This window comes from Legionella qingyii (assembly GCF_003184185.1).
This window is the reverse complement of sequence record NZ_QHJG01000001.1, coordinates 115,343-283,412: the sequence shown is the minus strand read 5'-3', so window position 1 is coordinate 283,412 and position 168,070 is coordinate 115,343. Positions and strand designations below refer to the sequence as shown.

The following is a 168,070-nucleotide window of genomic DNA, read 5'->3' as shown; positions in this document are numbered from 1 at the left end:
CAAATCAATGGGTTAGTCTAGACTAACTTGATTAAAATGCCCCCTTTTTTGGGGTAGAGCCAGTAATTGCTTCAGTGCATAAGCAGAACATGAATTTTTGTTATTCCCCCCCTCCTCAAATTTACCGCGATAACAGTAATTTTTAGGAATTTATAATAAATAAATATGGGAAAATCAGGAAATCAATTAAATTTACCGCCATAACAGTAATTTATGGTGAATTAATGCAAAGAAATGCAATAATAAATTTATTTTTATCATTTTTACTGCTATAACAGTAATATATAATTAATTTTTGGTGTTCCATGCCCACACACGAAATTGCCAATTTAGTCCATTACTACCGCAAACACAGCGGCTTATCGCAACAGGAATTAGCTCGGTTAGCTGGGGTCGGTAAGACGGTTATCTATGATATTGAAAAAGGGAAAGAATCGGTGCGGCTAAATACATTGCTAAAAGTATTAGATGTGTTAAATATTCAAATGAAATTTGAAACGCCTTTTCCTCAAACAAGGGATAATAATTAATGAGAAAAGCATACATATCAGTGAATGGCATTAGAGCTGGAATATTAGAGGAGTTAGAAGGTAAAAAATATCAATTTACTTACCTTAATGATTATCAGGGAGCACCTGTTTCTCTCACCATGCCGTTAACCAATAAGATCTATGATTTTGACGTATTTCCCCCTTTTTTTGAAGGATTGCTACCTGAAGGTATTATGCTTGAAGCATTATTACGCAAATATAAAATCGATAAAAATGATTATTTTGGTCAATTGATAATAGTTGGCCAAGATGTCGTAGGTGCAGTGACGATTGAGGAACTAAGATGAAACGCTGCCCTATTACTTATGACTTAATTAGTGACCAAGAAAACTATTCTCAACGTGGATTGCATTTACTTTCCCCTCAATTAAAAAACCTTAGCCCATTAGATTTAAGTGCTGATGAGCAGCGACAGGAAGCAATTGCTCGTGTAGGAAAGATGTCTATTCAAGGCGTCCAAAAGAAACTAAGTGCCAAACTAAAGATTAAGGAGGGAGGTTTTGAAATCGTTGATCAAAGGGGTCAGTACATTTTAAAACCACAAAGTGATATTTACCCAGAATTGCCGGAAAATGAAGCCATTACTATGACCCTTGCAAAGGCCATTGGCCTCGAAGTTCCGGTTCATGGTTTGGTTTATTCTAAAGACAACAGTTTGACCTACTTCATTAAACGCTTTGATAGAATAGGCCATAATAAAAAGTTAGCTTTAGAAGATTTTGCACAGCTATCAGGTGAAGATCGACATACGAAATATAAAAGTTCTATGGAAAAGGTAATTGCAGTCATACAGCAGTTTTGTACATTCCCAAAAATTGAATTCGTGAAATTATTTAAGCTGACGTTGTTTAACTTCCTGGTCGGCAATGAAGATATGCATCTAAAAAATTTTTCCTTAATTACGAAGGATAGAAAAATTTCCATATCACCAGCCTACGATTTACTTAATCAACCATCGCTCAAAAAAATACCAAAGAAGAACTGGCTTTACCTCTAAAAGGAAAAAAAAATAATTTAACAAAGAGTGATTTTCTTAAATATTTTGCCATTGAAAAATTAGGATTAAACCAGAACGTCATCGATGGGATCGTACAAGAGTTCCATCAGGTAATACCAGAATGGCGAGAGCTGATTGGTTTGAGTTTTTTATCTCAACCGATGCAGGAAAAATATCTCGAATTGCTAGAGCAACGGTGCAAGCGATTAAATTTTTTTGATTAACTAATATCCGCAGCCTCCATCATATGCTTAAGTATAAAATTAGCTACTTGTTCCATGGGTTTTCTTAATCGCTCAACGTCTTTCATGATATACCCTGCTGTAACGTCATTGTTCATTTTATGGTTGAGTAACCGCTTCAAAGCATAAGCAGGCAAATCAAGGCTATCAGCTATGGTCGCAAAAGTTCTTCTCAAGTCGTGTAAGGTAAATGAAACACCGGATAATTCCACCACCCTATTCACCGCTTTTTTAGGTTCATAGATATAACCAGTTTTACTTTCAGCTGGGAATACAAATTCACTGGTTTTATTCCGGCTTCTGCGTTCCATTAGCTCATAGACAAAATCAGACATGGGTAGTGTATGTATCTCATGGTTTTTGGTGTCTTGAAGGGTGATAGTTTTGGATTTGAGATCTATATCCTCCCAACGCAAAGAGGCAGCTTCCATTTTTCGCATGCCGGTGAATAAGAGTAATAAAAAATAATCATGCCACAGTAAGGCATTGCGGTAGTTGTCTGTCTCCACCAAGACAATGACTGCTTTGTACCAGTCAGCTAATTGATGCGGTTTGATGACTGTTTGTTTTCGGTCTACTCGATACCATGCCCGTGTGTGTGATAGGTATTTAACTGGGTTAATAGTAATAATTGGATGACCATTGCCATCTTGATATTCATACATGGCGTAATTAAAAATGGCTCTTAATACCCTCATAGCATTATTGGCACGTGCTTTACTATTTGCCTGGCCATGCTTGGTATGTCGTTTGGCTATCATCTCTCGGGTGATATTTACCAGCGGTTTATCAAGCCAGTCAGGTACTACTTCATGCAATACACATTGATAATCGTTTAAGGTGCGTGGTTTTAAATCTTTTCTTGCTTTGAGGTAATCATTCAACACCTGCTGTAAGGTCATGGCGTGAACTCTTTTGGTTTTCTTTTCCGCTATCGGATCATCACCTCTGGCCACACTGCCCAAAAGACTTTTGGCTTGCTTTCTGGCTTCTTCAACCGTCAAGTTGCCGTATTTGCCTAAGGTCACTCTTTTAACCTTACCATTGATTCTGGTTTCAATGATGAAACTTTTGACACCACCTGAGGTAATTCTTAAAGCAAAGCCTTTTAAATCATGATCACGATAAAACCTTTGAGTTTTACCGGGGATATGTTCGAGTTTATCAACGATGGTTTTGGCTGTTAGTCAAACCGTAAACCAAGTCATTCAACATATCGCGAGGTATATACTCTGAATCAAGACGAACATATTGGCCGGTTTGGGTTGGTAAAAATATGCCATCATCATCACCAACCAAATCTCCATAACCATAATCTACAAGATACATCGGAAATTTACTGTCGGGGGAAAGTTTATCTACGAATTCAAAAAAAACAGGATTTATAGTCTTTATGATATTTCTGACGTCACTCCAAAAAATTTTTTTTATTTCTAACATCCCTAACAACAATTAAACAATTGTGCGCTTATTCTAATCAAAAAAGCAAATTTATTCTACCAATAGTAGAGATAAATTGTCAGTATAATTTCATAAAAATCAATGATTAAATCCCCCCATCAAAATTACAGTTTTTAATCTTAAACGGAATTTTGAATCATGGTCTGTTAATAAAATAACAGAGTTACTTTTAAAAAATTTAATCAAGGACGCATAAAATGCAAGATTTTGAAAGCAAAGAATAGCCTCTTAAATGAAGATAAAAACCGTTCAAATACAGAATGTGATTTAAATTTATTGGACAGTCCTCAAGGCACTATCTCAGGTTTTTGATAATGAACTTACTATACAGTTAGTTACTAAATTATCAGAACACTTCTTAATTTTAAAGTTTTGAAATAATAAGGCTAAATAATGAGATGTAAAAAGTTAGTAACATCAATCGCAATAATCACAATCGCGGGAATATCACCAACAATATACGCTAAGAAAATGTATCCCGCTGAGATTGTGGCAAGAGACTTAAACTATCCAGGTCTTGGTTGGCTAGGGCACGTTGGCATAGCAACCGCAACAATGTATGACCCAAGTGGGATGAATTCAATTGCAACCCTAGTTATAGAGATACTAAACGAACCAATTGTAGGACAAATAAATACAATTATAAATTTTAAAGCACGTTCGCCTTATTGGGGCAGTAAATACGGGGTAGCCGATAGAGGAACGAGAGGATACAATGTTCTTGTCGAAGCAAATCATCAGCGCTGGTGGTGTCCAGTTTATACTTCTGATACTGATTATCATATAGGCACAGGAAATCCTCCAACTGGCCAAGCAATTGAATGCGGAAGATGGAGATGTGACACATATGTTTGGTGGGCATTTTATAGCCAAGGTTATGATACTATGCCAGGTCGTGTTTGGTTACCAAGAAATTTATTTAATTATTTCCCTTATTTTAATGACGAAAAAATAAAGAATGAACAATTTACTCAGACAACAATCCAAAGCAACAGAACTCTTGAAAATGTATCAGCACAAGAACTTAACTCAATGCCTTATGAGGAATTTCAAATGATCATGGATGCTCCTCCAGCTCACTATGTTACTTCACCATCTGTTGTTCAAATGCAATTAGCAGCCAATAACGAATTAAATGACGTTAAACGTGGTATTATGATAGACAGATTAGTTTCAAGGTCAGAAGAGCCTGATTTAATTAAAAAGTTACTGACTATTTATAATGAAACTGATCGCGAAGAAATAAAAAGCAAAATTATAGAAAACATCATGCTTTATAACCAACAACATAGTAACGATAAAAAATATATTGCCCATGAACTGCCCATGGTTAAAGATTTCTTTGAAACACTTTTAGATAGTAATTCATTAACGCAACATATGGCTGATACAGGAGTAAGAGGGTTTATTGATACGCATACAGCAGATGAAATAAGCAATAAATCAGAAAAAATAAATGAATGGTTAAAACATGTTACACATAATTCTTCTGTTATGTTGAAATACGCATTAACTTTTAAATCAAAAGAGTTACAGAAAATTTATATGAAATCATTAATAGATGAATTAAAGCAGACAAATGATTCTGATTTAGACGGTTATTTATTTGGCCCATTGTCTATTGCATATAAAAATTCAGGCAAAAACTTACTTGAACCTGAATCAAAACAAATTGTAATGGATTATTTAAAGGAAGTTCGTTATAAATACACGCAACAAGGGATTAAATCCAATCCAAGCGATATACATCGACAAACAACATCCCCATACTATTTTGAATTAATTAAAAGTATGGAATAGTGAAAGCACCCGAGGTTTGACGTGATAGTATGACTCCCCCTGCTTGATTGAATGACTATTAACATCTTCATTCTGGCTCAAATAGAAGCCTTTCGATAGGTGGCGGGGTCCATACTATTACGTCTATTGAGCCTTGAATTTAAAAAAACTATAATTCTCAAAATTCGACGACCAAGTTAGAAATAATGAAAAAAGGTCCTGTTATTAACGAAAAAAAAATTAGTAGTATTTTTATTCGTGAAAATAATGAACCTCTAGTCGATCTAAAAGAACAGCAAGAGCTTGCTTATGGCCCTCCTCCAGATACACCTTTAACCCAAAATGATTACACTAAATTAAGAAAAACCGTCTATGAAAAACTATGTCTTGCTCAAAAGCAACTTCCTCATGGTTGGAAATTCAGAATATATGAAGGATTACGAAGCTTAGAAGTTCAAAAAATTCTATTTGATGAACACTATAACAATTTGAGATTAAAAAACCCCAATAAATCTGAGGAAGAACTTTTCAAAGAAGCCAGTTTATTAATTGCCCCTGTAAGCTTTTTTAAAGGAGCACCGAATATACCTCCTCATAGTTCTGGCGGCGCAGTAGATCTTGAAGTTATTGACCCCAATGGAAATTTAATTGATTTTGGCATGGCAATTAAAGATTGGTACAAAGTCGATCCAGATATTTGTGAAACCTATTCTCAGAATATTTCAGCTGAAGTATTCCAGAATAGAAAAATCCTTCTAGATATAATGTACAAGCATGATTTTGTTAATTATCTACATGAGTGGTGGCATTTTTCATATGGCGATCGCTTATGGGCATTTTTAAAGGATAAACAAGAAGCAATTTATGCCGGAATTACATTGGCAAATTCTGATGAGCTGGAGAGTGAACTAATATAGCTTACTCATCATGTAGTCATTACAAATAGCCATTTTCATAAAAACCGAATGTCTTTCCCAGAAAAATGCCATTAAATTAGCTAAAATATCCTTGCGTGAGATTTGCGTGTTTGAGTACGACATTGTTATACTCTGTACGACATTTGTAGTGGTGTCCCGTGACATATTATTACTTTAAAATCAACGAGTTATTTTAAAAGATCAGGGCTCATAATCCGTTGGTCCTAGGTTCAAGTCCTAGTGGGCCCACCAATTAAAGTCAGTAAAATCAATCATTAAATATCTATAAAAAATTATTCCGAAATTCAATTAACCCAATCAAACTACCCTTAAATTCTCTTTTTATTATTATAATATTCCAACATTCACATTTCTTGTTTATTATATTCCATAATTCTCATATTAATTACCTTAAATTCACTAGAGAAAACTATGATTAAGATTGCAAATACTACTGAACAAGCCAAGCAATTATCTAAAGAGTATCTAGAAGGTAAGCTACGCAGGATATATCACGGTATCTATACTGATGACTTAAAATCTGAGATTAACAAAATTGTTATTCAAAATTGGATGAAAATAATTCCTCATATCGTATCAGAAGGAATACTTGCCTTCAGTACAGCCTCAGACTTAAAGCCTAAAAGATTAGGAAACGAAGCGATTATCTTTGTGATTAGCTCTTATGTAAAAACCATTAACTTACCAGGCTTAACGATTAAAGTGTATAAGGGCAACAATCATGATTTCATTGATCAAATATTACCTAATTTATTCAAGAGCAATATGCCTCGTACCTTGCTCGAAAATCTCTCTACGGTAAGAGGATCATCTTATATAGGTATTAAAACAATTGGTGTTGAAGGTGTCGAAAAAATTCTTGCAAAAGAATTGCGCACACGAGGAGAAGAAAGTATTAATCAGATCAGAGATGAAGCCAAAGATATTGCCAAAGAATTGGGTTATCAAAAGGAGTACCAAAAACTGAATCAGATTATTAGTGCTTTACTGTCCACCCACACTCATGAAAATATATTGTTCTCAAATTATGCGAAAGCTGTAGCTCAGAAAAAACCTTATGATGAGCATAGAGTACAATTTTTTGATGAGTTGACAGTTTATCTTAACCAATGCACCCTACTTACTAGAGAATATGAATACACTGCCATTTCATTTAAAAACCTAAGTTTCTATGAATCCTATTTTTCCAACTTTATTGAAGGTACAGAATTTATTATTGATGAAGCAGAAGATATCGTATTTAAAGGGATAGAAGTAAATAACCGTCATGCGGATAGTCATGACGTACTATCTAACTTCATCATTACAAATGATTATTCTGAGATGAGTATTACCCCCGATACTCCAGATGAGTTAATTGAGATATTACAAAGAAGACATGCCATCTTAATGAAAGAACGCCCTGAAAAACGTCCTGGTGAGTTTAAGATAAAAGAAAATAAAGCGGGCAATACTTTATTTGTATCGCCAGAAGATGTACTTGGTACATTATATCAGGGATTTGAGCGCTACATATTACTTAAATCAGGCATAGAAAAAGCACTTTTTATGCAGTTTTTAATTAGCGAAGTACACCCTTTTGATGATGGGAATGGAAGACTATCAAGAATCATGATGAATGCTGAATTAGTATCTCAATCGCAATACAAAATTATTATACCTAACGTTCACCGAGATAATTATCTTAATGGTTTGAGACTGGCATCGCGAGATAAAAATTTCAGAACTTATGTGAAAGTAATGGATCAAGCTCAAGCTTATACCTCGTCAGTAAATTGGCTGGATTATGGAGAAGCCAGAGAAAAGTTAGAAAATGATGGTGCAAATCTTTCATCTGATGAAGGCATTCCAACTTTTAACCGTGCATTAAGAACATTGAAGCTTTCAAATATACCTGCTTAATTAGTAGCTTTTTTAGCTTTTAGGATTTTGTCATGAACCAGAACCCCCAGAAGGTAATTACTCAATTTTTCATAAGAATCCAAATGCATTACCTATGCTATAATTAAACAAACTCATGGACGAGTCACAAATGAATATTGCTTCAGTATATTGGGTACCAAATAAAGAAAATCCTTTGATATGATATATGTTAATTGATAAAAATTACAAAATAATTATTAATCCGATTTGTGTCGATGCGAGGGATATAAAAGAAAGTTTAAATTCTATTTTTCATGAGTTCGATACCCACTCAAGTTCTTTATGTTATATAGTTAAATTTAAATCCGTTTTCACACAATATAAAAGGCATCGTAAAGATTCCCTATATTTTCATAATGAAATCTGTTATCAAATAAAACAACGACAACTTCAGTCTGATCGTAAACAGAGTAAATTAAGCAATGATGCTCGAAAAATATTCAAAATAGCTCTAAATAGCTTTGAGTTGCAAACAACACCCTGCGAAGCCATAGACTTATGGGCTATTTCATTAAAAGTTGGACAAAAAGATAACATGTTAAAAAATGCCATAAAAAAATTATGGGAAAATCAAAAAGAAATTAAACGACTTAGTAAAGAAACAAAAAGCCAGTTTGATGAATTTTACAAACAATTGCACGAGTAATACCCATTTATAAAGTTATAATTTTTAAAAGGCTATAATTATTTGGAGAACATAGCTCTCTTTCTCTTCCAAAGGAACTTTATGATTATCACGGCTTTTTCTCGAGTAGTTCGATGCCGTACTTTTTCCCTTGCCCAATGATAAGTATCCAAAACACCTAAGCACAGCCTTTCTGGCGTAACCGCTAAAATGGGGTGAAGTAGTAAGCCTAAATGCTTTTCATGATTAATGGGGCCAATATCTTCCCGTTCTTTTTGTCCCGTGAAGTTAAGCGTTGTGGTATCTTGCAATAAAAGCACAATGGAGTGTTGTTTCATTCGAGAAAAAGTCGATTCTATATGGGGTTTTAAAATGCTTTCTGTAGTCACTTCCTCATGGTCGAAAAAACGATAGGCTGCTTTTGTTTCGTGCCAGCCTCCGCACGCTGCAGGAATACTTAAATTAGGCGAATTTCCTAATTTATCAAATAAAGAAAGTAAGCGACTATGAAGTCTTTTGTCTCCTAAATTAACCGTTTTCATCTCGTCTGCTGCCCAACTCATATTCATCATCCTGATATTTGGAGTGGGTAGTATACAAATTATTGAGCTGAATAGAAGTTATTGATACTTATGAGTAATGATGTGCTTATTTGGAGTAGAACCCACATTTGACAATTTTTTAATTTAACCGTACAATTCGAAGGCAAATTAATGGTCAAGGTGAAAAATGTCCGGTCAATCGATTCAATATTGGTGCACTGTATGGAAGAGATTAGAAAAAGAAAATGACGAGTTTGAAATAGCCAAAAAATTGCTATTTAAATACTCCGGAGCTTATTCATCAATATTTTGCCGACCCTATGTCTGGGGCGGCTCCATAGGACGTTTTTTTTCATTCAGATGGGCAACTAACCATGGCGATGAAGTGCAAAATGCGCTAGCTAGTGTGCACAACCAAAGCTTTGATAAATACTATGGATCTTATGGATCTATACTTCAAGCAGACGTTGAACCTTCACCAAAAGCAAAGGTAATGGATTTACTACAGAAACTTAAAAAAAATTTGGGTAAGAAACGTCTTGCTGAAGACGGCGATCTATATCGTATCTTGTTCGTAATCCAAGAAAAATTAGAGCTGGACTATGCTGAAATTGAAGTAAACTATGATAGTGACGAACAGCCTATTAATTATATTAAACAGGATATCCAGGTGCAAAGAGAAGCACTCGAGGCCCAAAAAGCAACTGAGGCCTCCAGAACATCGTTTAGTAAAACGCTAAGACTGCCTAAACATCTCGCGTCAATGGAGTTTTAACCGAGGACACCAAGCGTATATGGCTCAACATTGGATTAGAACAATACGTTGGTTGCGCAGAGTGGGCATTACTGAATCTGTCTCGACTTCGGAAAGAAATTCAAAAATATTTATATAAAACAACAAATTGCTAAAATTGAGGCACTACAAATTAGAACGATGCTGAAATTTTTTATGCCACTTGATTTTTAGAGCTTGGTACACAGGAATAAGTTCTAAAGGGGGAGCCTCAAGAAATTCAAAGAAATGATCATTAGCGTCAATAATGCGCACTTTTCGTACTCGATTGAGTAATAAATATAATTGCTCTTGGGGGATGCAAATATCATGCATTTTTAAATGCAAACTCAACGTATCTTATTATCTGTAGTAGTTCAAACCATCATACCTTTGGCGAATACCTAGGCACAAATTCGCAATTCGCGAATTGCGAACTGCGAATCAATGATAACTTTTAGAGTTATTAACTAAGTGCAGGGATTATCTGTGTCCCATACGTCCCAAGGTTGCAAAACAAGGTGGGGACGTGGCTAACCTGTTATGGCATGGATGCCCTACTTGTCCCCTTGGTCCCAGGCATTTTTAATATGTCTACAAATGCAGCCTTCAATTGCTGAATTTAATTCCATTTGAACAAATTGCCAATTTAGTCCATTACTACTGCAAAAAAAGCGGTTCATCGCAACAAGAATTAGCCCGGTTAGCGGACACTTACTTGACTCTACCCCTACAGCATTTTGACGGCTATTTATAGTGTAAAAGAACTTCAGGACCGATTGTCTAATCTCAATTGAGATTATATTTCCCTTTCGTTATTCCATTAGATTTGCTAAGTCGCCACATTCTGGCGACTTCATTAATAGCACCACCCTTTATTTGTACTGGCTCAGCTAGAGGAGCCAATCACGAAGCAAACTCAGATTTGCCTGAAAATTCTGATTTACGATACCTTGGATGAGCTTTTACATGCCAAATTGGCAGCATCAAAAGAAATGGAATCAAGCAGCAAATAAACAAAGTAAGGAAGAAATTATCCCAGCCGTAATTTTTGATAATTGCACCCAAGGGAGCCCCAGCCATAACAGCACCTAAACAATACGCAAAAAACCCGGCAAAGCCAGTTGCAGTCGCGGCTGCTTTTTTATGAGCCAACTCCGCACACGCCATACCAATCATCATTTGGGGTCCAAAGATAAAAAAACCAAAGAAAAAAAGAAACAAAGAATCGAGGAATGGTGTATATCCCCTAGTCAACGTAAATAGCAATAAAGTGACAAATACACCAGCAGTAAAGAGTACATTGATTGGGTTGCGTTTACCATGAAATATTTTATCAGAAAGCCAGCCGGCAGCCAGACTTCCAAAAAAACCACCAACCTCAAACCATATGACACAACTCCCTGCTGTGATTAAGGAATACTCCTTCACTTCTGTTAAGTACAGCATGCTCCAATCATTAATGGCCGTTCGCACAATATAAATAAACAAATAAGAAATGGACAGTATCCAAATATATGGGTTGCTTAACACATAATTCCAAAGAATTTCTTTGACTGAGAGTTCTGTTTTTTCTTGGTGATGATTGGATAAACCAGAAAAATCCCCTCGATATTGCTCTATCGCAGGTAAACCAAGCGATTGCGGAGTATCTCTTAAACGATTAATTAAAAAAATTCCTCCTAAAATGCAGATGATCCCAGGCACAAACATCGCTGAACGCCAGCCGTAATACTGCGCGCACATAGCAACAATCAATGGAATTAATGCACCACCAACATTATGAGATGTATTCCAAATACTCCACCAGCGCCCACGTTCGGATTGAGAATACCAATGTGTTAATAATTTAGTACATCCTGGCCACCCCCATCCTTGAAACCAACCATTCAATCCCCAAAAAATAGCGAATAACCACCAGGTGGAAGACAATCCAAACAAAATATTGGCAACACCCGTCAAAATTAGCCCAATCGCCATTAAATAACGAGGATTTGACTTATCGCCAAGAATCCCACTCAAAAATTTGCTGATGCCATAACTTAAACTCAAAATGCTCGCAATCATTCCCAGTTCAGTTTTGGACATTCCCAAGGAGCTTTGTAATGCCGGCATGGCGAAGGTAAAACTTTTTCGCGTAAAATAAAACAAAACATACCCTATATACATGGCATAAAAGGTGCGAATACGCCAATAACGATATTGTTGTTTAACAACGGTTTTATCCTGAATTTCATTAAGAAAAGGAGCTGGTTTTAGAAAATTCAAAAATGCCATGATTGTCCATATCATGTAAAAAAATACGATTAGAATGTAACTCGCAAAGTATGTCAAATCTTTCTAATCAAAATAATTTCGATATCCTACCTTTGATAATTAATTTTTTAAAAATTTAAATGGAATTCTTGTGAAATTATAAATAAGCTACATGCTTTGCATTAAGAAGGGATTTATCGTAATGGAAAAAGTAGTTAGTTTATTAGAACAAGAGCAAATCGATTTTACTAATTATAAACGTCCTGAAGTTATAATGGTTTTAAGAAGAAAATTTCGTACTCAAAAAGATTGGATTATTGCTTCGTTTAACCAATATCAATTTACTGAAAAAGAATCACAAAAGGTCCAACAAGCCATTCTCAATGGGGATCTTCGAATAACAGATCTTCTAGAACGTCCGTTTTCCCACCATTTTTGGAGTTTCCTTACATTTAAGTGGGGAGAGATACTTTCGGGTGGAAAAAGATTATCTAAGCAAGAGGTCTTACAAATTGCCACCTGTTCTTGCAATAACCAAGAATTTACGAGAACCCCAACTCAAAATAGAAATAGGCTCTTAAAGGGAGTGCCATTAGTCATTGGCAAAGTCGTTACCTCCATGGCCCTTTGTATGGTATTTTGCCTGGGATTATTAAGTACTTTAGGAGCTCCCTTTGGCATTAGCCTCGGCTTAGCGATAATACTTTCCTTATGTAATGGAATAGTTTGCTTATTAAGTCGTGGGCAAGCCATGCTTGATAGCGCTGGCTTTCAGCCTCAAAAACAAAAAACGTTTAAGACCCTTGAGGAAAATATAAAAGAAAAAACGGTTTTCGATAGAGGTCAGAAATTATTTTTTGGTATCGTGACCTTGTTGGCATGTATTTCTGCCGGCATTTCTGGATATGCCGGTCTCGTAGGACTTCTCAATTTTTTGGGGGCAGGTATGCTCGCCGCCAACCCTCTGGTTTTGGCAGTTACGATTGGGTTAGCCCTGATTGCAGCGATTTCTTTTTATTCGTTTCAAGCTGTAGGCATACGTGAAAATTATGCAAAATTTAAAAATCTTTTTATTGAGGATTATAAAAAACCCTATGGTCTTTTGCGATGTGTCTTATTAGGATTCGTAAGTACAATCTTTTTAGCTGTTTATGCGACGCTCACTTGGTTTACTACTGTATCAGGGGTTAATAAGCTATTTAATGCTTTAGGTGCTACTCCGGATACTCATTTAGCACATGTTATCGCTATGATATGTACTTCGACAACCATGGTTGTTAATACTTTTTCACAAGTATATAAAGTCTTTAACCCGAAAACGTATGTCGATCTCAAAGAAAAATTTGAATCAATATATCAACCACTGGAAGAAGGCCAAACAAAAGCACAAAAAATAAAGTATGGGGCCATCAATATACTCAAATTATGTGCTTTGGTAGGTGACTCTCTTGCTTATTCTGTTGCCGGAGGAATACGAAGCGGAATTCATGTTGGTGAAACTATGGGAGAAGCAATAGGGGCAAAACTTGCATTAACCATTACCATGGCAATATTGTCTCCAGTCATTTTAGTATTCGTATCGATAGCTTTTACTTGGCCTAGCGTTTTTAATAGCAAAAAATCGACTCAACATCCTACACAGATGGAGCCACTGATAGACAAAATGAGTCAAAGCCATACTTCTGATGCAGTTCAAAATAATACTCTATTACCAGCATCAGAAAATTATCCCAAACCTAATAACTCTAAAATTAGGCAAGCTGGGTTAAGATTTTTTGAAACGGGGTTGGGTGAAGAGAACAATTCTGACTCTACTTTAGAGAGAAGAACAGTTTTGACATCCTCGCTATAAATGAGGAGGTTTTTGAATCAACGCGGTACGTATCGATTGATTAATTCTGGAAATGAGTAAAATCAATCGATACTTATTAAACAACCAACTTGCAGCCTCTCTTTACAATTTCTTCCGGGTTATTCTTAGATGTTTGCCCACGACATAAATATATTCAGTTAACTTGCTTACGTAATTCATTGCACCAGAGAGTCCGGCCGGATAGTACAGAATTATCATTTGGATTTGGACTGTATTAAACTAGGTTATTAGAAAATGGGCTTATTACTTGAATTAAAGACCAATGCAATAGATGATAACACCACAGGCTAACATTCCAAGTAACAACATAGAGGCGTAAAAAGCAAAGCGAGCAGGCGTGAAACACCAGACTAAAGTTATTTTTGATATATAACTAGCAAAAATAGCGATGTATACCATGAAGCGTGCATCATCTATATGGATTTGATTTGCTAAATAAAGCAAAGCTGTTGCCAATGAAACACCGTGAATTTCAACAAGCCCACCCAAAAATGAAATCAATAAAATGCCTTTAGCAAAAATAATTCGCTTCGCCATGGCAATAATTAGCAATAATAGTCCGATAATAATAGAAGTACGGACTATGGATAATAAATTGAGAGGAGTAGCTAATAATATTCTCTCTCTTACTCGTTTTTTTTGAAAATGAAGCAAAATAACTGCAAGCAGCCCTCCGCTACAAATCATTGCTACTATAGGCCAAATAATAAAAATAAATAAATCTGGGGACGCAACCAAAATGATAATGAGTACATCTACTAACATTGCAATCGTGGCTAACAGTCCCGAAGCTAGAATAGCATTCCAGGATCCGGGATATCGTTTTAATGTATTATTCAATTGAGCAAAAACAGCAGTACTTGAAACTAATCCCCCCAAAAATCCTGTCAGTGGAATTCCTAGGCGCTCACCAAATAAATGGATTGCGATATAACCTCCTAATTGAATTGCTGCAACTGTTGCAATTAATAAGCCAAACTCTTTGGGGTTGAATAGATGCCAAGGATCAAATGTGCGATCAGGAAGAAGTGGTAAAATCCCTAAAGTAAAAATAACCAAGATAATAACTGTTTCAATTTCATGAGGTTTGAATTTTTCTCGTGCCAAAATATGCAGCCGTTGCCGTTCAATGAGCACAAGAAAAATAATCGCACTCAATGTAATTGCCAGAAAAGGAGATGTTGGGACCATATAACCCAAACAAAAAATGAAACATGCTGTAATTTGAGTTAAAATTTCAATACTATTGCTTTTTTTCTGATTAATAATCGATTGATAATAATTTAGCAACAAAATACCTATAACAAAAAAACTTACTGCTATAGTAAGAGTCGTCTGTTGCAATACAGCAACCAAAGTGCCCAGCATCGATAATAATGTAAAATTTCTAACTCCAATAAATTGCCTTCCTTCAGGGTGGCCACGTTCTCGTTCAATGCCAATTAGTAAACCAATCAATAATGAGATGGTAAAAAAAAGTAATTCTTCTAACATAATGAGCAATTCCTTGAACAATAAGTTCTTAAATATCAATTCATCTGATATTTAAGATAATATTAGTTCGATTAACTTAAAAAAACACGTCACATCAATGTATTGTTAGCATTGTTGTAATGAAGTTTTTTCAAGCTAGCATCAACCGCAGCGAACTCGGTTAGCGGATTGATGCTGGTTCCGTTTTTTGCACTTATGATCATTCACTGTGTTTTTTTTTGAATTTTAGAGCCTCTAAGCTCAGAATCAATTCTTGATGCAAGGCAATTGCCTCTGACCACTGATTGTTTAATATCATTTTCTCTTGTTCTATAGACAACTGATACAACTTAATAGCACCGGCATTCCCACACATACCTTTTAACCGATGACAGGTTTCTTTGGAGGAAAGATAATCTCTTGCTTCTAATACAACCAATAAATCATTTAAAAGTATTTTTGCTTGCACAAAAAAAACATCAATAAATCCTTCGATTGCCGCGTTATCACCTCCAAATATAAGTTGCAGACGTTCAATATCAAATCCATTATCATAATTACTAGCTGATGTATTCATAGAAATTTTTGATGGCTTATTGGCCAACCACCGAAGCATAATTCGCTCTAACTCTGGAAGACTTATAGGCTTTGCAAGATAATCATCCATGCCTGCTTTTAAGCATACTTCTCTATCTCCTTTTAGTGCATGAGCGGTCATTGCAATTATTGGTACACGATTTAATCCTTTAGATTGTTCTATATTTCGAATTCTACCCGTTGCTGTATACCCGTCCATTTCTGGCATTTGACAGTCCATAAAAATTAAATCGTACGTTTTCGTATTAAACGCCGCTAAAGCTTCTAAACCATTATTGGCCAGATCAATCCGTTTATAACCGAGGCGCTCAAATACATGTATCGCAACTTTTTGATTTATTGAATGATCCTCAACTAACAAGATCGAGGCGTTTTTCTCGATAACGGTTGGCTTATCCATCTTAACTACGGATTCAAGTTTTTCGGTCTTCGATGTATTCTTCAATACAGATATGATCACCTCATATAATTTGGATTGTCGGACTGGTTTAGATATACATGCACTAATATTCAGCTCATCTAAACGCTCTCTCGCAATTGGCAATCCTAAAGAAGTCGCTAACAGCATAGGTGTTTCTGCAAATTCCTTTATTTCTAAAATTTTTGAAGCCAACTCCAAGCCATCCATGCCAGGCATATTATAGTCCAGCAATATCATTTGATAAGGATTCACTTTATTTTTAACAGAGGTGAGTTTGTTAAGAGCCTCAAAACCATCATTTACAACATCACAACTTATTCCCCATGCTTCCAATTGCGCTTTAAATATATTGCGATTGATTTCATTATCATCCACAACCAACATATGCATTCCTTTGAGTCGAGGGAGAAAATATTCCATAACTTTGGGTGAATTTGAAACGACTTCCTTAACTTTTATAGTAAACCAAAAGCAACTCCCTTTTCCGGGCCTACTCTCTACTCCAATCTCCCCCCCTAGAAATTCAGACAAACGTTTGGATATAACCAAACCTAAACCAGTACCTCCATATTTACGTGAAACAGAGGGATCACCTTGAGAAAATGATTTAAAAAGACGCCCCATCACCTCAGGAGCAATCCCAAGTCCCGTGTCTTTTACTTCAAATAGTAACGTTATATAGTCTTTAGATTTCTTATCTTTATTTTTTTTACGTGTTACGTTTACCTCAATTTGTCCTTGCTGGGTAAATTTGATGGCATTACTTAATAAATTGATTAATATCTGAGTTAAACGAGAGGAATCTGTATTAACCCAAGAGGGAACATCTTTATCAATTAAAGCTCCTACTGCTAAATTTTTCGCATGAGCCTTGTATGCCACAATCTCTAAAGTATCTTCAATCACTTGCCTGATATCAAAGTCTACGTAATCGAGCTCAAAATAACCTGATTCAATTTTAGAAAAATCAAGAATATCATTAATGAGATTTAACAAAGTCTCCCCGGATATTCGAATGGATTTTACATACTCTATTTGCTCTTCAGATAAAGGGGTATCTTCAAGCAAGCTAGTCATCCCTATTACACCATTTAGAGGGGTTCGAATTTCATGACTCATGGTCGCCAAAAAGGCACTTTTTGCTTGATTGGCCTGTTCTGCTAATTCCTTTGCCAAACGTAGTTCTTTATTAGTTTCTTGAATTTCTTGCGCTCTTTGATAAATCTCTTGCTCCATTTTTCCAGCACGAGATTTCAATATGTCATTAAGCTCTTTCTGTTTCGTTCCAAGTTCTTTAAGATGAATAAAGTCTGTAACATCTTCAACTCGATGAATGATGTACTTTATTTGCTGATTCTCATCAAAGACTGGTGTATTTATAGGGCTCCAATAACGCACCTCGAAGCTATTCGCATCTAGATTATCACAGGGAATATCATATTTTTGCACAGCCATCGCATCAGACACTTTATTTTTTAGAACATTTTCTAATGAATTGTGCAGATTTCGGGATCCAGTCGCATTCAGATCGTTCGGATTATCAGGGAAAACCTCAAAGAGATTTCTTCCAATCACATCTTTTCTATTAACCATAGTAGCTTTGATGTAAGCATCACTGGCATCTATAATTTCAAACTTTGGACTCAATATGAGATATAAATCTGGAACTGATCTCAGAATTTGAAGTAGATCATGTTTGTTGATATTCGCTTTTTTTGTTGTCATGGCACAATCCGTTCAAATAGATTAACCTCATTTTTTAGCCAATTTTTTAGTCTTTTTTGCTTTCACTTCTGTTGTTTTACGTTTGGAAGATCTATGGCCCAACAATGTTTCCAAGCTTTTTATTTCTTCAATCAATTCTTTTTGGCGATCATAAATATCGAGTATCTGATTTTTAAATTTAATATGATTTTCTTTTTCTAAGGCATCCAATAAATGCAGTATATTTTGAAGCCGCCCCCATTCATCCAGAATTTTTTTGCTCATATCATTTAGTCGGTCAAGTGTAATTGGCAAATGTTCTGATAGACCGTCATGGGCTTTTTGTTCATTAAGTCGATTCGTATAATTGATGATTCGTTGTCCTACATGTAATCGGCTTCGTAATTCGATAAAATTAAATGGCTTCGTTAAAAAATCATCTGCCCCGGAATCCAAAGCATTCACCACATTAGAAGCCCCAGAAATACTCGTCAACAGAATCATATAAGGTGGTTTGGGTAAATGTTTTGCGCGGCGACATAGTTCCAAACCGTCGATCTTGGGCATCATCCAATCTACAGTTGCAATTTGAGGTCCATCATCATGTTTTAGAATTTCCCAAGCCTCATTGCCATCACTTGCCTCAACTACTGGATAATCCCATTGTGAAATTGTAGCTCTAAGCAACATTCGTGTTGATAAGTCATCATCCGCAATTAAAATGGTTGGCTTTGATCCTTGCATAGTAATGGCTCTCATAGCAGATCCTTATCCAGTGAAAACCCCATTTTTATCTATCTTGTTTCGATACCAACTCAAGAACTCACTTTCCGATAAAGGCTTAGAAACAAGATATCCCTGTATACTTTCGCACCCCATGGCTAATAATTTATCAGCCGCCTCTTTTGTTTCAACACCTTCAGCAATCAGGGTTAGATTCATATTTTTTCCCAAACCGATAATTGAACCAACAATATGCATATTGGACTTATTATACGCCACATCACCAATAAATGACCTATCAATTTTAAGCTCTGTGAAAGGCAATCGTTGCAACTCAACTAAAGATGAATAACCGGTTCCAAAATCATCGATTGAAAGAGAAAATCCTTTTAAGCGAATGCGAGTCAATACTTCCAATACGATATCAGGCCAATGCATCGCTGCCGCTTCGGTAATTTCAAAGCAGATGTCTTCTGGACAGACCTTATATTCTTTCATTAATTTACCAAGTTCGTCTGGCAAAATTATATTAGTTAATATATTCGCTGATAAATTGATAGCAAATTTTAACTGAATGCCTTTTCTCTTCCATGCTGCATATTGTCGAAAAACTTCTTGAATCACCCAGTAGGTCATGGGAATGATCAATCCGGTTTTTTCTGCGATCGGGATAAATAAATCCGGTTGCACAAGGCCATGATTAGGCCTTTGCCATCGAATTAAGGCTTCGACGCCGACTAATTTATAAGTGCTTAATTCAATTTTGGGTTGATAATTCATAAAGAATTGTTTTTTCTCTAAAGCCAAAGCAATTGTCTCTTCATTAATGATTTGGCTCTTTTTATCAATGAGGTGCAAGATTTCTCGGAATGCTTCTTCCGAAAAAGAATTTAACTGCAAGGTGTAAATATATAACTCTTTTAATTCACCAATTCTTTTTATGGATAAAAGAACTTTATCTTCACAGTCACCAAGAACAATGATAGGTATTCCACACTTCACATTGGATAAAATATATAGAACATCAATGATACATGGCTCTTGTAACGCTGTATCAAGAATAATTAACTTAATAGGTTCCGTTTCAATGGTATTCGAAATTTCTCTGGCGTTTTTAACCCACAAATCCTTGTAGTCGCAAGATTGACATATCGGTGCGACTAAAGAAGCTAATCTATTATTTTTTGTGCATATCAACGCCGTATTTTTCACACAAATATCCAATGTTAATCAATTTGTGAAATATTCATCCATTTATGATTCTGAGTATAGACCAATTGAAAGATCACACCAACATTTGGTTAAGGAGGAAACATGTGTACGAATCGAACAGAACACATATGAGTATTTAATTAACATCTGCCTTTATATTTACAGGACTTATGAAAAACTCCAAGGTCGAGGCAAAAAATTTTTTTAATGAGGGAGTTTAGATAAACTAAATGACCGAATTAGAAACATTTTTTAACGAAGAGATTGGGTTTTTTAGTAAGTCCTGATTTATATGGATAATGCGATTACTTCCAATTAGATTATATTGCTTGATAGGCATTATTACTGGTTTATGCCATACTGAATATGAGCTGTCCTTGCAAAAAATTAGGACATTGCAAAAAAGTATTGAAAGGAGTCAGAAAATGAAATGGCCACATTGGTGTGTAGTTGTTGTATTTTGTTTCTCATCCATGGCTTTCGCAGTTAATAATCAGGAACTTTCTCCTAAGCTTATCTTAAACCAAATAAAAATGATCAAAGAGGGAGAGTTGCTTGGCGATGATTTATATTTTGATATAAGCGTATTACGTATCAAACAGCCAACACAATATATTCGAATCCCAGAATTTCCTCTTCATTTGCCATCATCAAAAATCAATACTCTTCAGCCAACTCTTTTATGGTCTGAACCCATCAGGAGTGGAGAAAAAGTTATTTTGATTGTATCTCTGATGGATCAAGACTCAAAACCGTTCAATCCAGATGATGTTATTGGCTTGATTCGTGTTGAACTAAAAAATGAAAAAGGGAATTTACATTTGCAATGGAGTAGGCCTAATCAAAAATCAGCACCAATGAATTGGCCTATAAATACAACTCAAAAATTTTTACTATCCAATGCCAATGGTCAATACGAACTGTATTTATCGATTTTGCCGCAAAAATAATTTCAGATGCATACTATGCATACTAAGAGTTTCTCTGTCTTAAGTCTGAAATTACTTTTGTGGGATTAAAAGCGAATAGAGTCTGAGGAGAAAGATGAAGCAATGGCATGCTTTAACCATCGAAGAAACAAAAAGTGTTCTTGCAAAGCAACATAAAAATTTTGATGTCAATGAAATCAAGGATGTAGAATCTTCAAACTGGTATGTCATACTGCTACGTCAGTTCACTAATATTTTAATTCTGGTTCTCCTATTAGCAACGCTTCTCTCTTTCTTTTTAGGTGATATTGTTGATGCGATGGCTATTCTTGCTATCGTCCTCTTTAATGGTTTATTAGGATTTATCCAAGAATGGAAGGCTCAAACTGCCATTAAAAATTTAAAAAACATGCTTACCACAAAATGTCGTGTTATCCGTAATGGGCTAGAGCAAGTTATTGACGTGAAAACACTGATTCCAGGTGATTATGTGCTATTGAATGCCGGTAATATTGTTCCTGCTGATATCCGACTCACAACAGTAGTAGACCTCATGATGAATGAAGCGACTTTAACTGGTGAATCTGAGCCCATAACCAAAACAACAGAACGTTTACCCGAAGAAACTTTGGTTACAGATAGAAAAAATATGGCCTTCATGGGAACTCATATTATAAGTGGACAGGGACAAGGCCTTGTTGTTGCTATTGGTATGAATACAGAATTTGGCCGCATAGCTGAGCTTACAGAAAGCATTATCGAAGAAAAGACTGCCCTTCAGAAGCAACTTTCTGTCATTGGCAAACAACTGGGTTTTTTAGCGCTTACCATTTCTGCTGTCGTTATTTTAATTGGAGTATTGGCCGGTCTGGATTTAATTCGGATGTTAATGACAGGAATATCTCTTGCTGTGTCTGCCATTCCAGAGGGACTTCCTGCTGTAGTTACTATCGCCCTTGCATTGGGTGCCAGAGCCATGGCTAAAAAAAAGGCTTTGCTTCGCCATCTTCAAGCAGCAGAAACCTTAGGTGCTGTATCTATCATTTGCACAGATAAGACAGGAACACTCACTAAAAATGAGATGAACGTTCAAAATATTTGGTTATTTGGAAAAATAATAGAGATCACCGGGGTTGGTTATAATCCACATGGAACATTTGTAGTCGATGACCAAGCGATAAACCCTCAATCCATCCCCGGATTAATCCTATTGTTGGATACGGGACGCAAATGCAATCATGCACGAGTCATTCAAGAAGGAGAGGAATGGAAAATCATTGGTTCCCCAGATGAAGCAGCCTTGATTGTGGCAGCCGCTAAATCAGGATTAAGTGAAGTCCCTCAAAGCCACATTATCAATGAATTTACATTCGACTCTATCAGAAAACGAATGACGGTCATTGAAGAAACAGAAGATTGTCAGATTATTCATATCAAAGGAGCACCAGAAGTTATTTTGCCTTTATGTGACTATTATGTACATGAAGATAAGGAGTACGAACTAAACACTGAATCACGAAATAAAATAGAAGCGGCTTATATTGATTTTGCTCAGAATGGGCTTCGCACCTTAGCCTTAGCAAGGAAAACCACTCAAAAACAACTTCATTTATCAGTGAATGAAGCGGAGAGTCATTTAGTGTTTCTTGGAATTATTGGTTTAGTGGATCCTCCAAGAGAAGAAGTACCTAAAGCATTAGAAATCGCGAAAAACGCAGGCATAAAAGTCATTATGATAACTGGTGATTCGCCTGTGACGGCAAAAGCAATTGCCAATCAAATTGGCTTGAGCATAGATCACGTGATAACAAGCAGTGAATTAAACATAATGAGTGATAAAACATTAAAGAATTTATTACAGCAAAATGCTTTATTTGCAAGAACAATGCCTGAGGATAAGTTTCGTATTGTGAGACTCTTACAGAATCAAGGCCAACTAGTCGCCATGACTGGAGATGGCGTCAATGATGCACCAGCACTGAAACAAGCTGATATTGGGATTGCTATGGGCATAAGAGGAACGGATGTTGCGCGAAGTGTCGCTGATATCGTTTTATTAGATGATAATTTTGCCTCTATCATTGATGCTGTAAAAGAAGGTAGGCGTCAATATGCAAACATTCGAAAATTCGTGCTTTATCTTGCTTCCTCAAATTTAGGTGAAGTATTAGCTATCCTTATTAATCTTATGCTAAGCGGTGGATTGATTGTAATTCCAGTGCAAATTCTTTGGATAAACTTGGTTACGGATAGTGCAACAGCACTCTCTTTGAGTGTAGAACGCGCCGAAAAGGGTGTGATGAATAGGCCACCACGGCAAGCTGATCAACCAATTTTTGATCGAATGTCACTTACCCTACTCATTCTGTTTGGTTCTTATATCGGTATCATAACGTTCTTGCTATATCAGTTCTATTTACCTCAGTCCTATGCGTTAGCCAATACTATTGCTTTTACAACCCTGGTCGTTATGTCGAATGTCCATACACTAAATTTTAGAAGCTTCTATAAACCAATTACCGAAATAGGATGGCTCTCAAATAAATGGATTTTAATTGCTATTTTCAGCATGCTAGGGTTACAAATCATGGCCATTTATACCCATGGATTGCAGCGCGTGTTACATACAGTACCTTTATCCATAATACACTGGGGGGTCATTTTATTCTGTGCACTTCCCATTTTTCTGATACCCGAGCTTTATAAGATGATTAAAAATAAATAAAGATGTAATTGTTATTCTTTACTTTTGGGGTTTCTAACTTGTCTTGAAATGAGGTAAGTAAATCTCACAGGACTTACGAAAAGCCCGAAACAATCAATACTATAAGCATATGTGTTTCCCACATATTTATAATTCCTCCCCTATTGGTAAAACATACAAAGGTTCTTCATCAACAAATCCTAAAGCTTTTCTCACTTGAATATTATCGAATGCACCTATTGATACAGTTGCTAGATTTAAAGACACCGTTTGCAGGTAAATATTTTGTGCGGCATGCCCTGCTTCCATGAATACAAAACGCTTGCCCATTTTACCGTATTTTTTTACCGTTCGAGAAAAAACCGCCGTTATCACAATATTAGCAGCACTTGATTTTACTGCCTCCTGTCCGAATGCAGCTTTTGTTAATTGTAACGAAACATCCCCTTCTTTTAGTTTTGTTAATGTGTGTTTTTGGGGCTTATAATGATAAACACCAGAAGTTAAATTTTTAACATTCCTTGCAATTAAATAAATCTCCAATGGATAGAGAGCCCCTGCTGAAGGAGCTGTTCGAAAGCCCATATCAGAAGTTATTCCTTGCGCGGCCCAGAGTAATTGAGAAATTTGCCGAAGTGTTAGCGCTTGATTTTTATACTGCCTTACTGAGCGACGCTTTTTAAGTGCCTCCTCAATTGAAACTGGACTAGAGTAGACTGGTTGAGGCAACTCTAAGCCAATTGTGTTTTTAGTTTGTGGGAGCATTTTAGGTTTTGCTAATTTTTTTGGAATTAAAATTAAGCCTAAAAAAATGAGTACTGCGATGATGAAAAGCAATCCTTTTTTTCTCCTAAAAAAATCCATTTACTTTCCTCTCACTTAATATCGCAACCAGTTAATTATTAAAGTATAGCACCCGTTTTTACTGTTTCTATACACTAGAATGTTCAGAAACATTCTAAAAATGAGCAAAGGAAAATGCTCCTGTGCTCAAGCCGATAAAGAAATTTAATCGATGTGAAATGCACTTAGCACTATAGAATTAAAGGAATAGAATGATTCAAATTATTCGAAATTATGCGAAAAAAATTTATGCGGATAAATTTAGATTTATTTTGATAATCCTCATCATATTGCTCATTATTCCTCTGCTGTTTATGCCTAAATCTGAAAAGGAAGCGGGATAAGTATCCATTCAAATCCCATCGAAAACCTTCATTGGCTTTATGTTGGATTTATTGCAAATCCATTTATATTCTAGAGCGCTTAGGGTCGAGCAAAGGGCCTAGAGACTGATTGTTGCTGAGTAAGGTTGTTGCGGTAATTAAAGTGATACCTGACATAAAAATCAGGTAATAAGCCGGTAGGGTAAGGCCTATTTTTTCTGTCAGTAAAGCCACAACCAACGGCGTACTGCCGCCGAATAAAGCATTCCCCAAGTTATAAGAAAAGGCTATGCCACTGTAACGAACATTCTCAGGGCAGTTTTCTACAATAGTTGTTAGAGTATTTCCTTGTTCCAAAGAACTTAGGATAGTGGCTGTACCTAAAGATAATAGCGCTAATAATATGGATTTGAACTGCAGTAAATAAAAACAGGGTAAAACCAAAAATATGATAGCTATTGAAGTACTTATCAGCATTTTTCTTCGGGTAAAATAATCACCGCACATGCCAGACAAAGGCACAGTAAACAGCATTACAATTAACATTGAGCTCTCAATGGTTAACGCGTCCGCGAAGGAAAATCCAATGTAGTGTTCTAAATAAGTGGGCATATATCCAAAAAACACATAATAAAATGTTGAGCCCATACAAGTAAGACCTAAAATTTTCAGCAATTGGTAGGGCGCGAATTTAATAGCTGCAATAAATGGAATGGACTCAATTCGATGATTTTTTTGCAACTGAGAGTACACGGGTGTTTCAGATAATTTAAAACGATAGTAAATGATTAATGAGCCAGGTAACCCTATAAGAAGAAAGGGTACCCTCCATGCCCAATTTGTAATAGCTTCGTCAGTAAAAAACAAATGAAGCAGCATCAATGTGACTGTAGCTAATAAAAAACCTAAATTCGCACCTATTGCTGCAAAACTGGTAATAAAACCACGTTTGCCATGCGGTGCTGATTCAGCAAGATAGATCATTATTCCACTGTATTCGCCACCAATAGATACACCTTGTATCAAACGAAGTAAGATAAATAGGATTGGGGCAGTTAATCCTATCGCTTCATAAGACGGAATCACACCAACTAAGAAAGTTGACATGGTGATAATTAAGATAGAAATTCTTAATGTTTTTGCACGACCGCGAGTATCTCCGAAATAGCCAAAAAAAATACCGCCTAATGGTCGACAAAGAAAACCAGCTGCAAATACGATTAAAGCCTCAATGGTTGCATTGCCAGCCAGTCCTTGCGGAAAAAATTTAGCACCGATTATCGGCGCCATGAAAATAAAAAGTCCAAAATCAAACCATTCTATGGTATTGCCCAGACTCGAAATGATAATTTTCTTTTTTATCAATTGATGCTCGCTTTAGGGGATTAGTACTAAATTCATTATGTAGTAAAAAAAATGTCTGCTTACCCAATAGAGCTGCTCGCTGCAATAACTAAATAATTCGTCATAAATTCATATCATTAATAATAAGAAAGTCTACTATGAAACCTTTTCCTCAGACAACGGATAATAATTCTTGAGAACAGCATACATATCAGTGAATGGCATTAAGACTGGGATATTAGAAAAATTACAGGGAGGAACCTATCAATTTACTTACCTGGATGGTTATCACAACGTACCGGTTTCTCTCACAACACCTTTGTTTGAGCATTTTTCACACAACAATTATACTGATTATTATCATCCCAAGTTCATTAAAGAGTTAAAGAGAAGCTGATCTGGAGGAAGAAGTTGAGGCATCCAAATATTTTAAAACCAAGCTAATTGGATTCAAACTTGACTCTAGCGCTGAAGAAAAAATAAAGGCTGCTCATCATTTAATAGACCTTCTTGAACATAAACCGGATACAGAACCATTAAACAACAAAGAATTTAGCGCACTCACCACATCTCGATTAGGTAATAAAACCCGCGAGTATATTGATTTAATTGAAAATTTCTATAAACCTGAACTTGGCGTATATCGCGCTACAAACGGCTAAAGACTTTACCGGGTAGTCATTATAACCAAGGAGTTAACCGCTAGTCGCACTAATTCCCCCAATGAAAATTGTTTTTGGCATAGGTAACTCGTTTACTTGCAAAGGGGATTTATTAGCTCCCATTAATTTATTTATATCCCCCCATAAAAATAAGTCGCACTTTAATTCTCTCTTAATGTTCATTTTATATACTATATGTATGGTTTGTCTGGTTTATGTATTAATTTTGATTGAATTTAGATATTCAGATTGCAAATTTATACTTAAGAGGTTTTTAAGATGAGAGCGAAAGCCTGGAATTTTTTTAAATTCGTTACCCATGCATCTGTCCGAAATAGTATTCAAATCAGGGGGGCCGCTTATGAGCCTCACAATGTTTCAGCTTTACAGAGTTTTAAGCAAAAACATAGTATTAACTTGTTTGATGCAACCGATAATATTATATACAGAGGGCTATCAGTGGAACATTGCCTTGGTTGTTTGGACCGCCCAGGATTAGGGATAAGTGCAATGCGACCTGGCTTAGCCCGTTTTTTAAAAGCTAAAGGGCTTACCTGTGCTGAAGATTTAAGTCCATCAGAGAAGAAGGAGCTCATGGACTTGCATGTTAATGGTTACTCTCTAACAAAGGGAAACACAAAAATAGCCCATTCATTTACCTATTGTCCTAGTGTTGCCATGGGTTTTGGGCTTGATGCAGCAAAAAAATCAAATTTTCCAGGCATTACATTAATCGGCGCGGTATACAAGGTCTGCGACCTACAAGCCTGGGATGTAGAATATGATCCAACTAACATGGAGGGAGAAGATTGTGGTACTTCTATGTTTTCATACCAATGCGAAACAATCGTGCCTCATCTTATTTCCCCTATTAACCAATGCGTTGTTATCAACCAGAAGACACCGGGTATTGTTCACCTTGATGATTTAACTCAAGCAAAACGATTTGATGTTATTGGGCCATCGACATTTGAACGCACCATTAGCTCAGCGGAGAAGATGAAAATTTATCAGCAATTAGAAATTGATAAGGTAATTGCTTTTGATGATTTTGCTACCTACTTCAGCCAAAGTACTGATCCCATAGAAATAAAACACTTGAAAGCAGCTGAATTGTATGAGAATTATAAAAGCATTTTGAAAAAACAAGCTGCTTTAGTGGATTTACCGTTTTATGAAAGAGATCTATGGGTGAATGTGGCAAGTGAAGTGGCCCATCAAAATTATACGTGTATTTCTGCTCATAAAGATGGTTTTACTATTGAAGTGCCAGCAAAAAGTGGTGGTGTACTCATAATAAATCTCTCGGATATAGAAGCAATAATCTGTCTTGCTCCATTATTTGAAAAAGATCCCTCCCTAACATTAGATCAGGTAAAAAATGGTATTGTTCCTTGTGCTTTGAATTATCTAACTGAATGTGCCATTAGGAAAAATAAAGATTTAATTTGCCAAAATAGCTTAAAACAATGCGTTATGGAAGAAGAAAATCCAACAATGACGATGGTGATTTAATTACTGCAATTTTTGCTTAAAGCCTTGACTCGTTCAAGGCTTTTATTTTTTAAATTTAATAAAAATATTTCCACTGTGTTAAAATAACAACCCAACTTTATACACAACAAGGATAGAGTTTATGCGCACTAAATTTAATACTGTTTTATCGTTAAGAACAAAAATGGGGATAAACCTTAGGATGATAAAAGGCATTCCTCAAACCATACAAAAATTTTTTCCCTTTTCACCGCTCCAACATCCTCTAGCTCCAGTGATGCAAAGCTCCTTAACAAAGACTCAACTCAGTGCCATGAACATTGAAGAAGATGAATTAAATTTAATTCAGCAACTACAGGACTCAAACAAATTTTTTATCCTTGAAGATCACAATCAACTCCTAAAACGATTTTTTTCAGCAAAGCAGAAGGAAAACTCACCTCTTGGTAATTTGTATAAAGAAATGGACTATCTTGGATTTTTGTCTCGATTAGTAACCAAAAAATTTAAGGCCGCTTATTCTGATGGCCGACTCATTATGCCACGTGAACATAATGAGGAATTCGCTAAAGCATATCAGCAAAAAAAAGATAAATATAAATCCTCTAGAATATTCTTAGAAGCAATTGGCACTACTGAGGATGATTTAATCTATAAAGAGTATTTATCATTGGAAGAAGCGGCAGTAAGTCCTTTAATTGTACCACAAGCTTATTTTTTACCTCTCTCAGATGGAAGGCGAGCAGAGTTCTCTCCCATTCTTCATGGCATGAATTTACAAAGAGGAAGTCTATTTGATGAATGGAATAACGCCCATCCCTACCCTGTATCAATAAGTTATCTTGCAGCACCAGAGTTCCGGAATTGTCTCAGTTTACAATATGATGTATTAGCTTGCGTCCGATTCGAAAGTTCGGATGGTGAGGCAATCCATTTTGCGGAGCGCCAAGCAATGGCAGTTCAACAACCCGGATTTAATTCTATTCTTTCTTCTGTTTATGGTGAAGACCATGCATTATCAGGTTTAAATACTTCTCACTCTAATATAATAACCTTTCATAGCCCTGTCTTTGGTAAAGGTATTTTTTATATTGATGCTTATAAAAACCGTTTAAAGCATAATCTTCGTCAATTATTTCTTCTTGCTGATCTCAGTTTAGGCGAAGAAGGAACACTTACGGTTAAAGGAATGAGTTTGGGTGCATTTGCAATTCAAGAATTATTATATCCAATGGAACGCACTTTTTATGCAGCCCTGGAAGAAACACTGACTGAACTTGATTTACCTAAAATTAAAAAAATTAATCTTATGAATTTTCCTTCCGCACTTGATGAGTTTAGTAATCCTGAGGATCGCGAGTATGCTTTATTGATCGGCCATGTAAGTAAAACTAAAACGCTCAATGTGCATGAAAGGACTATTGAGATTAACACCTGTGTTGGGGCTCCATTAGCCGTACAACCCGAAAAACATTTTGCAACACATATTTGTGGGGATTCTTTATCATTTCCTGGAAATGAAGCGCATGCGGGTATTCCTCCAAAAGTCAGTAGTGATGATTCCGTCATGCATTATGCAGGAGGATGTTTCTCGATGACTAAAGACATTGGATCATCTTCTTTAGAGAGTGTTCTGAAGAAAATCCATGTGGTTAGTGGAAATAGAGCAACATTATTTAATCAAAATAAATCCCCAAAAGACAGTGGGGTTCCAGAGCTTCATAGCTCATTAATGCTTTAATTTGAATAATAATTTTTTTATCACTTAATGGACTTTACCCTATAAAATAAGCAAAATTGATTTAGGGTATTCAGGGATGATAGGGCAAGGATTATGCCAAAAAATTATAAATTTCATGATGATGATAACTCTGAGGAATCGTGTTACGAAAGTGAAGGGGAAACACAATATTATCCAGAAAAAAGCATTGGCTCAGGAACATACGCCAAAGCACGAAAATTTAAATCTGCTGAGGGTCATAGCTCACTTGTGGTTCTAAAGCCTAAAAATAAGGATGATATTGATTTTATTGAAGTTTATAATAAATATAAATTTTTCAAGACTCTTTATCCGAAACAAAATATTGAATTAATAGAACGAGAGGATACTTATCGCCTGGTTCTTCCCTATATTGTTGGCGTACCCTATGAGGCGCTGCGTTTAACGAACAAAAGGCAACAAATAAAACTTTTTATTTCTGCAATTGAAGCATTAAAAGATTGTCATAATAAGGGATATATTGTTCTGGATCTAAAAGCGGATAATATCCATTATGACATCAACTCGGGTAAAAGTTATTTACTTGATGGAGGTATTTCTGTAAAGAAAGATAGGCTACTCAACCCAGATATCTTTGTTGTAAACACTAACGAAGAGCTCATAGCAAAAAGAAAAAAATATACACAAATTGCACCAGAATGCTGGTCACAAACGCCGATATCTGCCCAAAAAAGTATGGATGTTTACGCTTTGGGTTCTATGATGCGATCTGTATTAAAGCCTTCAGCGGATATCAACCGTCTTATTCAATTATGTTTAGCCCCAAAGCCAGAACATAGACCCACTTTGCGTACACTGGAAAAACATCTTCGACAACTATTATTGCATCGAGGAAATCAACCCCCAAACGCTCCTCCTAAAAAATACTCAGGTAGTGAACAAATCAATTATGCCTATGCTTTGAAAATACTCACAGAACAAAGTATTGTACCCACAAAAAAACAATATAAAAGACTCAGAAAAAATAATAAAATCCCCAAGGCTATCGTTGATTTTAATCATGCATGTGTCCAGATCTACGAGAGCCACAATACAATTAAAAAAATTTATTTTAGTATTTATAAAAGAGAAACTCTAAACTTAATGCTACGAGGTGCTATCGAATTTAAGAAAGAATATCCTCTCGTTGAAAAAAGGGCTATGGTCTTTATTAATACTCAATTGTTTAAAGAATTTGCACAGATTCGAGCCGCTAATATTTTCACCACACTAGACAGCTCTAAAACAGAATTACCTACCAGACTGACTTTGAGTAAACCGAGAAACAGCATTTTTCAAGCTCCTAAAAAAAGACCTGAACATGATGAAGCAAAAAATACGGGGGTGTTGAACATGTAGGTGTAGACCAGACGCCCTAAAAGATGGAAATTCTTCCGCCACCTCTCGCTACAATGTCTTGATAAGAGTTTTAAAATAATGTAAAACGGCCCACCGTGTAGAAATAATGAGGAAAAAAAGTGTTCAATAAAATTTCTATAGGGTATCTGACCGGTTCACAAAAAGCGATTAAGAATCATCTACTCTCAGATACTCTCGTTCCACAAAGTCCTTATACATGGGGACAAATGTTTTTCAAGCCTTATGAGTCGCCTGCAGAGTATATGTATTGTGCTCGTCATACCTTTATATCTGCAGCTTTCCTCGGAATGATTATATTTGATCCTATGCTAATTGTAACTATACCGACGATCGTATTAGGAGTGGTTGCAATATTAGTGGGTGTAGAAAACATTGGCAAGATAACTGGCTCTGATTCCCTATCCTCCTGGGCTTTTGATGCAACAAACTATATGGTTCAAGACTTTTGTCAAGTAATAATAGATCTTATCTTATTACCAATATCTGCTGTGGTAATGTTAACACGGGGAGCATCTACCGCATTAAAAGATAGAGGCATTTATGATTATGATGCCCCGACATCCCAACCTCTAGTGAATACAATGTAAAACGTAGACAGTAGTGTTAGGGGTCTTCGGGCTTTTTAATCTTTAGCTCTTATCCCCTACAACGCCCTAGCAGGTAGGTTGGGTCATTCTGACCCAACAAATTGAATTCTACTCATTCGCCAAGTTTTTTGTTGCTAAAATCATGTTCAGATGCCCACTTTATCGATAAAAGTCCTGATTTAATGTCGCGATGAATACTTAAATAAGACCAATCTGAGGCACGTATTACACAAAATTATTGTCTATAATTCTATCATGTAAATCACATTCGATATAAATCATGACATTAGAAAAAGACGAAGAGCTTCGTAAAAAATCTTTAGCAGAATATGAAATATTACAATGGGAGCTTGAAGAAAAATTAAAAACAGCGATGAAGTTGCCCACCAACCTTCAAAAACTTCATAGTGCGCTTGAAGCGGCCAATAAAGCTGCCTATGATGCTTATATAAATACATATGACAGTAACAATGCCAAATCAGATGAAGCTTACGAAGAGTGTCTAAAAACCCAGGAAGCTCTGAGAGAAAAACATAAAGAAGATGGTGAACTGTATCAACAAGGAGAGATCAGCGAAGAAGAATACGACAAACGTCACCAAGAGTATATCGAAAACCATGAGCGCACCTATGAAAAGTATAAAGCGAGCAAGGAAGAAAACGATGAAGCAAGCAAAAAAGCCTATAGAGACTACAAAGAAATCTGTGAAAACAACAAGAAGAAAGTACAATCTGCTCAAGAGGCACAAAGGAACATGGAGGATAGTCCAAGTTTATCAGCACCGTCTGGAAGTGTAACAAATCCCGCCAAAAAAATAGGTGCTGCTTTGGATCAGTTGGCAGAGACTCAGAAACGATCTGCAAAAATTCAGAGCGAGAATACTGATGAACTTCTTAAAGCGTTCGATAAAAAATTGGGTTCAGACGATTGGTACAAACAAAACCCTCCCAAGAAAGATAAAGACGGTAATTTAAGTATGACTTTTAAATCAGATAAGGATATGACCGAATTTTTTCAAGACCACGCCAAAGAAGGAAACAGTTTTCTGATGGTTGATGAAAAAACCAATAAAGTCATTGCTTTTTCCAACGGTGATGGAAAACTTTATAAACCAGGGCCAGATGGTAGCAAACAAGAGTTTACCGGCGGTTCATTATTTCCGTCGGCGGAAGAATTAAAGAGTCTCCCGGAGCAGAAAGATTTTCAAATGCCACAAAAGCAAGAAGAATCAAACATGCAGCTTAACTGAGATTCTCTGCCCCCTAAATCCGGTCTATCAATGCCGTCCAACAGCCATGCCTCTTCTCGGTTGCAATATCATATACATAAAGCGCCTGTATTACCGGCATTTCATACAACACTCTAATTATATGGCGAGCTGTACCTCGTTCCGAAAAAATTGGTATCGCGTTCATCATGCCTAGATGTTGGTCGTTTGAAGAACTTAAAGCTCATTTTTTCTGGTTGAGGTGATGAAGCAGGACTTCCCCCAACATTCAAAGTGATATTTGAAAAGGCTTCTAGCCTGCTACGAAAACTAACTAGCTTATCGCTAGCACAACCTTTAAGCGAGCAAGTTTCGATTTATTTTGAAAGACACTAAAATCTTCGATGACTATTCCTTCCAGGTTAGAAAACTCTATAGCCATGAGCATGTCAAATATGTCTAAAAATTTCCCGTGTTGTAATTTAACTGCAGGATCCATGGTGTTGCCTGATTTTTTAGCAATCTGAAGCGCAATCATTAATCAAAATAGCATTATCTTGTACTTTGTTGACTGAGATTTGACCTACCTAGAGCGATTGTAGAATTTTCCGAGATTGTTTGTTGGGTCAAAACGACCCAACTGCTTGATTTATATTGATTAGTAAAATGATCGGCCAATAGCACGTGCCCTTGAATTATTAGGGTCATATTGTTCATCTATTTCAAGTGCAGTCGCTATTTCTTTAGCACGAACCTGAGAAGGTTTCGTACTATTTAACGGCTTAAAAAACAAGAGCGGGCTAGAGCTATGCACCGAACCATATGTTTCTACTTCTGTATTTTTATAAGAATAAGAGGTGATATTCGAGGATTTATAACCACATAAATCATTTAAACTGGAATTAGTCCTTGAAATAAACTCTGCTAAAGTCGTCTTTTCGGAGGCAGGTTCATTGTTTCTAGCATCGTAGATTACTCCCTCAAGCTGAAGTAAATTGCGTTGGTAATAATAGGTATAAGGAAATTTTAGCATATGTACCAAAGCAACGATAGGAAGGACCATTACAGTGGCAGCAGCGGCCATTGCGAATCTTAAAAATTGCAAACCAAATCCTATAGCAAGGGATATGTTTCTAATAATTGTGGCATCCTTCCTTTTTTCATTATCTGCGGCATATCTGAACGGATTGCCGTAGCACGGCTTCGTAGGTGCTCCGTAATTAATTAGAAAGTTAGATAATTGCGGGATCAGGGTAATATCAATTAATCCATGTTTCAAAATATTAGGATCGAACTCTTTTCCATCCAATTTTTCTAAAATCCCATAATTCCCGTACATTATTGCAAAAGTATCGCCAAGCCCTTCAAAAAAATTATTTTTTATAAATTTATTTAGTCTTATCCATGGGTACCAGCTGTTGATTTTCAGTGCATTGGTTTTAAAATCCTCATCGGCCATTAATCGCTCTGAAGCAGCAAAAAGAAAAACGGGATCTTTTCTTACTGCAAAACGGGTTACACTTTCATTGTCTCTCCATTTATCTAACGTATAGTTATAAGCCCAACCATTGAGCGCAATAGCGGCTAGCACGAAACTTTTTTTATTTTGTAGCTCAGGGGCGACATGAGCCATTGCGAAAGCACTTAATCGTATTACCTCTAGCATAAATTCTTCATTCGCCTTTAGCTCTTCAGGAGCATCCTTGATAAGCATAGGATCATTTTTAATTTTCTCTAATTCTTGTTGTTGAAACCCGTCTAACATAGCTTATAAACTTCTATAAATAACCAATTAGGCGCAAATTATACAGTTAGCTTGTTAAATGGTACAAATGAATTGTGTAATAAATAATTGTGGCCATAAATGGAGTCAAATAAGACTATGTTCAGGATTGATTGGCAGATGAGAACGTGTAATGTAGCGATAAAATGTGATTTATAACCTAGGAGATTTATCGCTACAATTCTATTATACCAATTGAACATTAAATTATTATTAATAGCCTGATACCGCTAAGGAATTCTATGCAAAGCGCTCAAACATTTATCTTAATTCACGGTGCATGGCATGCCTCTTGGTGTTGGAGGCCTATTGCAAAAGAGCTTTCCTTGAAAGGACATAAAGTACTCATGCCCAATTTGCCTGGTCATGGCGTACAAAATCAAATAAGCAGCTCAATTTGTTTTAATGACTACGTGCAAAGTGTTGTTGAATTAATTAAGCAACAACCCGAACAGGTTACATTAGTTGGCCATAGCATGGCTGGTTTAGTTATCGCGGCAGCTGCTGAGGTTATTCCTGATGCGATTCGTGAACTAATTTTTGTTGCAGCCTATGTTCCGAAAGACCAGAAATCGCTGTTTTCATTAGCACAAGAATCCGAATCGAACAACCTTACACCCTTTTTAATCATCGATGAAACATTGCAAGAAATTCGCCTTCAATCCTCATCGGATTTAGCCAATATTCTTTTTAACTGTTGCAGCCTAAAGGATGCTCAAAAAGCGATGGCTCGATTACAACCTCAACCCTTACGGCCATTTACCGAAACAGTCAATATTGGCAAACAATTTACTCGTATTTCGAAACGCTCTTTAGTTTGCCGGTATGATAAGGCCTTACTCCTAAGTGATCAGCTGCGTATGAGTAGAGAAGTTACCGATAATATTGTATATTTAGATGCCGATCATGCCGCTTATTATTCAGGTGTGAGGCAAATTGTAGATGAACTATTAAAATAAGAGAACTTGCTTTTATGCGTGAAAAAATTTTAAAAGAGAATAATGTTGCAACCACTTCCTTATTAGCAAATTATTGGAAAAAAGAGTCTAAATCTAAAGAAAATTGGCCGACATTAACACAAAAGCAGGGTACAAGAGAAAAGGATTTATTTAAAGATCCCCTAATGCAGAATTTTGCTAATGAGCAAGTTAAAGAAGAAGCCGAACAAAGGCTAGATAAAAGAATGTGGTTGCCATTAGCGACTAGAACCCGTTTTTTTAGACGTACCGTATCAGATGCGGTCAAAAACAAAGATGTAAAGCAGATCGTCATTTTAGGTAGCGGCTTTGATACCCTGCCGGTGCGTAAAATGAAATATACCCAGCAATTTGGAGCACGTTTTTTTGAAATAGATCAACCGCACATTTTAAAATGTAAGGAACAGATTTATTCCGAACAAAATATTAACAAAAATGCCACTTATATCGGCCTGGACTATGTTAAGGGTGATTTAATTGCCGAATTGACAAACAATGACATTGATTTCACAAAGCCAACTTTAATTTTATGGGAAGGAAATACATTCTACCTCGAAAAAGAGGATGTAATAAGAATTTTACGTGAGTTATCAAGCAAGTTTAGCCATTTAATCATTTCCTTCGACTACATGCATACTCTGATGCAAACAGGGGCACAGCAATTAGACTCATCTGCGAAAGAAAACTGTTTAGAAAAAACTTTAGATGAGTTTGCTACTAAAAAATCTCCTTTCAAAACATTTTTTGAACCAAATGAGATCGTTCTTCTATGCCAAAAACTTGGAATACAATGCATTGATCATAAAACAGCAGCCGAGTTAGCCAAAGAATACAAAGTGGATCAAGAACCATATTACACAGCTGAAACATACTCTATGATAACGTTTGAGCACAAATAAGTAATAGTTCATAACAAAAAATAGCTAATTAGTAACATTTGCTCACTGCATTACAATGTCGCCCCTGCCACAAAACCGATTTGAGGCTTTTTTCTCTTATCATATACCACCCAATCGTCGGGCCTTGCCCGACAAACATAAGACTCATGCCAGAGTACATCGGATTTTTTTATAATTTTATAAGAAATTGTTGGCCCAAGGCCCAACCTATGCATGTAAAATCAGTTGTATTTTGGAGTGTCAACATCCGTATGTTCTTCGTCATTAACTTTTATTTTCTCAAGCGCCTTTTTCCTTTGCATAAAGTTCTCTTTAGTTCTCAGAGTTTTTATCCAAGGTCTTTTTTTGATCAATTTAAGGTAAAGAGATAGACAAAACAGATTAAATAAAAACATTATGATATAATCATGACCATCACTTGTTTTTATATGTATTCTTGAGCGTAAAGCTATGCCTAACCCTATTCGTTATATTAATCCAACTTTATCTGAAAATATCCCTATTGTTATTGCACTTATAAATTCAGTATATGGAGCTAATCCAGGGTCATTAGACGCTTATGAAGTCTATTCTTTACCGACAACAGCTGGGGAAGAATCACGTTATGTACTCACTCTCCCAGTTCTTCAATTCGTTGCCGATCCATTAGTACGCTCTATTGTACCACCTAGACGTTTAGATATTTTTGAACCTAGTTCTGATGATAAAGGCTGCTTTGGCAACGTTTTCCCAGTTATCAAGTCAATCATTCCTCAAGGAGACAGAGGTGTTTTTGATGAATCAGGCTCTTATGTAGTAAAACAAATGCATACTAATCAAAATGCATTGAGTGATAAACCCAACAAACCGAACTGGTTGGTTCGCGTAGCGAATAAAGAACAATATCTAGGAAGTCAACATCCGACTTTGGGAATACGCTATGGCTTAATTAAAACTGAACAATTTTCTTACCTGCATATGAATCGTGCTCCTGGACGTACTCTTGATTTTTATGTGGATCAACTCTCTGGTGAGGAGTTTCTAAGTCTTGCTTGCACTTTGATAGAGGAGGTTCCTAAACAAATTCATCGAATAGTTACTGTCGGAAAACGTGAAGGTCGAACTATAATTCATTGTGATCTAAAGCCAGAAAACATTATGGCTCAATTAAATAAAAATGAAGATGATGGGCATAGTGAATGGACAATCACCGTAATTGACATGGGCTTAGCCAAAACAATAAAGAAAGATGAGCAATACTCGACCTTACAAAATTATGGCAATCGAATGGTATGGGATAGAGATATGCTACTTGCGAGTATGAATGGAATACCTAAGCACTATGATATTCAAAGTGATTTATATGCATTATTTGTCAGTATCGCTGAGCTAGCAGGAGCACCACATCGAGATGGTAGAAAAGCACTCGAACATGCAGAAAGTCCTGATTTTACAGGTATCTTCAGCGATATGGATTTTGAGCCAACACTCGAAGATCAATTAACAGATACACTTAGAAGTACACTTCATCCTAATAAAATGCAAAGAATGAAGCCTGAACAAGCTTTAGCAATTTTTCAAAATGCATTACATGCAGTTCGCGAAAATACAGCTGCCCCCCTCTTTGAAACACCAACCAAAAAGCAAAAGACAGACCAGAAAACAGCGGAGGACTTAAAAAAATGGATAGAGCAACCACTCGATGAGATAGTTAGGAAAAAGGAACAAGATACAGAAGAAGAAAATAGACAACCAAGAAAGACAACGCTGAAAATATGGCTTAATCAATTTAACGAATTACGTTCTGCTGCAAGCACCGAAGAAAACCAACGATTCAAAATGATGCTGTCTAACATCAAAAGTCTGGATATCAAAAGCACTTTTATTTTCGATCTGTTACATTTTAAGTTGTTTGAAGAGTACAACACTGATGCGTGTATTCGTCTCATCTTACGTCATGAACAACTCACTGCCGCTTTAAGAAAGCATTATCCTAAGCTTCCTGGCCTTTGGCAAATACGCTTTCAAATGCTGGGGCAGATAATTCCGTTACAATTGACGCAGAGTCAGGCTATAGCATGTACACAAATAGGACTTCTCAAACAAAATATTGCTGCGTTACTAGCGTTAGAAAGCAATGAGTCTGATCTTGAACTAGTCAAAGTAATGCGTCAGGAGCTAGAAAAACAATTGCAGTTGAATCCTAAAGTTTGGTACCAACAATTACCTCAATTTGCGCAATTGTTTAATAATCAATCTTACTGTCTTATTCAGTTAAATGCATTGACTAAACAATTGGCTCCGCATTTCTCTTGGAACAATGCTCTTCGACAGCAATCTATTAATTGGACTAATGATATCCTTAATAATGCCATGCAAGGGAAATTTCCTGAAAACTATGAGAAGTATTTTTCTTATTATCACACCATGATTGCATTACTCAATAGATATGTGAAGGATAGGGGCACTTTAACTTTTATGTATAATGTGCTTCCTGCTTTATCACAGTCAACTTTAAGTCAGACCGCAAATGATACCGCGATTCGACAACTGCAATTGATGGATCCCCAAACGATTATTATTCTGACTCAAAGATTAGAGTTACTTTTTTTAATGCATGATGTGTTTTGTCAATTAATGGATCCGAACAAGAAAGAGTATGATGCAATTATTCAGACAAATAATATCAAATTCAGCACTCTTATTGATCAATTTAATCAACAGAGCCTACAGCAAGAGGAATTGAAAGACCAATTAGACAATATATTCAATTCTTTTAAAGCACTTAATAAACTGCGTCTTTTCATACATAAGTGCTCTTCGCACTCAAATATTCAGAAGGCGATAGACATTTTATTAAAAAATAACTTTAAAATCGAAGAAATTGCGAAAATTGTGAACGATAATTATATAGAAATCAGCGCCGTGAAAAATCTAGATATAGGTTTAAATATCGTTCTTTATGAAGAGGCAAATCAATCATTGCAGGAATCCTCAACACGCAACGAGAAGCTTTTTGCCGAAATTACTCGGTATTTTGCTATGCCTGGGCGATACTTACCCCCTGCTCCGAAAATTTATACTCAAGCCCATTCCAAGCAAATGTTATTCCTGCCATCACCAAAAGAGGACTCAGATGAAATAACTACTCATGAAAATACCTACTCCATTTAAATTTGGATTTGCAAACCGTGACTAAGTCCTGTTTTGTCAGGAATTGAAACACATGTTGCCTTTCTTCAATTGGCAATTTTCGTATCGTTCCATTCAGCCATCGATGAAAGAGCGCTTGACTGCTTGGTTTAGATTTTGACAGCTCGCGTAGGAATGCCTCCTTTTCACCCCGCTCCTCTAAAAATTTAAAAAAACATGTGGATTCATGGATCATTACTCAAATGATTAGAGTTGAATTCAGATATTAAAAGCTCAAAATAATACCTCATACGGATATTCTGCTTATGGCATCAACTCATCTAATGGTTTTACTATTTGCTCCTCTGTAGTAGTTAATCTATGGGGACTAAAAAAACGTATACCAAACAAAATTCCAGGAACTACAAAAAGGATAGACGCAACAAAAACCAGCAGTCCTTTCATAATATCTTTGGGGATAGTGCTATGAGGCTTTGTCAAAATAGCTCTGTTGTCATTAATAATTGTACGAAATTCACTTAATCTATGGCTTATGCTTAATTCCTCGTCATTCAAGATTTTTTGTGCTTCTTCCAGAACTCTCTTTTTCTCCATAGCATCGGGATTGTTACATATTTTAGCTAAGGAATTTAAACGCTTAATTTGAGTTTCACAGCGCCTAGGAAGTTCCTTTATAAACTGTTCTTTCTCTTCCTCACTGTTCCTCTTCCCTTGACTAAAGTTTGACTGAGTTTGGAGATACTTAGCCTTCCCTACTGTTCCTTGAATAACAGGTGTAGACCGATTAACAGGAGCCTCAATTCGGACAGCATAGGGAATACTTACAGTTCGCTTTTCTTTCTCGTCGAATGATATTGGTTCTTGAAAGGACTCCACTCCATTGAACTCAACTTTTGCTTTATACCGATTTTCTTTGGAGCGCACAATTACGGTTGCTGCTCCTGTTAACTGCGGTACAGCTATCACACCTTCCGATGAAGAGCAGTGATTGACTCCAATTAAAGCAAACCATTTTCCAGGATGCTCTTTTGTTTCATTTTCTATAATTTCACTGGCAGTATAATTCATGCTTTTGAGGCGAAATGTGTCCTTAGTCCTTGCTGTTGGGGCACCAACATACTCCATATGGACTCTGGAATATTGTTCGGAATAGGTGTATTCTGTATCAATTCCTACCACACGTATACCACAGTGTTTGGCTGCCTTTACCAACTCTAAATAACTATTCTTTGTCGAATAACTACATTTATTGCATAGGCAATACAGATCATGAGCATTACAGTGTTTAAAGCATATGTCTAAACGAGATATACGAGTTTCCATCTTTTGCTGTTTCTTTGCGTTCCATGAAGAGTCAGGATCATAATCGTCAAGCTCTTGCTGGTCATCGTAATACAAATGTTCCAAGAATAAGGTGGTATAACCTGCCTCTTTCAATTTGTGCATATTTTGAATTAAAAAATTCTTAGGCGCATTATCAGTATGATCTTCCCCTACAATAAAATTTGTTTTTAACAAATCAGGAAGAGTGCCAAATGGTATTGAGCTTTTACTCTCAGAAGCAGAATAAAAAGCATTTAATTTTTCGTCAAAAGGGCCTGGCGCCCCATTTTTTGGATTTCCTGTTATATTCCGCACAAATTTTTTGTATTTGTTGTCTTTTGTTTGATCAGAGGAAGGTACAACATACTCATATGGCTGATACATAATAATTCCCTCTTTTAAAATCAAATTGGGTATTTATAAACCGAGAAACTTAGGAAAGTTTCATACTTATCTGACGCCTGAAAAGCTAAATTTATTTATCCTCAGATGAGGCACTACTTAATTGTTTCACTCGAATAAGAAAATTTAGTGTCTTTGTTCTATTTTTCATATTATTATTCAAATAGATCCCTATTGTGCCATATTTTATTCATTTTGATTTTTTTGAGAATATAGAAATTTGGAAAGTAATTGTTTCGAAATTAGGAATAGTGCAACAAATAATTATTTAACGATTTAAAACGGCCAGCTTCGCATCTCAAACAGTTTACAAAAATATAGAATAATTGTATTTTCCGCCGGGATTCTTACGATACGCGAATTGAATCGAATTATCCTATACGCCCGATGTAAAAGTTGATCAGAAAGCGTATACCTTTATTTACATTCAAGAGGTTTTTAATATGAAATTGTTTCGAATGATGTTGCTTGGCTTACTACTTTCCACGGCCCTAATCACTCAAGCTTCGGCTGCTCCGACAGAAGATTATGATTTCCAACAAGAGCGAATGAAGTTAACCCCTGATTCTGTAATGGTTATTTCGACATTTGATAGTCAAGATCATGTTACCGCATACACATATGCTGGAGTCCGTTTATGGAATGTTCCTTTTCACGCTAAAATATTATCATGGCAAATTGCAGGTGATTATGTTTTTATTTTTTCCAAAGACCGTAAAGGAACAAAAACTTATATTACCTGCCTTAATAGACATACTGGGGCCCCAATTTGGCAAAAGCCTTAGGCATATAAGGTCGGGCGCTTCGCCCGACGACCACACTTTGATTGAACACCCTGATTTATACGTAAACACACATCTAAAAATTTGAGACCATTCGGAGTGCATTTTTTAAGAGCAAGATCAGATAATCAGCATACGTTCCTCTGAAACCGATGAAACAATTACTGAGTCGATTTTAGTCTTAGTTTTTTCCTGATTGGGACGCATTTTCTATAACCAATTTTTGGGTAAAAGCACTGGGCTTTCTAGAAAATATAGCGAAACCAAATAAAAACAGGCTAAACAGAAATAAATACACTAAGTCCCAATATTGAGGCAAGATATGTTTGCCACCATAATTACCCAAATAAGAGAAAGTACCAAGACCCAAAAGATACAATATAAACCAAAGTGCATGTTTGCTATCAAGTTCTTGATGTGTGTTTTTTATATAGCAATAAAGAATGGTTCCCCCTAATCCCAGGATAGTAATCACCAAGAGCTTTCGCACACTGTGGAAACCCGCCCAATAAACGCCAACCGTGCAAACATAAAATCCGATAAAGGCAATAAGATTACAACCTTGCAAACGAAACGGCCTTTTATAGTTTGGTAATTGCTTGCGTAAACAAACAAGTGCTATCGGTCCTATGGAGTAGCTAACCATTAATATTGCCACGAGAAAAGCGGACATTTCCTGCCATCCATGTAGCACAAGCGACATTGTAGCAGCGAGTAAAAAATTTACTCCTAAACTAACCCAGGGCACTTGGTACTTATTTCGTTTGGCAAGAATTTTTGGTGTGCAAACAACTGAGCCCATACTGCTTAGCATATGAGATGCTGTCGTTGAATAAACCAAACCAGTTGAATAGGGCGATATAAACGCATCGACGTATAATAAAACACTTAACCAAAGCATACCGGCTAATGCAACTAGAGCTGCAAATGGTCCTGCGTCGCCGATAAACGATAAATTCACCCAGCCCTTTGCGAGCGAATGTTCACTGACACTACCAATAAAGGACCATTGTAATCCTGTGTAAAGTAATGTGGTAAAAAATAATGAACCACACAAAATCAGAGGAATGTATTGCCCTGGTTTTTCAAGTTCCCCCATCATGATAATCACTTGCCTAAATCCCAATAAGGAGAACAGTACACCGCCACTTGACATGGCGGTCATAATCCCCTGCCAACCATAGGGCATAAAACCACCATATTGAAAAAAATTATCTGGGTGATAACTCATGGTTACCAAGCATGCAATGGTAAGCGCGGGAATGATTATCTTCCAAGCAGTAAATGCTGCATTAATGCGGGCAAATAAACCAATACCGAAATAATTGAACAATACAAAACTCATTAACACCACTAAAGACAGTACATACCCTAAAGGTGTATTTCTATAGTACACACCATGATGGGTTACCAGGTTGGGAATATAATTACTGGCGTATTGAATGACGCCTTGAGTTTCAATTACTGGGAGGATGGCTAAGGAAAACCAGGTCATGCTGCTCATCATCGCGCTTGTTAAACGTCCATGAGTATATAAAGGTAAGCAAGCCAGACTATCGGACTGGGGAAACATCGTACCTAATTCGGCATAGGATAAGGCAACAGATAGTAGTAAAAAACCTGAAAGTGGCCAAGCTATAATGGCTGCCGGGCCAGCAAATTGCGCGGAGTATAAAGAACCAAATAACCAGCCTGAACCCACCATGCTGGTAATTGAAATCCAAAGTAAACTCAGGGGACTTAATTTTTTATTCATCTGATTTTTCCCATGTCCTTATGGTTTTGATGTAAGGCGAACAAATAATCAGAATCGCAGTAGCGATAAATAATTATATGACTTTGAATTGTAAACAGAAAAATCGTGATTACCAACCATGTGGGAATTAAGTTTTCATCAATGATTTTATACCTCAAGAACTAATTTTTTGGGACATCTTCAGTAAGGAGGTTGGGGCATTGGAATATAAATAGAGCAGATGCAGGCTGAGCTATTAAACTTGGAGGATTAGCTCCTCTAAATTTCACCCCCCCACAACTTGTAATGGCAGTTGTCACTATAAGTGGATCATTTGATATAGATTTACAAAACAGTCATATAGGTCTATACACTTTAAAAAGAGTTAAATTAAGAAAATTCAAATATGAATATGTTATCTTGTTTGAAAGGCTTTATTGCAACAGTTGATTGTAAAAGCTTCTCAAAAGCCTCTCAAAAATTATATATATCACCCTCTAAATTGAGCAAACAAATAACTTGGTTGGAGGGAGAACTAAAAGTTACCTTATTTATCCGCTCTACAACACGATTGATTGTGACTGAATCAGGGCATCGGCTGTATGAAAAGGCATTACGGCTTTTCGAGCAATTAGAATTAATCAAGAAAATTGCAACACCTGATCAAGTTGAATTAAAAGGTACAATTAAACTCTATCTTACCGTTACCCCGGCCATTCCCTATTTAACCTCATTATGTATTGAGTTTATGCGACAATATCCTAAGATTTATCTGGATATTAATGTGGGCTCTGATACAAAGGAGCTGTATTCTTCTGCCTTTGATCTGGCTATTTCATTCGAAGATCTGAAGCATTCAAAATTGGTTTGCAAAAAATTATTCTCGATCCAAAGAAATGTCTTTGCCTCACCAGGTTATATTGCCCAACATGGACTTCCTCAGACAATCGACGAGTTACCAAAACATAATTGTTTGATTAATTCGCTTTATGGCCTGCAAAATAAATGGGTTTTTAATAAAAAAATCATTCATGTCTCGGGAAATTTTAAAAGCAATAATGCAGGTGTCTTAAAACAGGCTGCTGTTGCAAATGTAGGGCTTTTGTGGGCGCCTTATTTTTCAGTTTATGAAGAAATAAAAAATGAGAAACTAATTCAAGTATTACCTCACGAGTCGTCACCTGATATTAATCTTTATGCAATTTCCCCAAAGTCCATAGCAGATGAACAAAAAATTAATTTACTTTTGAACTATTTTTGTGAAAAAGCTTTATCAGAAAAAATTGCAACCTCTTTTATTGATAAACATAATTTAAAAATAAATACAAATCCTGAAAATTAATAAGAGCACTTGTGTCAGGCTACAAGAGAATTAGCAAAACAAAGTATTTTCCAGTATAAATATATTCAATTGAACAAAGATCTTCTTCACTGGGTTGAACCTGAGCCATTTGAAAATCAACTGAAGAAGTTCATATTAAGGACTACTAAATCGTGATTAGATCACGAGTGGAAGGAGATCCGCAAAATGGACGTTCCGGACACCCTTTTAGAAATCGGAGTTTTGGATGAAACAAAATGTCTCACATCTGCCAAGGGAATTAAGCCATATGGTTTCCTGGTCTCTTACTCGTTTAGGGAAATCTATTGCAGAAGTCTATGGAAAAGAAACCTTTGAACGAATTGAGCACATTCGACTATCCATGCAAGACACGATTGGGAGTGAAACGATCGCACTTAAAAAAGCCCTTCACAGTCTGCAAGTTGAGCTTTCCAAACTAGATAGAAATCAGCTTTGTCAAATTGCGCATGGGTTTTCTCTCATGATGGAACTTATTAATGCCTGTGAGAGCGCCTACCGCATTTTTCGTATCAATCAAAGAAAAGAAAAATTCTATTCTGAAAGACCTCAAGGGATTCATTATGTCTTAACAGCACATCCAACAGAAGCGCGCACAAATGAATTCTTAAAGCTGTTTAAATCAATTCGGGACTATCTTGTCGATGTTCTTAAATCCCCATATCTGATGAATGAAACTCATCTTGATCAAATGCTTAAAATCTCACTTCAAATTAATATTTCCAATCATGAAAAACCAAGCGTAGAAGACGAGGCACGATACATCTATCAGTTCGCCCTCAATGCCCTCAACATGAAACTTTATCACTTCTTTTTAACCAAAGGTATTCCCATCCAATTACGCACTTGGGTAGGAGGTGATAAAGATGGGCACTCAGGTGTTAATGAAAAAATCATGGTTAGAAGTCTCGAACTTTCTCGATCTTGTTTTATTGCCTACATTCAAGAGTGCATCAAAGAAGTACTGGAAATTGTCAGACTTTCAACTGCATTGAATGAAAACAGAATATTAGCGAATCAGCTCAATCAGCTTGCTAAAAAAGCGCGTGGTCTGAGAAAGATACAAGCCAAGGATCATGAAAAAGTATCTGCATTCAAAAAAGAATTAGCTGCAATACAGATAAATACCCTAAAGTTTTTAAATTTCGAACCCGAACAATTCGCTATCATCTCCAGCATTTTTCAGCTCTATCCCACTCTGGTCATACCCATCGAGCTCAGAGAAGATTCAGCCGTTGTAAAGGAGAGTTTAACGAGCATAAAAAAAACAACAATTACCAAGATGTTGGAAAAAGTCTATTCTATAACCCATGGGACTGATCCCAAAAATTATATACGCGGTTTTATCCTCAGTATGGTTGAATCTGCTGAGGATATAAAAAATGGAATTAACCTGGTAAAACACGTTTTTAAAAGCTACGCCCTACCCGTTGTGCCCTTGTTTGAAAATCAACTTGCGCTCACCACTGCGGATACAATTTTAAATCATTCAATCACTGAGGATATTAGACAGAAGCATCTAAAACAGTGGGATGGAAATTATGAGGTCATGCTGGGTTATTCTGACTCATCTAAAGAAAATGGTGTATTGCCCTCTCGACTGATGATTGCGAACAGTTTAAAAAATATTCAGTCTACACTAGAAAATAAAAACCTTCGGCCTATTTTTTTTCATGGGTCGGGGGGCAGTATAGAACGTGGAGGTGGGGATATCAAAGAACAAACTGCTTCCTGGTCTAAGGAAATGATGACTAATTATAAAGTGACTGTTCAGGGGGAAATGGTTGCAAGGCTCTTTGGTTCGAGTTCCATACTCAAAAGTCAGATTGACAAATTTCTTGATATCTATTCACATAAAGATAACGACACTGATAAGGGTTATCCTGAGGAGCTGGTATTATTTGCCACGCAAGTTAGTCAGAAATATAAAGCACTGATCCAAAGCGAATGGTTTTGGCCCACAATTGAACAGGCCTCGCCCTATCATTTCTTGACAGAGCTAAAGATTGGCTCTCGTCCAACCAAACGCAAATCAGGGCCAGATCAAAGAAAGCTTCGGGCTATCCCCTGGATCTTATGCTGGACTCAAACACGGCTTCTTTTCCCAACGTGGTGGGGTCTTGGTTCTGCTTGGTCAGAGCTCAATGACCTTGAAAAAAATAAGCTTAGGGTTCTCTACAAGGAAAATACTCTTTTTGCTGCTTTTATAAAACAATTAGGAGTAACTCTTTCCAAAGTGTACCTTCCAATCTGGGAACAATACGTGTACCAATTAACTGGCTCCAATGAATATCTCAAGCCTTTTCAATCAGAATTGGAATCAACTATCCTCTTCTTCTATCAAATAACCGGTGAGAGTGATTTTTGTTTTCATCAACCCTGGCTTGGGGAAAGCATTCAATTAAGATCAACCTTGATTCATCCTTTGAATCTTATCCAGATTGAGGCCATGAAAAGAAATGATTTACCTCTTTTAAGAAAAACGGTCACAGGCATTTCTTGTGGTATGTTGACGACAGGGTGATAACATAAACCAGGATAAATTCATAATCTCATCCCCCCAATCAATGAATTGTAACTCAGGGACATTTCAGCCTTTCTTTTTGGGTATTTAATTGACAACATCCATTTTAAAGGTACTATAACAGATTTTGGATGGCTAGCGCTTAATCTATCTAGTCTTTACAAGGAGTAATCAACATGTATTCCAATTTAGAGCAACTTAATCATGATGAGTCTGCATCAAGTGCTTATAACATATTGTTCCTGCTTACTGGTCTTGCAATAGCAACGTTTGCGATTGCACGATTCGCAGAGTCTAACAATCACCTAAACTATGATAATCGTTTTGCTCGTATAATAGCCGGCCTTTTATTGCTAATAACGCGGATGATGCATACGAAGGGCGGGGATTTAGAGCTTACCAATACAGAAAAACAAATAATTGCAGTAGGCCCACATCGAACGGGCTGGGAAGCAGTTGTTGTTGCTTCAAAAATAAAAGGCACACCACCACGTTTTTTTGCCACAGATGCTTATAATTCTGTACCCGGCGTTTCTTCTTTTCTGAAGATGTTTAAAGCAATACCGGTAGAATCAAAAGCAACTAAAAGTGAGAATGGACGCTCTGCTAATGCCGGCGCGTTAGAGCAAGCAAGTAAAGCACTTAGTGAAAATGGCTGCGTCGCACTATTCCCACAAGGGAATTTTGCACGATTAAATCAAGAACCGCCTAGAGTTTACACCGGTGCAGCGAGGCTTGCATTGATGAATAAAACACCTATTCATGTTATCAGACTTGATGGTTTCTGGAGTTTGCAAAATCCAATCATTCCTTTATTTGTTCGCAACAACTCTTATTATCGTGCATTTATGTCTGCGTTTCACATGAACAATGTACGCGCCACACTGTGTTCGGTGATCGATTTTCACCTAAAACCAGAGAGTGAGGGCCTAAGTGAGGAAGCAATAATCGAGGAAATATGCGCCCAGCTTTATGCTTACTATCGTCATACACAGGAACTTACTCCGAAACAAATTGCTACGATTAAAGAAGAAATAGCCAGCAAAACTCATCTGCTTATTTGGAACAATAAAGTCAAACAAGATGAATTAGGAAAACAGCTCTTAAGTTTAAAGAAAGAAGAAACCAAGCTGGAAGAGCCAACTTTAACGTCAATGAAATTAAGTTCAATCTAGCGAACACAGGCTGGGTGTAAAGCTTGGCCGGTTTTTCTTTAATTACTCATCATCCTTTCAAAAATTGCACTCTTCAGAGATAATTTCTTATCTATAATCGACGTTAATATAAGGAATAACCGCAGTGTATTCTAAAGATTTAGAAAAAATTAGCAGGTCTTATGAAGGGAACGACTTACTCATAGCTACAAGCTGCGGTGATTTAGAAGAAGTTGAAAAAATTCTCAATGCGCAACCAGAGCTATATACGTACCGCAACCCCCAGCAAAGACAGGGTACAAAATATCACAAATCAACAGCAGTACATTTTTCTTTATTGTATAGACAGTACATGGTAGCAGAAATGCTATTGAAACATCCTGATAATAAAAAAATTATTAATACAGCCAATGGTGCTGGAGAGACCATTTTACAGCTTATTGTGGCATTGCCTTATAATGATGTCGCTCTAAAGCTAGCAAAATTGGCCTTAGATGTTCAAAGTGTTGATATTAATTATACTTCTCATGATTGCAATCACTTTCAGTCAGCCTTATCTTTAGCTTGTGCTATTGGCCTGGTAAAAACTATGGATATGGATATGGTTCGTTTGTTGCTTGAACGAGGAGCCGATCCAAATTGTATTATTGGTAATCTAGGAGTTGTTGAGTTAATTCCATTACTCAATCATTTAGCCTTAAAATTAAATAATGCTAGTGAAAAGAACATCAAAAATCTCAATGAGTTGATGCTTCTTTTAATTGAAAATGGCGCTGACCCAACAAAGCGAGGCTGCGATGGCCTGACTTTTTTTGACGTTGTTATTGACAATAATATCGAGTCAAAACTGATGCCAACCATCAAAAAACATTTTCACCACCAATGGAAAGAAAGTTCACCTGGGGAAATAGAAAAAGCAATTGCTCTCTTCAATGCCTCTCTGCCTTTTGCGCCCTGGACCATGGCTGCTGATTGTAGTCCTACCTGGGAAACTCTAGCATTACTCGTGACATTGAAAAAGGAACGAAGGGCAGCAAAGCAATCTGACCATGATTGCACCGTATTTTATGGCAAAGAACAACTCGAATCATTTCTTGAATTTGCAAAAATGCGTTTTGAAGCGACAAAACAACCGTTTCAAACCCAGTTTATAATGAGTCCGCGAGGTTCAATGAGTAACCATGTGGCTAATGGGCAGTTGAATTATGATGAGCACGGACAAGTAAACGTCTTTTGGGTAGATACATTGGGACATGATGATTCTAATACTCAATTGTATAATGCTGAAGTGGGGGCAATCATTCATAAACATGAACCTGAAGCCATACTGTACACCACAGATATACAAATGCAATTTACGAATACCGGGTGTGATATTTTCGCTTTATATATTTCCGAAAGACTCTCTGCTGCGGCACTAAAAAAAAGGGAATTGTTTAATGATTTAAAGAAAATACACGAATACCATAAAATAGAAAGGGAAGGATTCAGAGTTATCCCTTGGGGCAAATGCCCTGTTTATACTGGATTGCCAAAAATTATCCAATCTGCGTCCCGGCCAGAACAACGTATTAAAGAAGAATTAGTGGCAGATAAAAATACGTTCAATAAGAAAAATGAAAATTACCACCAAGAAATGCATCGTCGATTGATGGAGCGTCAGGGTAAACAAGTCAATTCCTATTATGAAGTGAACCGCCAAAAATTTGGAATCCATCTAAAAAAGGCCTATGAAGAAGAGTATGATACGCTGAATAAAAAAAGTCTGCTTGCCTTCACGGACTTAATCAATAGAGTGCCTATAGATGTTTTGATAAGGGAGTTAGACATTGAATGGGTACAGAACGGCGATGAATGGGAGATTGTTGTACCACAACAATATCATGGCCCCTATTTAACTGACCTTAAGGGCACCCTACCCGAATTATTAGAAAAGCTGGATAACGCCTATGAAGGTATTGCTGATGATAAATACGCAATGCAAGATCCTTATTTTCACTTTTACTATGCGGCAATTCGGGTGTGCAGAACGAAGCTGGGTAGCTTAGCGGAAGAAAACCAAAAGGAGAAAAACACTCAAGAAAAAGCAAGATTCTCTCTGGCCCTCCCCCTTCATGAGGCAGAGAAACAACAGTTACTCGTCAATCTGGAACAGTTAAGCGGCAAAAAAAATTGGAAATTGAATCAAAATAGCGGTTTAGTCGCTGTGCTTGAAGTCCCGACGCAGAGGGAGGCATGTATAATTACTGAAATACTACAAGCAACAAATGCGATGAATGTGGTTCAAAGCCAACGCCAGGATAATAAGTTACCAGTAATAAAATGTGACCAAATTAACTGTAAAAAGTTAAATGAATTGGCGTCGTCTCACCTTTCTTTACCTTTGGCAGCTGAATTGTGCAGCAAAGTCATCTGATTTTTATAGATTATTTAAGTGTAGGATAAATCTTGTTGCTCATAAACTCCCCTAAAAACCAGCAATGAATAAAGGACTTTAATGTCTTGGATAAAACCAAATATACGACAGACTAATGCTGAAGAGATGGTTTCGGATTAAGCTAGGCAAATTATCTATACGCCCCAGCATAAATCTCGGTTGTGTTGCCGTCATCTTTAATCAGAAAACAATGCTAATCAATTCATTTCATATAAGAACAAACTGCCCCCAAACCAACCCAATAGCTCTTAATGTTTTCTTAATGTTTACAATGTAACATTCTCGATCCGATTTTAATCTTATTGTTTTATGTTGTTATTTATTGTTCTTTTATCAACCTAAAAATCAGCGGATTGAATTGAAAGTTTTAAAATTTGATTGGAGTATTTATGCCGTATCTTCTTATTACAAATAAAATTTTGAATCTACTTTCAGAACATAGAAGAATTCCTGAAGATGAAAAAATCGATCATAGTGTCGCTGAGTTTTCAGATAAAGTAATCAAGAAAATTGATAGCATGGTCACCAAAGGAGAAAAAATACGAATTGTAGCCCCTGCGTTTCCAGAAAAAGCTCCTGTTCGTGGAAAGACTCTTAGTGATTCTCCTGATATGGCTGAGCTCCTATCTTTAGAACACTTAAATAATCTCTGTAAAAAAATAGAATCAGTTTATGGTCCTGGAGCTGAAGTTGTTATTTATACGGATGGATTTGCATTTGCAGATGTATTTCCCGATATTCACTCAAAAGAAAAGCGTGAAAACTATCTCACAAAATTACAGGGTATGATAGAAAAAAACGATTTAAAGAACATCAAAATTATCAACTTAGCGGGGCAAGTTGACTTAAACCAATATGCAGAAACTGAAGAACATTTCAGACAACGGCTAAAAACACCTCAAAATGATGAAGATAGAAATAGCATCAATTTATACAGAGGGCAAATTCAGTTTTTTACAACAGAACTAAAGATGGGTTACCCGGAAAAGTCAGGATCAAAAATTAAGAAAGAAGCTGAAATTATTGCTCGTGGCGTAGCTCGCATGAGTGCCGCACTTAGCGAATATCTCTCAATAATTGAACCTGACGCATTACGCATATCATGTCACCCTAAAACAGTAGCTTCTGATAAAATTGGCTTATGGCTACATGAAGATCACCCTGAAGGAGGTACTCCTTGGCATAATGCTGCGGTATTTGAACTTTCTGAATTGACTAATAAATGTATTGTATCGTTTATGAAAGCACAGGAAGCTAAAGAAAAAGGGTATCTTTTGCAGATGGATCAAGAAGGAAACCCTAGTCATTTTGAAGCCAAGAGCATCTATCGCCATGCATGTACATTGCAATCGTTCTTTAGAAGGGCTCATCAAAAGAAATTAGCTCTAGCGTTGGAAGAACAACAAGACCTTTCGCCCCCTCCCTCGCGATGAGTCATCACCTCCATAAGTTAGTCATTTCGTAGCCATCTGCTTGGAACAAGATAGGTTGATTCTTTAGGCCCAACGTTACACAGTTGGGTCACTACTTGATGGAGTATAAAAAGAACCGCTTAATCTCGATAAACATTCTAAGTTTTCAATATCCCAGGAGGAATCAACATTTTTTGTATTTCGCCAATATGCATTTCTTCTTCCTGAATCATTTTTCTTGCAAACTCTTCGACTAACACCGATTTTCTTTCTGCATGTTGTAATAATTGATAATACAAATGCAAACCTTGCTTTTCATGCTCAAGAGCCTCTTCTAAAATATTCCCAATGTTATGTTCATGGGTTTCTAATAATTTGCCAATTTTAAGTGAGGGATGGTGCGAAAAATGGGTAATAAGCTCACCGATTAAATGAGCATGGTTTAAGCTTTCTTGAGCCTGCTCACGCATCCATTTACAAATAGGGATACGATTATAGCCAAAGACCATAAGGGAGTAATGGGTATAACGTACAACACCCGCCATCTCCAGCTCTAATAATGAATTTAGAGTTTTTAAGGTAGCATCATCAATTGCTTCAGATTCAGGTCGTCCATATTCCATATTTTATGACCTCCTATTTTACTTATCTAAGAGTATAGAGTAATTCCAACAAAAATCTGAAAGGATAATCAATCTTCTATACACATAGCTAAATTCAAAAAATATAACTTCACTACAAGTTTTTGGCTCTAAATGATTCAACCTACCGGTTACTTGCTTTGATGAATCCCGATATATTGCATATAATTTATGCAAACTCGACTTTATTTAATCATCATGAAATCACTTAAGGAACTTTTTAAAAAGATAAGCGCCGGGAACCAAAATAAATCAACTTCTTCTGATGCAACAGTCATTAAGTCTCCCGATGAACAACCTGTCAGTAATGATAAGCCCCTGTTTGCGCCCACACAACCTACCCATGATTTTTTTTCACATCCCAAAATGAGTGATTTAGCGCAAGTAGGACAAACAAAATCTTTGGGTTATTTGCCATTAGAGCTTATCCGTGGTTCCGGATTTGAACTATTTCAGGTAACTCAGTTATTGAAAAAAAGGGGAGTAAAGTTTTTTGTTATTCCTAATCCTACTCCTGAAGAATTGTATGCCTTTAACCCTACTAAAAATCTATACGTACATATCGCAGATAAAAAGGAATACAAGGTAATTCCCAAAGGAGGCTTTTCAAGTATTCGTTCTGGAGCCCTTGTAGCGTACGATGAAGACGCCGTAAATGCCTTTTTAAAAGAAAATAATGACCTTATCAATGAAGAAAATAATAATGAACCAAACTCTGAAAACCATTGGCCGACTGAAGCAGCAGATTTTGTTAATATGCTGTTTAGGAAGAAAGCCGAATCAGCACAAATGAATTATTTAGTACATAAAATTTTTGAAGAAATGCCAAACCAATCAAACCAGGATCTGACTGCGAAATAGCCGGTTTGAATTCATTCATTCTCTTGGCCACAAGTTGGAAATCTTGGGGAAAGCCATGTTTGGTATATCTTGTATTTTGAGAGATCAAGCAGGCCCTGGATTGCTCAAATACAAGAAAGCATGTTATTGTTTTGCGCAAAACCCTAATCATAAAGTCATTCCTAATGTACAGTAAATATCCCCAATTTTTCCAGAGTGAGAAAGAAAAATCACCTTCTAGTATTCAGTTTTCTAATGTTATAAAAACATCACCAGCAACCTCTGATTTGTATCGAGGTGTTGATAATTACAGTCCGTCATTTTTGGTTTCCCCACTCTTTTTAGTAATTTTGCTGTAGATATTCATGCAACATATCGTAAAAATAATCTCAACCTCCCCGGTCGGATGGAGCGAGAAGCAGAACATGTGGCCTTAGCTGTGCCCTATTGCAGCATAAAAAAAATAACAATTAAAAATAAATAAGGTAGTGAATAATCCTTTTTATTTAGCTATTTCTAGCGATAATCAAGAAGTGATACACGCCTTCAATGCTATCTACTGTCAGCTTGTCTCACTTTTAAGAAATAAATACACACAGAAACTGGACGATAATAAAGAAAAATTGGCGCTTCAGGAATATGTTAGCATCTACCTTCAGTTTTATGATAAATACAGTGGGATCGATAATCCATTTAATAAACCCCTTCAGGAACTCGTTGCGCTCCATCCAGAATTTATGGAATATTTTTTCCAATTAAATCCTCAACACGCTAAATCCATCTTGATGAAAGATGAAGCGATTATGACATCTGATAATCTATTTAAAGAACACTATTATACTCAATCGCTCGATGATTCTTTATCACATCGAGCAAAAGTGGCCATAACGTGTCACGAGGATGATTGGGCACGACCATTTTATGAGTAATCCCTTGCACTATAAATCAGATAGGCTATTTGATTTTCAGCCAATCCAATAATAAGAACGATAGTTATTCTTAGCTGAAATCACATGTTAATAAAAAGTCCTCTATTGATTTATTATTTACTACTTCTATATTAGCGCTACCACTATTAGTAGCCGGAACATACTCTGAAGATCCTTGAACATTTTTTAAACTTATATGCCATGGATACCAATCATAGGTAAAACCTTGCCCTGTCCATGGAAAATAGATTGGCATACCTGAGTTTCTATTTGGGACCGTATTACAATAAGCAGAATAAAACTGGTTTGCCAAAAATGAGCTGACCGTTGTGCCATCATAAGGGGGTGGAGGATTATTGCAATTATGGGGAATCACTAGAGCCGAAGCGGAGCAGGAAGTTGTCTCAATATTGCCATCAGCAGGGCATGGCCGAAACATATTGCCATCCCTTTTACCAGGTATATGAGGATTATTTCTTAACTTAAAAAAAGTAAATGTTCTTACTGAATCCGGTGAATCAGGTGGTATACCAAAATACTGACTAAATCGAACTGCAGCATTTTCTCGTGACAAATTTTGGTATTGAATGGTTTTGCAAACTGATACTAAATTTTCTGCTGAACCAAGGAACAAGAAACCATAATTCCCATTGGAGTAATTTGGAGTCGGCGGATTTGTTGGGGCAGGATATGTGAATGTGGAATATACTACAGCATTGTACTCGTAACTGGGATTGGGAATTTGTGAGCTGGAATAGGGTGGAAATGCGTCTAAATTATAAAACTGTTTCAATAAGCCAAAATTCTTTTTGGCCCTAGGCATGACAGAGAGGTTATATATCGTCTGGTAGGCTAGATAATTGTTGTATCTTGGATCTGCTAACAAAACTGGATCCGAACTTGCCCCATTGTGAATCCGTTCACAATAAAAATTTGCGGAGTTTACAATGGTCACCAATGAGGCGCATTTTATGCTTAATTTACCACAAAAGGGATCATTGTTATCACGAACAGGACTATCGAGCACAAAGTTTCTAATTTTAAAATTAATCGCATTGAGCTCATTAGCACCATGTATATAAGGATTGGTGAGCGTATGCATTTGTTGAGGATAGGAATGAATAGAAGGTTTAGGTTGATAGCCGCAATTTGGATGCAATTGACTGTAATTCGCATAAACCTGATTTACCTTGGCTAAAAGTTTTTGTTCATCCGATAGATAAACGCCATTTTCTTCCTGTTCTGTCGATTCATTTAACGTATACCCAAAATCTTCTTCGGAGTAAGCAAAACCGCTAAGAAAAAGTCCGGTTGCGAATAAAACTAATAATTTCTTGTTCATCATCATCCTTAATAATTGGGACTTAAAAAATTAATTCCCATACATATCTCAGTCATTTGAGATAACTTGGAGCCACTAAATAGTAAATAAATTTAACTAAACAAACAAGAAAGTACTTGCTTGAGCCTCAGCGGATAAATCCGTGTTCGGTTCTTTTCAAAGCAGTTTGACTTCCAATTTAACCCCATTTGATTTTTATGAACATTTAACCTTAGGGAGTTCCCTATGGTTGGCAATTGCTATTGCATATTTTGATTAGAGCCATTATTTTTAGATAAGTTTGTCAAAAACTGAATTAATCTAATTATGAAAAGGATATTCAATGATTATAAGTAACATGGAGCGTGGTTCATTCGACGTACCAAAATTTCCAACATTAAGTCTGCTGAGCCTGCTCTGTGTTACTTCGGTTTCTATCGCAGGAACATCTGGCATTAAGGAATTATCCCCTACGAACTGGTCTGGTTTTTATATGGGGATAAACGGAGGTTATTCCTGGTCAAATGCCCATACAAAAGTGGTACCTCTTCCTGAGCCAACCCAACTCCAACCCGGGAATGGTACTATTCAACCAGCATCTATGTCGGTATCCATGTCAGGTGGAACCGTAGGAGGACAAGTAGGGTATAACTTGCAATTAAGTGCCTACCCACAAGTGTATCTTGGTTTAGAAACCGATATAAACTGGAACTCATTAAAAGGCTCATCCACAGAAAATGCAGTAGGAAATGCGGTGGAGCATTTAGAAGTATTTAATAATGCGCTATCAACCCAACATAAATCGACATGGTTTGGCACCTTACGTGGACGCCTCGGTTTTTCACCCACTGCCCAGATATTACTATATGGGACCGGGGGATTGGCCTACGGTTCTGTAAAAGAACAAGCGAATGTTAATTTTATTCCTGGTGGATATGGTGATGAACAATATCCTTTTTCTAAAACTTTAACACGAGCCGGGTGGACAGTTGGTGGAGGGGCTGAATGGGTTCTCAAGCAAAATTGGTCAATGAAATTAGAGTATTTATATTATGATCTTGGCTCAACATCCGAGATTGCAGATCCAATTATTCCCAATCCTCCATTCCAAATAAAATATACATGGACTAATCCAGCGCAAGTTATTCGCTTCGGTCTTAATTATCATTTTTGATGATCTTAAATGTTGCAAGCCAAAGAACAGTTTGAGCAGCCACGGTATGCAGGAACGTAGATTGAGTCAAAATAACCCAATCCACCTTGCTTGCTTATTCTAAAACAGATACTGCAGACCGAGTGCGACGGTATAGTTTTTATTGGATAAACCAGCGGCATCACGTTCATAGCCATTTTCGCCGGTGTCATTATCGATTATTTCAGTATCGGCGCGCCCATTCGAATAATGATTGTAGGATGCTTCAACAAAAACTTTCGCATTGGGTGTTAAAAAATAGCCGGAGTTTAGTGTTGCAGCATAATATCTAAAGTTATCTCCATATTCTTCGAACGTTATGTTGCGGGCATAATGCTCATCATGATCTTGTGCTGAAACCCAATTACTAAATTTTAAAAGGGCATTAAACTCAAAATTATGGATGAAATATTTTCCAGCTAAACCAATATAAGGGGCTCTAAATTTTTGTTGATAGCCAATTCCAACTTGAGTGCTAGGAAAACAACCGATATCGCTACCATTGTTGTATTGATAACAGCCGCCAGTCGCCCGCCAGCTAAAAGAATCCCATTGATAACCCGCAGCCAAACCGAGTTGATAATTCTGCTTTTGCATCAGCCAAGCTCTTAAACTCAAATCAAACTCATTGGCATAATTAAGATGTGTATTTTCATGGTGTGACCAATGAGTCCAAGATTCTTGATTTGGATTGAACCAATCATAATCATCCATGGCTGCCTTGCTTTTTGCAACAGTTGTCCAACCTCTTCCATTAATGCTAAGCCAGGCGAGGAATTCATAATTTAATTCCCCGTTTATTATTGCAGCATTTTTTATGCGCCAATCGAGCTGGCTTAGCTTAGTATTTGATTGGGGATAATAAACATATTCGTGAGCCTTTCCAGAAAGAATTCCTACGGAAGTACTTAGTGACAAGCCATTCAAACTGTAATCAGCAGCATAGGTATCGAGCGAATGCGTAAGAGATAAGGAAGTTAGAGCCAACATAACTATTTTATTTTTCATATTTTTTCCTAGTTAGGGCGGCAATCCGTGCAGCAAAAGTGAGCATCAAAAAATCAATCGAGATTATTGTGATTCATAATGACCTTGTCAAGAACACCATTGAGAAACATTGCTCATTAGTAATGGGAAACCGAATCACTTGATTATGAAATAAGACATCGGTATAGCCATCTAGTCGCTCAATAAGCCTGCTTGCATGAAGCAATAATGAACATATTTTTTTATTTGAAAATAATAAGTTACTGTGGGAGCATATCCTGCGAAGCAGGTCGAATCATATTATAAAGAGGGTTACATGCAAGAACGATTTTTTAAGGAAGCCAGCTCTGACTTTTCAATGTCACTCCCATCTCTTAGTTCGGAAGACTTACACTATTTACAGGCTTTATGTGATGAAGATGTTGATATAAATACTTTGCTTATTCAAAAAATGCCTAAAACAGATTTACATGTTCACGCTGAAGCTGGCTTTTTGATTGATATTGAATTAGCTAAAATTATAGCAGAGCGTAATAATATCCCTTTTCCATATGACTTGGTCGATGAAAAAAACCAGCAATGGAAATTTACTGGTTCGGATGATCTGGATCAATTTATCAAAGACTTTCGACGTATTTCGAATCTTTTAAAAACACCACAAGATATCGAAGATATCACTTATGCATTTTATAAATATTGTTATGAGCATCATGTCATTTTCGCTTTGCCAGGGATCTCCTGGGTTCAATGTAAAGAACATATCTCTTTTGTTGAATTTAACCTAGCCTATAATCGTGGCCTCATGCGAGGGCTCAAAGAATTTGGTGATGTGACCACATTAAGATTACGCTATTATCAAGAGCGACACATCGATCCAAAAGAATTTCAGAACATATGGGATAATATTCGACAATATCCCAATCCGATGGTAACAACCATAGGCCTTGCAGGCGCGGAAGATGGGTACCCCCTAGAGAATTTTTTAAATTTTTTTGATGAAGTCAATCAGTATAGACGGCGAGAGGGTAATCCTTGGTATTTTATCACCGCCCATATCGAGCCAGAGGCACAAGAACATACCCTGGAAATTGCAAAAAAATATCTTGACCGATTTGCCCATGGAAGAAATGTCGCCAATTATCCCGAACTCGAAAAAAAACTTAAATGTGACGGCATGACACTTGAACTATGTCCGTTAAGTGATGTTGCATTTTTTCCAAAATCGATACCCAATTTACAAGCCCATACTCAATTTCAAACTTTATTTAAAGATGAAATGATCTCTTTAAATTCTGATGATCCCGCATTTTGTGGCGCAATTGATGCGGTATATCAGGCAGTTTTTAAAGAACTCAACTGCAATATGGCACTTTTATTCCGATGCACTTATAACGGTTTATTTGCAGTAACACCTAATACATTAGAAGCAATGCATCTTTTCGCACCAGAAACTTATCAGGCCCATATGTTGCTCCTCAAACACAGTATGTTGAAGCTTAAATTTTTTGAACTATATGTTCATTTATTACAAGAGATTAGAGCAATAAATGATGAATATCGTGAACTTAAAAAACACATTTTGGGAATTAGCTTACACACACCAATAAGTGAATTAAATCGCATCTCATCACATCTTTTAAACATTGGAAAAGAGACAAACATCACATCATTAATAGATATAAAACAGGAAATTATTAGAACGGCTAAGGTATTAGAAACAGAAACGCTGCAAGCCATAGAGAAATTTGAACACAATTATCTCCTCTCTCAAGAGCAAAACATCAACTGTCTTGAACTATAATGCAAAACAGCCTCGTAATCTTGCAATGAATCCTGGTTACGGCTTCGCATTCCCCCAGGCTAATAGTTTGAATCAATGTAGCCTGGGTTCAGTCCAAAAAACGAACATAATATTGTTTAAAAAATCACCTCTTTTAATTATTTCTTAATTTTATTCCAATATAATAATGTTTTATTATTATTCTTTTTGATTCGTTTTTACCAAGAGTGGCCATGAAAAGACAATTTCCATCCAGTGAGCGTGAAAAGCACTATTATAAAGAAGTTGGCAAAAAAATTGTTTGCGTGGAAGATGAAGAAGAACAAAGAAAAATCGATAAATTTATGGAGCGGCATTCCATCACTCCTCCAAGTACATCCCGTGAATCAGGTTATTCGTCCTATATGTTTCATGGAAGCAACGTTGAAGTAAATACCGCCATGGTAAAAAAACAAAAGATAGATAAAGATCACTATCTCATTTCAAGAACCTCTAAGGCCCCTGCCCTGCCCGTTTCTTGTTTGGCTTCGACAGAACATGTAGTCGCCATGCAGGATCAAGTTGCGAACTTCAAATCAGAATCTGAACCAAAATCAAAACAGAATGTAATGTACCTCATCCAATTATCCTGTAGTGCTAAAAAAATGAATGTTCGAGATGAAAAAAAAGCGATTTTAAGTCTCATTCAAGAATATGATAATACTTTAAACAAGAATAATATCAGGATTACCTATAATAAGGGAAAAGCTGTTTTTACAATTAAGGTGAGTACACAAGTTGCAGATATTCAATTACTTGTTCGTGCCTTAACGAGCAAAAAGAAATATAAAATCGTCGATTGCTCTTTTGAAGATATCGGTTTAAATCAAGGAGTTTGTCTGGTCAAGAAGGATGCATCCAATCCTATTCATGCATTAGTTAATATTGCAGATTCTGAATCTGAAAAAGGATTCCTTGAACGAGATGCCGGCACAACATCAGGACGCCATACAACGGCTTATCAAGATTGCAATTGGACATTTAATTTCTTCACCAGTTTGGAAGATTTGCGCAAGAAAACGGAATATCCTGCCAGTGCCTTTGCTATAAAAATTATTAATGCAACCTAAGTACCGTTCTTAGTAATCATATTCGTTGACACCCGATCATGCCAAGCGGGATTGGGTCATTCCAACCCAAAATACTCGAAGAAATCGCAAGACGAGGGCATAAGGCAAATCTTGAAATACTTACTAGGAACTATGTGTTCAAACCATTACATATGAACCAGAGCAGCTTTGGAGAACGCCATGTGCAGCGAATAGTTTAAGTACCACTGCCGAAGATTATGCACGGGTTCGGACAAGCCTGGATGTGTGATGAACAATTGCAATATGCATTTGAACCTCAGATTCGCATGTCTCAGGACCGATGGGCAAAAGAGACCGTATCTGATGCAACAGCATTGAACTATTTGGCTGAATGTTTAGGATTTCAACTCGAAATTGATGAAGCGTATGGGGACTATTCCTGGTTTCCTCGGGTGAGCCGGGTAACGAAATGGATTAAAGATATAATGCCAACAGCACGTTTTATAAAATAAGCCCGGCTCATTCAAAGTAAAATAGAACTTGCTCCTATTATCTGTGCCAGGTCGTGCCAGTTCGAACTTTACCGCAATTACCGTTAACACAACCTTTATTTACGCTCGTATGATGGCAAGTCCCTCCATAACATGCTGTATAACTTTTATGATATCCCCACGCAGCAAAAGAGCTGGATACAAAACCACTCATAATGACGATCATTAAAATCTTTTGCATATTTTTTGCTAGCATTTGTCACTCCTAGAGTTACATTCCTAATTATGGTCATTAAAAGTACATCTCGCAGTTAGTATAGTTGAGTTTGGTGTATTTTGTTGATCGATGAATCTGTTACAGAAGTAGTATGTGATATCATTTTTGGAATTCCACTCACATTTTGAAATTTATGCGACATTTTTTTCAAGAAGTGCGCCAACTACCCGGCAAAGAACAACTTAATGTACATGCCTTGCTAATAACAAAGCTTTCCCTTTATGAAACAGAAGTACCGCAAGATAAGCTATTTATCCGCTCAATAATCCCGGAGCTAAAATGTTTATTTCATAATCATGAGCAATCTTTTAAAACCCTGGCCTTCACTTTAAAACACCATTTAAAGCAACACTCGAATATTTCAGAACCACTTAAATTTTTTATTAATCATGTAATTGAAATAACAAAAGATGCTAATTTTCAAAATTACTTTAAGAAAACAAAAATCAGTACTGAGGACATTGAATGCCGAATAGCTCGTATTTTTGAATCCAACATCGCAACAATAATGTTGCAAAATCCCAGCAAAGCAACATGGGATTGCATCGGTAAAGTAAGTAACAATATAATTCAATTTATAGAATCAAACTATAATGAACAAATCTTCGACGCTTTTCTTGAAAATCTAGGTCCAGATCCAATAGAACCACAGAACCCCAAACTTGCTTTGGCTTTCGGACGCTACTCAAAGACTCCAGATCTAAAAGAAATTATTGAAACGCTTAAAAAGCAACGAAATTTTCCCAGAATCATGTTAATTCATTTTATGTTTATGCGAGATGTTTATTGTCATTTTGAACTACCCTTAGAATCTCAAAATCACATCAAAAAATTTGGATATGAAGGAAGTTTGAGACAATTTATTTTAGAAAATAAAAAGGCAGATATTGGCTCTTTTTTCTGGAATTATTCCTCATACCCTTTATACCACGACAGGGGCAGAGGTGAATTTAAATTTTATATTTCCCAAAGATTAGGTATTTGTGTCGCCTCAGAAGATCGAAAAAAATTCCCATTATTTGAAACTACATGGAACCCTGACTGTATTTGCCAGGAAGCAGATCTTGAATCAAAGTATACGCAATCTCTTATTCATCGTGGCATTCCCTATGTTGCCGGTCCCTCTGGGATGACCTCATTGTTAAGTGCCAGTATGTTATTTATGGGACAATTTAAAAGCATGGAAGAGCATTACCATTATATCTTCGCAATTATGTCATTTATTGTAGGCGGAGGGTTACATAGTATTCATGAAACACTCGCTGTTATTCATGAGCGCTTAGGCTTACTACGCCTTTATCAAGCCGATGGACCGCATGCAGGAAACTATAACGATTTCTTTAAATTATTTCGACACGATAAAGTAATATCAAGAAATATTAATCGTGCGTGGGATGCTACAATTAGCTGGATGTTTGAAACATATCCTGAGCTTATACCCATTCAAGATTACCCAGAACCCAAAGAAGCAACCTTTTTAGAAAAATTAACCCCTTTATTTTTTTGTTGTTCCTAAATAAAGTACTGCGTCAAGAACAACAGGATTTCTTCTCTAATCTGCCATCTGACATGGATTAGATTATTTTTTTAATAATGCCCACAATAATAAAAGCATGGCCATTGTTTAATAAACAAACAATGTACTTGGGATTGTATTATACTTATAAAAAAGCGGTTGATTACACCAGGGAAATAAAATCAACACCAACGATTTTATAATGACTTTAAATAATAACGATTTGATTTAAAATTAATTTGGAGAATAATGTGTCAAAATGGGAAGCATTACTTACATCTTTATCCTTAAATCCTAAAAAGCCTAATCCGCGGGACATAAGCAAATTAGAGCTATGGTATTTACAGAATGTTAGTAAACAACCTCTTTATGAAAACTCTACTACAGCTGATAAAAAATTAACTCTTCTAAAGCAAGAAATTTCGCATTTTCTTGATACAGTCGCTGACATTTCAGTCGACAAGTGTTCTGAGAAATTTGATCATTTAGGAGGTATGAATGCAATACAATACGCCAGTAAGAAAGGATATGATCTTTACCTGAATACGATTTTAGAAAAAGATAGGAAGGCAGTTAATCTTGCTACAAGTGGCCAATTATCGCCCTTACATCTTGCTGCACTTTATGGCCATCATTTTGCAGCAACAGTTTTACTTGAGCACGGCGCGAAGTCTAACTCACTGACTCGACTGCAACAATCTCCAGCTCATTTAGCTCTGACCATGCCACCATCAACCTCAGCTAAAGATAGGCCTTCTCTCATGGAAAGAAAGTATGCCATTTTTTATGACCTCTTGGTTAATAACTCAAGAAATATCATTGCAACTGATGATAGTGATAATACACTAGCCCATGTGGCCGCAGAAAATGGATTTTCTACCGTCCTTGAAGACTTGCTTGACTATCCAAACCTCCTGAAGATGAAAAACTCATCTTCTCATACACCGCTCCATTCAGCAATTTTAAATAACCAAAGCGGATGTATAGAAGTTCTGATTAAAGAAGAAGCATTATTAGCTATACCTGATAAAAATGGCCGCTTGCCTATACATTACGCCGCGATGTATAGCCAAGACTCTATGCTCGAACATTTTGCGAGAGTTCCTTATCTCGATTATCAAGATCTTAATTTAAAGACCCCTTTAATGTTAGCAGCAGAACAAGGACATACTGAGAAGGTAAAGCGACTCATTGAAAAAGGTGCAAATCCAGCATTGCAGGATCAATATGGCAGAGATGTTCTTCATTATGCATTGATGTCGTTAAATACTGAGTTAGTTACGTGGCTCGTTTCTAATGTTGAAGGGATCAATGTAAATCAACAAGATAAATATGGGCGAACAGGACTAATGAACTTGTTACAAGAGACAGAGCCTGATGATCCAAACCTTCAGATAGTTGAGATATTAGCGCATGTCCTAATTGAGGCCGGTGCCAAATCAGAGCAAACAGATAAAATGGGTAAATCATTACAAGATTATCTTGATAGCAAATTTACTCGTTCTGCAATGAATACACTCGCCTAATTAATACTGAGTAGGTGCCCTATGATAAAGAAAGTCCAGTTGTTTAAAAAAGAATATGAGGATGAGACTTTTATAGATGATATTAATAGCGATATAGAAAAATTAAATCGTTTAATTGATATATATAACGTAGCTCCCCATGCCCAGAAGGCTGAAGCATTATTACAGGTGCGCCAACAATTACTCAAAATCGATGCGAATGTGGGAGGAGAGTTAGCTGTTGTAATAGTTTCTTCAAGCTTCCCTTATACTAAATTCTATCAAGAGATATTCAAAGAAATTCGGGATGAGCTGGCACTTTTAGGTTGTCCTGGTTTTAGTGCAAAGCAAATTAATCAATGGGACATAGAAAATTGTAAAAAGAACGAAAGAATCCCTTCCGCAGTATTATTTGAGAAGGAAAACCAGCCAGATTTTTTAGCGCAAGTTTTTGGTACAAAAACATCAACAACCATTGTAAAAACTACTCGTTTATTGAAAGAAATCGATCTGAGAGTTATTGATGAAAATACGGAGGAAAATTATTATCAACTTTCCATTTTAAAACAATCGATTCGCGAATTGATTGCCTCAGAAACCATTTCTACCGCAGATAGAACAACATTAAATGACCTCATTGCGAGGGTAAACAACCGGTTATCGAATATAGTAGAAAATAATCCTCGATTACGTTCTAAAGTTTACCCTCCCCAAGACGCAAATTTGGCACAAAACATCGACAATTTAAGTTATGAGACAGCACAAAAAATTGTAAAGATTCTCTCATTTCCCAAAAAATTTGATGCGGATACATTTCATCAAGAATTTGACGCCATACTTCCTGGATTAGAAAAATATCAAATAAAATTTTTAGGTGGTGGAAATGCCCAAAATTATTTACTTACTGATAATGAAACTGGCCTGCGGCAAGTTTTAAAAATTACCCCCAACAAAGGAAATTACAGAAAAACCTATGAGCGCCTTAAACAAACTGCAGTAAGGGACAGTCTTGCAGAAGTATATGCATCTCAGCAAGCGATCCAGAAGCGATCTGGTGATTATATATACAGTCTTGAACTTACTGAGTTTTGTGCAAAAGGCGATGTATTATCTCATGGCATGAAAGTACAAGCAAAAATTGCACTTATTGAAAAAGATATTGCAGGTACCGTTGAAGAATCTGACCAGATAGAACTACAAAAATTATGTGATGAGTTCACAGAATATGATGAAATTTCAGCTGATGAGAAACGACAAATTCTTACTCAGTTAAGAGAAACTCAGGTTTTAAATGCAGTCAATATTTATAGCCAAATGGCTGATATTTTTTTAAATTTTCAAGCAAACAATGGTTTTTTCCCGGATGCAAAGCCCACAAATTTTTTAGTGACTGAATTCGATCAAGTTCTTATCGCTGATACAAAATCGTTCTTAAATTCTGAAAATGGACTTGTGAATCCCCGCAAAATACAAAAAGAAGGCTTTTTGCAATATTCATCGGGATTTCGTTCCCCACAATTTGAACATGGGGATCAAACTGGAGAATTGTTTTCTGCAGAGAAAGAACATTCCTATCTCATGGGGCTAAGCTTGTATTGTTATATAACTGGCACGGATATTAATGAAGTTCCCGTAGAAGCAAAAGATCATCCTGATTTTCTGAACTTTGATGGGGATGTATTTCAATCACCCAAAGGTCAAAAAATTAAAGCGCTGATTCAAGGTTTAACTCATCATGATGCAGATCAACGGCTCAATATCCAGCAGGCAAAAGATGCATTACATGCTATTACACATGACATCAAAGTTGAAAAATCCCCCTTTAAATCAAAAACCGAAGCCTACTTTTATGCTTTGCACAACCTAATGGAACTTGCAAAAACCTCAAACGATGAAAAGCTCCAACAAGCAATTAAAGAGATGAAGATTCTAATTGAAAACCATGAACAGAATCCTGGGAAGGCTGTAACTATTTTAACTTCTCTCGCATCACAACTTGAAGATGAGGGACAACAAACCCTGCTTCGCGATATTGCTTCAGCCATTCAAAATAGCGCCTATCAACAAACACTCCAAGAAAAATATGACAATCCATTGGCAAGACGTTTTGAATCAGAAATGCAAATCGCCTTACTCAAGAGCCCGACAGATAAGATGATGGAGTCCGTTGGTCATGTATCTCAAGCCTTAATAAACGTTTTTAAGCAAATGGAACAGCTTAACTATAAGGATATACTGGAAGAGTTTGCAGAAAATTTAACAAGTGGGAAAGAGCAGACAGGTTTTGGCTCGCAGCCAGAATCAATTAAAATTGAGCAAGTGAGACAAATTTTACAAAGAAATGATCCTAATGAATTAAATCAAATCATGTTCATCCAATTTCTTTTTGCTCAAAAGTGGATGCGACAACTACCTGAATCGATTCTACCTCCGAATAAAAATGAACCTACAGGAAGAATGCTTGAATTAGTTAAAGAATATAATGATGGAGAATATAGAGATAATCCCCAGGCATTTTTTAATGAATTTGATAATGAGAAATTGAAATTTATTTCTGATAAACAAATGTATGGTTCCAAATTATTCACTGCGGATCCAACAAGAGGACGGCAAGGAAGTCTGCCAACGACATTTTCGAGTCAAATGGGGCTAATGCGGCTAGGGCAGAATCAGGAAGGTTTGGACGTCGATCGTTCCAGTTGGACACCTGACGTAAAATATCAAGAGGCAAATCTAGACTCTCCATTTACTCGAGACTTGATTGAGAATGATGCGGTCTATGCAGCAGGACCATCAGGTATGACCAGTTTATTTATGGGCATTATGGAAAACTATGGGAATTTTACAACCGTTGAAGCAAAGCAAAATTACTTATCCGCTGTGTCTGCCTATATGGTAAGCGGAGGACTTCATAGTTTGCATGAGGTCCTTGGACCTGCACAGTATGCACTGAATCTGATACCTGGTTATCAGGTATCACCGCCGAGTAAAGATGAAGTTGCCAGTCCACCTAATTTTCATCAGTTTTACCAACAACAAATGAGTTTGGATCCTCAATTTGAAGAACGATATCAGCGAGGATGGGAAAAAATGATGGAGGCTTATGCGAAACAAAAGGATCAATTTGTCCATGCACCTGTAGCGAGTCTGTCCGCGGTTGAACAAAAAGTATTGACAAGTAATCCTCCAGAAAATCCCTATGCAAGTCTATCAGAAGATAAAATGCGCACGATGTTGCAGAAAAATCCGGAACTCAATCCTGTTCCTGTTCAACAGGACTTGGTAAATAAGGAAAAAGAGAAATATAAAGGGAGTAAAGAGAGTTATATTAAACAGAATTTAATGAAAATAAGCGTTCATTATATGAAAGGTGATGAACAAAAATTGGAAGAGGCAATTAATTTCTTACTAAAAACTGTATGTAAAACAAGAACCAATATTCTCTATTCTTATTCTACATCAACCACCTCAGCTATAAATTTAGCTAATGAAATATGTAAAGATGAAGGGTTGAGAAAAGTTTTTGGCATCCATGGCGATAATCCAACAGATTGGAAAAAGGAACTAAACGCCAGGATGGAAGCAGCCTGCAATGACGAAAACATTGTTGTCCCCGACTTTTCAGAAAGCCCTAAAAATAAAAACTTATAAAGTATTGAACTTTCTAGATTAAACATTTTTTTAAAATTAAGGCTACATCAGGTATTTCGCTCCCCCAAAAAACTAAAATTCACTGGTGATTTCGGATTCAAGTTGCTCCTAACCTGTTTATATACTGCAATCTAACACTCATTGAGCATCATAATGCTTGATGATAATAGGCTCATGAAGATTAAAAAGTGAATTTTGAAATCTAAATTAAATTGAATTGTTAGGAAAACGCACAGCATTTTTTTACTTATTCTCTTGAGTAATTCAATAGCCCCAAATCAATTTTTTTCGAACCATATGTATATTAATTGATACAAAACAATGAGTTAATCTGTATAATAAATTCCATGCACTTGGTGGAATATTAAATGAATCGCTTCATTCTTAATCCGTACTTTAATCTGTTGGCTTATTTATTTTAAAATACACAATGAATTATAAAATCGCTGAAAAATACCTCACTGTAATTAAAAAATCACTTACTGGTTCTTTAGACACTTCTCAGCCAGACCACTGGCATTTTAATATTGCTTCCGCCAAAGCCTTTAAATCATTTATGACAAATGGCCAAGTTAGAACGCTCATTGGTCCTAAACGATTGGATAATATAGAGCAATCAATTAAACATATAACGAATAACCATGTTGTTGGTGATATTGTTGAAGCTGGCTGCTGGCGTGGCGGTGCTTTATTGTATTTAAAAGCCTGTCTGAATGTTTATGGTAATCCCGATTCAATACCCAGAAAGGTTTGGGGGGCTGATTTATTTCCCGAATCAAGCACGCTAGTGACTTCCTATTCCAAATTAATTCGCCTCAAAATTTTATTAAAAATCAGGAAGCTATTGCCTCAAAAGGCGCGACAGCGTTTAGCAAATTCTGTGATGGAAGCTTTTCCTTATGAAATGTACGACGAAGCAACTTTAAGTAAAATTTTTGCTCTCGCCAATTCATTAACCTACATTAAAAAAGAGTCCTTAATTTCAACCTCTCATCATGATCTTCTAGAAGCATTCAAACGATATGATCTAAATGATGACTCCATAAAATTAATGCCCGGCTGGTTTCAAGATACCTTGCCGCAAATGCAACAGCAAATCGAACATATTGCCCTTTTGCGGATTGACGCTGATTTTTATCAATCAACATTGGACGTACTTAATGCCTTATACCCAAAGCTATCGCAAAATGGTATTTGCATTATTGATGATTATGGTGGCTTTACTGAATGTCAAAGAGCTGTGGATGAGTATCGTAAACAGCATCAAATTACGGAGCCCATGGAATCAGTTGACGGTACGTGTTATTACTGGATCGTCAAGAATCGCATCCAACAATGAAGTTAACACCTGGCCTGGCCCAAGCTCAACAAAGTCCAAATAGCCTAAAGCCAAACAATATTCTATGCTTTGATGCCAAAATACAGGGCTCACTAACTGTTGGCTGAGTAGCTTGGGCATCGCTGTCAAACAATCAACATGGGCCCGTGCAGTTGCATTTAATAGGATAGGATATCGCGGTTGATGCAACTGAAATTGCTTGAGATAGGAATAAAAGGTTTCAGCCGCCGTATGCATCAAGGGTGAATGAAATGCTCCGCTAACCTTTAAAGGAATAAAACGCCCTTCAGTGAATAACTGCGAACTGGCAGCAATCGATTCCTTTGTCCCTGAAATTACTGTTTGCATTGGAGAATTATAATTAGCAATCACCAAGGGCAGCCGGTTTTCTTCGATAATCGCCTCAATTTTAGCCGCATTTATTCCCAAAATTGCTGCCATAGCCCCCTCTTTCGCTTCACTCATCAATTCTGCGCGTCGTTTAACGATGTTCAAGCCAGTAGCAAAATCAAAAACGCCAGCCGCATACAGTGCCGCATACTCACCTAAACTATGTCCCAATACCATATCCACCTTTAAATGAGCCTTTCTCTCAAGCCAATCCATAATTGAAACACAATAAATAAGCGGCTGAGTGTATTGCGTTTGGTTCATTTCCTCACCAAATACAGCGCGCTCAATGTCATAACCGAGGAGCTGATTCGCCTCAGCAACCAGATCAGGAAACAATTTAAATAACTCCTTTCCCATTCCTTTGTATTGTGAACCTTGGCCTGGAAATAATAATACACTCATAACTCACCTAAAATTTAATAAACCTTTTGTTTTTCTAGTTCGAAACTGAATAAAATCATTGCGCTCTTCAATATTTAGATAAATATTCATTTTTTTCACTTCAGCAAAACTTTGCCCCAGATCATGATGATAACGATGACCGGGGTATACCAGCACTTCATCAGGAATCATTTTTTTTAGATAATTAAGGGAATCAAACATCATCCCAGCATCCCCACCTTTGCTATGGCAAAACCCACAACCCTCGTTAAACAAAGTATCACCTGTAAATAAAGCATTATCTATTTGATAGCAAAGACCACCAAAAGTATGGCCTGGCGTTTGATGAATAATGATGCTGGGAAGATGTTCCAAAGTAAGAAGATTTTGAAAAGGATAAATCGCTTTGAGGTTATGACACTGGAATCCATAATACTCGATTTCAGAACTACTCATATAAACAGGACATTCATAATATTTGGCAAAATAATTCGCCAAATGCGAGTGATCCAGATGATGATGGGTCAGCAAAATAGCGATAACCCTTAAATCGTTTTGCGTTACAAAGTCCTGAAACCTTCTTTTTTCCCATGATGGATCGATAAAAATACAGATTTTACTCTCAGTATCGACAATAACAGGACAATAATTTATAAATTTGAATCGCTGGGTTTTAATGACTTCGATGTACATCATGAACTCGTATAAAATTAAAATCAGGGTGATACGCCATTTGATAATGGTACTTATCAAAACAAACAATCTGATTTTTTTTGACTTCTAAAACAATAGGTTTTGCCTTAACGAACTGAGACACTATCTCCTCCTCCGCTTGAAGGGTAAAAACTGGATTTTTAGCAAAATAAAGCACTGGAGACACAAGCAGCTCACCCGTGATTTTATGTGCATCAAACAAAGTAAAATAATACGTTAAGTGTGCTTCGTCTCTAAGTTTATGTAACACCATACGATTTCGCACACACCAAGCTTCCAGGTCCTTCGTCCCCCCGAATAGTGCAAGCTCATTAGCAGACAGTTTGAAATGAACATTTAAAATAAAATTATCCTGACACGGTTCGAGCAAAGCATGACTTTCCCATAACATAAAACGCGCATCCCTTTCTGCCTGAAGTGTGACATAAGAAGTTGCTGAATCGAAATAATCAACATGGTGCCCTAGAGCACCTTGCCCTGCTTGCAAATCACTAACAATGATTTGTTTATCCAAACACATTGTGGCCGCAAATGCTTCTAGTTCAAAATGAGTCTTATCCAACATCTTAATCATCATGAACCCCAATCGCTTTCTCCATGTTTTGGCTACGCATTTGAATATTCCAGACCCCACCTATTACCATTTGATATTCATTTTTTAACAAGGGTTTAATTTTAAAATGTGCTTTTTCCAATTCATGCCAAGGCAGAGCTGGGAAAAAATGATGTTCCACGTGATAGCCAAAATTTAAAAATAAATAATGTTGTAGCCATCGAGGAAACCAGGTGCTGCGCGTCGTTTGCGCATGTTCTTTTAATGTAGGTCGATGTTGTGTGGGTTCTAAACCTAAATGCTGCGGAGTAGACAAGGTTTCCCAGAGGATTCCATAAATTAAAATCGCAGGAGCTAGATTTTTAAACGTTAAAAAGCTTGGAAAACACCATTTTAAAAATACGTAAGCAAAAAACAAAAAAAGCACAGAAAACAAACATTGTCGAAACATAACGCGAGATAGTTTTTTTTGTTTTAGCAGTTTAAGAGGATAGGTCCAATAAACCAGATGTAAAAAAAACACATTTAATGGAATAAAGGTTCTCCAACCAACATGAAAAATCCAGGGTAGTTTCTTACTTATTTTTGCCTGTTTCAGTAATTCAAATACTGGATCTTTATCAATATGCCCAGTCCATTTATGGTGCTCTTCATGAATGATTTTCCATGGATAAAACGGCATGCAACAAAAAATACTCATGTAATGGCCAAGAGCCACATTCAGCCAGGATTTACTCGATAAGGTATTATGACCGCACTCATGAAGTAAAATAAAATTATGCAGAAATAAAATCGCCAAACAAATTTCACCAAGACAATAGAACAGCAGGCTGTTTTTTCCCAGAAAAATAACTGCAGCACAAAGCAACACGATATCAGCAATTAGAAAGCTAAGACTCTTGGTAAGTCGTCGCTTAAAATTCAATGATTTTCTCACCTCAGTGTATTCTTCATTACTTAACATAAAAGTTCTTCCTTCTTCTTTGCAATAGAATTAATGAGTTGCGATAAAGAAACATTTTCAAGCAATACCGTTGGTGAAATGTTGATCTTTAGCTCACATTTAATTTGTTCTGCCAAATGGATTGCTGCCAATGAATCAAAGCCATATTGAGCCAGAGATTGATTTAAATCCAAAGTAGTTGCCGCACAATGTACATGTCTTGCTAATAGTGTCAATAACTCATCTGAATTTGCAGTTTTTGCTGGCATCAACTCCCTGTCATTTTGTGAATCTACCGATTTTTGTAACAAGGTATGATGACCAGGCCGATTTTTTAATCGTGCAACAAAAATCGATTGCTCCACCTCTTTGGGCATCGCAAACACATCTACCGCAAAACCGAGCTCTTGTAGTAGTTTTTGCCACGTTTCTGCATTAAGTAACGCGCTTGCTGGAATGCGGTATTCATCTTTATTGGTATGCCATTGCTTAAATAAGCCAAAAGTAAATGCCAGAAATAAACTATTTGCAGTTGCTTCATTAATAATCAATACGCCATCATCACGGAGCAATGGAATAATATTCATCAGGCATTGACGCATATCATCTGCTGTATGCAATACATTGCTTGCAATAATGAGATCAAATTGTTTACTCATCACTGGCTTGTTAATATCTAAAATACAGGTATCCACCTCAGCATACTGAGTGGAGTATTCTTTAGCCCGGGCAACAAATTGAGGATTAATGTCACTAAACATGTAACGAACCTTATCGGAGCATTGGGTTAGTATTGCTTCGGTGGTAGCACCAGTCCCTCCTCCTAATTCAAGAATATCAACTCGATTAGGACGTGCGCTACTAATGTCCTTAACTAATGATGCAATGGTTTGATTGTAATAATGGGCCAAGAGATTTTTTTGATAAATAGCACGTACTAAATCATCTCGTCCAAAAGGAAACATCACCTGCTGGATGGTTTTTTGTCCGGTAACTACCTCAGTAAAATGCATTGCACAAACCCTAAGTAATTGTACAAAAGATTTGATTTGGGGGTACTTTCTCATTAATTGCACTTGATCGTGTAGTAATTCAGCATGGGACTTAATTTGATATGGATTCTGAGGAAGATGACTTCGTTCAAAATTTTTTAACATATTGATTAATGCTAAATAATAATTTTCATAATCTTTATGCACTCCTGCCGCTAAATTACTCTGACTCCAAACAACCCCTTGAGTCAGCAAGTAATGTTTCATTAAGTGAAAACAAAAATACTCTAAATCAGATAATCCTTGATTAAAAAGAAGCAAATCTTCGGTTTCTTGAGTTAGCGGATCGGTACAAATTGGCATCATTGTTTTTACTGATTGTGAAACATTAAAAAAACTCAGATTAGATTGAGGCGAACAGGCTGCCAATTGCAAGGAGTAATAACCTTGTTCCGCGGTAATTGGAGCAATACCCGAGGAGAGCATCAGTTGATTTGCGGCCTCATTTTCTTGTTGCCAAAACCCCCAATGAACCAGTTTTGTTTTCTCAGAATGCAAGGCTTGAATTAAGGCATCCGCATAATAACAGGTTGCAGAGTAAGCACCTCTGTTTTTATTTTGTGTATAAACCTGTACTGAAGAGGTAATGACAACATGCTTCACTTCACTACGATGGCATGCATTAATTAAATGATAAGTACCTAATACCTTAACATACATCTGTGACAAATAGTCTTCATAGCTTAATGAACTCACCGGAGATTCGGCATAACAAGCACCTAAATGGTAAAGACAATCGATTGCTCCATAGCGTTGAATCACCTCTGCAAGCAAAGACTCCACTTCATCAGCGACAGTGCAATCCACCGTTCGCCAATGGATTATTCCTTCAGTTCGTGATATCGAAGAACGACTGGCAATAATGAGTGCCCGGGGATTACGCTCAATAAACTTGGGCACTAAATATTTCCCTACTTGACCATCACCACCAATAAGCACGATGACTTCATCAGTAGGTACTGAATGATTTAAAGAACGATTTACTGCTTTAAGCTGCCGATGCCATACCCCATCATGCGCTAAAACCAAAGGATAAGCCTGACCTTGATTTGACACAGTAAGAGCATGAGCACTAATCGTATTGTCCACAAGATCAATGCATTCAATCAACCAATATGGATGCTCTTTTTTTAACGATTGGGCTAAACCATGCAGGCTTGCTGCATAGGGATTAATCGTCGATTGTTTTAATCCATAAGCATTATTACTGAATACATAAAGTGTTAATGATTTTTCGTGATAATCCAGTTCTTTCAGTTTTTTAATTAAATGTAAAAAACCAGCCATTCCGAAGCGCTGAGAGCTGATCAGGGAAGTCGAGTTTATCGGTTCATCCCACATCCCGGCAAAATAATAAATCAACTCACAAGAGTGTTCTTGCAGCCATTGAACACCGTGGTCTACTGAATCCTGCTCGTCAACAAAGATAAAGCAAATCATCCCTTTATATGAAGTTTGTTGCAGTGCGTATTTTACTGATTGTTCTTGTGCTCGCGTCAAAAAAATAGCCAGCTGCTGATAACGGTTCAACTCAAGAGACTCGACTGTTTTTTTCCGCCAGATTGGTTCATAACACTCAATCTCGTTACTTACAGGTTTTAATTTCGCATGCTCTGCAAACCAACAATAATGAGTTGCAAAAGGATAAACAGGCAATGCAAGCGGAATTGCTCCAATTTCCTTATAAACATGTTGCCAATCAATGAATTGCCCTTCTTGATATGCAAGAGCAAGTTGACTTAAATAATCCTTCAATTGATCGGGACTATGTCGCAACTCAAGGAGCGTATCAACACTTGAGAAATTTTTTTGCAACGAACTAGATGATTTAACCCCCTGTTTTAATTGCTCTCGCAAATCGTCAAGGTCTTCCACAATCAATAGCTTGCGGCACGCAAAATCAGCGCGTCCTACGTTTAAGGAGTAACTTAATTGGGTCATACAAAAGTGCTCACCTGCAGAACTTAAATAATCCAGCAGTTGCGCTGAAATTCTTACCAGTGCCTCATTTGTCTTGGCGGATAATTTAATCGGTACATAGGGCAAATTAGGTAATTGTTGCGTCGAAATCCCCTGGTGGGTCAAAATACAATGGCCATTACTGCCACCAAAACCAAAACTATTAATCGCGATCGTTGTCAACAAAGCAGGTTTGGCTTGTTTAGCAATATGAAATGGGCTTTCTGCAAGCCGAATGAATGGATTAACTTCCTGAAAATTCGCCTGCGGTGGAATAATTTGATGCTTTAACATCAACAATCCTTTAATTACCCCCGCAAGTCCTGCAACAGGCTCCGTATGGCCTATATTACTTTTTACCGAACCGATATAAAGCGGTTTTGTACGTTGTGCAAATAACTCATGCAAGACCGAGAACTCAATAGGATCTCCCAAACGAGTCGCAGTCGCATGCGCCTCAAAATAATCAATTTCCTCAACCGATATTTCATGCTGATACACTTGCGATAATAATTGTTTTTGCGCCACCGGATTTGGCGCGGTTAGTGATTGTGATTGGCCCCCATGATTGACATGAATCGCTTTGATAGTCGCCTCTATACGCAACTTTTGCGCTACAGCCAAAGCATCCCCGACCAAAAACAAACCGGCCAAGCCTTCACCTTTAACATACCCATCCGCTTGAGCATCAAAAGGACGACAACAATTCGTTGGCGAAAGAACATTTAACTGAGTCGTTAACTCGAGTGTTTTTACATCACAAAGCAAACTCACACCCAGGACCAATGCAGACTCACATTCACCGTGCTTAATTGCTTGAACAGCACGGTTCAAAGCGGTAACACTGCTCGAACACGCTGTATCAATGGTTTCACTGGGGCCATGAAAATCAAAGAAATGTGAAATGCGGTTTGCAGCAAAAGTTTTCGCACACCCCGTAATTTGATAAAGGCTGTTTATCTGATTGCGATCCAATAAACGAGCATAATCATCAAATTGAATGGCAACAAATACACCGATGTTTTTTCCTTTTAATGAGGATGGTGCAACTCCTGCATCTTCGAACACATGCCAGGAAAGCTCTAATAACTTGCGCTGCTGGGGATCCATATATTTTGCTTGTTCCAAACCCATCTCAAAGAAAGCAAAATCAAAATCCGCATAATGGTCAATGAAACCCATTTTAAGTGATTCATCATCCTGATTCTCAAAACGCATTTTTAAAGGCATTTGGGTGCAATCTTTTCTTGCCAATAAAGCCTGCCAATAATCTTCTGGAGTAGGACATTGAGGGAAAGAACAATAATAGCCACAAATAACCACATTGGATAAGGTCGAATCCAATCGCTTTAGAGGAAAATCAGGAGTATTTCTTTTATTTTCCAGCAAATATTCTTGTAGTTTCTTTACGGTATGGAATTCAAAAAACTGATTGGGAGCAATTTGCACCTGATAATGTGTCGTGATTGCTTCGGCTAATTCACTCAGTGTCAAGGAATTAAATCCCAATTGATAAAATGTATTCTCATCTTTAACCTGCTGCGCAGAAACCCCGATGATCGATTCGATTAATTCATATAAGGAATAACCTTCATTAAGGCTTATGCGTTCAGGTAATTTCTGAAGCGGAACATTGAAGCATTCTTGGGTTAAATACTTATGAAATTGCTGGGGATTGCCCTGAAATGGAATGTACTCCCCTGCAGGTAGAGTGAGTAGCTGGCGGCAAATAACCTTTAAGTCACCAGTCTTTAACGGCTCTAAACCCTGAGTGTTTTTACTCCACGTTAACCAATTTAATTGATCCGGGGATTGCGATGTTTCCGTCATCACAAAAGGCAAGTAGACACACACATGTTCTTGACAATACGCAGTAAATGCAATCAAAGATGCATTATAAACTGCATAGTCATCCTGCGTACTAAATCCAGCTAATGCAGATAAAGAAGAAATACTGATTAATTTTTGCGGATGATTTTGTTGAATAAATTGACTTAAGTGATAATGTAATTTTTTTCGTTGTGCCGCTTCATTTTTGCTTTGTCCAGGCATCACGCCCAAACAATTAATGATAACATCATAAGAAAAAGATGAATGATATGGATTCGAAAAATCATGTTGGATGTAATGAATTTCACCTCCTAAATCAGCAAGCATCTGTTGTCGTTGCGAATCAAGAGCACTGCGTCCAATAACATTAAATCGATAAATTCCAGCCGCAATTAAAGTGTGGCAAAATTGATATCCGATAGAGCCTAAACCACCCAATACGACAACGCGCAGTTCAGGATTGATTCGTCGCGGTTGAACCGCTGTTGTTACTAAATTTAAAGCAATCGTTTGACGCGTCGTATCATAAGCCACCAAGCGATGATCACGCTGTTGCGCTTCGTTACTTACTATGCTCACTACCTCAGAAGCAGGCAAACTGGATAAATGAGAAATCAAAATATTCTTCTGATAATGTTTTAATTGATTCGGCAACGACATCATCAACGCATGCGACTCCATCCAATGACTACGACTCTGATGGATTAATATAAATTGAACCTCAGGATTCACCGCAATACATTGGGTTAACAGGGCAATAAGCTGTTCTGATGGATGACTTGCTTCCCCAAAAACAATCACCGCTTTTTTTAATCGTGTTTCCGCGTTAGCTCGTTTGAAATACATCGGCTGAACTCCACTATCCAGCTGATATAGTTCTTCAAAATGTGCAATGGGCTCCAAAGTACAAGGAACGATGTCCATTCGATAACAAAGATGAGTCACTGTTTCTGAATGAGACAACCAATAATTTTGATTTTTATATTGGGTTTTGGGGCGCGGGTATAGTTTATGTGACCCATTTTGTAAAATTAAATGTGCATTACTACCACCCGCACCAAAACTACTCAGGCCAGCAAAATGAAGTGTTTGTTGTGGCAGATAATGTGTAATTATTTCAATTGGTACATCATCAATATTTAATCCCGGGTTTAGTGGCAATGCATTGATCGAAGGTGCTAATGCCTGAGCTTGAAATTGCGCAACCAATTTCACAATACCGGCCATTCCGGCAGCGGCTTCCAAATGCCCAAAATTACTTTTTATCGAACCCACATACAATGGTTTCTGTACCGAACGCGAACCAAACACCTGCTTTAATGCAGCTAGTTCAATAGGATCACCTAAAGACGTTCCTGTTCCATGTGCCTCAATGTAATCAATTTGCTCGGGCATAATCCTCGCTTTGGCTAAAGCGTGTTGCATCACTTTTGCTTGTGCAGAAGCATTAGGTACAGTAAATCCACTCCCCATTCCCCCATGATTTAAAGCCAAACCTTTAATCAGTGCATAGATTGAATCCCCATCAGCGAGTGCCTTTTTTGCATTCTTCAACAGAAGGACTACAACGCCCTCCCCCGGAACATAACCATCCGCTTGTTCCTGAAATGGGGCACTTTTGCCCGTAGGCGATAAGAATTTATTTTGTACCAACGATGCTAATTTATAAGGATGTGAACAAAGATTCACGCCCCCAACCAACATGGCATCGACCTCATCATTTGCTAAATAACGACAGGCTAAATCAATCGCAGTAAGTGAGGAGGAGCACATGGAATCCAGAGAGAAACTAGGACCTGTCAAATTCAACGCATAGGAAACACGATTTGCGATACTGGCTCCTGATGATTGGGGACATTTAACGTCAGCATCCTGTTGGTATTGCTCCACACCATAGTTTTGATAAAGATGAAACATGGATGCTGCAATCACACCAATATTTTTCTCTTGAAGCTGAGCATAACCCGCATCTTCCAAACAATGCCAGGCATTCGCTAAAAACAATCGCTCTTGTGGATCAATTAACGCCGCATCACGAGGCGAGATATTAAAAAATAAAGGATCAAAACTGGCAATATCGTCCAAATATCCACCCCAGGGATAGGGGGTATAATGCCAATTTCGCTGTACCGTTTTAATGGAACTTTTACCAGCGGCTAAATTACTCCAAAGTTCCTCCAAGTTGGCTGCATCAGGTAATTGAAATGAAATTCCGATAATTGCAATGTCTTGTTCATTGATATCAGGCACTTCAGGCTGGGTCTGAAACTTATCAAGCGGGCATTCTTGTGATTTTAATAAACGATGTTTGAGCAACGCGGGATTAGCAATCACAACATGGGGTACATTTGCCGCAAATGCACGCTCCAACAATGGAAAAGCATGGGACGCTTTTAAAGGAACAGTTCCATATTCCTCTTGCAATTTTTGCAATTGAAGCGCGTTGATTTCCATCCCGCCTTCGGACCAATAAGGCCAACTGATACTAATAAAGCGAGAAGGATGTTTTCCTGCAAGGCGTAATTGTTCTTGTTCGCAGGCATAAGCATTTAAAGCTGCATTGGCTGCAGCATAGATGCTTTGTCCAAGATTGCCTATCTCTGCAGATAAAGAAGAATAAAGGCAATAAAAATCAATTGACTTATGCTGTAACGCATGATGAATGACCCGCAAGCCATCTAATTTGGAACGCACCGTTTTTTCAATATCATCGGGGCTAATATTCATCAGCAACCGATCATGTTTTTCACCAGCTAAATAAAACAAACCATCAATAGGAAAATCATGTGTCGCGAAAAAATGATTTACTGCATCAACATCGCATACATCCAATTGATAGTAAGTGACATTCTCATCCGATACGATCTTTTTAGTTCGTCCAACGACATGGATCTTGGCTTGATATTGCGTGCTTAAATAACGCGTGAGCAAACGGCCTAATCCTCCATGGCCGCCAACAATCAAATAGCTGCCGCCTGTTTTAAAACTTGAACAAGGCAGCGCATGATTCAATTGGAGTTTGATGTAACTTGCGGCATAAAGCGTATCTTGATGGAGGTAAACACATCCCTCCATACTCGACAAATCCTTAGTATTCTCTTTGACGCATTCATCACTTACAAAAATCGAGAATTGATGTTGAGGATATTCTTTAGCAAGACATGAAAAAAAAGCAGAAACCGAATGAATTAAAATTGCTTGCTTAGGTGACAACCCCACAACCAATGAAGGCAACTTTCCTTGTATCCCAGATAAAAGCCGGGCAAATGTTTGTACCAAACGATTCAAAACAGTATGCAAATCCAGATCCGTTTGATGATAACGGCCATCATAAATAATCCAATCCTCTTTAGAATGTTCTTGATAAAACTCCAGTGCCTGGTCATCGTTTAAGCGGTCATTAATAACCAATATTCGCTTATCATTGAGGCTTCGATTTATTTTAGTTTTTGTTGGAACATAAAGTGCATAATCAGCATTTTCTAATTGCTTTGGTAATTGTTCAGTCGGACCAACACTGTCGCTTTCACGAGGCAAAGAATCATACGAATTAATATATTCAGTTAATTTTTCCAACGTATTTTGTTCAAACAATAAAGTCGGATAAAGTTCTAAATCAAATTGTTGTTCTAATACATCAACCAAAGCGATTAAGCTACTGGAATCAAAACCTAAATCAAAAAAAGAAACATGCGGCTCTAAAAATTCAGGGGCATCCTGTAAATGATTCCTAATCAATACTTCAATTTTTTTCTGGGTATCACCATGAACGGTTGGTAACACAGTCACAGACTGCGTCACTTCTTGCTGCCCAAATTGCTGGCGCTGAAATCGCTTATTTGTTAATCCTTCAAGAACGACTACTAAATCGCCTGCAGGTGTAAATAATTGAATTCGACATTTGATTAACGACTCATGAGGCGTTGGCATTATTTCGGCTTTTACTACCAATGTTGCAGTCGTTACACGCGCAAAAACGCTCACTTTATCAATTCCCAACGGTAAATATCCCATGTCGGGACCGGCATGAACTACTTCATCAAAATGCAATGCAGCTATGGCAAAAGTAGCGCCATCCAATAAAGCAGGATGTAAATAAAAAGACGATAAATAAGGTTGTGCTTTACTACCTAAAGTCAATTCCATGGCGATTTGTGGCGCATTGATGTATGTGCTTCCACTCACCTGCATAAATTCACCATGCTCAATAAATGAAGCACGCGCCAGGCTATATATGGTGCTCATTGAATGGATTTGTTCGTTTGCTTTTGGCAGGTGAATCAATATGGGTAATTTTGGTCTTTTGAATTCTGCGATTGATTTGAAATGGACAATATTCTGACCGTGTTCCTGATGGTAGATTTCTATGGTATGACGTTGGGAATCATAAGCAACAATCAAAACAATCGTTTCACCTGCTTGCACTTTGGCAGCATGAGGATAAGTCACTTGGGTGAGCTCAAAAAACTCGGACTGAAAACAGCGAGCAATGATATCCAAGTAAGCAATGCCTGGTAGTACACGGACCCCATCAATGCGGTGATCTGCAACCAGATAATTATCCGCATTTAATTTAATTTTAAATTCGTTCAACATCAAAAAATTCATCCATTATTTCGGAATACATTTCTTCCCGCGGCAAAACGGCAAGCTTTATTGATTGTGGCTCTGGCATCCCGCTTGAAAGAATGACATGAGCATTTGTTCCCCCAAAACCAAAAGCACTCACGCCAAAATAATGAGTACGAGTCCTATCTAAGAGTTTTGGTTCATCAAGCAAACACAAAGGAGAGTTGGCAAAATCATAACGGGGATTTGGTGTTATTTTTTCGGGCTGCGGCAACAAACAACGATGGTAACTGCATAAAGCCGACTTTATAAATCCAGCCATCCCTGCAGCGCTTAAAGTATGACCTATATTTGCTTTCACACCACCTACAACACATTTTTTATTGGATGAATGTCCTATAACATGAGTTAATGCCTGTAACTCCATGGGATCACCCAATTCTGTGCCAGTAGCATGCATTTCGACATAGTCCAAATGTTGTGCTGTCAAACCGGCATCGGCTAATGCTTTTTGAATCACTTTTTGCTGGGCTTTAGGATTCGGGGTCGTATACCCCATAGTATTTCCATCATTATTGACCGCTATGCCTTCAATAACACAATAGATCTTATTTCCATCTGCAATTGCTTGCTCCAAAGGTTTTAAAACTACGAAACCACCGCCTTCACTAAGGACAATGCCATTAGCACGAACATCAAAAGGGCGACACCTGAAATCAGGTGATAATGCTTTAGCAGCATCCATCAAGGCAAAAGGCCGGGTATTTGCTAACCCATCAATACCACCGACCAAGGCCAGTTCAATATCCCCTGCCCTCAGCGCAGAAACTGCATGATGCAAAGCAACCAAAGAGGAAGAGCAGGCCGTATCAACGACTTCTGCCGTGCCGCGTAAATCAAAAAAATGATTGATATGGGCCGCAATAAAATTCTGTCCCTGACCAATAATGGTAAAATGGTTAATCTCTTGCGGCCCACTAAAATCTGCACGAGCGCCTACGAATACCCCCGCATTCATCCCTTTAATTGTTTCCTTTGTAAAACCGGCATCAAAAATTGCCTGCTGACTTAATGCCAAAGCACGCGTAACCATTGGATTAATTTGCCGTTGATGCTTGTCAGAAAATCCAAAATCAAGCGCAGTTCCAAATGCATGTTCATGAATAAATCCGCCATGAAAAGCAGCATATTCAATTCGGTCAACACGCTCTTTAGGAATGGGAGTAATCGAAATTTTAGCGTGCAGCAAATTATCCCAAAATTGCTGCACATTATTGGCACCAGGGAACTGGCATCCAATACCAATAACTGCAATTTTTTTGGGATTGTTTGGTTGCTTAGATGCCATAACCGGTTTGCTCAATGTCTCTGGTATAAAGCCATTGATTTGCTGGACATGAGCCGCTAATCGAGCAAGCGTATTGTGTTCAAAAATTACTTCAGCAGCGAGCATCAAACCCATTACCGTTTCGATCCTCTTTAATAAAGCCATCAATAGAACCGAATCAACTCCATATTCGGCAAAACTCCTATCCAGCTTAATCTCATCTTCAGTGACACCGACCACATCCATAAGAATCCGCTTTAATGTCTCTAATACATTGCTTTGAATGGATACTCGCTGCTCTGGCAAAGGGGTATTTAGCGACAGTTCATTTTTACTTGGCATGATGACCGAAGAAGTCGTTACCCGGGCTAATAACGTTGTCAGTAAAGCCAGGGCTTCGTTGGTTTCATAACTTCCGAGTTGGCTTCGTTGATAACTGCTGCTTCGCTCCGCATTTTTACTAAACTCACTCCATGCAGGCCAAGCAATACTCAATACTGTTCCAGGGTGAACTTCGGCAAATGCGTTCAAATAATGATTACTCAAAGCATAATCAACAACACCCATCGCAAGCTCTGGCAGAACAGAAGATACCGAAGAAAAAAGAACCAATCGTTCGAATCCATAAGAATTTACTATGGACCATAACGCGTCAAGCCCTGCTTTTTTTGGATGAAACATTTGTGTGAACTCATTTTTGGTAAGTTCAGTGAGTGACTTGGTTTGCTTTGGCGTGACACCTGCACAATGGAAAATCCAACCAAAACGATCTGTTTCATTCATAACAATCTTTAAAAAGGAAGCAAATAATTCCTCTTGAGCTAAATCACCAATATAGTAATAAACCGCACAGCCTTGTTTTTTTAATTGATGTATCAATTGAACAGTTTTTCCTGCCTTACAGGGTGAGTGCAGATAATGCTCCCATAAAGTTTCTTGGGGTAATGGGGTAATACCAGTTAAAATTAATTGACGTGCGCCACTCGCAACCAGCCACTTTGCAACCTCCGCACCAATACCACTGGTACCGCCAGTAATTAAGTAGACCTTTTCCGATTCAATTGAAATTGAAACTGATTTTTTATATTCACGCTCTTGCAATAATTGAATTAATCGCTTTCCTTGCGCATAACGAATCTTATGATAATCAAGGTTTAACTGACTTAACTCGTGTTGAATGAGCTCATAAGTAAGTAACTGTTGCTCCACCTGTAATGTAGCCGTTTTTAAGCCTATGGTTTGTCCATTCATGCACCGTAGAAAATAAGCAATCACATCCAAATTAGGTGATGGCCTATCATAAATCTGAAGTATCGTTCCTTTTTTGGCGGCAAGAGCAACGTGTTGCAAAAAACTCAAATGGTCAATGAGGTCTAACTCATCATTGCAACAATCAAGCAGTACAAAATCATCATTCAATAACTCAATGATTTGTTTTGGCGTTATTGCGCTTCCCTCTTGGGCTAAGTAGCATCCGTTTTGTGATGTACAAATGATGTGCATTGCATTTTGAGATAGAAGCTTTTTTATCACTGCCTCATTGCTTTTAGTGCTTACCACCATCCATTTATGAGATTCAGGCGACACAAGAGGTTTATTATCAGGGGATATTTCCCGTTGCTGCCACACATACTCATAGAATCGGTCTGAAACCGTGCTTTTCTCAACATCATGAGCATAGCGTCTGTTTTGAAATGCCGTTCGCGGCAATGGGCTAACTTTAGGTTTAATGGTATGTTCAAAACTTTGTAAAATCACATGTGCATTACTACCACCTGCACCAAAGCTGGACACGCCAGCATAATAACAATGGTCTTGTGGATGAACAGACCAACTCGTTTGAGCTTGACATACAATTAATGATTCGGGCAGTTGAATATTAGGATTCAATGAACTCGCGTGCAGACTTGCATAAAGCTTTTTTTGTTGCATTTGTGCAATTACTTTGACAATACCCGCAAGCCCTGCCGCAGCCTCCATATGTCCATAATTTGATTTTAATGAACCAATAAAGCAGGGCGTATTACGTTCGGAAAATACTTTATTTAAACCTTTTATTTCAATCGGATCCCCTAATTGGGTCCCAGTACCATGGCACTCCACATAACTGATGTCTTCAGGCTTTAATCCTGCGTTTGCGATTGCTTTTTTAATTACTTCTGCTTGGGCATTTGCATTAGGAACCGTGTAACCTGAACTGGTACCATTATGAGCAATGCTACTACCCTTAATCACGGCATGGATACGGTCTCCATCACTAATTGCTGCATGTAAGGGTTTGATTAAAACGCTCACTACCCCTTCACTGGGAACATAGCCATCGGCTTGTTCCCCAAAACTGGCACAATGTCCCTGAAGCGATAGCATATTTCGATGTAAGAGTTCTTGATATTTATAATCATGACTAATGAGATTGACCCCTCCCACCAAAGCCATAGAGGCATCATTGGCATTAATGGCTTGCATTGCCAAATGTAATGCGGTTAATGAAGAAGAACACATACTGTCAAGCGTAAGACTCGGCCCGGTAAAATTAAGCACACTGGAAATTCGATTTGCAATACTCGCGGCAGTTGAATTCGCTAAAACCGTTTTTTGTTCTTTTAAGCTTTTTTCAAAACCCGTTAATTGATAAAAATTATTCATTGCACCAATGAACACAGCAACCGAATGAGATTGATCGCCAAGACGAATTCCTGCATCTTCGAAACAATGCCAGGCATTTTGCAACATAATCCGCTCTTGCGGACACATAATCAATGCATCGTTGGGTGCAATATTAAAAAATAAAGCATCAAAATCATTGGCATTTTCGAGCAATGCACCAAAACCATAACTCCGATCAGCAATTGCCTGAATGCAATTTTTCTCTTTCTCAAGGACCTCGATGAATGAAGAGAAATCCGAGGCTTGGGGGAAATTAACGGCCATCCCAATAATTGCCATATCCGTTGTCGAAGACATCGTGTGCAACAAACGCTCTGACTGTGTTTTTTCGACTCGTTGAGGGATAGGGTTGCTGAAATGTTCTATTAACTCAGCAAACGTAGTATGTTCAAATAAAAGCGTTTTAGGTTGACTGCCAAAATGAACCTCCAGATCAAAAATAATATCCATAGCCAATAAAGAATCTAATCCAAGCTTACTGAATTGACCAATTTTCTTTAGTTCATCAGGCGTCATATTCAACCGATGGGAAAAAATCGAATAGACTAACTCTTGCGTCGATTCTTTTTCCATATCGACTCCCGCACTATATACATCAGTAGATAGACCACTGGCTGCAGGCGCTAGATCTGCGGATGTATATTGCATCTGCTCATTTATGCCTACGTCCCGCAATTTATCTGCACCATCCAATGATGCCTCAAAAGTTCTGGATCCCGAGGACAAGCCGCACGACGTAGCATGGGGATACGATGTTACAAGATAATGCGCCGTTAATTCTTCAATCACGACACACAATGCCCCATCTTCATCAAAAATTTGAATATGGAAACTGAGAGGTCCTACTTTTTGCGTACACACTAAAGCATGATTTACCAGTTTCTTGAGAAGCACCACTTTTTTAGCACTCACCGGTAAAGAAAGCGGTTGTTGTTGATACAAGGTGAAATAGCCAACGGTTTGTAACGCCGCATCAAGGAGATAGGGATTAAATAAAAACTCGCTAAAATCCCCATTAAATCGAATAGGTGCAAAAACTCGCTCCTCAGAGGCAAAAAGTTGCGTAATGTTTTTTAGATCAGGACCATATTGAATTCCTGCTTGTTCAAAACAGCGATAAAATTCAGTACAGTCAATTGCGTTAGGAATACATTTAAATTCATGCAGATTAAAAGAAACTAATTCCCTTTCCCGCTCTGCAAATTCTGCTCTAAAAAACGAATCTCCATCATAAAGCAATTCAATGGAGTTATGAGTCTTACTCATATTAATCTTCAGCCATGGATTAAGCGCAGGCAACGCTTTAAGCCATCGCACATTCACACAATACAACGGTAATTCATTAAGGAAATACTGAGTTAAAGCAAGACTCGCAACTCCTGGTAAAATGGCCTGATGATTTACCTGATGCTGACTGAAATATGTCTGCTCAGCAGATAACATATATTCTTGGGCTTTCTGCCAATAACAATGAATTTTTTTAAATGGGTATACTGGAAACTTAGGCCGATTCTGAGTTGCAAATTGTTGAATGACCAGATGTGCATTGGTACCAGAAAACCCAAATGAACTTACAGCCGCAAGCGATTTATTTTTAGGCCATGGACTTAATTCTTTAACCGGATAAAAGGGGGTACTGGCAAAATCAATCTGCGGATTTTCACGTTCACAATGAAGTGTTGCTGGAATTTTTTGGAAATAACTGCATAAAACACTTTTGATAAAACCACACACTCCGGCCGCATGGACTGTATGACCAATATTGGACTTGATGCTTCCTAAACCACAGGATTTTTCAGACTTCGTTTCATGTGTTGCAAATAATCGCTGCAACGCATGTACTTCAATAGGATCCCCAAGTTCTGTACCTGTTCCATGGGTTTCAATATAAGCGAGATCATCAGTGGACAAACCATATGAAGAATAGATCTGTTGCATCAATTCTGTTTGAGCTAAACCATTTGGAGCGGTAATTCCATTTGATTGTCCGTCTTGATTCACACCACTGGCTTTGATTACTGCATAAATGGGATCCTTGTCTTTAAGCGCTTGTTTTAAAGGCTTCAAATAAACACAAGCTACTGCTTCACCAGGGATAAACCCATTCGCTTTATCACTAAATGTTTGACATGCATAATCTGGAGAAAGCATTTTGGCATGATGTGCTTGCTGGAGAAAATCATCACTGCTCATAATGAATACCCCGCCAGCAAGAGCACTCGTGCATTCGCCATTTATAATCGCCTGGCAGGCTTGATGTATGGCAACTAAAGAAGAAGAGCAAGCAGTATCTAACGTAATTGCTGGTCCGGTCAGATTAAAGGTATAAGAAACTCGTCCGGCAATGACTGCGGGAGCATTTCCCCAAAAACTTTGGGCTATCGGTTTCTGTTGACTGTGTGTCAAATAACTATTTTGGCTTGCCCCCACAAAAACTCCGCAGAATTTATCAGGAAGTTCCATTGGTGAATAACCCGCATCCATTAAAGCAGCAGCGGCCGTTTGCAAAAATAATCGCTGTTGCGGGTCCATCGCTTGGGCTTCAATTTTTGGTATGTGAAAATAGTCAGGATCAAAAGCAAAAACATCATCCAACCATCCAGCATGATTGGGTTCACGTAAATAGTGTTCTCCCCGCTTTTCCAAGGAGGTAATTGCATTAAATCCATCACATAAAGAATTCCATAATTCTTCTACTGTTTCAGCTTGCGGAAATTGACCCGCCATACCGATTACAGCAATATCCAAAGGCTCTTTAAGCGATTTATTTTTTGTTGTAGTGGATCGCGTCAGTTCAACTCCTTCCATAATGATTTGCCAATTTCCCTGTGCATCAAAAATCGTAGCCTCTTGATCTTTAGCAAATAAAAAAGCACTGGGTTGATTCGACACATGAAATAAAACGCGTTTTATTGTCTTGGGCAGTCCGGGTCGAGGGTTTTGCGCAAAATAAGGATCGTTAAGGTAAATCAAAGAATGCAGCATACTGCCTAAAACCGCAGGATAACTGGCCTTTGGACTTAATGCTGCAGAAAATGATTCATGAACATCATTATATTGTTCAATAACCCGATAACAATCGCCTAAGTAGTGTAATGAATCGTTCTGATAAAAATCATTCTTTACTAAATTATCAGCATTCTTCCATATTCTGGTCATTTTATTGGGCGACTCGAATTGATAAGTAGTCTGTAATACCAATTCTTTGGTTCCATCATCATGCAATTGCTCAATGAAGCAGTAATGATTTATTGGATCGATTTCCAGATACAAATTGATCGCGTGTTCTTTTTCAGCAATTAATAATTTTTTTAATTCAACCCCAGTTAATTGCACGATTTGTGCTGTAGCTAAAGGCCTCAAGGCTGAGTAAATCATCATGAGCAAATTATCGAGCGGGAACACATAATGACCATCAATCTGATGCGCTAGCCAGTACTGATTACTTTGAGGAGTGTAAGTATATTTACGCCGTTGCCTAATCATCAATTAACTCTCCCGCAAATAAATCTACAGGCGGCCTTTCCGTAACAATGGGCTCTTTCCTCTTTAGCTGAGAATGAACAAAAGCTACTAAACGCTGCAAAGTGGGATAATCAAAAATAACAGCTGTGCGTAATGACAAATTAAATGCTTTATTAATGTTGGTTATCAAACTAACGCCGGTAATCGAATCAAGACCTATTTCTGCCAAAGGACGATCCGATTCAAGAATGTGTCCCTTGGGTAAATGAAGTGCTGCGCAAATAAATTCAGCAATTTGCTGCGCGATCATCCCCTCTCCCCGCTCATGCAGAGATGATGCCCGCAGGGCGGATGAGAGGGAACCAGAGTACTTCCTATGACAACAAAATACCTTTTGTGCTTTTTCTTGATCACGCAAATGCTGTTCTGAGACAACAAAACCTGCTGCGGTTAACTTTTGCAGCCAGAGATCCTGGCTTAATAAAGGAGAAGCATTTAATCGCTCAACGCCACTCGCTTGCCACCAGCCGTCAAATAAACCAAAAATAAAGTTCAAATACGCTTGTTCCTGAACTGCCTCATTGAGTAAGAATATCCCTTGCAGCTTAAGAAGGCGTTGCAATTCTTTAAGGGTAAACTCTAAATCATCGGCCAAATGGATTACGTTCGAAGCAAGCACCACATCAAAAGATCCATCAGCCAACTCTTCCAAATGATTCAAATCTAAATGGTCGCAGTACAAATTAAAATGCGCTTGTTCTTGTAATTTTTTACCTTGATTCAAGAAAAATGAAGAGACATCCGTATAGTAATAATCTATCTGCTCATAGCCATTCAAGACATCGAGCAACGTTTCTGTTGTTGCCCCTACCCCAGCACCCAACTCCAGTATTTTTACTCGCTTATTGCTGCTCTTGAGATATTCGTCGATATATCGCGCGATGTATTGATTACACATTTTTGACTCAGGGCTTTGGGCATAAAGAGCGCACAATAATTTAAGCCCATCTTCTGAAAAAACAATTTCTGTTGGGGTCTTGATTCCCCCTAATATGAGCTCATAGTCCAAATAACACAAATACGCCAAACGATAATATGCTTCATAAGCAGTATGTTGTTGGCAACAGCGTTCAAGCAAATGATGCAATGATTCATTGGTAGATGAAATTTGAGGTAACTCGTTTAAATAAGTGGCCAGCTGAGTGTATTTGGGTACTACATTGTTCACCAAAGCATGCTTTTTCCGCAAATCAGATGCCAAGCAATAAACGAATTGGTTCACACCATCTAATCCTGCTTTAATGGGTAGAATAAATGGTGTCGGCGGACTTTGCGGCACACTCTTATTTTGAATCGCGAACTGGGTATATTGGCTATTTAAACCAAGTAGCATCGCCTCCAATGCTTGTTGTGTCGTTAAAGGAATAAATCCTAAATCGCGCGCTCGTTCAAGGTAAAAGGAATCCGTGACAGCCCCGACTTCTTGCCAAATACTCCAATTGATAATTTTAATTGGTAACGCGGTTTCCTGTTCCAGGCGCAAGCAATATGCATCCAAGGCATTGCTGGCTGCTGCATAATTGGCTTGTCCGGCAAGACAGGCACTGCTTTGCATGGAAGAAAAAATTACTGCAGCGTTTATTTGTATCTGTTGATGCAATTGATAAATAAAATAAGCACTAAATAATTTAGCATGAATCACATGACTAAATTGTTGCCAAGTCATTGAATCAACGGTGCTGTCTTGTAATTGCATGACCAAATTAAATACTGCATGAATGACAGGATGTTTCACGTGAAGGTATTTAATCAGCAAAGCACATTCTGCTTCACGTGTCACATCCGTTTGAATAAACTCAATCTGCTCACCATAAGTATGTAAAAATTGCCGTCCTTCTTCACTTAGAGGACTACGCCCTACAAGAATGACTTTAGCGTGATACGAGTCAATTAAAAACTGCGCCAAACGACGACCAATACCGCCCATCCCCCCAAGAATCAAATAAGTCCCATGGGTTATGAGAAAATCGTTTTCTTCACAATCAGGAGCTAACTCCAGAGAAGCGAACCAGTACTGTTTATTTCGATATTGAATTGTTTGATGTGGCCCTGGATAAACCATTTCCAGCATCGATCGCTCCAAAGGTGTATCAATAATAAAATGTTTCAAGTGCCAATGGGGCATTTCTTTAGCTAAGGAACCCAATAAACCACAAACCATTGCCACCTGAGGATGATTGGCTTTAGCAACATAAGAATACCATTCAATATTAATTTTCTTTGTAAATAAGCAGGAGCTTAATGTAGTTTTCAATAAATCAAATAAAGGTTTAAGCAGGCTAAGCGGATCTTGGTTAAAAAAATTAATCTCTAGATTAAAATCAGGGTACTGAGGATAAATAATAAAGCGATCGATATCCGCATGTGCCTCTAAAAATAACTGAAACTCATCGGGATTAAAGTAACTCAAGTCATAACTTAAAACTTTATTATTTTTTTCGAGTTGTGAGCTAATCAGTTTTAGTGTTTCGGTAAAACATCCCGCATGAATGATTACAATATTTTGGTTATATAATGGTTGATGCGTCATTTCCGCATGCAACTCTTTTTTCACATACACCCATTGGTTTTCTTGAGTTTTAAACCAGATTTTTTTACGGAGAAATGGATACGCCGGAGTCTCATGGACTGGCATCATTTCATTCGGGTGTGCTGCAGTACTAAATACAGCATCACCCGCCAGATACGCGTGTACCATGGATTGATAATCATCGCTAATCCGAGGCATTGCAGATGAGTCGATCCAACTTTGCATCTGCTGGATTAATTGTTGCTGATTATGCCATTGGAAAATCACCCGATAGCGTTGATGAACCCTTCTTTTTTGCAAGGTAAAACAGAAACTTTGTGGATCAAAATGAGATGTTTCGCACAACCAGTCAATGTAACTCTTCACCAAGATACGCAAGCTTGCTTCATTTGCAGCAGAAAGAGGAATCAATGGCACAAAAGATTCTGCAGGATGTTGTTGAATCATAGTACCTTGTTCTAAAACAACATGCGCATTAACTCCGCCAAAACCAAAAGAGCTTACAGCTGCACAACGAGGAACTAATGCGGCGTTAATTTGCTTTTGTTGCCATGCATGAGTTTTCTGACTGATTGAAAGTCCTGATTGCTGCAAGGCAAGGTAGGGATTGATTTCAGATATATTCGCTTGTCCTGGTATCATTTGATGCTGAAACATCAGCAAAATTTTTATCAATCCAGCCAATCCTGAGGCTGGCTCCAGATGACCGATATTGCCCTTAACTGAACCTACTTCAATCGATACATTTTTATCGGCAACAAAATTTTTCAAGCCTTCCAACTCAATAGGATCGCCTAAAGGAGTTCCTGTACCATGGGCTTCAATATAACTAATGCGCGCGATATCAATGGAGCTATAAACATGTTCATACAATTTCTGCTGTGCTTTTGAACTGGGTGATGTGAGCGTATTTGCTTTACCCGTATGATTTACTCCGCTGCCAAGAATCTTCGCATAAATCGTATTATTTTGTGCCCGTGCTTGCGCTTGTTTCTGGAGAATAATTACAATGATACCTTCCCCTCTAATGTATCCATCGGCATGTTTGTCAAATGGCTTGCAGATTTTCGTAGCGGACAACATTCCTGATTGAGTGAACGCATTAAAAAACTCATCATCAAGTAACAAATTAACCCCACATACAATTGCTTGTTCAATCTCCCCTTGATTGATGGCTTTCACAGCGCGATCCAAAGCATATAAACTGCTGGAACATGCGGTATCCACTGCTTCACTAGGCCCACTTAAATCAAAATAATGAGATATTCGATTCGCCAATAAACTGTGTACTGTTGCAACTGGTATATAGGGATTACTCACTTGGTATCGCGTTAATAACTTCGCATAATCAAAAGTTGACGCCCCCACATAGACACCCGTTGCCGAGCCTTTCAAGTTTAATGGATTGATTCCTCCCATTTCCAAAGCATGCCATACTTCCTGCAATAACAGTCGTTGCTGGGGATCCATCACTATGGCTTCAAACGGTGATAGATTAAAAAAAGCGGCATCGAATGCATCAACAGCATCAATAAACGCGCCAGGATGTTGTTGCATATAATGCAAGCGATTCGCAGGGGTTTGACTAAACACATGGTGTTGATTCACTAACAACTGCCAAAAATCATTTAAACTCTTACAACCTGGCAATAATGCGCTGTAACCAATAATGACCGGCAGATCCTCGTCAACCGAATGATGCTGGATTAATGGCTTTACCTCTTCAGATTGGACCATCGCCTCCGTAGAAGGCTTGGCTTGCTCATAATTACTAATGAATTCGGCAACGGTTTTATAACCAAAAAATGTGGCCGGTGTAATTGCCAAATCATATGTATCATTCAACTCATTGGCTAGCTCAGTAAATAAAATTGAGTTAAAACCAAGATCACCAAAAGAGGCTGTTAGCTCAAAATTCCCCTCAAGTTCCAATATTTTTTTAATCGTGTTGACCACAAAGAGTTTAAATTCCATACTCACTTCAGACCTGTATTTTTTCGTCGATTTCGAATCATTTAATCGCTGTAGAATGATTTCTTGCTGTCCTTGATGCGCAATAATTTGCGGCCAGGATAATGCGGGTAATGTTTCTAAAATACGGCACCCGGTGGAATTGCTAATCGCTTGCATTCCCCACTCTTTTTGCATACGTGCTAATACTGAATCACTAACCTGCATGCCTCCTTGCTCCCAAAAAGGCAAATTAATACTGTACGTAAATCCAAAACATTCTCCTTTGATACGCAACGATTCACGTAAGACGGCAAAACCATCTAAAAATCCATTAGCAGCTGCATAAATAGACTGTCCAATATTAGCGAGTATTGAAGAGTAGGAAGACAACAAAAGAAAATGATCCAGACGATACGCCCTCGTCGCTTTATCTAAATTCAAGGTACCTGTTACTTTTGCAGCTAATGCCGTTTCAATTGCCTCAGCTGATTGATTGATAATTAAACTATCTTGCTGCACACCCGCGGCCTGAATACAACCATTTAATACTCCGCCATGCTCTAAAACAAAGTGAGTCATACAGGCATGCAGTGCTTCATAATCACTGAGATCAACTTGTTTATAATTGATGTTGTTTTGTTGTAACCAGTGAATGTTTTCTTTAGATGGATGACGTCGCCCCAGAAGTAAAACGCGGGCTTGATATTGAGTCACCAGGTATTGGGCAATAATTTGGGGAATCGCACCAAGCCCCCCCGCAATAACATATACCCCATGTTGTTTGAATAAAAAACGAGCCTCATTCTTCTTCGGGATGACCGTATGATAATATTGAGTATGAAAAACACCTTCCCGGTTTACTTTAACCCACGTAGGCAATTGGCTGTGGGCAACCCGTGGTAAGAGTTGGGGACTCAACTCCCAAGGCAATAGAACAACACTGTAATGCAACTCAGGAAACTCACATTGTGCTGTACGTAAATAAGCATGGACGGCCTGCGCATAAACAGCAGTTTCTCCCGAATCATCAAAACATAAAATCAACTGTAATTTTTTTCTTGTTTGCAAAGCATGCTGTAGATTCTGTAACAAGTTCATGAATTGCTGTGTATTGTGTAATTGATTCACACGCAATATAGAACATGCCGAATCGGTGTTTGGGCTATCTGTGGCTTGCAACCATTCAAAAGTTCTTCCAGTTGCCTTATCACAATCAATGCGCTGCCAGGATGGCTTAAAATAATGAATTGGTTTTTGCGGAATAATTTGTTGTTTATGAATAGGAATCATGCAAAAACCAGTAATATGGCTTACCAAATGATACCGTTCATCAAAAATAGAAATGTCATAACGCGGAGAAAATGGGCGAACGGATTTGTCTTCCACAACAACATAAATTTTAGTGGTCCATTCTTGAAATAGATTGAGCGCCTCAATTTTCTGAGGGATATATACCTGCTCTTCTGGCAATCCCTCTTGTAACACTGAAACACATTGCAAAACACTATCAAATAAGCGCGGATCTAAAGTAGGTATTTCATGAGACTCTGCACGCGTTAATGTAGCAATCGCTTTATTTTTATCCTGATTAATTTTAATTGTTTGCACGCATTGAAATACTTCACCATGATACCAATTGTTTTGACGAAATTGGGCATACATTGCCACCGCCGACACATCGTGATTGCACTCAACAGCAAATGAAGCATATTCCTTGAATACAGTAATTTCATCTAAAGCATGATAAGTACTGCTTGAATGTAATAATTCACCTGCTAATTCACAAAGGGTATAAGTATCTTCCGATTTAAAACGAATCATGAATGAAAGAGCATCCCCCTCATAATCTGCATAAATGGGATTAAGCCATTTTATGTCACGGATGCTGATAAGCGACGCTTTCTCTCTATTACGTATGTAGGCTTGATAACAAAAGTAAATATGTGCCACCCCAGGCAATATTGGACGTTGATGCAATCGATGCTGTTCAAAATAATAGGCGTTTGCCTTCAGAACCAAGGGATATTCTTGAATTGCTGGAAAAGAACTACGAGGCACAATCCAATGTATGTGTTTTTTAAAAGAATGGTGTTTTGTACACAGTTCGGGAATAAGAGGATAATCTTGTAAAATGATGTGTGCATTTGAGCCACCCGCTCCAAAAGAACTAAGTGCACTGTAACGTGAACCCCTACTCTGTCCCCACGCAGTATCTTTTTCCGGGATAATAAACTGGGTCTTTTCAAAATGACAATGCTCATTCAGCGGCCAAGCATTCACTCCCGCAAAAACTTCCTCATGTTGATATTGCAATAATATTCGTACCAATCCCGCCAAACCAGCACATGCTTCACTATGACCAATATTACTTTTAACCGAACCCAGAAACGCCTTATTTTGATAGACTTCACTCAATGCTTTAATTTCTATGGGGTCACCTAACACTGTGCCGGTACCATGTGCCTCAATATAATTGATTTGCCAGGAATTAATTCCTGCTTTTTGCAAAGCAGAAAGGATAACCTGTTTTTGGGCTTCAGGATTTGGCACTGTATACCCGTGCATTTTGCCACCTGAATTGAGCGCACTTCCTTTGATGATCCCATAAATTTTATTACCTTCCGCAACAGCCACACCTAATTTTTTAATGCATAAAGCAACAACCCCTTCAGCATACACAAATCCATCAGCATTTTGCGAAAACGTAGCATTAATGTTTTGAGCCGACAGCATATGCAAATCTGAGAGTTCTACCATTTGGCGTGGATGCACAATTAAATTAACTCCACCCACTATAGCCATAGTTGATTCATCAGTTAACACACTTTGACAAGCCAAATGAAGCGCTGATAACGAAGACGAACAGGCAGTGTCGACCGCCATGCTTGGACCATGCAAATTAAAACTATATGAAATTCGGTTTGCTGCAGACCAATAAGCGCACGAAGAATTAGCGTGTTTTTGGGTCGTCCAATCTTCATTGAGCCAAGAATAATAAGCACCACTTATCCCGACAAATACCGAGATTTTATTGTCCAATGCAATGGGAAAAGCATTCGCATCCTCAAGCGCAAAATAGGCATTTTGCAGCAGCAAACGTTCTTGTGGATCGATAAAAGCAGCTTCGCGTGGAGAGAGTTTAAAAAAGGCTTCATCAAAACAATCGATATCATTTAAAAAACTACCGCTACCCGCATAAGATTTTCCTTGCTTTCCTTTTTGCGCATCAAAAAATGAGTCATGCGCCCATCGTGATTTGGGAATAGGTCCAAATGCTGTTTTACCCTGTTGCAGCATAGAAATAAAATCATCGGAACCTGTGTGTGGCAGCTGATAACTCAGCCCCACAATAGCAATATCTGTTTCCCGGTTATAATGGTTTAAATCTAAATGGACTTCATCAGGAGTTTCAGTACATTCATTGCCGGTAAATCGTTTCACCAGTGCTGCCACCGTATCTACTGCAAACAATTCAGCAATACCGAATTCAGGGTATTCAGGCTTTAATTTTTGATATAAATCACTCAAGCTTAATGAATCAAAACCAAGATCCGACAATCGATCTTCTAATTGAATCGTTTCGCTATCCAAATAGAGTGTTTGTGCCAATTGCTCGACTATCCATTGTTGATTTTTTGTGGAATGAAATGGCGCTTGTTGTTTTTCACCGCCATTTCCAACATCTCGCTCTTTGTCCACAGGCTCTATGGATACTTTAGATAAGGGCATCATCAATGCGGGCTGTCTTTTTATCTGATCTTGACGATTTATTTTAGCGTCAATAACAATTTGTTCTGCAGAAGAGAAATTTAAACAAGAACATTGATACTCAATATCGGTTAAATTCATCTTCTGCAATACGGCAATCCATTGTTCTGGGCTCAATAAAGGTGAGTTCATTTGGCGTAGATGTTGGTCGCTCGCGTTCCACCATCCATCAAATAAGCCAAAAATAGCAGTGGTATAATTAGTCTTTTCCACTAACTCATTCAATAATAAATGTCCGCTATCAACCAAGCATTCGCACAAGCTATTCAGTGAATTTAATATATCTCTCGTGGCATGAATGGCATTGGTTGCGATCACCACATCAAAAGCTTGATAAAATTCATGCTGAGAATCCATGTGTTCCATATCAAATATTCGAAATTCCATGGAATGTTCATACTCAGAAAAATAACGTCTTGCTTTATTCACTAATGCTGGAGAAATATCAGTGAAATAGTAAGTAAATGATTGATCGTGCAGCGCTCCTAAAATTGCTCGCGTTGAGGCACCACTTCCAGCCCCCACCTCAAGAATCTTTATTGTTTTTTGAGATGATAAACAGTAATTTCTTAGTTTACTGGCCAACATCTGATTGGCATGATCAGCAACCGTATGATGTTCGTAAAAGCCTTGTACTAACTCAGTATTACCATGAGGAAAAATAACCTGATGTGGTAATAGATTACCGGATAATAATTCAGGGTAATGTTCGCATACTGAGGTAAATAATTTAAGCCGAGATGAATAATTCCCCTCTTTTAATTCATCTTCATAACTGCTTTTTAGGGCTTCAAGATGTTTTACCTCTTGGGTAATAAAAATAAAATCTTCTTCTACGTGAACAAACTGCAGCTTTTGCCAAATATTAAATAACTCACGAACCAATAATTGAAAATGTTTTTGGAACGGTGCAAAAAACATCGCCACGTTAAGACCATGCATGGGGAAGGATTGATTGATCCGCAACAAAAGACTTAGTGCCACAAACTCTTCCAGAATTTTATTTTTATTAACCGTGGCAGTGGTTATAAACTCGTTTTGTTTCCTACGGCCAGTAATTAAAGCAAATGGAGTGTGGGTGTCAATTTGCAGCTCAAAAAGTTCCATCAACTCAGCAAATGATAAAGGAGCCAAATCATTGCTCGCCATATACTGCGAATAATCAGCAGATGCTGCCAATCCAATGCCGTCTATTACACCCAATGCGGTGACAAAACATGGAAGACTTTTTTGTTGTGCTAATAAATATTTTTTTAACGCAGCTTCAAAACTGTACATCGTAGCGCCTAAATTGGGGGAATAGGCCTGAATGGATGTAAAAACATACAGATTTTTAGCGAATTGTGATAATTCCTCAGCGACTAGCCAACTGTTGCGTTGGCTCACTTGCTTTAACGTAGTCGATAATGAATGCTCGCTTTGCTTAACCCACCACTCATCATGACGGGCAACAGCCAAATGAAAAATACCTGAAATTTTCTCTGCAGCAGCGATTTGTTTTAAATAGGTTAATAGAGCATTATGTTCATCAGGATCACAGCAATGATATATCATATTGCTTAGCTGTAGTTTTGCCTGTACGTGTTCAAGCAATTGATTATAGGGCTTGCGACCCACTACATGAACTTTTGCCGCATATTTTTCTTGGAGATAGGCTCCGAGTTTTAAACCAACCCCACCTGCACCGCCAACTAAAACATAGGTTCCATGATATTCAAAACCTTTATGTGCCACCTTGGAAAATTGCAAAGCGACTTGCTTGTATTGATAAAATCTTCCTTTAAAATCAACTATATTAATGTGCAGTGGGTTGATTTCTAAATTCACTGCTTTTACAAAGTGAGTGATTAACTGGACTTGTTGCGAGGAATAACTCTCATCCAATTCCAAGTAAATTATACGTTGTTTTTTAAGCTGATTACTGCATTTAACTGAGATTTGACGAATGATTTCCAATACCCACTGGATAGGATCTTGTTCTGGATAATTGATCGTAATCCGGAGATCATGCGCCAAAATATCATGTATGGAACACTCAGTCCAATGAATGGTTTTAAGATTAGAGAACTCTTGGGGGTTCATGCATTTCAACGTAGTTTGCAACGTATAAAATCGCCGCTCATTCTCTAAAGAATCCCTCTTTGATTTTTTAAAATAAGATTTGCGTTCAAAAGGCATTGCTCCTAAATAACGCGCAAAATCAATAGCAAAACCCTTAAGCCATAATTGCAAGACAAATTCATCACTTAAGGTCACAACATCCTTATCACTCACATGATCCAGATCGATACAAATGCTCTGTCCTGCTTTAAAATGAAAGATACATTGGTTGGTACTGCTGTTTTGTGAATCCTGAGTAAATACTAACAGCGGTTTATAATAAGCACTTAATAAAGTAAACACATTCACTTCAGAAACTGTGCTTATTCGCGCACTTAATCTGTTCTTAAAGAGCTCAAGATACGCAGAATCACGCTGGAGCAGTAGTTTAATCTCATCGGGTAGAAGCAGTTGTTGTTCAAGCAATGCAATAAGTTCAACAAAAGAAGGAGAATAACGGCGAAGCAATTCTTTTTTAACCGTACTTAATTGCCATTTATTAATAACACATACTCTTGCCCATAAAAGAATCACCATCAATTGATATTGGTATAACTTCTTATTCTTATCCTCATCCATCGATGTTATTTCTTCATCGCCGCGAAGAGCAAACCTATCCTTTATTTGCTGTAGGTCATTTTGTTCAAATAAAACGATTAACTCTGCAGGAAGCAGCGTTTGCAAAAATGCTTTAAACGTATATTGATGCTGGTAAAGAGCCACACTTTCAACAATGAGTTGATTCACTTGGGACGGTGCGATTACCAAACTATGGAGAAGCGTCGACAGATAATCATCTAAATCAGTTAGTGCCGAATATTGTTTGCCGTTTAATATTAAATGAGTTTGCATTTTTTGGTTGGCTTTAATTGCCAAAGAAATTGCACTGCCATAAGCTTCAATACAGCGTATTTCAGATAGAAAATCATGAATTAGATGAATCCAATATTCCGCTAACTGTGCCGAAAAATTAGGCTGCACATAAGGCCTTAATGATACTGAGCTCGTTGGTAAACAATCCCCGGGAAGAACTAAAAGGTCATTCTTCATGGATATCCAATCAATGTGTTTTGCATGCTCATTGAACCATCCTGCTTGGCGAAAAGGAACAAGGTGCTCCTGAGCATAAATTAAGTTTAATGCCACATGATACATCTGTTCCTGCAGAACATAATCTTCCGTGAGTGCTACTAAGGATTCCAAATCTTCTTTAGTTTTTGCGCTTAGCAATACAGGTAATTTAAAGGGTTCATTTGTTTGAATTGGCACACGCTCAGGGACTCTTTGCAAAATGGCATGTGAGTTCGTTCCACCAAATCCAAAAGAACTCACTGCAATTTGTGAGTGATTATAATCAATGGATTCTGTATTGATATTTAATGTTTCAGGCAATAAAACATTTACGGGATCTGAGAGTACATGGGGAGGAATTTGCCGACTCTTTAAAATCAGCAAACACTTGGCAACACCTAATAACCCGGCCCCAGCTTCCATATGTCCTAGATTCGCTTTAATGGAACCAATAAAACAACCAGGATAGTTATGACTTAACGCTTCTAGCTCAATCGGATCACCAAGGTTAGTTCCTGTGCCATGGGCTTCAATATATGCAACATCTAGATAGGCACATTGTTTTTGGGCCAAACGTATTAGTTTAGATTGGGCGGTAGCACTAGGAGCGGTCATTGTGCTGGTAGTTCCATTATGATTGCAACTAATTCCTACAACAGCAGCTAAAACAGGGAGATTTAATGAGTCAGCCTTTGCTTTTGAGGTAACAAGCAAAGTAACCATCCCCTCTAAAGGCAAATATCCATCCGCTTGCATAGAAAAAGTATGACACCCACCACTTCGCGAGAGCATACCCGCTTTTTTGAAACTCTGATGCCGCAAAGCGCTATCAATATAATTAACACCTATCACAAAAGCAAAATCATTTTGACCTTGTCTAATGCTGTCACAAGCGTCTTTTAAGGCAACCAATGAACTGGCGCAAGCGGCATTAATACTTTTACTTTCGCCAGTAAAGTTAAAACAGTATGAAACTCGATTGGCAACACTCGCTTCACAATTATTTAGGAAAAAACGGCTGTCACTATCGCATGCACTCATTGCATAAGAATGTAGGTTATCTACCGTCATTACTCCGGCATAAACACCTGTTGTTGCCTGCTGCAGCTCATAACGCGTCATACCTGCATTTTCCAGACACGTATGTACGCCATGCAATGCTAATTTTTGTTGTGGATCGAGATGAGCAAGGTCTTTGGCAGTCAGATTAAATAAGCCTGGTTCAAAAAAGCTCCAATCAGTAAACAAATTGGCATAGGTCGTTTCACCTTTACTACGCCACATTCTTGATGAGGTTATAGAATCCCTTGCTTTTTGGCCCGCAATTAAAAATTGCCACAAGGCTTCCTCAGTTTCTATCTGAGGGAGCCTTAAACTTAAACCGATGAGTACGGGGGTAATATCCTCAAGAGGTGAATTCTTTTGAGGTATCGGCAATAATTCCTGTTCCATTTGGTTCATCTAACCTTTCTGATGAATGTGCAAAAAAGGAGGGAATATAGTCCGTTTTAAACCCCTGCTGGTACGTTTTTAAATGAGTGATGAATTGTTTGTCCTTAAGCAAATTCATAGCTGCTTTTACAAACATTAGGGCGATGTAATAGCGCCCTTCATTCGTATTTTTATCAATTTTTAATTGAGCGGGATTAAATTGATTAAAGGGGGGTAAAGATTTTAATACATCTGGATCAAGTTTTAATTCATAACTTGTATTCAAGCCAAGTGAACAAATAGCATATCGCAAATAAACGTATGCTTTAGTTATTTGATAACTGGCTTCATCCAGTGCGGTAACTCGTCCTTTCGCATAAGCAATATGCAAAAATGTTTCTTCTATGGCATTCAAACGTAAAAAATTCGCGATAGTTGCCAAATCAAAAAGAGGCATCCCTATTCGTGCAAACTCCCAATCAATTAATGAAAATTGATTTCCTTCTGTTTGAAATAATATGTTCCAGGGATTCATGTCATAGTGACACAGACTGGTTTTTGGATTTAGATTAAGTAAGTGATCCAAGTCATTAAATAGAGTCAAAACCACAGAAAAATCATCAAATCTGGGATCTCTTTCAACACGATCTATAACCTTGGATTTTAATTGCAAAAATTTATCGCTTTCCTTACTTTCACACTTTGGAACTTTAATTCCATGCAATGCACTAACTACTGAACCCAGTGAGGCTAATCTATCCAGGGATTTATTCAATGGCCATCGCGGATCATTGGCAACAAATTCAAAAATAGCCACTTTTTGTTCCGCATTAAAATAAACCATTTTAGGACCTATACCGGTACGCGAAGCAGCTTGAGCCGCATATAATTCTACCCACCCCTGAGCACTGTCTTCTTCTAATATTTTTATTACATAGTTCTGATTGTAGGCTTCCACTATGAAGTTCTGACAAAAGGGAGATAAACCACCGTTTAGTGGTTTTAAAGATCCTGCTCTCCATGGTAGAAATGACTCTAATGTCGACGTTAGACGCGCTGCAATCGCTTTAGAATTACTCAATTCACCTACCGCACTTTCAGAAATCAATCCTTTAGGTTGTACTACCTGGCCATCTATAAATAATCGCCAACTACTGCATACTAATCGTAAAGCCAGTAGTTCATCCTTACGAAGAAATTTTAAAATTTCTCCCATAATAAAATAAGGAATTTGGAGCGCTCCCAAACTAAAATCCTTTGCAGGCTTATTTACACTCCCTAATAGTTTGGTATTGAGTTGCTGCTTAAATTGATAATCATTAACGGTTTGCATCGCTTGCTTTATCAGCATCACACTAATATAGAACTTACCCGCATCACTGCTCTTATCAATCGCTCCATCACTGGGTTGATATTCATTAAAGGCTGGAATTGAGCCAATATCGACGTGATTGACGCTCATGGGGTCGCTCATATTAGCTGCAAAACTAATTGCAAATCGCAATAAAGCGATTTGTTGCATGTATGCATAATGCATGTGTTCTTCAGGGGATGGTTGACGTCCCAAATAATGCGACAAAAGAGAGTTTGCTGCAGCTGGCTTTAAGCGTAAAGTAGCAACCACAATCGCTAAGTCCAGAAAGGGATCAAGCAGCCCTGCGCATTCCCAATCAATAAAAAAGAAATCGTCGGGGGTCGCTAACAGATTGTTAGGATTCATATCGTTATGACAATAATGAGTTTGTCTCACTAAACCCGTTAAATAATCAAGTTGCAGCAGAGCATATTGCTGCAAGAAAAAAACAGGCGAGGCTTTAATGTAATTATTTAACGTGACTCGACGTTCAGCGATTAGGGTTGATTTTTCAATTTCCGAGCGTCTCTGTAAATGTGGTCCAGAATGAATCACTGCAAATTTCTTCGCAATAAGTTTTAGTTGTTCATCATCCAGCCGCCCTGTAATCGATGGATTATTTTCTACATAACGCATGATGACAACACCCGCAGAAAAATCAAAATATTCTACTTCAGGCGCTACTTTTTTCTGGGCGAAAAAAATGGATGCAAATACTTCCCGAGTTCGCCCTTCCTTATGTCTTATATGCCGCAAAACAAACCGCTCGTCACCAACTTGCACTAGATAACTATTCGCCCACGGAGAAAATCCTCCAGTTAATCGTTTTATGGTAATGGGGGACTTAGGTATTACAGGTAAAATCGCTTGGATATGGGGAAGTAACTCAGAAACATCCGTGGAATCCTTTGCTTCAATGCATAATTCATAAACCTCATTGGAGAATAAGTGTCTCCAACTTTTGTTGACCACACTTAATCTTTTTTTCTCACCTGAAGATAAATTACTAACTATCTTTTGAACCACGCTTAAGGGTAAAGAACGATTAAAAAATTTCATGAACCAAATTAAAATTTATGTCAGTAGATGGGCATATTAATTAAATAAAAGGCATAAATCAAACGATAACGAATCAGAGTTCCTGATAGTAAAATCTTTTTTCAAATTCGCTAAGGAGAGTGAACTACGGGGAGACACGGAGCGGAAATTGGAAATTATGAATCAAAAACCGCTACAAAAACCTCAAACCCCTGGAGTTGACGTGGCTTGTTGCGCGTCTAGTGCTGACATCAGATTATCATTATAAGCTCCAACAAGACTTGATAGGCGTTGCATCTCTTCCTGTCCCATCTTTTGTGATATAGAACCATCTTGCAATTGACGTTCTACCAACTCGCGTTGTGCATTTAAATTTTGAATGACTCTGTTTAATTCTTGAGGTGTAACACTAGGATTTTTTGATTGCTTAAAAAACATAATAGGTCCTTATTTTAGCTTAATTGGTGCATTTTACCTTCAGTTTTTTTGCTGTTCAATCGATCTTTGCTCGAGGTGGAAGCATACTGGCATTTTTGCGACCCATCGTGTTAATCAATTACTCTTTAAAATCAATTACTGTTCAAATAGCGCATTATATGCTACAACCGGCGCTCACTAAATCACTTGAGATATATTTGAACATGGCAGAGTCCCAAATAAAATCAGCAGAACCTCATAACCATTTTAAATCACTCTATGAAAAGGCTGTACGACAGATTATCGAAAACAATACTGCTTTCGCGAATATACCCAATCAAATTAAGAATCAGTTTTTAAATTTTTATACCTTGCATTCTAATGAGCAACTTGAATTGATGGACGACTTATCAAAGATTGCAGGTTTACCCAATGAGATGCTCGAGATGATGAGTCAATTTCCTTATTTTGATACCATTCCCCTTGATATTATTAAAGAAATTGGCTCCTATCTCAAAAAAAAGGAACCCAAAGAAGATACGCATACCAGCGCATTTGTAGCAACCCACAAAAGACTGCATGCTTTATTCCAGCCAGATAGGTTGAAGGATTTATTACCTCAACTGTTGTTATATGTAGCGACTGGAAAACAAGATAAAGTAAAAAAGATACTCGATATGCATCCTGAATTGCTGTTGAAAACTGGTACAGTAACGGACTATTCGGGTAGAACATTCAAAGACATCAGCGCATACGAATATGCCTACTGGGCAAAGGACACCCACATGTGCCGGATGCTGGAACAATATATGGATCCAGAGACAAAAGCGGAAATGCTCAAACGCTGTGAGGCGATAGAGATGAATGGTTTGACATACATAAAAAATGGGGTCGAGCATAAGGGGTCAAAGCATTTTGATTTTACGCCACTCAAAAATGCATTAAAAAATTATCTTGATGGGTATGATGGTTGGTTCGAAACAAACAATTGGACAGCCATAGAGTCAGCCTGGATGAAAGTAGGTATCGCCCAGCGCGATATTCCAGTTCATGTGGCTAATGAATATTGCCGAAAAGACCGTGCATTTGCCCCGAAGCCAGAGTTTAATGAACGTACATTACCGCGGGAGTTAACATTCCACAATCATACAACAGGTAACAAGGAGTCTTGGTTTCCATTGGTTATTTCTGATTCTAGTGGTCTTGGAGTTACTTTTGCAATAACTCGCGATTCGGAGGATGCCAACGGAGCTGGGGCTCTGAATGCGTGGCCAGGGGATGTTTTATTGGATTGGGAAGCCATAGACCAGCTTGATAAAGTAAGAACCGACGATCTCGCGCAATTGCTCGAAAACCTGAGATCGGTTGAACCAGCTATTGATAATGGTTTCTCATTTCCATAATAGTAAAGTGAGGCACTCGACAGCGGGTGCCGCTGATTTAACAGTGAAATAAACCAACCGCTTACCACGTTAATTGAAAACAAGTACACTTTAAAGATCATTTAGAACCAACGTTAGTCTAAAATTTTCACAGAATGCTAGCAAAATCACTCAATGCAATTATCTATAAAGTGAGTAAACAATTATTACTTTGCTCCCCTCCTTAAAAAGGATAGAATGTGGCCTGTTTAAGTTTTCTGTACATGGATAATGACTTCTATACTTAAATCCGAAAATATTGCTCTTTCTCGTCATGGATTGAGCCAAAATATTAATATATTGCTCACTCTTTCAATTATTTTTGTTTCTTTAGCACTACGTATTTTAAGCGTTGGTTCACATGATGTTTTCGTTGAAGAAGCTTATTATTGGAATTATTCGCAACATCTGGATTTTGGCTATCTGGACCATCCTCCCATGGTCGCATTGTTAATTAAAATCTCTACCCTAATATTTGGTACCAATGAGTTCAGCATCCGGATTCCAGCGTTGCTGTGTTGGGGAGGGGCTGCATTTTTCATTTACAAATTAACAGAATTAATTCATCGAGGCTCCGGCCTGAATGCTGTATTCTTATTATCTCTTCTGCCGTTTTATTTTATACAATCGACTCTAACGACACCGGATCAACCCGTTCTGCTTTGTTGGGCCGCTGCACTCTATTATTTCTATCGCGTGTTTTTTTTCGATGAATCTAAATCCTGGTACAAAGCAGGTATGTGGCTGGGTCTGGGGATGCTATCCAAATACACCATTGTATTACTTGGCCCGGCTGTACTTCTTTATCTAATCATAGTGCCTTCAACACGATATTGGTTTACTCGCAAAGAACCCTATCTTTGTGTATTAATCGCCGCACTTCTGTTTACTCCAGTAATTTATTGGAATTTTATGCACGAATGGGCTTCATTTGCATTTCAAAGCGTGCGTCGGTTTAAATCAGTGAATCATTTTTCCTTCCATCATTTTATTGGATTGGTATTCTTATTTTTAATGCCCGCGGGGGTGATGGGTTTTTATCGTTTATGGGATAAAAAATCGACAACCATGACGAACATTGAACTCAAAACAATACGGTTTCTGCAAATATTTACGCTCTTTCCCTTGCTCTTTTTTGGAGTATATAGTCTTAATCATGCCATTAAGTTAGATTGGATAGGCCCAGGACTTATATCGATTATTCCTTGGCTTGCAATACTCATTTCTAAAAGTAAAAAGTTTTACAAATTATGGCATATAGGCGCAGTTTTTTTATTACTTTGCTATGTTTGTGTCATCGTCATGATAACTTTTGGTCCCTCTCAAAAAGTATCACAATTATTCTTCCAAAAAATGATTTCATGGGAAAATCTTACCGAACAATTCCATGATTTAGCAAAAAATGTGAGCTATACAAGAAATACTGAACCAATTCTAGTTCCGTTAGATGCCTATAACATAGGAAGCGAGCTTGCATTTTATCAAGCAAAGCTTTTGGAACATGGAGTAATACAAAACATTTATCCCATTGTAGGTAGACATATTTTTGACCTGGATAGTCTGATGTATCGATATTGGTCAAACTCGATAACGTGGTCTGGCAAGACGTTAATTTTAATTGCTACGAACCCTAAAGATTTTAAATTAGCGACGATTAATACTAAAGCAGTCGTTTTAGAGCCTCCTAAGAAGCTATGGTCCTATAGTCAAGGAAGCGGAAAACCTATATCTCCTTATTATTATGAGCTGGTACAAATGAGGTAGTTGTTTGTTCCTAAAGGTAGCGAAGATCTCCGCGTTAGAGCACCAATCTGCTTCCAGAGGTCCATCGCTACGCTCAGTAGGACTCGTGGCGACCAATCCAGGCCACAACGTTGTCCGCTTCAATCTGACTTTGGTAACTCATCAAATCGTTGCAAATCCGCTACCTTATCCTCCCATGACGCACGACTTGCATAGAAAATATGAGCTGTTGGTTCTAAGAGCGAATCATCATCTAAAGAACCAGCGGGTAAAACCACGTACCCTCTCTCGTCTTGTCGAGGAAGTGGGCTGCCACACGTCTTACAAAATATGCGTTCCTTTCGCGTGTTGTGTAACTTGAAATAGCTGAGATTATTCTCTCCCTTTTCCCACGATAATTGAGCCTTATCAAAGAAAACATTCGCACCATGCATCGTACCAGTTTCTTTTCGACATCGACTACAATGACATAAATACATTACTGTTGGCTGTTGCCCCGTAATAATATATCGGCACGTACCACATAAGCATTCACCTGTATATCGATTCATTTAAAACCACCCCTTGTATTTTTGACTTGTATTATTTGGGAACTGTTAGCCGCTGCTTAGCGTTTCATCGTGTGCATTCAGATACATATTTGTGGAAGCCCAAAGAGGCTCATTTTATGAAAGCGCCAACATCTTAAATGGTCACTTATATGGGAATACGTGAGTTTTCACGCATCCCAAGTGTAAAAAACTAAGGTTTAAAATTAGAGGTATTCTCTTCAATTTCTCTTGCAGCATCATTGATGTCTTTTAAGAATTTAGCTTTACTTTGTACCACCATAATTTCCTCTGGGGTCACCGCGTACACTTCATAGTCTTTCGCTGCTAACTCTTCTTTTAATTTTGACAGTTTTTCAGGATTATTTTCTTTTGAAGTGATTACACCTATTCTATCACCATCTTTTTCCATTAATTTAACTCGATATGCAGGCGTACTGTATGCTCGATTAGATAAAGATGAGGATTGAAAAAAAGAAGAACTTCTAGCTGCAAATGGTCTAAACATGGATTTCATCATCATAAATAAATACTCTTTTTGAAATTAAAAACGGCTAAAAAATAATATTAAAAAGCGAAATCATCTTAATAAAATTAGTTCACTTTAGCAAATTTATTTCCAACACCACATTCAATAGGTGATGAATTTTAAGAGTATTCCATTATTTACGGTTAGGTTTGAAATTTTTGCCTGCTCTCTTCCTCTTCGACAACTTTACCTTCTTTTTCCTCTATTTTCTTTGCTTCCTCATCAGTAATCTCTTCTATTTTTACCGTGCTATCTTGTTCCATACCATATTCTTTTTCCTCTTCCTCAACTTCAATATGAGTATAATGCACTATTTCTCCATGCCCTCTCATTTCACGAAGAAATAGATGATATGCATCCATTTGTTCTGAAGTCATGTCCATTATTTCAACCAGCGATTCAATATAAATATCGATAGCTCTTTTCTGTATTTGAGCCGCCTCTTCCATTGTAATATAGGGTTGACCAGGAACAGGCTTCCCTGTTCGTTGTATTGCGCTGGCTATTAGGAAACTTTGAATCGCCTGTTGTGCCAGTGCTCTTACTTCTTCCGGGAGCGATTTATTTTGCAGATCAATAAAATAAGGATTAGCAGAAAATACCAATTTCAATCCTTGCCTATGCAATCTTCCTGGCATAGCGATTAATGGCACATCTTGCACGGTTACCTCATGCTCAAAAGCATATGTCTCCGGGCTGCCTGATCCGTCATACCCTGGTGGTGTTTCACTAGCTCCCTGAATATAAACATAATCATCAGGAATCGCTGTGGAATCAGCCAAAACAATACTTGTTTTTCCAGAGGCAAGTGAAAAGAAATGGTAGATAGTCCATTGATGGGAAAAAGACAATGCGGAGCCTTCAAAATGTTCACTACTCTGCTTATGATGACCAAGAAAAGCACGTTCTGTTTTTTGCTCATCTACGCGTCCATCGTCCAGAAATTTAACTAATTGAGATGAACCATTCAATCCGCAAGGTATTTTAGTTGATACCCCCAAAAAAAGTGGGAAGCCACGGTCAAACTCACTAAGAGCCATTGTTCTTGCCCAACATTTACCTGTTTCAAGTGTTCTTAATTTCCATAAAGCATTTTCTGCTGTTAACAAATTCCCACCATAAGAAATGGGTAAGTAAACGAGTTGCTTGCTGCTTGAAGTCTTCCACATATTAGAGTCAAGTTTAAAAAACCGTTCAATATTCGTAGTTGTTTGACGCGTTTTAAATATACTTCCCCCTTTTACCAGATTGGATTTTTTCCACATGTCTACTCCTCATAATTCGAAACTTATTAATACAAATTATAGCAAATTAATTCACTAAGCATTTTTTTATAACAATAAGGGCATCGCCCTATCCATTAACGTGGTTTGGTTTCAATAAAAAACAAACACTTTTATGAGTGCTAAGTACCCCAATTTTTAACTTGAATTCGAACGAATCAGGCATTTCGCTTAATAATTCATTAATCAACGTGATGTTATAATAGCCAACAAGTATAGGTTTTGCGGGGAAAGTTATGTTGTCAAAATTACTTTATGTCAGGCAAATACACCGACAAGCGAGTTCTGGTCTAAAAAATGCATTTAAGCCGAAAAAAACTGCAGCAGTTATCCTTGGTACCGGAGCTGGTACAGGAGTCGTACTATACACCCTAGATTCTAGAGATCAACAACGATTCCAAGAGGCAGAAAAACTCCATCGAGCAGACAAAGAACACTTAATGACAGATGTTGAGATGCAATTTGGCACAGTGCAAGAGTTATTAGCTTATGCCGAACAATTACCAACTGGACAGATTCCTCATCCAGCAAAAGAGGCTTATACACCGAGTCGATCGCAAGAGTTAGTTGTACAGGGATTTACAGGAGGTCTCTTGACTTTGTTCATGTATCCCCAAAAACACAAAAGATTGGTTGATGCGTGCGGTATTGCTTTAGAACATCACTTAGAATGTATCACGGACAAAGGTCGCAAATATTTCTCGGATATGGAGCTAACCGAAGCCGCTTTAAACTTGCCTAAAGAACAGCTCGAAGAACGAGCCAAGATGCAGGGAAAAACGGTGATAGAATATACCTCAATGTTACAAGAGCGGTATCAACATGCTCAAGAGGGAGTTGAAGCCTGTCAAGCGTTTTACATTGATATGACACACCGATTAAACATACATAGACATCTCGCCAAACGATATCCCGAAGCGAGAGCCGCTCTTGAAAAACTAGTAAGCATCGATCCAAAAGAGCTATCTAAAGTCACTCATTTACCTGAAAAGGAATGTCGTAAGATACTTGAGTCCGGCATCGGTTCTGCAATGTATGGCCTTGGTTTAATCACAGGTCAAACTGTAGCAGGCTTAAATGGACAAATAATAAAAGATCAACATTTGGATTCGATTGTAGATATTGCTGAGAAATTGGGGACACATTGTATGCGTCTTATCGACCTTGCTGAGTCTCTAAAAAAAGAGGGTCTGACAAGCGTTGAACGTGCCCAAATAATACACCAAATTAAAAAAGAATATAAAAATAATATTGATGCCATGCGAAGCGACGAACTAGACTTGGTAAAGCACTCATATTATGACGGAGAATATTCACAGGCTTTAGCTCATACCATAGCCTATGCTCAGGGACCAGCAAATCTCTTTGCCAATATGAATAGGGCTCGTATATTTGGTGGTGCAGTTCCGCTCTTCCCTGAAGATATTATTTCTTTACATCATCAATCACCTCACTGTATTCATAAAAATCACGGGGAAGGACTAGCGATTGCAACACACGAGATAAGAGCACTACCTGGTATGTTACAGCGTATAAAAATTACCAATACGCAAGGGGATCAACCCTGGTTAGTCGAGTCTGATAGAGGCTTTGATGGGAAAAAAGCGTTCATGAATGCTCTAGATCGATGTTATACACCATGCATTACAACGCCTCGTCCTGGTAGTAGTTCAGATGATGAATAGGAGGCCTTTTAATACAAAAAAGCCTAGCCGAACCACGTACACATTTAATTAGAAATGAGTAACGAAGATGAACGAAGATGAAATCAAGGAGCGAAGCGCATCTAAGCCAACGGAAATAATGACTTTAAGGCCACGCCAAGAGTTATGTGATCGCGTTATAGATTACACTATAAAAAACTATGGACGTAATCTCCGAGCCCCAATAGAGGAATTGGCTTCAGCACCCAATCGTTGGCTCAGCATTGCATATCCCATCAGCAAGGCTGATACCAACTCGCCTGAAGCCCGCGCTCGTATCATGGGTGGTTTGGCAATTATCTGTTATTTAAATGATTTGAAAGCAGAGCTAAATACTGAGGTTTGCTTCGATTTCAGGAAAATGCTTAAATCAATCGACGATTACTTTGAAGTGACCCAGTGTGTGCCTTATATAGAAGAGTTTCCTCATATCCTTAAGCATCAACCAGTGTTCCACGAACCAGGTATGAATCGTGACGTGGTTATGTCACTAATCTATCCTAAAGAAGAACTGGTTAAACGTGTTGCAGCGTTTACAGGGCTAACTATGGAAGAAAATGTATTAAAACACATAGCTCAACCAATACTGATGGATGGAAAAAATGACCGAGTTACCATTGCGCAAAAATGCATGTACGAGTATCAAAAACCAATCATCTATGAAATGATTGGTATAATGATTGCATTAACCCTGATGAATTCAGAGCAAAAATTCGAATTCCAATCCGCAGACACGTATGCAAAATGGACCGATCAACTCATCGCTATGGCCGCAGGAAGTCCTGCGGTGGATGTTGTGGTTAATGCATCAAACGGTGTATTTTGGTTGCCCGATCCCGCAGAATTTCGATAACAGCTCCTATCGTAAATACTATCCACAGCAAGTGATCTATCTAAATCCAAACCTCACACTCTCTGGCTTTTGTTCTTCCGTCTTCTCGCCAAGCGCTTCGCTAAGCTCACGCTGACATTTCTCGAATGTTTCAAAGTGATGCTGATTATACTTGGTTTTACTCTTAGGAATTGTATGATTTTCAAGGAACCAAAAACAGCGCTCCTTACGGTATTCATCAGATGAATTATTCCGCATTTTCATGATTTTTTCTTGTTCATCAGCTGGAACAGCAAGCTTTTCTAAATTTTCTTGCAGCTTTTTACTTTGCTTTGCGGCTATATCTTGTTCAAAAGTATTTTTTTTTGCTAGGCTAATTTTACCAAACATATCCATTTACCTCATAATTAATAAAGCTACGTTGCAAATTTTAAATTTCAATGGAAATTATTTTCCAATTTGGATGTTTTTTGTATAATACACTTTATTATTCACTTTGAAAAGATGACACTTTTCATTTGGCCTGCTTAATTTCTCAGAAGAAAAAAAGCAAATGAGTAACTACTTTGACCGATGCCCCATTTACAATACATCACAACGAAGCCGAACTCACTCAATCTACAGGACTTACGCCCCCAAGGTTAAGGCAAAAAATGTTTTTAATGAGGGAGTTTCGGTATACTAAATGACCCAATTAAAAACATTTTTTAACGAAAAGATTGGGGGTTTTCGTAAGTCCCGATCTAAAAAACTCGTGTCCGTCACTAATTCACCGATGACCATTTTGATATCACATGAGTTAAGATGAATAAGCTACTAATCCAAATTGTTGATCAAACGCTTTTTGAGACTCTGGTGAAAAATGACAAACTTCACTTAAAACCTCTTTGGGTAACCGCTTAAAAAAGCTTAACCGCTTTTCAAACGCGTCTTGATTATGTACCTTAACATCCTCAGATAAACCTATTTTATACGTTTTAGCAGGGGTTTGAGCTACTTTTTGTGGGGCACGCTGAGGGGTATCTTGTTTTAAAATAACGGAATCAGCTAATTCAGTTTCAGTTAATGCGATTGCGTAAGGTCCGACAAAAAACGAGTCGCCATGGATTACATTACTACCAATTTTCATCGTATATCCAAAAGGTATCTCGAAAGCAGCAAAATCAAACTCCCCACCAGCCTTCTCTACTCCGAGTATCAATGCACCACTGCACTTAGGGGACAAAGGTGTAAAAACATGAGGAAATGGATGTGTTTCTACAAATAAACCACCACCACCGTTTCTTTTCATTACATAGTCTTGTATGTAATCTGCATCCCATTGATATTCAACCAAGTACAGGTTTTCTAATGACTGATCATCAACAGCATCCAAAATAAATGATTGTTCCAATGGAATTAACTCGGCACCGTATTTAGCTAAAAACTCTCTGGGTACAGCACGAGCATTCATTTTGGGAATATCCACTACTTGAACATCGGATGGAATAGCTAATACACCCAAGCTGCCAAAAACATTCGCATCCCTACCACTTTGAGCGCATTCCTGATTTTTATTTTTCCATGTTGCTTTAATAGTCAATTCTTTGGGGGGAGCTATTTGAACCACACATCCTGTATCAGGTATATCATATTTACTAATTCCAGTTGCGTCCAGCATGTTTATTTCTGTACCTGCTTTGAGAATGGCATGCGCCTCTACTGCTTTCATTAATGGTTTGCTGCCGGGTTTATCTGGATTTCGTCGATCCACCATAGTAGCTTGCAAGCTATGTAAATACCTGTTCGCTACCTCAGTAGGTAATTTGCTTTTCATACACATAGTACAAGTACAAATATCAGCGTGCGACATAGAAGTAGTTACATCAGCTGCCGAAGTAGGTTTCTCAAAGAGTGCTCTCATAATTTTTAATTCTCGTGTTGTAGCTTAAAAGGTCAAAATTGCGCGCATTAAAATCAAACAAGTAGCACGTATTATTGCAAATCAGCCTTAACAAATTATTAAATCATGCCCAATAAGTCCAATTTTCACACAGCAATCCACATCAAAGATGAAGTGGTCATTGCACTATGGGCGCCTAAAGAAAACACACGGTGCACATAATCGATTTGTCACAAAATTATCAACCAAGATGCGCAATATAGGCATAGAATGCTCTTAAATAAAAAAACGGAGTAGATCTGCTCTTGATGGCCAATATTAATTATATAAACGCAATTTTTGCCAATCTTGAAAAAAACATTTGCATTTAAATCAATATTTAGATTAATCTGAAGGGGACTCATAAGGAAAAGGAGATCATCATGGGTAAAAAAGCTACAAGTACTCGTCTGGCAAATGGAAATAATAAAGCCCAAAAGCCCTACTCAAATCAGGACTCGCAGCTCTTTTTTAATCAAAATCCAATGCCCCCCTCACCAGAAATACAAGAAACGCAAAAAAACGAGAAAATACAGCACCCCATTCAAGAAATAAGCATACAGACTACGACTGATATTTTGTTGGCTGCTATTTTACAAGAATTAAAAACCCAGAATATGATTGAGCTAATGAAATTAAAAGCACAACAAGAACAAGAGCAAGAGGAGTTGCTAGCCGCTGAAAAAATGCAAGAGCATGATGACGCTCGGTTCGACGAAATTCGAACGTCAATGTATATTTGATTTAATAATTACATTCTCTCGAATCAATTAATGGATATTTAGTAAATCGGCCGCGAGATCCCCTATGATCACGCCAATAACACAGTGCAATGTGATTTGGCATATCTCTGGATCCCGCGGACATTAAATCCAATATAGTAAACCTCAGAGTTACAATCCTCAGACTCAACATCCAAGCTAATTGTATTCCTCATTTCTATGAAAAACGCTTCATCATCAATAAACCAGAAACGATCAAAATAGCAGCAATAACTCGCATGATATTTGCAGGCTCTCCCAAAATAATGAGTCCAACTAAAAACACACCAACTGCACCGATACCAGTCCAGATAGCATAAGAGGAAGCGTTTTCATAGAAATGGCTAGCAATACAAAACGTGCAATCATTGCCACAATGGTTACGAGGGAAGGATAAGGCTTGGAAAATCCATGGGACAATTTCATGCAAAAAGCCCATATCTCTTCAAGCACACCAGCAACAGTTCTTCTTATTTTGATTTTTTGCTAATCAAGCATTGAAAAAATGAGCAATTTAGAAAAAAATACAACCTTACTGATCATTGTCTAACATAGTGCGCACAATCTTTGCAAATAACTATGCCAGCATCTTTTCACATCATTATCCCCTCCAACATGGGTATAGAGAGTTCATCCAAATAAGGTCATAAAATGATAACTAATTCTACGCTAAAACTTGAAGCAGATAAGCAAACAATCAATTACGTCACAGCCTGGTCTATTGGTCAACCAACAAAATCAAGCGCCACAGTTACAGTAATTCAATATAAAGGTAAAATGTATTTAGTAACAAACGCTCATGCAGTAGCGAATGCAACCTATTTGAAAATTAAGTTCAATCAAGGTTCTACCGAATTACCTGTTGAACCGGTATGGGTTGATCCAATCATGGATGTTGCCATTCTAAAAGCCTCTTCTGAGGAGGCTGAAGCGTTAATGGCTAAAAAAGTGGAGCCATTAGAAATCAATCCCGAATTTCAACCGTCCTCAACTGAAGTCAATGCTTATGGCTACCCTGCAGGAGGAAAAGGTCTATCCTTCACCAAAGGACATATTTCAAGAACTGAAATATCAGTCATCGCCCATTCACGCCTACCCGGTATTACTGTGCAAACCAGCGCTCCAATCAATCCTGGTAATAGTGGCGGCCCTATTACCCGAGTGGTCGAGGGGAAGAAAGAAGAATGTATCGGTATAGTGAGCCAAGGCGCTTCTTCATTATCAAATGTAGGCTATTTTATTCCCGCTTGGATTGTTGTACAAACCATAGAAAACTATAACCGATTTGGTGCACTTAGAGCCAAAAAATTTATTGATTATGTTACGGTTCCCCATGTTAGTTTTGAGTGGCAAACCCTAAAGAATTCATTTCTTAGAGCCCAGTTAGGTATGATACAAGACTCCATAGAAAATGAACCCACAGGTATTCTTGTATCTGCGATACCCTCAAATTCCTGTGCCCAAAACCACTTACAAGAAGGAGATATAATTCTTGAAATAGATGGGCATAAAATTCAGGCAGACGGTAACGTACAAGTCAAAGAGCTTGAGCATCCTATCTCTTATCTCTATCTTTTGCAGCGTAAAAAATATCTCGATAACTTAGATCTGGTAATTCAAAGAAAAGACGAGACGGGCTTAAACACTTTGAATATAACATTTAGGTTAACAGAACAATTAGGTCGTAGCCTCGTTGGTCCCAGAAATAATAAATCAATCAAATACCACATCCAACCATCTGGAAAAAATGGAGGATATGTTTTCGTGGGTTGTACCCAATCTCTGATGGATACTTTTAAAGCAAATTACTCAACACCACAAAAGAGTATTGTCGATAATTCTAATGTTCCGAATATGTTCAATAATTTCTCATCTCTTTCTGTTGGTCCAGATCTCCGGGAAATTGTCGTTTTACAAAATATTTTAGCTTCAGAAGAGACGGATGGTTATGAAAATTTTGCGCTTAATCGAGGATATTTATGCGAGAGTGATCGTATTATTGAGGCAAATGGTAAACAAATCACTAACTTATGGGATTTAGTTTCCGCTTTATCGGAAAAGCCGACAAATCCTTCTTTTGTAAAATTTGCTAATGGAAAACAAATAATTATTGCTCCTGAAGAACATGGCACTCGAGAAGCCCTAAAATCTCGTTATCAAATTGCGTTTTTTACAAGCCCTGAAGTTTCCCCTATCTCTAAAGCACCATTTTTAGCTGAAATTGAGGCATCTGGAGAGAATATTAAATCAAAACTTAATCCTCCTAAGATGTAACAATTTTATCTCTTCTGCCTACGTGCCACGAATCGGTCGCGACACGTAGGTAATTTAATAGGCGGGAGTCCAGACTCTATTCATAATCCAGCTCATTATTGTGTTAAGCGGAACAACTTATCTCTTGAAGCAACATGTATGATTGAATCGTTATCCTCTTTTTTAACAAAACCAAGTTCATAGTCTGCAACAAGTTTCGCAATAGCCGCTTTAAATAAAACCTCTGTAACAGCAAATGCCGGACAATTGCGTTGTCCTACAGAAAAAGGGACAAATGGGAATTGACCAAGAGTATGGTTATTTTTGTTATCACATTCCATCCCTTCCTTTACGTGCTGTTCAGGTTGTAAAAATCGTTTAGGATCAAACTCGTCAGGATGAGTCCAATATTGTTCGCCTTTAGCTAAAGCATGTAAATCAAATATAATCATGCTATTAGGTGGGATGTTCATTGAATCGGATGAATACCCGTTTTGAGTATATCGAGGTACTGCTACAGGAGCATCAAACCGCACTGACTCCTTGTAAAAAGCATCCAATATTGGTAACGATTTAAGAGCCTTAATATCGAACTCCCCGAGCGTTAAATGAGCACCATCAATTTCATCGCGAAGCATCTCAAATTTGTCAGGATCGGATGCAATTTGCTCGAGACACAATACAATTGCGTCAGTTAAATTGTCTGCAGCTTTTAGGATCATGGGCAACGATTGAACTATGGGATTTTCAAAATATCGTCTAATCTCATGAACAGGCAGGAATTTTAAAGCCTCTGACAGTTCATTCTCTGACAGAGTTGGGTTTTCATCCTTAAATAAGCTCACGATAGAAGCAGCAATTAAATTAGCATTTCCGGGATGCTCTTCTGTATGAAGTACTGACACAACTTTTTCGAATTCTTGCTCTAAAATGCCTTTTGAAAAAGCCCGATATACATCTCTTTTTTTTCTTAAACTCGGCATAAAATTAAGCAATTCAGGAAAAGGAAATGCCCCCCAACGTTTTACATCATTTCGATAAGATTCCATCACATCATAAGTATTGTCTGGTAATTGCTCGATACCTAGCATATTTTCTACCATAACAGCTCGGACAATGCCGCAGATTGCAGGTCGGATTTTAATCGCTACATCATGCGTTACCGTTTTCTCTATTTCTGAGATCAGAGGATGGGCAAGTCGGGACGGCGTAAGAAAGCGAGACAGATTTTTTCTCGATGCCAACGCATCATGCCCAATATCTGAAATAATAAAAAAATCATTGCCAGAAAAAAATTTAAACGAGGCGTGCCCTTTCCGGCTTGCTTGTTCTTTATCAAATTCATTCATTAATACAACAAGCTGAGATTGAGACTTTGGGGTAATAACTGCATAGTTCCCTCCCAAATATCCCAAACTGACAACGCTACACCCATCCTCACTGCTTCGTGCTTCAGACGTTAAAGTTTGAATCATCTTTTTCGGATCACGAATGAAATCTCTGGTATGACCAATTCCAAATTGTTCTGCTTGGCGCAAAATACCTGCTACAACTTCATACGCTTGGTTTGAGTAATATCGAATACTTAAGGCCACTGAACTTTCAAATAACTCACCAAACATAAATAACTCCAAGAAAAACATCGGCCAAATTGATCCATCCTAATTCATTTGGAAAATATTGCAAACATTATTGCCGTTTTTAACTCAACTATTAAATTAACTTCTTTCGAAACTCAATTCTTATATTAATGCTCTGCATCAAAAGAAGTCGATACTTTTAGTTATATAAAATAGGCATATTAGAAGGGTTCTCAGATTTTGCTTCTTGCAGTTGCGTTTTATAATGATGCGTCATGGTTGATGTTGATAGTGATGATGACAAGAACATTGTGAGTTCTTGATGGATCATTATTTTTTTATCGTGTATGTTTTTTCGATCGATTATGGCTGTTTTTGCATTGTATACCCGTTTTGCATCATCCTTATTTTCCGGCAAGATTACCGGAAGCTTACTTACCGTGTCTAAATAACTTTTAAGTGCTTTTGGTGGCTGTCCATGGTTAATATATTCATCAGCAATTAGAGAATAGGCCCAAAAACCACCTAGATCAAAATGAAGCAGCTCCTTATTTGCCTCGAGTATTTTATCCACTTGTTCAAAATCGCCATGTCGTGCATAAGCAAGCATTCGCTCAGGAATAGATAATCGTTGGGCTATTTTGAATAAATCTTTTGAATCGATCATCACATCATGGATGACAGGTTCTAAACCGAGTCTCATCGCACATGCATTGACCGCCCTAATGTTCGCCGGTGAAAAATAAGCATGCGTAAAATTAACAAAAGAATTCAAATCAACTTCTTTTTCAGCATGTAGTGCATTAAATAACTCATTCGTATATTTTCCAGTGTCATGCTTGATTACACTCCCTATTTTAAATTGCCAATCATCATGTTCGTCTTTAAAGAAGAGTATGTTTTCAAACCCCATAGCATCCAAAATAATATTAGTCTTTTGATAAAAATCGCGATAATGATTTAGGAACTCAATCATGATACCCTGGAGTTTGGTATCACTCTCTAAACGTTTTAAAATCGCGCCAATACGTTCATCAACTTTCGCATAATCATTAAAATTAAAACTGAATTCAGAATGGTCGTTATGAATAAGCGTTTTATTTACTTTATCGTACAACCCTTTGTTGTGTTCGATTAAGTAGGGATCAAGTTCTGCGGGTTCTATTTTAAAATCAAATTTCACTTTAGATTTAAAGCTTTTTTCATATGGAACGATTGATAGGGCTGCATTTTGAGATTCTTTCCCAGGAAGAGAGACTTGTCGGGTAAAATGTTGTTCTCGAATACATCGTTGTTTATTATCTCGGTCAAAGCAATCATATAAAACAGCATATTTTTTCTCTAGCTCTTCAAGCTCCTTAGGGTTGGGATTCTGTTTCATTAACTTGATAACAAAAGGGGCATCTGGAAATCGATAAAGCACATGAGTTCCACCTTCAGCAAAACGCTCGGCTTTAGTTAAATCAATAGCACCAGATTCAGTCTTTGGTGCGGAGTCAAGCCAACTCTGCATCAAAGCAATTAGTTTAGATGAAGTATCATCAATTACCACTTCAATGGTGCCAGTACTTTCTCCAGTTACATCAAATTCAATCGACTCTTGCATCTTAATTTTTAATTTAATCTTGGTAAGTTCATATTATATTGGGGTGCAATACATAATTTGTGATTTTTGCGCTAATTTTACACATTATTTTCAGTTGCAGGACTTACGAAAAATCTCAAGGGCGAGGCAAAAAATGTTTTTAATGAGGGAGTTTAGATAGACTAAATGACCGAATTAAAAACATTTTTTAACAAAGAGATTGGGGTTTTTCGTAAGTCCTGAGTTGTTCTTTTCAAAAATCCAACCGTCCTAACCTCACTTGCAAACAAAAGAGAGCGGCAGGATGATCAAGAACCGGACAAACATCCGGCTCATGCATGCTGCTTAACTGTTTTTAGGATACAAGATGGAATCTTGATGTTTTGACTCATCCCATATTTCTTCTTCAGATAAGTTTGTCTGAATAAACTCGATTACTGCCCCATGCTCCTCAATGATTGCCACTCTAAAATCCTTTAAAGGAAAATATGGCTCTAGAAGAACATGTTTCCCCTTTATTGCTTCCTCAATACTCTCAACTTTATAGGCTATATGCGGTTGAGTCTGAACCAACTTAGGCAAAGGACAATTGGGACCAAATCGATGATATTGAATTCGTCCGGGTAACTCCCCTCCTGAGGTATACATATCCATAACGGGACTATAACGCTCACCCGAACGTGGCTCGGTTACTGGTATTCCAACATGATGATATTGATAGTTCATAATAGTCCTCAATGCTTGCTTTATTTATATTTTACTCATCAATTGCATGAATATTAATTAACATTATTTCCTTAATTATGAACTATTAGTTTATAATTAAGGATTAATTATAAAACAAATACTTTACTATGTTGAATATTTCCCAATTAAGATGCTTTATAAAAGTTGCAGAGTATCTAAGTTACAAACGCGCTGCAGCGGAACTGTGTATTACAGCAACCGCGGTGAGTAAGCAAATTAAAAACCTCGAGGATCAATTGGGTGAGAAACTCTTTATTCGAGATACTCGTAAAGTGCAACTCACGGTATTTGGTTTGGCTCTCCTGGAAAAATGTCAAAAACTACTCGCAGAAACGCAACTCATTGAACAATTTATTGAATCAAGGCAAAAGCTCCCTCAAGGTCAAATTACCATTTTGGTTTCAACCATTCTTGCCAGGGAGTTAATTCTAGACCGACTAGCTGATTTTATGGCTCAATATCCGTTGATTGAGTGCGAATTTTTATTTTCTGAACAAGATAATGATTTGGCACGCAAAGATATTGATGTGATGGTTGGCTTTCCTGAGATTCCACCTTTTACAGATCAGTTAAAATATAGGAAGATGAGTCCGGTCAGCAATATTCTTTGTGCAGCACCCTGTTTAATCGAACGATACGGGATGCCTGTTCATCCATCAGACCTCATGGCCTTCCCGTTTATTTCTCACAGCTTGAGAAAACCGGCTACAGAACTTCCACTCGCAGATGGAACTTATTTATCTTGCCCCAATCCCATACTCTTTATGGACGACTTTAATGCACTAAACCAGGCTTGTAAAAATGGAATAGGTCTCTTTTTAACTGGAGATAAACTCGTTGAGCAGGCCCTTAAAGAAAAAACGCTCATACACATTCTTCCTGAAATAAAATTCAAACGGTATGAGATTTTTACTTTTTATCAATCTTATGGATCTGAACTACCCAAGATTAGAGCCTTTCTTGATTTTTATATGCCAAATCCAACACCAAATACTATTGGACCATAAGCCTATCCCACTTGACTAAATAACATTTCTTAATGATTTTTCTAGACAGTTGGAAACATTTTGTATTCTAATGATTCACCAATTTAGGAAAGGAAAAAGGAATATGGCTTTTACAAGGATCTTCTTTCTAATTGTATTATTTTGCATTTATGGAATACAGGAAACTCAAGCGGAAGAAACGGATCAATTTACGCTCCCACCTGGTGAATTACAAGACATAGGCCCCGCTACAAGCTACAGACTTTATGAAGTGCTCGAAAAGGTCATCGCGCAAACCAATGCAGAAATTCAAATGCTCCTTCCAAGAGCTCAGAAGAGTCATCATTCAGCATCACAATTAGCCGCTCGTCGTAAAGATGCCTACATCGCTGATTTGGTATATAAAAATACCGGCCCGGGTTTTCCACGTTGGTTGCGTCGGTTACCCAAAGACTCCAACCCCGTGCTCTATAAAGAAATTTGGCCCTGGAAAACCGTTTATTGGCTCGTTTTTTCGCAGTCTCCCTTATTTGTCATTGGACTTGCACCAACGATTAATATGTATGGTTATTATTTTGGTACAGACAAACTCGGCCATTTCTTTATGATGGGGCATACCTATTACAAAATTTATAGCTATTTCCTCAATCATGGAAAATCAGCAGAACAAGCCCATGCCGCGATTGTCACATACGGTCAAATCCTTGAGCAGACCTATTTAGGTACATTAGTTAATGGCGTGTATTCTAATGCAGATTTATCTGCAAATTATGCAGGATGGAAGTTTTATATGAATCTTGCACATAGCGTGAAAATTGGAAAACAAACACAGCCTCCAATCCTCGTTTTGAATGGGGATAAATGGGAGTTTTCCAAACACGTCACTAAGTATAACTTACTGAAACCCTATATTTCAGATAATCTTAATGAAGCGTTCAATCCTTGTCGTTACTCTTTTATGCGAGATCAAATTCGTAGGCAGATAAAAAAACGTTGTGCTAATTGGATTAAACGCAAGGAAATCACCAAACAAATCGTCCAAGCAAAACTTGAAGACACCAGTCGCTGGCATGGAGAAGCTTACGGTCACTGGCTTCCTGCAAGCAATGCAGTCACTCTTGATACCTGCTTCGGAGGCAAGTAGGTCTTTCACCATATTATCAGCAAGCGTGGCCCATATTAAATGCCGCGCGTGCGTTGAGTTCGGTATGCTTATTAATTACGTCCCTTTTCAGAATTTACCCATCAATTAAATGAATCATTAAATCCATATAAACCTTTCCATGCAATTGTCTATAATTTAATCAATCAATGATGTGCATTGACAAGGAGATTTTAAAATGAAAATTTTGATTAATGGAAATACTATTAGTTTGACTCAATTAATGTTTCAGTACAATGTGCAAAATCAGGGTGGAATCTCAATGAATAGCGGTACGGAATTTGAGCGTACATTGAATCTGAAACTTTTGGCTCAATATCAGAATGAGTTGATATTTACTATGTTAGTACCCACAAATTAATCACTTAATCCACTGATATATCGAGAATAATTTTTACTTTTTAGCTGTTTTCTCTATCACTTGATGCTCCGTATGTAAAGTAATTTGTCTTAAATCCAGTCTAGAAATAATTTTCATCATAGTAGTATTGTTGATTTTTCTTTCTTTCCTCAACGTGCGTAACTCCATATGAGCCCCTTCCAGAGCCGCATACCTTAGCTGTCGCTCAAATGTTAAAGCTAACATGCTTTCAAGTTTTTCATGTTCAGTACCATGATTTGATGCGATAAATTGATTAAAAGTTGCCATTAATTTATTTCCAACATCAATGCACAGAGCCTTCTCTCGTTCATTGATTTCTTCACATAAACTCTTCATTTTTGTTTTGATTGCTTCAACTGCAGCTTTAGTTAATGCAAGAACGGCTTCATTTTCTTCATCTTGAGTGTGTTTATGAATCAAGTTTTTCAATCCAGGCGTAATTAAAGGCAAGAGCAAACTGCTCATTAAGAGAGAACAAAGAACAACGCCAATCACCAGGATAATTAATAGATTACGTGCGGGAAAAGGCGCTCCATTAATCATATGAGGTAAAGATAAGATTGCAGCCAAAGCAATTGCCCCACGTACGCCACCTAGTGAAAATGTGCTGATTATTTTTATGTTGGGAAAACGCCAAGAACTTCGGTTTCGTCTGGATATTAATGCTTCAAAAGGTAATGTTAAATAAATCCACAATGTGCGTAATAAAATTAGGGTCACCGTGATCAGAACAACAATTCGTACATATTCAGATAAACTGTAGCCTGTAGTCGCGAGAAATTTAATCGAATGAGGCAAATACAATCCTAAAAGAATAAAGATAATTCCATTTAAAGTAAGATCGAGCACCCCCCAAACAAAATGACCTTCGATACGCATTTTGGCCATTGTTCTATCTAAAAATCCAGCTTTGTCTACGGTAAAACCCGCAGCAACAGTTGCTAATACCCCTGAAAAACCTAATTTCTCAGCAACAAGATATACAGTAAAAGGCAAAAGCAACAACAATAGATTTTCAGTAGTTGTTTCATGAGCGCTATGTCTGGTTAACTTTCCTAAAAGCGAAATAAAAACATATGTCAGAATAAAGCCAACAGCAATCCCACCCAGGCTAATAAATAATAAACTCCATACCGCACCTTTGAGCGAAAATACGCCAGTAACCATCGCGACAACAGCCAATTTAAATGAAACCAAACCTGAGGCATCATTTAAAAGTGCTTCCCCTTGCAAAATATGCATAATTCGCTCAGGTATTCGAGTTCCAGCAGTCATGGATCTAAGAGATATAGCATCTGTTGGAGAAAGAGCTGCCGCTAATGCAAACGCGGCAGGTAAAGGGATGAGTGGAATTAGCCAATGAACTAAATATCCAATCCCAGCCACTGTAAAAAAAACCAAACCTATCGAGAGCATAATAATAGGTCTGGTGTAGAGCAAAAACTCACGTTTTGGGAAATGCCAACTGTCATTAAATAATAAAGGAGGAATAAACAACAACATAAAAAGTTCAGGATTAAATCCCACATCAAAGGTAGGAAATAAAACAGCCAGAAGTGTCCCTATAGAAATTTGGATCAATGGAGCGGGTAGAAAGGAAACAAAACGTGTAATCACCCCAGAGATGACCATTAAAAAAAGAAGAGTTAAACAAATTAATACACCTTCCATTGCAGTTATTTCCCCCTGAAATTAATCAAAATACCTACGTATTAAAAAAATTTAAAACAGCACCATGTGCTGCCATCGTATCATCAAAGCCGAGTTTCATTAATTGACGAGTGAATGCTTTTTCAAATAAAAGAAAGCTTAGTAAATCACCGGAATGACGTTTCGCCCCAAGAAAATTAAGTAAAATACGTAATAAAATAGGTATATTATTGTATTGAGATTGAGCCATCGCAGCCACATCCGTACTGGGCCGTAAATGCAAGGTTTGAATCGGCCGCCAATGTGCATACTCGTTCCCTATTGGTACCATGCGAGCCATATGATTCATGTGATTAACCATCTCAAGATCGCGTTCAAGATTATCTAAAAACAATCCATTGACCATGCCGCCCAAAACACGTGAAAAATCAATGTCACCCCGCTGTATTTTTTCGAGGTCACTTACATTGGGTAACGTACGCGTACCAATAATTAAAATTTTATCTACTTGACAACGAATAGCACCTCGTAGAGGAGCCGCTAATCCCACATGCCCATCACCATAATGAAGCCCATTTATTTTTGCCGGTGGAAAGAATAAAGGTAATGAGGTAGATGCCAGAAAATACTCCATTTTCAGGTTTACGCGTTGGCTACAATGAAGTGGATCGTTCCAATCTTCAAACTCTTCTGCATGATGTTGATAAAAAGAAATGGTTTTTTGTGCTTCATAGCAGTTGCTGATGACCTCCATCATTTCCAAGTGTTTATTCTTGATAACACCTTCCAAAGTTTCAAAATTAATGATGTTATTAATGAACTGACGCAAAGGCGACGTATCCAGAATATGTCCTAATAAGCGTTGCTTGGTAAGCATACTGCTCATATTCCGCATGGCCGATACGCTGAGCGCGTAATTGCTGGATTTAAAAATGTGCTGACAGGTAATATTGCTCCATAATTCATTTAACTTGTTTGTACCTGCAGAAAAATCGAGTGCATTTTCAGCGATTACTGCTGCATTAATACTGCCAACACTAACACCACTGATCATGCTGAATGGAATTTTTTTTGCTCCTAGAATTGTGCTGATCGCCTTGAGAGCCCCTGCCTGATAGGCTCCTCGGGCGCCACCACCGGCTAAGTAAAGTGCGATTTTGGTCATTTCTTACTGTTTTAGGAGAGAAACAAAAAATATAGCCCCATTGCACGTCGCTGGCAAGTCATAACCTGGGTAGCTAAACTAGATAGAGCTCTAATTGCAAAGATGTTTTGTAGATTTATCAATTCAAAAGAGTCAATTTATATCTCAATAACTTGACATATTTATCACCAAGCTGTATATTTGTACATTAATAGTACAACTAATTTTGTGAAATTTTAATGTCCCGTTCTACTGTACACCACGAGTTAAATGAAAAAGCAGGGTTACCACAAACCTTTGCTTGCTTTTTTTATTTTAGCTATTTTAGCCTGCAGCTGGGTGGTCGGTAGAATTAACTAACACTCCGACCCCCAGCATAGTCTGGGGGTTTTGGTACCCAAATTCCCAGACAAAAAAAAGCATGGGAGTTGGAGAGAACCCAAAGAGGAGTGTATATCATGCACCACCAATCGCAGTCCCTTCGCCCGCCCAAATGCTCCACAGTTCTTATTGATTGCAGGAGGGTATCATGAGTTATTCAGTCTTAAAAAAACTACCTCCTGTAGAATCAATCCTTCAAGAAATTCCTTTGTCTCTTTCTGCCCATCAGCAAATTACTTGCGATAGAAAAGAAGTAAAAGCTATTTTAGAAGGCCGTGATGATCGTCTTTTAATGATTGTTGGTCCTTGCTCGGCCTGGCCCAAACAGGCTGTTCTGGAATACGCCAACCGATTAGTGCAATTGAATGAGAAAGTAAAACACGAATTAAAATTAATCATGAGGGTATATATTCAAAAACCTCGTACGACTAAGGGATGGACCGGCCCCGTAAACCAACCTGATTTATTTTCTGAGCCGGATATTGCAGCAGGAATAAAATACACCCGGGACATGATGATTAAAGTCATCGAAATGGGACTTCCAATTGCCGATGAAGCACTATTTACTCATAACGCCAAAGGATTCCTTGAACTTCTCTCATGGGTAGCGATTGGTGCCCGCAGCTCCGAAGATCAAGAGCATCGAATTTTTGCTTCGTCTTTAGACTGTGCCGTAGGATTAAAGAATCCCACCCATGGTTCATTAGAGATTGGCGTCAATAGTATTATTGCCTCCCAACACTCTCACGTCGCAGTATTTGATGGTTATGAAGTGCAAACTCATGGCAATCATCATGCTCATATGGTTTTACGTGGCTCAAACTATGCCCCTAATTATTCCATTGCGCATCTTAACGAAGTAAAACGCTACATGGATATGCATCAAATCGTTAACCCTTCGGTCATCGTTGATGTTAGCCACGATAATTGTCTGATAGAAGGCAAAAAAAATCATCATTTACAACCTTCAATTGCTTTAAGCGTTTTAGAAAGCATTAAAAAATACCCTGATTTAAAACAATTGGTCAAAGGATTCATGGTTGAAAGTTTTATCAAAGAGGGGAATCAAAAAGTTGACTCTATAAATCCTGAGAACATTGATTTAGGCGGGTTATCGGTTACCGATCCTTGTTTAAGTTGGGAGCAAACTGAAAACTTTTTGTTGGAGTTAGCTGAGTTGCGGTCATTGGAGAAAGCAGAATTATGCAAGGAGGCACTTGCATGATTACTTTATTTGGTATTTCTGGTGATGCGGGCTCGTTTTCTGAAGAAGCGGCCCTGATTTATGCCAAGCAAAAAGGAATTGCCCCAGCCCTTGTTCACTTACTGGATATGGAAGGTGTTCTTGATGCTATTGAAAATGAAACCATTGATTTGGGCATATTACCTGTTGTTAATCTTTTAGGAGGCTTGGTAAAACCCTCATTTTTGGCAATGGGGAAGCATTTATTTACCCCCATTGATGAATTATGGCATGAGATCAATCAATGTTTGCTTGTAAGACCTGGTGTTCAATGCCACCAAATTACCCACATCGTGTCACACCCTCAAGGACTCGCTCAATGTCGCCATTTTCTGCAAAAACAATTTAAAGATATAGAACAAATCGAGTGGATTGATACCGCAAAAGCAGCAAAAGATTTGGCAGAAGGAATATTACCAGCCCATTCGGCAGTTATCGCACCGGCACGTTGTGCACAACTGTATGGTTTAGAAATAAAAGCGGACGATATTCAAGACAGTAAACCGAATCGAACAGCGTTTATCTTGGTAAAAAAGCATACTGATAACGCAACTCTTCTCAAGTAAGGAGAACATCATGTATACGCTCGAAGAATTGAGAAAAAAAATTGAACAGACAGATGCAAACCTCATTGAAATATTAGCAAAACGTCAAGAGTTGTCGAAACAAATTGGCATTTTAAAATCGAAAGAAGGAAAAAAAATAACTGACCATTCGCGTGAAAAACAATTGTTTGAGTATTATGAACATTTATCCAAACAGTACCACTTGCAAGAAGAATTTATTAATCGTGTATTCAAAATCATCATCTCAAATTCTAGAAAGGTACAAAAATAATGAATTATTCTAGAACAAAACATGTACCTGAGAATTCAGCAACTGTTGTAATTAATTCATTGGCTCAGCAAAAAATAAATGCTGGAATTAAAATTTATAACCTAAGTGTAGGTGAGCCCAAACTTCTACCCCATCCCTCAATTGTCACGTCCACCATACGTGCTCTAGAAGAAGGAAATACCCTCTACCCACCTGTATCCGGAATTCCAGAACTACGGCATCTTGCAAGTGAATGGATGAATAAATCATTTGGTTGTTCCTTCAAAAAAGAAAATTGTCTTGTGGTTAATGGTGGGAAACTAGGAATCTATTTGCTAATGCAATTATTGGTTGATGAGGACGATGAAGTCATTATTCCAGCCCCCTACTGGGTCTCTTATCCAGCCATAACTAAATTATTTGGAGGGGTACCCATCATCGTTGAAACCCACGAAACCGAAGGATGGAAATTGACACCGCAGTCACTCAAAAATGCATGCAGTTCTAAAAGCAGAATTTTGATTTTGAATAATGCGACGAACCCAACAGGTGCATTGTACACTGAGTCGGAGCTTGCTGAATTGTTGCAAATTGCTCGCGAGCAGAATCTATTAATTATTGCAGATGAAGTATATAGTGCCCTCACCTATGATAAGCATGCTTATATATCCTGTGGTTCCTTCCCCCAATTTCAGGATCGCGTCATTATTATTCAAAGTTGTTCAAAAAATTTTGCCATGACCGGTTGGCGAATCGGCTTTGTGTTTGCCCCCCAGTCTATTATCCAGCCATTAACTGCATTAGTAAGCCAAAGTACAAGTGGAGTAACCACCTTAAGTCAATGGGCAGCCATTGCTGCATTAAATGAAATAAATCAGGTAAGCACTTGGGTACAACAATGCATGCAAAAAAGAAGAGATATTCTCATTAAGGCTTTGCATCAGTCTTTGGGCTTAACAATAAAACCACCTGACTCATCACTTTATGTTTTTCTTTCCATAGAAAGTCTAGGTTTTAAAAAACTGAACTCCGAAGAGTTTTGTAAACTAGCTTTAGAAAAAGCAGATGTAGCCCTTGTACCAGGCGTTGCATTTGGCAAAGAAGGTTATGTGCGCTTGTCATTTGGGGGCAATGAGGAGGATTTAAAAGCAGGAATTCATGCTTTGGCGCAATGGGTACATTCATAAATTATCTTGAATATGTGAGTGCCATTCTTGCTCTAATCGCATAAGGACAGCGCCTAAAAGTATAAAGTATCGGATAATCCTCGAGATTTAAGCCATTCTTCGTTTTTAGGTATGTGATTTTCTCTGAAATTCAATAAGATAATAAACAATAAGTGCCACATGACAACTCAGAATAAAATCACCGCCTACTTTGCCACGAATTAGTTCACCAATCAAAAAGAATCAAAATTGATCGAATTGGCCTTGTTTTTGCACATTAACCGCATTGTATGTATAATTAAAAGCCAATTTGTAAAAAGGCAATATCATGAAGACGATAACTGTAACTAAAGATAGAGATGAAATGGTTCTGTTGGATATAGGAAATATCAGACTTCATGAAATATCAAATTATTACACAACCCTATCGCAATATAAAAAGCTTGATGAGGCTATCGAATTATTGTCAAATCTTGATGAAAAAGAATATTGGCGAGCCAACATATTATTGAAAAGCCTAAAGAAGAAACAGACAGATGAGAAAGAGCTGGAAATCAACTCTCTCATAGAGCAATGCAAGGATTTTTCACTCTTCTTTGAACCTAACTCGGATCAACTTCCAAGCATGAAAGGCCTGACCTGTTATCGAGTAGGAGCCGATGCAGGCGCCGGTTTTAAAGACGGCGATTTAGATGTCTTGGGTACGGAAGGTATTTTAGACTGTACTGCTGTTTTAGCTGTCATCAAGGATGAAAAGGGAGCTCATTGTTATTATATTGGCCACATTTTTGGCGCTCGAACAACTAAAGTAACCGTTCAGGAAGAATTAGATCGAATTCTTTCCGACATCCAAGAGCTTGTAAGTAGGGAGCTCTTATGGTCAGACTTAGCTGGGCAAGTTACTTTGGTAGGGACAGGAAGTAATACCGATGAACCCAGTTTATGCTACAAACAAACATTCAAATTATTAACTCAAGAAGGGGCTAAACCTACTCCATTATTTGGTAGCGGTGTCGCTTTTAACTTAACAGGGAAAGGCGATTTAATCATATTAGATCCTATAGGGCAATTACATCAGGGCATTCAATCCAGGCATCCCAAAGCGGGTCATGGTGTCTATTCTCCTGTTAATAATATAAATGAGCTAGAATCAAACCAAACAATCAATGAACAAATTGATAATGATTTCTCGGATACAACCCATCTCTCATCGGCAAACTGTAAATGTTAATTCATTATTAAGTGTAAAAACTATACGCAATAAAGGACTATTGCTTACTCAAGTTTATGATGCCACAACAGCAGGCATTGAAGTGATTTGCGGCAAACTCTATAATTCCTCTTCATCAAAATTACAGGATATAACATGACAATAGATGAAAACGCCCGACCTGCTGAAGCGTTAACCAATGAAGACTACTCCAAAGCGATGAATTTTATAGGACAAAACTTATTGACTTCTTTGGTTCAATCCGTGGAAAAACTACCACCTCATTTTCGCAGTAATAATGTAATCTCTCAGGCCCTATCTGCATTTATAGCAAATATTATCTATAAACAATCTCCGGGAAATCCTGAGTCATGCCAACAAATGCTTGATACCCTTACAAAGCTTGTGAAAACGCAATTAGAGAATCTACCCCAATTTGCAAAATAACTGTAGCCTGGGTGCAAGTCCGAAGGACTGTAACCCGGGTTCCACTACGTTTCATCCTAACTACAGATTTTCTGTTATCTACAAGCAATCTTAAAAGATCCTGAATCAAATTCCTCTTGCTATAATGATAATAGCGATGCATTTCAACTGGAGCTATCATGGACGCTAAAAATGATTTCAGAATGCTCAGAATTGCCTTGGTTATTTTTGGACTGGTTTTTATCTTCGCTATATACCCTTTAACCTTTTTCTGGCCATCTGGATGGGCTTGGCACCAATCCGGACAAAACGTCTATTTGCAAATGATATTAGGTGTTTATGCAACATTAGGGGTGTTCTTACTCCTAGCAGCAAAAAATCCGCTTCAACATTTAAGTTTAATCTGGTTTACCGTTTGGTCCAGTATTGTGCATGGTGGCATTATGGCCATCCAATCATTTTATTACCCGCAGCATTTTGCACATTTATATGGAGACGTCCCTGCGTTGTTTATTATCGCGATTGTCTTGGCTTTGTTAACGCCTCGTCGTAGTACTATAAATCAGAAAACATAGTGCTTTTGAGCCGTTATTTGATAGGGTATGACTTTTTGCTCTGCTGGAAAATAAACAAACAGTACCCTCTTAAAATTAGGAATTTTTGTTTTACAAATAGGACGTGACTATGATCATTTCATCTATCGCTGATTATCGGGAAGCCGCTCGACGCAAATTACCTCGGTTTCTCTTTGATTACATTGAAGGTGGTGCGTTTACGGAACAAACACTCAAAGCGAATATCGAAGATCTTGCTAAGGTAACATTGCGCCAACGTGTTTTAAGAAATGTAGGACACCCCAATTTTGAAACAGAACTCTTAGGACAAAAACTGGCAATGCCAGTCATCTTAAGCCCTGTAGGTCTTACAGGAATGTATGCTCGACGTGGCGAGGTACAAGTAGCCAAAGCAGCGGCCCAAAAAAGCATACCCTTTGCGCTGTCTACAGTTTCGCTATGTTCTTTAGAGGAAGTATCCAGCCAAAGCACCCAACCTATTTGGTTTCAGCTTTATATACTTAAAGATCGTGGTTTTATGCAAAATGTGCTTGAGCGAGCCCAAGCCTGTGGTGTAACCAACCTCATATTCACTGTAGATATGTCGACACCTAGCGCACGCTATCGAGACTTCCACTCAGGCATGTCTGGTCCATTTGCTCGCGAGCGTCGTTTCTTACAAGCCATGTTGAAACCTTCATGGGCTTATCACGTAGGCATTATGGGACGTCCGCATGATTTGGGAAATATATCAACCTATTTGCATAAAAGGATTGGTTTAGAAAATTATATCGCGTGGTTGAATAACAATTTTGATCCCTCACTTAGCTGGTCGGACTTGGAATGGATACGTAATTTTTGGAAAGGACCTGTGCTCATAAAAGGAATACTTGATCCAGAAGATGCAAAAGACGCCATAACATTCGGAGCAAATGGAATTATCGTCTCGAATCACGGAGGACGACAGCTAGATGGTGTATTATCTACAGTCAAAGCCCTTCCCATGATTGCAGATAAAGTAAGTTCTGACCTCACGATTCTCGTTGACTCAGGAATTCGCTCAGGACTTGATGTTGTGCGCATGCTCGCTCTGGGTGCTCAAGCTGTGCTCATAGGTAGACCCACTGTTTATGCTTTAGCGGCAAGAGGACAAGCAGGAGTCGAGCATATGCTCGATCTGATTCGCAACGAAATGAGTATTGCCATGACTTTGATGGGGGTCAGCTCCTCCGCTGACATTAATCAGTCCCATCTTTGTGCCTCGTATAAGAGATAACGAACACTGCTTTGACAATCAATTTTTTATTTATAAATGAGCTTTAAAAATAATTATTACCCACATTGACCAATTAAATATTAAATTTTATATTTAATAATCACACAATTAACATATTATCCGTCGCGCAAACCAATTTAAATGCTCTACACTAAATCAGGACTTACGAAAAACTCCAAGGTCGAGGCAAAAAATGTTTTTAATGAGGGCGTTTAGATAGACTAAATGATCGAATTAAAAACATTTTTTAACGAAGAGATGAGGGTTTTTCGTAAGTCCTATAAAGAAGAGAGGAAGGAACTCCTATGTGTCTTTATTACTTATGCAAAAGGGACACCCAAATTATGGAAAATAAGGCTATTAAAAACGAACCATCTGATAAGCAATTACAAATTGCAAAACCTAAAACAAGTGTTAATCCTACTGGAGAATATTCTTTTTTTAGGGTTCAGCACAAAAAAAATTATGCACCTCTTTATCCAAAAAAACTATCTATTTCTCATGTTGCTCAAGGTGCTCGTAGTGGTGATTGTTATCTTCTTTCAGTGATCAATGCCATCATTGCTTTACCCAATGGAGAACAATATATTCGTGAGGCAATGATTGATCAAAATAATAAAATCCATGTTCGTTTTTTTAAGGATGACGAGCCACAATGGCTTATTCTTGAAAAATCACTTCCTACTTCCTGGGGGATTTTGAGTTCAGGGCCGACTTGGGTACGTTTCCTGGAAAAGGCTTATGTTACTTTTATGGGAGGTAATTACAATAAAACCTTAACAAGCGGTGATAGTCGAACTGCTTTAAAAGCGTTTCTTGGTGGTTTTAATGATTCTATCGCAACTTCGAAACAAGCGGAGTGTTCTCTTGCAGAATTATATAAAAAAGTAATTTATGGCTGTAATGGTAAAGATATTTACTCTTTAATTTTTCTTTTACGCCCATATGATAAATTAGTCAGTATTCCCAATATGCACCAATATGTTTTTGGCAATCAACCTGAATTATTGGACGCATGGTGGAATTGGGTCAATTTGCATCAAAAACACTTTGTGCAATTACTCAAAAATCATCCCTTTTTAACGAAAGAGGCCTTCATTGCCTGTATGAAGGAGCGAATGGTTCAGAGCATTAATCCTCCCGTTAAAGCAATCGCAGCTGTAGAACAATGGCTGCATCAATATGCAGTTTTACCAGAGGAAAACAAATACAGTTATGATGAGCAAACATTGTTTCTTTCATTAAAAAATGCTCATGAAGAACAAAAACCGATTGTCTGTAGTCCGAAAGAAGATCCACCCGCGGGGATTACCATGCAACATACCTATGCACTGATTGGCATTAAAGAAAGTAAAATATCTCATCGTAAATTTGTAATTCTTCGCAATCCGCATCATGAAAACCGCAATTGGTTTTCTCATTACTTCTTTTATGGGGGACGACATTCTATAGAACGGCATGAAAATGGAGTAGCAAAGCTCACTATCTCACCGGTGGAACAGTCCACTTTTACTATGGAACTCAGAGATTTTGCTCATGCATTTGCCTATATCGATTGTGGTCGCTCTTTACTGGCCAAGCAACTCCGCAAACAACGTGAAGATATGCCTGCTCCCTTATGAGTATATCCTCAAATAATTCGTGCTCTGATTACAGCCATTTCTTCTTTTTGAAAAGAAGATACAGAAATATTGCACAGATAAATATTAACCCTAGTGCTGCAAAATATCCGTATTGCCAATGTAATTCAGGAATCCAGTCAAAATTCATTCCGTAAATTCCAGTAATTAATGTTAACGGCAAAAAAATAGCGGCAAAGGCTGTGAGTACGGCCATTGTTTCACTCATTTTTTGCATCAGCTCATTATCGATTTGTCCTAATAAGCTATTGAGTAACTCACGAATTGAATCCACTTCATTGATGATAAGATGACTATGATTCGATAAATTATATAAGGAAGAACGGCACTTCTCTGAGATGACAAGGATATTGCGATTAGTAATTCGCATTAAAATTTCCCTTATTGCAATCATATAACGCTTGATTAGCAGCGTTTGATGCTTTACCTCTGCGACATTTTTATAAATATTCTCGTGAGCGGTTTGTAATAAAGAATCGAATTCTTCTGCTATTTCTTCATAATGAAAAAGAACCTTAGCATAATCATTAATAATTCCCTCAAGAAATAAAAATAAGATAAAACCAGGCGTTTTAGCGTAATGAACGGATTTTGAGCAATTATTAAAGAATTCAAATAAAACAGGTAGAGGCTCATGTGACGCAGTAAAACAATAATTTGAGGTAAGATGAATTACCAAGTTATCTAAACTGATTTCGTTATTATCATTTAACTCAAGTGAAGCCAAACATCTAATTTGCAATGTTAGTGCATTATCATTATCAATGAGATTAGATGAGTTTTTTTCCTCAGCGCATAATTGAATTACATCGGAGGGTAGTCTTAGTATTTCTACTAATTGATTAAAAGCATCCTCTTGATTTAAGTTACTATGAATCCAATAAAGTTTGTTTTTCTCTTGGGTATTAATTCTCAACTCATCAAGAGCAACTTGTTTGATGCTGTGTTGAGTTAAATCAAATTCGATTGCAACTGTATCAAAATCGCTCATTTTGCACATCCATTTTGTCTGGCGTGAAGACTCAATCATGTTTATGAACTAAGGATACTGCGCAGCATTGTCCATTCCATTTATACAAATTTAGCACAAATACAAATGATAGATTAATTAATGCACAAAAAGATCAATTGATTTAATATTATCTTAAGAATTAAACGATAAAATGCCGTCATTTTTAAAACATTCATACGAATACTGGGATATAAACGCCCACAACCAAATTCTGTATGAGCGGAGGACTGGTACAACTTAAGTGATCTTAAATCAATAGGCTGGATTTGTTGAATAGATTTTTAAGTGTATCTGCGGTGTTAAACAAAAACTCAACCTAATGGTTAAGTTTTTTCTCTATTTTGTTGCTCCCTCTCTTAAATCATCTCATCACATCGATATCCATCCCAAGTTGATACGATTCCTTAAGAATAATTTAACACTTGATTATTTTTCATTTTGAATTAATTAAATTTTTTAAGGTACAAAAATGTCAATACGCTATTTATCTTTTGATTTTGATGGATGTTTATTTAATAGGGATTACGCTGCATTACCACATGATAATTTTAGCAAACATCTGGGTGATGCGGTTCTTGTTAAAAACAGAACGTTCCTTAATAGGCTTAAAAAGGAAAATGCCAAATTTTCAGCAGCCTACGCATTCATTGGTTCTACCAGGCAAGATTATTTTACAGATCTAATGAATAGTGGTTTTATGTATAATTTTAGAGGTTCTTGTTGCCCGGCAATAAAAACTATTTGTAGCGACCTCGGTATAAACCTGGATCCATTAATGCTGGCGGATATAGAAGGAGACTTGGAAAGTGGTACTTCATTCAATCGCATCATGGATGAGATTAACAATAATACGTGGATGGACTCTGATAAGAATATCCATAAACACGTATCTTTGGACGTGGACAAAGTAGATGAATTTAAAAGAACCATTCTTTTTGCACAGATGCAAAAAGCGGCAACAGAGCATCCGAACGAAGAAATAATATTCGATTTTTTTGATGATCGACTTGATATATTGTTTACTTTAAAAGATTATTTTACCAAACATCCACATCTGATACCTAAGAATGTACGTTTACGTTTACATGCTTATGCAGGAGAGGATGTTAGCCTAAAAGCAGAAATTTCTGGAGTGGGAGCGCCCCTATCCAAATATAGATTCTGTCTCAAAATAATGCATGAAAATCTTCAAGCCTTAGACGATTTTGCAGAATCCCTTAAAGAATTTACGATACAAGATCAGTTTGTAGAAAAAGTAGTGTCTATTTTCCAGGAAGTTGCGAATCGTGGATTATTTATCGATCACGAAGATGTAAATAGATTCTTTACTGAAAAACCCAATGCCCCTTTTGCTGTCCATCAAAGTAAACTTGCGATTCCCGGTTTTTTCACCTTCACTGCAGCTCAGATGACAGACCAGGGTATTAATTGTATAAGATATGGTTTGGATAGAGAGGGTAAATTATTTGCAGTTGATGAGCAGAAACAAATTGAATTAAAGATTCTTCCTGAAGGATTAGTTGCTACTTTGACCATGCATTTTGGACTATTAAAACAATCTTCCGAAAATCAAGAAAAGGTACAAAAGCCTGTAATTCAAGATGCTCCCAAGGCTGAAAAAATTTCAACAGGGCAAGCTCTTTACCAGGAAATTACCAAAAGTCCTTATTTTGTAGCAGATGCATCGCAGGTTAAAACAGTTCTGGAAAATCATCATGATTATCCTTTTGTGATCCGAGAAAGTAGTGCCAAAGTACCTGGAATGCTCACGTTTACCCTCGTATCCAGTACCGATAAAGGGATTATTTCTTCACGCTATGGACTGAATTATCAAGGTGAGCTCTTTAGCCTCGATGATAAAAACGCTTATAAGATAGCAGTTCCAGATGATTTATTGGATGCTTTGAAAGCAGATAATTTTAAGGTGAAAGAACGTATAAAGAACACGAAAAACGTGGAGAAGATTACGTTTATTCCTGGTCAACAAACAGCGAATACAGAAAATAAAGCGGGGCTAGCAAATAGACTTTTTGTTGCAGAAAAAGGATTCTTTGCGAATTCACCTAAACCGCAACCCACTGAAACACCTAAATGTAGTTTGGATATGCAACCTTAAATAATACAAGACAAGCATGGGTCTAGCTTATGCTTGTCTTCTACCGTTCCTCAACACAATGCAGCTTAATCCTTGCCCTCCTGTGCGTTGAATCAATCTCATAAAGTAATGCATTTATACTTATTTTTTATCAAGATCCTCTTGAACCTTTTATAGAGATAAGTTAATTATCAAGATGGGCCCTAAATATCCAATGGCATTGATTGGTATACAAAAAGGATTTACTATGCAAACAAAAATACCTCCCTCAAAAAAAATTTCAAAAACAAATCCTAAAGACAGCAGAGCCTTACCACTTCAATTAATACAACATGCCGAACCCGATCGAACATACTACATAAGAAGCACAGCCACAGAAATAGGCAATTTTTTTTCGCTACGGGTCAAAGAGCTCTATAACACCCTAGCTTGGACTTTTTCTTTAGACTCTATGGATTGGAGTACTTTTAAAAAATACATGTGGCCGGCGATTTCTTCAGGGGCTGCATTACTTCTTGGCGATTATCTAACCCCATATCTGAGTGAATACCTCATGGGAAGCCCTGAATATGATTTTATTATCAAATTTCTTTATGGAGCTGCGGTATTAGGGTATTGCGCGTTAAACCGGATTACGGACAAGAAACTTGATTCCGGAGCAGCACTATCTGTTGCTGTAGCCAGTGAAATTACAGCGATTGTTTATATGTACAGCTCTGTTTTTAAAGGCACCACTTTTTTACTCAATGAGCAAATATCTGATGAATATTCATTGATTGCCGGACTGGGAGCCAGTGCATTAGTTGTTCCAAGTGGAGTCTCTTATCTTACTCAAAAAGTACAAGAGTTGCTGGTCCGCCACCAGTACACTCGCGGAGCACAGCGCTCAGACACTGCGGTGATTTCCAGTGGCCTAACTCCCTTATCCAATCTTTATTTTCAAATAAATCACTTTATCGCCAGCGAGTTGATGGTCAGTTCACGCGCTTTTCAATTAGGATTGATCTCTCATAATATTCGTTATGCCGACAGAATTGTCCAAAAATTTCGGAACCTACCCGCGTTATTGGCGGATTTGGCTCCGTCAACCATAAAAAAAATGCGCCTACAGCAAGAAAAGCTGGACCATGATTATGAATACAATCATAAATTACATCAGGTTTTAAGATTTACCGCGAATGGTCCAAAATTTGTTAGCATCCCCCGATATCAGCTTCGTACAGGCGATTTGGTGCATTGTGATGAGAGTATCAATTTAGATTGTGTGCCAATTTCTGGAGAGTTGATTGCCCTACAACGTAACTTGGAAGGTGATTTTACCAAAACGTTGGAACGAAAAAAATTTAGCGTCAATCTTAAAGCCCAAAATGGTGAAGATGTTTGGATAGAACATCATACCAAACCTGATTTTACTTCAAATTACCAAAAAGTGGACTTGTACGCAGTAAGGGATGGCAAACAAGCGGGAGTGCTGGTAGGTGATAAGCTAAACACATACGGCCAAAATAATATTTTTATTCAAATCAAACCTGAGAAAGAACTGTTATTAAATAGCAATTATGAGAAAAAAGCCTACATTAATGAAATTATCGCGAAACGCAAACAAAGAAACGTCTTATATTCCATTTTAGGCTCCATAATTATGGCGGCTTTCTTACAAAGGGACATTACCCAAATGCCTGCAGAAACGCTCAGGCTAATGTTCACACTTTTTCAAACAATGATTCCCTTTTCTGAAGCTTTTTTACGTGAAACAGTAAATAGTCGCTTGATGAAAAAACTGAATAGTAATTTAGGAGAGCAACCTTTTGAGACTATAGATGCACTTCGAATCGTGGATTTATGTAATGCCTTGGGCGGATATTATCGTGAGCAGTTTTCCAATGGTGTTGCCATTATTTCGGATAAAACTGGAACTCTAACTACGACACGTATGGACGTGCTCGGTTTATGGACCTCTGACATGCCACCTGAGGTACAGCATCTCCTCAAAGAAAATAAAGACAGTACGCTTCTACCTGAAACCGCACGATGGCTTAAATCATTTGAAGTATTTTGCTATGCCTTTACAAACAATAAAAAAGAATTAGAACCTGAAGAACATGCTATTTTAGAGTTGTTCAAAACCTTATTGGCGGATCAACACTGTTTGGAAGTAACTACCCTGGGGAATAATCATTTTAGAAAAGTGATTACTGCCACAGAACAGCAAAAAGAGATCGAGACATTTCATTTGGGTTTATATCGCACGTTTGGAGGGCGCTTTACACTCGTACATGATGGGGAGCATTCTGCTCTTGTCTTTTGTGGAGTGCCTAAAACCGATGCTTTTCAAAAAACACCTTTGTTGCAAGACTATACCAAGATGCAAAGTCGCACCGCGGTCTTATCCCGTGATTGGTGTATCGCACAAGCCAAACTGAATGAACACGAATTCGCCATTTTAAAGAAATTATTTGATAAAGATGATAAAAAGGAGATTGAACATTTTCTTTTAGAACATTCGGACTTACTTAAAAATTTGGAATATCACGGAACCTTTATTATTGATAACCCAGTAAAAAAAGGTGCCGAAAAATTTATTGCTCAATGTAGAGAAATATCGGTCCCTGTATTTGTAGCTACCGGTGATACAACGAAAGCGGCAGTAAATATTGCTAAAGTATTATGCCCGGAAAATGCAAAAAGCATTATCACCATTCGAGCAGCCCATATTGAAGAAGAGAACCTTAACCTTTTAAGCGAAGAACTTTGTACACCTGATTCCGCTGTTATATTTGCGGGTATTAATGAAGCGATATTAGCGCGCTTTCAAAAATTAATGGCCAGGGATAAAGCAAAACGCCCTGTAATTATTTTTGCAGAAATGAGCACTGAGGGCAAAGGTACTCTGGCTCGTTATCTCAAGGATCATAATTATTTTGTCGTCGCCAATGGGGATGGAACGAATGATGTAATGATGATGAAAAATTCGAATGTCGTCATTGCTCATCATTCAGATGATGGTACTTTTGCCCCTGGTGTGGATGCTTTATCGAACATCAGTGAAGAACAGCTAAGAAGATTATTTGGTTCTAAAAAAACCTTTTATGAACTTTTTGATATTCATCTTCCCCAGAGCTTATTTGTACAGCAATTTGCTCCTTTAGCAAATTCACAAGAAAAACCTACCATGGCCTTAGCGCTTAAAAGTGGAAAAATGACTTTTGATTTGGCTAAAGCAGTAGGAGCTAATGTCACAGAAATGCATCAGCAGCATTGGTATAGTGTTGCCTTTGATTTGTTGTGGTTATGGATTGCGTTTTACGAAATCAATCAAAGCGCCGACTTACCCATGGATAATCGGAATATCAATGCATCTACTTTGATTTCCAATACTATAGGAATTGCTTTAATTATTGCAGTTTTGGAATCCTTAACCAATTATGCGTTATTTAACGAGTCGACCAATTTGGCCAGTATGCTGATTATGTTGAGCTTGTTACCTCTGGTTCTCAAGAGCGTTTTTTCGGGTTTTAGAATGGTTCAGGAAAGCTTGTATCCAGAGCCTCAAATCGTCGAAGTTAAAGAAGAAGCCGGACCTCCTTCTCATCCATCTATCTTCAGTTATTTGGGTTCTTTTTTTTCGCGTAAACCCACAAAAGAATTGGAAAATATACCGAAGGTACCTGAGCTCAAGTAGAACACTCTTTTTTCGCAAGAATGATAAAAAGACGCTCATGCAAACGTAGTTTCATTCATCCCGACCAAGTGAGGGAACTCCAGTCAGGGGGATGACATTATAATAATGCTCCAACCCGGAGATCCTTCGTCGTAAATCTCTCAGGATGATGTGGGCGCTATTTTGCTCTTTAACTTGATGAGACAATCCACTGCATTAAACGCAGAAGGATACGCTGAATGACACGGGTTTGAACTGCGAATATGTTCACTTAATTCTTCAATAGTTGATCCAGTAATAATTCCATTACCCACTACAATATCGTTTAGAGCAAATTGAGTGAAACAGTATCGAATATGAGACATGATATGCTCAAAGTGATCGAGATTTAATTTAAGGATTAATCCCAGTGCAATATAACCATCAAAAGGTTTTTTTTGATGGTATGTATTAATCACAAACGGAATTTCATAAGCGCCTGCTTGTAATAACTCCACCTGATAATCGTAACCTGCTTTTTTAACAAGACTTACACAGAGATCCAGTTGTTCCGATGCGAGATCTTTATGGATACCAGAGGAAATAATTAGAATTTTAGGCATATGCAACTTTATTATTTTTTTTATTCTTCAAACGGATTAAATAATCGACCGCATTAATCGCTTCTTGAACTCGCTCTCCGTTTTCAACTCGTTCGCACAAAATATCCATACTCGGAGCTGAAATAACTCCATTGCCTAGGGTTAATCCATCTAAAGCAAATTGTATAAAACATTCTTTAACATGTTCCCAAATAAACTCATAATGATCGGTTCTACCTTTAAGCAACAAACTCAGTGGTAAGTATCCGTCAAAGGGATTAACGCGGTGGTAATGTTGTATCACATTCGGGATTTCATAAGTCCCTGCTTCAACAGTTTCAACCTGATAATTGTAGTCATATTGTTTTAATTTATTTAAACAAATTTCTAACTGTCTTTCAGCTAAATCTTTATAATAATTAGACCAGACTATCAAAATATTAGGTTTGTGCATCGCTTAATACGCTCCTCAAATTGAATAATAATTTTACACAAAAAAGGAGCCCACCACAATATTATTTATGCGTACGAATAGGTAACCCTTTAGACTAAACGATTAGTTGATAAAACCAAATAGCCCAAGCAATTGCAGTTGCAATTGGAATATAATAACAAAAGCTACACGGATCTATTTTTTAGTAAAAGTAGCGCTGAAATGAGCAGCAATACGCCACCAACGACAATCAAGCCAGCACTAGACAGAATAGATAATAAATTGGAACCAAAACCTGTCACCATCCAGGCAAATGCCATTACTGCCCCAGATATTCCCATTACCCATCCTTGCGATTGTGCATCTACAGCATTGGAAAATAAAGTTAATAAACAGGCAAAAGCCATGATATCAAAAGTTGCAATAACTACTGCCAAAGGCCATTGTAATAAAGCATTAGGGATAACATAAACCAGTAACTGCCCCAAACCAGTGAGAGCAAGAGTTGATAACGCAATGTGGTGTACTTTATATCGATTCACACATAAAGGCATACCAATCAGGATTCCAATGGCAAAACCCAAACCAATCATGCCTTGTACGGCACCTAACTGCCAATTGGTGTAATGATAAGCCATCTTCATATGCACAATGATGAATTGAAAATAAAGGCTAAATCCCATTTGCATCAATAAAAACACCAAGGCCAGAATACGAACCGATTGATGCTGAAATGCTTCAATAAAAATTTGTATCGGGCGAAAAATGGAAATCTTCTTATGTGACAAAACTAAAACAGTATCTTTATATCCGAGCTCTATCCAAATCCAGGCAATGAATGCAAGCAATGCGGCCGTAAGAAATGGAGTGGTAAACGTAAACCAGGGCAGTAATTGTTGATCGGACATCACACCACCAAGTAAGGGGCCAAGAACAGAACCAAAACTAAAGCTCATGGAAATTAAACTCATGTTTAAGGCCTTGGTTTCGGGAGTGCTCAAATCAGCAATAGAGGCTTGAGCTATGGGTTGGCTACCAGCCATTAAACCAGAAAGCGCTCGACCAATAAGCAATAAACTCAAACACGAAAAGGCAACTCCCATCCCCATTAACAGAAAACTAATGGCTATCCCCAGCATGCACAATAATAATACTTTTTTTCGCCCCCAAACATCAGATAAATCGCCCATAAATGAGGTGCCAAAAAACATGCATAAGGGATAAAGCATATAACTTAATCCCAAATAAAAATGCTTCACTGCGATACTGGCATCGGCAGTTAATACAGGACTATGATCTGCTGTAAATAGTGCCGTCATCACTGGATAAACGAGTCCAAAACCTAAAGCATCAATGACGACTGCGAAAAAACATGGGGCAGTTTTTCGAAACATATAGAAACCTTGGGATTAAGAATATAATTACTAATATAGTGATATTGCAAAGGGTTTGTCTAATAAAGAATTGGTGTGCTTGCGGGAGAGGAGCGTTGCCCGTTCTTCATAGATCGAGTGGTAATTTATTTTCTTCAATCAACTTTAATGCGGCATCGACAACTTTTTCATCATAAAGCACACCCCTGCCACGTTTAATTTCTGCCACTGCAGCCTGAATACCTAATGACGGCCTGTAGGGTCTGTGAGATGTCATCGCCTCCAAGACATCTGCTACAGAAATCACCAAGGTTTCAGGCAAAATCTCTTTTCCTTTTAGTCCTCGAGGATAACCACTGCCATCCAGACGTTCATGATGCTGTAAGATGACCTCTGCAATGGGTTCTTTAAGAGGAACATCTTTTAAAATATCATAGCCCGCTTGTGGATGTACCTTTATGAGTTCCATTTCAATCGCGCTAAGTCGAGTTGGCTTGGAAAGAATTTCTGCGGGTATTGAAATTTTCCCTATATCATGGACAAGCCCCATGAGCTCAAGGGATGAACAACGTTCAGGCGTCCATCCCAATTCCTCACCAATTGCCTTCGCAATTAACCCTACGCGATGCTCATGACCTGCTGTATAGGGGTCACGAAACTCGACCATATTAGAAACCGCGAGAAACGTTCCTTTTATCGCAGATTCTAACTGAGCTACATATTGCTCGATTTGCTCTCTTGCATGTTGAATCTGTGTCACATCATCCACTATGGCAAGAAACTCGAAATGCCCTTCCCAGGAAACAACCGTCGTATCAATTCTTAGAATTAAAGAGACTCCATCACTTTTTCTCTTTAAAGGAAGGTTATAGGCAATACTCGATTTGCCACAATCCAATTGCCGCCAATAACTAAGAACTAATTCTTGGGTAGGTTTGTCCTCTACTAAATCCAGAAGTCCCATGGATAACAGTTCCTCTGCTTTGCGGCCAACCAGCTCGCAAAATCGTGGATTTACATACAAAAATCGATTTTTGCTACGTATAAAAACGCCAACATGCGCTTGTTCAATGAACGCGCGAAAGTGTTCCTCGCTTTCTTTAAATCGCTTTTCGGCCTCCGTCGCTTTTTGTTCCGAATGAAATCGCGTCAGTGCGTTCTGTAATAACGTCGCTACTGAGTCTAAAAGCCTTGATTCCTCAGGTAAAAAAACAGGCTCTGACCTTGATGGTTGTGCACAATAAAATACGTTTATTTTTACTGCGGAGTGATTTTCAATTTGAAATTCTTTTTCCAATTGGTAAGGCAGTTTTTTCGCTTTGGGGTCTGACTTAAACTCGCCCCATTCGCTTTCAATGGTTGCAGCCATATGCTCCGGAAATTGAAAGGCATGCGGCAACACGTTGACTGTTTGTATAAACAATTCTTCAATATTTAAATCCCGAAGTGCGATTAAATTAGCAATCGTATAAAGACAACGAAGTTCTTTAATACGTTCACTCAAATCATAAGTCAATTTGTTTCGTTCTTTTTCAAGAGTCTTACGCACAGTAATATTTCTTACGATTTGTACCCAGGAATTAGGAAAAAAATCAGAGGCAATAGTTGATATACTGCATTCTACCCATTCATTTTTTTCAGTCTCAATTTCCACAATAAACTGGCGTCTTGAAGTAGACAATTGAGTGCACACAGGGCATTGTTCTTGTTCTATAGACTTATTATGAAAAAGCTCGTGGGAAGATAATCCCACTAATTCTTCAGGTTTTAAATGAGTAAATGCTCCAGCAGCCCTGTTCGCTTGACTGATTGTACCTTCAGATTGAACAATAAGAGTAGGATCAGGAATGTTATCGTAAGTCGTTGCAACACGTGCCAACATTGCAAAAGGATGGCGTAATGTTTGTACCACCAACGCAGTGTAGATAAACCAAAAGGAAAATATTTTTAATATATGGCCAAGTATTATTTCTATACCAAATAAATTTTTATAATGAGACAATACCAAATCAGAACCTATCATCGAGATAATGCTCAAGCTCATATAAAACAACATCTCTTTCGACATCATTGCCTTCTCATACCAAAGCAATATGAGGGTCGTGCATAAGATGAGGATAACACCCAGTTCGCAATAGAGTTTAAACCAGGTAACCCCATAATTTTGAATATATGTCGTGGGAAAATAACCCGTAAAAATAGCAGTAAAAATAACTAACGTTATGAAAAATAAAATAGCATTAATTACCCAAATCCTCATGGTATGTCTAAAGAAATAAATAGCAAAAAGAAAAGATAAGGCTTGATAAATTCGTGCAGAAACCCAAAGCTGGGTACTCAGATTCCCTCCGCCATGCGGCAATATGTTCATTTCTTCATAAGCTAAAAGATGAGCTATATCGATACTTGCGCACCACCCTACTGCTAAAGAAATAAAAACCACATACTGATTTTTGGTGAATTGAGTCGTTGTCACCGCTACCGTCATTGTCGTTAAGGCGATAAACACTGAAATTAACTCTGCCAAGGTATGGAAAACGAGAAAATTCGTTTCATATTCAATTAAAATACAAATTAAGGACAGGATTACAGGGGGCAAAAAAACGCGCCAAGTAGGTAAGCGTTCTGCAATATAAGTAGCATAGGATCCCCTATCGATATGCATCCATATTCTCCCAATCAATAGAAATCCTGGTGCGCCTCCATATAACCCTCAATGGAATTGACCAGTATAAAAAATCTTACTCTTAATTATAGCTCCAATTAAACAATTTAGATTGAAGCACATTGGACTACCTCTTAGTACATCATTTAGAAATACATGAGCCATGATTTTTATTTATTCATCACAAAGAACAACAAAAACACCAACTGTACTTTTATTTAATATTACATTAATTATTTATTGCTAAAATTGATTTAATTTTAACCAAAAACATATTAATGAGGTTTTTATGAACGAGAAGCAAGATCAATCCACAATTAAAACAGCAAAGAAAAAAAATGTTTCCTGGAATGATGGACAAATTGAAGGAAAAATAGACGAGCATTTCCTCGAAATTAATACGAGTGCGTCTCCAACCAAACAAGTATTAGAAAAAGAAATCTCAGAATTGATGCAAAGTGGGTATTCAGAGATTGAAGCCTCATCTATGGTAGGAAAAGCGCAAACACCTAGTGGTAAAGTGATTATAACCGATCCAATTTTTTATGATTCAAAAGATAAAATAGCGGAACGCAAGTTTTCAGCAGCACAAACAAAATCCGTAAGCGCTAAAACTTCTGATATCCCACAAGAAAATGCTCGAAAAACTGAATCTATTGAGAGTGAAGCAGCAAACCGATATAGCTTTTTCACGCAAACCGTAATTGGAGTTGGTGTGGCTTTAGCATTTGCTGCAACAATAGGAATCACTAACAAGTAATTAGGAAAGCCCCTTTTTAGGTTTTTTATATGCCTGGGTGGTTTACCCAGGCTATCCGCTCAGGTGTTAAAATAAGCATTTTTTAAATCTGTCCTGCCCCTGATGCTCTCTTAAACTAGTGCTCATTAAATTCAGTTATCCAAAATTTTTGCGATGCGTTTATGTTTTTAGGAACCGGGGTTACTACTATTGTCTGAACCATTGGAGGATTAAATGGTCCATCCGCGGTTGCCCATTGGTAGGTTATTTTAAATTTCCACGCATTTTTACTTTGTACTACTTTTTTAATTTCATAAGAAGTAATCCATGGGCTGGAAACACCAGAAACCCAATAAGGCCAACGATCTTTAAATTTTTCTTTTAACTGGTCCGAAAACAGCATGAATTGGACTGCACCATTCCGTTCTTTATTAGCTTTTGCAAACAAAGTTGCGACCTCATCGAGCTTTTGCGGAGCCAGCGCCTTCTCTAACATGGAAATTCGCGCGGCATCTGATTCAACTTGGGAAACATGTTCGGTCATACTGCTTGCTGTAACAGAAAACATAATCATTAAACCGCTTATGAGGTACATTTTGAATGTGTTCATAATTTTCTCTTCATTAGGAGACTTTGATCTATTATTTTATATGTCAATTTGCGATTGATGTCTAATACTCCAAACTAGGTACTGGAGGTGTGCGTTTTAAAAAGCGCAATCAAAAGCCAGTCGGAGTGATTTTTAATAAATTGATTTTAAATTAATTGCCGCATTCTCGACATTTTTTGCCGCTCTGGTAATTTGTCGCGATAATTTTAGAATTTCCACGCCTTGTTCTGTCAGCACAGCTTTATGCCCTTCAAGCTGAAAAGCTTCAATCTTACCCCTCCCCCACAATGGGAGAGGGTTAGGGTGAGGGTAAAAACCATATTTGACCACCCATAAAATCATTATGTACACTTAGTATGTAGAACAAATTATGGATTCTGATTATGTCTAAGCCATTTATATCACAAATTCATCCCCCTACTTCATTTGCTGAACCCGCATTCTGGTTTATCTTTCATGGCGAAGACATCCTGTTACAGAACAATTACATACCCAAATTTTTTAACATTAACGCGCTTAATCTCGCTATTGAGCGTCAAATTTATTTAGGTACCTATGGAAGTACCCCATGTTTTGCTGTACAGCTTCATAAGGAAGCTGATATCTTACCGCAAGATACAACTTTTCAACATATTCGTAAGGCTCATGAACTTCTAGGTGATGAGGATCTCTTTTTACTTGTTTCCAAAGCAAAGCAACTCTTACATTGGGATAGAAGTACCCAGTTTTGTGGGTATTGCGGCCATCAAACCCAATACAGTACCAAAGAGCGTGCTAAAGTATGTTCCGTATGTAACTCATTAATTTTTCCTCAAATTGCACCTGTTATGCTGGCATTAATTTGGCGTGATGATGAACTCTTGCTTGCACGCTCACCTCATTTCATGCCTGGGATTTACAGCATCTTGGCAGGTTTTGTAGAACCTGGAGAAACGCTTGAACAGACAGTTATGCGCGAAGTAAAAGAAGAAGTAGGCTTAACGATAAAAAATCTGGGCTATTTTTCTTCCCAACCCTGGCCATTTCAAAGTAATTTAATGCTAGGCTTCATTGCCGAATATGACAGTGGCGAAATTCACATCGATGAAACCGAAATTGAAGATGCCCAATGGTTCTCTATAAAAAAACTCCCACAACTCCCCAACCCCATCAGCCTTTCACGCCAGATGATTGATAAATTTTTGGCTATGCAATCCCGCTGATGTCTACAAAACCCACCGAATGATATATGATTGCACAACTCATCAATTAGAAATACGAACTGTGCATTAAATTCAATGAAAACCCATATTGAAATCCTCGATGATCTCGACTTGTTATATGAAAAAAATCAATTACCAACGATTGAATCTTCAGTTGAGCCAAATGGCGGGGTCTTGAACCTTGATAAAGCCCTGGCGGATAATCCAGAATGCTGGGATACCATCGCCATAAATTCCGCGCAACTCGAAAAAAAGACAATCATTCTCAAATGCAGTTTGAACGAAACATCCGAAAATCTCTATCTGAAACAACGGATTATAAAAAAGCTCCTTGATGATAATTTTTCTGTATATGCTCCTACTAAAGACGGTTTAAAAAAAATAGAAGATGTAGAGGAAGTTGATTATATCCATCTCCAATATCGTGAGTTGAATCCATCCGAAGAAGCGGCTGCGTTAAAAAAATTAAATCTCATCGGTGATAGAGTTACTTTTTTGGATGCTCCAAAATTTGATGCACTCTGCACCAAAGTTTTAAGTTCCCCTGATGCATTTTTTAATTTTATCAATTCATTAACATTGTATTTACCTGATCTTTTCAGTGATCTAAATGACACTGAAGTAATTCAACGAGATTTAGTCGGTGCACTCGAATGGTCATTTGATACTCAACCTAATATGGATAGAGATTGGCGGCGAAAATACATCCATTTTGAAAAAGAACTCGAATGTGAGTCTCAAAAAAAACCAATTCCTCAATTTTTACAATCCACTTTATCACCTCATCATCCCACCACCGAACCGGACAAACTTTATTTCTCCTATTTATTAAAAAATCGTCCTGAGATACTAAAAAAACCAACACATATTTCGTTAACAAACAGTACCGTATCTCTATCTTCTTTTCTCAATAAACGCGATGGCTTACACTCGCTGGCTATGGAAAATTGCGAATTGGAGTCATTGTACGAAAATGAGGAACATGAAGAGCCACTCCTAACTACTTCATTAAGATTTTTATTGGCAGAACAGATTAATTTTTCTCCTGAGCGGCTCTCTACATTATTAAACAATTCGCCAAACTTAATATCGCTTTGCCTCATTAATGGAATACTTACAAAGAATTCATCTCTTTCCCTGCACTCTAAAAAAATAGCCAATTTAAAAACGCTTTCCTTAAACAGTGTAAGAACATCAATTCGTCACATAAATGCATTAATTAATGCAACAACCAACTTAACGGAATTGGCGCTAACCAACTTGTTCCTATCCTGGGAAGAGCCTCTGCAAATTAACGCTTCTCTTATTCACTTAAAAGAACTTTCCATCAGCTCCAGTTTCATTTTGGATGATATATACACTCTTGTTAACTCCGCCCCCAATCTGGAAACGTTATTTATTTCTGCATTTGATTGGACAGAGTATGGCGAGCCGCTCATCCAACCTGATAATAAACTCAAATCTTTAAAAAAAGTTATTCTCGGCCAAGGTCAAATAGCTCCCGAGCAGCTCTATAGCCTATTAATCGCGGCACCCAATTTAACTCATCTTGAACTATCATCCTGCTATCTTGATTTTGAATCGATTAATTTTGCATCAAACTCATTGCCAAATTTAAAAAATTTCATTGCCCCAGGAACCAACCTTTCCTCCGCACAACTGCTAAACCTTTTTGCTGCTGCACCAAATTTGAATGAAATTAAAATTGATAATCCCGATGATCTTCTTGCTTTACTGAATCATCTTAAACCTGGTTCGCTTTCATCTTTAAATCACATCACTTTTTGTTTAAATGCTTTGAGTTTTCCACAATTAAATCAATTAATTACAATCGCCCCTAATTTAAAATCAATCTCGTTTCCCTCACCATGGAACAAAAATGATTTAGTTGCGACCCAATGGTTTCAACACAGTTATCCAGACATTGAAATCAACTTATTAGAAATCGCCGCGGAACAAACACACAAATATGAATATACTGATGGTTCTTTATCTCTTGATGGAAATATAGGCGAAACAGATCACATTCCCAACTTGCCTGCGCGCACGATGTTCAAAGCAAAAGAAGGCCCCAACCCTCCCGTTTCGAGTTATCATCTTAATACATTTTATTGGTTTCCTTTCAGTAAAAACTTTAAACCCTACATCCCATTAGAAGAAAATCTGGAATCAGTTCCTGCATCCTTAAAATGCACTACCCAAGAATTAGAAGAACAATTTAACCAGCCAGAAACGGCTAAAAAACTCGCTTATGGTCAAATTACTTTTGAAAAACCTTTAGTGGATCAATGGATTCAGTTACCTGCATTAAGCAATTGCGATAAATTGATCAACTATGCAGCAGAAAACCCTGATTTTGAATTAAAAAGGTGTAACACTTCCGGTTATCATTTCATCAAGTTTAAAAAAAAACTTGAATCCTGCCTTGTTAATTACGTCATTGAACCAGGAAATAACGTTGATTTCACCCTTAAAAACAATGCCCCCAAAGAACATTTAGAATGGATCTCCAAATTATCTTTTGATGTCACAGGAGGGTTAATTAACTGTCCGGAGTATCAAAAACTGCTAATACTTGATGCGACACAACGCATTCAAGCTCTGGCCAAATATTGCCGCTTTGAAGAAGAATCCGCTTCATCAGACATAAAAGGGAATGCAATTGACGTATTGAACTCCTTAATCAAACAACGTGCAGGAGTGTGCAGGCATCGAGCCCAGCTCTTTTCCGCTTTGGCAAACGCATTGCAAATTGAAGCCCGTCTTGTCAGTAACGATGTCCATCAATTCGTGATGGTTCAACACCAGGATATGCATTTTACCTTGGATTTAGGCGGTGGTGTTGCTCATGTGATGGATCTCCCAATACCGCCACTGGCCCAAAAAAAGGACGAAAAAACGACTGAAGAAAAGAAAACTAAAAAAATAACTAGCCCTTTAAAACCAGATAACCGCTTTCAGACTTGGAATAGCGTACCGATTCAAGCCCAAAATGCAGATGAACTTGCAAAAAAACTTACCTCCAAGGATTGGTGTGCAAAGCAATGGCTTATTTTTAAGGACAACCAGGAAATCGAAGCGCTTCATAAGGCATCTTCAGCCTTTAAAAACACATTGTTTTCCCGTGACTTGGACTCTCTGGTTCTCCGTAATTTGCGCGTGGAACACAACAATGACCAACAGGTAGATAGCCCCATAAGTCAATTTTTAAAGAATGCTACGTTAAATCCCAGCGAATCATATACCTGGTTTATTAACTGGTCTGCCCCTAAGGCCCGTCATGTTAGCTTAAACAGCATTATCGACAATGACGACCCTAATCTTTGTGGTCTTTTTATCCCACCTAATGTGCGTGTAGTTGTAGCAATGGATGAGGGCTCTGCGTTTAAGATGGGTGATGATTTTTATTCACGTTTTGATGCCATCAGCCAAGCGCCTGAAGTACCTCCCATAGCATTACCAAACATTAAACTGAATCAACCAGTGGGTGATGATGACATCCTTTTACCTTCATCTTTAAATTGGGAATCTATTTTTCTAGGAAGACATACATTTGATGAGGGAACTTTAGATATTCTTCCCGGCGCACTCTTGAAAGCCGCCAAGAATAAAACCACCAAATTAATTGTGCATAATCCACCATTTGAAGATCCTAAATTTCGTTTCTTAATCACTGAATTGATGGCAAAAAACCGTTTTTTCTTTAATGGAGAGTGGCATGAATTAGCCAAGGACTTTCACTTGGAATTTGCTCAACCTGACTTGAGTACTTATCCCGACGTCATCACTCCTTTGGCCGCTGCGGGGAAAAAAAGAATTGTGAACCAAACAACTCTCCCCCTATTTTCCAATCAATACAAAATTACCGAGAATCATACACTTAAACCACTCCCTGGATTTTTTGCTTTAGACCAATCACTCGAACTACTGGTAACCGATAACTTAACGGAAATTCAATGGTACAGCCTCTTGAAGGAAGCAAAAAAAGCGCAATGTACGCTAACAATCAAGACAACGCCCAAAGTATTTGTTCCAGAGCCATTGAAAAAATCGGTCATTCCTATCGAAGCATTAGAACAGAGCAATCGCCTCATTATTTCTAATGACTTAGATGATGCTGAAGAACATTATAAACCAACAGATGCCATCACGATTAATATTGATCCCAAAACCAATTTTAACAGTTTGTTTTTCCACGTCTCTTTAAAAGACAAATTGTTTAAAGGTGAAGAAACTGAATTACTTAAAGCCATTAAAAAAGGCAACCCAGTAATTCTCAAAGGACAGTTTTCGACAACTTTTGCTCAACAATTACAAACTCTTTTTATTGATCCACCTACCCTTTGGGTCAATGGAGAGGCGGTTTTTGCTCAAAACATCACTTTAATTAGTGATAATGCCACTCCTTTTAAAGCCGTCGATAAGACCTTTCACCTCTATAAACCTGAAGAAGACTTCGCACGATTAAATTCCGAACTGGCGGAACAATTAAAAAGAACCTATCAACGGCTCAAACTAACACCATGCCATAGTCATTTCATTGATTTACCCAACAACACAACACGCCATTCGCAATGGCTTGCGGATTTAATCAGAAACTTGGAATTGAGCATAGGAATCCTTCCTGAGATTGGAGAACCAACCACACCTGAAATGGTGATGAACTATCTGGGTTGTCATTCATTTGTGTTCCTAACCAGTAAAACCGGAACTGGGAAAAGCTATTTTGTCCAAAAAATCTTGACTCAGTATGGAAAGGAACATCAAAAACCCATCACCATTTATCATGAATTGGCCGGAGTAAAAAACTGGCTTGAACATAAAGGTGAGAGTCAACCAATATTATTTATTGATGAAGCCAATTTAAGTCAGGAGCATTATGCTTTGTTTGAGGCGTTTGCGCGTGGCGATAAAGAGTTTTGGTTTGAAGGCACATGTTATCCATTAAAAAATCATAAAATCATCTTTGCTGGAAATCCTACTCATTATGAAGGGCGTTTTGAGCCTAATTTATTTAGACGATTCCCCAACTATTTGCCTTTCGAAGGACAACCTCTTGAAAAAATATTAACCCCGCTACTTGAGCCAAATGTTGACGCAAATGATTTATTAAAGCTCATTGAAGCCTATTATGCCAAAGCACAAGATGCCGGACTCAATATCACGCCTCGTAATGCTCAAATGATGTGTTTGCGCTATTTTATTTTAAAAGAGAATTTACAAACCAAATCCATGACGCATGATTTCTTGATGCGTTATGCTATTTTAAGTGAAATCAAAACATTAAATCTCGATAAAAAGCTGAGCCAACACATTCGCGATGACATACAACAAGGAAAAACCTGGCGCGAACAAAAGAAACAACTCAAAGAAGCATTACAACAACTCCATCCCAAAACTATCGATAATAAATTCATCTGGACTGATTCGCGGAAAAAAGTTGCTTTGAGTATTGAAATGCTGCTGCTTATTCGAGAAAGGAAAATGAGCGGTGAATGGGATCAGGAGCTGGGTATTAACGGGATTATTCTTGAAGCAGGGCCTGGCCTGGGCAAAAGCCGTCTAGTCCATACACTACTCAAAGCAAAAGGAATTGACTACCTTACCATTTCACCAACCAATCCTAAAGAAGTACAAGCAAAACTCCTAGATGCATTTCATAAAGGCCAGGTTGTTTGTATTGAAGAGTTTAATACTCAAATTCATGAGCAACTACTTAATGCTCTGCTTTCAGGCTATGATCTTGAAGGAAATCCGCCTAAAAAACCAGGTTTTTGCCTCATTGGCACTCAAAATCCAACGAAATTTCACGGAAGACTGCCCTTATCTAAAGCGCTCGATAATCGACTCATGCTCACCGAATTAAGTCATTATAACTTTGATGAGTTTATCAAAATTCTGACAGAAAAATTTAAATTACTTGTAGATAAGGCACAAAACATCACTATGGAATATTTTGCAGCCCGTACCTATGCACAAAGCCAACGCTTATTCCCTCCTCCAAACCCACGCAATGTTATGAATGTAGCTGAAGAAGAACAGCACAGACCAGGAGTATCAATGCAGAATCCATAGAACTTCTTTTAATCAAGGGCTACACTTGAGCTATATAGATAAAAACGGAATAATCAAAAATGGACAAATCAAAGTTTTTAAGCAAAGTTCTTGGGATTTATTTGATCCTTGTTAGTTTCGCGATGTTTCTCAATTTGGAGCAGTTTACAATCTACGTCCAAGACTTGCTTAAAAATGCGCCCTTAATGCTCGTACTAGGTTTTTGGACTCTTATTCTTGGGGTACTTATGGTTGTAAGCCATAACATTTGGCAGTGTAACTGGCGACTTTTAATAACCATTATTTGCTGGGTCGTATTGCTAAAAGGGGCAAGCATGATTTTTTATCCTCACTATATTGATTATGCAACTTTTCTCTTTATGCAGAATAAAAATATCGCCTATAGCGCTGCCGGATTTGAGCTGATTTTGGGAATAATCCTTAGTTATCTTGGTTTTAAACGGGTATAACAGCCGATTAATGTATGTTCGCCATTCCTATGGTTTTTGAAGGTTTGTTGGGATAGGCGAGCAGCAGGATATGCCGCTGAACTAATACAACAAGATACTCTGCGCTCAATGAATATTAGTTCTTGTACTGATTTTTAGATAAGTTACATGGCTTGAGCTCATTTTCTAGCACACAAAAATCATTTGCTCTGACTTGATACAACGCGTTCATGGCATTTAAATCATGGGAAGCCGCCGCCAATCCCTTCCCGTCGAATCCAATGCATACCAGTCGCCCGTCGTGCATCATCGCCTTATATATCGCAAAATCAACACCCAACTTAGAACCCTCGCAAAACCAAGACTCTTGCTCGCCATCATTCAACCAATTATAAAATTTTGTTGCCGACGTGGGTTGTTTTACAAAATCAGGTACGGGGAAAAAGGGTGTTTCACTACAGTATTCATAAACTACATGAATCGGCAATAATTGTTGGGCGCTACCAACACCCATTCGCCATTGATTATCCTCACCGCTACTAACATACTCTTGAAGTTGGTTAATGATAGTGCCTTCAAAATCAAAATGCTTTTCTGGCGATTGTGTGATGACTCCATGACGTTCATAGGTCACACCGATTTCTTTTATTCTTTGATATTGTGTCCTTAATACCGCCTTGATTTGTTCACCTTCTGCTGTTTTAGGTAAACAATCAAGCATCTTCGTCCACATATGCTTGTCTAAAGCCCACAAACAATACTCAAAACCACTAATGTTGGTAAACGTTCGGCCTGATAAATCAGTTACTTGCCCCCTGATATACATTAAAGCTGGATTCTTTTGAAGCATCTTTGCTACCGCCGCATGATTTCCACGAACAACATGATGAAGAAATTCTCGAGCCTTGTATAATAGATTTAAGTGCTGATTCGTTTTAAACAAGGTCTCATTCGCTTTTGAGACTTTAGAAAGGTTTATTAAATCTTGGGTTGGTAGAAACTTAGTTACTTCACCCTGTATACCATTGGGTAACTGATTAAAATATTCAAATTGATCGTGCACGGCTTTTCCTGGAGATAATTAGGCATTTGGATTTTATTTGCGCATATAGTTTTTGTAAACACCACCAATGATTTATTTTAACGCAACTTAATTGTAAATCTTGTCATTTCAACCATTTGATCGCTCATCGGATTGGTCTTTAATGAAGCAATTATCAACTGCTCCTAGTCAATTCATAGCTTATTAGGTTAAAGTAATATGTCCGATTATTTTTTCAATTAAGGGAATAGTAATGAAAATTTTAGCAAAATCACTTTTTTGTACTGTCTTTTTGGCCAATATTGCTTTTGCTGATGATCAAATAGCACAATTTAATACGCAAATCCAAAATCAGTTAAAGCAATTACAAGCACAGCAACAGCAACAGACACAACAACTTAACACGCAACTCCAGGCACAAATTCAAAAAGTACAAAATGATTTACAGCAACAAATACAAACACTAAATAGCCAACTGCAAAATCAGATAAAAACAGTACAAAGTCAATTGCAGACCCAAATACAAACTGTGAACACACAAGTGCAACAATTAGCAGGGAAGCAAGTTCAACCTGTAACAGTACCTGCTCCCCAAAAATAGTCAAAATCCATTCCCGCAAACGCGGGAATCCTTCTTAGTGACGTCTGTTTGTCCTCTTTTTTTATTATCTCATAAATCACTTGATTTCTTTTTAGGCAAAAATCCATTAAGAGTATATAATTAAAATTGAACTGGCTTCGAGTAATAAGTTAATTCATTAGCTAGTCCAGAGAGGGGAATGAGTGAGGGAACATGGCAAGACGTAAACTAGATTACAAAGAGGTGGCCGAGGCTGCGGAACGAGTTAAAAGGCAAGGCCGAGAACCATCGCTTATTAATGTATGCGAAGAATTAGGAATAATTACACCCACTTCTAACCTATCCATCCTTCTTGAACGATGGTATCACACCCAACCCGAATTTCAGCGTTCTGTTAAAGCGCCGCTTTCAGAAAATATTAATGTAAAAACTCATGATATTCTTGAAAAGAATGTAGAGCTGGAAAAATCTTTATCCCTATTGCGTGCCACACTTGAATCAACTGCTGACGGCATTATGATGGTAAACGGCAAAGGACAAGTGGTTGATTGGAATCAAAAATTCGTAGAGATGTGGCGTATACCTTCCCATATGTTGGAATCAGGTACTGAAAGTATTGGTTTTGAATATATTTTGCAACAACTAAGTAACCCCGAAGCAGTGATTGCTGATGTAAAATATCTTTATGAAAATCCAGAGTGGCAAGGAGAACTACCTGTTTTGCATTTTAAAGATGGTCGAATTTTTGAGCGATTTACCCAACCGCAACGAATAGGCGCTGAGATCGTTGGCAGAGTATACAGTTTCAGGGATATAACCCAAAAATTGCTCGAAGAAGATGAACTTCGTATTCGAGAACGAGCCATTGAGGCGAGTACACATGGCGTTGCGATTCTTGATATTTCTAAACCCGACTTGCCAATTATTTATGTTAATAAAGCATTTGAACGCATTACAGGCTATAGCGAAAGACAAATATTAGGACAGAATCTATCCTTTTTACATGGTAGTAAAGTGGAGCATGTGAATCATAAACGGATTACTTTAGCGATTAAGGAATTACGTGAAGAAACAGTAGAGTTAGAAAGTTATCGACGCAGTGGTGAAGTTTTTTGGTGTGAAGTGAGTGTAGCGCCAGTCAGAGATTCATTTGATAACGTTAAGCATTATGTCTGCATCCTTAACGATGTCACCCAACGCCGTGAGATGGAACAACAATTAATTCAACAAGCAACTCATGATTCGCTCACCGAGTTACCCAATAGAGTTTTATTAATCGACCGTGTGGATCAAGCAATTTTACTGGCCAAGAAAAAAGGCTCCATGTTGGGTTTCTTATTCCTCGATCTGGATCACTTCAAAATGACAAACGATACTTTGGGCCATAGCATTGGCGACAGACTGTTGCAAGCCGTATCCAACCGCTTGCTGATTGCTACTGACGATTTTGATACCGTTTGCCGCTTAGGTGGGGACGAGTTTGTGGTTTTGTTACAGGACGTTGCTACTGAGCTGCAAGCACAACAAAAAGCAGAAGAAATACTTACCTCTATAGCTAAACCGATTCAGATTGATCAACATAATTTAAAAATCACTGGCAGTATAGGCATTAGTTATTACCCTAAGGATGGCGATGATTATGAATCGTTAATGAAATGTGCTGATTTATCGATGTATCATGCTAAAGATAGCGGTCGTAATACGTATCGTACCTATGATAAAGAAATGAATATGCGCATCATTAATCGTATGCAACTGGACAATGCATTGCGTGACTCACTTAAGCGCCATGAGTTTCATCTGGTGTATCAACCCTTTGTTAATTTGGCTACGAATAAAATTATTGGCTTTGAGGCATTATTACGTTGGCATAGCCATATTTTAGGAGATGTTCCTCCTAATGAATTTATAGGCATGGCCGAGGAAAATGGCTTAATTCTTGATATTGGCATGTGGGTTTTGCGAGAAGCATGCAGTCAACTTGTACGTTGGCATCGTCAAGGTTATAACCAATTAACTGTAGCAGTAAATATTTCCGGCCGACAATTCCGTCTGGCTCATTTATCGGAGGTCATTGAAAACATTCTTCTTGAAACGGGTTTACCTGCCAAATTTCTGGAATTGGAACTCACAGAAAGCCTGCTTATTGATAACGTAAAACATGCTGTGGAAACCATGTATGCGTTGAAAGACATGGGGACAAAACTAGCTATAGATGATTTTGGTACTGGCTATTCGAGTTTAGCTTATCTCAAGCAGTTTCCTGTAGATAAATTAAAAATCGATCGCTCATTTATCAGTGAGTTAGTCAATCGAGAAAATGATGCAGCAATCACAAGAGCAATCATTAATTTAGGCCATAGCTTAAATTTACAGGTATTAGCCGAAGGAGTTGAAACTGATTTACAACGTGAATTTATCATGCAACATGGTTGTGACTATGCTCAGGGCTATTATTTTGCAATGCCTCAAAAAGCAGAAGACTTAAAAGATTTTATTCGCCAACACATTTAAATTTTTATAACGCCATTAGCAATTCTTTACTGTACTGGGAATGACTTATGGGATTATAAATTTTCCTACTATTTTTTCTGATATCTCTCAAATCGGTACGATTCTTGCTGGTAAAAATTACGCTGTAATTTTGAGTATTTTTTATGGTGAATTGATTATTAATGGATAAGCAGTCGTAGTAATTGTCGTCGGAAGTGAATATCAGTACGGGCGAGGATACTTTATGCCCACCGGATTAAAACAATATGTTCACTTAAGACTGCAATCGTCCCAAGGAGACTGGAATGAAAGAAGTAACCATTATTGGTTCGGGTTTGGCGGGAACCTTGCTTGCCCTCTATTTGGCCAAAAGAGGCTATAAACTTGAATTATTTGATGCACGCCCCGATGTACGACTCATGCATGCAGATGATGGGCGTTCAATTAACCTGGCTTTATCATGCCGTGGCATTACTGGCATGGAAGGGGTAGGGATCATGCCACTGGTGAAAAAACTCATGGTTCCCATGCGGGCTCGTGCGATTCATGAGATTCAAGGACAAATTAAATTTCAATCGTTTGGCCGACATCATGATGAATACATTAATGCAATTCTAAGAAATGAACTCAATAAATTATTGCTTTCTGAGGTAGAGAAATTTCCCAAGATAAAACTCAACTTCAATACGAAACTCATTGACGTGGATGTTGAGAATAAAATGGCTATGTTTGAATTACCTAATGGCGCCTTTTTAAAACAAAACTATGAACTGCTTATTGGTGCTGATGGTGCTGGTTCCTGTGTTCGTGAGCACCTGCAGGCGAAGCATTTGGTACATGCATCGCGTACTTTCTTACCTTATGGATATAAAGAGCTATCTATTGGAGTGCCTGGCCAAAATCACCTTAATCACGAACATTTACACCTCTGGCCTAGGGAAGCCTTTTTATTATTAGGCAATCCTAATCTTGATCAATCGATTACAGGGTCCCTATTCTTACCGCATGAAGGAAAAAACAGCTTTGCTGAATTGGATAATGAATTGAAAATTAATGCTTTTTTCAAAGAATCATTCCCAGATGCTTATGTCGATATGCCTCATGTAGTTGAAGAATTTACGCAACATCCTACAGGTAATATGAGTACTATTAAATGTGACCCATGGTATTACCAAGATCAATGCCTCCTAATAGGAGATGCGGCTCACGGTGTTGTTCCTTTTTTTGGCCAGGGAATGAATAGTGCGTTTGAAGACTGTCGTATTTTGAATAAGCTTCTGGATCAATATCATGATGATTGGCAGGAAGTAATGCCCGCATTTTATCGTTCAAGGAAAATAAATACTGATGCGGTCGCACAAATGTCTATGGATAACTTTCATGAAATTCAAATTGACATCAGAGACAAAAGATTTAACTTAAAAAAACAATTGGAACATGAATTAATGCATCGCTATCCAGAACATTATGTTTCAAAACATGTTTTGGTGATGTTTACGAATACCCCTTATGCACAAGCGCAAGCGCATGGGGAATTACAAGCGGAATTTTTAAATGAACTATGCGATAAAGTGGAGCGAATTGAAGAGATTGATTGGGATAAAGTAGAGAAAAAGTTAAAACAATATGACAAAAAATTGGCATAATTGATTTGAATTTTAAAATATGTAAAAAATTCAAGGGACTGCTTTGCCAAAATTTTGACATATAGATTGTTATTTATTCATATAAATGACAGAAGCAAGTTGCCTTTTATTTAAAAAGGGCATAAATGACCTTTTTTCATAGTTTTTTGAGGGAAAATAGAAAAAAAGTTGGTATGCGAAATGCATTGTTAGAAGTGTCCAACAAATTTTCTCATGGAGATGGCTATGAAAATCATACAAGATTATATTGATTCCAAACAACAAGAATTCATGAATCATCCTTTTTTTGAAATACTAGAACAATTAAAAAGTTTAAAAGAATTAGGCTATTTTGTTCCTGAATTAACCTTTTGGGCTATGACGTTCCAGGATATTTTAAGAATAAACGAAGAACGAGTAACCGACCCTTATTTACGAAAAGTCGCTCGTCACCACAGACTCGAAGATGCAGGTCATGAAAAATGGTTTCTACATGATAAAAAGTACATGGGTGCAGTCAATATCGATTCAGCAAATGATACCAATGATGTAAGTTGGCTCTACAGTAAAGAAACTCAATTAACTCGCGATGCGGCTTATGCAATTTTAGCTGAAGTATATAAAGCGAATGATGAAATTCTCAATATTGTTCTGCTCTTAACGATTGAATCCTCAGGACATGTATTTTTTGAAAAGGTTTCAAAACAAGTGAAAAAAACCGGGGAAGATAAAAATCTCAAATATTTCTCCACATCACACTTGGAGGTAGAAATGGCTCATGCCTTGTTTGAAGAAGAAATGGAACGCTCTTTGTTTTCAAGACAAGTACCCATTCACATTCGCCGCGAAGCCTTAAAAATGGTAGACCGATGCTACGATGCATTCAACAAGATGTTCGATGGCTTGATTATTGCTTGTAATCGAAGACTCGAACTGGCAAAACAAAGGAATCATCAAGATGCTGCAAACAAAGAACCAGTGGAACTCATTTCACATAAAGCAGTGTAAAAAAAAGTTTGGACAAGCGATGCTCAGCGATGGGCATTCGCTTGTTTGTTTTCGCGAAGATTTCGGCAAACTGATTCACTCTGATCCAATTGCCGCCTTTGAACCTCAAACAATCGCAGAACTACAATCATTTATACAGTATGCTCATGAAAATCAATTACCCATCACGCTCCGTGGCAATGGAATGAGCCAGAGTGGGCAATCGCTCGCTGTCTCTGGTGGCATGCTCCTTAATATGAAGCATTTCAATCATGCTTCAGAAGCTGATTCAAGCTCCATCTGGGTTGAAGCAAATACGTCTTGGGCCTCATTATTGGATAATTCGTTAAAACAATCTATGACCCCTTATGTAGTCCCTCATAATTGTAATTTAACAGTTGGAGGTGTTCTTTCTGCTGGCGGCATGGGTGCTGCATCATTCAAATACGGTAGCGTGACGGCCCATGTCAAAGCACTAGAAATAGTGCAAGCGAATGGCGAATTGATACAAGCAGAACAACAATCCTCTTTAACGCAAGCCTGTTTAGGAGGACAAGGACGCTTTGGCCTGATAACCAAAGCCTGTATTGCATTAAGACCTTGTTTAAAAAATGTTAGAACGTTCTTCTTGATTTATTTAGAAAAGGACGAATGGCTTAATGATTTGCTTTTGTGTCAAACAAAAGCAGATTATGTAGAATCATTTTGCACCCCGGCAATACAAGGTGCGAAATTATCGACAAAAGGGCGAGCACCTTTTGCCCAATGGTTTTATTCCCTTCATGTAGCACTAGAATATGACAATTTACCCCCTGATTTCCATGATTTAGGATTAAAACCCTGGCGCTTGTTACATAGCCAAGATGAATCCATTCATTCTTATTTACATCGTCATGATTCACGTTTCAATGCAATGCAAATAACCGGGCAATGGGAATTACAACATCCATGGTATGAATGTTTCATACCCGGTTCACAATTAAATAATCTAGAAGAGTTATTGGCTACTTTGCCTTTACACTTTGCTACGGTGGTACATCTTGCCCGGATTGCGCCCCTTGCTCCGGCTGGATTTTTGCAGCTACCTAAAGATGAAGATGTTTTTGCCTTCATGATTCTGAATCCAGGATTACCTAACTCATTGATTCCGAGTTGTTTAGAAACCATCAAACACTTGGACTCACTCTTTTTGCCCCAAGGTGGCAAGCGCTATCTTTCTGGATATTTGGGGGACTCTCCAGATAAAGAATTTTGGCAAAATCATTTTGAAGAACGATATGCAGATTGGATTAAATTAAAAGAACTTTATGATCCACACCATATTTTTTGCTCTGTTTTGCATCATTATTAGTTTAACCTGGGTGCAGCACAGCAGTCCCCCGGAAGACTGTGATTTTTTAAATCAGGGTTTTGCTGCACTGCACCCAAGCCACTCGTTTAACTCACCTATGCGAAGCCTTAGGCTTAAATTCCATTAAAGTGAATAAACTATTTGTTGGATAACTGTTTTTAAAGATAAATCCCGCGGGTTCAATGGATTGTTGCCATTCGGACAAGGTACGTTGTCTGCCGCCTAATAATACCATCATCACAATATCCATCGTTTTATTAGGATGAGGCTCATTGTCATCAGGCATTACTTGCTCTGCAATAAATAAAGTCGCATTTTGAGGCATTTGTTGCGCGCAGTTTTTCAATATTTTATGCATCATTTCATCGTTAAAATCATGCAAAACTCCTTTGAAAATATAGGCATCTGCTGGAGGGATGGTCGCAAAAAAGTCACCCTCCTGGAGGGTCACTTGGTTGGAAAATGTATTAGGATCCAATTGGCAAATCACTGCGGGCGTATCAAAAAGAATAGCCTTTAACATGGGATATTGATTGGTGATTGCTTTTACAAGCCCCCCTCGCCCGCCGCCCATATCAACAAAGCTGGAAAAAGTAGCGAAATTGTATGCATTGCTAATTGCCACATCATCATAAGTTGATAATTTAGCCATTCCTCTATCAAAATTTTGCTGTTTCTCTGCATTTTTACCAAGAAAGCTAAAAAAATCGTCGCCATGTTGTAGCTCAAATGCAGATGTTCCTGTCTTAAGGCTAGCATCCAACTGAGAGAATGCTTGCCACCAAGCATCATCCACCATACATAATACATCACGCATGGAATGAGGATCATCGTCACACAGCGGTTTGGATAATTCGGTCAATGAATAAACGCCTTTGTCGTAATTAAATAAATCATAACTACTTAGAAACTTTAATACCCTATCAAGCAATTCGGGTTTACTTTCTGTTACTTGGGCTAATTCATCGATCCTTTTAGGTCCAGAAGCTAGATGATTTGCTACGCCCAATTTGGCTACGGCATGTAGTGCTCGTGAAACAACATACCAGCGCGATATAATAGCTAATTGAATATGTGGTTTATCCATGTGAGATTGCATATAAAATTCCTTTTAATACGGTCCATTTATTATTTGTTAATTAGATCAAAAAGTTAAGTATTATTATTTATTTAATTTTATCCAAAAAGAAATGAGCGCATTGAAATCGAACTATTCTCAATCGCTTCATAAATGAAAACCGGTTCGTCTTCATCATGTACAGCACCTAAAATATAAAACAATGGATAGTAGTGGTCAGGAGTAGGAACACTCAGCTTTCCTGCAATCGTATCACGATAGTGAGTAATTAATGCTGCAAAATCTCTGGCCATTAATTTTTCTTTGAGCCATTCATCAAACTCAACAGCCCAATCATAAGGCGTTGATTTACGCTCCCAACTGATTTTGGAAAGATTATGTACTAAATTACCACTGCTGACGATAAGAATGTTTTGCTCTCGTAATGATTGTAATTGCTGTCCAATTTGATAATGGAACTCTTCAGGTTGTTCTATATCAAGGCTGAGCTGAACAATGGGAATATTCGCCTGAGGATATATATGTCGCACCACCGACCAAGTGCCGTGATCCAATCCCCATTGTTCATCATCCAGTTTGATTGACGTCCGAGTTACGATGGTTTTAATGAGTTCTGCCGTTTCGGGAGAACCAGGGGCTGGATATGCTATATTAAACAGCTTTTTGGGGAAGCAATAAAAATCATGGATCGTTCTGGGATTTAGCATATGTGTGACCCAGGTGCCTTTAGTTAACCAGTGTGC

Annotated in this window: 112 protein-coding genes and 2 pseudogenes (1 of these 114 only partly in view); 66 read left to right on the top strand and 48 right to left on the bottom strand. The window is 37.8% G+C overall.

Annotated features, from left to right (window positions below):
- The first annotated feature begins 305 nt into the window (after positions 1 to 305).
- The 3 genes and pseudogenes from DGG96_RS01020 to DGG96_RS01010 all read left to right on the top strand — a co-directional run bounded on the left by DGG96_RS01020 (position 306) and on the right by DGG96_RS01010 (position 1,772).
- A complete protein-coding gene (locus tag DGG96_RS01020) occupies positions 306 to 530 on the top strand; it encodes a helix-turn-helix transcriptional regulator (RefSeq protein ID WP_110141153.1) in 225 nt (74 codons plus the stop codon).
- Positions 530 to 838, top strand: coding sequence for a HipA N-terminal domain-containing protein (locus DGG96_RS01015; RefSeq protein WP_011216258.1), 309 nt, complete (start codon positions 530 to 532; stop codon positions 836 to 838). Before DGG96_RS01020 ends, DGG96_RS01015 begins: the two co-directional genes overlap by 1 nt.
- Positions 835 to 1,772: pseudogene (locus DGG96_RS01010) on the top strand (lpg2370 family Dot/Icm T4SS effector). Before DGG96_RS01015 ends, DGG96_RS01010 begins: the two are co-directional and overlap by 4 nt.
- Here the strand turns inward: DGG96_RS01010 and DGG96_RS01005 are convergent.
- Both DGG96_RS01005 and DGG96_RS01000 read right to left on the bottom strand, forming a co-directional pair.
- Positions 1,769 to 2,962: a tyrosine-type recombinase/integrase gene (locus DGG96_RS01005; protein ID WP_110141152.1), complete on the bottom strand. Its 1,194-nt coding sequence runs from the start codon at positions 2,960 to 2,962 to the stop codon at positions 1,769 to 1,771. The pseudogene DGG96_RS01010 and the gene DGG96_RS01005 overlap by 4 nt on opposite strands.
- The gene (locus DGG96_RS01000) at positions 2,955 to 3,119 is read right to left on the bottom strand and encodes a hypothetical protein (protein ID WP_233590466.1); all 165 of its coding nucleotides are present in this window, start codon (positions 3,117 to 3,119) and stop codon (positions 2,955 to 2,957) included. The genes DGG96_RS01005 and DGG96_RS01000 overlap by 8 nt, the downstream gene beginning before the upstream one ends.
- Before the next feature lie 525 nt (positions 3,120 to 3,644).
- Between DGG96_RS01000 and DGG96_RS00995 the strand changes: the two genes are divergently transcribed.
- The 4 genes from DGG96_RS00995 to DGG96_RS00980 all read left to right on the top strand — a co-directional run bounded on the left by DGG96_RS00995 (position 3,645) and on the right by DGG96_RS00980 (position 8,537).
- Positions 3,645 to 5,051 carry a hypothetical protein gene (locus DGG96_RS00995; RefSeq protein ID WP_165831557.1) on the top strand — a complete coding sequence of 469 codons (1,407 nt, stop codon included), beginning with the start codon at positions 3,645 to 3,647 and terminating at the stop codon, positions 5,049 to 5,051.
- Positions 5,052 to 5,236: 185 nt separating this feature from the next.
- Positions 5,237 to 5,947, top strand: coding sequence for a M15 family metallopeptidase (locus DGG96_RS00990; RefSeq protein ID WP_110141151.1), 711 nt, complete (start codon positions 5,237 to 5,239; stop codon positions 5,945 to 5,947).
- A 432-nt stretch (positions 5,948 to 6,379) separates the two neighbouring features.
- Entirely contained in the window at positions 6,380 to 7,870 is a 1,491-nt protein-coding gene (locus DGG96_RS00985; RefSeq protein WP_110141150.1) for a Fic family protein, read from the top strand.
- A gap of 187 nt (positions 7,871 to 8,057) precedes the next feature.
- A complete protein-coding gene (locus DGG96_RS00980) occupies positions 8,058 to 8,537 on the top strand; it encodes a hypothetical protein (protein ID WP_110141149.1) in 480 nt (159 codons plus the stop codon).
- Positions 8,538 to 8,575: 38 nt separating this feature from the next.
- On the opposite strand, the gene DGG96_RS00975 is transcribed toward DGG96_RS00980, so the two are convergent.
- Positions 8,576 to 9,079: an IS4/Tn5 family transposase DNA-binding protein gene (locus DGG96_RS00975; protein WP_158618852.1), complete on the bottom strand. Its 504-nt coding sequence runs from the start codon at positions 9,077 to 9,079 to the stop codon at positions 8,576 to 8,578.
- A gap of 166 nt (positions 9,080 to 9,245) precedes the next feature.
- Between DGG96_RS00975 and DGG96_RS00970 the strand changes: the two genes are divergently transcribed.
- The gene (locus DGG96_RS00970; protein ID WP_110141147.1) at positions 9,246 to 9,833 is read left to right on the top strand and encodes a hypothetical protein; all 588 of its coding nucleotides are present in this window, start codon (positions 9,246 to 9,248) and stop codon (positions 9,831 to 9,833) included.
- Between the two features lie 144 nt (positions 9,834 to 9,977).
- Here DGG96_RS00970 and DGG96_RS00965 read toward each other — a convergent pair whose 3' ends face one another.
- Together DGG96_RS00965 and pgtP are read right to left on the bottom strand one after the other, a co-directional pair.
- Positions 9,978 to 10,166, bottom strand: a complete 189-nt coding sequence (locus tag DGG96_RS00965) for a hypothetical protein (RefSeq protein WP_110141146.1) — start codon at positions 10,164 to 10,166, stop codon at positions 9,978 to 9,980.
- Positions 10,167 to 10,736: 570 nt separating this feature from the next.
- Positions 10,737 to 12,107 carry an MFS transporter gene (gene pgtP / locus DGG96_RS00955; RefSeq protein WP_110141145.1) on the bottom strand — a complete coding sequence of 457 codons (1,371 nt, stop codon included), beginning with the start codon at positions 12,105 to 12,107 and terminating at the stop codon, positions 10,737 to 10,739.
- Positions 12,108 to 12,288: 181 nt separating this feature from the next.
- Between pgtP and DGG96_RS00950 the strand changes: the two genes are divergently transcribed.
- A complete protein-coding gene (locus tag DGG96_RS00950; protein WP_110141144.1) occupies positions 12,289 to 13,938 on the top strand; it encodes a hypothetical protein in 1,650 nt (549 codons plus the stop codon).
- 273 nt (positions 13,939 to 14,211) lie between these two features.
- Here the strand turns inward: DGG96_RS00950 and DGG96_RS00945 are convergent, their stop codons facing one another.
- The 4 genes from DGG96_RS00945 to DGG96_RS00930 all read right to left on the bottom strand — a co-directional run bounded on the left by DGG96_RS00945 (position 14,212) and on the right by DGG96_RS00930 (position 20,089).
- Complete coding sequence (locus DGG96_RS00945; protein WP_110141143.1) at positions 14,212 to 15,453, bottom strand: MgtC/SapB family protein; 1,242 nt, start codon at positions 15,451 to 15,453, stop codon at positions 14,212 to 14,214.
- Positions 15,454 to 15,652: 199 nt separating this feature from the next.
- Positions 15,653 to 18,175, bottom strand: a complete 2,523-nt coding sequence (locus DGG96_RS00940) for a response regulator (protein ID WP_110141142.1) — start codon at positions 18,173 to 18,175, stop codon at positions 15,653 to 15,655.
- A 27-nt stretch (positions 18,176 to 18,202) separates the two neighbouring features.
- On the bottom strand, positions 18,203 to 18,913 hold the full coding sequence (locus DGG96_RS00935) for a response regulator (protein ID WP_110141141.1): 711 nt from the start codon (positions 18,911 to 18,913) through the stop codon (positions 18,203 to 18,205).
- 9 nt (positions 18,914 to 18,922) lie between these two features.
- A complete protein-coding gene (locus DGG96_RS00930; RefSeq protein ID WP_110141140.1) occupies positions 18,923 to 20,089 on the bottom strand; it encodes a putative bifunctional diguanylate cyclase/phosphodiesterase in 1,167 nt (388 codons plus the stop codon).
- 425 nt (positions 20,090 to 20,514) lie between these two features.
- Here DGG96_RS00930 and DGG96_RS00925 point away from each other — a divergent pair, with 425 nt between their 5' ends.
- Entirely contained in the window at positions 20,515 to 21,039 is a 525-nt protein-coding gene (locus DGG96_RS00925; RefSeq protein ID WP_110141139.1) for a hypothetical protein, read from the top strand.
- A gap of 94 nt (positions 21,040 to 21,133) precedes the next feature.
- Positions 21,134 to 23,743, top strand: a complete 2,610-nt coding sequence (locus DGG96_RS00920; protein WP_110141138.1) for a cation-translocating P-type ATPase — start codon at positions 21,134 to 21,136, stop codon at positions 23,741 to 23,743.
- Positions 23,744 to 23,869: 126 nt separating this feature from the next.
- Here DGG96_RS00920 and DGG96_RS00915 read toward each other — a convergent pair whose 3' ends face one another.
- The gene (locus tag DGG96_RS00915) at positions 23,870 to 24,586 is read right to left on the bottom strand and encodes a SagB/ThcOx family dehydrogenase (protein WP_110141137.1); all 717 of its coding nucleotides are present in this window, start codon (positions 24,584 to 24,586) and stop codon (positions 23,870 to 23,872) included.
- Between the two features lie 386 nt (positions 24,587 to 24,972).
- On the bottom strand, positions 24,973 to 26,253 hold the full coding sequence (locus DGG96_RS00910) for an MFS transporter (protein WP_110141136.1): 1,281 nt from the start codon (positions 26,251 to 26,253) through the stop codon (positions 24,973 to 24,975).
- A gap of 172 nt (positions 26,254 to 26,425) precedes the next feature.
- Here DGG96_RS00910 and DGG96_RS00905 point away from each other — a divergent pair, with 172 nt between their 5' ends.
- The 6 genes from DGG96_RS00905 to DGG96_RS00875 all read left to right on the top strand — a co-directional run bounded on the left by DGG96_RS00905 (position 26,426) and on the right by DGG96_RS00875 (position 33,363).
- Positions 26,426 to 26,629: a hypothetical protein gene (locus tag DGG96_RS00905; protein ID WP_110141135.1), complete on the top strand. Its 204-nt coding sequence runs from the start codon at positions 26,426 to 26,428 to the stop codon at positions 26,627 to 26,629.
- 544 nt (positions 26,630 to 27,173) lie between these two features.
- Positions 27,174 to 28,409 carry a hypothetical protein gene (locus DGG96_RS00900; RefSeq protein WP_110141134.1) on the top strand — a complete coding sequence of 412 codons (1,236 nt, stop codon included), beginning with the start codon at positions 27,174 to 27,176 and terminating at the stop codon, positions 28,407 to 28,409.
- Between the two features lie 121 nt (positions 28,410 to 28,530).
- Positions 28,531 to 30,129 (top strand): hypothetical protein, encoded by a 1,599-nt coding sequence (locus DGG96_RS00895; RefSeq protein ID WP_110141133.1) that lies wholly within the window; start codon positions 28,531 to 28,533, stop codon positions 30,127 to 30,129.
- A 93-nt stretch (positions 30,130 to 30,222) separates the two neighbouring features.
- Positions 30,223 to 31,506, top strand: coding sequence for a protein kinase domain-containing protein (locus DGG96_RS00890; protein WP_110141132.1), 1,284 nt, complete (start codon positions 30,223 to 30,225; stop codon positions 31,504 to 31,506).
- Positions 31,507 to 31,625: 119 nt separating this feature from the next.
- Entirely contained in the window at positions 31,626 to 32,114 is a 489-nt protein-coding gene (locus DGG96_RS00885; RefSeq protein ID WP_110141131.1) for a hypothetical protein, read from the top strand.
- 280 nt (positions 32,115 to 32,394) lie between these two features.
- Positions 32,395 to 33,363: a hypothetical protein gene (locus DGG96_RS00875; RefSeq protein ID WP_110141130.1), complete on the top strand. Its 969-nt coding sequence runs from the start codon at positions 32,395 to 32,397 to the stop codon at positions 33,361 to 33,363.
- 292 nt (positions 33,364 to 33,655) lie between these two features.
- On the opposite strand, the gene DGG96_RS00870 is transcribed toward DGG96_RS00875, so the two are convergent.
- Both DGG96_RS00870 and DGG96_RS00865 read right to left on the bottom strand, forming a co-directional pair.
- A complete protein-coding gene (locus DGG96_RS00870) occupies positions 33,656 to 33,859 on the bottom strand; it encodes a hypothetical protein (protein WP_110141129.1) in 204 nt (67 codons plus the stop codon).
- A gap of 120 nt (positions 33,860 to 33,979) precedes the next feature.
- Positions 33,980 to 35,086 (bottom strand): DUF4116 domain-containing protein, encoded by a 1,107-nt coding sequence (locus tag DGG96_RS00865; protein WP_110141128.1) that lies wholly within the window; start codon positions 35,084 to 35,086, stop codon positions 33,980 to 33,982.
- A 260-nt stretch (positions 35,087 to 35,346) separates the two neighbouring features.
- Between DGG96_RS00865 and DGG96_RS00860 the strand changes: the two genes are divergently transcribed.
- The 3 genes from DGG96_RS00860 (at position 35,347) to DGG96_RS00850 (ending at position 40,133) form a co-directional block, all read left to right on the top strand.
- Positions 35,347 to 36,063, top strand: coding sequence for an alpha/beta fold hydrolase (locus tag DGG96_RS00860; RefSeq protein WP_110141127.1), 717 nt, complete (start codon positions 35,347 to 35,349; stop codon positions 36,061 to 36,063).
- A 14-nt stretch (positions 36,064 to 36,077) separates the two neighbouring features.
- Entirely contained in the window at positions 36,078 to 36,980 is a 903-nt protein-coding gene (locus DGG96_RS00855) for a class I SAM-dependent methyltransferase (protein ID WP_110141126.1), read from the top strand.
- Between the two features lie 450 nt (positions 36,981 to 37,430).
- Positions 37,431 to 40,133: a protein kinase domain-containing protein gene (locus tag DGG96_RS00850; protein ID WP_110141125.1), complete on the top strand. Its 2,703-nt coding sequence runs from the start codon at positions 37,431 to 37,433 to the stop codon at positions 40,131 to 40,133.
- 282 nt (positions 40,134 to 40,415) lie between these two features.
- On the opposite strand, the gene DGG96_RS00845 is transcribed toward DGG96_RS00850, so the two are convergent.
- On the bottom strand, positions 40,416 to 41,819 hold the full coding sequence (locus DGG96_RS00845) for a membrane-targeted effector domain-containing toxin (protein ID WP_110141124.1): 1,404 nt from the start codon (positions 41,817 to 41,819) through the stop codon (positions 40,416 to 40,418).
- A 461-nt stretch (positions 41,820 to 42,280) separates the two neighbouring features.
- Between DGG96_RS00845 and DGG96_RS00840 the strand changes: the two genes are divergently transcribed.
- A complete protein-coding gene (locus tag DGG96_RS00840) occupies positions 42,281 to 42,622 on the top strand; it encodes a hypothetical protein (protein WP_110141123.1) in 342 nt (113 codons plus the stop codon).
- Between the two features lie 178 nt (positions 42,623 to 42,800).
- On the opposite strand, the gene DGG96_RS00835 is transcribed toward DGG96_RS00840, so the two are convergent.
- Entirely contained in the window at positions 42,801 to 44,375 is a 1,575-nt protein-coding gene (locus DGG96_RS00835; RefSeq protein ID WP_110141122.1) for an APC family permease, read from the bottom strand.
- A 385-nt stretch (positions 44,376 to 44,760) separates the two neighbouring features.
- Between DGG96_RS00835 and DGG96_RS00830 the strand changes: the two genes are divergently transcribed.
- The 5 genes from DGG96_RS00830 (at position 44,761) to DGG96_RS00810 (ending at position 53,262) form a co-directional block, all read left to right on the top strand.
- A complete protein-coding gene (locus DGG96_RS00830; protein ID WP_110141121.1) occupies positions 44,761 to 45,696 on the top strand; it encodes a LysR family transcriptional regulator in 936 nt (311 codons plus the stop codon).
- A 226-nt stretch (positions 45,697 to 45,922) separates the two neighbouring features.
- Positions 45,923 to 48,238: a phosphoenolpyruvate carboxylase gene (locus DGG96_RS00825; protein WP_110141120.1), complete on the top strand. Its 2,316-nt coding sequence runs from the start codon at positions 45,923 to 45,925 to the stop codon at positions 48,236 to 48,238.
- Between the two features lie 176 nt (positions 48,239 to 48,414).
- Positions 48,415 to 49,413: a lysophospholipid acyltransferase family protein gene (locus DGG96_RS00820; protein WP_110141119.1), complete on the top strand. Its 999-nt coding sequence runs from the start codon at positions 48,415 to 48,417 to the stop codon at positions 49,411 to 49,413.
- A 124-nt stretch (positions 49,414 to 49,537) separates the two neighbouring features.
- Positions 49,538 to 51,808: an ankyrin repeat domain-containing protein gene (locus DGG96_RS00815; protein WP_110141118.1), complete on the top strand. Its 2,271-nt coding sequence runs from the start codon at positions 49,538 to 49,540 to the stop codon at positions 51,806 to 51,808.
- Positions 51,809 to 52,218: 410 nt separating this feature from the next.
- Positions 52,219 to 53,262, top strand: a complete 1,044-nt coding sequence (locus DGG96_RS00810; RefSeq protein ID WP_110141117.1) for an L-tyrosine/L-tryptophan isonitrile synthase family protein — start codon at positions 52,219 to 52,221, stop codon at positions 53,260 to 53,262.
- A gap of 137 nt (positions 53,263 to 53,399) precedes the next feature.
- Here DGG96_RS00810 and DGG96_RS00805 read toward each other — a convergent pair whose 3' ends face one another.
- Positions 53,400 to 53,864 (bottom strand): ferritin-like domain-containing protein, encoded by a 465-nt coding sequence (locus tag DGG96_RS00805; RefSeq protein WP_110141116.1) that lies wholly within the window; start codon positions 53,862 to 53,864, stop codon positions 53,400 to 53,402.
- Positions 53,865 to 54,053: 189 nt separating this feature from the next.
- Between DGG96_RS00805 and DGG96_RS00800 the strand changes: the two genes are divergently transcribed.
- From DGG96_RS00800 to DGG96_RS21135, 3 genes are all read left to right on the top strand, one after another.
- Positions 54,054 to 54,743 carry a hypothetical protein gene (locus DGG96_RS00800; protein ID WP_233590468.1) on the top strand — a complete coding sequence of 230 codons (690 nt, stop codon included), beginning with the start codon at positions 54,054 to 54,056 and terminating at the stop codon, positions 54,741 to 54,743.
- A gap of 298 nt (positions 54,744 to 55,041) precedes the next feature.
- The gene (locus tag DGG96_RS21490) at positions 55,042 to 55,206 is read left to right on the top strand and encodes a hypothetical protein (RefSeq protein ID WP_476737562.1); all 165 of its coding nucleotides are present in this window, start codon (positions 55,042 to 55,044) and stop codon (positions 55,204 to 55,206) included.
- A 4-nt stretch (positions 55,207 to 55,210) separates the two neighbouring features.
- Complete coding sequence (locus DGG96_RS21135) at positions 55,211 to 55,651, top strand: hypothetical protein (RefSeq protein ID WP_233590469.1); 441 nt, start codon at positions 55,211 to 55,213, stop codon at positions 55,649 to 55,651.
- Positions 55,652 to 55,721: 70 nt separating this feature from the next.
- Here DGG96_RS21135 and DGG96_RS00790 read toward each other — a convergent pair whose 3' ends face one another.
- Positions 55,722 to 56,993, bottom strand: coding sequence for a hypothetical protein (locus DGG96_RS00790; protein ID WP_110141115.1), 1,272 nt, complete (start codon positions 56,991 to 56,993; stop codon positions 55,722 to 55,724).
- 322 nt (positions 56,994 to 57,315) lie between these two features.
- Here DGG96_RS00790 and DGG96_RS00785 point away from each other — a divergent pair, with 322 nt between their 5' ends.
- On the top strand, positions 57,316 to 58,146 hold the full coding sequence (locus tag DGG96_RS00785; RefSeq protein WP_110141114.1) for an outer membrane protein: 831 nt from the start codon (positions 57,316 to 57,318) through the stop codon (positions 58,144 to 58,146).
- 99 nt (positions 58,147 to 58,245) lie between these two features.
- Here the strand turns inward: DGG96_RS00785 and DGG96_RS00780 are convergent, their stop codons facing one another.
- Positions 58,246 to 59,172, bottom strand: coding sequence for an omptin family outer membrane protease (locus tag DGG96_RS00780; RefSeq protein WP_110141113.1), 927 nt, complete (start codon positions 59,170 to 59,172; stop codon positions 58,246 to 58,248).
- Between the two features lie 295 nt (positions 59,173 to 59,467).
- Between DGG96_RS00780 and DGG96_RS00775 the strand changes: the two genes are divergently transcribed.
- From DGG96_RS00775 to DGG96_RS00740, 7 genes are all read left to right on the top strand, one after another.
- Positions 59,468 to 60,952: an amidohydrolase family protein gene (locus tag DGG96_RS00775; protein ID WP_110141112.1), complete on the top strand. Its 1,485-nt coding sequence runs from the start codon at positions 59,468 to 59,470 to the stop codon at positions 60,950 to 60,952.
- Between the two features lie 212 nt (positions 60,953 to 61,164).
- A complete protein-coding gene (locus tag DGG96_RS00770) occupies positions 61,165 to 62,040 on the top strand; it encodes a hypothetical protein (RefSeq protein ID WP_110141111.1) in 876 nt (291 codons plus the stop codon).
- A gap of 218 nt (positions 62,041 to 62,258) precedes the next feature.
- Entirely contained in the window at positions 62,259 to 62,513 is a 255-nt protein-coding gene (locus tag DGG96_RS00765) for a hypothetical protein (RefSeq protein WP_126955284.1), read from the top strand.
- 389 nt (positions 62,514 to 62,902) lie between these two features.
- The gene (locus DGG96_RS00755; protein WP_110141108.1) at positions 62,903 to 64,285 is read left to right on the top strand and encodes a hypothetical protein; all 1,383 of its coding nucleotides are present in this window, start codon (positions 62,903 to 62,905) and stop codon (positions 64,283 to 64,285) included.
- 251 nt (positions 64,286 to 64,536) lie between these two features.
- A complete protein-coding gene (locus DGG96_RS00750; protein ID WP_110141107.1) occupies positions 64,537 to 65,811 on the top strand; it encodes an ankyrin repeat domain-containing protein in 1,275 nt (424 codons plus the stop codon).
- Positions 65,812 to 65,832: 21 nt separating this feature from the next.
- Positions 65,833 to 69,441, top strand: coding sequence for a hypothetical protein (locus tag DGG96_RS00745; protein WP_110141106.1), 3,609 nt, complete (start codon positions 65,833 to 65,835; stop codon positions 69,439 to 69,441).
- 430 nt (positions 69,442 to 69,871) lie between these two features.
- A complete protein-coding gene (locus tag DGG96_RS00740; protein WP_110141105.1) occupies positions 69,872 to 70,780 on the top strand; it encodes a TylF/MycF/NovP-related O-methyltransferase in 909 nt (302 codons plus the stop codon).
- On the opposite strand, the gene fabD is transcribed toward DGG96_RS00740, so the two are convergent.
- From fabD to DGG96_RS00695, 9 genes are all read right to left on the bottom strand, one after another.
- A complete protein-coding gene (gene fabD / locus DGG96_RS00735; RefSeq protein WP_110141104.1) occupies positions 70,727 to 71,575 on the bottom strand; it encodes an ACP S-malonyltransferase in 849 nt (282 codons plus the stop codon). The two genes, DGG96_RS00740 and fabD, sit on opposite strands and share 54 nt — an antisense overlap.
- A gap of 3 nt (positions 71,576 to 71,578) precedes the next feature.
- Entirely contained in the window at positions 71,579 to 72,250 is a 672-nt protein-coding gene (locus DGG96_RS00730; RefSeq protein WP_233590470.1) for an MBL fold metallo-hydrolase, read from the bottom strand.
- The gene (locus DGG96_RS00725) at positions 72,228 to 72,845 is read right to left on the bottom strand and encodes a hypothetical protein (RefSeq protein WP_126955288.1); all 618 of its coding nucleotides are present in this window, start codon (positions 72,843 to 72,845) and stop codon (positions 72,228 to 72,230) included. Before DGG96_RS00725 ends, DGG96_RS00730 begins: the two co-directional genes overlap by 23 nt.
- Positions 72,835 to 73,785, bottom strand: a complete 951-nt coding sequence (locus DGG96_RS00720) for a fatty acid desaturase family protein (protein ID WP_110141101.1) — start codon at positions 73,783 to 73,785, stop codon at positions 72,835 to 72,837. The genes DGG96_RS00725 and DGG96_RS00720 overlap by 11 nt, the downstream gene beginning before the upstream one ends.
- Positions 73,779 to 83,201: an SDR family NAD(P)-dependent oxidoreductase gene (locus DGG96_RS00715; protein WP_158618853.1), complete on the bottom strand. Its 9,423-nt coding sequence runs from the start codon at positions 83,199 to 83,201 to the stop codon at positions 73,779 to 73,781. Before DGG96_RS00715 ends, DGG96_RS00720 begins: the two co-directional genes overlap by 7 nt.
- On the bottom strand, positions 83,185 to 90,654 hold the full coding sequence (locus tag DGG96_RS00710) for an SDR family NAD(P)-dependent oxidoreductase (protein WP_110141099.1): 7,470 nt from the start codon (positions 90,652 to 90,654) through the stop codon (positions 83,185 to 83,187). The genes DGG96_RS00715 and DGG96_RS00710 overlap by 17 nt, the downstream gene beginning before the upstream one ends.
- Positions 90,647 to 103,576 (bottom strand): SDR family NAD(P)-dependent oxidoreductase, encoded by a 12,930-nt coding sequence (locus DGG96_RS00705; protein ID WP_110141098.1) that lies wholly within the window; start codon positions 103,574 to 103,576, stop codon positions 90,647 to 90,649. The genes DGG96_RS00710 and DGG96_RS00705 overlap by 8 nt, the downstream gene beginning before the upstream one ends.
- On the bottom strand, positions 103,521 to 105,959 hold the full coding sequence (locus tag DGG96_RS00700) for a phosphotransferase (protein WP_110141097.1): 2,439 nt from the start codon (positions 105,957 to 105,959) through the stop codon (positions 103,521 to 103,523). Before DGG96_RS00700 ends, DGG96_RS00705 begins: the two co-directional genes overlap by 56 nt.
- Before the next feature lie 183 nt (positions 105,960 to 106,142).
- Positions 106,143 to 106,376: a hypothetical protein gene (locus DGG96_RS00695; protein ID WP_110141096.1), complete on the bottom strand. Its 234-nt coding sequence runs from the start codon at positions 106,374 to 106,376 to the stop codon at positions 106,143 to 106,145.
- A gap of 203 nt (positions 106,377 to 106,579) precedes the next feature.
- On the opposite strand from DGG96_RS00695, the gene DGG96_RS00690 reads away from it, so the two are divergent.
- Both DGG96_RS00690 and DGG96_RS00685 read left to right on the top strand, forming a co-directional pair.
- A complete protein-coding gene (locus DGG96_RS00690; RefSeq protein WP_127059465.1) occupies positions 106,580 to 107,758 on the top strand; it encodes a hypothetical protein in 1,179 nt (392 codons plus the stop codon).
- A gap of 249 nt (positions 107,759 to 108,007) precedes the next feature.
- Positions 108,008 to 109,540 (top strand): glycosyltransferase family 39 protein, encoded by a 1,533-nt coding sequence (locus DGG96_RS00685; protein WP_110141094.1) that lies wholly within the window; start codon positions 108,008 to 108,010, stop codon positions 109,538 to 109,540.
- 119 nt (positions 109,541 to 109,659) lie between these two features.
- Here DGG96_RS00685 and DGG96_RS00680 read toward each other — a convergent pair whose 3' ends face one another.
- The 3 genes from DGG96_RS00680 to DGG96_RS00670 all read right to left on the bottom strand — a co-directional run bounded on the left by DGG96_RS00680 (position 109,660) and on the right by DGG96_RS00670 (position 111,861).
- The gene (locus DGG96_RS00680) at positions 109,660 to 110,070 is read right to left on the bottom strand and encodes a GFA family protein (RefSeq protein WP_110141093.1); all 411 of its coding nucleotides are present in this window, start codon (positions 110,068 to 110,070) and stop codon (positions 109,660 to 109,662) included.
- Between the two features lie 190 nt (positions 110,071 to 110,260).
- Entirely contained in the window at positions 110,261 to 110,590 is a 330-nt protein-coding gene (locus DGG96_RS00675) for a hypothetical protein (protein ID WP_110141092.1), read from the bottom strand.
- Positions 110,591 to 110,739: 149 nt separating this feature from the next.
- Positions 110,740 to 111,861: a hypothetical protein gene (locus DGG96_RS00670; protein ID WP_110141091.1), complete on the bottom strand. Its 1,122-nt coding sequence runs from the start codon at positions 111,859 to 111,861 to the stop codon at positions 110,740 to 110,742.
- Positions 111,862 to 112,115: 254 nt separating this feature from the next.
- Between DGG96_RS00670 and DGG96_RS00665 the strand changes: the two genes are divergently transcribed.
- Entirely contained in the window at positions 112,116 to 113,564 is a 1,449-nt protein-coding gene (locus DGG96_RS00665; protein ID WP_110141090.1) for a hypothetical protein, read from the top strand.
- A gap of 67 nt (positions 113,565 to 113,631) precedes the next feature.
- Entirely contained in the window at positions 113,632 to 114,435 is an 804-nt protein-coding gene (locus DGG96_RS00660; protein ID WP_110141089.1) for a hypothetical protein, read from the top strand.
- 36 nt (positions 114,436 to 114,471) lie between these two features.
- Here the strand turns inward: DGG96_RS00660 and DGG96_RS00655 are convergent, their stop codons facing one another.
- The gene (locus tag DGG96_RS00655) at positions 114,472 to 114,804 is read right to left on the bottom strand and encodes a hypothetical protein (protein WP_126955294.1); all 333 of its coding nucleotides are present in this window, start codon (positions 114,802 to 114,804) and stop codon (positions 114,472 to 114,474) included.
- Between the two features lie 409 nt (positions 114,805 to 115,213).
- Positions 115,214 to 116,317, bottom strand: a complete 1,104-nt coding sequence (locus DGG96_RS00650; RefSeq protein WP_110141087.1) for a hypothetical protein — start codon at positions 116,315 to 116,317, stop codon at positions 115,214 to 115,216.
- Between the two features lie 401 nt (positions 116,318 to 116,718).
- Between DGG96_RS00650 and DGG96_RS00645 the strand changes: the two genes are divergently transcribed.
- Positions 116,719 to 117,078, top strand: coding sequence for a hypothetical protein (locus tag DGG96_RS00645; protein ID WP_110141086.1), 360 nt, complete (start codon positions 116,719 to 116,721; stop codon positions 117,076 to 117,078).
- Positions 117,079 to 117,274: 196 nt separating this feature from the next.
- Here DGG96_RS00645 and DGG96_RS00640 read toward each other — a convergent pair.
- Positions 117,275 to 117,522 (bottom strand): annotated as a pseudogene (locus tag DGG96_RS00640) (DMT family transporter).
- Positions 117,523 to 117,747: 225 nt separating this feature from the next.
- On the opposite strand from DGG96_RS00640, the gene DGG96_RS00635 reads away from it, so the two are divergent.
- On the top strand, positions 117,748 to 119,370 hold the full coding sequence (locus tag DGG96_RS00635) for a S1C family serine protease (protein WP_110141085.1): 1,623 nt from the start codon (positions 117,748 to 117,750) through the stop codon (positions 119,368 to 119,370).
- 95 nt (positions 119,371 to 119,465) lie between these two features.
- On the opposite strand, the gene DGG96_RS00630 is transcribed toward DGG96_RS00635, so the two are convergent.
- The 3 genes from DGG96_RS00630 to DGG96_RS00620 form a co-directional block, all read right to left on the bottom strand.
- Positions 119,466 to 120,971, bottom strand: coding sequence for a cytochrome P450 (locus tag DGG96_RS00630; protein ID WP_110141084.1), 1,506 nt, complete (start codon positions 120,969 to 120,971; stop codon positions 119,466 to 119,468).
- A 157-nt stretch (positions 120,972 to 121,128) separates the two neighbouring features.
- Positions 121,129 to 122,535, bottom strand: coding sequence for a hypothetical protein (locus DGG96_RS00625; protein ID WP_233590471.1), 1,407 nt, complete (start codon positions 122,533 to 122,535; stop codon positions 121,129 to 121,131).
- Positions 122,536 to 122,859: 324 nt separating this feature from the next.
- On the bottom strand, positions 122,860 to 123,240 hold the full coding sequence (locus DGG96_RS00620) for a helicase (protein WP_110141083.1): 381 nt from the start codon (positions 123,238 to 123,240) through the stop codon (positions 122,860 to 122,862).
- A 128-nt stretch (positions 123,241 to 123,368) separates the two neighbouring features.
- Here DGG96_RS00620 and DGG96_RS00615 point away from each other — a divergent pair, with 128 nt between their 5' ends.
- The 3 genes from DGG96_RS00615 to DGG96_RS00605 all read left to right on the top strand — a co-directional run bounded on the left by DGG96_RS00615 (position 123,369) and on the right by DGG96_RS00605 (position 125,770).
- On the top strand, positions 123,369 to 124,268 hold the full coding sequence (locus DGG96_RS00615; RefSeq protein WP_110141082.1) for a LysR family transcriptional regulator: 900 nt from the start codon (positions 123,369 to 123,371) through the stop codon (positions 124,266 to 124,268).
- A 103-nt stretch (positions 124,269 to 124,371) separates the two neighbouring features.
- Complete coding sequence (locus DGG96_RS00610; protein ID WP_110141081.1) at positions 124,372 to 125,391, top strand: hypothetical protein; 1,020 nt, start codon at positions 124,372 to 124,374, stop codon at positions 125,389 to 125,391.
- A gap of 196 nt (positions 125,392 to 125,587) precedes the next feature.
- The gene (locus DGG96_RS00605) at positions 125,588 to 125,770 is read left to right on the top strand and encodes a hypothetical protein (RefSeq protein ID WP_110141080.1); all 183 of its coding nucleotides are present in this window, start codon (positions 125,588 to 125,590) and stop codon (positions 125,768 to 125,770) included.
- 33 nt (positions 125,771 to 125,803) lie between these two features.
- Here DGG96_RS00605 and DGG96_RS00600 read toward each other — a convergent pair whose 3' ends face one another.
- Together DGG96_RS00600 and DGG96_RS00595 are read right to left on the bottom strand one after the other, a co-directional pair.
- Positions 125,804 to 127,462, bottom strand: coding sequence for a Na+/H+ antiporter (locus DGG96_RS00600; protein WP_110141079.1), 1,659 nt, complete (start codon positions 127,460 to 127,462; stop codon positions 125,804 to 125,806).
- A gap of 34 nt (positions 127,463 to 127,496) precedes the next feature.
- A complete protein-coding gene (locus DGG96_RS00595) occupies positions 127,497 to 128,606 on the bottom strand; it encodes a patatin-like phospholipase family protein (protein WP_110141078.1) in 1,110 nt (369 codons plus the stop codon).
- Positions 128,607 to 129,114: 508 nt separating this feature from the next.
- Between DGG96_RS00595 and DGG96_RS00590 the strand changes: the two genes are divergently transcribed.
- From DGG96_RS00590 to DGG96_RS00550, 9 genes are all read left to right on the top strand, one after another.
- Positions 129,115 to 130,191, top strand: a complete 1,077-nt coding sequence (locus DGG96_RS00590) for a 3-deoxy-7-phosphoheptulonate synthase (protein ID WP_110141077.1) — start codon at positions 129,115 to 129,117, stop codon at positions 130,189 to 130,191.
- Positions 130,188 to 130,775 carry a prephenate dehydratase domain-containing protein gene (locus DGG96_RS00585; RefSeq protein ID WP_110141076.1) on the top strand — a complete coding sequence of 196 codons (588 nt, stop codon included), beginning with the start codon at positions 130,188 to 130,190 and terminating at the stop codon, positions 130,773 to 130,775. Before DGG96_RS00590 ends, DGG96_RS00585 begins: the two co-directional genes overlap by 4 nt.
- Before the next feature lie 10 nt (positions 130,776 to 130,785).
- Positions 130,786 to 131,046, top strand: a complete 261-nt coding sequence (locus tag DGG96_RS00580; protein WP_110141075.1) for a chorismate mutase — start codon at positions 130,786 to 130,788, stop codon at positions 131,044 to 131,046.
- Positions 131,046 to 132,212, top strand: coding sequence for a pyridoxal phosphate-dependent aminotransferase (locus DGG96_RS00575; RefSeq protein WP_110141074.1), 1,167 nt, complete (start codon positions 131,046 to 131,048; stop codon positions 132,210 to 132,212). The genes DGG96_RS00580 and DGG96_RS00575 overlap by 1 nt, the downstream gene beginning before the upstream one ends.
- 307 nt (positions 132,213 to 132,519) lie before the next feature.
- Positions 132,520 to 133,422, top strand: a complete 903-nt coding sequence (locus tag DGG96_RS00570) for a hypothetical protein (protein ID WP_110141073.1) — start codon at positions 132,520 to 132,522, stop codon at positions 133,420 to 133,422.
- Between the two features lie 135 nt (positions 133,423 to 133,557).
- A complete protein-coding gene (locus DGG96_RS00565; RefSeq protein ID WP_110141072.1) occupies positions 133,558 to 133,848 on the top strand; it encodes a hypothetical protein in 291 nt (96 codons plus the stop codon).
- 158 nt (positions 133,849 to 134,006) lie between these two features.
- Positions 134,007 to 134,402 carry a DUF6632 domain-containing protein gene (locus DGG96_RS00560; protein ID WP_110141071.1) on the top strand — a complete coding sequence of 132 codons (396 nt, stop codon included), beginning with the start codon at positions 134,007 to 134,009 and terminating at the stop codon, positions 134,400 to 134,402.
- A gap of 109 nt (positions 134,403 to 134,511) precedes the next feature.
- Positions 134,512 to 135,657: an FMN-dependent L-lactate dehydrogenase LldD gene (gene lldD / locus DGG96_RS00555; RefSeq protein ID WP_110141070.1), complete on the top strand. Its 1,146-nt coding sequence runs from the start codon at positions 134,512 to 134,514 to the stop codon at positions 135,655 to 135,657.
- A gap of 305 nt (positions 135,658 to 135,962) precedes the next feature.
- Positions 135,963 to 137,279, top strand: a complete 1,317-nt coding sequence (locus DGG96_RS00550) for a C2 family cysteine protease (protein ID WP_233590472.1) — start codon at positions 135,963 to 135,965, stop codon at positions 137,277 to 137,279.
- 28 nt (positions 137,280 to 137,307) lie between these two features.
- Here DGG96_RS00550 and DGG96_RS00545 read toward each other — a convergent pair whose 3' ends face one another.
- The gene (locus DGG96_RS00545) at positions 137,308 to 138,288 is read right to left on the bottom strand and encodes a magnesium transporter CorA family protein (RefSeq protein WP_165831556.1); all 981 of its coding nucleotides are present in this window, start codon (positions 138,286 to 138,288) and stop codon (positions 137,308 to 137,310) included.
- A gap of 490 nt (positions 138,289 to 138,778) precedes the next feature.
- Here DGG96_RS00545 and DGG96_RS00540 point away from each other — a divergent pair, with 490 nt between their 5' ends.
- Both DGG96_RS00540 and DGG96_RS00535 read left to right on the top strand, forming a co-directional pair.
- Complete coding sequence (locus DGG96_RS00540) at positions 138,779 to 140,425, top strand: hypothetical protein (RefSeq protein ID WP_110141069.1); 1,647 nt, start codon at positions 138,779 to 138,781, stop codon at positions 140,423 to 140,425.
- A gap of 226 nt (positions 140,426 to 140,651) precedes the next feature.
- Positions 140,652 to 144,086 (top strand): HAD family hydrolase, encoded by a 3,435-nt coding sequence (locus DGG96_RS00535; RefSeq protein WP_110141162.1) that lies wholly within the window; start codon positions 140,652 to 140,654, stop codon positions 144,084 to 144,086.
- Between the two features lie 140 nt (positions 144,087 to 144,226).
- Here the strand turns inward: DGG96_RS00535 and DGG96_RS00530 are convergent, their stop codons facing one another.
- From DGG96_RS00530 to DGG96_RS00515, 4 genes are all read right to left on the bottom strand, one after another.
- Positions 144,227 to 144,667 carry a 6,7-dimethyl-8-ribityllumazine synthase gene (locus DGG96_RS00530; RefSeq protein WP_110141068.1) on the bottom strand — a complete coding sequence of 147 codons (441 nt, stop codon included), beginning with the start codon at positions 144,665 to 144,667 and terminating at the stop codon, positions 144,227 to 144,229.
- A complete protein-coding gene (locus DGG96_RS00525; protein ID WP_110141067.1) occupies positions 144,660 to 145,100 on the bottom strand; it encodes a 6,7-dimethyl-8-ribityllumazine synthase in 441 nt (146 codons plus the stop codon). Before DGG96_RS00525 ends, DGG96_RS00530 begins: the two co-directional genes overlap by 8 nt.
- Before the next feature lie 164 nt (positions 145,101 to 145,264).
- Positions 145,265 to 146,473 carry an MFS transporter gene (locus DGG96_RS00520; RefSeq protein WP_110141066.1) on the bottom strand — a complete coding sequence of 403 codons (1,209 nt, stop codon included), beginning with the start codon at positions 146,471 to 146,473 and terminating at the stop codon, positions 145,265 to 145,267.
- Between the two features lie 106 nt (positions 146,474 to 146,579).
- Positions 146,580 to 149,117: an MASE3 domain-containing protein gene (locus DGG96_RS00515; RefSeq protein WP_110141065.1), complete on the bottom strand. Its 2,538-nt coding sequence runs from the start codon at positions 149,115 to 149,117 to the stop codon at positions 146,580 to 146,582.
- A 289-nt stretch (positions 149,118 to 149,406) separates the two neighbouring features.
- Here DGG96_RS00515 and DGG96_RS00510 point away from each other — a divergent pair, with 289 nt between their 5' ends.
- Positions 149,407 to 149,877 carry a hypothetical protein gene (locus DGG96_RS00510; protein ID WP_110141064.1) on the top strand — a complete coding sequence of 157 codons (471 nt, stop codon included), beginning with the start codon at positions 149,407 to 149,409 and terminating at the stop codon, positions 149,875 to 149,877.
- Positions 149,878 to 149,992: 115 nt separating this feature from the next.
- Here the strand turns inward: DGG96_RS00510 and DGG96_RS00505 are convergent, their stop codons facing one another.
- Both DGG96_RS00505 and DGG96_RS21130 read right to left on the bottom strand, forming a co-directional pair.
- A complete protein-coding gene (locus DGG96_RS00505; RefSeq protein ID WP_110141063.1) occupies positions 149,993 to 150,466 on the bottom strand; it encodes a hypothetical protein in 474 nt (157 codons plus the stop codon).
- A 132-nt stretch (positions 150,467 to 150,598) separates the two neighbouring features.
- A complete protein-coding gene (locus DGG96_RS21130) occupies positions 150,599 to 150,808 on the bottom strand; it encodes a hypothetical protein (protein WP_240610422.1) in 210 nt (69 codons plus the stop codon).
- Positions 150,809 to 150,849: 41 nt separating this feature from the next.
- On the opposite strand from DGG96_RS21130, the gene nudC reads away from it, so the two are divergent.
- The 3 genes from nudC (at position 150,850) to DGG96_RS00485 (ending at position 158,192) form a co-directional block, all read left to right on the top strand.
- On the top strand, positions 150,850 to 151,668 hold the full coding sequence (nudC, locus tag DGG96_RS00495; protein ID WP_110141062.1) for an NAD(+) diphosphatase: 819 nt from the start codon (positions 150,850 to 150,852) through the stop codon (positions 151,666 to 151,668).
- Positions 151,669 to 151,743: 75 nt separating this feature from the next.
- A complete protein-coding gene (locus DGG96_RS00490; RefSeq protein WP_110141061.1) occupies positions 151,744 to 157,743 on the top strand; it encodes a transglutaminase domain-containing protein in 6,000 nt (1,999 codons plus the stop codon).
- 59 nt (positions 157,744 to 157,802) lie between these two features.
- Positions 157,803 to 158,192 carry a hypothetical protein gene (locus DGG96_RS00485; protein WP_110141060.1) on the top strand — a complete coding sequence of 130 codons (390 nt, stop codon included), beginning with the start codon at positions 157,803 to 157,805 and terminating at the stop codon, positions 158,190 to 158,192.
- A 115-nt stretch (positions 158,193 to 158,307) separates the two neighbouring features.
- On the opposite strand, the gene DGG96_RS00480 is transcribed toward DGG96_RS00485, so the two are convergent.
- Complete coding sequence (locus DGG96_RS00480; RefSeq protein WP_110141059.1) at positions 158,308 to 159,234, bottom strand: F-box protein; 927 nt, start codon at positions 159,232 to 159,234, stop codon at positions 158,308 to 158,310.
- Between the two features lie 232 nt (positions 159,235 to 159,466).
- On the opposite strand from DGG96_RS00480, the gene DGG96_RS00475 reads away from it, so the two are divergent.
- From DGG96_RS00475 to DGG96_RS00455, 5 genes are all read left to right on the top strand, one after another.
- Positions 159,467 to 159,814: a hypothetical protein gene (locus DGG96_RS00475; protein WP_110141058.1), complete on the top strand. Its 348-nt coding sequence runs from the start codon at positions 159,467 to 159,469 to the stop codon at positions 159,812 to 159,814.
- A 192-nt stretch (positions 159,815 to 160,006) separates the two neighbouring features.
- The gene (locus DGG96_RS00470) at positions 160,007 to 162,307 is read left to right on the top strand and encodes a bifunctional diguanylate cyclase/phosphodiesterase (RefSeq protein ID WP_110141057.1); all 2,301 of its coding nucleotides are present in this window, start codon (positions 160,007 to 160,009) and stop codon (positions 162,305 to 162,307) included.
- Between the two features lie 284 nt (positions 162,308 to 162,591).
- On the top strand, positions 162,592 to 163,932 hold the full coding sequence (locus DGG96_RS00465; RefSeq protein ID WP_110141056.1) for an FAD-dependent oxidoreductase: 1,341 nt from the start codon (positions 162,592 to 162,594) through the stop codon (positions 163,930 to 163,932).
- Between the two features lie 225 nt (positions 163,933 to 164,157).
- Positions 164,158 to 164,919 (top strand): hypothetical protein, encoded by a 762-nt coding sequence (locus DGG96_RS00460; protein ID WP_110141055.1) that lies wholly within the window; start codon positions 164,158 to 164,160, stop codon positions 164,917 to 164,919.
- Complete coding sequence (locus tag DGG96_RS00455; RefSeq protein WP_110141054.1) at positions 164,870 to 166,249, top strand: FAD-binding protein; 1,380 nt, start codon at positions 164,870 to 164,872, stop codon at positions 166,247 to 166,249. The genes DGG96_RS00460 and DGG96_RS00455 overlap by 50 nt, the downstream gene beginning before the upstream one ends.
- 91 nt (positions 166,250 to 166,340) lie before the next feature.
- Here DGG96_RS00455 and DGG96_RS00450 read toward each other — a convergent pair whose 3' ends face one another.
- Complete coding sequence (locus DGG96_RS00450; RefSeq protein WP_110141053.1) at positions 166,341 to 167,348, bottom strand: methyltransferase; 1,008 nt, start codon at positions 167,346 to 167,348, stop codon at positions 166,341 to 166,343.
- A gap of 77 nt (positions 167,349 to 167,425) precedes the next feature.
- Positions 167,426 to 168,070: the 3' portion of a 4,5-DOPA-extradiol-dioxygenase gene (ygiD, locus tag DGG96_RS00445; RefSeq protein WP_233590473.1), read on the bottom strand. The gene runs 159 nt beyond the window's last position; the window shows 645 of its 804 coding nt (coding positions 160-804); its start codon lies beyond the right edge, outside the window — the gene reads right to left on this strand; the stop codon is at positions 167,426 to 167,428.

Bases quoted from the DNA above. Each gene is read 5' to 3' on its own strand.
- DGG96_RS00475 (WP_110141058.1), top strand. From the start codon at position 159,467: ATGAAAATTTTAGCAAAATCACTTTTTTGTACTGTCTTTTTGGCCAAT.
- DGG96_RS00460 (WP_110141055.1), top strand. From the start codon at position 164,158: ATGAAAATCATACAAGATTATATTGATTCCAAACAACAAGAATTCATG.
- DGG96_RS00945 (WP_110141143.1), bottom strand. From the start codon at position 15,453: ATGTTAGAAGAATTACTTTTTTTTACCATCTCATTATTGATTGGTTTA.
- DGG96_RS00765 (WP_126955284.1), top strand. From the start codon at position 62,259: ATGCACGGGTTCGGACAAGCCTGGATGTGTGATGAACAATTGCAATAT.
- DGG96_RS00970 (WP_110141147.1), top strand. From the start codon at position 9,246: ATGTCCGGTCAATCGATTCAATATTGGTGCACTGTATGGAAGAGATTA.
- DGG96_RS00860 (WP_110141127.1), top strand. From the start codon at position 35,347: ATGCAAAGCGCTCAAACATTTATCTTAATTCACGGTGCATGGCATGCC.
- DGG96_RS00450 (WP_110141053.1), bottom strand. From the start codon at position 167,348: ATGCAATCTCACATGGATAAACCACATATTCAATTAGCTATTATATCG.
- DGG96_RS00820 (WP_110141119.1), top strand. From the start codon at position 48,415: ATGTATTCCAATTTAGAGCAACTTAATCATGATGAGTCTGCATCAAGT.
- DGG96_RS00660 (WP_110141089.1), top strand. From the start codon at position 113,632: ATGAACGAAGATGAAATCAAGGAGCGAAGCGCATCTAAGCCAACGGAA.
- DGG96_RS00895 (WP_110141133.1), top strand. From the start codon at position 28,531: ATGCGCACTAAATTTAATACTGTTTTATCGTTAAGAACAAAAATGGGG.
- DGG96_RS00890 (WP_110141132.1), top strand. From the start codon at position 30,223: ATGCCAAAAAATTATAAATTTCATGATGATGATAACTCTGAGGAATCG.
- DGG96_RS00925 (WP_110141139.1), top strand. From the start codon at position 20,515: ATGAAATGGCCACATTGGTGTGTAGTTGTTGTATTTTGTTTCTCATCC.
- DGG96_RS00980 (WP_110141149.1), top strand. From the start codon at position 8,058: ATGTTAATTGATAAAAATTACAAAATAATTATTAATCCGATTTGTGTC.
- DGG96_RS00915 (WP_110141137.1), bottom strand. From the start codon at position 24,586: ATGGATTTTTTTAGGAGAAAAAAAGGATTGCTTTTCATCATCGCAGTA.
- DGG96_RS00710 (WP_110141099.1), bottom strand. From the start codon at position 90,654: ATGATTAGGCAACGGCGTAAATATACTTACACTCCTCAAAGTAATCAG.
- DGG96_RS00465 (WP_110141056.1), top strand. From the start codon at position 162,592: ATGAAAGAAGTAACCATTATTGGTTCGGGTTTGGCGGGAACCTTGCTT.
- DGG96_RS00700 (WP_110141097.1), bottom strand. From the start codon at position 105,959: ATGAAATTTTTTAATCGTTCTTTACCCTTAAGCGTGGTTCAAAAGATA.
- lldD (WP_110141070.1), top strand. From the start codon at position 134,512: ATGATCATTTCATCTATCGCTGATTATCGGGAAGCCGCTCGACGCAAA.
- DGG96_RS00830 (WP_110141121.1), top strand. From the start codon at position 44,761: ATGAATATGTTATCTTGTTTGAAAGGCTTTATTGCAACAGTTGATTGT.
- DGG96_RS00645 (WP_110141086.1), top strand. From the start codon at position 116,719: ATGGGTAAAAAAGCTACAAGTACTCGTCTGGCAAATGGAAATAATAAA.
- DGG96_RS00675 (WP_110141092.1), bottom strand. From the start codon at position 110,590: ATGATGATGAAATCCATGTTTAGACCATTTGCAGCTAGAAGTTCTTCT.
- DGG96_RS00690 (WP_127059465.1), top strand. From the start codon at position 106,580: ATGGCAGAGTCCCAAATAAAATCAGCAGAACCTCATAACCATTTTAAA.
- nudC (WP_110141062.1), top strand. From the start codon at position 150,850: ATGTCTAAGCCATTTATATCACAAATTCATCCCCCTACTTCATTTGCT.
- DGG96_RS00590 (WP_110141077.1), top strand. From the start codon at position 129,115: ATGAGTTATTCAGTCTTAAAAAAACTACCTCCTGTAGAATCAATCCTT.
- DGG96_RS00650 (WP_110141087.1), bottom strand. From the start codon at position 116,317: ATGAGAGCACTCTTTGAGAAACCTACTTCGGCAGCTGATGTAACTACT.
- DGG96_RS00995 (WP_165831557.1), top strand. From the start codon at position 3,645: ATGAGATGTAAAAAGTTAGTAACATCAATCGCAATAATCACAATCGCG.
- DGG96_RS00715 (WP_158618853.1), bottom strand. From the start codon at position 83,201: ATGTTGAACGAATTTAAAATTAAATTAAATGCGGATAATTATCTGGTT.
- DGG96_RS00900 (WP_110141134.1), top strand. From the start codon at position 27,174: ATGAGAGCGAAAGCCTGGAATTTTTTTAAATTCGTTACCCATGCATCT.
- DGG96_RS00550 (WP_233590472.1), top strand. From the start codon at position 135,963: ATGTGTCTTTATTACTTATGCAAAAGGGACACCCAAATTATGGAAAAT.
- DGG96_RS00630 (WP_110141084.1), bottom strand. From the start codon at position 120,971: ATGTTTGGTGAGTTATTTGAAAGTTCAGTGGCCTTAAGTATTCGATAT.
- DGG96_RS00685 (WP_110141094.1), top strand. From the start codon at position 108,008: ATGACTTCTATACTTAAATCCGAAAATATTGCTCTTTCTCGTCATGGA.
- DGG96_RS00670 (WP_110141091.1), bottom strand. From the start codon at position 111,861: ATGTGGAAAAAATCCAATCTGGTAAAAGGGGGAAGTATATTTAAAACG.
- DGG96_RS00525 (WP_110141067.1), bottom strand. From the start codon at position 145,100: ATGCACAAACCTAATATTTTGATAGTCTGGTCTAATTATTATAAAGAT.
- DGG96_RS00870 (WP_110141129.1), bottom strand. From the start codon at position 33,859: ATGATTGCGCTTCAGATTGCTAAAAAATCAGGCAACACCATGGATCCT.
- DGG96_RS00545 (WP_165831556.1), bottom strand. From the start codon at position 138,288: ATGAGCGATTTTGATACAGTTGCAATCGAATTTGATTTAACTCAACAC.
- DGG96_RS00490 (WP_110141061.1), top strand. From the start codon at position 151,744: ATGAAAACCCATATTGAAATCCTCGATGATCTCGACTTGTTATATGAA.
- DGG96_RS00780 (WP_110141113.1), bottom strand. From the start codon at position 59,172: ATGAAAAATAAAATAGTTATGTTGGCTCTAACTTCCTTATCTCTTACG.
- DGG96_RS00785 (WP_110141114.1), top strand. From the start codon at position 57,316: ATGATTATAAGTAACATGGAGCGTGGTTCATTCGACGTACCAAAATTT.
- DGG96_RS00505 (WP_110141063.1), bottom strand. From the start codon at position 150,466: ATGAACACATTCAAAATGTACCTCATAAGCGGTTTAATGATTATGTTT.
- DGG96_RS00570 (WP_110141073.1), top strand. From the start codon at position 132,520: ATGAAGACGATAACTGTAACTAAAGATAGAGATGAAATGGTTCTGTTG.
- DGG96_RS00610 (WP_110141081.1), top strand. From the start codon at position 124,372: ATGGCTTTTACAAGGATCTTCTTTCTAATTGTATTATTTTGCATTTAT.
- DGG96_RS00560 (WP_110141071.1), top strand. From the start codon at position 134,007: ATGGACGCTAAAAATGATTTCAGAATGCTCAGAATTGCCTTGGTTATT.
- DGG96_RS00790 (WP_110141115.1), bottom strand. From the start codon at position 56,993: ATGAACAAGAAATTATTAGTTTTATTCGCAACCGGACTTTTTCTTAGC.
- DGG96_RS00600 (WP_110141079.1), bottom strand. From the start codon at position 127,462: ATGGAAGGTGTATTAATTTGTTTAACTCTTCTTTTTTTAATGGTCATC.
- DGG96_RS00625 (WP_233590471.1), bottom strand. From the start codon at position 122,535: ATGCAAGAGTCGATTGAATTTGATGTAACTGGAGAAAGTACTGGCACC.
- DGG96_RS00585 (WP_110141076.1), top strand. From the start codon at position 130,188: ATGATTACTTTATTTGGTATTTCTGGTGATGCGGGCTCGTTTTCTGAA.
- DGG96_RS00575 (WP_110141074.1), top strand. From the start codon at position 131,046: ATGAATTATTCTAGAACAAAACATGTACCTGAGAATTCAGCAACTGTT.
- DGG96_RS00940 (WP_110141142.1), bottom strand. From the start codon at position 18,175: ATGACAACAAAAAAAGCGAATATCAACAAACATGATCTACTTCAAATT.
- DGG96_RS00835 (WP_110141122.1), bottom strand. From the start codon at position 44,375: ATGAATAAAAAATTAAGTCCCCTGAGTTTACTTTGGATTTCAATTACC.
- DGG96_RS00845 (WP_110141124.1), bottom strand. From the start codon at position 41,819: ATGTATCAGCCATATGAGTATGTTGTACCTTCCTCTGATCAAACAAAA.
- DGG96_RS00935 (WP_110141141.1), bottom strand. From the start codon at position 18,913: ATGAGAGCCATTACTATGCAAGGATCAAAGCCAACCATTTTAATTGCG.
- DGG96_RS00985 (WP_110141150.1), top strand. From the start codon at position 6,380: ATGATTAAGATTGCAAATACTACTGAACAAGCCAAGCAATTATCTAAA.
- DGG96_RS01015 (WP_011216258.1), top strand. From the start codon at position 530: ATGAGAAAAGCATACATATCAGTGAATGGCATTAGAGCTGGAATATTA.
- DGG96_RS21130 (WP_240610422.1), bottom strand. From the start codon at position 150,808: ATGATTTTATGGGTGGTCAAATATGGTTTTTACCCTCACCCTAACCCT.
- DGG96_RS00540 (WP_110141069.1), top strand. From the start codon at position 138,779: ATGTCAATACGCTATTTATCTTTTGATTTTGATGGATGTTTATTTAAT.
- DGG96_RS00855 (WP_110141126.1), top strand. From the start codon at position 36,078: ATGCGTGAAAAAATTTTAAAAGAGAATAATGTTGCAACCACTTCCTTA.
- DGG96_RS00510 (WP_110141064.1), top strand. From the start codon at position 149,407: ATGAACGAGAAGCAAGATCAATCCACAATTAAAACAGCAAAGAAAAAA.
- DGG96_RS00705 (WP_110141098.1), bottom strand. From the start codon at position 103,576: ATGAACCAAATGGAACAGGAATTATTGCCGATACCTCAAAAGAATTCA.
- DGG96_RS00730 (WP_233590470.1), bottom strand. From the start codon at position 72,250: ATGATGTACATCGAAGTCATTAAAACCCAGCGATTCAAATTTATAAAT.
- DGG96_RS00580 (WP_110141075.1), top strand. From the start codon at position 130,786: ATGTATACGCTCGAAGAATTGAGAAAAAAAATTGAACAGACAGATGCA.
- DGG96_RS00805 (WP_110141116.1), bottom strand. From the start codon at position 53,864: ATGGAATATGGACGACCTGAATCTGAAGCAATTGATGATGCTACCTTA.
- DGG96_RS00530 (WP_110141068.1), bottom strand. From the start codon at position 144,667: ATGCCTAAAATTCTAATTATTTCCTCTGGTATCCATAAAGATCTCGCA.
- DGG96_RS00770 (WP_110141111.1), top strand. From the start codon at position 61,165: ATGAAAAGACAATTTCCATCCAGTGAGCGTGAAAAGCACTATTATAAA.
- DGG96_RS00965 (WP_110141146.1), bottom strand. From the start codon at position 10,166: ATGCATGATATTTGCATCCCCCAAGAGCAATTATATTTATTACTCAAT.
- DGG96_RS00720 (WP_110141101.1), bottom strand. From the start codon at position 73,785: ATGTTAAGTAATGAAGAATACACTGAGGTGAGAAAATCATTGAATTTT.
- DGG96_RS01020 (WP_110141153.1), top strand. From the start codon at position 306: ATGCCCACACACGAAATTGCCAATTTAGTCCATTACTACCGCAAACAC.
- DGG96_RS00745 (WP_110141106.1), top strand. From the start codon at position 65,833: ATGATAAAGAAAGTCCAGTTGTTTAAAAAAGAATATGAGGATGAGACT.
- DGG96_RS00990 (WP_110141151.1), top strand. From the start codon at position 5,237: ATGAAAAAAGGTCCTGTTATTAACGAAAAAAAAATTAGTAGTATTTTT.
- fabD (WP_110141104.1), bottom strand. From the start codon at position 71,575: ATGAGTGTATTATTATTTCCAGGCCAAGGTTCACAATACAAAGGAATG.
- DGG96_RS00680 (WP_110141093.1), bottom strand. From the start codon at position 110,070: ATGAATCGATATACAGGTGAATGCTTATGTGGTACGTGCCGATATATT.
- DGG96_RS00825 (WP_110141120.1), top strand. From the start codon at position 45,923: ATGAAACAAAATGTCTCACATCTGCCAAGGGAATTAAGCCATATGGTT.
- DGG96_RS00520 (WP_110141066.1), bottom strand. From the start codon at position 146,473: ATGTTTCGAAAAACTGCCCCATGTTTTTTCGCAGTCGTCATTGATGCT.
- DGG96_RS00775 (WP_110141112.1), top strand. From the start codon at position 59,468: ATGCAAGAACGATTTTTTAAGGAAGCCAGCTCTGACTTTTCAATGTCA.
- DGG96_RS00755 (WP_110141108.1), top strand. From the start codon at position 62,903: ATGCGACATTTTTTTCAAGAAGTGCGCCAACTACCCGGCAAAGAACAA.
- DGG96_RS00810 (WP_110141117.1), top strand. From the start codon at position 52,219: ATGCCGTATCTTCTTATTACAAATAAAATTTTGAATCTACTTTCAGAA.
- DGG96_RS00975 (WP_158618852.1), bottom strand. From the start codon at position 9,079: ATGAGTTGGGCAGCAGACGAGATGAAAACGGTTAATTTAGGAGACAAA.
- DGG96_RS00875 (WP_110141130.1), top strand. From the start codon at position 32,395: ATGACATTAGAAAAAGACGAAGAGCTTCGTAAAAAATCTTTAGCAGAA.
- DGG96_RS00695 (WP_110141096.1), bottom strand. From the start codon at position 106,376: ATGTTTTTTAAGCAATCAAAAAATCCTAGTGTTACACCTCAAGAATTA.
- DGG96_RS00920 (WP_110141138.1), top strand. From the start codon at position 21,134: ATGAAGCAATGGCATGCTTTAACCATCGAAGAAACAAAAAGTGTTCTT.
- pgtP (WP_110141145.1), bottom strand. From the start codon at position 12,107: ATGGCATTTTTGAATTTTCTAAAACCAGCTCCTTTTCTTAATGAAATT.
- DGG96_RS00840 (WP_110141123.1), top strand. From the start codon at position 42,281: ATGAAATTGTTTCGAATGATGTTGCTTGGCTTACTACTTTCCACGGCC.
- DGG96_RS00615 (WP_110141082.1), top strand. From the start codon at position 123,369: ATGTTGAATATTTCCCAATTAAGATGCTTTATAAAAGTTGCAGAGTAT.
- DGG96_RS00515 (WP_110141065.1), bottom strand. From the start codon at position 149,117: ATGCATATCGATAGGGGATCCTATGCTACTTATATTGCAGAACGCTTA.
- DGG96_RS00725 (WP_126955288.1), bottom strand. From the start codon at position 72,845: ATGATGATTAAGATGTTGGATAAGACTCATTTTGAACTAGAAGCATTT.
- DGG96_RS00635 (WP_110141085.1), top strand. From the start codon at position 117,748: ATGATAACTAATTCTACGCTAAAACTTGAAGCAGATAAGCAAACAATC.
- DGG96_RS00535 (WP_110141162.1), top strand. From the start codon at position 140,652: ATGCAAACAAAAATACCTCCCTCAAAAAAAATTTCAAAAACAAATCCT.
- DGG96_RS00470 (WP_110141057.1), top strand. From the start codon at position 160,007: ATGGCAAGACGTAAACTAGATTACAAAGAGGTGGCCGAGGCTGCGGAA.
- DGG96_RS00455 (WP_110141054.1), top strand. From the start codon at position 164,870: ATGCTGCAAACAAAGAACCAGTGGAACTCATTTCACATAAAGCAGTGT.
- DGG96_RS00605 (WP_110141080.1), top strand. From the start codon at position 125,588: ATGAAAATTTTGATTAATGGAAATACTATTAGTTTGACTCAATTAATG.
- DGG96_RS00865 (WP_110141128.1), bottom strand. From the start codon at position 35,086: ATGTTAGACGGGTTTCAACAACAAGAATTAGAGAAAATTAAAAATGAT.
- DGG96_RS00565 (WP_110141072.1), top strand. From the start codon at position 133,558: ATGACAATAGATGAAAACGCCCGACCTGCTGAAGCGTTAACCAATGAA.
- DGG96_RS00665 (WP_110141090.1), top strand. From the start codon at position 112,116: ATGTTGTCAAAATTACTTTATGTCAGGCAAATACACCGACAAGCGAGT.
- DGG96_RS00950 (WP_110141144.1), top strand. From the start codon at position 12,289: ATGGAAAAAGTAGTTAGTTTATTAGAACAAGAGCAAATCGATTTTACT.
- DGG96_RS00620 (WP_110141083.1), bottom strand. From the start codon at position 123,240: ATGAACTATCAATATCATCATGTTGGAATACCAGTAACCGAGCCACGT.
- DGG96_RS00595 (WP_110141078.1), bottom strand. From the start codon at position 128,606: ATGACCAAAATCGCACTTTACTTAGCCGGTGGTGGCGCCCGAGGAGCC.
- DGG96_RS00485 (WP_110141060.1), top strand. From the start codon at position 157,803: ATGGACAAATCAAAGTTTTTAAGCAAAGTTCTTGGGATTTATTTGATC.
- DGG96_RS01000 (WP_233590466.1), bottom strand. From the start codon at position 3,119: ATGTATCTTGTAGATTATGGTTATGGAGATTTGGTTGGTGATGATGAT.
- DGG96_RS00740 (WP_110141105.1), top strand. From the start codon at position 69,872: ATGAATTATAAAATCGCTGAAAAATACCTCACTGTAATTAAAAAATCA.
- DGG96_RS00800 (WP_233590468.1), top strand. From the start codon at position 54,054: ATGCAAACTCGACTTTATTTAATCATCATGAAATCACTTAAGGAACTT.
- DGG96_RS00655 (WP_126955294.1), bottom strand. From the start codon at position 114,804: ATGTTTGGTAAAATTAGCCTAGCAAAAAAAAATACTTTTGAACAAGAT.
- DGG96_RS00850 (WP_110141125.1), top strand. From the start codon at position 37,431: ATGCCTAACCCTATTCGTTATATTAATCCAACTTTATCTGAAAATATC.